Here is a 227550-nt window from a genome sequence, read left to right as displayed (position 1 = left end):
CTACGATGTATTTGCTCTGGTAGGCATACATTTATGATAGAGTGCCTCTTCTTTTTTGGCTAGGATTTTGTAGAAATACCACCGAGAACTATTTTACACATACATGCTTATTCTGCATTATTGCATTATTTTGCAAAACACTATTTACTGAGATTGTCATTCTTTTTAAATGAATGATATTGACAGGTGAGTTGATAATGATTATCATTTCCAGTATAAACTATTTAGTGCTGTAGGAGGACAAAAATGTCATTATTTAAGAAAAACCTACTATTTGCAGCAGTCATTTGTTTGGTCCTAGTATTCACAGCTGCTTGTGGAAACAGCAAGGACTCCAATTCAGGTGGTAAATCTGCTAAAGATGAACCTAAAGAACAAACATTGACTGATGCTAAAGGGAAAGTAACGATTCCAACGCATCCTAAAAGGATTATTGCTCCGTATTTAGAAGATGCGCTTGTTGCCTTAGGGGTCAAGCCTGTTGCGCAGTGGGCCATTGGTGATACAGTTCAGGATTACTTACAAGATCAACTGTCAGACGTGCCTAAGATTGAATGGAATTTACCTTTAGAACAAGTGATGAAAGATAAGCCTGATCTCATCATCTTCAGCTCACCAGGCGCCATCCAAGAGGGTCAATATGACAAATATAAGAAAATTGCCCCTGTTTTCGTTTATAAGGATGCCACCTTTGCAGATTGGCGTAAGCAGTTGACCACAATGGGTCAAATTCTTGGCAAAGAAGACGAGGCCAAGCAAAAAATAAGCGATTATGATAAAAAAGCAGCCGACGCGAAAGCAAAAGTGAAAAAAGCCATCGGTGATGACACCGTCGCTGCAATTTGGGTTAGTGGAGGCAAGTATTATTTGTTTGAAAAGGATCGGTTTAGTGCCAAAGTGCTCTATGATGATTTAGGAATCAAAGCACCTAGCTTAGTGGAGAACCTACCGGCGTCACAGCCGCAGTGGAATCCGATTTCACTAGAAAAATTATCAGGTCTTGACGCGGATCATATCATCCTTGTAGGACCAAAAGGCGACCCAGGCTTTAAAGCTTTAGATAGCAGTAATGTATGGCAAAGCCTACCAGCAGTCAAAGCGGGTCATGTATCCACATTTAATGATCCAAGTAACTGGACAGTCAACGGCATCATTGCTTCTGAAAAAACAATGGACAATGCGGTCAGTGCATTAACAAAATAAACGTATATAAAGGCGACTCAGATTGCATTCTGGGTCGCCTTTTTGCTTAAGTAAGTCAAAATAACCTTGCGCTCCCCCTGCGCGCCTCGGACAACAAGGGAAGTAAGAAGCATCTAAGGTGAAGGCAAGTTCGGACAGCCGAGGGAATAAGAAGCATGTGGGCGTTCGAAGTAAAGGCTTGTCGAACTCTAAAAGTAACTAGATTCAACAGTCGCCTCTAGTAAAGATAAGGGAAACGCGTTGTTTGTAACTAAAGTGTAAGGGGGTGGAATAATATGACAAAAATCTGGTGAATTTTACTAAGATAACCATGATAAATCCATAGCATAGTTTTTGAAGCTGCACCACTCGCAAGTCGAGCCCCTGCCTCATTACCTCTTTTACACCGCCTATAAGGCTTTAATCTTTAAGTGTTTGAATAGATAACTCATAGAATGATAAGAAATAAAAAACGAATGGGATTTTTAGAAAATGAAAAAGGAGTAAAAAAACCCACTTGCATAAGTCATGATCTGTTGTTAGAATGCTTTATAGTTAGGTAATCTAATCATATGGAATGGGAATGCGATTTCCTTTCAAAGATAGCTTCATGTGTGACATGGTGTCTTTTCATTATGAGAACAAGAAATGCTGGGTGTTGTCGGCTATTATGCATAGTGACAAGCTTTTATATATAGCTTCTTAAATCATTTAATGATTTCGGCAACTGGTAGTATAATAGATGTGTTTTAGTGCAATTATCATATGAATGTTTAAAGGACGTGGCTTTATTTGCTTCTAGCTAAAGATTCAGTTCTAAGGTATAGATCTTTCCCTAATTTTTTAGGGGCACAAATCTTTTCTTCTACCTCCTTTCAAATGCTTTCTGTGGCGATTGGCTGGCAAATGTATGCCTTGACCCATGATGCCTTCAGCCTTGGCTTTGTAGGACTGGCACAGTTTTTGCCGATGGTTTTACTGACCTTAGTCGCGGGACATGTTGCTGATCGCTTTGATCGCCGCAAAATTGTCTTTTTATGTCAGATGATAGAGGGCTGCACAGCTGCATTGTTATTGGTAAGCAATTTAGCAGGTTGGATTGATAAGACCCATATTTTAATAGCGGCAGCGATCATTGGTGCTTGCCGTGCTTTTGAGGGGCCATCCTTTTCAGCACTGTTGCCCCAGGTGATGCCTAAGGCTATTCTGCAACAAGCGATATCGTGGGTAACGTCAGCAGGACAAATGGCTCAGATTTTAGGTCCAACTCTTGGCGGGGTGTTGTTTTCAATCGGTCCAAACTTTGTTTATGCAGTAGCCACTGCTGCTTTAATCAGTGCGGGTGTTCTTACATTCTTGATCCATGTGGAACGCCGTGTGCAAAATACGGAACCAGTATCGCTTCGCTCTGTCTTTTCGGGGTTGGTTTTTGTGTATCAAAATCCAATTATTTTGGGTACTATCTCTCTAGACCTTTTTGCGGTATTGCTCGGTGGTGCAACAGCACTTCTGCCGATATTTGCTCAGGATATTTTGAAAGTGGGTCCATGGGCTTTAGGGATCATGCGCACGGCTCCAGCTGTGGGGGCGTTATTAATGTCATTTCTATTGGCGTCATTTCCAATTAAAAAAGCGTATGGCCCTACCCTATTTGGTGCTCTTGGCATTTTTGGTTTGGCAACGATGCTCTTTGCGATTTCAAAGAATTTATATGTTTCCTTATTCGCCTTACTCCTCATCGGTGCCTCTGATGTGATCAGTGTAGTTATTCGTTCATCGCTTGTCCAGCTGCAAACGCCTGATGAGATGCGCGGTCGAGTGAATGCGGTCAATTCACTTTTTATTGGCACATCGAATCAACTTGGTGAGTTTGAGTCAGGAATGGTTGCTGGGTTCATTGGTGCCGTACCTGCTGCCTTTATTGGTGGATTGGGGACGCTTGCCGTTGCTGGCCTATGGATGTACCTTTTTCCATCGCTCAGGCGCCTTAAATCTTTGGTCAAAGAATAATGTGAGGTTAAAAGTCCCCTTTCTAAGTTGGTAGAAAGAGGACTTTTTATTTTATTTCGGAAGGGCTTCAAGTGTTGAAGCGACCGCGTATGTAGTGAGCTCACTTCCAAGAATAGGTGAATCTCCCTTGTCTCCCTTTGCCCCTTTATGTGCTTCTTTGAAGGCATCGCTATTTTTCCAAGCCGTAAAGTCTTCGAAGCTTTCCCAATACATATTGATATTCAGCTCATCATATTCGGATAGGTTCTGTGTGATAAGGACTTCAACTTTTACAAAGCCCTTCATGGTCTGCAGCGCTCCTGGCTTAGTAAAGGCAGGAGCCATTTTTTCAGCAAAACCTAGCTTAGTCTTAATGCGATTGGTCACAACAATCATAAGCGTATCCCCTCCATTGTTCCTATTTGCTTTCATTGTCCCGCAGATCAGGAGTAAAAGTCAATGTAGGGGATTTAAAAACAATACAATAAAGCGCGTGCTTCATCGTTTCCCGTAGTTGCTGACTGTTTAAATGGTTTTTCAGCCTGTTTAAATAAAGAAAACAGCTGGATAAAAAAACAAAAATAGGAGCCAAAAAGATAAGGAGAACAGAATTGTCACTGTGATAAGTCATCTTAGGCATTGTCATATCGTTGATCCTACCAATTGAAAACCAACATTTTCTCAAATGGAATGCTTTTAATAGACTACTCCATTGTGGTACTTTTGATTGTGGTCTGTGCTGACGTTACGCTTTTATTAGTTGCACAAAGGAATTAAGTGCGAAGCGTAGGCTGTATTTATATTCCTTTAGCATAAAAAAGCCCTGTACAAAACGGGTCTGCACAGGGCTTGGTAGTGAATACGAGCACTAAAATCCATACTCAGCTTCTTTGGCTTCGCGGATTTTGGTAAAGGTTTCAGTTAATACAACGGTGTCTTCCACTAAACGCTGGATGCGGAACAGGACATCATCGTTAATGATCTCTTTGCGGTGAAAGTCCTTCTCTTCTATAAACACATACGTTTGCACGATCTGAGCCTTCATATAGGCCAAAATGGGTTTTAATTGCTGCTCTGCGATGAGATAATGCTTTGATGAACCTGCAGTGACGAGAATACTCACCACTTTATCCAGAAAGGCATCGACAGGAAGCAAGTCAAAAATATTCTTGAGGGTTGCGGGAATTGAAGCCTGAAAGATTGGCGTTCCAATAATAAGTGCATCGGCTGCCATAATCGTTTGAGTGACGTAGCCGGTATCCCCCTCGTATTCTAGATAGTTACGACCATCGCTGAACTGAAGGTCATAGTCTGCTAAATCAATCAAGGTCACTTCTGCATCGGGAAACTTCTCGGTGAGCGTTTTAATGGCATAATCCATTGCCGTTCTTGTTTTCGTCCCCATAATGGAACCAGACAACCCAACAATTTTCACGTTTTACCACTTCCTATTTTTTCGCTGTGTATTTTTTAATGGCTGGTATAATTTCCGTTCCAATGATTTCTATGTTTTTCTGTAACTTGTCAAAAGGCACACCGCCAAAGTCAATCTGAGCAATATAACGTTGGTGGCCGAACAATTCGTGCTGATAAAGGATTTTTTCAATAATTTCTTGTGGACTGCCGACGTTCATAATATTATGTGGGTCCGCACCTTGTGCGAAGTGCTGTTTTGGAAAGCCCTGCCCGTTTGTACGCTTCATCCCTTCATTTATATGAGGATAATACTCACTTAACGCCTGTTGTGTGGTATCTGCCGCATAGAAAAAGCCCGCCGTCGCTACTGGAAGCTCCGAGGGATCAAAGCCGTTACGACGTGCAGCTTCTCGATAGGCATCGATCGTACGTTTGAAAACCGTTGCGGGTCCTCCTAAGTGAGCCATGAACATGGGAACCCCTGCATAGCCGGCTTTAATGGCACTCGTTGGTGTACCGCCCACAGCTCGCCAAATTGGCAGTGAACCATCGACAGGTCTTGGAAGGACCTTGGCGTTTCTGAGAGGTGCACGATACTCCCCACTCCAATTTACCACTTCTTCTTCATTTATTTTTAATAAAAGCTCAAATTTCTCCTCAAACAGCTCTTCATAATCTCTCAAATTATATCCCAATAAATCAAAGAGGCCTACTCTTGAAGCTCGACCAGCAATAATCTCGGCACGACCTTTGGAGATCAGATCCAGCGTGGCAAAATTCTCATAGACACGGACCGGATCGGACGTGCTAATGATGGTAGAAGAGCTTCCGATGCGCATCTTACTTGTGGCTTGGGCGATAGCGGAAAGCACGACCGCATGGGCTTGAGTGGCGAAAAATTCTTGATGACTTTCACCGATACTAAAAAAGTCAACGCCAGCTTGTTCAGCTATTTTAGCGTACTCAATGATTTCATGGAGGCGCTGTTCAGCAGAAATTCTCTCCCCTGTTCTAGGATCAGGTAAGTGATCTCCCAAAGTATAGATACCGAATTCTAGTCCTTTACTTGGGTCAATATGATATTTATCCATGTATTGTTCAACCTCTCTATTGAAGTAGTATAGTTAGGGTATTGTTGTCTGGCTGTAGTGTATGTGTATTGGGGACCATGAGTCGTGACGCTCTTTAATTTAGACTTAGTTTGAATCAAATCAATCATTTTACACCCGTCAAAAGACCCAATGTAATGTTATTTTAAATGATAATCATATAAAATATAAGTACAAACTTCAAAGTGCTATAGTATACAAAAAGATACTATTGGGAGGAATAAAGATGGATATAGAACCAGATTTGTGTCGCGTGGAGGATGCTTTGGGGATTTTAGTTGGCAAATGGAAGCCGATCATTTTATTGTATTTATTAAAGGACGGCACTCAAAGATTCAGTGAGCTTAAGCGCAGTGTGCCTGGCATCACACAGAAAATGCTGACAAAGCAGCTTAGGGAACTAGAGGAAGAGGATATCATTGAACGCGTCGTCTATCCACAGGTTCCACCGAAAGTAGAGTATACAATAACGGAATATGGGAAAAGCTTAAGCCCCATTTTGGAAGCCATGCATGAATGGGGAACAAAACACACATTGCATAAAAGACAAAAAGCGAATAGGAAAATATTGTAGTGTTTCTAAGGCCAATACAAACAGTCTGTTCAAGGATTGAAGGTATAGGCCTTCTTTCATCCTATCAGAATGTATAACTTCGCTGACACGCATAAAGGAAGAGAGTATAAGGCGGGCTTTGACTTTCGCCATTAAAGTTTGCGGGCACCCAAAGTGTGTGATGTACAAAAATCACATCAGGAGTACCAGCGAAGGGGTGCAAGCCAAGTTTTCTAAAAAGATCAGAAGGTATAAAATTTCTGATCATGAGGACGGTGCGCGATTCCGCTTCAGGCCGCTCGCTTTTCGCGGGGGAGTGGTAAACCTCCTCGCGCCTTCGCACTGCTAAGGTCTTACCGCTCTCCCACTTCCCGCAGGACTCTAATCTCCGCATCATGAGTCAGCGGCGCCCGAGGAACACACGATTTTAGAGTGTTCCGAATCTCGTGCCTTGCGCTCAAATCCACTTATCATGCAATGAAGCCTCTTTCATATTGGATGATGCTCTATACTAAGGACAAGAACCGGGCATGCTTTTCACCCGTTTTTTCTTATGGAAGGCTTACACTACTTTTTGCATGTCAGGTAGCCTTTTATACAATATAGACAACTTTTTAGGTTATTGCTATTTTGGGAAGTTAACGGTGAAGCGCTTAAGCAATTGGATCTGAACAAGTCGGCTCTATTACGAAGAGGCACTCTGTCTCCGACTTACTATAAAGTTTATATAGAATAAAAAGATCCTAAAAATGATATGGACCCCAAAAGTTAGATTGTAACGCTAACTCTTGGGGGAGCAGTACATAAAGAGAGCTTTCTGGGTGAAGTCTGTGTAATACCTTGTGCTCTAATAAGTAAAAGTTACACTTCCTCCTTTTTTCAGATTGTAAACGTACCGATATGAGCGAGCATGGCGTCCAGACCGGCCTTGAGGGGTCGGGTTTCTTTATATACCTGTGTGAGAAGCAGTCCGCCTTGAAGTGCAGTTAAGAGAGCGAGGGCGAGATCATCTGGCTTGGCTTCGGCTTGAAGCTCGCCGCGAGCATGCATCGTCTGCAGGCCATTACGAATGGATTGTTCCCACTTCATGAAACCAGCCGCCAGTTCAGTGCGGGCTTCTGGTTCGGTATCTGATAATTCACTCGCCAGTGAGCCGATCGGACACCCGCCTTGACATTGACGTTCAATTTGCAGCTGTACAATTGCATCCCGCCAAGATTTTAGAGCTTCCATGCTATCAAGATGGCTTAGAAATGGCTCTTGAGCATTCAGGACTTGCTCTGTTTGATAAACAATCACGGCCTTAACCAGCTCACGCTTTTCTTTGAAATAGTGGTACAGCTGAGAAGCGCTCACCTTGGCTTCATTCTGTACATCCTCGACACTCGTCCCGGACACGCCACGCTCAAACATCAATTGAGCGGCAGCAGCAATAATACGAGCGCGGGTTTCTTTTCCCTTTTTCGTTAAACGGCGTTCATTTTTCTTATTTTCTACTTGTTTTTCCATAGCCATAGTATAACAAATTGGAGCCGGTAATCCAAAATCAAAAAAATGGAGTTGACAATCCAAAAAAATATAGGTATGATAAAGGAGGAGTAAAAGTGGAGTGAACAATCCAAAATAAAAAGGAGAGTGTTTGATCATGCTTTTACAAGAGCAATTGAATGAAGCGAAGCATGCCTTTATGGCCAATGCCCCAGAGGATCTTCAATCCAAAATTTTTCAACATATTAAAGAGCTACAAGAATTAGGTGTTAACTTTGGTTTAATGGATGGCGATAAGGCACCGAACTTTTCTCTAACGAATCCCCTTGGCGAACAGGTGACTTTATATGACGAATTGGCTAAAGGTCCTGTAGTATTAGCCTTTTACCGTGGAGGCTGGTGCCCGTTTTGTAATGTTCAGCTTCGTTCATATCAACGCATTCTCCCTGATATTCAAAAGTATGAGGGGCAATTAATTGCCATTAGCCCACAAAGTCCTGATAATACGCTGTCCATGAAGGAAAAGGCGGAATTAACTTTCCAAGTGCTCAGTGATCCAGAGGGTAAGGTGTCTGGAAACTATAAGGTACTATTTGAATTACCAAGGTACCTGCAGGCTGCCTTTAAGGATGCCTTAGATTTAGATCTTGCGGAATATAATCAAACAGCTCGCTGGATTCTACCGATTCCTGGAACATTTATTATCGATAGAGAAGGCATTGTACGGGCTACACATGTTGATCCAGATTTTATGAGCCGCATGGAGCCGCAAGCCATTATTGAGCAATTACAGAAGCTCTGATTAAAAAATGAACAGTGCAAAAACCACAGTGCATCACGCTGTGGTTTTTTTGAGTAGAGGATGCTTGCGAAGGTCAAAGCTTTACTCAGCTTATCCCCCTTAGCGAGCGACTACGCTCATTTAATCTGTAGACCCAAAAAGGCATGTTGCACGCATTCCGACAGTTTTACCTTAATATGAGGGTTTATCAGCATGATTTGGAAATTCCTGTTGTTTACTAATTAGAAGTTTGCCATAATGGTTTTAGATGAAAGATGGACGTTGCTGGTGTGCCTTTATAAATAAGGGGTTGTTAAAGTGAGCAAGCGTTTGAAAGCAGGTCTATGGGGTGTGGCTTTGCTGCTCGGCTGTCTTCAGGCTTTCTTTTATTTTCTTGAGGATATGAGTGATTATATTGTTATTTATGGATGGGTGATTTATGGTGTTAATTATCTCATCCTACTTATTATATTCATTGCTTTTACACCCCATCGTATTTTCAAATGGGTGCAATGGTCAGTGGCTTTTATTCTCCTCATCATGAATTCTGTCTTTTTTTATCAGCAGGAGAGCACTGTACATCTCATTGTTTCCGAGTCAAAGGACCAGAAGCATGAGGTGCTTTTCGAAGAGAACGAGCATTCAGGTGAGAAAACCGTGCGACTGGAGCGCAGGGGGCTTATTTTTGGCCGAAAGCTTACGATGCTGGATGGAAGCGCGACTTATAAAACCTTTGCTCAAAATACCGCTCAGATTAAATGGATCAACGGGGATACGGCACTATTAACTTATAAAGAAAAGAAAAATGGACAAACATATCAACAATTTATTAGCTTTAGACCCTCTGTTGGGTATCATCATATTGCCGTTAGCCTTTCGGGAACGTGGATAGATAAAGATCATCCGCAAAATCAATGGACGTACGATAGGGGCGAAATTGCTTTCAGGATGGATGGCACGATCTATCACTATAACGACAGTCAAGACACGGAACAACTGGGGATTTATGGGTTTAAGGTCTTCGGGGATTACCTGAAGCCGTCCTATACGGTTGTATTAAATGAGGACAGCACCATTGGTCAAGATGATCTGATTGCAGATGGTGGGACATTCACGCTATGCTTCACAAATGGTCGGTGTGAGGTTTATGCCAAAGCGAAAAGATAGGAGTGCAGGACATGAGTAAAATCAAAGTGGTGATCATCATTAGCAGTCTAGTAATTTTAGCCGCTGCTAGTGGTGTTTTATATTATGTTAAATATCACCATGAAAATATTAATAAGCGACTGCCTATAACGGCGCATCATGTCGCCACTCACAATCAAGAGAATATCGCCTATGTGCTATGGCATGATTATTTAGAGCCTTATGAGACGACACGCAATCCATTTAAAAAGTTAAATGCCCGTTACCTGAGATTTGAAGGATTAAAAAAGCAAGCAAACAGCTTTTCTATCGATATTGTGTTTACCGTCAAGCTTCAAAGTAAGAAGTGGTCGACGCATCGCAATTGGGGGAAGGTTAATGAAAATGGGGAGATTAAAAATCTGCGCTGGCACTTGACGGTCAAAAAAACTGGCGCAGCATCCTATAGACTTGAACAAATCAGGCCAATAAAGGCTTCGGCATCTTCAAAAGCGAAGCAGCCTACAAGTGATCTTCCAGACAATGATTTAAAAACCAATGAGAAGAACGCTTATACAATCTATAGACAGCATTTGCAGGTCACCTATGATCACGGAAAGCGCTGGCTGAATGTCCCTGTATCGATTGATGAGCTTTTTAAAGGCGATTATAGTGGCCCAAAGGATACGCTCATAAATGGGAGCTATGTGATTACGCCTGAACGAACGGCTTTTGTTGTAGGGGAGGGGCCTCTACTTAGTATCTTACAATCCACCGATCAAGGAAAGACATGGAAGCGGTATAACGTGGGCTCACCATTTCCAGGGGTGCGCCTGAGATTTTTAGGCTTTACTTCAAGTCAGGAGGGCTATTTGATTATAAGTGGCGATCGCACCATGCATCAGGAGGGCAATAGTGTGTTAAAAACACATGATGGTGGACAGTCTTGGGCAGTAGCTGGGGCTGTACCAGTCACTTATATGCTTTCGGATGGCGGTTTTATCAATGATAAATTGGGCTTTATGTCCTTTGGCTCGCGCGGCAACCCTGCTCATCCCGTATTTTACCGAACACTTGATGGGGGAAAGACCTGGAGTGAAGTCCACATTCCTATACCTGCTAAATTCAGTGGCATTTTTACAGAAGCTGAAGTTCCCACTTTTAAGGGAACCAAAGGGACTTTGCTCGTCAATCAAGGGGATATGGGGGATTACCAAGGTGGCGATGTCCTCGCGCAATTTACTTCAAATGATCAAGGCGCAACCTGGACGTTTGAGAAAGTCGTTGAGCCAGAGGCATCTAATGCAGGTGAATAAAGAGGCGAGTGATAGATCGCTTGGCTGAAATTCTGAACAATAAATTGTCAAGGCGAGCAGTTAATAGGAAGCCGCAGAAGATCATAAACGATGCTCTTTCTGTGAGGCTTATTCTCTTAGGCGCTTTTTCTTAGTCCTGTGCCAGACAAAGGGGTTGATGGGGCACTTCATCGCTTACCTAAAAAGGCCGAGCGCATTCACTTTACCATTGGGAGTGCGTTCGGCTGTTCTCTGTGCAGAAAACCTCTGTTCAGAGCCTTTCCCTAAAAGCCGTTTTATCAGGTTATTTTATGGGTCCTTAAATTGCAGGGGAGATGCCAGTGCCATTGGTATTTGATTGCGAGCATTCGCAGCGACACAACGGTAAAGACCGTAATGGTCAATTGGAGGGGCTGCGTCCAGCCCAGCCAGACACAAGCACCACAAAGTAAGGTCAGGATGGCATGAATTTCTTCTTTTAAAGCTAGGGGACGACGCTGCGCAAATAGATCACGAATCATTCCCCCACCCAGTCCAGTAAATAAGGCGGAAATAAAGATGAGACCTGTATGAACATGAATAGCAGCGGCCGACATGGCCCCTTGTAAGGCAAAGGAGGCAAGGCCGATAGAATCAAAGAAGAGGCCCCATGTTTTCCAATGCTTGAACCATTTATAAGGGATAAGCACAATGAATGTAAGTGTGCCAAGGGCGATGGCAAGGGTGGAGCCATCCCATAAGGTAGTAATCGGGGCACCTATCAGTAGATTTCTAATGATACTGCCGCCAAATGACGTGGCGAGTCCAAGAACAAAAACGCCAATAAAAGAGTAATTGCTTTCAAGCGCTACGAGAGCGCCGGTTGCGGCATAGGCCATGATGCCGATACTATGTAAGATAAACCAAGTCATTGTTATTGTCCCTCACACGATATAAATTTTATGCTAACCCTATCTCCAACGAAAAAACTCCTCTATAAGAATGTTTCATCAGTGAAGCTGACGAACCACTCTATAGAGGAGTAGTATATTAGCAATTCATACTAACAGACCAATCCGTTGGAGTTGGGTTTATTCAATAGATTATAGACACTGCCTATCTACCATCCATTTATTTACTCAACTGATTATAGATGACTCAGCTCTGATGCACAAGCTAAAAGTCTTTTTAGTAGGAACGGAGATTTTCGTTCAACCATGAGAAAAGGAAGTATGGATTTAATCTATTGCGTTAAAAAGTAAGAACAGCATACTATTGAGAATAAGATAAAGTTGATTAAAAGCACAATGTAAGCAATACCACTGATGATGACGTTGCTCGGGTCATGTTCGTTGTCCGTGTTGACTTGAAGCTTTTCATTATTTAAAGTCATTTGCTCTCCCTCCTAAAAATTAAAGCTCCTTCTTATGAGAAGCCATTCCCTCCTCCTTTATCAATAAAACGTGTGCATGTGCTTTACGAAAAAATGCAAGGAGAACCTATTGGTAAGACTACTCGTTATGACTATGAGAAAGCATCGGGGGAGGATTTTTTATGACATTAAAAAAGGGGTTAATAGGACTGATTATCGCTTTGCTAGCGATTAGCGGTTTATGGATAGGCCAGTCTTTTTATTCAGCTTCTTCACATTCTACAAGGATTCATTGGTTGAGCAAAGTAGAGGATCAGGTCCCGAAAGCACTGCATTTACCAGGGCAAGAAATAGAGCTCTTGTCACCTCTTCACTTACAGGCTAAATCTGTTATTTTGATGAATGCAAAAAATGGACATATTATCTATGAAAAAAATAGTGATCAAGCCTTGCCGACCGCTAGCATGTCCAAGATGATGACGGAGTTCCTGTTATTAAAGGCAATTCATGAACATAAAATCACTTGGGATCAGAAGGTTAAGATTAGCCATTATGCCCATGCGATTTCTAATCATCCCGGTTTTGCTTCTGTACATCTAAAAAAGGATCAACCCTACACGATAAGTGAGCTGTATAAAGCAATGGTGATTCAGTCAGCGAATGGTGCCGCTATCGCCTTGGCAGAAGCTGTGGCGGGAAGTGAGAAGCAGTTTGTTGAAGAGATGAACGGGGAGGCTAAGGCACTGGGGTTAAGAGAAAGCCACTTCGTTGACAGTACGGGCTTAGATAATACCGATCTTGGGAGTTATGCTTCTACAGGTTCTCCCAATGATACAAATAAAATGTCAGCACGAGATCTAGCCAAACTCGCTCAAAAATTGATCACTAATTATCCTGAAATTCTTCAAATAACCAGTCAGCCTAAGCTCGTTTTTGACCATAGAACCTATGTCAACACGGATTGGATGTTGCCCGCTATAAATGAACAGCATCTAGGCTATGCCGGAGTAGATGGCCTGAAAACGGGATATACAAGTGAAGCAGGCCACTGTTTTGTCGGAACGGTTAAACAAAAAGGGAGACGTCTCATTTCCGTTGTTATGGGGGCTTCCTCAACAGTCACACGGTTTTCAGAAACCAAGCAGCTCTACCAGGCAGCCTTTAGAAAATTGAATCAACGCTAGGTGTATCTTGCCCCCTTTATAAAGCGGCACATGAAATAAAGGCTTAAGCAGATGAGGATGAACTCATCTGCTTTTTTTATTTAAATGAATCGTTTGGCAACAGTGAATGGGCTGAGTCCACACGTTGGCCTTTTTGAGATAAAAGACTCAAGACGATTGACCTGGTTAAGGATTTATGATGGCGGATAGGTCTTTCTATCTAGTTTGTTCAGATTCTATTGACAATGATAATCATTATCATTTAAGTTATAATCAACGATTGCCGATTGATAATCATTATCAATTAATTATCGTTCAATCTTTGGTTTGAAGGGAGCGTTTATGATGGTACATCCATTATTGTCAACCAACCAGGCCCTTTTAAATACACAGGCACGCCGCGAATCGAATGCGCGGTCTTATCCACGACGGCTACCACTTGCTATAAGTGAAGCAAGTGGTGTTTATGTTAAAGATATGGAGGGACGAGCCTATATCGATTGTCTCGCAGGTGCCGGAACTTTAGCACTCGGTCACAATCATCCAGTGGTTATCCAGGCCATTCAACAAGTCTTGGAAGAGGGTCGTCCCTTACACACTTTAGATATTACAACGCCCGTTAAGGAAGCCTTTGTTGATGAGCTGTTTGCCAGTTTACCTGAGTCCTTTGCGAAGCGCGCCAAAATTCAATTCTGTGGACCAACAGGAGGGGACGCGATAGAAGCAGCGATCAAGCTGGTTAAGACAGCAACGGGCAACCGCAGCGTGCTCTCCTTCCAAGGGGGATATCATGGAGCGACGCATGGCTCAATGAGCATCAGTGGTAATTTAGCTCCAAAGATTAAGGTGCAAAGCTTAATGCCAGATGTACACTTCTTACCGTATCCTTATCGTTACCGCTGTCCATTTGGTCTTGGGGGTGAAGCCTGCCAGCAAGTCAGCAGCCAATATATTGAGCATGTATTAGATGACCCTGAATCAGGAATTCTCCCTCCTGCTGGCATGATCTTTGAAGTGGTTCAGGGAGAAGGGGGAACCATTCCGGCCCCTGTAGAATGGCTGAAAGAGATGAGACGTATTACAAAGGAACGAGGTATTCCATTGATTATTGATGAGGTGCAGACGGGCATAGGAAGGACGGGAAAAATGTTTGCATTTGAACATGCAGGGATTATTCCCGATGTTTTAGTTCTCTCTAAGGCGATTGGCGGGAGTTTGCCATTATCCGTTGTCATTTATGATCAAGCGCTTGACGTCTGGGATCCCGGGGCACATATTGGGACCTTCAGAGGGAATCAAATGGCAATGGCTGCGGGGGCTGCAACATTGAATTATATTAAAAAAACTCAGTTAGTCCCTCAGGTTGAGGGGCTTGGAAAGCAATTAGTCGATCAACTCAAAGCCCTTCAGGCTGATATACCTGTTCTGGGAGACGTCAGAGGGAGAGGATTAATGGTTGGTGTTGAAATTGTGGATTCTACTCAACTTCCTGATGCAATTGGAAGCTATCCAGCCCATCCAGAATTAGCGAGGAAGATTCAAAAAGAATGCTTTCATCGCGGCTTAATTCTTGAAGTAGGGGGAAGGCATGGCAGTGTCATACGCTTCTTGCCGCCGCTTACTATAACCGAAAAACAATTGACTGAAGTGGTCAATATCTTTAAGGAAGCCGTCTGGGCGACCTATCAGGCCTTTAAAGGAGAAAAACGATGAAAGTACAAAAGGCACAAGACCTGCTCTCTTCTCTTGATTTTGATTCTCTCTTTTTTCATAAAGGTCAGGCTGGACTTGATGCTTTTGAGGAAGCGGTGAATAGGACCAAGGCTCTGCTCCTTTCAGAGGAAGAGACACATGTTACACCGTATAGCGGAGAGACACCGCTGGAGGTAGCTACACGCATAGATGGCCTGAAGGTGGCGAGTGAAAAAGGTGAAGGGTTGGAGGAGATTTTAAGAGATTTACAACAGCGGGTATTTCATCCTTCAGTTCGTGTGACGCATCCCACGTGTATCGGTCATTTACATTGTCCACCACTCATCGCGTCGGTCATTGCGGATCTCATCATTGGTGTACTGAATCCCTCGATGGATTCTTGGGATCAGAGCCCTTCAGCAACCTATGTTGAGCAACAGTTAATCCAATGGATTTGCCAGCAATTTAAGTATCCCAGCTCTTCGGATGGGGTGTTTACAAGCGGTGGAACACAATCCAATTATATGGCCTTGATGCTGGCACGTGATGCCTTTTGTCTAAGGGAACTGCAGTGGGAGGTGCGCAGGCATGGCTTACCTCAGCAGGCTAAGCGGATGCGGATTCTCTGCTCTGAGTATGCTCATTTTACTGTTCAACAAGCGGCCGTTCAACTTGGGTTAGGTGAGCAAAGTGTCATTCCTGTCGCAACGAATGAGAAGTTTCAGCTTGATCCTTGTGATCTTAAAGATAAGCTCTCTACCATGAAGGCGCTGAAGTTATTGCCCTTTGCTATCGTGGCGACCTGTGGAACCACAGATTTTGGAAGTATTGATCCGCTTACCGAATTGGCTGAAATTGCCACACAACATCAATTGTGGCTACATGTTGATGCGGCTTATGGTGGGGCGTTGGTTCTCAGTCAGCGCAATCAGGACAAGCTTAAAGGAATAGAACTGGCGGACTCTATCACGGTCGATTTCCATAAACTGTTTTACCAAACGATCAGCTGTGGCGCCTTTTTGGTCAAGGAAAAAGCGTGTTTTCGTTTGATTGAACGCCATGCCAGTTATCTCAACCCGAAAGAGGATGAAGACGAAGGTGTTTTAAATCTTGTTGGTAAATCCTTACAGACAACACGGCGGTTTGATGCTTTGAAGATTTTGCTTTCCATGCGTTGGGTGGGGACAGAGCGCTTCGCTCGCATGATCGATTATACAATCGATTTAGCCCAAGGAGTGGTCGAGCTAATGAAAGGCTTTCCATCATTACAGGTGTTAAATCCACATCCGGAAATAAGCGCCGTTGTCTTTAGATATGTTTCACAGCGTCATGATGAGGAAAGGGACAATCAAATGAACAGACGGATTCAACAGATGCTTTTGAAACAAGGCCATGGCCTTGTAGCGAAAACCGTTGTTAAGGGCAAGGTCTACTTAAAGCTAACCTTGCTCAACCCGCGAACAACATTGAGCGATATTGAGAAATTATGTCAGAAAATCATCGCTTTAGGGATGCGTTATACACAGATGGATATGGAGGTTATGTGATGACGAAAGTTAAAGTAATTGCTGAGCAGGCTACAATACAAAGCTTTGTAAATTGCTATTTAAGAGAAACGGGGAGAGGTGAAAAGCAACGCGTTGCACTCACTCCTAAAAAGAACACAGATGCAAAAACTGTGATCAAGCTGAGATTAGCACACCAAGGTATAAACATCATCATCCCTATCAAGTATTGGTCACCGATTGGAAGGCATTTATTTGCCTTTCCTCTCTATTATCAATTTGAAGCAGGCTATTGTCCTTTACCGATGGATTATATTACATTGGTTGCTTGCATGATAAAGGAGTTATTACTGGATCAGGGACGTCAAGACAGTGAGGATGAGCTGATGTTAAGAGTGATACTAAGCTGTCAAAACATTAAGCTGGCCCTTTCACATCGGATAAAAAAAGACAGTGGTCTTACAGTGGGGAGCATGGATTTTATTGAGAATGAGCATGCCTTGATTTTCGGTCATTTGCTTCATCCTACACCAAAAAGCAGGCAAGGGATGACCGATGAAGAAGCGATGTTCTATGCTCCAGAGTTTAATGGAAGCTTTCAACTCCATTATTTTAAGGCAAGCACAAGGCTTATTAAGCAAGCTTCCAGCGGGGCAATCAGTGCTGCTGACATGCTCAAGCAATATCTTATGACCGATGACAGTATTTCCGAGACCTTTAAAAAGGAGCATTGCTTAAGTCAGGACGATGTGCTTATTCCTTGTCATCCCTTGCAAGCCAAGTATTTACTCACCCGTTCTAACATCACCGATTTGATACAACGCGGTCAGCTTGAGTACCTAGGTCCCCATGGCCAGCCGTTTACCGCAACGTCATCCATACGAACGGTATATAACAAAAAGTCACCCTATATGTTTAAATTCTCCCTTAATTTGAAGATTACTAATTCCTTACGTGTGAATAAGCAAAAAGAATTAGAACGTGGCATAGAAGTCGGGCGGCTATTGAAAAGTTCGTTTGGAGATCAGCTTTTTGAGGCACATCCGAATTTTAAAATCATTCGTGATCCTGCATATCTAACAGTAAAGACGGGAGAAGAAGAGTCAGGCTTTGAGGTGGTGATCAGAGAGAATCCATTTAAGGATGACCAAAAGCAGGAAACCACTCTAATCGCAGGGTTATGTCAAGATTCCCTACCCGGTCAGCGTACGCGGCTTGCGCATCTTATCGCTGCCTGTTCGAAGAAGGATGAAAGAACGCTAGAGGAGGTCTGTCTATCCTGGTTCCAGCACTATCTAAATGTGTCGTTACGCCCTATGCTATGGCTTTATTTTCAGTATGGCATTGTCCTGGAGGCACATCAGCAAAATGCAGTGATTCAATTGGAGGACGGCTATCCGAAAACTTTTTTTTATCGTGATAATCAGGGCTATTATTTCGCTCGGTCAAAAAGTGATCGTCTAAAGACATTCTTACCTGACATCAGCAAAAACAGTGACACGATTTGTGCAGATAGTATTGCTGAAGAACGTTTCATTTATTATGTCATCGTGAATCAGCTATTTGGTTTGATTAATGCCTTTGGTTCAGCAGGGCTTATTGCAGAAGAAAAGCTACTGGTTCTTGTATATGAGGAACTCGCTGCCTGTCACGAGCAGCACCCTGAATCACAGCTTCTAGATCGACTGCTACATGCCCAGACGTTGCCATGCAAAGCCAATCTGTTAACGCGCCTTCATAACATGGATGAACTGGTTGGCTCTTTAGATAATCAATCTGTATATATCCAAATGCCTAATCCACTAAAGGAAGTGACGCGTCACCATGATGACATTCACAGTCCTACATACTGATAGAGGACAAACATTGTCCTTTCAAAAAGTTGTGATGGCGCGGGACTTAGATCGGATTTATAAGTGGATGAATGCGGGACACGTCATTCCTTATTGGGGATTAAACATGCCCTACGATGCTTTTAAGCAGCATTTGCAGAAGGCACTTCAGGATCACCATCAAACTTTATATCTCGGCTATGTTGATGATGAGCCAATAAGTTATTGGGAAGTGTATTGGGCAAAGGATGACATCATTGGGAACTATTATGCGTATGGTGAGGCAGATCAAGGCCTTCACCTCTTGATTGGTGAGACGCGCTATTTAGGTAAGGGCTATGCTCTCCCCCTTCTAGCGGCAATGGTACGCTATTGCTTTTTGAATGAAGAAACTGAGCGGGTTGTAGCTGAGCCGGATATGCGCAATAAAAAAATGATCCATATTTTTACGAAATGTGGCTTTGAATCGGTAAAGCCAGTCTCTCTTCCAGATAAGACGGGGCTATTAATGATTTGTGAGCGAGAACGCTTTGAAAGGATGTGGCAAGATGGGCTCCCAGTACTATAACGCTAACGATAACGTTATATATGATTTGATTGGCATTGGCATTGGGCCATTTAATTTAGGCTTGGCAGCTTTACTGACCAAAGCTCCAGAAGTTAATAGTCTTTTTTTTGAACAGCATGAGCGCTTCGATTGGCATCCTGGGATGCTGATTGAAGGGACCACCTTACAAGTCCCATTTTTAGCTGATTTAGTGAGCATGGCAGATGTGACGAGCCCATATAGTTTTTTAAATTACTTGCAATCCCATCAACGGCTTTATTCTTTTTACTTTCTAGAAAACTTTCATATTCCAAGACAAGAATACAATCATTATTGTCAATGGGTGGCTGGACAGTTGCCTCATTGTCACTTTGGGGCCAAGGTCACGGGCATTACTAAAATAAATGGCGGGTTTGAGGTTAAAGTGATGCATTATGCCACCCAGAGTGAGAAGACCTATATAGCCAAACATATTGTTGTCGGAACAGGAACAATACCTTTTGTTCCTCCAGCATTGCGGGAGCATCTCGGTAAAAGGGTTTTCCATTCTGCCGATTATCTACTGAAGAAAAAAACGACTTTAAGGGCAAAATCGATCACGGTGATTGGTTCTGGTCAGAGCGCCGCTGAGATCTTTTATAATCTCTTAGAACAACAAAATAATTATGATTACGCACTAACATGGTTGACGCGATCTAGAGGATTTTTCCCAATGGAGTATTCGAAGCTTGGGCTCGAGCATTTTTCCCCCGATTATATCGATTACTTCCAGCAGTTATCTCAACAAAAACGCGATGAGATCTTTCCAAAGCAAGACCTGTTATATAAAGGGATCAGTGTGAATACGATTGCTGCGATATACGATTTGCTGTATACGCGTTCTATCGGAGGTGTGATTCCTGCTGTCACTTTACAAGCGATGATAGAGATAGAGCGTCTCATTGCTAATGACGGCAAGTGGGAGTTACAAGGTCGGCAGTGGCAGCAAAATAAGCCGTTTAAGCACTCTACTGAAGTGGTGATATTAGGGACGGGCTATCATCCAGCCATCCCGGATTGCTTAGAAGGCTTAAAGGCTTTGATCGATTGGGATGAGCAGGGGAGATATAAGGTCGATGCTCATTACCGCTTACAGCTTACAACGCCTGCATCCCATCATGTATATATTCAAAATGGCGAATGGCACACACATGGGATTGGCGCACCTGATTTGGGGCTGGGTGCTCACAGAAATGCAATGATTATTAATGATCTGACGGAAAGAGAGCTGTATCCAGTACACAAGAAAAATGTTTTTCAAACATTTGGCGTCACCAATATGGTGAGCAAAAGGAGTGAAGCATATGTTGGTGAAAGATAGTCCTCAAGACATTCTGAGTTCCGAAGCATGGCTCAAGGTGAATCAGCGGCTTCTAGAAAAAATGATTGCTGAATTTATGTATGAAGATATGATTGCACCCACTTTAATTGAGGAAAATACGGGGTGCAGATACTATGAATTATCTTTATCAATGCACACGTATCGGTTTCACGCGATTCAGCGTTTATTTGGAAACGTTCATATCGTCGAGGGGAGCGTCATCCAATATGTTGATCAGGGGTGGCGCGTAGCGGGAAGCGCCATTCAATTTTTACTTGATAGTCAGTCGACAATTAAAATGAAACCTGAAACAACAGGCCATCTTATTAAAGAGTTACAGAACACCTTGTTTGCCGATGCTTATATTTTAGCGCATCATCATGAAAAATCTGATGATCTTGTTGCCTACGATTATGCTGATCTTGAAGGTGTGATGACGGGACATCCCTGGATTACTTATAACAAAGGGAGAATCGGGTTTAGTATTGATGACTTTTTATGTTATGCCCCTGAGGCACAGCAACGTGTGCAATTAAACTGGCTAGCTGTTCATAAAGAGAAAGCAAGCTTCCACGCGACCAGTGAGTTGTCTTATGATATGCTTATTCAATTTGAACTCGATGATAAGACGAGGGAAACCTATCGTCTTATGCTCCAACAGCGAGGTGTCCATCCTGATGATTATTATTGGCTACCTGTTCATGAATGGCAATGGAAAAATATCATTATACCCGCTTTTGCTGAAGAGATCGCCATAGGAAATATCTACTTTTTAGGGGTTGGGCCTGACGCCTATCTCCCACAACAATCGATTCGGACATTTGTTAATATGGATCAGAAACATAAACATCATATTAAGCTGCCAATGAGTATTTTAAATACTTTGGTCTATAGGGGCCTACCCGCTGAGCGTACTGTTGTTGCTCCGGAAATCACTGAATATATTAAAGATATAATGACAAAGGACGCCTTTTTAAGAGAGGAATGTCGGGTAATCCTTCCAGGGGAAGTTGCGAGTATCAATTACGGTCATCCGTATTATGAACGTTTAATGGGAGCGCCTTATCAATATCTCGAAATGCTCGGATGCATTTGGAGAGAGAGTATTTATACTTACATGGAGAAGGGGGAACAGCCTATCACCCTCGCTGCGCTATTATATGTTGATAAGGATGGTAAGCCTCTAGTGGCTAGCTTGATAGAGCAATCAGGCGTATCCGTCAATGCTTGGACAAAACAACTGTTTGATGTTATGCTCCCGCCGTTACTTCACTATCTTTATAAATATGGCACAGTATTTTCTCCTCATGGTCAGAATACCATCCTTGTATTAAAAGATGGTTTTCCCTGCAGGCTAGCGATAAAAGACTTCGTCGATGATGTCAATGTGAGCGATCAGCCATTAGAAGAATTAACGACGTTGTCTGAAAAGCTGCGAAAGGTATTAAGGAGTGAGCCCCCTGAAGGGCTATGTCAATTTTTATTTACCGGCTTGTTTGTTTGCCACTATCGTTATTTGGCGGACATTCTTGCAACCTATTATGATATGGATGAGTCGTTATTTTGGCGTCAGTTAGCTGAGACGATATTAGCTTACCAAAAAAGGTTCCCAGAATTAGCAGATCGCTTTAAACTTTTTGATCTTTTTAAGCCAACAATGACTAAGCTATGTCTTAACCGTAATCGCATGGTAGATGACGGCTATGCAGATGGCGACGATCGTCCTCATGCCAGTGAATACGGTGTGATAAAAAATGTATTAAGCCAATATGCTGGAAAATAAGAGGGGTTGGGACAGAAGTATTCAGCTCATAGAGAAGTCGAACGCATTCACAATTCCGACGCAATGCGTTCGACCTTTTGAGTGAATCATGAAGGGCTCTCATCCACTTGACTATGCAATGCGACCTCTTCCATATATGATGATGTTCTGTATCTAGACAAGGATGGGATGGCTTTGTCTATTTTAGGCAATTTATATTTAATATGACATTAACGTTAAGGTTTCTGTTAGAGGGTTAGATTGAATAATTTGCAATTGAAAGAAAATTGTATTACAATAACCCCATGTAACATAAGTATCTTAAAGGCTACATAGAAAGAGTCTTTAATTTTTTAACTTTAAATGAGAACGGTGTTTTATAATATAAAACAAATGATGGGGGTGAAAGGCTAGTCATTAGAGAAAACACAGAAGAGTGTATGTTGGTTTGAAAGCGTTTTATAGATGGGTGTTCTATCGTTTATTTGATTTTGTTCATAAGGAGGATTACCAATGAGCGAGCAGTTGAAGAGCATCATGGATGCCAAACGGGAAGATTTGTATACGCTTAAAACACATGCTCACGGCCCAAAGGGGACACTTCCGTTAACTCATGAGATGCTCATGCATTCTCCGAGCGGGAATTTATTTGGTTTAACACAAAATGTTGGTATGGGCTGGAAGCCTTCAAAGTTAACGGGTAAACAAGTGCTCATTCTTGGCACACAAGGTGGCATTCGTGCTGAGGATGGGACGCCGATTGCTTTGGGGTATCATACGGGACATTGGGAAATTGGCTTGCTGATGCGAGCGGCAGCAGAAGAAATTCGCAGTCATGGTGGTGTCCCTTTTGCTGGTTATGTAAGTGATCCCTGTGACGGACGTTCACAAGGGACAACAGGGATGTTCGATTCGCTTCCATATCGTAATGATGCTGCTGTTGTCTTGCGCCGACTCACGCGCTCGTTGCCGACTCGACATGCTGTCATGGGGGTGGCAACATGTGATAAAGGATTGCCAGCTATGATGGTGGCATTGGCGGCTATGCATGATCTTCCTTGTGTCATTGTTCCAGGGGGCGTGACGCTTCCACCAACTTATGGGGAGGATGCCGGTAAGGTGCAGACGATTGGGGTCCGCTATGCTCAGCATGAACTCTCTTTGCAAGAGGCAGCGGATTTAGGTTGCAGAGCCTGTGCGACTCCAGGGGGCGGCTGTCAGTTCCTCGGAACAGCGGGCACCGCACAGGTCGTTGCCGAGGCGCTAGGGATGTCTGTGCCTCACTCGGCTTTAGCACCCTCGGGTCAACCTATTTGGGATGAAATGAGCAGGCAATCGGCACGCGCCGCGTTGGCTCTTGAGGCACAGGGCTTCGGCATGAAGGATATATTAACCGATCAAGCCATCGAAAACGCCATGGTGATTCACGCCGCTTTTGGTGGGTCGACCAACCTGTTACTTCACATCCCCGCGATCGCCCATGCAGCAAAACGGAAGGTGCCAACGGTTCAGGAGTGGAATCGGATCAATCAAAGGGTTCCGAGACTTGTGAGTGTGCTACCGAATGGACCTGATTATCATCCAACAGTTCGAGCTTTCTTGGCTGGTGGTGTTCCGGAGGTTATGCTGCATCTTCGTCAATTAGGCTTGCTGAATGTGAAGGCTTTAACCGCAACGGGTGAAACTTTGGATACCGTTTTGGATTGGTGGGAATCATCGGAGCGTCGTTATACCGTGAGAAAGCAATTGAAGGCATTAGATGGTGTCGATCCTGATGAGGTCATTATGGGTCCTGAACGATCACGCACACGTGGATTAACTTCTACTGTTACCTTTCCAATTGGCAATATTGCTCCAGAAGGTTCAGTGATTAAATCAACGGCCATCGATCCTGAGGTTGTAGATGAAGACGGTGTCTATCGGCAAACCGGTTATGCAAAGGTATTTACGTCGGAGGAAGAGGCCATCGCTGCGATAAAAGATGGAAAAATTCATGCTGGAGATATCATGGTTTTAATCGGAAGAGGTCCTTCAGGTACGGGAATGGAAGAAACCTATCAAATTACCTCGGCCTTGAAGCACCTGTCTTATGGAAAATATGTATCTCTTATCACAGATGCACGATTTTCAGGAGTATCGACAGGAGCTTGTGTTGGGCATGTTGGCCCTGAGGCCTTAGCGGGCGGACCGATTGGGAAGCTCCGTACAGGAGATAAAATTCAAATGGTTGTCGACCGGAATAGGCTTGAGGGTAGCATCGATTTCATTGGAATAGGAGAGGAAGAATTCACCCCTGAAGAAGGAGCAAAGGTATTGGCTGAGCGGGAGCTTCATCCTGATTTGCAAGCGGACCCCAAGCTGCCAGATGATACGAGGTTGTGGGCAGAATTACAATCTGTCAGCGGTGGCATTTGGAAAGGAAGCGTTTATGATGTTGATAAAATCATTGAGGTATTGAGGGCAGGTAAAGCCGCATTAGCCGAAAAATCAGCACGTGCATAATGTCTTTCTAAATTACAAAGCTTTCGGAAACGCATTAGTAGACGAATCTTACTCTGCTCAAGATTTTAAAAGGGGGGATTCATGACAAGGCGTATAAAAGCTTTGAGTAGTCAGTCCTGCTTGCTGCCGTGCGGCATACCTCTTCCTAGTGGTAAACTAAAGATAAGAAAAATCAAACGAGAGTAAGGACTGATTCCATGCCATTGATTCAATCAGTAGATCGAGCACTGCGAATTTTAGATTTATTTGATGAATATACAACAGAGTTAAAAATTACAGAAATTAGCAGGCGGCTCGACCTGAATAAAAGCACGGCCCATTCACTACTTAAAACCTTACAACAGCATGGTTATATTGACCAAGATCATGAGACAGGAAAATATAAGCTGGGATTGAAATTATTTGAGAGAGGCAATCTGGTTGTGGGGCATTTGGATGTGCGTTCCATCGCACGACAGCATTTATTAGAACTATCGATGCAAACGGGTTACACTCTCCATTTAGTGATTTTAGATGGAAGAGAAGGTTTGTATATCGATAAGGTTGAGGGGAGCTCGGCAACGGTTGTTTATTCACGGATTGGTCGCCGCATTCCCATTCATAGTAGTGGGGTTGGCAAAGCATTGGTTGCCTTTAAAAGCCCAGCTGAATTAAGACAAATTTTAGAAGGATATGTGTATCATCGGCAAACAGAAAAAACAATAACCAACGAGCAGGATTTTTTAAAGGAGCTGGAACGTGTTCGGGAACGTGGGTATGCGATTGATCATGAGGAAAACGAACCTGGCATAACGTGTATTGCGATTCCCATACGTAACCATATGGGGGAGGTCACAGCGGCGATTAGCTTATCTATGCCGACTCCGAACATGACACCGGGAGCGTTAGAGACGCTTGTTCCTAAGATAAAGGCAGCCGGTGAAGTTATTTCACAACAATTAGGCTATCAACCTGCTCTTCGTACGTATTAACATGAAGCCGATCGCTTTTCATGATGAAAGGCTTCTAGTCATTAAAGGGAACGTAGTTTTATATTATAAAACTATCAAGGATAAAGGAGGGCATCATGAGAATCATTAGATATTTTAACGGGAATGAGCTGCCGCAATTGGCAGCGGTTACGGATGAGGACAAGATCTATGCTTTGCCCTACGAGGATTTTTTAGAACTGGTTAAAGCTGCGGAGTTTAATGAATCGACACCCTTACAACATGTACAGGATGTCATTCAAGGCGCACCGCTAATACCTAGTCCGCTTTCACAATTAGAGCTTCTTGTTCCTATAGAGGCTCAAGAAGTATGGGCGGCTGGCGTGACATATGAACGCAGCCGTGATGGCCGAAATTATGAATCTAGCACTAATCATGCAGAAGGACCTACGTTTTATGACAAGGTTTATGATGCAAAAAGGCCAGAGATTTTCTTTAAATCGACGAAGGAAAGAACGGTAGGACCTGGTGACACAGTGTTCCTTCGCAGCGATTCAACATGGCAGATCCCAGAGCCTGAACTGGGAATCGTACTGGATGATACTGGAGGGATTCTTGGCTATACCATTGGTAACGACATGAGCAGTCGGGATATAGAGGGGGAAAATCCATTGTACTTGCCACAAGCAAAGATATGGCGGCATTCCTGCGCGATTGGTCCAACCATTCGACTGGCAGAGTCTGTGGAGAATCCCTATGATCTACGAATCATCTGCCGTATTTATCGTCATGATGCGCTTGTCTTTGAAGATGCCGCTAATACCTCACAATTGAAGCGCAAACTCGATGAATTAGCGCGCTTTCTAGTAAGAGACAATGTGGTTTTTAATGGCACGATTTTATTGACGGGTACCTGTATTGTTCCTCCGAATGATTTTACATTACGAGAAGAGGATCGGATTGATATTGAGATACCTGGGATTGGTATTTTAAGCAATACGGTTAAACAACAGCAGCCGAAGTCAGCGTTAAGATAATAAAATGAACGGAAAGGGAGATTCATGATGACAGTACAAACGCAAACTACAACATATAAAAATTATATTAACGGTGAGTGGAAAGCTTCCTCTACTCAGAAGCTACTGGAATGCATTAGTCCGGCAAATCAGCATGAGTGTGTCGGGTATGTTCAGGATTCTTCTAAAGAGGACGTAGATCAAGCTGTCGAGGCTGCAACGCAAGCCAGTCAAGCGTGGCGGAAGCTCGGCGGCGTTGCAAGAGGCCAATATTTATATAAAATTGCAGAAAGCCTAGAAAAACGTCATCAGGAGATTGCAGAGACACTGACACGCGAAATGGGTAAACCTATTGCTGAGGCGAAAGGAGAGACCTCAAGAGGCATTGCGATATTACGCTATTATGCTTCAGAAGGGATGCGTAAAACGGGTGATGTGATACCCGCTTCGGATAGTCGGGCGCTGATGTATACAGACCGTGTGCCGCTTGGGGTCGTTGGCGTGATTACACCATGGAACTTTCCTGTCGCTATTCCCTTATGGAAAATGGCACCTGCCCTTATATACGGGAATACAGTTGTGTTAAAACCAGCCAGTGAAGCCGCAGTTACTGCTGCCAAGATCATAGAGTGTGTACATGAGGCTGGAGTTCCAGCAGGTGTTGTCAATATCGTCACAGGTAGAGGGTCTATAGTTGGTGATCGGCTCATTGAGCATCCTCAGGTTAAGGGGATCACCTTTACTGGGTCCAATGCGATTGGGAATGGAGTGGCGCGCAAGGCAGTCGCCAGAGGGGCGAAATATCAATTAGAAATGGGTGGGAAAAACCCAGTAATTGTAGCGGAGGATGCCGATATTGATAAGGCGGTAGCGGCAACGATCAGCGGGGGCTTTAGTTCGACTGGACAAAAATGTACGGCAACCAGTCGTGTCATTATTCATGAACGCGTTTATGAAGCCTTTAAAGCAAGGCTACTCGAAAAAACAGAGGCATTGCAGGTTGGTGATGGCTTGAATGAGGCAACAGCTATTGGCCCTAGTGTGAGTGAAGCTCAGCTCAATACGGTGCTTGCTTATATTGAAAAAGGAAAAGAGGAAGGGGCGACACTGCTTTTAGGCGGGGGGCGTCCCAAAGCTCCTGAGCTCGCTGATGGGTTCTACGTAGAACCTACCATTTTTGCAGATGTCACCTCTGATATGACCATCGGTCAAGAAGAAATTTTCGGACCGGTTTTGGCATTGATGAAGGTGTCCTCCATTGAGGAGGCGATTTCTCTTGCCAATGATATAGAGTTTGGGTTGAGCGCCTCCATCTTCACTCAAAATATTGAAAATATGTTTACATTTATTGATGATATTGATGCAGGGCTAGTGAGGGTGAATTTTGAAACAGCCGGTGTAGAATTACAAGCCCCATTTGGCGGAATGAAAGCCTCTAGCTCCGGATCACGAGAGCAAGGGGAAGCTGCCAAAGAATTCTTTACTTCTATTAAAACGGTTTTCGTTAAACCTTAAAAATAAGCAATTGAAGTGAAAGGTCGCCCTGAGAAATCCTCATTTTTTAGGCGACCTCTTTTTTGTGCTGTCGGAATTTATAAGTTGAATTCCTTATGGGTGCCCTTTTGGTTAAAGAATAGGAAATTTTGATATGTTGAAAGAGTGGATGGTGTTGATTTTCATTTTTCAGATTTTTGGCCTGCTAAAGCTAGGGTCTCCGATGCATAGGATGGGACAACGCTAAAGAGCTTTAACTATAAAAGGACGAGCATTTGCTCAAGATTGCTTATGTGTATCTAAAATGAGGTATTACAAAGGTGAGCCGGACAATAAGTCATTTAGATTTGATATTAAATATTTTGCTTTCAGCCTTTCAGGGACTGGGGCTTTATGGATTTATGTAAAGCTTTAAGAGTCATAAATTGTATGGATATAACGATATAAAAGATATATTGGACGGAGCGGTCGTTTATCCTTATCCTTGAAGCATAGCGCAAGTGCAAAGGAGGTGGGCACATATGGTAAAAGGATCAGATGTGGCTTCTTCACGAAGCATCCAAGCGGTCGCACTGATTACAGCCTTATCATTAACGGGGGACTCGATGCTATACATTGCACTGCCGGTTTATTGGAGGGAGGCGGGCTTAGACTCACTTTGGCAGGTAGGGCTCTTATTATCTATTAATCGCTTTGTGCGATTGCCATTAAACCCCATTGTGGGCTGGTGTTATCAAAAAATCTCTTTGCGAATGGGCTTGAGCTTTGCAATTATTTTGGGTTTTGTCACAACCTGCGGGTATGGTTTAATAAAAGGTATAATAGCTTGGTTAGTTTTGCGGTGCTTATGGGGATGTGCTTGGTCCTTCTTACGCATTGGCGGCCTGTCCTCTGTTGTCCATTTTTCCTTCCAACGGCATCGTGGGAAAATGATGGGGACATATAATGGACTTTATCGATTAGGGAGCTTGGTCGGCATGCTGTTAGGGGGCTTGTTCGTACCTGTTGTTGGGTTAAGAACTGTGTCCTTGGTTTTAGGCATTGCCGCTTTGTGTGGCCTTCCTCTTATTGTTCGCTTCGTACCGCCAATATCAAGAAGTCGAGCTGAGGAACCAAAGAAACAACGAGGAAATATGCTGATTTTACTGCGCAGTTTCTTTTCCATACAAGCTCTGTTAGTTATGATCAGTGGTTTTTTTGTCATCATGCTATATCAAGGTATTTTTGTCTCAACCTTGAGCTCGGCTATCGAACATTTTTATGGCAAAGAGCTGAAAGTATTCGGGTTACTGCTGACGGCAACGTTTCTCTCTGGTCTTATGCAAGCCTTACGGTGGGGATGGGAGCCTTTCTTGGCTGTTGGTGTGGGTAAATGGTCAGATGGTGCGCGGGGGAGAATTCCCATCTATGTGGTCGCACTGTTTATTGCCGCAGTGGCCATAAGTCTATTATCGATGACGCAGCCTATCATAGTATGGATAGCTATCATTTTGGTTTTTATGCTGTCAGCCACAGCGATGACCACCCTTACAGATACCTTGGCTTCAGATGTTGCGCGAACAAAAGGTGAGAATGCCGTCTCCTTCCTTACTATTTATTCCATCATCGAAGACTTGGGAGCAGCTCTAGGGCCTTTTATTGCCTATCTTCTCATTCCTCTGAAGAGCGGTTTTCAGTCTCTTTATCTAGGTGGAGCCCTCCTTTTTATTATGCTTGCTGTCTTGTGGCTTTTTCAAAAAAAGCATGGTCTGTCTTCAAAATGGGTGGGGAAACAGAGTTGTTGAATGATTAAAATAGGGTGTATAAATGGGACAAAGAAAAGAAGGATAGAATTTCTTACAACTCAATTATTAAAAAGAAATGGAAAAAGGACTATTAAGCTTTATTGAAATATTTTAAAGATAAGGTCAAGACATCATGCTTTGATCTGAACCTGAAGTATAATAATAGAAAAGGAGGCGTTTTAGGGATGGTATTTGATTTTCATACTCATCACGAACGGTGTGGGCATGCCACAGGAAGGATACAAGAGTATATTGAACAGGCGATTGCAAAGGGCTTGCAGTACATAGGCATATCGGATCATTCACCCTATTTTGCTGAAGAAGAGGATCATGCAAGACCAGGTCTTACGATGGCGAAAAGTGACTTTCCACTTTATATTGAAGAAGTGCTGCAATTAAAAGAGCGGTATAAGTCAAAGATTGAAGTGCTTCTTGGAGTGGAGTCTGACTTTTTCCCAGAGCATGCTTCTCTCTATAACACGATCTATCAACACTATCCCTTGGATTACATTATTGGGTCAGTCCATTTTGTTAATGGTAAGAGTATTTTTGATAAACAACGCTGGAAGGGGTTATCGGCAACAGATCGCTTAAGGGAAAAGGAAGATTACTATGCGCTGATCCAACAATCGGCGAAAAGCGGCATGTTTGATATATTAGGACATATTGATGCTATGAAAGGCTATTATCCCGAGTTTTCTGAGATTGAGACCGATGTTGTTGACCAGACATTGAAGGTCATAGCGGACTGTGATGTAGCGATCGAGATCAATACATCAGGTAAAAACAAAGACTGTGGTGGGTGGTATCCCTCACAGCAAATCCTTGAGCGGGCCTGTTACTATCATGTGATACCCACATTTGGTTCAGACGCCCATGTTCCGGAACGCGTGGGTGATGAATGGGAAGAGGTGCGCAACCAGTTGAAATATATCGGATTTACTGAATGGGCCATCTTTCAAAAGCGCAAGCGTATTTTGCTGCCACTTTAATTATTGAGCGGCTTTAAGCCCCGCTGCTAGCAATGAGCGGCGGGGCTTTTGTAAAGAAAAGAAATATAAAATTTTGGTCATGAGGACGGTGCGGATTTCCACTCCAGGCCGCTCGCTTTCCTCATGCCCACACGATGTGGGTAGGGTCGGCGCTCGACGCACGACCGGGGTCAACGAAAAGTGTTCTTTACTTTTTTGGTGGGGCTTGAAGTGCTAGCTTCAGCGTTCACATGGATGGGATGTTTTTAGCCGATCGTCCTTAGTGGCCTCCGCTCATTTTGGAATGGATGGTTGGGTTCCCAAAGTATTTATGAATAAAAAACCCCTGTTCCTGCGTCTACACGTATGGCTTCGAAGTCAGCTTTCTCGGAAGAACTTGAGGTTTATTCGTGAAGTAACGCTCGCCCCGTTCCCGCTGGAGTCTCGCGTCCTGTGCTCCAATCCACTTGGCCTTGCAATGAAGCCTCTTCCACATCTGCTGATGCTCCATACTAAGCAAGGACCGAGCACGCTTTTCGCCCGGTTTTCTGAGTTAATTAACCAATGTTTTCTTCGGAAGCGGTAGCTTTATGGCCATCTCCTTCACCTCTGGCTACTTCTTCTGCGGGCTTTTCATCACCTATTTCAAATTTGATGACTTCTTGTTCTAAAACAAGTGAGATGTCCTGAAGAGATAAGGCGGCTTGATTGACGGTTTCAATGGCTGAGGTTTGACTTTCACTAGCGGCAGCTGCCTGTTCTGTACTTGCGGCGGTTTCCTCAGAAATGGTGCTAATCTCCTCAAGCTTTGTTGCCAACTCTGTATTTGCCGTTGAAACATTAGTGATGGCCGTTTGGATATTAGTAATCCCTTGATTAATAGAATCGACATTCTCGTCGATAGCGTCAAAAGCACCCTTTGTCTGTTTGACATTATGGTCCTGTTGACCTAAAGAATGATTCAATTGATTGGCCCGCTCGGTAATATCATTAAGCTGTGAGATCATATGATGAATCACCTGTTCGATTGTGTTTGTTTCTTTTTTAGAGCGTTCGGCCAGCTTACGAATCTCATGGGAGACGACAGCAAAACCGTATCCCACTTCACCTGCACGGGCAGATTCGATGGCTGCGTTCAGTGCCAGTAAGTCAGTGTTGCTTGAAATATCTTTCATAACTTTTAATATACCAACGATTTCACTGGATTGTTTGGAAATCTCTTGAATATCGATGATCAGATGCTTAGCGATATCTAAAAACTGTGCGGAATCTTCCTGAAGGACTGCAACGACTTTAAGCCCTTGTTGATGTGCGTGTTGGGCCTTGTCGGATTGCTCTGTCATTCTGTTGGTTATTGCTGTTGTTTCAGTAATGGCATCTGTTACTTTGTTCAATAGTTCAATACTCTCTTGTAAGTGTAAGACCTGATGCTGGGCCCCTTCAGTGACCTGTTCAATCGTTTGATGAATGCCGAGCGATTGCGCTGTTGTTTCTTCTGACACGGCAGTTAGGTTTTGTGAAGCTGAGGAAAGCTCGGAGGCGGCACCGTTTACTTTATGTATCATCTGACGGACGCTTTCGGCCATTTTGTTGAAGGTAATACCGAGCTGCGAAAACTCATCCTCCCCCTCAATAGCAACACGATGATTTAATTTGCCATCACCGATGCGCATCGCCCCTTCTTTTAAGGTTTGTATCGATCGTATAATGGATTTATATAACCATCCGCCAAATAGTCCAATAATGATTAATATCACAAGACCCAATACCAGCATGCTAACAAACAATAGTGTTTGAGTGGACGACTGTTTGTTGTATAATTGATTTCTCCTTTGGTTAAGTCGTTGCACCGTTTGATCGACTTCATGAATGACAGTTGAACCAATGGTGTTAAAATTCTTTATGGTGCTCGTTTGCTCCTGATAAAGCTGATTTAATTGTTGAAGGCCTTGAAGAAACTGTGTCGAATTAGACTTATATTTATCTAATGTCGCGTCTTTAAGGTGCTGCTTGGCAACCCCATCCATGGCTTGAATATCTTTAGGCAGGGTTGCGATATATTGAGGAAGCGGATTGCTCATAAAGCGCATCTTAGCTGACTCGATTTGTAACCATGGAGTATTAAGCACAGTAACATTCATAGATGAAAGGATATCCTGGATGGCCAGTTCGCTGTTAGCGATTTGACCTAAGATTCCTTCCGTATCAGAATAGCCAATCGTTGTCTTTGTCTTTTTTAGTTGGTTAAACGCCTTTGAATAAGATTGAATGCCCTTTTCAATCGTTTGAGTATCCTGGTTTATTCCAATGTTCAGTGCATGAAGGGCTTTTACATCGTGTTCTAGCTGTTTGATATTATCCGTAACCGTCTTCTCTTGACCGTGACTTGGATCATAGATAAAAATCTGATCATTTTTTCTAGCACTCTCCATGTCCTGACTAATCGCTTGGGCTTGGTAGACCCCTTCATTAATCGCCTTCACCTTATTGTTCAATCGATTTTCTGTTAAGGTGGCATACCCCATAAAGCTTGAAAGAATAACGATACCTATTAAGCTTGATAAAAGAATGACTGCTACTTTTCTTCGCACTGTCCAATTCACGAAGTGCTCCCCCTTGTATAACAGATCTGTAAATTTTTCTGAAATCACCCACCTTATATTTTCGAATAAATCAAAAGCAAATGGTGAAAATCCATCAAATGTTTACAAAAGCTTTACTAGATCTTAATACAAGTGAAAGAGGCGTTTCCAAAGCAATTGCTGAAGGTGTAGATAGAGTCTTCTCTATGAGATTAAGTATATGAACTTGATAATAGAATAAAAAATCGAACAACCCCATCCGACTGCAATCTCATAAAACACGAATGAAGTGTTCGATTTCTATTAATCTAAAATTCTTTTGGCTCAATCTTAAGCCGAGAGTTGTTTTTGATTGAGCTGCCGGCGTTCTTTTATTAAGATGCCTCCAATTAAGCCGAGCAATGAAAAAACAATCGGGATTAGAAAGCTATAGTGGTAGCCGCTTTTACTGGCTTCGGGAAAGGCGTCGAGTACCTTTCCGAAAACACTTGGCAATAATACAGCGCTAAGAAAGCCTCCTGTATTGGCGAAGCCTGAGATGACGCCGACTTCTTTTATATGAAAGGAATGGCGAACGACGGCAAAGGTTAACGCACTAGCCCCGTTGCCATAACCAATAACTAAAAAGAGTAGGATGAACAAAAAGAAGGGCGGCTTACCATTCATTAGAAAAAAGCATAACCAGCTCAAAAAAACGACACAGTGAACAATGAGATACGGGCGTTTAATCGAACCAAGTTTGTTAGAGAGCCAACTGGTTAGCGGCGCGCCGATAATTGCTCCGAATAAACCGATCATAACAAATTGGCTTGCGCTCGATCGTGACATGCCATAGATATGCATGCCATAAGGGATCGCCCAAGAGCCGATAAAGCCAACATATGTCCCGACAAGACCAAAGTGGCATAAAAAGGTGGCCCATGCCTGTCGTTCTCGAATCATTCGATACAAGAGCTTCCCTGTTTTTTCGTGCTCGTAAGGCATTTTATCGGAGTTAGAGTGTGAATCACTGGGGGCTTTTATGAACCGTTTAGGCAATTTAATTAGGATGAAATAGAGTAGAATGCCACAGAGGCAAAGAATAATACCGATTGAAAAAAACGGCAAACGCCAGCCGGATAAAGCAATCCATGCTGAAAATGGGACTGTTGCTAGTAGAAATCCCGCACTTCCGCTCATGCCAGCAAAACCTAATAAACTAACAAACTCTTGGACTTTGAACCACTGACTTAAAATAAGAACGAGATTGACCCATATGGTTGCATCTCCTATGCCTACAAGCAGCCTAGCCATCATCATGATAGATTCATTGGGGGATAGACTATAAATGACAGTCCCGATACCATTTAATAATGTACCACTGATGAGAAAAAGATTAGGACCAAAGCGGTCGGATAGCACACCGATAGGCACCTGCAAACAAGCATAGGCTAAAAATTGTACGCTTGCTAATAGACCTATGGCTGAGGCAGTAACATGAAAAGTGCTCATCAAATGATCGGTAATTAATCCGGGAGCGGTCCTTTGACTCACAATAAAACAATAGGTTAATAAAACCGTGGTAAATACGATCCACCGATAACGACTCGTTTGCTTTTCCACTTCAACACGTCTCCTGATGCCTTAAATTTTTATCCTCATATTATACTCCTTTCACCCCTTTATTTAAATGAAGACTTAAAAAAAGAGTCAGAAGTCTGACAAACGAAGGGCTTAAAAGTAGCAGAGGGGTTCAGGGCTGGATTCAACATGTATACATTACGAAGGCAATGACAAACAACAAAGCACAGAAATACCCCACTAAGATAAATAAAGGTGATGGGTCGTAAGGTGTGAGAGATTCGAAACACTTTAAAATCGTGTGTTAACACCATCACATCCATGTGACAAAGCCAAAGCTAGTATAGCCTGCACGTCGGAGATCGTGCCCGCCAAAGAAAAGCATCCTCCTGGAGCGGAAATCATACAACAGTATTCGGGTTTAATCAGCACGATGTCTAAATAAGAGATCAAAAAAATAACTTGTTTCGAACAGCTTTCATTCGAAACAAGCATTAATGTTTATGGCCTTTTGTTCTCTGTGTGGGAGGGACAGGTAATCACATGGTCATCGATCATACCAATGGCTTGTAAGTAGGAGTAGATAATCACCGGTCCAACAAATTTAAAACCGCGCTTCTTCAAATCTTTACTAATCTTTTCTGAAAGAGCGTCTTGTGCTGGCATTTGTGTCACGCTTGTCCAATGATTAATAATCGGTTTAAAATCAGTGAACTGCCACATATAATTAGAAAAACTCCCGAAGTCTTCTTGTATCTTCTGAACACTAATAGCGTTACTGCGGACTGCCTTGACCTTTAAACGATTGCGAATGATTTCACCTGTGGATAAAATCTCATCAAGCTCCGCATCAGATAATGCAGCGCACTGATCGATATCGAAATGACGGAAGGCCTTTCTATATCCCTCCCTTTTTTTGAGTATAGTAATCCACGAGAGTCCTGCTTGAGCACCTTCGAGATTAAGCATCTCGAATAAATAGGTATCGTCATGGCTGGGAACGCCCCATTCCTGATCATGATAAGTCATCATAATGGGATCAGATTGTGCCCAAGAACACCCTGATTCCTGTGACATGTTTTCAACCTCCTTTTGATCAATCGGGTTAAGAGAGCTGAGCGGTTGGTCTAACAATAATTTCATTAACCGATGTGTCTGCGGGTTCTCCAATAGTAAAGGCAATCGCTCGTGCGATGCTTATCGGGGAAATCGCACAGTCATACATTTTGTCGGTCGCCTCCTTAATAGCTGGGCTACTAATATGATCAGCTAACTCTGAATGTGTTAGACCGGGTGATACAATTGTAGCACGAATATTAGAATAGGGGGATTCCTCCTGATGCAAGCCTTCCATAATGGCCCGCACTGCAAATTTGGTGGCGCTGTATACTGATGAAGTAGCACTCGCTTGATAGCCAGCGACTGAAGAGAGCGTGACAAACTGCAAGAGAATTAGCGGAAAGATTTGAGGTGCCGGTACGAACGGTTTATCGTGATATCGATACACTGACGGAATCAGTTATTCCTATTTATACGTCTAAGGGGAGAGGCGGAGGGATTACATTGATGGAGCATTTTATCTTAAATAAATCATTGTTATTAGAAAAAGAGCAGGATGAAATTTTATTTTCTCTTCAGAGCTTGTCGGCCACAAATTATCCGCAAATTGATGATATATTACTTAAAATGAGTACGCTGTTTCAAAAAAAGTGACACCAGGTGGATCGAAGTTGATTTTTCAGCATGGGGAAGCGATGTGAAGAAAAAACAATACTTTAACCTAGACTATTCATAGAAGTTCCCAAAACACAGTAAAAAGGCTTATCTATCAAGTGGTTTATTCTGTATTTCAACGCATCAAATAAATGAAAAAAGAATCCGTTTCTGATAAGGTTAAATCACCACAAAATAACCACCGGAAAGGATTCTTATATTGGCTCCTTTACCGCAAATCACGCTTGATTTCAATCGCCAAATGAAATTGTCAAATGATGGAGGATTACTTTCCTCCGATACAGGTGAGTTCATTTTCCAAGAATGCGACGAAAAAGTGGATTTCTCCCAAACTTTGATTCAACATCTCAAACTAAAGGATGAAAGGCATTACTTTGTTCACTCGAATGAAGTCCAACGCCATTTTACAAAGTCTCGCAAAAGAGCTACACCCTAACTCAATGCCATCCGATGTATCAAAGACGGAAATGCATTATGAAAAGATGGACTATCAAGCGCGGTCATGGGTGAAACCGCGAAAGGTGATTGTCCAATCCGTTCGGCCGGCTGGAGAATTGTTTTTCACCCATTCTTTCTTTGTGACAAACCTGATGGATGCTTTTTCACCAAAGGCTATCGTCCGCGCTTATCAGAAAAGAGGAAAGATGGAAAATTACATCAAGGAAGTAAAAAATGGTTTTAACTTTGATAGAATGTGCAGCCATTCCTTCCAAGTTAATGAGGTAAGAATGCTGCTTAAGCCTGCTGGCGTACAACCTAACGAACTGGCTTCGTACACTTTCCAGAGGGACAAAAGAATATGCCAATCCAACCCATACGTACAAAGATCATTAAAGTGGCCAGCAAATGAGTAAAGTCAGGGCGATCTTTGTACTTCAAATGTTCTTCCAGTTTCTTGTATCAAGCATTTTTTTGGGACATACTACAGCGCATTCAAAGGCTAAAAATCGAGTGATTGGAGCGTATGGCGGGAGACTCCTGCGGGAACAGCACGCGTCCGAAGACCCCGCAGGAAGTGTCTTTCTTCCGAGGAGGCTGAGGCCGTGCCCGTGGAAAGCGAGTGCCGGGAGCGGAAATCACCTACCCATGCTATACCCAATTTCAACATTTATTTTCGCGCCAAGGGAAAAGTATGCCCAAAAACAGGTCATTTTGTGGAGAGTGACCGTTTTAATTCCTCAATCGGAGACAATTCCAACATAATTTCCATAAAAGGGGCATGGAAAATTTAGCTTTGATCCCAGATCTCGTTTTCTCCCGAAGTATGAATAAATCAGGTTTAATTTATTTAAACAAGCTATTCTGAATCAGCAGGTCATTATGTTTGACTATATCAATTCAAATAATGAAAAAAGCACGCGTCGTGTGCTGCCTGTAAAAAAGTTATTTAAGGATAAAGCTTGGTATTTAGATGGCTATTGCTTGGACAAACAAGCGGATCGATTATTTAAAATCAATCGGATGTCTAATTTATTAGAAACAAGTGAAGCGCTGGAGTGAGTAGACCATTGTGAACGCTCATTTCTCTCAAATTATGAGGCCAATCTGAGAACTAGCATACCATTAAAACTAAGAATCAGCGAAGCTGTCGCTTATCGTGTCTACGATGAGTTCGAGGAAGCAGATGTTTCCCAGGAAAAAGAGGGATACTGTATTGTTGAGACCTCGCTGCAAGAAGGAGAATGGTTATATAGTTATCTGTTATCCTATGGTGCTGCGTTAGAAGTTTTGGAGCCTAGCGATGTTAGGGAAGAGCTTATGAAAAGAATTCAAAGCATGCTAGGCGTCTGTCGGAAAAATCAATAAATAGATTAAGTGTATCGACTTAGAACGGACGTTCCAAGTCGATTAAAAATGATTTAACTAGATGTCTTTTAGCTTTCTCCATAGTGTTGCCCGACTAATCCCCAATGCTTTTGCCGCTAATTCTTTATTCCCACCAACAGCGTTCAATTTATTTAAGATTGCCTGCTTTTCAATAGCCTCTAGTGTCCCTTCTGGAAGTGCTGTTGTATCTACAGGCGAGTTAGGCACTTTAGTGCTATGCTGTAATTCCTCAATGATTTCCGCAAAAATAGCCTCCTGAGAAATATCTGCGTTGAAAAGGACAACGAGTCGTTCCAAAATGTTTTCAAGCTCGCGAATATTTCCCGGCCAATGATAATGGCTTAATGCAGTCATAAAATGATCGGGTAGGTGTGGCGGCTCGCATTGATAGCGCAAGCTGACTCTTTTGAGTAATGTGGCAATGAGATCAGGCAGATCCTCCTCGCGCTCCCGAAGAGGGGGAAGCGCTATTCTTAAAATATTGAGACGATAAAAAAGGTCAGCTCGGAATCTCCCAGCACTAATATCTGCTTCCAAGTCCCTGTGTGTTGCGGCGATAATACGCACATCAACGGGAATAATCGAGCTACCACCGATACGTCTAATTTCACGTTCTTGTATCACTCGCAAAAGGCGTGTTTGTAATTCTGGAGGGATTTCTCCGATCTCATCAAGGAAAATTGTCCCGGTATGAGCCAATTCGAAAAAGCCAGCCTTACCATTGCGGTCTGCTCCTGTAAAAGCACCTGCCTCATAACCAAATAATTCGCTTTCAAGCAAGTGACTTGGAAGGGCCCCACAGTTAATCGGTACGAATGGTCGATTGTGTCGGGGACTAAGATTGTGGATGCTTTGTGCAACAAGCTCTTTTCCTGTTCCAGTTTCGCCGATCAGTAAAACAGTAGAGTCTGTATCGCTGAAATGTTTAATTTTTTGAATGACGTTTTTCATGTTCGGCGCGTGAGCAACCATATCATTCAGATGGTGTTTGGTGACAAATCCAGTATGATTAAGCTTTCTACGAATGCTTTGCTCAAGGTTTTGGATGTGGGTGATATCTTGCATGGTGATGACGCTTCCATTTCTATCGCCATTAACTGTAATTGTCCGTTTTGAAACCGATAGAATAAAGTCTCGGATGCGTACGATTTCTCCATTGAATTCTTGGGCTCTTTCCACAAGCTTGCAAAGCCCTGATTCATGTTTTAGAACATCCTTGATCGGATGATTGATAATGTGTGTGCGTTCTTTTTGAAGAAAATAGGATGCACGATTATTTGCTAGGAGCACTTGTCTGTCATTGGTAATAATTAGGATGCCGTCCTGGGCCGTTTCAAGCACCATGCGAAACTGTTCGCTATGCATACGTTCCTGATAGCGGGCTTGAACGAGATGTTCAGCCATCTCAATGGACTCCTTGACGCTTTCTCGAGAGGGCATCAATTTAATGCCAGGTAAACCAAATTGTCGCGCATAATCGACGGACATGCCGTCTCCCACAATAAACTCCATTTGATCGGAGATGGCATGCTGCACTTGTATATCTAAATCTTGTTCATAAGAAAAGACCGGATAAATTTGAATGTCAATATAAGTACCAAGCTCACGATAATCACAGATAATGTTTTCAACACCAATGAGTCCAATTTTTTCGTACCTTGTCTTAAGTGAATGGACTGTTCTCAAAATGTCGAGTACAGTCATTTTCACTTCAACAACAGGGATGTCTACAGTTTGATTGAGCAAGGTGGCTTGTCCACCACGTGTAATGATTACCTCTGCTCCAAGGGCTTCTTCTTTTTTGGCAATAGGAACCGTTTCTTCAAAAGAAAAGTCGCGATCATCCTTTGGTGCATACAGCTTAAATGGTTTATTTTCAATGAAAGGACGTACTTTGTCAGCAAATTCCTTTGAAGGGGCAATAATGACGATTTTACTCATGACTCATCCTCCTAAAACTATCATGGATGTTTAAAAATGAAACTTGTGTTTTAAAATGCAACGTTATAAAGGTATTCTACAGCTTTTCCTGTTTTTTTTCAAAAATAAGAGAAATGAAAGCGATTCAAAAGAATAGCGCTTTCTTAAAGGGTTTGAAATAAATTTGGATAAAAAATTATCGAGTTTAATAAGTTGGCACGCTTCTTGCATGTTGTAGAGTGAGAAAGGGGGAATAGAGCGGTGACAGATCAACTGACGATTACTCAACAGCTTATCAATACAGGTAAATATCTACTCGATAATCAGCTGGCTTGGGGAACATCCGGAAATATTAGTGCACGTGTGAATGCGCAAGAGATGCTGATCACAGCATCGGGCACGGAAATGGGCAACCTCCAGCAGAATGACTTTTCTTTATATAACTTTGAGACAAGTTCATGGGAAGGCAGTAGAAAGCCTTCAAAAGAAGTGCCCATGCATCAAGGGATATATCAAGAGCGCAGTGATGCACATGTCGTTCTTCATTCATCACCGTTTTATACGACTCTAATGGCTTCGAGTGAAGAGGCACTCGTCTCCGAGTTATTCGTTGAAACGATGTACTATTTAGAAGATGTTGTCTATGTGAATTATTATCATCCTGGGACAGCCGAGTTAGGGGAGGCTGTACGCGAGCAAGCCAAAAAGGGGCATGTGATCATGCTGAAGAATCACGGTGTCATTTTATTTGATGATTCCTTTGGCGACGCTATCATGCGCCTAGAAACACTTGAGCTGGCATCTAAGATGATCATTACGGCCAAATCAGCAGGCATTCAGCTTACGAAGATACCCGATCTGGTTGTCCAGGATTTTCTAGAAAGCGCAAGATATAAGCCGAGAAAACGCATTTACAAAGATTGAGCGCTAAACGCGCGTCATCAATAATCAGCAAGATATTCATAAAAAGGGAAGTGGAGTTCATGAAGGCAGTCATGATTGAAAGTCCTTATAACGTTATCGTTAAAGAGGTGGAAAATGCTCCTCTAGAAGATAATGAAGTCAGAATTCAGGTGAAAGCAGCAGGCATTTGTGGGTCGGATATTCATGCTTACAAAGGCCTTCATCCTTTTCGTGTGCCTCCGGTAATCATTGGACATGAAGTGTCAGGTGAAGTCATCGAGGTTGGAGCCGCTGTGACACGAGTAAAATTAGGCGATAAGGTAGCTGTTGAGCCTCAGGTTGGTTGCGGTAAATGTGAGGCTTGTCTTCAAGGCAGAATCAACTACTGTGATAACCGCAAAGCGCCAGGGATTGGAAAATGGTATGGCACGATGGCAGAAAACTTTGTCGCGCCAGAAGAGGTTGTCTTTGCTTTACCTCCTGAATTAGATTATCAGCAAGGTGCACTTGTAGAACCGCTTGCTGTTGCTGTCCATGCTGTACGGAGAGCGGGGATAGAAGTTGGAGACAAAGTGGCTGTGCTTGGTGCGGGTCCAATCGGACTTTTAACGATTGCTGTAGCTAAAGAAGCTGGGGCAACAACCATTTTAGCAACAGACGTATTGGATTATTGTTTGGACACTGCGCAGACACTTGGTGCGACCCATACCATCAATATCAAAGATAAGAGAGATTGGGTGGAGCCCGCTAAAGACGATATTGGAGGAAGCTTTGATAAGGTACTTATCGCAGCAGGCGTCCCTGGTATCGTCAATCAAGCCCTCTCTCTGGTTAAAAAGGGCGGCAGAATTGTTACGATTGCCATGTTCCATGGTGAACAATCAATCGATATTATGCAGCTTCAAGGTCAGGAGAAGGAGTTAGTAGGTTGCTTTTGTTATACACGTGTTGACACGATATCGGCTGTGGATTTACTTGCAGCTGGACGGATTAAGTCTGATGCTTTGATCACCCATGTCTTACCGTATTCCCAAGCAGCAAATGGCTTCAGAATGGTTGAACAAAAAGAGGATCATTCATTAAAAGTTCTGGTCACTTTCTAATGCAGGATATAATCATTCTTTATGTTACTTTATGGATCGATAGGGGGATTCCATGACGACACAAGAAGTACGAGCAACCTATTTAATTGAGACACCTTTTACTTTGGAATATGCGGCAACTGTCATGGCAGGTGAGCAATCGACTGGAACCTTCGTTTCTGTACCGGGTGAGACCGATCACTTAAAAGCCATGCATGCTGCGAAAATTGTGAGTATTAAGCAACTGGAGTCGGCCCCGTATCCATCGTTGCCAGGGTATAAAGCTCCAGAAGTTACTGGGAAGGACAACGTCCACTTTCAACGTGGGGAGGTTACACTTTCCTTTCCTTATCATAATTTTGGTCCTTCCTTGCCCAATCTGCTTGCCGCTATTGCAGGCAACTTGTATGAGCTGCACGAGGTGTCAGGTGTCCGCTTAATAGATATTGCCTTGCCAAAAGCTTTTATGGACACCTATCGAGGCCCGCAATTTGGTATTGAAGGGACACGACGTTTGACAAACGTCTTTGAAAGGCCTTTAATTGGTACGATTATTAAGCCGAGTATTGGATTATCAATCACGGAATTACGGAAGCTTGTCCGACGCCTTGCCCACTCTGGCATCGATTTTATTAAAGATGATGAGCTCAATGGCAATCCCCCTTTTGCTCCTCTTAAGGAGCGGGTGGTAGCGGTTATGGATGAGATTGAAAGAGCCGCTGATAAGACGGGTAAAAAAGTCATGTATGCCTTTAATATCACAGGAGATATTGATGAATTGCGGGCAAATCATGATATTGTTGTTGAAGCGGGTGGCAACTGTGTGATGGTCAGTGTGAATAGTATTGGTCTTGCAGGTGTTGCTTATCTTAGGAAGCATGCGCAAGTTCCAATCCATGGGCATCGCAATCAATGGGGGGCGATGACACGGCATCCACTGCTTGGCATGAGCTTCACCGTTTATCAAAAATTATGTCGGTTGGCAGGTGTCGATCATCTTCATACCAACGGGTTAGCGAATAAGTTTTATGAATCCGATGCTTCTGTCATTCAATCCGTTCAGGATTGTCTAACGCCGATGTATGGTAAGGATACTTTGCTGCCAGTTCTGTCATCAGGCCAATGGGCGGGGGTGGCGGATGCATCTTATAAGTCGATGCAAACCATCGATCTCTTGCATTTAGCTGGAGGGGGCATCATGGCGCACCCAAGCGGCATCACAGCAGGCGTTGCCAGTATGCAGCAAGGGTGGGAAGCGGCTTTGAAAGGTGTAAGTATAGCAGAGTACGCTAAGAATCATCAAGAGCTTGCCGAGGCCATACAAAAATTTGGATAAAGTGTTTGAATTCTATATGTTTAAATAATGGGGGTTATAGGGATGCAAAAAGTAAAGCATGATAAGTCGGGGAGCCTAGAGAGGCGCTCGCGATTGCAAATACCAGGGCTACGCTGGTGGATGTTCAGTTTCTTTATTCTAATCATGATCATTAATTATATTGATAGATCTTCTATTTCGATTGCAATGCCTTTAATTAGTAAAGATCTGCATATTGGTCCAGCATTAACAGGAATTATTTTAAGCTCATTTGGATGGACCTATGCTATTATGCAGCTACCAGGTGGCTGGTTGGTTGACCGTTTAAAGCCACGTAAAATTGTATCTGGGAGTTTAATTGGTTGGGGTATTATTGAAGGGCTTACAGGGATTGCTACCGGTGTCGGCTCATTGATAGGAATGCGAATGTTTTTAGGCGTTTTTGAGGGGCCTGTCCAAAATGGTATGAACTCTTCTCTCATTCGCTGGTTGCGTAAGAGTGAGCATGCGCGCGGCAGTACATTGGTTGATGGTGGCGGTCCTTTAGGAACAGCCTTTGGTGGCCTTGTTGTAACGGGTCTAATTGTGTGGCTAGGGACATGGCGCATCGCTTTTGGTGTGATCGGTTTAATTACAGTTATTTTTGGTCTTATTGCCTGGTGGTTCATGCGGGATAATCCTAAGGACCATCCAATGATTACTGAGAAGGAAACAAAGTATCTTGAAGAAGAGGCGACTGAAAAGACAGTAGCGGCTGAAAAAACTACTGCGAGTACACCCATTAAGAGCTTTTTACATCTTAGTCCTTGGATGCTACTTTTAGCCTTTTTCGGTTATGATGCTGTGCTTTATGGTCTATTAACTTGGGCGCCTTCATACGTCAGTAATGAACAGCATGTCTCGTTTTCGATGACCGGGGTTTGGACATTTGTCATTTTCGGTGCAGGATTTGTTGGCGAGCTTTTTGCTGGCCAAGTGGCTGATCGCTGGATTCGTTCTGGAACCTCCGTCAATATTGTCATGCGTTCGATGCTTGGCTTTGCGGGATTGGGAGTAGCTGCAGCTATTATCCTTGTGAACTTTGTCTCATCAACAAGCTCAGCGATTTTGTTAATCAGCCTAGCAAACTTTTTCCTTCGTTGGGGAGGCCTATATTGGGCTGTGCCGGCTAGACTTGTTGCTAAAGAGCATGTTGGGCAGCTGAGTGGGGCGATGAACTTTGCTGGAAACGTGGGCGGTATTATTACACCGATTTTAATTGGGTTTATCGTGCAATCTACTGGTAGCTATGTAAGCGTTTTTGTTACTTTTGCCATTGCTGGATTGATAATGGCAATTTCGTCAATCTTGATTAACTATTCACGTAAATTAACGGCGTAAAGTTGGGGGGCAGAGTAGAGAATGCAACAAGGTGAACGAACACAAGACAATCAGCTGGTGCTCTCCTTTTATGGAGATGATTTTACAGGTTCAACGGATGCGATGGAATCGCTCACGATTAATGGGTTACCGACGGTGCTTTTTTTGGATGTACCGAGCCAATCGATGCTTGAGCGCTTCCCGCATGTTAAATGTATAGGGATAGCTGGGGACAGTCGAGTGATGAGTCCGGAACAGATGCAGGCAGAGCTTCCCGATATTTTTAAAAGGCTAAAGGAATTGAGAAGTCACTTTGTCCATTATAAAGTATGCTCAACCTTTGATTCCTCAAAAGATATAGGGAATATCGCAACGGTTGTCAATATATCTAAAGACATTTTTGGCGAGCTGTCTTGGGTGCCCGTTCTCGTTGCCGCTCCTGATTTGCAGCGCTATACAGTGTTTGGCAATCATTTTGCCGCCATGAACGGAGAAACCTATCGTTTGGATAGACACCCGACCATGTCGCATCACCCGATCACACCTATGTCGGAGGCGGATTTACGAGAGGTGTTAAAGGAACAAGGGGCAAAAGAGACAGCGGGAATTAATCTTGTGGAATTACAGCAACCCCTTGATGCGTTATTTCAAACACTGAATGTTAAGCTGTCGAAACAGCCGGAGGTCGTTTTGTTTGATAGTGCAAGTAAGGCTGATGTTGAGAAGGTCGGGCTGTTATTGGAAAAGGTTCGAGAGCCTAAGGAGCCGCTATTTCTCATTGGCTCATCGGGTGTGGGGCATGCGATTTCCGCTGTTGCGAAGGATAAACAGGCGATGGCTAGTCAGTCACCTGTAAAGCCTACAAAAAGAGACAGATTGCTTGTGGTATCCGGCAGCTGTTCGCCAGTTACGCAAAAACAGCTGGAGTGGGCGATGAATCACGGCTTTGAAGGGATTCATCTTACTCTTGAAGAGGTGATGGCTGCTAAGAAGGATGAGCAAGCGAAACGGCAGCTTGTAGAGAAAGCGTGCCAAACCATTCGGGACGGGAAGGACCTTGTGATGTTTACTGCTTTGGGACCGGATGATCCCAGCATTGCTCGGAACCAACAAAAAATGCTGGAAAATGGTCTACCCATTTCAGAAACAAGCAAGATTCTCGGCTCCTATTTAGGAGAATTAGCGAAATTAGTGATTCAAGAAACAGGCATTGAACGCCTAGTGGTTGCTGGTGGCGATACCTCTAGCTATGCAACGAAGGAGTTAGGGATTTATGCACTAGAGATGATCACATCCATTTCTCCAGGCGCCCCTTTATGTCGCTGCTACTCAGATGACGACTCCATTGATGGATTAGAATTGGCGCTAAAAGGTGGACAGTTTGGTCAAGACGATTATTTTGCAGAGGTTAAAGACATTTAAAGGCTTATATAACCCCCATGGAGAACGTGGACCGTCTCTATGGGGGTTTTTGTTTAGGTCAAATCTAGCTAAGTCATTATTACAGTGCGTCTTTTCATCGGCATCTTGCAGAAGCTCCTTGGATTTTACCGTGTTTGTCAATGATCAAGTTGTCTATAGCTGTCGTCTTGTTCGTCTCGGCATTCGAGACGGAAGAGCCGGGATAAATACGATAATTGTTGACAGGTGTGCTTACACATTTTAGGTGAAAGGAGAATGACTGTGTGAGAGAGTCCTATGTTCTCTCCTTTAATCTTTTTTTCTGTATCTTCTTGTGTTTTTAGAAACTTTTTTGTAAACTAAGAGCAAAGCTATTTTGCATGACAAGATAGCTGATTTTTAGAACTAGTATCTTGTTATACATGATAGGTAAGGAATGCATATAAATGGCGATGAGAAGTCAGTTATTAAAAGGGATATTAGAGGGATGCATCTTATCCATTATTCACAAAGAAAGTGTTTACGGATATGAGCTGTCACAAAAGCTCCAAGCCTTCGGTCTCAATGATGTCAGTGAAGGGTCTATTTATCCTATTCTGCTCCGCCTGCAAAAGGAGCAGTTCATCGAAGGGGAAATGAGGCCTTCGCTAACTGGTCCTAAGCGAAAGTATTATAAAACGACAGAAAAAGGTTTAGAGGCTTTAATCGCCTTTCAGCAAGAATGGAACAGCATTCAAAAACCCGTGGAAACCATTATTAATTGGGGGTTAAACTAATGCATGCGAAACAATTAATCGAAGAAAATAACCTTAAGCGAAATCAATTGACAGAGGAAAATGAGAAGTACTATGAGGATATGCTCATATATATCCGTACCCATCTCTTCATTTCTGAACAACAGACCGAAGAATTAGTCATGGAATTATTGGATCATTTAATTGAAGCTCAAGAAGCCGGTAAGTCAGCCCAAGACGTGTTTGGTGACGACCCGAAAACTTATTGTGATGACATGATTAAACATTTACCTAAAGAAAAAGGAAAAAATGCAGCTGTTTTTATAGGCTACTTAAACCTTCAGTTTCTCGGTTTTTCCGCATTAGCAAGTGGAGCTGTCACCATCATCGCAAGCTTTTTTACACAAGTGAATCCTTCAATCGCCATTGGCTCTTCTCTTCTTACTTTCATCATTGATATAGGTGTGATTTTCGCTACCATTGCCTTCATTTTTATGTGGATCAGGCGCTCTATGTTCAAAAGGTCGAATAAGATAAAAGCCGGTATCGTCATCGGAAGTCTCAGTGCTTTAACAATGGCTATCTTTATTTTCGTTCCCAGACTCATGCCTTCCTTCGGCTATCGGATTGAAATCGGAGGATACGAGTATCTTCTTGCTGGTCTGGTCATTCTGGTTATTTCTAAAATCATCAATCGAAAATTTCACATAACTAAATAAGGATGCCCTCATAGGGAATCAGTAAACATCTAAAAGAGGGGGAGAAAAAACGAAAAGAAATTACCCCCTCATACCGAACGATAAGTAGCCAGGGAAACGGGAAGTGTAATGAAAATACGGAGACTCTTACGGAAACGGGGCGAGGGTGACTTCACGAATAAACGACGCGTTGTTCCGAGGAAGCTGACGACAAAGCAAGTCTAGCAGACGCAGGAACAGGCGTTTCTTAGTCTAAGCCTCTTACATTTTCAAGGACCTTCGACTAAAAGCATCACATCCATGTGACAACATTGAAGCTAGCGTATCCTGCGCGTCTGAGGCGGTGTCCGTGGAAAACGAAGTATTTTGACGGAGTGCTTCATGACTCATTCAAAATCGAAACGCATCCCTTCAAAGTAGTGAATGCGTTCGGATTCTCTATGAGCTGAATACTTCTGTTCCAGCTCCTTCCTTTTTTAACTAAAACACTTTTTCAGCCTCTAATTCAAGCCATTCATCACTGGCGTTGAAGCCAAATTTTTCATAGACTGGTCTACCTAATTTAGAAGCGCTAAGCCATATTTTCATAACACCTAAGGCTTTCGCTTCCTCAACTAATTTTGTGAGAAGTCGAGTGGCGATGCCATTTCCACGATACTCTTCTTTTGTATACATATTTGTAACATAAGCCTTTTTACCACTTTTATTGGTATAAGACGGTGGAAATTCATAAAAAATAATGGCACCACAAGCGATCACTTCCTTATTGTCTTCCACTACCCATTGAATTAATGAGTCATCACTGAGTTTATTTTTGAAAAAGAGATGGAGCTCAGAATCAATGTCAATCTGAGGTTCGATCCCCTCAGCGATTAATTGTTTTTTCCTTAATTCTATTAATGTCTCTATATCATCTATCGTTGCCCTACGATAATTCACTTTCTTCACTTCCTTATAAAATCCTGATAATGGTCAAAAAAGTTTTTCTTAATTTCTTCCTACCGTTTTTGCTCGTCCCCTCATTAAAGCAAAAGCAGCAAAGATGAGTTGTCTTTCTTCATCACTCATTTTTTCAAATAGAAGCTGTTTTAGTTTTTTTTCGTCGAGACTGGAATGGCGATGTAAAACATCGCTTCCCAAGTCGGTAAGCCTTAATATCACCTTTCGCTCATCCTTGGTACTACGGCTTTTAAAGACATAGCCTTTTTCTATTAAGCGTTTAATATGCTCCGATGCAGTGTTGTGGGACACCTGGATGGCTTTAGCGATTACTTTTATCCCCACTTCATTCTCTTTTTCAATCACTTGCATAATCCGGATGCTTTGGTGCGTTATTTTTTCGTGATGGGTATAGCGCAAGTGATAGTAAATATCCGTCCAAAGTTGATTTAATTGTTCAATTTCTCTTAACATAGAATCCCCCTTTATATCGTCTATTAAGATTATATCTTATTATACGACATTTATAAAGGAGAAAATACCTTCTTTGAAGAATGGCAATAGCTTTTAGTTTAAAGTGGTATACTCCTCTTGAAAAGCTTCATTTATCATATCATTATATAATTGACAACACCTTACTGCTATTTACCCTTAGTGGTGAGTGTGAAGGGAGTATCCTCACAGGTAAAGACGTCGTAGAGGCTCAATGGATTGACTGCAAACCTTTCTAATGTTTTTCATACATAAACCAATGTGTCTTTTAGTAATTGATTAACATGTAGTTGATTAAATTAAACATTGTTATGATCGTCCCAAGGATTTTACCTTTTTTATTTGTTCCGTTGTATTTACACATGAATTTGAAATAGATTACCGATTGGATTTTTTAGTAGGCAACTTTTGATTCTTAATCTACTCATTCGTTTTGAAAGGAATGTTGAAATTCCTTTTTCGGCCATTGATTCAATATAAAATCTTAGGGTTTCAAAGGGAAAGGTTAGAGAACTTATTGCTTAAATAATTCAAAAAGATCTCATCCATTTTAGATGAGATCTCCAACTTATGCCATTTTTGCTATGGCTTCAATAACGAATTTTGTTGAAGAGCAAAGGGTGAACCTGAACTATGAGCTAGTGTTGAAAAAAGTGTTTCCTTTTTACATAAGAATTTTATGGCTCAATCCTTTTGATTAGCAATGATCATTTTTGATAGGTTATGGACAATATCGCCTCTGCTGATGACACCGATCACTTCGTGGTTTTCATTCAATACAGGCAGCTTTTTGAAATGGTGTTGAGAAAGGAGGCGTAGGGCGACGTCAAAGTCATCCTCTTCATTGACAGTATATAGGGTTCTTTTGTGCATCATATCGGAAACAGGCTTATTCACTTTTCTGTTTAAGACCTCTTGAGCCGTCTCTCCCTTTTCTATATAGACGGTAAAGAAAAGATCGTGAATTGATTCCTCTCTGGGGGAAAGGTAGCGGAGAATATCCCCATCACTAATCATGCCAGTTAATTGTTTCGTATTATCCAGAACGGGAACACCGCCAATGCGATGTTGAATCAATAAGGCTAGCAGTTCTTTAATGGTAGTGTCTGGTTGGACAGCGATAACATCCTCGATCATAAAATCTTTGACTTTCATGCTTTTCACTCCTGACTTTGAATTTTTTAGGGGCATGTATAAACAGCTTGTAAGGCTACTTGATGGATAAGGCAAAAATTATTTAATAGCAACGGTCGACTCTTATTTAGTGCGTTTTTAAGCACAAAAAAGGTGAAGGAAAGGGTCAAATTACCCATTTAATAACAAGATACCCTAACTTATGACTATCTAATCTTTTGATAATTAGGATAAAAGATCAGACTCCCATTGAGTGTCCAAATGGGTCTTTTTATCAATACGATGAATATAGTAAGGATTATTACTTTTAGATGTCTTTTAAATAAAAATGGTAACATTAACGTAGGTGTTAATGTTATCGGGTGCAAGAAAGTATAGATAATGGTAAAAGTGAACACGTAACAGCTGGTATAAAAATTGTCCAGAGGATAAAGAGCAACCGGTTAAAATCCATTTCTAAAAGTTTTTCTTTTCTCTTTACTCGCACTCGATTAAGGCACCCATAAGCTCAGATCTGAGCCTATTGGTGCCTATTGTTGTTGTGCCTGCTCTTTTTAACAGGGGACTTAGGAAAGCTATCTAGCTGTATAGCCGCCGTCAATGATGAGTTCAGTCCCGGTCACAAAGGAAGACTCGTCGGATGCTAGATAGAGTGCCCCATATACGATATCCTCAGGTTGGCCAAGGCGGGGTAAGGGCGTATCCTCACGAAGCTTTCCCACATTTTTATTTGTTGCCAGCATTGGCGTTTCGATAATGCCCGGGTGGATGGTATTAATTCGAATGTTATCCTTGGCATACTCAACGGCAGCGGTTTTTGTCAGAAGACGGACGGCCCCTTTTGAGGCATGGTAAGCGGCTGAACCTCCGCTTCCTACGATGCCCCAGATAGAAGAAATATTGACAATTGAGCCACCGCCAGCTTTTCTCATTTCTGGTGTAACGGACTTAATACCCAAGAAAATGCCTCGGGAATTGACGGATTGAATCTTTTCCCACATGTCGAGCGTTGTCCCCTCAATCCCTTCGCGAGTGATGATCCCTGCGTTATTGATTAAGGCATGTATACCTCCAAATTGTGCAGCTGCATGAGTTACCACACGTTGCCAATCCTCTTCCCCTGAAACGTCATGAACAAGAGCGAGGGCTTCTCCGCCGGCAGCCTTGACCTCTTCAGCAATCTGGTACACTGCTTCTTCGGAGATATCGGTAAGCACGACCTTAGCTCCCTCTGAAGCAAATACTTTGGCTTCGACAGAGCCTTGTCCACCTGCTGCACCTGTAATGATAATGACCTTTCCATCTAAGCGCTTCATGGCTTCTCCTCTTTTCTTTAAAAAATCACATGATCAGAATGTCTCACTTTTATTATATAGGAAGGATGTGAATGCTCTCAGTATAATCCTTTTATCACCATCTAGCATCCATAGAGAATACCGGCGATGGGTTGTTTTGACAAACAGCCGAAAAGGTGCAAAAAAATAGCCCAACAATTTCTGTTGGACCGACATAAAAGCATTCGCCATTTCAATGTGAAAAGGAATAAGTATTATCCTTAAATAGTATTATAGAGGAATTTAGAAAGGATAAAAGGAGTTCGTAAGGAAATCTCACAGAAAAAATAATGAAAGAAGGGAAAAGGAATGAGCTTGAGCATACACTGGCTTATAAGAAGAGGTCTATCTAGAGAGAGTTGTATTTTAAAAGGATAGACGTTAAACTAGTCATCAGTGCAAGGGCAGAGCTAGAAATCAAGCGTTAATACGCTATGGTTGTGGAGGAATAAAATGAGTATTTATAGCGTCATTATCATAGGTTTTGTCATTATCTTTGCTTTATATCGGCGAATGCGGCGCTTTATCGGATGGCAGTCCTTGGGACGATCACGCCTGATGATTCGAACCGTACTGTTTTGTGTCATAGGTATTATCATATTGGGGGCGGGATTGATTCATCCTATAAGCCTCATCTCTGATTTGATTGGAATGGTATTAGGTGTGCTTCTGGCTTTCTATAGTGCCTCTGTTACACAGTTTGAGGAGAAGCAAGGCCAGTGGTATTATCGACCGAATTCATGGGTTGGGAGCTTCGTCATTTTTCTTTTCGTTGTACGGCTAATCTATCGCTTTTACATGGTGTACGCCCAGGGATCACAGCTACAAACCGATCAGGCAGAGGGGTGGCAGGCTCTGGGAAATTCCATAGGGCCATCATGGACGGCAGGGCTCTTACTCATCATGTTCGGCTATTTTGTGACGTATAATATTATTCTATTGGTAAAACAGAACAACTTGACACGAGCCGAGCAATAATAAAGCTGTTATAACAAGGCGGACCCATTTTTAGGTCCGCCTTACTTTATTTAATTGGGGCTGTATCTTCTCTCAATTTATTTTCCATATCGGCAAATTGATCAGTGACCGATTGCTCTGGCGCTCTGGTCCAGAGGCTAACAAGAATAACAGCAATTAAACTAAGAATAAAGCCTGGGATCATTTCATATACGTTGGTTTCTGCCCAGTCCATAAAATGTGGAAGGGGAAGATGATGGATGTTCAACCAGAATATCACCGTCACGCCGCCGACGAGCATGCCAGCAAGTGCCCCCAGCGTGTCATCCGTTTCCAATGCAGGCTTAGTAGGATGACAGGTCCGAAGGCAGAGCCAAAGCCAGCCCAAGCGTGGCCAACGATATCCAAAATCGATTGTCCAGTATAAGAAAGTAAGATGGCTATCAGAGCAATGACAAGTACGGCGCCACGACCGACCATAACAAGCTCTCTGTCACTCGCTTGCCGTCTAAAAAAGGTTTTATAAAAGTCTTCAGTCACCGCGCTTGATGTCACGAGCAATTGTGAAGAAATCGTGCTCATAATAGCAGCGAGAACCGCGGCTAAGATAAAGCCAGTGATGAACGGATTAAATAAAATGTCCGCAAACTTTATAAAGACGGTTTCTGAATTGTTGAGCGGTCCGCCATGATGGGAAAAATACGATATCCCAATTAATCCAACGGCCATTGCACCAATAATGGAAATGATCATCCAACCGATCCCGATACGGCGTGCTGTCCGTAATTCACGGGTTGTCTTGATCGCCATAAAGCGCACGATGATGTGCGGTTGTCCAAAATAGCCCAGTCCCCAAGCAATGAGCGATAGAATGCCAATAACAGAGGTGCCCTTAAAGAGATTTAATAGACTCGGATCAATGGAGCGAATATCAGAAAAGGCCTGATGTGTTCCACCGACATGGGTAATGGCAACTATTGGTACCATAATTAATGCAATGAACATAATGCAGCCTTGAACAAAGTCCGTCATACTCACTGCTAAAAAACCGCCAAATAATGTGTAGCATACGACAACGGCTGTTGTAAGAATCAAGCCTGTTGTATAATTCAACCCAAAGGCGGACTTAAATAGGGTACCACCAGAAACCATTCCTGATGACACATAAAGGGTAAAAAAGACGAGGATCACAAGCCCTGAGATGAGTCGCAATAGATTGGATGAGTCCTTAAAGCGATTTTCAAGAAAGTCAGGGATGGTGATGGAATCATTGGCAACCTCAGTATACACGCGAAAACGGGGGGCAAGTAATAGGTAATTGAGATAAGCGCCAATCGTTAATCCGATGGCCAGCCATGCGCTGGAAAGACCTGTGGCGTACATGGCGCCTGGGAGTCCCATCATCATCCAGCCACTCATGTCTGAAGCTCCTGCGGATAGGGCTGTGACAGCGGGGCCGAGTCCCCGATCACCTAGCATATAATCAGATAAATTTGCCGTCTTTTTGTACGAATAATAACCAATAGCTAGCATGGCAATAAGATAAACGGCTAGAGATACGATAACTTCTCCTTGCATCTTCACACTCCTTCATCATTTTTTGAACCTCAGACTATTTTATGAGGTTACTTATATTAGTATAACAATCTCTTTGTCTAGTATGTTTAGATCTAAAAGATCCATAATTTTATAAAAATTTTAAAACATCGGACTATACAAAAGGGCGCCCTTTAATGATTGAAGAGTGCCGTAACTTGCAATACTAATAACGCATAGTCAGGAGGTTATTGGTATTGGCAGATAATGATCAACAGCGTGAAGATAGAAAGGATGAACATGTGCGATTAGCCTTGGCAGCCTCTCGTTCTGTCAGTTCTCATTTTGATGATATAGTCTTTGTCCACCGCTCCTTACCCCATTTGGCCGTTAAAGATGTTTGTTTACAGGTGAACCTGTTCGGAAGAGCGTTGGCGTGTCCTTTATATATCAATGCTATGACAGGAGGCAGCCAAAAAACAGGGAGTATCAATGAAGCATTGGCTACGATTGCTTCAGCGACAGGAATGGCAATGGCCGTTGGCTCGCAGCACGCTGGACTGCGTAAGGAAGAGCTAGCCTCCACTTATCGTGTTGTTAGAAAAGCCAATCCTAAGGGAGTTATTTTTGCCAATGTTGGAGCGGATGTTTCAGCAGACACTGCATTAAAAGTGATTGATATGATTGAAGCAGATGCCTTACAGATTCATGTAAATGTTCCTCAAGAATTAGTGATGCCAGAAGGAGAAAGAGATTTCTCTGAATGGTTACAGCATATTGAAGATATGGTTAAGCGTATGAATGTCCCTGTTATTGTTAAGGAAGTTGGTTTTGGTATGAGTAAGGAAACACTTCATACACTGATGTCCCTTGGTGTTCAATATGTCGATATTAGTGGCCGTGGAGGGACGAATTTCATTGGGATTGAAAATCGACGAAGAGCTCAGAAGGAATATAGTTATATCTCCACATGGGGACAAACCACAGCAATAGCACTCCTTGAAGCCCAAGCTTATCGAACTAGATTAACGTATTTTGCCTCAGGCGGAGTGCGCCATCCTCTTGATATGACGAAGTGCTTAGCTTTAGGTGCAAAGGCTGTCGGCATCGCCAGTCCTGTTCTCCGTGTCCTTCAGGAACAAGGAGTGGAGCAGGCGGTGGAGGTAATGCTGCAATGGCAGGAGCAATTGAAGGTACTGTGGACCATGCTCGGTGCGAAAAATAGCGAAGAGCTCCTCACCTGTCCAATCGTAGTTATGAATGAAGTAAAAGAGTGGTGTGATGTTCGCCAGATAGATGTGACTGAACTGGCACAAAGGTAATCAGAGATAAAGTCTTTGATGAGAAGAAAGGCGTCTCTTAAGTCTCGAGAAGAGATGGGGATTATAAGTCATTTGTAGAAGCCGTTCGACCCTAATAGGAAGTTGAGGGATGATCAGACGAATGGAGAACGTACTACTGACGGCATCCCATTATACTAAGCGTTAAAAAATACTACAAAAATTGACGAATACCCTCTATTTTAGAAGACTTTCTTTAAAATTTTTAAGAAATAGATAAGCTGGTAAAGGCTTGTTAAGTCTATCACATTGACTTAGAGCCTTGGTTGTCTTTATTCTGTTCTAGTCATTGCATGATTAGCATCCTTCGTTTTGAAAAGACAGTAAAGAATACGTAAATGACGGGTTAAGTTCTTGTATAAAGGGCATTATGCCCTTTTTTTTATGCTATCGTTTAGTTGAAAATCAGGACAAAGGGGGATGCACATGACCCAAATTGAGATGAAAGCTGTGTCCAAAACCTACAATAAGAAAAACACGGTTTTAAAGGGCATTGATTTTTCTGTTGAAAAAGGTGAATTTTTTATCCTTGTTGGTCCGTCTGGATGTGGCAAGAGTACCATCTTACGGATGATTGCCGGATTAGAGGAAATATCTGAGGGGCAGTTATTTATAGCCAATCGTTTGGCGAATGATTTACTTCCAAAAGAGCGGCAAATTTCAATGGTTTTCCAAAACTATGCGCTATACCCCCATATGACGGTAAAGGAAAATGTCCTTTTTGGTATAGGTCATCTAAAAAATTTATCAAAGGCTGAAAAGGAAAAGCGTCTAGCAAAAGCACTTGAGCTCGTGCAATTGCAAGAATACCTTCATCGAAAGCCACGTGAATTGTCAGGGGGGCAAAGACAGCGTGTTGCCTTAGCCAGAGCGATTGTAAGTGAGGCGCCGATCTGCTTAATGGATGAGCCACTATCGAACTTAGATGCTAAATTGCGTGCACAAATGCGTACAGAAATTAGGCAATTACAGCAAAGATTGGGGTTGACGCTTATCTATGTCACGCATGACCAGGTAGAAGCGATGACAATGGGAGATCGTATCATGATCTTAAATGAAGGGAGCGTTCAGCAGATTGGACGCCCGATAGATATATACAATCATCCAGCCAATACTTTTGTCGCTTCATTTATTGGCTCGCCGCAAATGAATATGATTGAGGCACCGATAATGGATAATGACTTAAAAATTTCGACTAACGCCAGTGTACAGCTACCTTTTTCACCTGAAAAATCTAAATACCTTGTGGGCGTTCGCCCCGAAAAATTAAAACCGCAGGGTGAAACGGGTGATCTAATATTAAAAGTATTTATCAATACGGTGGAACAGCTTGGCAATGAAACCATCCTTGGGTTTCAGATGCGTGATCAGCAGTGGAAAGCAAAATGGAATGGACAATGGACGGTTCAGCCTGACGAGAGAATCTCTGTTTATTTATCACCGAAGGATTTATATTATTTTGATGTCGATTCTCGTGAACAAGTGGTATCGTCTCAAGAACAATGGCAAAGAGGTGGAGTAACAGTATGATGTTAGAACCCTCATCCGTAGCAGAAGTGACGGAGGCCAACCCAACTGCTCAGGTGAAAAGAAAACGGAGAGTTTATAGAGACCTAGTGACGGGGTGGACATTTTTACTTCCTTCTATTGTATTACTCGCGGTGTTTGTATTCTATCCAATGCTTCGCACGATTTATCTTAGTTTTTTTCTAACCGATTTTGCTGGGAATCCGACTGTGTTTGTGGGCTTAAATAATTTTAAAGACTTGATGACATCCAGTGATTACCTATTCAGTCTAGTCTACACCTTGATATTTGTGGCGGGAACGGTGATCGCAACACTCTTACTTTCTTTGTTTCTAGCGCTGCTTGCTAATGAAAAGTTAAAAGGCATTGGTGTTTTTCGAACCCTTTTTGCTTCGACGATGGGGATCAGTGTTTCGGTTGCTTCGGTGTTTTGGATGTTTTTGTTTAATCCATCAATCGGGATGATGAATCGAATGCTTCAGGCTTTGGACCTTCCAACGGTGAGTTGGCTAACTAACCCGCACTGGGCACTCTTTTCCATCTCTTTATCAACGGTTTGGATGAACATTGGCTTTTCATTCTTAATCCTTTTAGGTGGACTGCAAAATGTAAGCAGCTCACTATATGAGAGTGCGCAGATCAACGGTGTTCCCTATTTCTCGCAACTACGAAAAATAACATTGCCACTGCTGTCGCCAACATTGTTTTTTGTCATTATTGTTTCTGTCATCAATGCTTTTCAAACCTTTGGTCAAATTGACATGTTGACGAAGGGAGGCCCTTCTAATCACACCAACTTGCTCGTTTATTCGATTTATCAGGATGCCTTTATCAATCACCAATATGGACCAGCAAGCGCTGAGTCAGTGGTGCTAGCGATAATCATCTTTGGTTTGACCATTTTGCAATTCAAATTGGGTGAAAAGAAGGTGCATTATCAATGAAAAAACGCATGGGGACAAAACTCATTTTATATATCTTGCTGATTCTAGCAGCACTCTTAGTAGGGAGTCCGTTGTTATTGGGGCTATCTTTAAGCTTGATGCCACAAAATGAAATCCTAGCGGGACAGTATTTGCCCAAGACCTTTTCGCTGCAAAACTATTTACAAGCTTTTCAAAGCACACAGCTGGTCCACTACTTAATCAACAGTCTGATTGTTTCACTCGCGGTGATGATTGGGCAACTCTTATTATCTAGCTTAGCTGCTTATGCCTTTGTTTTTCCGAAATTTCGCGGACAACAACTCTGTTTCTATCTATTCATCTCAACGATGATGATTCCCTTTGAAGCGCAAATCATTCCTAATTTTCAAACCATTCGCGATTTGAATTGGTTGAATACTTATCCAGCGCTGGTCATTCCTTTTGTTGCTTCTGTATTTGGTACTTTTTTATTAAGGCAGAATTTTAAACAGCTTCCAAATGAGCTCAAAGAAGCGAGCGATATTATTGGGCTGTCACATTGGACCTATTACTTAAAAATTGTGTTGCCTATGTCAAAAGTAAGCCTGGTCACGCTGGGAACTTATAGTTTTCTGACAACATGGAATATGTACTTGTGGCCGCTCTTGGCGAGCACCAATGACGCTGTTAGAACAGTGCAGATTGGCTTGAAGCAAATGCAGTCCCAAGAAACATTAAATCAATGGGGTGTCATCATGGCGTGCGCCATAACCATTGCTATTCCAACATTATTGGTGTTGTTTTTAGGCCAAAAGCATCTTCAAAAAGGGTTAACGGAAGGAGCAATAAAGTAGAGAAAATGAAGCAAAAAGATCGGATTGAAACGCTAGATAGCAGTGGCATACTTTTAAAAATACGTAAAATCAATCGATGGGTTAGGGAGGAAAAGAGATGTTAAAAAAGCTTTCAGGTCTTGTATTGGCACTTATGCTTGTGGTCGGTTTAGCAGCGTGTGGGAATGGCAGTAGTGCTGCTTCTGCGACGAAGAAGGAAAATGGTCGCATTGTCGTTACTTTTTGGCATTCAATGAGTGGTGAACCACAAAAAACCTTAGAAAAAATTGTAGATGATTATAACCATTCACAGAAAAAGGTACTTGTTAAAGCGCAATTCCAAGGAACCTATGAAGAATCTTTGCCAAAGTATCTGAGTGTTGGTGGAACCGACAAGGCACCAACGATGATTCAAGTCCAAGAAATTGGAACCAAGGCAATGATTAACAGCGGTTTTATCCAACCCGTTCAAAAGTTTATTGATAAAGATCACTATGATACATCTCAATTAGAAAAAAATATCATCAATTACTACACAGTGGATAACAAGCTAAATTCCATGCCCTTTAATTCATCTACTCCTGTTCTATATTACAATGCGGATGCCTTCCAACAAGCAGGGATTAAGTTGAACCCTGAGGATGTTACATTTGAACAGATTCGTGAGGATGCCAAGAAGATTACCGACTCAACAAATGGCCAAATGAAGGGCTTTGCTCTGCAGCCTTATGGATGGTTGTTTGAGGAATTATTAGCTAATCAAAACGGTTTGCTTGTCAATAAAGAGAATGGTCATGCGGGAACACCAACGAAAGCAGTCTTTAATAGCAAGGAAGGAAAAAACATTCTGCAATGGGCTAAAGATATGATTCAAGATAAGACTTTTGTTGATTATGGCACAGGAACCACTGCTGGCGATGATATGACGGCTGGATTTTTATCCGGGAAGGTTGCGATGTTCATCCAATCGTCTGCCAGCATCCGCGATGTTGTTAATAATGCTAAATTTAAAGTTGGTGTAGCTTATCTTCCACATCCACAGTCCATTGAAAGAAACGGCGTAGCCATCGGTGGAGCAAGCCTTTGGATGTCCAAAGGAAAAAGTAGTGCAGAACAAAACGCAGCTTGGGATTTCATGAAATATTTAGCAAGTCCACATGTACAAGCGGAGTGGCATGTCGGGACAGGTTATTTTGCAGTCAATACGAAAGCTTATAGTGACCCTGTTGTCGTGGATGCTTATAAAAAAATTCCGCAGCTACAGGTTTCTGTAAACCAATTACAAGCCAGTAAGCCATCTCCTACCACTCAAGGGGCATTGATGCAAAGCCTTCCGGAAGAAAGAACAGCTGTAGAAACAGCGATGGAGAGCGTCTATAACGGTGAGGATATTGATAAAGCTTTGGACAAAGCGGTTAACGATACAAATAGTGCAATTGAGAAGGCCAATAAAGCCAACGGAGCAAAATAATTTGTGAGGTGAAGACCCATGGGAGAGACACTGATCTTTGGACATCGGGGAAGTAAAGGCACGCACCCGGAAAACACATTATTAGCATTCGAGCAAGCCTGTCAAGCAGGTGTTGAAGGATTAGAATTGGATGTCCATTTGACAAAGGATAATGAGCTTGTGGTCATTCATGATGAAACAATCGATCGAACAACTAACGGGACCGGGTACATCAAAGATTTAACAACCCATGAATTGCAGGCTTATAGTGCTGGACGACCATTTAAGTCGTATCCGCTTTATACCTCATCCTGGGATGAAGAAAGGGTTCCGACTTTAGCAGAAGTCTTTGAACGTGTTGCCGGTTATCCAGTTCAAATTAATATCGAATTGAAGACTTATTCAATAGACTATCCAGAGATTGAGGAGAAGACAGTCGCATTGGTGCATGAGCATCAGCTTCAGTCAAGAGTGATCTATTCTTCTTTCAACTTGTCTTCTGTGCAAAAAGTGAAAGCTGTGGACAGTGAAGCCAATGTCGCCTACCTTTCCTTAGAACCTTTTTCAAGTGTCAAACACCTCATGACCCATTATAATTTTTCGGCCTTACATCTTAGTCAGGCACTATTGGAAGATGAAGTCTCTGAAGCTAATTTTAATGCTACCCCCATCAGGGTATGGACCATTAATTCGGTAGCTCAGATCAAGAAGGCATTGGCACTAAATCTTGAGGGGATCATTACCGATTATCCTGAGATGGCTTTGGAATTAAAAAAAGAGCATCTTAAGTCAATAGGCGCTTTGACTTAAATGAAATAGGGGCAGGAGACGTCTGGAATAAGTTAAGTTTACTATTTGAGAATAACGAGACGGGGACAGACAGTGGTATTTGTCCTATTTATAGATAAGCCGAACGCATTCACATCTTGAATGCGTTCGGCTGTTATGTGCCTTCAAGAGTATCTGTCCCTACTCCAATAAATTTTTTGTTCATCTCTTTAGCAGCGCACTTCTACTTAATGACGATCAGGCGGACAAGGCTAATCATAGGGACTTCAAAAGGATTAGGCATGGCTTTGTACGAGTCTTCTTGATGAAGTTCCCATTTTTAAAAATGGGGATTATATGAGCAATTTAAAATCCAAACAGAATCGTGTTTTTCAAAAAGTTCATCCTGTCTTGCTACAATGTCAGGGTCAATGTCTTCAAAGTGAATGTCGCCCACATAGCGAACCACATAGCTGTGTTGTTTGTGTTTCTGTAGGATGTCTTGAACCTTTTGTTGTGCTGCTGCTCTTGGTTCATCTGTTGTTTTACAAAAGACACTTAAAATTTCCTTGTGGACTTGATCATCTGCTAAAAAGACATGACATGTATAGTGGGTATTCATTCTATTTATCCTCTTTTGCTTGGATTAAGTGCTTTTATATTATGATGAGTGATGGAAAAAATTATGCGTTATCTTAGCTGGCTTTTGCCTTGAACTAATGGAATATCTATAGGATAATAAATAAGTTATGACTTGAACGTATTTAAGCATTTGTAGAGAGGGGTAACTAATGAATCAGTCATCCATTTATGGGTTAACATTCGAGCAACTCACGTCATGGCTTATTGAACACGGACAAAAAAAGTTTCGCGCGACACAGATTTGGGATTGGCTCTATAAAAAAAGAGTCACAGAATTCTCTGAGATGAAAAATATTAACAAAGACTGCATAGACTTACTTGCAGATCACTTTGTTATTCATACATTAAAGCAAGAGATTAAGCAGGAATCTACGGATGGAACCATCAAGTTTTTATTCAAACTCCAAGATGGTAATCTGATTGAAACAGTCTTAATGCGCCATCACTATGGACTATCTGTCTGTGTGACGACCCAGGTCGGCTGCAATATCGGTTGCACATTTTGTGCGAGTGGCATCTTAAGGAAAAATCGTGACCTGTCAGGCGGTGAGATCGTCGAGCAAATTATGAAGGTTCAACATCATTTGGATCAAGTGGATAAGGGTGAACGAGTCAGTCACATTGTGGTGATGGGGATTGGCGAACCTTTTGATAACTTTAATAATATGATGGATTTCCTACATGTGGTCAACGACCAACAAGGCCTGGCCATCGGCGCACGGCATATTACCGTTTCTACAAGCGGCCTAGCACATAAGATTTATGAATTTGCTGATGCGAATCTACAGGTCAATCTCGCTATTTCGCTTCACGCACCTAATGATGAGCTTCGTACGCAAATTATGAAGATCAATAAAGCCTTCCCAATTGAAAAATTGATGAAGGCTGTAGACTATTATTTAGAAAAGACCAATCGACGGATTACTTTTGAATATATCCTGCTTAAGGATGTGAATGATCATAAGGAAGAAGCCCTGCAGTTGGCGAAGCTACTAGCTAATAAACGCCATCTTTCTTATGTTAATCTTATACCTTATAACCCAGTCAGTGAGCATATTCAATACGAGCGCAGTGAGCAAGAAGCCATCATGACTTTCTATGAAACTTTGAAACAAAAGGGCATTAACTGTGGCGTACGTCTGGAACACGGTACAGATATCGATGCTGCCTGCGGACAATTGCGGAGTAAACAAATTAAAAAAGAGAAAAGACGCGTTGTCTGATCTCCCACTTCCCGCAGGATTCTAGTCTCCGCATCATGAGTCAGCGGCGCCCGAGGAACACACGATGTTAGAGTGTTCCGAATCTCGCGCCTTGCGCTCCATTCCACTTGACCAGGCAACGAAGCCTCTTTCATATTGGCTGATGCTCTATACTAAGGATAAGGACCGGACATGCTTTTCCCCCGGTTTTTCTTAATGCTAATCAGAAATATCAAGGTGAGAAAGCTTCAAAATCAGGTTGTGAGCGTAACAAAAAGCAGAGGCGGGTTAACGAAAGCCGGTTGCAAAGGAACAAAAGGTCTAGTCATTTTAACAAAAGCCCGAGGCAAAAGAACAAAAGCCTCGACCAAAAAACACATGCAGTGAGCTGCCTAACAAACCAGGGTTTCAAACATCAAAAGTGAATTTAGAGACAAAAGAGAGGGGACCGATTTTGGTCCCCTTTACGCTATTATAAAATCAGTCCGACGATTGTGCCTGATAAGACGCTAACCAAAGTAGCGCCGTAAAGCAGCTTTAAACCGAAGCGGGCGACGGTATTGCCCTGTTTTTCGTTCAATCCTTTCACCGCTCCGGCAATGATGCCGATGGAAGAGAAGTTGGCAAAAGAAACAAGAAAGACCGAGACGATACCTATAGTTCGCGCAGAAAATTGGCTAGTGATTTTGGAAAAGTCGAGCATGGCGACAAATTCATTTGTGACGAGCTTTGTTGCCATAATTCCTCCGGCCTTAATCGCTTCTCCTGCAGGGACCCCCATAATAAAGGCGATGGGTGAAAAGACGTAACCAAGTAGAGTCTGGAAGGAGATACCAAAGATCATGGCAACGATACTATTGATGGCAGCCATCAAGGCGACAAAACCAATCAACATAGCACCGACAACGATGGCGACCTTAAAGCCGTCCATGATATACTCTCCAAGCATTTCAAAAAAGGTTTGCTTTTCACTGTCTTGAACGTCCAGAAAATCCTCTTCAGCAGTGACAGTATACGGATTGATAATAGAAACGATAATGAATCCACCAAATAGATTCAATACAATCGCTGTGATGACATATTTGGGCTCAATCATTGTCATATAGGAACCAACAATCGACATGGAGACCGTAGACATTGCGGAGGCACATAACGTGTATAAACGTTGCTTTGGCAAGTGTCCGAGTTGTTTTTTCACAGAGATGAAAACCTCGGATTGACCGATAATCGCTGCAGCCACAGCGTTGTAGGATTCCAGTTTGCCAAGGCCACTGACTTTGCTTAACACCCAACCAATGCCTTTGATGATGAGCGGAAGCAATTTAATATATTGCAGGATGCCGATGAGAACAGAAATAAATACAATAGGCAATAGGACGGTGAGAAAGAAAGGAGCTTGTCCCTTATTAGCTAGCCCGCCAAAGACAAAGTCGACACCTTGAGAGGCGTAGTCTAATAACTTTTCAAACCCTTTAGAAATAGCTTTGATTAAAACCAGTCCAGCCCCTGTATTGAGCAATAAGTAAGCCAGGATGATTTGGATGATGATCATTACAATGATCGGTCTGATTTTGATGTTCTTTCGATTGTTGCTGGCTAAAAACGCAAGTCCAAAAACGACGAGCAGTCCTAGAATAAATATTAAATATTTCATGACTATCTTCTCCTGTTGGTTGATCTAAAGTCGTGTAGAAGCGCTTTCAAAAAGTGAGAAAATTCAGGAGAGAGAAAATCCTTCCCTCTCGGTTAACCTAATGTTTCGCCTCTTAATAGTCTGTTTCAGAGATCAAACCCTGAATAATTTTCACCCCAGAGCTTGCACCGATGCGACTTGCACCTGCGGTAATCATCGCTTGAGCATCCTCCAAAGAACGCACACCGCCAGAAGCCTTTACCCCGATGGTAGGTCCGACGACATCACGCATGAGACGGACATCTTCAGGTGTGGCTCCTCCGCCTGCAAAACCAGTTGAGGTTTTGACATAATCTGCACCAGCTTTAACTGCGAGCTCGGAAGCCTTTCTTTTTTCTTCATCTGTTAACAGACAGGTCTCGATGATGACTTTAACAAGTGCTCGCCCTTTTGCGACATTGACAACCGCTTCAATGTCCTTCAAAACCACATTTTCATGGCCTGATTTTAGGGCGCCGATATTGATGACCATATCGATTTCCCCAGCCCCGTTTTTTATGGCGTCATCTGCTTCAAAGGCTTTTACCGTGGTCGTGGTTGCTCCAAGGGGGAATCCAATGACGGTACAGACCTTTACATCCGTTCCTTTGAGGGCGTCAGCAGCTGTTTTTACCCATGTTGGATTAACGCAAACCGAGGCAAACTGATAGGTTTTGGCTTCTTCGCAAAGGATCGCAATTTGCTCTTCAGTTGCTTCAGGTTTTAGTAAAGTATGGTCAATGTATTTTGCGTAGTTGATACTGTCCATCTCCTATTCTTAAGAGAGTATGCGCACACTAAAAATGTTTACCCCTAAATTGACGGGTTGAAAAGTTGATCATTTGTTTTGTTGTAGGAGGTCAGACCTCATAGCACAATATAAAGAATAAAGGTCAAGAAGTCAAGGGGAAATCCGGCGACTCGCCTTGTTATCTAGTATAATCAGTACAAGGATAATAGACTGTGTGCTCAATGTGAATAGCGTTTACATTTTGGACTTGCAGTTCAAATGGGGATCGATTAATCTATACATGTAGGATGTCAGACAACATGCGAAATGTTTAGGAGTGTACATGATGCGAATTGTAGAGTGTATTGAGAAAAAACGAGACGGGAAGCAACTGTCTACAGAAGAAATCCAGTTTATTATAAAAGGCTATACAGAGGGTGAGATTCCTGATTATCAAATGAGTGCTCTCGCGATGGCTATTTACTTCCAAGGGATGTCGACTAAAGAAGTTGCCGATTTAACCATGGCAATGGTTCACTCCGGGGATACTATTGACTTATCCTCTATTGATGGCGTTAAAGTAGATAAACATTCAACGGGTGGTGTTGGTGATACAACCACTCTAATCTTGGCACCTCTCGTCGCTGCATTAGATGTCCCTGTCGCAAAAATGTCTGGACGCGGGTTAGGCCATACAGGTGGCACCATTGACAAGCTTGAATCTGTTCCCGGTTTTCATGTTGAGTTAGATAACGAGCAGTTTGTGAAACAGGTGAATCAGAACAAAATTGCCGTTGTCGGTCAAAGTGGGAATCTAACCCCCGCGGATAAGAAGCTCTATGCGCTTCGCGATGTCACGGGGACGGTTAACTCCATCCCTCTCATCGCAAGCTCGATTATGAGTAAAAAGATTGCTGCAGGTGCCGATGCTATCGTTCTTGATGTAAAGACAGGCTCGGGTGCCTTTATGAAAGATCTTGATGGCGCTAGGGCATTGGCACAAACCATGGTCCAGATTGGGAATAGTGTGGGAAGGCAGGCAATGGCGGTTATTTCCGATATGAGTCAGCCACTAGGTTTTGCCATCGGAAATGCATTGGAGGTCAAAGAGGCCATCGATACCTTAAAAGGACAAGGCCCTAAGGATTTAGAGAAGCTTTGTTTGACTTTAGGCAGTCAAATGGTCTATCTTGCAGGGAAAGCCGCATCTTTAGAAGAAGCAGAGGAAAAACTAAAAGCTGTCATGGCTAATGGCAGGGCGCTAGAGAAGTTTAAAGTCTTTTTACAATCACAAGGCGGCGATTCGTCAATCGCCGACGATCCATCGCGATTACCACAAGCTCAATATCAGATTGACATTCTTGCTGAACAAAGTGGTGTCATCTCTGAGATCGTGGCGGATACAATGGGTGTGGCTGCCATGCATCTGGGCGCTGGTCGCATTACGAAGGAGACCGTTATTGATCTTGCTGTCGGCATCGTGTTACATAAAAAAATAGGTGATAAGGTCAAAAAAGGTGATGCTCTTCTCACGATTCATGCGAATACCCAGGAACTAGATGAGGTTAAGACACTCATTCATGAGAGTATTAAGATTGCGGATAAGGCAGAAAGGCCAACATTAATTTATGATATCATTAAAGGCTAATCATACTAAGGAGGATGAATGAATGAGTGTACATATAGGGGCAAAAAAAGGTGATATTGCAGAGACGGTATTATTACCAGGGGATCCACTTCGAGCAAAGTACATTGCAGATACCTTTTTAGAGGACGTGGCCTGTTATAACGAGGTCCGAGGTATGTATGGTTTTACAGGGATGTTTAATGGTCAGCGCGTCTCTGTTCAAGGAACAGGTATGGGGATTCCCTCCATCAGCATTTATGTTAATGAATTGATTCAAGAATATGGAGTTAAAAATCTCATTCGAGTGGGAAGCTGTGGAGGCATGCAGGAAAATGTTCATGTCCGTGATCTTATTCTTGCTCAGGCGTCGAGCACGGATTCGAGTATGAATCGTCATGTGTTTTCAGGCTTTGACTTTGCTCCAACCGCTCATTTTGATTTGCTTTATGAAGCGTATCGTTTAGGTAAGGAAAAGGGCTTTACGATCCATGTGGGGAATGTGTTTTCTTCAGATATGTTTTATCGGGATGATCAAGCCCCTGTTAAAAAGCTTATGGAATATGGGGTGCTAGCAGTTGAGATGGAGACCACAGCCCTGTATTCACTGGCTGCTAAGCACGGTGTTAATGCCTTAGCGATTTTGACGGTTAGTGATCATTTACTCACAGGTGAAGAGACAACCTCCGAGGAACGGCAAACAACCTTTAATGAAATGATTACATTGGCGTTAGAGGCTGCATTAGGTCAATCAAAAGAGTCCTAGAGAGTTATAGGTGCTACATGTGACAAGTGGGTGGGGGGCCTTATGTCTTTGGAAAATGTTCAGAAGTCACGTTATATCATGGTTATGGAACGCATTAAGAAGGAAATCAAGGAGGGACACCTTGTCCCTGGTGAACGGTTGCCTTCAGAAAATGTCTATGCTAAGCAATTAGGTGTGAGTAGAGCGACCTTGAGAGAAGCGCTTCGCATTTTAGAGGAAGAAAATATCATTTCTCGAAAGCATGGAATTGGTACGTTTGTCAATCAAGTGCCTGTCTTCTCTAGTGGTATTGAAGAACTGAACAGCATTACGGAGATGATTCACTCTGCGGGTAAACGACCTGGAACAGAGGTCCTTCTTTCCAAATATGTGACGCCCACTGAAGAAGATAAAGAAAAGCTTCAGCTCCAGGACGGAGAGCGTATATTATTGGTAAAACGCGTGCGAACGGCGGATGACAGACCCCTTGTCTATTGTATAGATAAGGTGCCTGCACGTTTATTCTCAGAAGAATCACATCTGCTTGGCGGTTCTTTGTTTAACTTTTTGGAGCAAGAGGCTGAGGTTCATATTGATTATGCAACGGCAGATATCACCACCGTGGGCTATCATGAAGACATATCTGCTCGATTAAAGTGCAGTAAAAAAATCCCTTTGTTGGTTTTGAAACAGCTTCATTATAGTACGTTGGATAAACCTGTCCTTTATTCCATAAATTTTTTCAGGTCAGATCAATTCAGCTTCAATGTCTTAAGAAAACGGACACAACGCTAAATAACATGCAAACACCTCATTTTTTAGAGGTGTTTTATTTTATTAGAGGACAGAACACTCATGTAGAAACTATGAAAAAGTTGATGTAAAATGTCGCATGTTGTCGTATGATAATTTAAAGCTTTGTGTAACTAGAAGGAAAAGGTCCACAGTGTTCAGGGGCTTGAAAGGATGAGAGTCAAGCTTTCTTGCTATCAGAAAGGAGGAGACCTTGAGGAAAATGTTACTTGAAAATTTTATGCCCAAAACAATAGGAACATGTTTATTTGACAAAAAGGGTACGTGTATCATGTACACACACTCTATTGAAGAGATGTTAGGGAATCCTCAGCACTCCTCTTCTTCCTGGCAGTCGGAGCTTTACAAACAATTAACCGGCTCCATGGATGGAGAAGCTAGACATAAGGTGAAAGGGATTACCCTTCATCGCACGGATGGGAGCGTCCTTGAGCTACGTGTGCTGACAATGTCAGTGCACATCGATCGTGAGCATTTAGGGATGCTTTGCGCCATCTTACCGTGTGAACATGTGATGGAAGAGCCTGATATTCTTACTTTTAACTTTGATAGGGCCAAGCCAATATTAGATATGTTAAATGTAGCGATTTGGATCTATGATGCTGAAAAGCAGCAAATGCTGTATGTATCAAGAAGCATTCAAGATATCTACGAGGTTGCTTATGATGTGCGTGCGATAGATGACTGGCCCTCCTTTGTACACCCTGATGACTTAGAAGAAGTGCTTGCAGATTGGCAGGATGTGATTCAAGGGCAGTCAATAGTGCAGCAGTTCCGAATTACAACAGCAAAAGGACAAATGAAATGGTTAAGAGGGCATGTCTCACCGATCATGGCTTCGAATGATCAGCTCAGATATATCATTGGTTTTATTGAGGATGTTACGGAAGCTCATGTTTTGCAAGATAGGCTGATTCATCTAGCTTATTATAATGAATTAACAGAGCTTCCCAATCGGCATCGCGGACGGCAATGTATCAATCAAAAAATTGAAGAAAGCGAAAGGCTAGGGACAACATTTGCGCTTTTAAATGTTAACTTAGACCGTATTAAACGTATTAATACAGCATTTGGCCATGACATTGGCGATGAGGTCATCAAGAAGATCAGTGAACGAATGAAGGGCTTTGCCGATGGGCTAGGCCAGGTTTATCACATTAATGGCGATGAATTTATCATCACGCTTGATACCAAGCATGCGATAGAACAGTACTATCACCTTGCCCAACAATTAATGACGACCATTGAAGACCCGATCTTTGTCAAAGGCTATGATATTTATACGACAACAAGTATTGGGATTTGTGTTTACCCTATAGATGGAAGAGATTATGACACTTTGATTAGAGGGGCACACATTGCTTTAAATAGAGCGAAGGATTTAGGGAAAAGTAATGCACAACTCTATTCCGCAGCAATGGCTTTTGATGAAGAACCTATGAAGCTGTTTGAATTAGAAACAGATTTACGAAAGGCCATTAAAGATGAAGAATTATTCTTTGTTTATCAACCGAGAGTGGATACGAAAACGCAAAAAATTGTAGCAGCAGAGGCGCTGATCCGCTGGAAGCATCCCAATTACGGAATGATCTCCCCCGGAGTGTTCATTCCAATGGCCGAAAAGACGCAGTTAATTAATGATATTGGTGAATTCGTTTTAGATTCAGTATGTCGACAGATCCAAATTTGGCAGTATCAGGGGGTGCCGCTCCATCCTATCTCTGTCAATTTATCGGCAAAGAACTTTTTAAAGGCAGATTTTGTGAAATATATAAAAAGTAAATTAGAACAATATCAAGTGGATCCTGCCTGGCTGGAAATTGAAATTACTGAAAGTGCCTTATTGCTCCCAGATGAGGTTGTTTTACAACAGATCAATAAGATTAAGGATTTGGGCATTTCCTTGGCATTAGACGATTATGGAACAGGTTATTCTTCTATTAACTATATTAAGCGTTATGCGATTGATTGCTTGAAAATCGATCAGTCCTTTATTCAACGTATTAATGAGAATGAAGAGGATGCGGTGATCGTCCGCACAATCATTGATATGGGGAAAGGGCTAAAGAAAAGGGTTGTTGCTGAAGGGGTGGAGACTGAAGCGCAACACCAATTATTAAGAGCCTTTGGCTGCGACGAAATTCAAGGCTATTATTTTTATCGCCCCGTTTCCGTAGAGGCAATTGGCCAACTGTTTCAATGATCCAACTGCATTGGAGAGGCAGGTTATGTCATGTTTTCAACCATTAAACAATTTAAGCATATGCATTTAATTCATAATCACCTTTCAGATATGGTGTTTTTGGTTTCTGTACAAGACTACAATACCTTCTGTTATATCGATGCGAATAAATCAGCGATCGAAAATCTCCCTCTCCCAGCTGATTTTATCGGCAAATCCATTCAAGAAACTCTGCCTCCTACGGAAGCTGAGCTCATCATTTCTTATTATCAACAAGCATTAGCACAAAGACGCTCTTTAACCTACGAGGCAGAATTTTGCCATACCAATGTCAAACACTATTTTGAAACTGTTGTGACCCCAGTCGTTGAGGAGGATGAGTCGTGCCATGTTATCATTGCAATTGTCCGTGATATTACGCAAAGAAAGCTCAAGGAAAAAGCACTTGATCGAACAAAGCAAGAGTTAGAGCTTATTTTTGAACATGCGGCAGATGCCTTATTCACATTTGATAGACATGGGCGATTTATTAAGGTTAACCCTGGTTTTGAACGCTTATTGGGCTGGACGCAGGCTGAATTACAACAGGATCCGACGATCAGTATTATTCCGGAAAAGGATAGGGATGAACAAGAATGGATTCTTAGTCGCTTGGAAAAGGGAGAAGTTATTTACAACAATCAATCTGAGCGCCTTACTAAAGAGGGTAGGATTGTTCACATTCTTTCCTCATATTCTCCAATTATAGACGATGGGGAGTTGATTGCAGGTGTTGCACTCTACAAGGATATCACTGAGCTTAAGAAAATGGAGAACGAACTCATGGAAAGTGAGGCGCGTTACCGTCTGATTGCGGATAACACATCTGATCTTATTCGGGTCGTCAGTGCTCAAGGAGTCACGCTTTACGCTTCACCGTCGCATAAAAAGATACTTGGTGTAGATCCTGAATTTTATATCAATAAATCTTTTCTTACATTTGCACATCCAGATGATATGTTTTTATTGGAGGAGATGCTGGCAACGATTCTTCGCACCAAGGCCCCCTACTCCGTTGAATTTAGGCGGTTGAATAAGCATCAGAAATCGCTGTGGATGGAAGCGCGGGGCAATCCCATACTCGGTGATGATGGTGAGGTTCACACTGTTGTTTTCATCAGCCGTGATATTCAGGAACAGAAGGAACGAGAGGCACACATGAAACATGTCGCTTTACATGACCCATTAACGGATTTGCCGAATAGACGACTGTTTGAAGAGCAGTTGAGTGAAGCGATGAAGCAGTCACAAAGAACGGGTGGAAGGATCGCTGTCTTTTTTATAGATTGTGATCACTTTAAGGAGATAAATGATTCCTATGGGCATGGTGTGGGGGATCAGGTCATTCAGCTTTTCGCTGAACGATTGAGAAAGGCCATAAGAGAAGGCGATGTCGTTTCACGCGTTGGTGGAGATGAATTTCAGGTTTTACTTACCAGTGTTAAGAGCAGGGAGAGTGTGCTTGCCATTGCACGTCGCATGATTAAAAGCATGCGGGAACCGCTTGTTGTCGAGGGACATGTCTTGCGTTTAACAGCGAGTATCGGTATTTCGTTTTATAAAAGAGGCCTGAAAAGCGAAGCAGATTTCTTAGCCGAGGCTGATCAAGCACTATATGTTGCGAAGAGTAAGGGGCGGAATTGTTTTTCTGTATATTCTGATAAATATCAATCAGGTCCATGGCAGCAGCTTAAAAAATTGGTATCGAGAAAACAAAAGCCTCAAGATTAAAAAGTGATTGGTATTTATTTTTACACTATTTTGTGTATTTTGTATTAGGTATAAAGTCCTTGTTATGATGCTATTTACCAATTATTTCTACCTAAATTGGGACTTTTATCACATTTTTCCCTTTACTAAATACCCCCATAAGCTTAAAATGAAAGAGAGTTAAGTTCATACCTTCGATAATGGCAAACTTGTTGAAAGGCAAGGACGCAAAGCCACGGGTCTAAGGTTCTTTGTCGAAAGAACGATGATCGCCGGGTTACCGAAAGGCTGGATACAATAGGTAAGGAACATGGAGGCATTCCATTTCCATTCCATACAAATTGTCCACCATTCTTTTGGGTGGACTTTTTTTATACTATCTCAAAATTTCTACCATCGCTGCCGCTTTCAAAGGAGGATAGTATAAGAGCAACTTTGACTTTCGCCATGGTGGGCGATAAGCCAAGTTTTCTAATACTATCTCAAAATTTCTACCATCGCTGCCGCTTTCAAAGGAAGATAGTATAAGAGCGACTTTGACTTTTGCCACCTGGGGCTTGGCGACATCCTTAATGGGTGATTTGAAAAGTCACATCAGGAGTACCAGCGAAGAAGCGGTGGTAAACCAGGGTTTCTAATACTTTAGGAAAGTATAAAATGTCGCTCAAGCGATAAGTGTAGGCCAGGTTTCTTATTATTTTAAACTAGCCATCTAAAAGATAGTGTGGTGAACTGTCTAGGTTACATTCAATCTGCATTAATCACATATTTTTAATGAACTTTACTTTTTGACATAGACGCTTTTAATAGCAAAAATGGAGGTAATTATAATGACCATTGAATTAAAGCAAGGACAGCTAGAAGCACATATACAAGCCATTTTATCTTTGATTGGTGAGGACCCTGAACGCGAGGGACTTAAAGATACACCTAAGCGAGTGGCAAAAATGTATAAAGAGGTATTCGAAGGTGTAGGGGTCAACCCAGAAACCGCTTTGACAACAACATTTGAGGAAGCGTATAACGGTCTGGTTGTCGTTAAGGACATTCAGTATTACACATTTTGTGAGCACCATCTCATTCCTTTCTTTGGGAAAGCCCATATTGGCTACATTCCAAATGGACGTGTTGTTGGCTTGAGCAAGTTTGCTCGATTAGTGGAGCTTGCCTCCAAGCGCCCGCAGGTGCAAGAGCGAATGACTCAGCAGATTGCCGATGCGATTGAGAACGTCCTCCATCCTGAAGGGGTTATTGTGAGTTTGGAAGGTGAGCATCTATGCATGTGCGCAAGAGGGGTTAAAAAGCCTGGGAGTAAAACAGTAACAACCGTTAAAAAGGGGACATTCCTTGAAAAAGACGCTTTAATGACTGAATTCTTGCAAGCTATCGAGAGAGATTAATAGGAGGGCTATCATGTTATATCTTTCAAGAAAAATGACATTTTCTGCAGCGCATTCCTATCGAATCGACAGTTGGACAGAGGAAGAAAACAGAAGAGTCTTTGGGCCCTGCAGTAACATTAATGGTCATGGACATGATTATACCCTTAAAACCATGGTAAAGGGACCGATCCAAGTGGATTCAGGTATTGTCATTAATATTACAGAGGTCGACCAGACAGTGAAGGCTGTAGTTCATGAAGAACTTGATGGCAAGTTTCTGAATAAGGAGAACCCTTATTTTGAGGAGCATATTCCGACAACTGAGCACATTATCAGCTTTTTATGGGACGCGCTAGAAAGCAAGATGAAAGGCTATCAGCTTCATCGTCTAACCTTGCACGAAAATGATTTTTTATACTCAGAAAAAGGAGAGGGCTCCATGGTTTATTTAACACGGAAATATCATTTCAGCTCGGCACATCGACTACATAGTGAATATTTAAGTGAAGAAGAGAATGTGTCGTTGTTTGGCAAATGCAACAATGTCTATGGTCACGGACATAATTACTATTTAGAAGTGACTGTCGCCGGTCAACCGGACCCCGTCACTGGTATGATTATCGATTTAGCTGAACTTGATCAAGCAGTTGAAGCAACCGTTCTTAAAAAATTTGATCACAAACATTTGAATCTAGATACGGAAGAATTTAAAGGGGTTAATCCTACGTCAGAGAATGTGACCGTTGTGACTTGGAACCTGTTAAAGCCTGTGATTCCGCGGCTTTATAAAATTGGATTGTATGAGACGGAAAAAAATTATTTTGAGTACTACGGCTCGGAAAAGGAGTAGTTTACAGTGCATACGCGATCACTTAAAGGACAAACAATTGTCATCACCGGTTCAAGCAAAGGCATTGGTAAAGCTGCTGCAGATGCACTAGCTGCTTTAGGTGCAAACCTTGTTTTAGGAAGTCGTTCTACCCACGAAAAGCGCTCTGACCAAAGATTGGAGCTCCCTCTGGATGTCACAAGTGAGGAGTCGGTGAAGCAATTCTATGATAAAGCGATGGATGTCTTTGGTACGGTTGATGTCCTGATTAATAGTGCCGGTTTAGGTGTTTTTGAAAGTATCTTAGATTCTGCCACCGCTGATTTTGACGATATGATTGCTGTTAATTTACGCGGGACATATCTCATGTGTAAATATTTTGGTAAACATATGGCTTTGCAAGAGCAGGGGAAAATTATCAATCTTGTATCCATTGCTGGAACAACGGCACTTCCGGGCTGTGGGGGCTATTCCGCTTCAAAATTTGGCAGCCTAGGACTCACGAAAGTATTACAAGCAGAGCTTAGACAAAAGGGTGTTCAAGTGATCGCTGTTATGCCAGGGGCTGTGGCAAGTTCTTTTTGGGATGCGATTGAGCCCAAACCTGACTTCGGTAATATGATCCCTATAGAAACAATAGCTGAGCATATTGTTCATCTTATTAATCAGCCCCCAGGAGCATTTGTTGATGAGATTACATTAATGCCACCACTTGGAATCTTATAAGGAGGTAGTGTCTGTGTTAGGACGGTTTTTAAGTAAAACAAAGGAAAACCAAAAAATGAATGTGAAATCACGCATCCTGTCTCTACCTCAAAGTGTTCCATTAAATGAACTCATTTTTATGACAAAAAGGGGCTTTGTTGCACGAAAGGTTGCCAGCTATTTAGGGATGAAGGTCATCGCTGGGGAAATCTTTTTTCAATCTTTTTCCCTTGGTTCTATAAAAGAGGACGAAGGAGAAACTAAGGGCTTCGCTGGAAATATGAGCATCGAAGAAGAGGAGCCACATGTCGCGCAAGATATTCTCTATTTAAGTGACTATCTGCTAAAATCAATCAACACCCAAGACGATGTGTATGGACAAATTGATGCGTTATCTGTGAGTAATCAAATAAAAAACGCGCTATTAAAAGTGTACGGCCTATATAAAGAGGATCTTGCGGCAAGCACGGCTCATCCAAAGGAAGAAACCTTTGGGAATCAAGAAAAGTGGAAGGTTTATCGTGATGTGATTTTTGCTGCGACTCAGGAAAAGTTTTTATTAGTCAATCAGCATGAATTGCATGCTTTCCAAAACGGACAAGTATTATTTCAATCGATGATTGAACAAATACCAGATATCGCTAATGTTCGGAATACGGTACGCGGTATTTTGGAATCTATGGGCTACACCAAGTCAGATTTAATGAGCCTGTTACTTGTTTTATCAGAGGCTGTAACGAATACACTCAAGCATGCAGAAGGCGGCAAAACTCAGCTCGTTTATGATTCAAATAATGATGAGCTTAAGATTGTTGTCGAGGATTCGGGTGCGGGCTTTCCATTAGAACAATTGCCTAAAGCGACTTTAATGGCTGGCTATTCTACCAAAAAGTCTCTGGGCCAAGGCTTTAATTTAATGCTAAAAATGTCTAAACAGCTCTGCCTGCATACGACTAATCAAGGCTCAACGATTGTCCTGGTGTTCGATGGCTTTAATAAAGGGGGCGTATTAAATGAAACAGGTTGATCATTATCCGGTCACGTTAGAACAAACGATTCATAAAACGTTACTTACAGCGCGACTCATGGATGGCTTTTGGGACCGTTGGAAAGCTCATGGTGTGTTAGAGACTGAGCTCAGCAAGATTCGCCCCCTCTTTACGAGCAAGGACAATTGGATAGAAGCGTGGCGTGAACTAGGAGAGCAAAAGCTTTTTGAAGCACGACATTTTATTCGTGAGCAGGCACCTGATCAGGCAGAAATAGCCTTTCGCACAGCAGGTCTGTATTTCCAATTTAATCAATGGCTTCTGCCAGAAATGTGCCAAGAAAAAACGGAATGGTTGAATACGAGCCTGCAGGCTTTTCAGCAAGCTGATGCGCTATCAGAGGTTGAAGCAGAGTATGTTAGGATTCCCTTTAATGAACAGCATCAATTGTTTGGACGCATACGTCTGCCTAAGAATCCTAAAGGTGTGCTCCTTTTTATTAATCCCTTCGACTCAATTAAAGAAGAACTCTTTACTTATGAAATGGATTTTGTCACTCAAGGCTATATAACAGTGAGCTTTGATGGACCAGGGCAAGGTCAAACCTACTCTTATCAAGGTCTGAGGGCGACAACAGAAAATTGGCAAACCTTTGTTGATACGATCATTGCCTATGCAAGTCAATCATTTGGTCATTTACCGCTCTATTTATTTGGGACAAGCTCAGGAGCTTCATGGGCATTATATGGCAGTTGCTCATCCCTTATAACAAAGGCGGTTGCAGTTTCACCAGCCTTTCCTACAAATGATATATCTGGATTACCAGATTACTTTATTGAACGCAATCAATATTTAATGGAAAAAGAGGCTGGGATATTACCTCCATTATCAGAGTTAATCTACCAGAATCCAATTCTTTTAGCACATGGGAGAAAGGATGTCATGGTTGCAGATGAAAAGGTTTATAGCCTTTTAAATCAGTTACCTATAGGACATCTCTACCTAGAATATGAAGATGAAGGACATTGTTGTAACTATAAATTACCGGAAATAAGGAAAAGAGCAATGGCTTGGTTTCAGGAAGAAGGTATGGATAATGACATTTGAAGTTTTTCGGCAGCTGATAGCAGATATCACTCAGCTCCCCGTCGAGATGATCACAGAAGAAGCGTCTTTCCGCGAGGATCTCGCCATCGACTCTCTACAAATGGTGAATTTGATCATTGAAGTGTCAACCCGATTACAAGTTAGTTTTGAAAATGTTCAAAGTATGGATCAGTTTTCCACAGTAAAGACAATGTATGAAACCTTTGCAGGGAGTGTCGTAAATGAGTCAAGTACTAGCTGATTGGATATTTACAGAAGATGCTAATATGGAAAAGAATGTTTTGAGTACTTTTAATGGTGATTATAGCTTATCGAATCTCCAAGCTGGTATGCAGACTTTTATGTCCATGTTGGAAAAAGAGGGGGATTTAAATGGAAAAAAGATTGCCATATTAATTCCCCATATTCCAAGATTTCTAGAACTTGTTTTAGCTATAAATAAACTAGGAGGAATTGTCATACCTCTGAGCCCCCAGCTTAGAGAAGGTGATCTGACAGCATTATTAAACCTACTTGAGCCTCATATTATTTTTTCGATAAAGACATCTCGAGATTATTCCTTTTTTAATATTATTTCGGATTGGGTAATAAAAACAAATAAGCATGTTATTATTTATTCATCTGAAAATGGGGATAAATGGAACGATCGTGAAGAATATCAGGGTAATGAAATCCCTAGTGATGATACTTCTTTAGATATTATTGCATGTTCTTCAGGAAGTACTGGCGTTCCTAAGGGGATAATGTTTGATACAGGTTATATAGTTGACATGCACCATACTCTGGGGATAGCTCTAAAACTTTCTAAAGAGGATCGAATTTTTCAAAATATTAACCCCACAGTCATTTTGGGATTGGCTTGGCTATTTGTTGGCTTGAAAGAACAGTGTTTAATTGTGACACCAGAAACCTTTGATGTGCCTCGCGTTGTTCAAATGTTAAAAGAAAAAAAGCCAACAAAAATTTCGACAACCCCAACCTTGTTGAGAACAATATATCTTTTTGTAAATAAAATGAATGCCATGGAAGCATTTGATAATCTTCAACTTTGCAATCTAAGTGGTGAAATGATAACTAAGGATTTGCTTGCTTCAGTATCCGAACTGAAAGATTGTCAATTTGAAAGTGGATATGGGACTTCTGAAACGGGAGGATTAATGTACACCCCTGTTGACATTCGTGAGAGAATCATTTGGAAAGTATTTGATAATATTGACTATAAAATAATTGATGGTGAGCTGCTTTTTAAGGTTAAAAATCGTTTTAAAGGCTATTACAAAAGGGAGGATTTAACAAAAGAGATTTTGACTGTTGATGGTTGGTATAAAAGTGGAGATTTAGCGACAGTCAATTCAGAAGGAGAAATTCAACTTCTTGGCAGGAAAAAAGATTTGATTAAAAAAGGTGGACAAGCCGTTATTCCTGGAGAGATTGAATTTTTATTAAATGAACATCCACTTGTTAAACAAACAGCAGTAATAGGTGTTCCTGAATTGACGTTAGGAGAAAAAATCGTTGCTTTTATTGTTAAAAAAGAAGAGATTTCTCCACAAGAATTAAAGTTTTACTGTTCTGAAAAAATTGCTGCATATAAAGTTCCGGATGAATTTATTTTTATAGATGATATCCCTATGGTAAGTGGCAAAACTGATAGATTTTCATTAAGAAATTTGATGGGTTCGAAAAGCTAGGAAGGTGGCTGCCTATGAAGCATTCAAAATCACTTAGAAGACAATTTTTAATACGAATATTGATTGCACTATTAATTATTGTAATCTTATCCGGAACCGTGCAACTTTTTTATATTAAAAGGCAAATAGCTAATAATGTTGAGAGTCAGGCGAGTATTGTTGCTTCCAATGTTATAGACGGAATCTCTCAAACTGAAAAAGCCTCTCAGTCCATTGAACATCAAATTGATTTAAAGATGGTAGGTTATGCTAAATATATTGGTCAAGCTTTAAGAGGAAAATCAGTTAACGAAATTACTAATGCAGAACTAAAAAAGCTTAGCGAACAATTAAATGTACAAGGGATTACTGTATTTGCAAGAAAGGGTAACGATATTGTTGGTTTAAAGGCTACAGACCCTCAAGAGATTGGCTTCTCATTCAGAAAGATTAGTGATGAAGCGTATAATTCTATGGAAGGGATGTTACATGGGAAGGCTCCGGGAAAGTCAGTCGTTGCAACCTATAAAACGAAAAATATAGGTGTTTCTCCTATCTCTCAATCGGGTTCTCATGAAAAGCCTGTGTTTAATAAATATGCTTATTATCATGAACCGGGCACAAATTATATCATTAATCCCTACATCGAAGCGAACCAGGTATACAAATTTACTCAAGATGTAGGCCCAGATCAACAAATAAAAAGAACTCTAAAGTCCAATAGTAATATAAAAGAAATTGCTGTATTAAATCCAAAGGTATTTAAAAACCCGAGCTTGGCAAAAGCTTTATATTCACCGCAGAAAAAGGTGGAGTATGGTACGTTTAACCTTAAGACCCATAAAAATGTGCAATGGCTAAAGAAGCAGGCAAATAAACCTAAACGTTTCAGCACAGTAAATACAGTAAAAGGGACAAAGCTCTATCAGACTTTCGTGCCGACCAAGGATGGGAAACTCGTCTATATCGCCTATGATTATAAAGCGATGAGTGCTCCTTTGTATCGGCATTCGATTATTCTAATTATCACAGGGCTTCTTTCCTTGGTTGTGCTATTCTTACTCACTGCCAGATTCTTCAACCATATTTACGATGGGATTCAGCGCATTAAACATCAAATCAATCAGTTGGCCTCTGGAAATCTGACAGTTAAGAGTGAAGTGAAATATGGGCATGAGCTACAAATGCTATCAGATAGTACAAACCAAATGGTCGATCAATTAAACCAGCTGGTAAAAAGCACCCATTTCTCAGCGACAAAGACGCAGCGGTTAGCGACATTATTGGAAGCTGAGGCATCTAACTCTGTGGAAAAGGTTTATCAATTTTCTGCAGAAGCGACAATGAAGGCGCGTGAAGAGCTCTTTGAAGTGACAAAGTTTCTTGATGAAAGCGAGAGGAACTTACAGCGGTATGTTGATGATGAAAGAATTAAACCGCTCCTCAAGCAGATTCAATTGATCCGAGAAATCGCTGATAATCGAACAACAGCTACGACGGAAATGACGCTTAATTTATCTGATTTGTTAACCTCTTTACATGAACAGGCGAGCGAACTATCAGAGCTCTCAGCTAAGCTGATTGAAAGCATGGAGGAATTTACTTTATAGAGGGAGGAGCTAGAAATGAGTTTGATGATAAATAAAAAAGTGGATGACCAAACAATGACTCTTTATCTTAAGGGGATTGTAGATATCACGACAACAGCACAGTTAAATCCCTATTTAGAGGAGATAACGGATCAGCTAAAGGCTCTTATTTTTGATTTCACAGAAGTGGAGTTTATGGATTCAACAGGCATCGGTTCGATCCTTAACGCGATTTACTTAGCTCAAGAAATGGAATTTAAAGTTATCTTTAAAGGAGTGAATGAGCTGGTAGACCAAGTGTTTGATACGGTAGGCATTTATCAAATATTAGAAACTGTTCAGAGGGAGGAAATCTAATGTATCATGGTAAGTTCACCGCTCCCCATCCTGACGGTTCAAGTCACGCATTGGATCCTTTTCTACAGAGGGAGATTAAGCTTGCAAAAAACATTCAATCCACTTTGCTAAATGGAGAAGTTCCTACTTTTAATGGAGGAGAGGTATCGGGCTCGTCGTTACCTGCGCGCCTCATTGGTGGAGATTATTATGATTTTTATCCACTAGTTAATGGTAAGATGCGCATTGTCATAGGCGATGTGATGGGAAAGGGTATCCCGGCAGCGATGTTAATGATCTTAACAAGGGGCGCCTTTAGAAGTGCCTCTGAAAGTACAAAAGGACCAGGGGATACCTTGCGAGCAATGAATCAAGCTTTATTTAAGGATTTAAGAGCTTTAGGCTCCTTTGTCACCTTATTTTGTGCGGATTGGGACCCAAAGCATTACATGTTGACTTATGCTAATGCAGGCCATAACATGCCCTTGCATATCAGTGGTTCAACAGGAAACATCCAAACCTTATCAAAGGTAAAAGGGGCATTGGTAGGTGGTATACCTAATCTAGTCTATACCGAGGAGCAAATGCATTTAGATAAAGGGGATATGGTATTCTTTTATACAGATGGCATTGTTGAAGCGCAAAATACAGAACAAGAGCAATTTAAGCTTGAACGATTAATTCAGATTTTACAAGAAAACAAAGACAAAAGCGCTGAAGAGCTTCAAGAGAGTGTCTTATCATCCATCCATACTTTTACTGAAGGATTACCACAGAAGGACGATATTACGATGGTGACCCTTAAGATCACCAGCGATAATTCAGATATTACAAGTCTTAATTCTCCAGTAATTTAGGAGGTTTCCTATGAAATCCATTGTTTCAAAAGGACGAAACGTAAAAGAAGCCATTCAGCTTGGATTGGATTTGTTGAAGGCCACTGTGGATGATGTTCATGTTGAAATTATTGATCAAGGAAGTAAAGGTTTCTTAGGGATCGGTGGAAAGCCGGCTACCGTTCGTTTGACAAAAGAACAAGAGCACGCCCAAAAGGATGCCTTTGACCAGATCGAAAAGGCCTTATTAGAGCAAACGGTTGATGAGAACACAGAGAAGGTCGCAGCATTTATTAAGGACCAAACAGCAGAAGTGGTCACATCTCAATGGACAGAAGGTAGCCAGCTTGAAGGGAAAGCCTGGGTGAAAAATGGCAAGCTCTATGGCAGACCTTCTGCTACCCAATTTCCCATCATCACGATCGGGAAGGGTGTTCAAGTTTACAAAAATGATATACTGATTGATAAGGAGACACTCCTTATCACAGGCAGTCATGAATACACCATACGAACAATTAATGAAGAACAGTCAACGCGTTGGAGCATTGAAGTCGATGACCAGCGCTTGCGTGTTTTACTAGCAATCACCCCAGGCTATCGCATCGAGAGGTCGATTCACGATATCGAGCCCAGTGAACATATTGAACTGGTGGCTGCAGAGCATCGAGTGGTCGATAACACATTGACGTATGCGGATGTCATGGATCGTCTTGATAACTTGCGTATCAAACAAGGGTTTCACCAGGATGCTATTCTTCAAGCGCTTGATACCTTAGAAGAGCATACTTTTGAAATTGCAACAGGGCAAAAACCTAAGCCTGGAAAGGATGGCTGGTTTGAGGTTTTAGTCGATGTGGATATTAAGTATAATTATGATGGGAATGAGAAGGGCCGCATCGATTTTAAAGAACTGAAGACAATTCCCAGTGTGGATAGAGGCCAGATCATTGGATTGGTTCATCCTCCTGTCCCGGGGCAGCCTGGAACGACTGTAACGAATGAACCTTTACCAGCCAAGCAGACCTATCCTATTGTATTAAATCTAGGTGATGGTGTTGAGGGTGTAGATAACAAGGTTGTTGCGATAAAAAGCGGACGACCGCACGTCGAAAAACGTGGGCAGTTAGTCAGGGTTTCTTTGCTACCAAAGCTCCTGCATAGGGGTAATGTTGATTTGTCGACCGGGAATATTCATTTTTCTGGGGATGTAGAAGTGCTTGGTGAGATTCAAAATGGTATGAAGGTCGAAGCAGATGGAGACATCCTGGCGCACTCCACCATTTTTTCTGCACATCTTGTCACCTCTGGTGCGATCATAGCAAAAAAGAATGTGGTGGGTTCTGAATTATCGGCAGGTAAAAATAATATGCTGATAGTTGAATTAGGTCATCAGCTTCATTTGATTCATCAACAACTGGATAAAATGCTTGTTGTGATTAAGCAGCTCATGGCATCAAATGCTTTTAAATCATCTGACTTACAAGCCAACGGCCTGCAGCCATTGATCCGTTTGCTAATGGAAAGAAAGTTTAAAAGTTTTTCTGGGTTGATCAAAAAGTACAGTGATGTGATACACGGGGCAGATAAATTTTTGGAAAGTGATGAGTGGAAAGAGGTCGCTGTGACGTTAAATCGCTTTTTCTTATCACTTGCCCCCAATCGAATTTCACTTGCTACTCTAGATGAGCTTTTATTGAAAATCAACCAGTTATACGAATGGAGCATTACACCTGTTGAGCCTAATGCGCATATTACCGTGCTTAGCGTACAAAATAGTCGTCTATATTCCAGTGGAGACATTTATGTGATTGGCTCAGGGTCTGTTAATACAAAGATTCATGCAGGTGGCCTGCTTAAAATTAATGGAATAGCTCGTGGCGGAGACCTTTATGGGAAATCCGGTGTGGAAATCCATGAGGTCGGAGCAGAGAATAGCCATGCGACAACATTCATCTCGGTTCCAGCAGATCAACGCATTAGGATAGATAAGGTGATGGAGGGCACAGTCATCAAGATTGGGCATGTAAAATATCGATTTGACACCCCGCGCCATGCGGTTCACGCCTATTTAAAAGATGATGACATTGCCTTCGTCTAGAAAGGAGAGAAGAATAGATGCTAAGCTATACGACCTTAGAAGAGGACAAGCTTCTGCGAGTGGATTTCAAAGGGGATTTAGATATTGAGGCGACGGAATTATTTCAACAGGAGCTTCTGAAAAAAATGGAAGAGTTTCAGAGCGTTAATCTGAATCTAAAAGAGGTGCCTTTCGTGGACTCCTCGGGGATGGGACTGCTAATTGAGCTGGTTAGGACGCTAAATGAGCAAGAAATCAGTGTGAAAATCTCAAATGTCACTGAAGAAGTCTTTGAAGTTTTTGAGCTGTTGCAACTGCCGGAAATTTTAGGCAAGGACGTATTTGTATAGCTATACAATTTGATAGACTGTTATGATATAATTGTTTTAGAATTCCGAAAAGGCAAACTTATTGAAAAGTAAGGACGCAAAGCCACGGGCCTAAGGTTTATAGCTAGGGTAGCCGGGTTGCCGAAGAAGGAAGAAGCTGGGGGATGGCTCTCCGTTATTCGGATGGTCATCCTTTTTTGTTCTACTTAATATAGGTCATATGCCCCGCGACTTTCGGAATGATCCATTTAGAAAGGGGTAATGTCAATGTGGAGAGGATAATTCAGCGCTGGTAAATTGGCATGTATTTTAGAAACAGTGTGAAAAGGTAGGCCTATAATTGTCTGGATACAGAGCCCATGAGTCCTGGATAATTGTGAATTCGATGTAACAGCTATATCTATCAATTTTCGATCCCTTAGATCGTCTTGGTACTTCATGGTTTACAAAAAATTAAAAAGGGAGAATTGCATATGTATAAACTTTCGGATGAACAATTAATTGAAGCGTATTTTAAAGCTCATGAATTAAATCTTAGTGAGGATTTTATTGCGCTACTCTATGATGAATTAGAAAGAAGAGGGCTGAGCATTCCTGATCTTAAAAATGCTCATGGGAATAAAGGATAAAGTCTCATATAATGATGCTGATGATCCTTTAGAAGGCTCTATTCATCTCTTCAGGTGGGCAAAGTTGTTCAGATAAGAGAGAGAATATACGAATAACAAAGCATTCGTAGACTTACTACTTTCATGAAGCAAGACCTATAAGACGGCATTTTGTAAGGAACCCGTTCCATTTGAGCGGGTTCCTTTTAGAAAGGGTATCCAAACATCAAGGCCTGCTTCAGCGGCTTCCTTAGGCCCAAACTTCATCGGCAATGGTGAGAACGTGACGCAACTTGTCCCATTGCTGTTCCTCGGTTAATAGGTTACCCTCTTCTGTTGAAGCAAAACCACATTGCGGACTCAGGCATAACTGATCCAATGGAACATAGCGACTGGCTTCGTCAATCCGATGTTTAATCGTTTCAGCAGCTTCTAACTCACCAAATTTAGAGGTGACTAATCCAAGCACGACCTGAAGATTTGGACGCTTGAGATAACGAAGGGGCTCAAACCCGCCTGAACGCTCACTATCAAACTCTAAGAATAATCCATCAACGTTCAGCTCTGTGAAAAGTGTCTCCGCGACAGGTTCATAACCGCCTGAAAACATAAAAGTTGAGCGGAAGTTCCCGCGGCAGATGTGCATTGTAATCGCCATATCATCAGGCTTGTTTGCAACGGCAGCATTAATGAGCCGAGCAAAATTGGCGCGCACTTGATCGGGATCAAGGCCCTTTGCACGCAATTCTTCTTTCTGCTCTTCAGAGCAAAGGTGTGCCCATGCGGTATCGTCCAGCTGGAGATAACGGCAGCCAGCATCGTAAAAGGCTTGTATGGCTTTTTGATAAGCCGTGGAGAGATCATGAAAGAAGGCTTCTTGATCATCATAGGGTGATTCATCAAACTGTGCTCTAAAATAAAGCATATTAGGACTGGGTATCGTCATTTTTGCTGTATACTCGCCAGCGATCCCGTGCAAAAACCTATAATCTTCTAGCATTGGATGAGTGCTGAAACCAATCTTTCCCGTCACCTTAATGCCACGAGCCTTTGTTGTCATCTGATGAAAATGGAGACCTTCTTCTGCCTCGAAGGGCTCGACACCATCGAGGTTTTCAAGGAAATCAAAGTGCCACCAGGCACGGCGGAATTCGCCATCGGTAATGGATTTTAGGCCAATGGCTTTTTGCTTTTCAACCACACGCTTAATTTGTTCATCTTCAATAGCGCGTAATTGCTGAGCAGTGATTTCCCCCTTCGCTTTCTCTAGACGGGCTTGCTTAAGTACTTCTGGTCGAAGTAAACTCCCAACATGGTCCCCACGAAAGGGAGGTGTTTGCCTTAAATAGGTTTGTTTAGCATTTGATAGCATCCCAAGCTTCCTTTCTTGTCTTTCCCTTATTAAATAATTAAAATAGTAACAAATTTTCTGACGCTAGTAAATGACTTGAGCACTAAAAAAGTTAAAAGTTTTTAAATAGAATTCATAGAAGAGAAAACGTTAGCTCTGTTTTTCCGGTTTGCTCACACCTGCGTGAAAACCCTGTATGTTAGCTCCCTTGGGCTAACATACAGGGTTTAGAAGGATGATTAAAAAAATTAATGGGCTTGTTCCTCAAAGCGCTTGGCTATTTCAATGATCACATGGGTGGCTTTAATCATATTATCAACGGAGATATATTCATATTTCCCATGAAAGTTCTCTCCGCCTGTGAAGATGTTAGGGGTGGGCAGTCCCATATAGGATAATTGTGAGCCATCAGTTCCCCCGCGAATAGGTGAAACGATGGGTTCGATATCAAGGTTTTGCATGGCCTGATAGGCAATATCGACGATCTCCTTAACGGGTTCAATCTTCTCTCTCATATTGTAATATTGATCCTTCATATCCAAAGCAATGGTTTGCTCACCATAGGTAGCTTGAAGTCTTTCAACAATTTGGGTGAGCGTACGCTTTCTTGCTTCAAACTTTCCACGGTCAAAATCTCTGATGATATAGTAAAGCTGAGTTTTTTCAACATCACCGTTAAAGGAGATGAGATGATAGAATCCATCATACCCCTCTGTATGCTCCGGCGCTTCTAATGCAGGGAGCTGATTGTGGAGCTCAATGCCTATTTTTGCCGAATTCACCATTTTATTTTTAGCAGTGCCGGGATGGACGTTCTTACCCTTAATGGTGATTTTAGCTGCTGCGGCATTAAAGCTTTCATATTCAAGCTCTCCTAGTGGGCCTCCGTCAACCGTATAGGCAACGGCAGCATTAAAGGCGCCAACATCAAATCGATGGGGTCCTCTTCCAATTTCCTCATCGGGTGTAAAGGCAACACGTATTTTACCATGCTTGATTTCTGGATGCTGAATAAGATAGGCCATGGCAGTCATAATTTCAGCAATTCCTGCTTTATTATCTGCACCAAGCAAGGTGGTCCCATCAGTGGTAATGAGCGTATGGCCTTTATAATCGCTGAGTTCAGGAAACTCTTTTGGTGAAAGGACGACATTAAGCGCTTCGTTTAAAATAATGTCCTCGCCGTTATAATTTTCAACAAGCTGAGGACGAACGCCATCACCAGTAAAATCCGTAGCCGTATCCATATGAGCGAGAAACCCTATAGTCGCGACATCTTTAGTTGTGTTGGAAGGAAGTGTCGCCATCACATAGCCATTGTCATCGACGGTGACGTCTTCCATACCAATCGCTTTTAATTCATCTACAAGTAGATGTGCTAATGTCCATTGGCCAGGTGTGGATGGACAGGTGTCACTGTCCTCATTGGATTGGGTGTTGATTTTAACGTAACGTGTGAAGCGTTCAATAATGTCTTGTTTCATCTGTATTCATCTCCAATATGTAAGGAATGATTCAAAAGCATCATTTTTTAATACGAATGGATCTATTTCTATATTACCATGATTGCAAAAATGGAGCATTTGTTTTCGGTTCACAGTAGAGGCTAAGCTCATGTGGAGATGTCCGACTTGCTTTAATAGGTGAATGCATGTGCGTCATCTCTCAATCAACAAACAAATATGGTAATCTATATGTGAAGACCTACAAAAGGAGGCAGCAAGATTGACAAAACAAGGCAGTAACACCAGTGTGGTCGTTTTTGACTTAGATGGCACGCTCTATGCAGATACACATCATTTCGATTATTATGCAGAAAGATTAAAAGAGAAGTTGCCAGAGGAGAAGCAGTCTAGCTTTCAGACAGATTATAAGCTGGCACGTGATAATAAACACACCTTGAAGGTGGGATGCGTGTATGACGAGAGCTATGACCTTATTCTATGGCAGCTCGATAACACGGTGAAAGAAGCTTATGAATGGAATGGTACAAAGCTCTCAGAAGAAAGACTGAAGTCACTATACTCCCATCCCATTACAATTGATCAAGTACGCTTTTTCAATATTGGTGATTTATGGTGGGTGCCGCGTGCAATAGCCATTCATTATGGACTGACTCATCCAGAAGCCCATCAGGCCTTCTTGGAGACGCGGAAGTATATGATGGGACCAGCATTTAGAATGCAGCGGATTCCAGGGCTAAAGGAGCTACTTGAAGAGATTCAATATAAGAAAAAATTAGTGCTATTAACCAATAGCCCTGAACCAGATAGTGAAGCGATTTTAGAAAAGCTAGGTCTAAAGGACGTCTTTGCTAAGAAAATTTTTTCAGGGAAAAAGCCTGTTCAAACCCCCGCGCATTTTGAAGCACTTAAGAGGGCCTATGGTGTCGACTACCAGCAAATATTAAGCGTTGGAGATAACTGGATTAATGAAATCCGGCCAGCTCGATTATTAGGCTGTAAAACGGTATTTATTGATAACTATGGGCTTGGTGATGCTACTTCAGCGGACTGTGTCGTTAGCGATCTGACCGCGGCTTTTTCTTTTATTAAATCCTAAGAGGCTGCCTCGGTTTCTAGTACAATGGGGCTCATGCGATCAATAGCGGTTTGGACAGCAGTCTTAAGGTTTTCCCAATACGCCTTGACTTCTTCTTCTCCACTGCTTTTCATCGCAATCTCTAGCCACTTCAATTCATTCTGGAGACGAGGTGCGGAACCCACCCAGTATTTTTGACTAGCCACTTTAACGGTAAAGGGTGTTTCAAAATGAAAGGGAAGGTAAACACCCACTTTATTGGGGTGGCAAATAACCTGCTGATAAATGGTATTTTTTGTGATTTTGGCGAAAAAGAGTAAGGCTCCATCGTTTTTAGCGGCCAGTTTTTGCAAATCAATAAGCTGCTGCTCTTCACCAAGCTCAATGGTCTCATAATCGGTTGTCCAATTTAATTCTTCGCGATAAGGAACCAGAAATCCCATCCGTTGCATGTGAATTTCTAATGTACGGTAAAGGGGGTTATCTGGTTTATTTTCTTCAGTAAGTGGTTTGATATGGGCTTGTATCTTCATTTTTAATCACCTTTAGTTCATTGTTATTAAGAACTATTCGCAAGAGCTTAAGGGCAAAGAGGGGTCGTTTTCTGTCGAAGGCAAACATTTTTTAACGAACGTTGTAGAGTCAAGGTGTTTGCGCTTGAAAAATCAACCTGTGGCGCATACGATAAGTCTAAGGTGAGAGCGTTTACAAAATGATAGGAGTGATAGTGATGAAGTATAGACGATTAGGGAAAACGAATTTAGATGTATCTGTCGTGGGTATAGGAACCTGGCAATTTGGTGGAGATTGGGGGAAGGACTTCAATCAATCTGAGGTTGATGCCATTCTTTCTCGAGCAAAAGCGCTCGGTATCAATTTGATTGATACGGCAGAATGTTATGGTCCTCATCACTTATCAGAGAGCTTTATAGGAGATTACCTCTCAAGGGATCGACGCGAGGAGTGGGTGATTGCTTCAAAATTTGGCCACCATTGGGAAGAACAGTGGGAACATGCTTGGGATACGCAAGCAGTCCAAAAGCAATTGGATGCGTCATTAAAAGCACTACAAACCGATTATATTGATCTCTATCAGTTTCATTCAGGCTCCGATGCAGTTTTTGATAATGATGCATTATGGACAATGCTCGATAAGCAGGTAGAGGCGGGAAAGATCCGCAACCTTGGTATTTCAATCGGCAGCAATGCTAATATTTATCAAACCTCTAAAGCGTCAGAGTTACATGCCAAAGCCATTCAAGTGGTCTATAATCGCTTAGACCGCGCCCCAGAGGAAGAGGTTTTTCCATCATGCATTGAGCAAGACTTAGGGGTTTTAGCCAGAGTCCCCTTAGCAAGTGGCTTTTTAAGTGGCAAGTATAAACCAGGTGTGCGATTTAGCGATAACGTGCGCCAAAAACGGGATCAAGAAGACATTGATGAGAAGCTGAGACAGGTTGAGAAAATCAAAGCAGAGGAAGTTCCAGAGGGGGTTAACATGGCACAATGGGCGCTGGCTTGGTGCCTGCAACATCCGGCTGTAACAACGGTCATTCCAGGCTGTAAAAGTCCGGAGCAAGTTGAGGTGAATGCTGCAGCTGCCGAATTAGATAGTGTCCAAAATACTCATCCTCTCGCTGTAACAAAATAATTATCGTTACATACGCCCTCCCTAGTAAATAGGGGGGGTTTTTTGTACCGATAGCTTTGCTGATGCCCGCAAAGGAGGATCGTATAAATTCAGACTTTGCCTTTCGTCATTAAGGGTTTCTGGAGCACCCTCAGTGTGTGATTTGACAATCAGATGCGGAGTTGTCTCAAGCGGTGCAAAAGCGAAGTTTTCAACGAGACAATGAGTCCTAAGGCATTCCTTCATGCGGGAACCACCATGTCTGAAGTCCCCATAGGTTAGTCCAGGCTAATGAATGTCGGTTAAAAGCACTATGCCTATACTTAGCCAAGCTAGCACGTCCTGTCCGTCGAAGGAGGGTTTTAGGCTATGCCTATGGAAAGTGAATTGGCAGGCGCTTCATGATTTCACTCGAAAGATTGAAACCATTCCGTTAGAAATTGTGAAGGCTTTGATCTCTCAATGAGTAGAATACTTCTGTCTCTTCCTCTTCTTATAGGACACTCGGCTTCACTATTTATATGAATTTAAAAAATGGCAACAATGCTTTTGACAAAACCATCTTTAGATTTTGTTGAAGTGAAGGGAAAGGGTTTTTATAATAAATAAGGCAGAGAGGAATATTACCCGCATAGTAGAAAAAAATAGATGATATATTATTGCAGTTCCACCAAATGAAAACGTTTAAAAAATAAGGGGGTTTAAACATGTCAACAGCAGCTGAAAGTGCAGAAAGAAAAAGCACGTTTAAAGTGAAAATACAGCGGTTTGGCAGTTTTTTAAGTGGTATGATTATGCCTAACATTGGGGCATTTATTGCTTGGGGTCTGATAACAGCCCTGTTTATACCGACAGGCTGGCTACCTAATAAGCATCTTGCTGAACTTGTTGATCCAATGATTAAATATTTGTTGCCACTACTTATTGGGTATACCGGTGGTAAAGTCGTTTATGCCGAACGCGGTGGTGTGGTTGGTGCCGCTGCGACAATGGGTGTGATTGTAGGCTCTGATGTGCCGATGTTCTTAGGGGCCATGATTATGGGGCCATTAGGCGGATACTGTATTAAACAAGTGGATAGGTTGTTTAAAGATCGCATCCGTCAAGGCTTTGAAATGCTGGTTAATAACTTTTCTGCTGGTATTGTAGCGGGTATCTTAGCATGTATTGCTTACTACTTAATAGGTCCTGCTGTACAAGGATTAAGTAATGCATTAGCTAATGGGGTTGACTTTCTCGTTCATCACCATTTGATTCCTTTAGCGAATATCTTTATTGAACCAGCTAAGGTGTTATTTTTAAACAATGCAATCGGTAATGGTATTCTAGTTCCGTTAGGGGTAGAACAATCTAAAAATGTAGGAAAATCAATCCTATTCTTACTTGAATCGAATCCAGGTCCTGGCTTCGGTATGCTGCTTGCTTATTGGGCATTTGCAAAGGGAACAGCCAAACAATCTGCTCCAGGGGCGATGATCATTCAATTCCTTGGCGGGATTCATGAAATCTATTTCCCATACGTCTTAATGAGACCTTTGCTCATCTTTGCTGTAATGGCTGGTGGTGTCGCTGGTACGCTGACCTTTTCCATATTTAATGCAGGTTTAACTGCTGCAGCATCTCCGGGTAGTATCTTTGCGATCTTAGCGATGACACCTAGAGGGGTCAACAATTATATTGGTGTGATTGCGGGTGTCTTAGTTGCTGCTGCCGTTTCCTTTATCTTGAGTGCTTTGATTATTAAAACAGGTAAGAATAAGAATGAAGAGGGCGATCTTTCCGCTGCAGCTGAGAAAATGCAGCAAATGAAAGGTAAGAAAAGTAGTGTAGCCTCTGCCTTCGAAACAAAATCAACAAACCCTGCTAGCATTAGCGCTGACAATGTTGATAAAATTGTGTTCGCTTGTGATGCAGGAATGGGCTCGAGTGCGATGGGTGCTTCAATTTTACGGAAAAAAGTGAATGACAATCATCTTGATATTGATGTAACGAACACATCGATTAATAACTTACCGAGTGATGCCGATATCGTTGTTACCCATAAAGATTTGACAGATCGTGCTAAGGCCAAGCTGCCCAATGCGTATCATATCTCTGTTGAAAACTTCCTTGCCAGTCCAAAATATGATGAATTAATCAATGAATTAAAAGGGGATAGCGAGGCAGATACAGTAGAAGCTGTCAATGAACATGTGGCCGATGATGATTACGATAACGTATCTAAAATCATTTTTGCTTGTGATGCAGGGATGGGCTCTAGCGCCATGGGGGCTTCTATATTGAGAAAGAAAGTGAAAGATGCTGGATTGGATATTGATGTATCAAATACAGCAATCAACAATCTGCCATCCGATGCAGATATCGTCGTCACCCATCAGGATTTAACAGATCGTGCCAAAGCAAAATTACCAAATGCCAAGCATATCTCTGTTGAAAATTTCTTAAGCAGTCCCAAGTATGACGAGCTCATCAAGAAATTAAAGTAATGAAGAACATGAAGGCTGACTTGCGGTCCTTTTGAGGGCACTCGAGTCAGCTTTTTTTAAATAACAAGAAGGCATAAAATTTCTGTTCATGAGAACGGTGCGCGATTCCGCTCCAGGTAGCTGGCTTTAGCGATGTCACATAGAAGTGACACACTTAGTTGAAATCTATAAATAGAATATTTTAACAATTTTTCTAACCGAAATAGCAGTGACGTTTCAAAGAAACAAAAGGCTGGGACAAGTTAACAAAAGTCAGCCGCAAAGAAACAAAAGGCCTGGGCTTTTTAACAAAAGACGCGTTCAAATTAACAAAAAGAGAACAAAACGGAGGGTCCAGCTTCCGAATCTAGATGTGAGCGTAACAAAAGAGAGAGTCAAGTTAACAAAAGTCAGCCACAAAGGAACAAAAGGCCTGCCCGTTTTAACAAAAGTCAGCCACAAAATAACAAAAACAAGCCCTCAAAAATAATTCACTTCATGACACCTCTAATTCACAAGATTTAATCGTTCCTTAAGACTGTCATCTCCTATTTCTTGAAAAGTCCAAATTGATATGTGATGCGCGATGAAAAGTGTATTTTTAGGGAAGTCTTATAAGAGAGTGCTTCGATTATTTTTTGACACTAGACGACCTTGTATTAAAAAACTGTCAACAATTGCTGCGACGAAAATATGCTATGTTTCTGTTGAATAATAAGATATTAAGGAATATGATGGACGTGTAAGATGTTTTTAATAAGAAAATGTCAACATCAATTAAGGCCTGTGGGTAATCGATGAGATCCTAACGGAGTGATGGGCTATGTATATTTCGGCTAGAGAGCGTATTATATTGGATATTTTATTATCCGCAGAGGATGATACAACGATCAAACAGCTTGCTGATGCGCTTGATGTCAGTGAAAGGACAATTCACCGTGATCTCAAAGGCAGTGAAACTGTTCTAGAACAATTTAATATCACCTTAGTAAAAAAAGCTGGGGTTGGGATTCGATTAGTTGGTGACCCCGAGGATATTAATGCACTTAAATTGATGCTCTATAAGCAAAGTCATAATGAATACACGCCGGAAGAACGACAGACTATTTTGCTCTGTAGTTTACTTGAAGCTGTTGAGCCAATGAAACTCGTTTCTCTTGCCAATGATCTGCATGTCACCATCGTTACGATCAGTCATGATTTAACAAGATTAGAAGAGCAGCTCCAGGACTATGGCCTTCAAGTCGTGCGAAAGCGTGGCTATGGTGTCGAATTAGTCGGTGAGGAACGAGCGAAACGACGAGTGATGAGTGATATGCTCGCCCGCCATATGGATGAGGTAGAATTTCTTTCCCTTATTCGTAAGAACATCCAGCACAAACCGACAGCACAAACCGATTCAATTTCCGAAAAGCTCTTAGGCCTTGTCGAAAGAGAAAAGTTGGTAATTGTTGAAAGGGTCATCGAGGAAATTAATAATGAATTGGACTACTTTATTGCAGATAGCGCGTATATTGCGTTGGTAGTCCACTTAGGTCTGGCTATCGAAAGAATTTTGCAAGGTGAAAATATTAAAATCGATAAGTCCTATTTAGAAAGCCTGAAAATCACGCCTGAATATAAGATTGCAAATCGAATCATCGCAAAGCTGGAGAAGGTCTTTCAAATCGATATCCCTGAAGCTGAAATTGGTTATATTACCATGCATCTTCAAGGCGCAAAATTAAGATATGAATACGAATATATGGTAGAGAGTACGCATCTTCAAACAGCCGCTAAGGCCAAGCAGCTGATCGATTATGTTGAAGCCCGTTTAAATACTCCTTTGGGCGATGATTACTCTCTGTTTCAAGGCTTAATTACTCATTTGACGCCTGCGCTATATAGAGTGCAGCAGGACATGCGCATCCATAATCCTTTATTGGAAAAAATAAAAGAAGATTATCAGATGCTGTTTGACATTATACGAAATGGAGCTGAAGAGGTCTTCCCAGATCTTACAATTCCTGATGAAGAGATTGGCTTTTTAGTGTTGCATTTTGGGTCAGCGTTATTGAGTCATCAACGTCAAGAACAATTACAGGCTTTAGTTATTTGTTCAAGTGGGATCGGGACATCTAAGATCCTGAGTACACGCATTAAGCAAGAGATTCCTGAAATCAGCCATCTCCGCAATGTTTCTTTATTTGAACTCCAACAAATCGATACATCGGCGTATGATATCATCATTTCCACGATTCGATTGCCGGAGTTTGATGAAGAGGGGTATATTTTGGTTAGCCCAATATTAACGAAAGAAGAAACTGAACGGATTAAGGCGTTTATTCATGGAAAAGCTAAAGGCGTTCAGCTAGCGGAAGTCGTGACAGATTCGGGTCCGAAGATTTACTATAGTAACGTGAAGGGTTTTGTCACCTCCCTTGAAGCGTCACAGCATTATGCAGAGGCGATTGTGTCCGTACTGAAATCCTTTACTCTAGAAACCTTTGAGAAAGAGACGACCACCAAAGCGGTGCTCACTCGGGCTTGTAGTCAGCTCCTTGAAGCTGGCATGATAACAGATGAAGAACAAGTTGTCAGAGCTTTGCTAGAGCGAGAAAGGCTTGGGGGATTAGGGATTCCAAATACACGGCTCGCGTTGTTCCATGCGCGCAGCCATCAAATTGGTCAGCCGGTTTTTCGAAGCCTTTATACACAAAAGCCGCTTGATCTTAAGGGAATGGATGGGAAAGATGTCGAGGTGGATCATCTGTTGCTCTTGCTTGCTCCAGAAGAGACATCGAAGCAGACGCTTGAGGTATTGAGCCTAATCAGCGCGATAATTATAGAAAGTAAGGAAAGCATCGCGTTGTTTGAATCAGATAATCAGCAGCTTATGCTCTCCTTTTTGTCTATGCAGCTTGAAAAATTTTATCATGAAAAAATACAGGAAATGAGGAATTCATAATGGCATTACAAGTTTTATCAGCAGAAAACATTTTATTAAACCAAAGCGTTGGTGACAAAGAAAGTGCGATTCGTTTAACAGGACAAATTCTTGTGGATAGAGGGTATGTCGATGCCAGCTATATAGAGAAAATGCTTGAGCGTGAAGAACTAACCTCAACATATATGGGCAATTTCGTTGCCATTCCACACGGTACGGAGGATGCTAAGCAAGCTGTTAAGGAATCGGGTATCTCCATTGTACAAGTGCCAGAAGGCGTAGACTTCGGTGGCGGCAATATCGTCAAGCTCTTATTTGGAATTGCGGGTAAGAATAACGAGCACTTAGAGATCCTCTCTAATATCGCCATCGTTTGCTCTGAGGAGGAAAATGTTACTAAGATTGTCCATGCAACAACGAAGGAAGAAATCCTGGCCCTTTTTGAAGGAGTGAATTAAAATGCAAGCAGTCCATTTCGGTGCGGGGAATATTGGTAGAGGTTTTATTGGCAATTTGCTTTACCAATCGGGATTTCATACTAGCTTTGTCGATGTGAATAGTGAAGTTGTTGATCTTATTAATGAAAAACAGCAATATCACGTTGTGCTTGCTGATGAAGGTCAAGAAACCTTGACCATCAAAAATGTGTCGGCGATTAATAGTCAGACTGACCCAGATAAAGTCATTGCAGCTATTGCTGATGCGGATATCGTTACCGCTGCAGTAGGTCCAACGATTTTACCATTCATCGCGGGCCTTGTTGCCGATGGTCTTAAGAAAAGACTGGAGCTGGGTGGACAGGCTTTAAACGTGATTGCATGTGAAAATATGATTGGTGGAAGCACCTTGCTAAAAGAGAAGGTTTATGAAAAACTGACAGATGCAGAAAAAAACGCTTTTGATCAAAACTTTGGATTTCCTGATGCTGCAGTTGACCGCATTGTGCCAAATCAATCAAATGAAGACAAGCTGATGGTCATGGTCGAGCCTTTTTATGAGTGGGCTGTTGATCAAAGCAAAATTGTTGGTGAAAAACCACCTGTTGAGGGGATTACCTTTGTTGATGATCTAACACCTTATATTGAGCGTAAGTTATTTACAGTCAATACTGGTCACGCGATCACCGCTTATTTTGGCTATGCATCTGGCATTCAAACGATTGATGAAGCCATGAAAAATGCGGCGATTAAGGATTTAGTAGAAGGTGCTTTGAATGAAACCGGGGCTGTTCTGGTTAAGAAGCATGGATTTAAATCAGAAGAGCATCAGAAATATATCAATAAAATCTTGAATCGCTTTACGAATACTTATATCTCTGATGAGGTCACGCGTGTGGGCCGATCACCGATTCGCAAGCTCGGTCCCAATGATCGCTTGGTGGCGCCTGCGAAACAATATTTAGAGCTTATTGGAAAAGAGCCTGCTTATTTAGCAAAAGGCATTGCAGCAGCGTTGAACTTTGATTTTAAAGAAGACAAAGAGGCTGTTGAGCTTCAACAAACACTTCAAGCAAAAGGCTTGGAAACAGCGATTAGAACTTACACAGCGCTTGATCCAGAGTCAAGCTTCGGTTCACTTATTATTCGTGAATATCAAGCCTTACAAAAATGATGAACGAGAGACCGTTACATTTGCTGATGGGCGGTCTCTACATTTATTTTCAGAGATAGCATTTGATTATTGCAGGCGTGTATGGGCCTGTTTTATAAATGAATGCTCCGCAACAGCTTTCCTCCTAAAGCTTTTTTGATCATCATGAAGATACCTCCTCCTTTGTGGATGAAGCCAAACCATTCTCTTACCATAAATAATGAAAACCAGGGACGCATAGATAGAGTAAGCGCTGTGAATAAACTGTTTTTAACAGCGTAGGCAATAGGTTGCTCAGGGAAGATATCAAACCTCGAAGTGAGAACAGATGCATAGCGTAAAAGATATGGGGAGTGTGATGGTGAGTCGCATGACTTGTAACATCTAATTAGTAAGGACATTATGAGAAAAAATATTGAAGTTATTGGTTATTAAAGAAAACTTTCATCATAGTAAGTGATATGAGAATCGTCATGAGTTTTATTGAATACGCACCGAAATAGAGATTGGCGTGTTATAATTTTTTAGGAATGGAAATGCTAGGTGAATAAATGGTTGTGGAAATGAGGGAGTTTTATGTGTGCATTACAAGCTGGGGATATTGTAACACTCCAAGTGGAAAGAGAAGCCCCTTTCGGTTACTTTTTATCAGATGGTAACGAAGATGTTCTTTTACATAAAAATGAAATGGACAATGAGATGGAGATTGAACTCGAGCAGGCGATCGAGGTGTTTCTATTTACCGATCATCAGGGGCGCATTGCTGCGACACAAACACTGCCTAAGATTACTAAAGACATCTATGACTGGGTTGAGGTAGTTGATGTCAATCATCGGTTTGGAGTCTTTGTCTCAATTGGAACAAGTAAGGATGTGCTTGTCTCGAAAGATGATTTACCTGAGTCCTTTGCTGAATGGCCGACAGAGGGAGATGGGTTGTATTGCACGTTAATTACTGATAAAAAAGGACGGCTCTTCGGTAAAAGAGCTTCTGCGGATCGCATTGAGAGCCTTAGTGTACCGGCTGGACAGGATGCCTTTAATCAAAATGTGTCGGGAACGGTCTATCATCTCTTGAGTGTCGGTGTGGCCATCCTGACAGATAATAAGTGGCTGGCTTTTAACCATGAATCGGAACGAACAGAACCTTTAAGATTAGGGCAACGGATTGAAGGCCGTGTGATCGATGTCAAAGAAGACGGTACGGTTAACGTATCTCTAAAACAACGTGGTTATGAAAGCATGGACAAGGATGCGGAGATCATTTATACCTATCTCAACCATCGTGGGGGCGCTATGCCTTACTGGGACAAGACACAACCGGACATCATTCAAAAGCAATTTCAATTGAGCAAGGCAGCTTTTAAGCGTGCTTTAGGTCGATTAATGAAACAGGATATGGTCTATCAAGAAGAGGGCTGGACCTATCTTAAAAACAAAGAACGTAAAGGGAATAAGAAGGAGGACTAGCGCATTTGCAAAACTTTTTACAGCTGGGTTTAAGTCAAAAAACCGTTCAAACATTAAAGATGAATGGCATTGGTCAGCCAACGCCAATACAAGAAAAAGCGATACCTATGATATTGAACGACAAGGACGTCATCGCCCAAGCACAAACAGGGACGGGAAAGACACTTGCTTTTATCTTACCAATTATTGAAAAACTCGTTCCCGAGCAAACCCACCCACAAGCCTTGATCATCGCTCCAACGAGGGAACTAGCGCTGCAGATTACGGCAGAAGTGAAGCGGCTGACGGCTGAGCATGAAGAGATCCATGTTCTAGCAGCTTATGGGGGTCAGGATGTTGAACGACAAATAAAGAAATTGCAAGGAAAGGTTCACATCGTTATTGGAACGCCCGGTCGCTTGACGGATCATCTGAACCGTGGGACTTTAAAACTATCTAATCTCTCTTATTTAGTATTAGATGAAGCCGATCAAATGCTCCACATCGGTTTTTTGGAAGAAGTGGAGGCAATTATCAGTCGTACGCCTGCTGGAAGGCAGACTTTATTATTTTCAGCTACGATGCCTGGGCAAGTACAGGCATTGGCAAGGCAGTACATGAAAAAGCCTGAGCACATCCATGTCAGGGGAACAAATGTCACTCTTGATGAGGTCAAGCAATATGTTGTAGAAACGACGGATCGTGCGAAACAGGAGACACTATGTCAGTTCATTGATCTTTATCGTCCATTTCTCGCGATTATATTTTGTCGCACCAAGCGCAGGGCAAGCAAGTTAAATGAGGCTCTTAAATCATTAGGTTATGAATCTGATGAGCTTCACGGCGATCTTTCTCAGTCCAAGCGTGAACAGGTAATGGCACGCTTTCGTCAGGCCAAAATTCAACTCCTTGTGGCAACGGATGTCGCTGCGCGTGGCTTAGATGTCGAAGGGGTTACACATGTTTTTAATTACGATATTCCTCATGATACAGAGAGTTACATTCATCGGATTGGCCGGACGGGAAGAGCAGGAGGAACAGGCATAGCTATGACGTTTGCCACGCCAAGGGACTCATTTTATCTCAAGCAAATTGAGAAAGGGATCAAGGGGACAATTAAAAGAAAAGCATTAGAAACAGCGGTAGACCGTCCAAAGAAGAGTGTGGAAAGGGAACAAGAGCCATCAGCACACCCAAAAAGGCATGCGCGTCAAGCGAGTGCTACAAGAGGAACTAACACTCAAAGTGAGCGCCGTCGGGAGCGTTCAAGTAGTACCAGACAGCAAGGGCAGAGCCGAGGTCAAGGGCGTCGCCAGCAGCGAACAAGACCTTCAGGAAGTGCTAGAAGAAGAGGGCGGCGTTAGAATAAAATAAGAGATGGATCCCTTTTAAGAGTATATGTTACGTGGGATGATGAGGCTGGGACAGAAGTCTTCAGCTCATAGAGAATCCGAATGCATTCACAATTTTGAAGGCATGCGTTCGGGTTGTTAAGCGAGTGATGAAGCGCTCCGTCAAAGCACTTCGCTTTCCACGGGCACGGCCTAGAGGCGCACAGGATGCGCTAGTTTCGGCATTCGACGTACCATCGGGGTCCTCTAAAAGTATTCATTACTTTTTGGGGGCCTGAGGTGCGCGTTTCGACGTTGTCACATGGATGTGATGCTTTTAGTCCAAGGCCCCTTGAAGATGTGACGCACTTAGCCGAAGTACCTTGAGAATGTAAGAAGCCCTTGTTCCTGCATCTGCTAGAATTGCTTTCCTCGGAGCAACGCGTCGTCAATTCGTGAAGTCACCCTCGCTCCGTTCCCGTAGACATCACCGTATTTCGACTGCGCTTCCAGTTTCCCTGCCACTTTTATAATCTTATCGTTCGGTATTAGGGTGAGTCGTTTTGTCTCACCTCTTTTTTGTTGCAAGGATAAAAAAATAGACCACATCATGTTCCTTCAGATTTGTCATTTTTTACGTAGACAAAATTTATATAACTTAGTAAAAAGCACTATTTTTTCCTTGTTATACTTTACGTAAGCATTTAAAAAGAAAACAAGGAGGTATAATAATGAAAGGGGTTTCAAAGAGTGTTCTTGCATTCCTATTTCTATTTGGTTTGATCCTCACCGCCTGTGCTCCACCAGAGGAGAGTAGCAGTGAGGGAGCAAATCAGGGAAATAAGGATCATTCAGATGTGACGTTAACTATTGCTACGGTCAATAATCCTGATATGAAAAGCATGCAGGATTTGACAAGTGAGTTCACTGACAAAACGGGAATAAAGGTGAAATATGTTGTCCTCCCAGAAAATGAATTGCGGAAAAAAGTGACTGAAGATGTCGCTTTGGGTGCTGGGAAATTTGATATTGCAACGATTGGTACCTATGATGCACCGATTTGGGCTAAGAACAAGTGGCTCATTTCACTTGATGATTATTTTGACAAAATGTCAGATGAGGAAAAATCAAACTATGATTTAGACGATATTTTTGCACCAATAAAAAATGCTTTGTCCTACAATGACCACTTATACGCCTTACCTTTTTATGGTGAGAGCAGTATGCTTTATTACAATAAAGATATTATGAAAGCTGCTGGTGTAAGCATGCCTTTGCATCCGACGTGGCAGCAGGTTGCCGATGCCGCGGTTAAAATTAAAGAAAAAACAGGAAAAACAGGAATTGTACTTCGTGGTCTCCCTGGTTGGGGAGAAATGATGGCCCCACTAGATACGGTGATCAATGCTTTTGGAGGGAAGTGGTACGATGAAAACTGGAAGGCTCAGTTAACCAATCCCCAAACAGAAAAAGCCGTTCAATTTTATGTTGATCTGCTACACAAAGCAGGTGAATCAGGCGCCACCTCGACAGGTTATACAGAGGCATTGACGTTAATGTCTCAAGGTAAAGCGGGCATGTGGTATGACGCAACCGCAGGCGCCGGCAACCTTAATGATAAAGACAACTCAAATATTGTGGGGAAAGTCGGCTATGCTTATGCTCCGACTGCGGATAAGAAGAATACCGGGTGGCTGTATGCCTGGTCATTGGGAATTGAAAAAAGCAGCAAACACAAAGCAGCTGCCTTTAAATTTCTCACTTGGGCCACCAGTAAAGACTATGTCAAGTTGGTTGGAGATAAAAAGGGTTGGGTTGTCGCCCCTCCGGGTACGAGAAAGTCAACGTACGAGAATCCCGATTACAAAAAGGCTGCACCGTTTGCTGATATTGTTCGTGATTCGCTCGAACATGCCGATTATGATCACCCAACCATTGATCCTGTTCCGTATAAGGGTGTTCAGTATGTAGAAATTCCCGAATTTTCAGGTCTTGGAACGGAGGTCAGCCAGCAGATAGCCAGTGCAATTTCTGGAGATAAATCGGTTAAGAGTGCGCTTGCCGCTTCACAGAAATTGGCGGAGCAAGCAGCAGAAAAAGGTGGATATAAGAAATAATGTGATCGACCTATAAAGAAGGGAACGCTGAGTGAAGTTGTTGTAAAACATTTCCTGCTCCCAAAGATACATGGCTCCTATGGAAAATGGGAGAGTTGCAAGCGAGTATCTGGAGTGGAAAACAATACTATGATTTTTTAAGGACTTCGACTTCTCCTTAGTGGTTCTCCTTCTTCAAAAAGGAGGGGCTTTATGGCTGAAAATCTCATCTCGCCACCTAAAGTCGAGAAAATCACTTTAGAAAAACCAAGGAAACTGAAACCGAAAAAGCCGCCTGTGAAACGGTTGTTATATCCAGGGTTGATTTTTGTCGCTTTAGTCACACAGATTCCTTTTATCATGACCATTTATTATAGTTTGCAGAAATGGAATGTGATGCGTCCCGATTTGGGCATTGATTTTACAGGACTGACAAACTATCTTTACTATTTCAAACAACCACAATTTTATACGGTATTAAAAAATACATTGATTTTAACGTTCGGTTCTCTCATTCTTTGTCTTATTTTAGGTGTTATTTTCGCATTATTAATGAATCGTCAATTTTTTGCTAAAGGGATTGTACGCACTATGTTCGTTTCACCTTTTTTCGTCATGCCTGCTGTGGCCGGTATTGTATGGAAAACGATGGTGACCAATCCTAACTATGGGTTTTCAGCTTATTTTGGTGAGCTGACAAACAGTACGCCTATTGATTGGCTATCCCAGCATCCCCTTTTAATTATTATTTTAATTGTCACGTGGTTATGGACTCCCTTTTTTATGCTGGTCTTACTGGCAGGGCTTCAATCATTACCTCAGGAGCTCCTAGAAGCAGCTGAAATAGATGGAGCCAATAAAGGACAACAATTACTCTATATTGTTTTGCCACATCTGTTGCGGTACTTTGAAGTGGTGATTATGCTCGGTTTAATCTTTATTCTGCAAGTATTCGGGGAAATTTTCGTCACGACTTCTGGAGGACCGGGCTATGCCTCTACAAATCTATCGTTCTATACCTATCGAGAAGGGTTTCAGAATTGGGAGATAGGCGGGGCCTCTACAATAGGTGTGATCACTGTTATTTTAACAATCATTGTGATGACCTTTCTCTTCTCTTTTATGCGCAGGCGATTTAAGGAGGAACTGATGTGAAAAAATTAATGAAATCATTGGTCACATTGATAACCTACGTGATGGCTTTTATTTATTTCTTTCCAATCCTATGGCTGTTCATTACGAGTTTAAAACAAGAAAAGGATGCAGCAATAATTCCGCCCTCCTTTATCTTTTCGCCAACATTTGAGCACTTTCACGAGATTTGGAATAATGGTGTTGCCTATTATATGTTGAATTCAGCCATAGTCGCTATTGCGTCGACCTTTATTGCGTTGCTCCTTGGTGTTCCGGCTGCCTATGCCTTGGCCTTATACAGGATAAAAAGAAGTAACGATATTCTCTTTTGGTTTATTTCAACAAAGTTCATGCCGGTGGCTGGTGTGATTATTCCACTCTATTTATTGTTTAAAAGTCTTAATCTCTTAGACACCTTATCTGTGCTTATTTTGGTTTATGCAGCGATGAACATGCCGTTGGTCCTTTGGATGATGCGCTCATTTTTTAAAGATATACCCTACGAGTTAATTGAGGCCTCTCAGGTGGATGGAGCCACAGGATTGAATACTTTTTTTAAGATAACATTGCCGCTAGTAAAGTCTGGGTTAATCTCAACGATTTTACTCAGTATGGTCTTTGCTTGGAATGAATTTTTCTTTGCGCTATCACTCACTTATACCAGTGCAAAGACAATGCCCGTCTATATGACAGCATTTATGACACAAGAAGGGTTGTTTTGGGCAAAAATGTCCGCTGCTTCTGTATTTGCTATTGTTCCAGTATTGATTCTTGGCTGGTTTAGTCAGAAGCAGTTGGTACGTGGATTAACAATGGGGGCTGTCAAAGGCTAACTCAGGTTAAATGACATTAAAAATCAATGGAGAGGTGAAGAAAATGAAAGCTTTGGTCATTGAAAAACCATTTCAGGCAGCAGTGAAGGAGGTACCTTATCCACAACCAGGTGCTAATGAAGTGACAATTAAAGTCAAACAGGTAGGAATTTGTGGAACAGATGTACACATTTATAGAGGAGAGTTCTTATCGCCATATCCGATCATCCCAGGACATGAGTTTTCTGGAATTATTGATGCAGTAGGTGAGAATGTCACAGATTTTAAAGTAGGCGATCGTGTCAGTGCAGATCCCTCCTTGTTTTGTGGAGAATGTGAATATTGCTTGACAAACCGCGGCAACCATTGTGCAAATTGGGGGGCGCTTGGGAATACCGTTGATGGCACAATGGCCGAGTATGTCAGTGTGCCTGCTGGAAATGTCGTTCATCTTCCTGATACGATGTCATTTGAACAAGGTGCTTTTATTGAACCAATGGCTTGTGTGGTACATGCGATGAATCGTCTGCAATTACATGTAGGTGATCGTGTACTGTTATTTGGAGCAGGCGCTATGGGGCAGCAGCTTGTTCAATCCTTGAAGCAGGCCGGAGCATCTGAATTGGTCGTCGTCGATCTCTCGCAACAAAAATTGGATCTTGCTTTAGAAATGGGAGCCACTCTAGGTGTTTTGAGTGAACAAATTGAGGAGAAATTGTCGACTTCAGAGTATGAGAAGGGCTTTGATGTTGTGGTGGATGCAACAGGCATTCCAGCAGTTATTGAACAGGCGATGCATTATATTGGGCCGGCGGGAAAGTATCTACAATTTGGTGTGACACCGCAGCATGTTGAAGTACGCATTGACCCCTTTAAACTTTACAATAAGGACTGGACACTTTTAGGGTCAATGGCGATTAACCATACTTTTATTCCTGCTTTTCATTGGTTAAAAGAGCGGCGCATTAATGTCCAACCCTTGGTGTCAAAAACACTTGAACTAGAAGAAGTGATCGATTATTTAAGTGGAAAAACAAAGGATCCTAATGGTCTTAAGGTACAAATCAAATTATAAGGATTCGTGCGGATTCTTGGGGTGTTAATATGTCAAAGGAATTTCATTTGTTACCTCGACAAGAACGGATATTAGTTGCCTTTTTGGATGCTGACAGGGAATGTGTTCAAATAGATGAACTCGCAGAAAGGTTAAAGGTGAGTCAGCGCACAATACACAGAGATTTAAAGGATGTAAAGGGCCTGCTGGCAACCTACCACCTCAAGCTTAAGCGTGACAGGCATAAGGGGTTATACCTTGAAGGCTCTTTAGAGGATCGAAAAAAAATACGCAATGATATTTATTTCAATTACAAAAAGGTATTTTTTAGCCCAGAAGAGCGGCAATTTGCTCTCGTTGTCACTCTGATAGCTGCGGATAGCCCATTAAAATTGTATAGTCTCAGTCATACGTTTGGTGTGTCCGAGAGCACTATTAGTCATGATTTAGATGAGATCCATCCTAAATTGAGTGATTATCAGATTGAACTGATTAGAAAGCCTGGATTTGGCATCGAAGTCATTGGGGAGGAAGTCAATAAGCGCTTGGTGTTGTTCGAAGCGTTTAAACAACAGTTGAGTGTAGAAGAATGGTTGAACCTCTTGGAGTTCCCAAGCCAAACGAAAAATAAATCTTACTTCCATTCACTGCTTTATTCGGAGTTTCAGTTTGACAAGATGATCACTTTAGATAAAATGCTTCGACCGATTATCCAGAAAAGTGAGAGCCTATACGGGGATCAAGATTATGTGTACCTGTTGGTTCAATTGATGATTACCATGAATCGAATAGGGAGAGGGCATGAATTAAATCAAATGTCTAAGCTAATGGAAAGGGATGAGATAGAACATGTTCCTCTTCTTGAAAAGGTCGAGCGGTTCTTGACATTTATTTTTAAGAAGAACATTGCACCATACGAAGAACGTTTTATCTCGACTTTTCTCATGCATTCGCATCAATCACCTAACGAGCAAAATAAAGAATATCAAAGTGTATCTAAGGAGACCATTTTTACCTTTGTTCGGTACATTGAATCACTCCTAAATCTCTCCCTACATGATGATGATCGCTTAATAAAAGGCATCGAATCTCATTTGAATACTTCTATTCAAAGACTAAATAAAGGAATGACAGTTTATAACCCTCTTCACGACAAAATTAAGGAGCAGCATCAAGACTATTATTTAGCATGTAAAGAGTCCAAAGGCATTCTGGAGCAAGAAATTGGAGTGACCTTGCCAGAGGATGAGTTGAGTTTCTTAGCCCTGTATATTGCTGCGGCGGCTATTCGGAAAAACACTTTAGAAAAGCAGCATGTGAAGGCGATTGTTGTTTGCTCAAGTGGTATTGGGACCGGGCATTTTCTAGCTTCTCGAATCACTCAGGAATTGAAGGGGATCGATATTGTTAAAATCGCTTCGATGATCACCCTTAAAAATTGGTTAAAAGAAAATAAGGCGATTGATTTAATCATTTCAACCGTCTCCTTATCTTTTGTTGATAGTGATAAGATCGTAAAGGTCTCTCCTCTATTAGAGGCAAGAGATATTCGCTTATTAAGGGAAAAGATGGAAAATATCGCCCCCATTCAAAGGGATCGGCTGACCCTTACACCTCCTACTGTGAATGATGAGGATAAAATTTACTCAGTGGCTCACTATGGTGAAGCATTGCTGCAGATAAAAAGAAATTTTCGCATGTATACCTTCAGCCATTCATTTTCGCTTCAAGATGCACTGAATGACGCCACACTTGATCAGGTGCTCTCCGATAAAGGGAAGCTCATTATCGATTTAAAAGAACGTGAAAAAAAGGACCCCTTTGTCTATCAAGATCTCGCCGTATTACATTGTAGATCAACGGGGGTAAGGGAATTACTTGTACTCGTCTTTCGCTTGGAGAATGCGGTGCAATGGGAGAGTGAGAGTAGCGCGGGGAAGAAAAATGTCAAACATATTCTGTTATTATCGACCCCGATGTCCTCATCGGAAGAATATATTAATATGATCAGTCAAATTAGCGCGAATCTGATAGATGAGGCGCTGTTAAACACCATAAGATCAAGTCAGGAAGCCGAGGTGTTAGACGGGATCATGAGCATACTTATAAAGTACATGTCTGATCGAATCAAGCGGGTAAACGGAGAGTTGGCAAATGAGAAAAATAGGCCGTCTTTATAGTTCTATTATTTATCAAAATGTGGGTGTTCTCATCACACTGGGATTGATCCGAGTCCTTTTTGGAGACTATGGGCTTTATCCGAACAAGGATCTACTATCCATCTATAATGATATGATCCTGTATCTCGTTCCTGTTCTTCTTGCCTACACGGGTGGGCGCTTATTTGGAAATTCTCGTGGTGGCATTGCAGCTGCGATGACAGTCTTTGCTTTAGCACTATCGAGCCAGGCCCCAATGATTATTGGGGCAATGCTGCTTGGACCACTTGTTGGTCTTATTTTTGCTTTTGCTGAAAAGAGATTAGAAAAGTGGATTCCCCCCGGATTTGAATTATTCTTTGGCAATTTGCTTGTCGCTATCTTTGGCTTAACCTTCATGATGATATCCTACAAGTTTTTAGGTGGATTTTTAGCCAGTATCATTCATCATATTTTAGTAATCATGGAGACAATTGTCGCTGAAGGCTGGCTTCCAATGACGGCACTGATTGTTGAGCCCCTTAAGGTATTGTTCTTTAACAATGTGATCAATCATGGCTTTCTTGTTCCTATCGGTATTCAGGAAGCGAAAGAAACGGGACGTTCCGTTTTCTTTCTTGTAGAGGACAATCCTGGGCCCGGGTTAGGCATTTTACTTGCTTACCTTATTCACTCTCCTAAGACGATGAGAAAAAATACATATCTATCAGCGATCATTCATTTTTTCGGGGGGATTCATGAGGTCTATTTCCCATATGTTCTAAAGAACCCGCTATTAATATTTGCAGCCATAGGCGGGGGAATGGCAGGAAATTATATCTTTGAATTATTAAATTGTGGGCTAGTCTCGGTAAGCTCTCCAGCTAGCATTCTTTTTATGATCATCCTTTCACCTCATGGATCATTATTAAATAATGTGATAGGGATTTTTCTATCAGCGCTAGTATCATTTTTATTGGCATTATGTCTTTTGCAACTTTCTAAAAGGCGGACCGTTCATATTGAGAATGATAAAATGCTGAAAAGTCTGGGGAGTGCAGTACCTTTTAGCTATGCGGAGAGTGAAGAAGCAATCAGTGAGGAGGCTGTGCCGACCAGGCCAATCCAAACTATTGTTTTTGCTTGTGAGGCTGGAATGGGCTCTAGCGCATTAGCAGCTGCGATGTTAAGAAAGCATCTTAAAGAGCATCAGTTAGAAATAACTGTCTCGCATTGTTCTGTTAATGCTATTCCTGCAAATGCGGAGCTTATTATTACCCATCGACAATTTTATGCCATGCTTAAACGTGATTATGCTGATAAAACGGTCATTAAAATTAATTCATTTGTTGATGAAAGGGAGTATCATACGGTCATACAATTTCTTCTTGATCAACAAACTGAGGACACTGTAGATCTACATCCCCATCAGGTGCTTTTAAATGCTAAGGCTAAGGATAAGGAAGAGGCCATTCGTCAGGTCGGCCAAAGGATGGTAGACTTAGGATTTGCTCAATCCTCTTATATTGATGAAATGCTTGAAAGAGAGAAGCACTTTACAACATATATAGGTAAAGGACTTGCAGTTCCCCATGGGATGACTGAAAGTCGTCAAGCTGTAAATAAATTAGGGATCGTGGTAGCTGTTTTTCCAGAAGGCGTGTCCTTTGATGGGCATGATGTGTTCATCGCCATTGGTATAGCGAGCCATGGTGAGGAACAGGTACACCTTTTGTCCATTATTGCACAATTATTAGATGAAGAAGAGGCTCTAGAAACATTAAAATACGCGACAGACTATCAAACTGTTATTCAAATTCTGAAAAAATTTGGGCTATAGGGTGAGTTGTGACATGATACGATGTGAATTAGAAATTACACTTCCATTTGGTGTTCATTTAGAACCCGCAACGGAGCTTATAGGTTATATCAAGCGTTCTGAATCGAACGTCTCCGTAATTATAGGGGATAAAGAAGTGAGTATTACCGGAATCACTGATGTTTTAAAATTAAAGCTACATTCTAAAAAGTGGGTAATTTTTAAAGTGACAGGTCCCGATGAAGATAAGGTCATGCAAGATATCAAAAGGTGTATTCAAAAAGAGAGAAGCCAAAATAGATAATGCCAAAATGATTTTGGTGAGTGCAGCTACCGGAATGAGTTCCACCGGCACGGCCTTTGAAGTACAATAGAGATCTTTGAAAAGTGTTCGGGAAATCAACGCTCGCTCTTGCTGAAGCCACTAAAAAAGTTCCCTTATCTTATTCTATCGTGTACAAAGAAGGTTCGGATGCGGATTACAATGGAAGGCACCCGTTTTCTGCGGGGGAGGGGTAGCCCCTGATAGGAATGAAACTGTCAAGACTCCCACTCCATCTTCGGTGTTGACTCGCTTCTAAGTAAAGAAGCTCTTTCAAGGGATGGGAAAGTGAAAATGGCCATTATAATCGAAGGCGCTTAGAGTGTTGCTACTCGAAGCCTTTTAAATGCCCCCTGTTTTGGCAACGTCAGTAAGAATAGGGCACGCTTTCCCAGCTTTATTTTTTTAGAGTTCCTAATGATGATTCTTTATCTTTTTTAATGGATATGGCGTTTTTTGAAGTTGCCCCCTTTAACGTCATGGATATCCCCAATGGCAAGAAAAGCACTGGGGTCAATTTCTTTTACAATATTTTTAAGCTTAGCTTCTTCAAGACGGGTGATGACGGTAAATATGACGCTTTTGTCGTTGCCGGAATAGGCACCTTCCCCATTGAGATAGGTCACTCCTCTGCCCAGCCGATCATTCAATGTGTCCCCAATATCCTTATGCTTATCACTAATGATCCATACCGATTTGGAGGATTCAAGCCCTTCGGTTGTTACATCAATCATCTTAAAAGCAATGAAGTAGGCAATAAGTGAGTACATTGCATGATTCCAGCTAAAGACAAACCCTGCACAGCCAAGAATAAAAATATTAAAGAACATCACGGTTTCGCCTACAGAAAAAGGGATGGATTTATTAAAGAGTATAGCTAATATCTCCGTTCCATCAGAGGTCCCACCGTTACGAATAACGAGGCCAATACCAATGCCGAGAAAAATGCCACCAAAGACTGCAGCGAGCAGCGGGTCATCAGTAAAGGCTTGAATAGGTTCAAAAAGTGTTGTCAAAATAGAGAGGACGATAATGGCACCTAGAGAGGTAATGGTAAAGGTTTTACCCATGTGCTTATAACCGAGAATGAAAAATGGGAGATTGAGAATAAATAAAAATAGTCCCAATGAAAGTCCTGTCAGGTGGGAGAGCATGATAGAGATCCCTGTAATACCGCCATCAATAATACCGTTAGGCACGAGGAATATTTCAAGCGCAACAGCTTCTAACGATACACCCGCGAGGATAAAGACAATGCGTCGAATGAATTCAGTTTTTGTCATCTTACGGTGTTTAATTTTCGGAGTGTCTAACAATGTGCCACCTCTTTTTTAATGGTTTTATATTTTAATTATAAATGATTATATATAAATAGTTTACTAATAAACACTTTAAACCTACGATTTTTCAAAAAATGTTGCAAATTATTAAAAAATAGCCAAAGAGCGCCCGATCCTCCTTATCCCGGCATTGAAAATGGTTTTTACCAAAGGGGAGCATCCGTAGCATTCACACCCCAAATTTTGTAGTGGTTATCTTCTAAGAAGGGCAAACCTATAATCCAGCCCTCACTTATGAATTTTGATATGTAAGAAAAACCAGGCGAAAGAGCATGCCCGTTCCTTGCTTGGTATAGAGCATCCGCCAATATGAAAGAAGCTTCATTGCCTGATCAAGTGGATGGGAGCGCAAGGCGCGAGATTCGGAACACTCTAAAATCGTGTGTTCCTCGGGCGCCGCTGACTCATGATGCGGAGACTAGAGTCCTGTGGGAAGTGGGAGATCGATAAGACCTTAGCAGTGCGAAGGCGCGAGGAGGCTTACCACTAGGCTTACCACTCCCCCGCGGAAAGCGAGCGGCCTGGAGCGAAAATCCGCACCGCCCTCATAATCAGAATTTTATACTTTCTTTTCTTTTAAAAAAGGTACTCCCAAAGCTTCACTTTTGGGAGTACCCTCATGACTAAATTTGAGTATCACTATTTAAGCCATTGGAAAATGGCAGACATGTCTTGATTTCCCAATCCATGCTGCTTTGCTTGAGCGTAAAGCTCTTTAGCAGCATTGGCAAGCGGCATGGCATAATGGTGTTCAAATGCCGTTTGTGCAACAAGGTGCAAGTCTTTCTGCATATGTGCAAGAGGAAATTCAGGCTCAAAGGTCTCATTTAGAATGTTATTCTTTTTACCTTGTAATATTGGCGCGGCTACAGGGTGATTGAGGAGCAGTTCAACAACATTCTCCTTTCCAAGTCCCATCGCTTCACCAAGATGTACGGTCTCAGAAAATACAGCCATAGATTGAGCCAGCATAAGGTTGATCAGAATTTTCATCGCTGACCCTTGACCATTTTCTCCCATGAAATGGGTAGCCTTTCCCATGATATCGAAATAAGGCTGTGCTTCGGCACAATCCTCTTGAGTACCACCTACTAAAAAGATGAGCTCGCCCTTTTCGGCTGGAACCTTAGATCCCGATACTGGGGCATCAAGATAGCGTAGTTGGTGATTACGGGCGGCATCAGCCATTTTTTTGCTGAAAGAGGGATTGACTGTACTCATGTCTACCCAAAGTGCCCCTTTTTTCATGTTAGGCAATATACCATTTTTATCATAAGCAATGGCTTCTACAACCGTTGGATTGGCTAACATCGTAAATACAATATCAGCATGTGCGACAGCCTCCTTGGGTGTGGCTGCCCATTGAGCGCCATCAGCGATTAAGGCTTTTGCTTTTTCTTTTGTACGGTTATGGACAGTGAGTGTATAGCCAGCCTTCTGTATATTTTTAGCCATTAGACTTCCCATAATGCCAAGTCCAATAAAAGCGAGGGTCTTTGTTGTCATGTCAATCATCCTTTCATCTATATGTGATTTAAGTCTATTATAAGGTCCAAAAGCAGTCTTAGCGAATGGTTAGCTTAAAGGGAGAGAGCTTCCTCAAGAGCTATGCTTATTTAATTAATAAAAAGTCATTTCCTGAAAAGTTTCAATAATGTGAAGTATCATTCAAATATTTGATGTGACACTTAGTGTTGTCAATTTCCACAACACTCACAGATGTGGGTTTAATGTCAATCTCACTAAATAGTTCTCTTTCTTTTAACAATAGGCTTAAAAGCATTCTAAGAGTTATTCTGTGAGAAACAATGGCAATCACCCCTTTCTGACTAAATAATTCCTCTGTATCAATAAACTTCTTAAGTCGATTCTCGAGCTGATTGAAAGACTCACCACCCTTTGAAGGTTTGTAACGAAATGGAGCGTTGAAAAAGTTGTTCCATTCCTTAGGATTATTTTTCTCAATTTGGCTATACGTCTTTCCTTCCCATTCTCCCATTGCAATTTCACAAAGCAATGACGAATAATTGATATTTTTGCTTGGAAAGATATGTTTCGAAGTTTCAATAGCTCGAGGAGTAGAACTTGAATATATCTTGTTAAAATTAATCGACCTTAATTTTTTTCCAAGTGCAATTGCTTGCTTTCTTCCTTGATCTGTTAAGTTGGAATTCATAGTGCCTTGCATTTTATTTAAGAGATTCCATTCAGTTTGTCCATGACGAATGAAATAAAGTTGTAGCATATTTTTCACCTCAAGGGCATTTTAATATAATTGATATTTATTTAAAAATACAATATGATGAATAATATATAAGAATAAGTTATAGGTGAGAAAATGAATACCCATCAGTTAGAAATATTTTTCTACGTAGCAAAGTATCTATCAGTGTCAAAAGCAGCCAATCATTTGTTTATAAGCCAACCAGCGGTTAGTAGTCAAATAAAGAAGCTTGAAAATACTTATGGCGTAAAATTGATTGAAAAGAATGGGCGAGGAATCCGCTTGACCTACACAGGAGAACAATTGTATGAGGTTATTCATCACTTTTTTACAACAACCATTGTCGATATAGAATCACTATTGAAAAATTCAAGATATATTAAAATATCTGGTAACTATTTGATGACTCAATTTATTGTTCCGGAAATACTGGGAAAAGCAGATAAATTAAGTGAATCTGAGAAGCTTGTTGTTAAAAGTATGTCTTCATTTAGTGCAATGGACGAGTTAAAAAGAGATTACTGTGATTTGGTTCTTGTTAGTTCTTCTGAAGTTATTATCCCCCAGCTAGAATTCACAGTAACTGAGTTATTTACTGATGAGATTATATTGATGAGTAGAAGTTCTATTGGAAGCGAAATAGCGTCAATTATCGTTAGCAAGAGCAAAAAGGAGATTAGAGATTTAGTTGTAAAAAACTATGAGTATATTGCAGGAATACCTTTGACAGTAGTAGATTCTACTCAAGATGCAATTGCAAATATCAGGATTAATAAGGACTGTGCAACTTTTGTTTCGGCTCGCTTTTTGAAATACTTTGACGATGAATTCAATTATATTTCGACAGGAGTTAAAAGTAGATTTTATGCGATATATCGAAAGGGCACTTCCAAAAACAAGAGTATTCAAATGATTATTAACAGATTAAAAGAAGGATTCTGATGGAAGCGAAATACAATACGATTTTAGCTTAAAGTAAGGGCGCAAAGCTGCATAGCCGATAAGACGAGATTAATATGCTCATCTTATCGGCCTTTATGTATATATTTTGTTACTTAGTCTTTGAGCGTTCTCGTTTCGGTGATGCTAATCGCTAAAGCACAGAAACTTGAGCCCTCTTTAACAAAAAAAGCTATTACCTGATTTATTCATACCTGCAAAGAAAACGAGGTTTAAGTACAAAATCATACTTTTCATTCCTTTATTAGGAAAAGGACGGCGTTATACACTGCGATGAAGAAATAAAAATAATTAGGCACTGTGCGATCACCTGTTTTTGGGCATACTCCACCCTTAGTGCCTAAAAAAGTTTTAAAAGCTCTTTCCTGAAAGGGAGTTTTCTATTTGCCCTCTGAAGTCAGGCATGGCATCAGCAGGTGATTTCCGCTCCTGGCACTCGCTTTCCACGGGCACGGCCTCAGCCTCCTCGGAAGAAAGACACTTCCTGCGGGGTCTTCGGACGCGTGCTGTTCCCGTAGGAGTCTCGTGCCATACGCTCCAATCACTCGAGCTTTAATGCTTGAATGCGCTGCAGTATGCCCCAAAAAAACGCTTGATACACGAAACTGGAAGAACATTTGAAGTACAAAGATCACCCGGATTTCACTAATTTACTAGTGACTTTAATGATCCTTGTCCGCATTGTTTGAATCTGCATATTCTTTTGTCCCTCTGGAAAGTGTACGAAGCCAGTTCGTTAGGTTATACGCCAGCCGGCTCATCATCATTCTTACTTCGTTGACTTGGAAGGAATGGGTGAAAAACAATTCTCCAGCCGGCCGAACGGATTGGACAATCACCTTTCGTGGTTTCGCCCATGCTTAATAGTCCATTTCTTCATAATACATTTCCGTCTTTGATACATCGGACGGCATTGAGTTAGGGTGTAGCTCTTTTGCGAGACTTTGTAAACTGGCGTTGGACTTCATTCGAATGAACAAAGTAATGCCTTTCATCCTTTAGTTTGAGGTGTTGAATCAAAGTTTGGGAGAAATCCACTTTTTCGTCGCATTCTCGGAAAATGAACTCACCTGTATCGGAGGAAAGGGCTCCTCTATCATTTAACAATTTAATTTGGCGATTGAAATCAAGCGTTATTTGCGGTAAAGGAGCCATTATAAGAATCCTTTCTGATGGTTATTTCTTCGTCGTTTTAACCTTATCAGAAACGGATTCTTTTTTCATTTATTTGATGTGTTATGATTTTGGCGAAATCACTTGATGTATGAGAGTTTCTATCTCATTACGGATTTTCTATGAATAATCTAGGTATTATTTAGCTTATAGAAGTACCAGAGCTCATGGCCATGGGGTGATCTTTAATGGCAAGACCAAAAGCTCTGGAATCCTATTTATCTTCTTTTTTTACTCCATATTAGACCACCTCTATACATTTTATCCGCATAATCGACACGCTCACGCTTCAATTGAAAATGTCAAAGCTGAAAGGGCTAGAGGAGCAGCATAACTAAAACATTAAGAAAATGCATAAAGAAACATGAAGTATCGACCAGGAGTAAAAAACTCGAAAATCCCTAGAATAAGGCTATACGCTATTTAAGAATATATAAAAAGATAATTAGAAATTTATACTAGAGTTTTAATGAAATAAGGTTAAAAAATTCTAACTTCTTTCCGATATTAGTAGTAGAAGCTTGGAAGAATGTGACGAATCGTGTCACCAGAAGAAAGGTCAGTGGAAGCGATGAAATCCATTAAATTTAAAATCATATGTGTATCTCTGCTTTTATTGGTGGTACCCAGCCTCATTGTGGCTATTACGAGCTATATTGAGGTCAAACACCAAGCGGATCACATCGGAACAACCTTATTAATCCTTATGATTTGCTTAGTTATTGTCGGAATTGTAATCACTTACTTCTTTGCTCGTCATCTTGCCCGCCCGCTTAAACAAATGATAGCGAGTGTTGATCAGATTGCCAGTGGAAACCTTGAGTCGACCGTCACAGAGTTGAAGACAAAGGACGAGGTCGGAAGATTATCCAAGGGATTTAATCAAATCACGCATCAGCTGCAAACCTTGATTGAAAAGATAGAAAAGTCGATTCAGGACATAGATATTGCTTCTGAAAATTTAAATGTAGTGTCCAAAGAAACAACCTCATCAGGTGAGGAAATTAATCATGCGGTCACAGACATCTCAAAAGGAGCCATGCAACAAGCCGCGGATTCTGAAAAGACGTTGGATTTTAACAACACATTGTCAAAGCAAATCGATACAGTCAATGATCAAAACAAACAAATCCTTGCTTCGACAGAACATGTGCTACACTCCAATGAAAAAGGGATGGAGAGCATCCATGTCTTAAAAGAAAAATCCATGCAGACTTATCAGGCAGTGGAAGGCATAGGGCAGGTTATTGTTAATCTCGTTCAGAAGGTCGATGATATTGAAGGGATTATCACCTTGATTAATGATATTTCTGAACAAACGAATTTATTGGCACTCAATGCCAGTATTGAAGCAGCACGTGCAGGTGAGCAAGGTAAGGGATTTGCGGTCGTTGCTGGAGAGATCAAACAGCTCGCTGAACAAACGTCAACGGCAACCAAAAGGGTGTCTGAGACGCTGCAAGGCATTCGCAGTGAAACGGTGGTAGTCAACGATGAAATGAGTAAGAGTACACACTTTATTGAGGATCAGAATCAAGCTGTACTCGAAACAGAAACAATATTTAAAGATATCGATCAAATGGTGAAGCATATTGTTGATGCGATTACGACGGTTAATAAGGGTATGGATCAACTAGTAGAATCTAAAAATGACTTAACCACTTCAATTGAGAACATTGCGGCAGTAAGTGAAGAAACCGCTGCTTCTACAGAGGAAGTGACGGCTTCGGTGACAGAGCAACAATATGCGATTCAGGTCATTGCCAATTCGGCAGACATGTTGAAAGAGGCCATAACGAATTTGAAAGAGGAAATCAATAAATTTAAAAAGTAAAAGAGAATGAAGCTGAGTTCGAAAGGATCGACATGACATAAGCCCTTTCGAGCCAGCTTTTTAATTTTATGAGAATCAGCTGATGTTTACTGAGTTTTTGGTTAAATGCTTGCCAATCTTCCGGTTTCCTTTAAAATAAGGGTGGAAGCGTATTCTTTGAAAGGTGGTATGGGCGTATGGATTACCGTCAGTTAGGAGATACCGATTTATTTATTAGCGAATTAAGCTTTGGTACATGGGCGATAGGTGGTGCCTGGGGAAAAACAAATGATCAAGAAGCTTTAAAAGGCTTAGAACGCGCTATGGCGGCTGGGGTTAACTTTTTTGACACAGCCGATGTTTATGGTGATGGACATAGTGAGGAACTGCTTGCTAAAGCAACAAAGGGAAAAGAAGATGACATTTATATTGCTACGAAATTTTGTCGGGCAGGTGACATCCATGATCCCAATAATTATTCAAGAGCAGCCATTAAAGCCTACTGTGAAAATAGTTTAAAACGATTGAATCGGGAACGGATTGATCTCTATCAGATTCATTGCCCCCCTTTTGATATTTTAAAAGATGGCAGTGTCTTTGCGGTTCTTGATGAGTTGGAGCAAGAAGGAAAGATTCGCCATTACGGTGTGAGTGTTGAAACCGTTGAAGAGGGTTTATTTTGCTTGAAACAGCCCAATGTGAAGGCTTTACAAGTCATCTTTAATATCTTTCGGCAAAAGCCTTTGGAACGCTTATTCCCAGAAGCTGAGGCTAAAGGTGTTGGCATTCTCGCTCGAGTTCCTCTTGCCAGCGGACTGCTGACAGGCAAGTTTAGTCAAACGGCACAATTTGAAGAGGATGACCATCGCCATTTTAATCGAAATGGGGACGCCTTTAATGTTGGGGAAACCTTTGCCGGACTGGAATTCTCTAAGGGTGTTGAGCTCAGTGAACAGCTTCGGTGGATTGCTGAGAAAAGGGGAAACATGACAAGGGCCGCTTTGCGCTGGATTCTTGATCAAAAGGCGATCACTACTGTCATCCCTGGATTTAAATCCGTGAAGCAGGTGGAGGATAATTTACAAGCCACCTCAGTGCCGTCCTTCAGCGATGAAGAACTTAAGCGTCTTAAAGACTTTTATCATACGTCTGTTCATGAACATATTCGAGGTGTGTATTAGGATTATGGAAAAGTGACTGGCATTCTAATCAGGATGCCGGTCTTTTTGTATGATCAGAAAATGTTAGTTACTTTGATTCGAGAATAATAAATAGCGGACGAAGTTTCCAAATTGAGATCTGAACGCAACAAAGAACGGGGCAAGCGGCAAAATAATAAAAAGAGCTCGGAGTTAACCAAAAGAGAACCGAATCCAAGGTGCAAGCTTCCGAATTCAGGTTGAGAGTGTAACGAAAGAGAGCAGCAAGAGAACAAAAGCTTGGGGCAATGCAACAAAAGGGCCGCTTATTTTAATAAAGGCTTTGACCCAAATAACAAATAAAATCCGAGGTGAACATATAGAGAACAAAACTGGAGGGCAAGCTATCGAATTCGAGTGTGAGTGAAACAAAAAGCAGCTCATTTTAACAAAAAAACATCATTAGCATAACGAAAGGCAGCTTCCATGGGCGGCCGCTCTTATTTTATCAAAATCTTTAACTCTAGAAGGGATCGGGCACTCTTAGCTCGGTCTTTCTTGAAAGATCAGAAAGTATAAAATTTCTGGTCATGCGGACGGTGCGCGATTCCGCTCCAGGCCGCTCGCTTTCCGCGGGGGAGTGGTAAGCCTCTCGCGCTGCGTGCTGCTAAGGTCTTACCGATCGCCCACTTCTAGTATCGCCTCGTGAATCAGTGGCACTCTGGGAACACTATAAAATTTTTATGTTCTACATCCCACGTTCTGCTAAATGCTAGTGCTGTATTTCCGGATCAAATGATCTAATATTTAAAATTTGATGATGATTAAGTATAATGGGTAACAATGAATGATGGAAAGAGGGATTAGTGTGAGTGTGTCTGTAAAAAATCAAATCCACAGCTTTCAAAAACAACATGAAAATCGAGGAAGATTGTTAATTAGCTGTCCAGATCAGCCTAGTATTGTTGCTGCGGTATCGGCATTTCTGTTAACATATGAAGCGAATATTATAGAGTCCAGTCAATATTCGACAAATCCAGAAGGGGGTACCTTTTTTATTCGTATAGAGTTTGAATGTCCTGAGCTATTGTCGAAAAAGGACCAGTTAGAAGGAGCATTTGCAGCAATTGCTGAGTCATTTAAGATGAATTGGTCCCTCACTTTTGTCAGTGAAATGAAGCGAATGGCTATTTTCGTGTCAAAGGAAGTGCATTGCTTGCGGGAAATGTTATGGGAATGGCAGAATGGGGATTTGATGAGCGATATTGCCTTTGTCATAAGCAACCATGAAGTGGCCAGGGATATTGTCGCACCCTTGGGCATCCCTTATCATTATATTCCAGCGAGTAAGGACAATCGCCAAAAGGTGGAAGAGGAGCAAGTGAAGCTGTTGAAAGAAGCAGGGATTGATGTGATCATTTTAGCTCGGTACATGCAAATTTTAACCCCGGAATTCGTCGACGCTTTTCCTCAAAAAATCATTAATATCCATCATTCCTTTTTGCCCGCTTTTGTCGGGGCAAGACCTTATCATCGCGCCTATCAGCGTGGGGTGAAGCTCATAGGAGCCACCTCGCATTATGTAACAAGTGACTTGGATGAAGGACCAATCATTGAACAGGACATCATGCGCGTGGATCATCGTGATGATGTCGATGCCTTAAAAAAGATCGGTAGAAACATCGAACGCAGCGTATTGGCTCGTGCTGTCAAATGGCATTTAGAGGATCGTATCATTGTCCATGGGAATAAGACCATTGTTTTTTAATAGAAGGAGTGATTGAGATATGGTGCGCTTTGGTGTCATCGGAACCAATTGGATTACAGATCGATTTTTGAACCATTCCACTTCATTGGAGGATTTTTCATTAACCGCTGTTTACTCGAGAACAGGTGAAAAGGCAAGAGCCTTTGCTGACAAATATGGCGTGGAAAACGTGTATACGAATTTAAATGAAATGGCTGAAAGTGATACACTTGATGCCGTTTACATTGCGAGCCCTAATGCGTTGCATGCGGAGCAAGCCATGTTATTTATGAGACATGGCAAGCATGTGCTTTGTGAGAAGCCTTTTGCCTCCAATGTGGCAGAGGTGGATGCCATGGTAAAAACAGCGAAGGCGAATCACGTGCTTCTCATGGAAGCTATGAAGACAACGCTTTTGCCAGCCTTCGAGAAAATCAAGGACAATATACATAAAATTGGTCCCGTTCGCCGCTATGTTGCGAGCTTTTGTCAATATTCGTCGCGATATGATGCCTATAAGGAGGGAGCATTACCTAATGCCTTTAATCCGACTTTTTCCAATGGGTCTCTCATGGATTTAGGTGTATACTGTATCTATCCTATGGTCGTCTTATTTGGAGAACCAAAAGCGATTCAAGCAATGGGGACACTGCTCGATTCAGGTGTTGATGGTCAGGGCAGCCTTTTAGCTCAATATGATGGGATGGAGGCAATAATCATGCATTCCAAAATCACTGATTCCTATGCTTCATCAGAGATTCAAGGCGAAGATGGGAGCATTATCATTAATCATATTTCTTCACCCACTTTTGTAAAAATCAAGTACCGGAACGGATCAGAAGACATCCTTTATCAAGAAGAGTCAGAAGACCGATCCATGTATTATGAAGCAGCAGCTTTTATTCAGCTCCTTAAAGAAGGCAAACAGGAATCTCCTGTAAATTCTTTTGAGCACTCACGATGTGTTGCCCAGATCATTGAAACGGCTAGAAGGCAAATCGGCATCGTCTATCCAAGTGATGCATGGACACCATGATGATGGAGGATTCAAGTGGAACAAGACATTCAGTTACAGGTCAAACCAGGATTTATAAAAAAATACCAAAATGGATTCCCTTTGATTGAAAAAGCAGCGCTCGTTAATCCCGATGTTCTCAAAAAAGAGGGTGTGATCGTTCACCTTGTTGATACGCATCGCGCTTTTTTAGCCAAAGGTTATTACGGCAGACAGAATAAAGGATATGGCTGGGTATTATCACAAAAGCAAAGTGAGACGATTGATGCAGCTTTTTTTGCACGGAAGATTCAAAAGGCACTCCAGCTTCGTCAGCAATTCTATCATCATCCAGAAACCACTGCTTTTCGGGTATTCAATGGTGAAGGCGACGGTATCGGTGGACTGACTATTGATTATTTTGACGGATTTTATTTGCTGCAATGGTACAGTGAAGGGATCTATACCTTTAAAGAGGCTGTTATTCAAGCACTAAAAAATGCAGTGGATTACAGAGGGATTTACGAGAAGAAACGCTTTGATTCCAAGGGAAAGTATATTGATGACGATGATTTTGTCACTGGGGAGCGCGGGGAATTTCCCATTGTTGTTAAAGAAAATGGTGTAAAGCTTGCTGTGCATTTAAACGAGGGGGCCATGGTGGGTGTTTTTCTTGATCAACGCAATGTCCGGCAAAGGATCATGACGCATTATGCCAAAGGGAAGACGGTCTTAAATATGTTTTCTTATACGGGGGCGTTTTCTATCTTTGCGGCTTGTGGCGGAGCGCTTAAGACAACAAGTGTGGATGTCGCGAATCGCAGCCGACCGAAAACAACGGAAAACTTTCATTTGAATGGCATTGATGAAGCTCAGCATGACATTATTGTGGAGGACGTTTTTCAATACTTTAAGTATGCCCGCAAAAAACAGCTGAGCTTTGATATGGTCGTTGTGGACCCGCCTAGTTTTGCTAAAACCAAGAAGCATACCTTTAGTGTGGGGAAGGACTATAAAGACTTGATGAAAGATACCATTGCTTTGACTAAGCCAGACGGCACTATTGTGGCTTCTACGAACTATAGCGCGCTGAGCATGCAGAAGTTTAAAGGGATAATTGCGCAAGCCTTTAGAGAGTTGAATTTAAACTATCAGCTGCTTGAAGTGCATACAGTGCCTGAAGATTTTCGAACAATAGCCTCCTTTCCAGAAGGAAACTATTTAAAAGTTCTCTTTATCAAAAAACTGGATAAATGAGCAATCTCCTGCGAACGCCGATGCAATGATTGAAAAATTTTTTACTCATGGAACCATCCGACCATTCAATGAGGCTATCTGAATGAATGGCTCGGATGGTTGTTAATATACAAGCAATTTTGGATGATGTTGGACGATTTTGTCCATATGAAGAAAAAGCTTATCTGAAAATAGGTGCTTCAAGTGCCCCCTCTAGGTTACAAAGTATAAAAAATCACTCAGTTAGGATGTAGTGGATGTCATCTGTCTTCCGTTTGTATTTAACATTGAGATGTTTATTTTCGAAAAACCATTGGTCACTTTCTTCAATAAAGAATGTTACATCGGCAAGTGTTTCACTGGCAATCGGCTGCTGAGGTTGCTCAGGGGCTATGCCAATCGAAAAGCCATCACCGACATCTGCGCAGCCACCGCTTCGTATGAAAAAGCGAACGGTGGCACCCTCGTCTAGCTCTAACTCTTTTTTAAACCATTGTACAGCTGGTTTTGTTATAGATAATAGCATGGTCTCTCACCTCTTTAAAACGTTGATTCAGCTCACCTGATGCCATTTTACAATGGCATAGGACTATCCTTAGTGTACCATGATCGGTGGCCATTAAGTATGGATTGGTTTGCAAGCGGGCGCATAATTTAACTTTAACTATCAAAAACTAACGTAAATGCGGCAAAGGAGGGAGCTCTCCCTGTGACAAAGGAACGACGAAATTTCGATAACGCCAGTGACAATAATGGCCAACGCCATTCGCAAAAAAGTGATGGAGAACATCGCAATGGTCGTCTGGCGCAACTGAAAAATCATAACACTGATGCCTTAGATATCCCAAATGAATATTTAGCTAAAAAAGAAGACTGATTTTCCAGAACGCTCTACTTAAGTAGAAGCGTTCTTTATTTTATAAAGGAAAAGAATATCGGCAATAGGATGGCGGTCAGTATAGCCGATAGAATCATGGCAATAGAACTGATAGCACCTGTGATTTGGTGCTCTTCAAGTGCTTTGGTCGTGCCGATGGCATGAGCGGCACTGCCATACCCAATCCCTTTGCTAAGCTGATGATTGATGCGCAACAGCCGGAAAAGATAAGGACCTAAGAGCGCTCCGCCAACCCCTGCGATCATGACAAAGGTCACCGTAAGCGCAGGGAATCCGCCAATCTCTTTTGAAAGATCAATAGCTACAGGTGAAGTGACGGATTTAGGCAACAGGGATAAAATGATTGTTTTTTTAATCCCAAAGGCTTGGGCTGTTGCCCAAATTCCAAATAAAGCTAATATTGTCGAAAACAATACGCCGCTTAAAATTGGAACCCTATACTTTTTAATAAGCGACCATTCATTGTATAAAGGATAGGCTAAGGCAACAATAGCTGGCCCTAAAAGATGATTGATCCAGCGCCCCCCGAGCATATAGTTGGCATAGGATAAGTGCAGAAAATGTAAGATGACAATAATGATAATCGTCGAGGTGAGAATCGGTAGAAATAAAGGAAAAGAGACCTGGCTATAGATGCGTGACATCACCAAGTAGACCAATACAGTGAGACTTATCATGAAAATGCTAAATACGATAGTCATTGCGCTTCTTCCTCCTTCGTGCTTTTCCTTTCAAGATGACGTATGAGCAGTTGACTCAACCAGCCACTTCCCCCCATAATCAATACGGTATTCAGGAGGATCATGAGGATGATGAGCAGGCCTTGATGTAAGAGGAAGCCCTCATATTGCATAACGCCTATGACTGAAGGCGCTAATAAGAGCGATAAATAACGAATGAGAAAATGGGCGCCTGTCCCTAGCCACTGTTTTTTAACGATCCCCGAAAGAAGTAATAGAAAAAGTAAAATCATACCGATAATGCTTCCCGGAATAGGAATGGACAAAGTGCGCTGAAGAGCATTTCCAATTTCATAAAGACAGCAGAGACCAACAATCTGTATAAAAAGTTTTAAAAGCGTCATGATTTTTCATGCCCCTCGCTTCTTCATAATCGATCCTTATAATGGTCCAGAAAGGCTTGCTTTTGATTCAATAAATGATCTGTTATCGCTCGAGCTGCCGTTTGGTCAGCGATACCCTCAATGATTGAGCAGTGTTCTTCAATAACCTGCTGTCTGCGCTGCTGGTTCATAATTTGCAAGCCAATGCGCCGGATGGAATCTTTAATTTGATCATAAATGGTTATTAAGCGCTGATTTCCTGTTTCATTATAAATGACGGCATGAAAATCTTTATCCAATTGCATAAAATTCTGGTCACTCAAGTGATGTGCCTGCATCTGTTTGGCAATGCCCTTTAGCTTGGCAATGGCTGAAAAATGACTGTCGCTATTCCAAGTCCTTAAAATAGACGCTTCCAAATAGATACGGAGCTCAAATAGGTCTTTAATATCCTGATCTGTAATCGGTGTGACATAGGTTCCCTTATAAGGGATTTTATTGACCCAGCCTTCCGATTCCAAGACTTGAATGGCTTCTCTAAAAGGCGTTTTGCCAATCGCATAGGTTTCTAATGCCAGGCGTTCCGTAAGAAGGGTATGTTCACTGAGTTCCCCGTTGATAATGGCCTCCTTTAATAGTCGATAGGCCTGTTGACGTAAGGGCTGGGGATCAAGAGAGGATACCATTTTCGCACCTGCTTTCATTTTTTATGTATATTGTATACAATGTACAACCAGGTTGTAAATAAAATGGAGGCAAGAGACCTCCAAAAAGGTGCTGTTTTACAGTTCTCCAACAGCAAAATACCTTTGAAGGATAAACATATAAGTAACTTTGACTTTCACCACCATCATTGTGTGATATAAAAAATCCTATAAAGAAGGCTAAGCAACACGTCAAAGGTTTTCTAATAGTATTCTGTGAGCGCGATGACCATGGCTCCCATCTTGGGACGTTTAGGTTCTAAAACATTGGTGATCCCTTGATCAGCCAAGGCTCTAGCTGTGACTGAACCAACGGCTACTGCTAATACATTTTGATTAAAGCCCTTAACCAATAGCTTGTGCTGACTCTCACTGGTTTTGTGAAATAAATTTTCTACCTGCGTTTTACTTGTAAACAAGACGGCATCGACGGCTTGGGAGGTGACACAAAAACGCAATTCCTCTAGTATTGTCTGATCAGGCGGTAGATAATGGTACGGTGCTGAATGATAAAAGGCGATATGCAACGTCTTTAAGCGTTCAATAAGAGCGGCTTCTTCTTGATCGTAGGATTGATAAAAGAGAGAGGGACGCTGCTGAGCGCCTTCAAGCTCATGAATCAGACTCAGCATCGTTCCATCTGGAGAGACCTTTTCAGGGATAAGCTGCCATTTTTTTAGCCACTTCAAGGTTTTACTTCCACGAATGGCCAAATGTATATCAGAGAGCTTGTGAATATACTCATCTAAGCGTCCTAGTCTTTCCGCGGCTTTTTCTAAAGCCTCGGCCCCAATGCCTGTCGTCAGCAGCATCCAATCATAATCATGCGCTAAAAAATGAGCAACGTCATTCTCAGCACTTTTTTCATCTAACCAGCGTGTCCCTTGAATGGGCTTGATAACAGGAATCCCTCCATGCTTTTGAATCAGTTGACTGATTTCGGCTGCCTTGCGATCAGCGGCGCATCCAATATGTCTTCCTTCCAGTGCTTTCATAAAATTAGTGCTCCTTCGAGATAAGGTTTTGTAATGTCTGTTTCATCTGACATTGCTCAGAAGGTTCCAACAGGTTGCTCGCAAGAAGGTCGTAGAGTAGACGCTGCTTTTCTTCCTGAGTCAAGTCTGAAGTCTTGAGAAGCCGGCGACATTCATATAAGAAGTCTAGATAATCTTCGTAACGGTCATCATAGACCCTAGAGAGTTCATCTTTAATCTTCTTAGCTAGGAGAGGGCTTGCCCCATTTGTTGAAATGCTGATAGAGAGCCTGCCGCGCTTTAAGTGAGAGGTAAAAAAGGCATTCCCCTGTTCAGGCTGAGTGGCGACATTTATCAGAGCCTGTTCAGGAGCAAGGGCGGCTACTTGAGCATTAACTTCTGCATCATTTGTGGCTGCAATGACCATGAAAGCATCTTGAATATCCTCAGGCTCAAAGTGTTTGGGAACCCAAGTGAATTGCTTTGCCTCATGTAATCGTTTAAGGTCGGGATGGAGCTCTGGACTGATGACGTGGATGGAAGCGTCGTATTTAAGCAAGGTTTGGAGCTTGCGTCTTGCAACATTTCCGCCGCCGACCGTCACCACTTTTTTATTTAATAAATTAAGCATTATAGGGAATGCATTCATGCTTTTTCTCTCCTAAAGTATGCCAGCTGATAGCAAAAAATCACCCTTAATAGGTGTTAGACATGTGCTTTCAAATGAAACGTGCGTTGAAAGGACTCATTCACACGATCGATGAGCGCTTCTTGAATGTTAGGATGATGGCCGAGATGACCGCAAAGGATGAAGCGCAGACCTTCTTTGTTAAGGGCATTAATCTTTTTTTGCATCGAGCGTATAAGCAAGCCATTAAACCAAAGATAAGGCACAACCATGACTTGGCTAGCCTGTGACCGGACCGCCTCAGCTAATGCCTCATCAAATGAAGGATGACACGCAGCCAAGAAGCAATAATCGACGGATTTGATGTCTAATTGTTGGGCGAGGGATGCGGCGATACACTCAATATCCTTTTTCGTTTGTGGGTCTTTACTACCTCTGCCGACTACGATCACTTTGGTTTTTGAGTGAAACACCTGCTGTTCTCTGATGCGCTCTTCTAGAATGTGAATTAAGCGCGGTTGCACCCCTAATGGGCGTCCGTAAGTAAAGTGGAGTTGGGGATAGCGTTCCTTGAGCTGTTCAAGTTCATAAGGAATGTCCTCATGATAGTGCTTGGCGCTTAATAGTAGAACCGGAACAACGGAAATTGCTGTCGCTCCCTGGCTGACTAAATGAGCGACTCCTTCCGCAATCGTTGGAGAAGAGAGCTCTAAAAAGCTAATTTCTTGTAGGGAGACATCGATCTGTTGTTGGACTGTTTCTATGAAGCGAATGGCCTCTCGTTTGCCTTCTGGAAGGCGTGTGCCATGGCTTACGTAAAGGACGGCTTGCATCAGATTCCCTCCGTTGATTCATATCGCACAGGACTTTGGATCCTGAGATAAATGTAGTTTTTCGAACCATTGCAGTTGTTCGCGCAAACGCACAACGTTGCCGATGATAATCATCGAGGGGTTCTGGGTGTCTTTTGCCTTTTCCACGATATTTTCTAGTGTACCGGTAACGGTGACTTGATGATCAGTTGTTCCCCAATGAATAAGGGCGATGGGTGTTTCCTTACTCAGTCCACCCTCTAGCAATTGTGTGCATATATTGGGCAGCTTCTTGATCCCCATATAAATACAAAGCGTTTCCACAGTATGAGCCAATTTTTTCCAATAGTCATCAGCTTCCTGTTGGGGAGTCACTCCTGAGACAAAAGTGACAGATGAACTGACATGACGATGGGTCAGTGGAATACCTGCATAGGCGGGAGCTGCAGCTCCGGCTGTAATGCCAGGGACGATTTCGAAGGAGATGTTTTGCTGGCTCAAGGCTTCGGCTTCTTCGCCACCACGTCCAAAGATAAAAGGGTCGCCACCTTTTAGACGCGTGACTACTTTATCTTGTAGGGCATATTTGACCAGTAAGTGATTGATGGTTTCTTGGCGGAGTGTGTGGTGATCAGGGCGCTTGCCGCAATAAATACGTTCACAATCACTTGGGGCATAGTCTAATAATGCCTCGTTCACGAGGCGATCATAAAGGATGACATCAGATTGTTGTATGGCTTTAAGTCCCTTAATTGTAAGCAAGTCTGGATCTCCTGGCCCTGCACCAACAAGAAAAACCTTCCCCATGTTCATCTCCCCTTAGGTTGTGTACTTTTATGATAAGAAGTAGTGTATAGCGATAGGATTCGGGAAAGAAGATACTGCTTCTTTCCCTGCGATTGATTACATAGTATCACGAGTAGAACCTGCTGTTAAAGATATTGAGCAAAAGCGTGCTAGATTTTAAGACTAGCAGGCAATAAAAAGGTTTCATTATCATTATTCATATCAATATAGTGGGTTTTATAACAGTGTTTAAATACCCTGTGATAAATTTTTTGGGGGCTTATAAATGTTACGACTGAGATGTTTTGAAGTTAATGGGTATGGTGTGAAGACCACACTCTGTTTTTTCCATTCCTGCCCATCTGCCTGAACGTGAATCCTGTCCATCCTTCACAGGTGAAGTACATGGAATACAGCCAATACTTGGATAATTTTGATCGTGTAAAGGATTATATGGTAAATCATATTTTTCAACATAGGCCCAAACGTCGTCCCAAGTCCAATGAATCAGAGGGCATACCTTAATGGATTGAAAGCGGTCATCCTTGTTAACAAAATTTGTTTTGCGACGACTTGGAGATTGCTCTCTTCGCAATCCAGATATCCAAGCGCTTACCCCCTTTAAGGCTTTTTCAAGAGGCTGTATTTTCCTTATATAGCAGCACTGGTCAGGCTGGCGTTTCCATAATGCAGAGCCATATTCCGTTGCTTGTTCTTCTAAAGTGAGTTCAGGCTTCTTTATAATGATGTTAAGTTCTGGGAATCTTGCTTTTACTTTGTCGATGAGATCATAGGTTTCTTGGAAGTGTAGATCGGTATCCAGAAAAATAATGCGAGCGTCCGGCTTCACCTTCGAGATAAGGTCAATCAGTACAATACCTTCTACACCGAAACTACAGGAATAAACAATATCATCCTCATAGGTGCGATAAGCCCAATCCAAAACGTCAAGCGCCCCTTTTGTTTCGTTATTAATATCTAAACCTTGTAAAGGGTCACTTGCGAAAGTATCATAGGTTATTAAATTAGCGTCCACATTCTCCCTCCTTAAAAGGCATTGACGCAAGCGGTATACAGCGATGGGTCTTTTAGTCCATCTCTCATGCTGATAAAAAAGGAACACTCAAAATGGGTTCAAGGTAAATAAAAAAACTTGTCTAAAGAAGAAGAGTATTGCCGCGGTCTTCTTGAGCATTTAGAGTCCTTTGTAAGGTATAAATGATCGGATAGCTGTGTTGCCGAGGTTTCAAGGGGCTCTTCCCTCCACCTCTCTCTATAAGGAATTTTTAAAAAATTTGTTTGTAGTGATTATTGTATTCGGATAAATCGATAAAGTCAATTATAATTCCGATAAAATTTATAGGAATATTTATAATTGGGGGATTGTCGTTAATAAAAAGGGCAGAGTCAGCCGTTTTCTCTATAAAATAATAGTGTGAACTGAATTTATTATTTTATGGCTATAAATCAAGGATTAGATTGTTTACAATAGATATAGATTAAAAGAATAGCGATGATGTCCTATACTATGCATGATGTCATGGCAGAGTTGAGGAATTTGATTTTTAGGGGGATAGGGAAACTGGTGTTGCAATTTAAAGATTTGATTGTTAATTTTTTTGTTGTTTTATTACCACTATATATGTTCTTATTGTTTGGGAAAAGAACGATTCAGTCTTTTAGACATACGTTATTTTATGGGATTGTCGGCAGTCTTGCCATCCTTCTTTGTATGATCTTTCCGGTGAGTGCGGTAGAGGGGTTGACCTTTGATTTACGAGAGGTTCCAGTGATCATGAGCTTTCTGTTTATGAACTCGATCATTGGTATTCTTTTATCAGGGGTTTGTATGGCTATTCGTCTTGCATTAGGGGGAGAGGGGTTTTTCTGGTCGTTTTTTATTCAAGTTGTATTGATGGTTATTCTTCTCTTCTTTAGACGCCGCTTCAATCAATTTTCACCGAAACAAAAATATTTATGCTTAACCTTCATCTCCCTTGTGACCACATTGCTGATCGATTTAGGTCTTTTGCTTTTTTATAAAAATGAACGGATGTTCAGCGTGGCGTCCGGTGTGATTTTCCTTACACAATGCATCGCGTTGTTCGTTATAATGTATACCATGGAGAGATTCAACAGAAATATACTAACAGATCTAAAACTACAAAAAGCAGAAAAAGCGCAGATCGTCAGTGATTTAGCCGCATCGGTATCCCACGAAGTGCGCAATCCTTTAACCGTGACAAAAGGCTTTATCCAGTTGGTTTTAAAGGATGGCCTTCCCGAGAAAACAAAGTATTATCTTTCTTTAGCACATGAGGAGATTGTACAGGCAGAGCAGGTGATCAGTGATTATTTAACCTTTGCAAAACCGGTATTGGAGGATCCGAAAAGGATTAATTTAAAAGAAGAATTAGAGAAAACACTCAGACTTCTTATTCCCTATGCCAATATGAAGTCGATCATTATTCAGTTTGATAGAGGGGAGCATACAGACATTGGTGTGATCGGTGAGGCACACAAACTGCATCAATGTTTTTCTAATGTCATTAAAAACTGCATTGAGGCTTCCCCTTCAGGAAGTGTGATTGAAATTTCGCTTTATGAGGAAAAAGGAATGGCGGTTGTTTCAATTGTGGATCATGGGATAGGGATGACAGATGAAGAAATCGCTCGGTTAGGTGAACCTTATTTTTCTACTAAAAAGAAAGGGACGGGATTGGGCATGATGGTTGTTTTTAGCATTATTCAATCTATGAATGGAAGAATACATATAAAGAGTAAAAAAGATCAGGGAACCCAATTTGTTATTGAACTCCCGAGAGCAAGATAGATCACTTTAATTCAAGAGGTCTTCTTTTTATTAAAGTCTGGCAAAAAAGGGGGTTTTGTCGGTGTATGGTGCGCAACTAAATACTGATAGATATGCTCTTCGATGGAAAGATTCATTTTCTGAAGACCAACATTGCCGAATAGCGTGTTGAATTCAAAAAAATAAGGATGCCCATTATAAATGGCGACATCAAAGCCAGCGTGATTAATGTTCAACGTTTGCGCCACTGTCTCTACAAGATCAATAATATCGCGTGGGACAGGGTCAAATGCTATTTGCCCTCCTTGCGAAACATTATTTAAATGAGAGTCCTCTCTGCCGATACGCCAATAAGCACCAATCACCTTCTCCCCAACCAGTGTAAGACGGATATCACGGTCGATAGGGAGATATTCTTGAACATAGAGGACGTCATTGGCATTCGCGTAGTTGATTAAATCTTGTTCATTGTTAATAATGAATACACCTTTTCCCATAGAATTTTTAATTTCCTTAGCTATAAATGGAAAGGGGAAGGTCTCAAGAATCATTGTGGTATTTGTGGGTGTATTGGCTAGAATTTCAGTATATGGAAAGTAATCTGGAAATAACAATTGGAAAGCACGCGTCATCTCAATTTTATTGTGTCCGAGATGATAAGAAGCAACACTAGGGAATATTTGCTTTTTTAATCCATACACTAGACTATTGACTTGCCAATAGTCTGGGAATAAAATCCAATCGGCAGCGGCGATGTCTTCACGATGGCGAAACATGAGCTCTGGTTTAATGTAATGTGTATTCGGGATAGCCAACGTGCGCAAAGGATTAAAGGTAATGGACTTCATGTATCATTTCTCCTATGAACCTCTTTATAGAGGCTGTACTTTAAATGATAAAAAACATGATGAAAGGTTTATAGGGGGACCCCCTGAGTTCGTGACACTTGGGTAGAAAGCCCAAATTTGCGTGATAACAATGAGATTATTATAATCCCGTTTTAAAAAAAATCAAGAAGAAAGTTGATGGGAAGCTGACTTACAAATAAAAATAATCTTTTATCTGAAACATGGGATTGCTCGCCTTTTTTCTGCTGGAAGCGTTTGGATTTCAATTTCTATTGCTTCACAAGCTAGGAGTCAGCTATACTGAAAAAAAGCGGACAGGGAACTTCTTCTAATAGCGGCTGAAGCACCCTGTTATTTTTATACTTTAGGATAATAAGAAGCGCGATGCATTCTGATGCTGCAGCGTGTTTAACTATTTGAAAGTGTATGGAGAGAATGCAAGTGAAGGAACAATCGCAACGCATTAATGAAATTATTGATGTTTGTCTCTTAGCAGGCGATATTATGTTGAAAAGTGGGGCAGAAACCTACCGTGTTGAAGATACCATGACACGGATTGCAGCCGCCTTTGATGATCGGGCGTCGCAATGCTTCGTCATGCCTACAGGAATCATCTTTTCCATTGATGGAACAGATCCTACAAAGCTTATTCGCGTTTCAGAACGGTCAACCGATTTACAAAAGGTCGCCGATGTTAACCATGTGTCGCGGAAAATTAGCAGTGGCGAACTGTCATTAAAGGAAGCCTATCTACAGTTAAAAGCTATAGAAAAGGCTGAACTTACTTATTCGATTTGGCAGAGGATCCTTTCCGCTTCAATTGCCAGTGGCTGTTTTCTTATTATGTTTAAGGGTGGATGGTTTGACTTTTTACCCGCTTGTGTAGCTGGCGGATTAGGCTTTGCTGGACTTGTCTATTTTCATCGGCTGATTCAGCTCAAGTTTTTCGCTGAATTCTTGGCTTCTCTGATCATTGGGGTACTGGCCGTTGGATTAACGCATTTTGGGCTGGGTCATGAGATGGATAAGATCATTATTGGCTCCGTCATGCCTCTTGTCCCGGGGCTATTGATTACAAATGCGATACGCGATCTCATGGCTGGCCATCTGGTTTCAGGGTTATCAAAAGGGGCAGAGGCCTTTTTGACTGCTTTTGCCATCGGCATGGGTATTGCTTTTGCATTTGCCTTGTAAAGGATTTGGGAGGTGGATCTTCGTGCATGTGCTGCAACAATGTATAACAAGTTTTATTGCTTCCGCTGCGTTTGGCATTATTTTTAATTGTCCCAAGAATGCCTTGGTTAAATGCGGCTTGGTTGGCATGATGGGATGGCTGATGTATATTTTACTCGTTGCCTTCAATGTTAATGTGGTGTTAGCCAATTTGTTAGCTGCTTTTTTTATTGCAGTGATCGGTCAAAGCTTCGCTCGCATGTATAAAATGCCAATGATTATTTTCAGTGTGGCTGGCATTATTCCGCTTGTTCCTGGGGGGATGGCCTATGATGCAATGCGCCACTTTGTTCAGAATGATTACAGCTCGGCAGTGCAGCTCTCTGCCAAGGTCTTTTTACTATCAGGGGCCATTGCTGTGGGACTTATCCTTTCGGAAGTTAGCAATCAAATGTACAGAAAACTTCGTTCCCTGAAGCAGGGAGCATGATAATTATAGAATTCGAATGCGTTTTAAGATGATGTTAAAAAATTATGAATCAGGAATGATGCAATATGAGCTTGCTTATAGCTGAAGATCTTTATAAAACTTTTGGTGAGAAGACGCTTTTTGATCACATTTCCTTAACCATTGAGGAGAAGGAGAGAGTCGGATTAATCGGGGTTAATGGTACGGGAAAATCATCGTTATTGAAAATATTAGCTGAGGTTGAGCAGCCAGAAACAGGTACGCTGACACACGCTAAGCAATTTCACATTGAATATCTTCCCCAAAATCCTGAGTTTCATGAGAATCTCACGGTGCTGGAACAAATCTATTACGGCGATTCTCAGTTAATGAGAACAATGAGAGCTTACGAACGCCTGGTCGCTGAGCTAGAAAATCAGCCTGAAGATGAAGCGGTTAGGCAGCGCTTTTTTCAGATTCAGCAGCAAATGGATGCGCTTGATGCTTGGGAAGCGAGTACACTGGCCAAAACGATTCTTAATCGGTTAGGGATCAAGGCGTATCAAAAGCCCGTCAACGAGCTCTCTGGCGGACAAAGAAAACGAGTTGCAATGGCTAAGGCATTAATTCAGCCAGCCGATCTTTTAATTTTAGATGAGCCGACTAACCATTTGGATAATAAGACCATTGAGTGGCTTGAGACATATTTGTCCCAATATCCCGGCGCGTTAGTGTTAGTCACTCATGATCGCTACTTTCTTAACCGAGTGGTTAAGAAAATTTATGAGCTGGATCACGGCAAACTCTATGCGTATGAGGGCAATTATGAGGTTTTTTTAGAGAAGAAGGCAGAGAGGGAAGCGCTGACCATCCAAGATGAGAGAAAACGGCAAAACCTGCTAAGGTCCGAGCTCGCTTGGTTGCGCCGTGGTGCGAAAGCGCGCTCGACAAAACAGAAGGCGAGAATTGATCGAGTGCATCAACTGCAGGAACAGGATAATGTCATGCCAACAGGCTCAATAAGCTTTCAAGTAGGAGCCAGCCGATTAGGGAATCAAGTGTTAGAAATCGAGGATATTACAAAATCCTATGATCATAAAACATTGATTAAGTCATTTAGCTATTTGGTAGTACCAGGTGAGCGCTTAGGTATTATTGGTCCGAATGGGACAGGAAAATCAACGCTGCTTAATATGATGGCAGGATTAATGGCACCTGATTCAGGGGAGATTAAGACGGGCCAAACCGTCAAGCTAGGATACTATAGGCAGAGTGATATAGACATTGATGGTTCTTTGCGTGTGATTGATTATATTAAAGAGAAGGCAGAGATGATTCATACAGCAGATGGTCAGTGGATCTCAGCTGAACAAATGCTTGAGCGTTTTTTATTCCCCCGCCCCGCCCAACGGACGTTTGTGCGACGTCTCTCAGGTGGTGAACAGCGTCGATTGTATTTGCTCAAGGTGCTGATGGAAGAACCAAATGTTTTACTGCTCGATGAACCTACCAACGACTTGGATACGACAACCTTAAGTATTCTTGAAGATTATTTAGACCACTTCTCAGGTGTGGTTATTACGGTCTCCCATGATCGTTACTTTTTAGATCGTGTGATTGATCACCTCCTAGTTTTTGAAGGAGAGGGTAATATTCAGCGCTTTGAAGGGAATTATTCAGACTATCTTGCTTCTGAGAAAAGCACACCTAGTCCGTCTAAGCATAAGCAGGACTCACCGCAGTTTCAGGGGTCCCAGAGGCGGCAGTCCCCTCGATTAAAGCTCACATATAAAGAGCAGAAGGAGTGGGAGGGGATCGAAGAACGCATCGCTGAGTTAGAAGCTGAACAAGAGCGCCTTGAGGGTGATATTCAAGCAGCGGGCAGTGACCTAGGGCGTGTTCAAGAGCTTTTTAATGAACAGAAGGAAATTGAAGTAAAACTAGAGGAAGCCGTAGAACGCTGGACGGAGTTATCTATCAAAGTCGAAGAAATTGAACGAAGTAAAAGGTAATTTGATGGCTATATGATGATAAGGGACCTTTAGGGTTTAGATGTATCCTCATTCATGATCTAAACCCTGGGATTGAGCGGGGAGGTCAATTGTCACGGTGGTTCCTGAGCTGCTGCTGCTAAAAGTTATTCTTCCTTGATGGTTTTCAATAATTTGGCGGCATATCATTAATCCCAAACCCGTTCCATTCTCTTTTGTGGTGTAAAAGGGTTGACCAACCTTATCAAGCTGCTCTTTGGACATGCCGGTGCCTTGATCGATGATTTGTATGATTAGGTGCTCGTTTTCACTCGTGACCACGACGTTAATGATACCCCCGTTGTTCATGGCTTCAAGGGCGTTATTCAATAAATTAATAAAAACTTGTTTGATTTTATTCTCATCACAAAATAGCAGCGGCAGATTTGGGGCATAGTTGGCTTGAATTTCAGTACCTTTTAAGTGTGCGACAGTATTGAGCAGTGTGATGACTTGATCTAGGATTTGAGTGATTGAGCATTGGGTTAGCTTGGCTTCAGTGGGCTTTGCAAGAATCAGAAGCTCTGTAATAATGGATTCAATACGATTGATCTCCTCTGTAATAACGTTGATGTACATATCGTTGCCGTGATAGTCAGCTTTAATAAGATGGAGAAAGCCTTTTATGGCTGTCAAAGGGTTTTTAATTTCATGGGCAATACCTGCCGCTAATTGTCCTGCAAGTGTCAGTTTTTTGGATTCATTGAGATCCTTGAGTTGATGTGTTGAAAGAGCATGCTTATCTTCCATGGAGATTTCCCCTTATATTGGTTTTGATTTAGAAAAATTTGGTTAAATTAGGCGTTTATCTTTAGGATTTTTTAATCACATATTCAGAGCGCCCGCAAGTTTTTATGGTGTCAGGATGGTTCATATACTCTGATAGCATTAGAAAACTTGGCTTGCACCACTTCGCTGGTACTCCTGATGTGATTTTCGCACATCACACACTTAGGTTGCCCGCAAGCCTTAGAAGGCGAAAGCCAAAGTTACACTTATACTATCTTCCTTCATGAGCGTCAGCGAAATTATAAATTCTGATAGTATAAAAAAAGCCAAAGTAAAATAATCTTTTACTTTGGCTCATGTCTGACTTTGTCATTCAGCTCATTTCCACCTTATACTTTATATTTAATGCGTTTTTAAAATAAAAATTATGACACTGTAATCGTAAAGAAAGTTCCAGTCAACAAAAATGTCCATGATTTGTGCCTTTAATATGGATGAAAATCTAGGATTGTTATGGAGGTATTCCTTCTCCAACTTGCGCTTTGTAAGTGCTAAAATCTCTTGGTGCCCCTGTCTGATTAATTCTTTTTCAATCCGGATTAAAATGCCTCGCCGGATGACGACTAATGTTCTCGGATTAAGAAAGAATGAGTAGATGCTTTCCGGTGATTTTTGAACAACATGGCTCATTGCGTCTATTTCCTTCTCGAGAGCCTCCTTACCTTCATAATCCTCTGAACGCCCCTCCGTCAGATCCAGATCTAAAGGACTGGCAGCGATTAAGCCAGTTTTATTATCAAGAGACCAATCGTAATAAAAATGGGTGTATTCAGTACCTGTCAAATATTTAATATATGCCTTGGTCTCGGGAATAAGGCTCTTCATAAGAATGTCCCGTGTATGTTCAATCGTTGTCGTTTGTCCTTGGGACAAAAGCACTTTTTCTGTCGGTGAAATAAAATTCTGCAAATAAATGGTCAGAAAATGATGGTGTTGAGAAACATAAACAGATTCTGGCCCCTTTCCAAAGTGATCTCTAAACAATTTGCCAATAAAGCTAGCCATTTGTTTTTGATTTTCTTGGCTCAAGTTGTATTCCATCCTTTTTTAGATAAAAGCCTTTTATTCTTTTATCCACGTTTAATTGTAATGTGCTGAAATTTTAAAAGCAAATGAAGTGAGATGCAATATTACATTGTGTAAAAGGAAGTCAATTTATCCAAGCTTTACGAATAACCTTTGGACACTCTTCACATCTTATGGGTATGGAGGTGTGTATCGTGGACCAATCAAAGGGGCACAGTGGGAAAACAATAGCCGGAACAGATATTAATCAAGTGAAGGAACAGAATGCTCAGTCCGGCCTTTCTTATAATGAAGCTAAGGCCTTCATTGCTAAGAACATGGGAGGACACGGAACCGAGATATTTAGCGATACAGATAGTCTGGCCATTCGTCAAGAGCTTCAGAAGGATGGTAAGAAAAATTAACAGCCATTATAATTTACTAAAAATAAAAACAATTATTCAGCTGTTGACATCCGTTTTGTATGCAGTATAATAAGTTAACAATAACGAAAGTCAATGACGAAGAGAGTAATTACATGAGAAGTTGAAGCGAGCCAGGGAAGGTGAAAGCCTGGTACAGAACATGTAATGAAGCGCACTTCTTGAGATGTCGGCTTGAAAGAGGAATCCTTCAATTAGAGTCGATCGGGTAGCCTCCGTTAACGTGCTTTTAAGTGGTTCCTATTTTAGGAATAAATGGAGTGGTACCGCGGGTGATAACTAGTCAACGCTCGTCTCTTTAGTAATTAAAGAGGCGGGCGTTTTTTGATTTAAATTGAAAAGTGTATAGATGAAAATCGATGATAAAGAGAGTAGTCCCAAAAGATGACACAGCGAGCTGGGGAGGGTGTAAGCCTGGCGCATTGGATGGGGTGAAACGCACTTTGGAGATGTTGGCGTGAAAGGACCTTTGGTCATTAGCGTCAAACGGGTGGTTCCGTAACCAACTTTAAAGCTGGTTCTTTTGATAAGAACAATTGGAGTGGTACCGCGGGTGACGAACAGTCAACACTCGTCTCTATAATCGACAAGATAGAGACGGGTGTTTTTTTTATACTATCAGAATTTATAACTTCGCTGATCTCAAAGGAAGATAGTATAAGGCGGGCTTTGACTTTCGCCACCTATGGCTTGGTGATAGCCAAGATTTCTAATTATATTGGGACAAGAAACCATGGAGAGACAGAACGGGTTTAGGAGGAGAGCGCATGAAAATCGCAATCGTTGGTGCCAATGGCTATAGTGGTGTGGAACTTATACGATTATTATCACAGCACCCCCATATAGAGATTGAAATGCTTGTTTCCCATTCAACGAGTGGGACAGCGATCAATGCTATTTATCCCCACCTGACAGGGATATGTGAGCTTGAGTTAGAAAAGGCGGGGGCTGAGGAAATTGCTGAGCGAGCGGAGCTGGTTTTTTTTGCAACACCAGCGGGTGTCAGTCAAGGCTTGGCTCCACAATTACTTGATAAAGGCATCACGTGCATTGATCTTTCAGGGGATTTTCGCTTGAGGCAGCCCAAGGCTTACGAGCAGTGGTATAAACGGCCATTCGTTGCTCGGGAGACTGACTTAGAAAAGGGTGTCTATGGCTTAAGTGAAATCAATAGGGATGCGATAAAATCAGCTCAGCTCATTGCCAACCCTGGATGCTATCCTACGGCAACACTTTTAGGAGTCTTACCTGCCGTTCAAATGGGGTTGATTGACTTACACTCTATTATTATTGATGGAAAGTCAGGGGTATCGGGAGCAGGACGATCCGCCAAACAGGGCAATATGTACAGTGAAATAAATGAGAGTGTAAAAGCCTACAAGCTTGGTGCTCATCAACATATTCCAGAAATTGAGCAAGGCATAGAAGTGATAGCAGGAAGCGAAACTCACGTCACCTTTTCAACGCATTTAATGCCCATGACCCGAGGGATTATGTGTACGATCTATGCAGGGCTGAAAGAAGCTAGGTCAACACAACAAATAATTGAAGATTACAAAGAATTTTATCAATCTGATAGCTTTGTGAGAGTACGAAATGAAGGCATTTGGCCAGCAACAAAAGAGGTATCTGGCTCTAACTATTGTGATATCGGCATTTTTGCCGATGAACGTGTGCCGCGATTAACGATTGTATCCGTTATTGATAATCTTGTTAAAGGCGCGGCGGGGCAGGCCATTCAAAATATGAACATCATTTGTGGCTGGGATGAGACCACAGGATTAGCACAAACCCCGATTTATCCATAAAGGAGAGAGATTGAAGTGTTTAATGAGACGACGATAAGTCAACAGCAATTTAAAATTATAGAAAATGGCAGCGTGGCTTCTGCAAAGGGTTTTTTATCAGGTGGTCTTCATGCTGGATTAAAATATAAAAATTTGGATTTAGGTTGGGTTTTCTCAGAGGTACCTGCTGATGCAGTAGGGGTCTATACAACAAATATCTTTCAAGCGGCACCATTGAAAGTCACACAAGAAAGCATTGCTGTAGAGAATAAGTTACAGTCCATCATTGTGAATTCAGCAGTAGCAAATGCCTGTACAGGGCAACAAGGCTTGGATAATGCTTATGAAATGAGACACGTATTTGCCAATCACCTAGCGCTCCCAGATCATCTTGTTGCGGTTGTTTCTACAGGCGTTATTGGTGACCAGCTCCCTATGGATAAGATTAAAAAGGGCATTTCTCAAATCACATTGGGGGACAGTCAGTCGAAAGCTTTTGAAAAAGCGATACTCACCACGGATACATGTATTAAGCAAGTGGCTGTGGAGCTTGAGATAGATGGGAACATCGTAACGATTGGTGGAGCTGCGAAAGGATCGGGGATGATTCATCCGAATATGGCAACGATGCTTAGCTTTATCACAACAGATGCTCATATCGATCAACAGGATTTGCTTCAAGCGCTCAGAGAGACGACAGATCAAACCTTTAATATGATTACGGTAGACGGGGATACGAGTACCAACGACATGGTATTAACCTTAGCAAATGGCTTAGCAGGTAATGATAAGTTAACGAAAACACATCCCCAATGGTCGGAATTTATTGCAGCCTACATGTTTGTTGCAGAAACACTGGCCAAAAAGATTGCGCGGGATGGCGAAGGGGCAACGAAGCTGATTGAGGTTCATGTCACTGGTGCGGCTAATGAACAGGCAGCCAAGGCAATAAGTAAAGCAGTTGTCGGTTCAAGCCTTGTTAAAACCGCTGTGTTTGGCACGGATCCTAACTGGGGCAGAATCATCTGTGCAGTGGGGTATAGTGACCAGCCGCTAGATCCTGCAAAAATCAATGTTGCGATAGGGCCCATACCTGTTGTTAAGCAAGGCCTGCCGCTTGTCTTTGATGAAGAGGCAGCCAAAAATTATTTGGCTCAGGAAAAAGTTGAGCTGTTCGTTGATTTGGCTGACGGTAATGCTGAAGCGATCGCTTGGGGCTGTGACCTTACCTATGATTATGTCAAGATCAATGCATCTTACAGAACATGAGGAGGATGACCATTGAATTATCTAGTCATTAAATGTGGTGGGAGTGCTTTTCAACAACTCACCCCTTCCTTTTATAAAAATATCATCAAAATACTGAATAGCGGGAATTGGCAACCAATTATTGTGCATGGCGGTGGTCCACTTATCTCGACATTGCTGGATAAACTGGCTATTCCAACGCATTTCAATCAAGGGTTAAGAGTGACTACGGAAGAGGTTTTGGATGTTGTTGAGATGGTCTTGAGTGGATCGGTCAACAAACAAATCGTACGGGAGCTGACCTTGGCTGGAGGAAAAGCCGTAGGCATGAGCGGTGTTGATGGGGGTCTCCTTGAAGCCGCACCTCATGATCCTGAGATGAAATGGGGATATGTTGGTAAGATCGTTCATGTCGAAACGGAGAATCTTGAGCTTTATACCAAACGAGGGTATATTCCCGTCATTTCACCTGTTGCGATGGATCGAGCAGGACAGCGTTATAACATCAATGGAGATACCGCAGCGGCTGCCATTGCAGAGGCACTAAATGGCCATCTTTGTTTTGTCAGTGATATTTCCGGTATCGAGGTTGAGGGGAAATCCGGAAAGAAAGAAATTTTAAAGCAAGCGACCTTAAAGCAAATTGAAGACTTGATTGAGTTAGAGGTTATTACAGGCGGGATGGTGCCAAAGGTGCAGGCAGCATTAGAAGGATTGAAAAATGGTGTCAAAGCCACGGTCATTCTTAACGGACTAGAATCAGAACAACTCCTTGATTATATTCAAGGTCATCCTGTCGGCACGAAAATCACTTTGAAGGAGGCGGCTACTCATGTCTAAGTCATCCTTATTAGAACATTCAGCGCTGATGTCCACTTACGGTCGGTTTCCAATAGAAATAGTGAAAGGGAAGGGCAGTTACGTTTGGGATGCTGCAGGGACGCAATATCTTGACTTTACTTCTGGCATCGCCACTTGTAATCTTGGTCATGTCCCAGAAGGTGTCAAAGACAAACTACATGATCAGGTTGAAACGTTATGGCATTGCTCGAATCTTTACCACATTCCTTCGCAAGAGCAGCTAGCCCAGAAGCTGATAGAACTGAGTTGCTTTGATAAAGCCTTCTTTTGTAACAGTGGTGCGGAGGCCAATGAGGCGGCAATCAAGCTAGCTAGGCGTTACGCGAATAAGGTGAAGAAGACGGAAGCCTTTAACATTGTGACCTTCCAACACTCTTTCCATGGACGGACAATGGCAACCTTGTCGGCGACAGGGCAGGAAAAAATCCATGATGGATTTGATCCTCTTTTAAAAGGATTTCATTATCTGCCTTATAACGATTTTACGGCACTCGATCAACTGTCAGGCAAACAAACCTGTGCTGTGCTTCTAGAACTGGTTCAAGGGGAAGGCGGCGTGAATCCTGCTGATCCAGAATGGGTAAAGGCATTAGAAAAGAAATGCCATGCGGAGGGTATCTTCCTGATGGTTGACGAGATTCAAACAGGAGTAGGCCGGACTGGCACGCTATTTGCTTATGAACAGTATGGTATTGAGCCTGATGTCATGACATTGGCAAAAGGACTAGGCTCTGGATTTCCGATCGGTGCAATGCTTGCTAAGGAAGAAGCAGCAAAAGGCTTTACACCTGGAAGTCATGGCAGTACATTTGGCGGTAACCCCTTGGCCACCACTGCTGGTGTCGCAACACTAGAAGCCATTGTGGAGGCTGATCTTATCCCGCATGCGAAAGAGATGGGGACTTATTTAAAAAACGTTTTAGAGAAACTTAAAGAAACCTATCCAGAGCACATTTTAGAAATTAAAGGCAAGGGGTTACTGGTAGGTGTGGTGACCGCTCAACCTGCAATCGATATTGTTAATAAGGCGAGGGAAGAGCAGCACCTCTTGATTTTAACAGCAGGCCCGCAAGTGATCCGGATATTACCGCCGTTAAACACAACATCCATAGAAATTGATGCCTTTGTGCAAGCATTCGCCAAAGTGCTTCAAAGCTTATAGAAATAGGAGGCCTCGATATGGAAAAGGGCTATCTGTTATTGGAAACAGGGGATGTCTTCGAAGGCATTCTGTTAGGTAAAACTCATTCAACTACTGGCGAAGTTGTTTTTAATACAAGTATGACCGGCTACCAGGAAATTTTGACAGACCCTTCTTATGCAGGACAAATCATGACCTTCTGCTATCCAATCATCGGAAACTATGGCATCAATGATTTTGATGATGAAAGTGCAGGGCTGCATATGGCAGGCGTGATTATCAGTGATCTCTGTATGACACCGAGCCACTATTTGTCCGTAAAGACATTTGCTGAAAACCTAGAAAAGGCGGGGATTCCGTGTTTAGCAGGTGTCGATACTCGAGCCGTCGTAAAAAAAATTCGCCAAGATGGCACGATGAAGGGTGTGATCACCACCACCCCTGATATCTATGCGACATGGAGCAAAAGTGCTTCAACGCCTTTGTCATTAGTTAAGGAGGTCTCCACGCCAGCGATTCAGCATTATAAAGGTGTTGGTCCTCATGTTGTTTTGATGGACTACGGGCATAAGAAATCAATTTTAAATGCCCTTTTAGATGAGGGATGTACGGTTTCGGTCGTTCCGTATACAACCTCATACGATGATATTGTGGCGCTTAACCCGAATGGCGTGGTTTTTAGTAATGGACCTGGAGATCCTATTGCCCTAAAGCCTTTACTACCAGAGATTAAAAAAATAACAGAAGCCTTTCCTTCCTTGGGGATTTGCCTAGGACATCAGCTGATTGCTCTTGCTTACGGCGCCAAAACCGATAAACTGCTTTTTGGGCACAGAGGGGGCAACCATCCAGTTAAGGAAATAGAGACAGGAAAGGTATGGATGACTGCTCAAAATCATAGCTATGTTGTCACAGATGAATGTATTGACTCGGAACACTTTACTGTTAGCTACCGCAATGTAAACGACCAATCCGTTGAGGGATTAAAACATAAAAATCTACCCATTGTGACGGTGCAATTCCACCCTGAAGCCCATCCAGGGCCAACGGATACGTATCACATTTTCACACAATTTTTACACACTATTAGACAAACAGGTGAGACGTCCTATGCCACTACGTACTGATATCAAAAAGGTTTTGGTCATTGGGTCTGGACCGATCGTCATTGGTCAAGCAGCAGAATTTGACTATGCAGGGACCCAAGCTTGCCTAGCCTTAAAAGAAGAAAATATTGAAGTAATATTAATTAATAATAATCCAGCGACTATCATGACGGATGAACAGATTGCTGACAAGGTTTATATTGAACCATTAACAACAGAAACAATTGAAAAGATCCTTCAAAAGGAGCACCCGGATGGCGTGATCGGGACCTTAGGTGGTCAGACTGGTTTGAATCTTGCTGTTGAGCTCTATGAAAAGGGCATCCTTGAAAAATATGATGTGGAATTGCTAGGAACTTCTGTCGCCTCTATCAAAAAAGGTGAGGATCGCGAGTTGTTCCGTCAGCTGATGATTGATAATAATGAACCGATTTCGGAATCGCAAATCATTCACACGTATGAAGAAGGGGAGCAATTTGTCAAGGCGATTGGTTTTCCCGTTATCATTCGGCCCGCTTATACCTTAGGTGGTTCAGGCGGAGGGTTCGCTAATAATTTTGATGAATTGAAAACAGTGCTAACAAGAGGGCTCAGCTTAAGCCCCATCCACCAAGTCCTTATTGAGAAAAGCATAAAAGGCTGGAAGGAAATTGAATACGAAGTGATGCGGGATCATAATGACACCTGCGTGATCGTCTGTAATATGGAGAATCTTGATCCTGTGGGTGTTCACACCGGGGATTCCATTGTGGTTGCCCCTTCTCAGACACTAACAGATGTTCAATATCAATTGCTTCGTAGTGCTTCATTAAAAATTATTAGAGCTTTAAGCGTTGTGGGAGGCTGTAATATCCAATTTGCCCTCAACCCGCATTCAAATGAATACATCATTATTGAGGTCAACCCGAGGGTGAGCCGTTCTTCAGCTCTCGCCTCTAAGGCAACCGGCTATCCGATTGCTCGGATCGCGGCCAAATGTGCCATCGGCTATCATCTGGATGAGATTCTAAATCCAATTACAGGAACAACCTATGCTTCCTTCGAACCCGCTCTAGATTACGCTGTTGTGAAGCTGCCACGCTTTCCTTTCGATAAGTTTACTGAAGCGAATCATGAGCTGGGGACACAAATGAAGGCAACCGGTGAGGTCATGGCTATTGACCGGACCTTTGAAGGAGCGTTAAATAAAGGCTTGCGGTCTTTGGAAATGGGACTTTCCAGTCTTCATTATCCACCATTTAAGACGCTTGATCAGGAACAATTGACTGAGCAGCTTACTCAAGCCACAGATCTTCGGCTATTTGCCATAGCGGAGCTCATGCTTAGAGGAATGACCATTGAGGCCATCCAAGCACTCACTCAAATCGATCCTTGGTTTTTAGAAAAAATAAAGGCGATTTTAGATGTGGAAGAGCAATTAACAGCTTATGCGTTTGCTGAGCTCCCGGATGAGCTGTTAAAGATGGCGAAATATATTAATATCAGTGACCAGCGACTCGCTGAACTCTTTCAAGTGGCTATCTCGGAAGTGCGCCAGAAATGGAAAAAGGCCGGATTGAAGCCAGGGTATAAATTAGTGGATACTTGTGCAGCAGAATTCGAAGCGCAAACACCTTACTATTATTCGACTTGGGCCGGAGAAGATGAGGCGGAGGTTGAGGATAAAAAGAAAATCATGGTGATCGGTTCAGGCCCGATCCGCATCGGCCAAGGGATTGAGTTCGATTATTGCTCAGTACAGGCAGCGCTAGCGGTTAAGAAAAAAGGTTATGAAGCGATCGTCATCAATAATAACCCTGAAACAGTAAGTACTGACTATTCCATTGCCGATCGCCTGTATTTTGAGCCATTGGCCATTGAAGATATCTTAAATGTCATTGATAAGGAAAAGGTCCAGGGGGTTCTTCTGCAATTTGGCGGGCAAACAGCGATTAATTTAGCGGAGGCCTTAGAAAAAGCAGGCGTACCAATTCTGGGAACAACGACGGAGGGCATTGATCAACTTGAGGATCGGCAAAGCTTTTATGATTTGCTGGGCACATTAAACATTCCTCATATTGAGGGAACAACGGTTGTAAATGAAGTGGAGCTGCGCGGAGCTGTTAAGCAGTTAGGTTATCCGATCTTGGTTCGTCCCTCCTATGTTATCGGTGGTCAATCCATGTTTATCTTTTATAAAGAAACTGAGCTCGATCACTATATCAAGCAGTACCAGCCGTTTTCAGGCCAAGGAGCATTGTTGGTTGACCGCTATGTCTCGGGTATCGAATGCGAGGTAGATGCGGTTAGCGACGGGCAAGATGTCTTTATCCCGGGTATCTTTGAACATATTGAAAAAGCAGGTGTTCACTCTGGGGATAGTACAGCGATTTTCCCGGCAGTTTCACTCTCTGAAGCCATTGCTGAAGCCCTAGCTTCTTATACGCTTAGTATTTGTAAGGCGCTGAACTTTAAGGGGATCATGAATATTCAATTTGTGGTCGATGATCTAACCAAAACAGTCTTTGTTTTAGAGGTTAATCCGCGTTCATCTCGAACAGTGCCCATTGTAAGTAAGGTTACTGGCATGCCGATGGTTGAAGCAGCGGTGGCCATTCAATTAGGAGAAACATTGGCAAGCTTAAATCTACCAACTGGATTAGCCAAGCCGATTGATTTCTTCGCTGTCAAGGCGCCGATCTTTTCAACCGAAAAATTGAAAAATGTGGATCCTGTGCTCGGACCGGAAATGAAATCGACTGGGGAACGTCTAGGACTAGGAAATAGCCTTGATGAAGCGTTGGCAAAAGCTCTGTTCATGGATGCGCCAAACCCACTTAAGTATACAAAAGAGCAGCCAATTATTTTTTGCTCAGTGACAGCGCGTGAACAGATGGCGAGCTTAGAGGCCATCAAGAAGCTTCAGGCTCAAGGCTATACGATTGCGGCGACACCGACGACTGCAGAGTACTATAAAAACCATGGTGTTAGGGTTGAAATAACAACAAGAGAGACTGGCGAAATTGAACGATTAATGTCAGAGGGCAAGATGGCGGCAGTGATAAATATTCCAACCCACGGAAGGAATTATGAAACCTTTGGTTTTTATTTAAGAGAATTAGCCTTACGGTTCCAAGTGCCTTTATATACAAGCCTTGATACAGTTAAGGCGACCATTGAGCTCTTGGACAAAGAGATCGTGAACACGGTGCACCCATTGGCCTCATACCGTAAAAGTGCACTTATCTATCACGGGGAGTGAGAAAACATGATGAAACTCGATGCATTGCGACCTTCACCCTTCTCAGCTGAAGGTAAGCATTTTATAAAACTATCTGATTATAGTACAGGTGAATTATTATATTTATTAGATTCCGCCCTTGAGATGAAAAATCTTCAAAAAAAGGGCATCCCTCACCCTTATTTAAGCGGAAAAATACTCGGGATGATTTTTGAGAAATCATCGACTCGGACCCGTGTTTCTTTTGAAGTCGGGATGAAGCAATTGGGTGGCGATGCCATCTTTTTGAGCTCAAATGACATTCAGCTAGGGAGAGGAGAAACGGTGGAAGACACCGCAAAGGTACTTTCCCGTTATCTGGATGGCTTAATGATTCGAACCTTTGGTCATGAGACAATTGAGCGCTTTGCAAATCATGCAGAGGTTCCGGTCATCAATGGATTGACGGATTTACATCATCCGACTCAGGTCATGGCGGACCTATTAACCATCTATGAGCATAAAGGAAAATTGGCAGGTCTAAAGCTGTGTTATATCGGTGATGGGAATAATAATATGTGTCATTCACTCCTTGAAGGGGCTGTCAGTGTGGGCATGGATATTGCCGTAGCCAGTCCAGCAGGCTATGCTCCAAACGCGCACATTTTACAAGAAGTTAAAGCAAAGGCCAATGAAATGAATGTCAGCGTGTCCTTCACAACATCGGCACATGAAGCAGCACATGAAGCGGATATTATTGTCACCGATGTTTGGACCAGTATGGGGCAGGAGGAAGAGGCGGCACAGCGCTTGGAAGCTTTTACACCCTATCAAGTGAACGCTGAGCTTTGCAGCCAGGCTAAGGCGGATTTTCTCTTTCTTCACTGTCTACCTGCTCATCGTGGTGAAGAGGTGACAGCAGACATCATTGATGGTTCACATTCCGTCGTGTTCGATGAAGCGGAAAATCGCCTGCATGCGCAAAAAGCTATTTTAAAGGCATTATTGGAAAATTAAACTCAAGTTCTAAATAGATGATGAAAAAGAGGAAAGGAAGGATTTATCATGGCGAAGGAAAAAGTTGTATTAGCCTATTCCGGGGGATTAGATACCTCCGTATCAATCAAGTGGATTCAAGAAAAATATGGGTATGATGTCATCGCCCTCGGTCTGAACGTGGGTGAAGGGAAGGATTTGGAGGCCATCAAGCAAAAGGCACTTGATGTCGGAGCGATCAAAGCGATTACAATCGATGCTAAAGAACTGCTTGCAGAAGAGTATATTATTCCAGCACTAAAAGCCAATGCACTTTATGAAGGGAAGTATCCGATTTCCTCCGCGCTTTCACGGCCATTGATTGCTAAGCTACTTGTTGAGATTGCTGAGCAAGAAGGAGCCGTCGCCGTTGCCCATGGCTGCACAGGAAAGGGCAATGATCAAGTGCGCTTTGAGGTATCGATTCAAGCCCTTAATCCGAATCTAAAAGTGGTCGCACCTGTTCGTGAATGGGGCATGACGCGGGATGAAGAGATTGCCTATGCAGAGGCCAACGGTATTCCTATTCCTGTTGATCTTGATAATCCCTTTTCAATCGATGCGAATATTTGGGGAAGGGCTTGTGAGGCTGGCGTCCTTGAAAATCCATGGAATGAGGCACCTGAAGCGGCGTTTGATTGGACGAATCCCATTCATCTGACTCCTGATGAAGCAGAGTATGTGGAAATCACTTTTGACAAAGGTGTTCCGGTTGCTTTAAATGGTGAATATCTTCCATTGGTTGAGCTGATTGAGACCTTGAATGAAAAAGGCGGTCTTCATGGCGTCGGTCGGATCGATCATATTGAAAATCGCTTGGTGGGTATCAAGTCTCGGGAGGTTTATGAAAATCCTGCAGCGTTGATTCTGATCAATGCGCATAAAGAATTGGAATTTCTTACGCTAACACGTGAGGTGCTACAATTTAAAAGTACGATCGATCAACAATTTGCTAAGCTGATATATGACGGTCTTTGGTACTCGCCATTAAAAGCTGCATTGGATGCCTTTGTCGATGAGACGCAAAAGTCGGTGACAGGCGTCGTGAAAGTCAAATTGCATAAAGGTTCACATGTTGTTGTTGCCAGAAAGTCGGATATCAGCCTTTATAATGAAGAACTCGCTACTTATACACAAGGGGATGCCTTTGATCACAATGCAGCGGTTGGTTTCATAAAGCTGTGGGGCTTATCTACAAAAGTGTATTCAGAGATTCACAACAAGGATAAACAGGAGGATAACCATGAGCAAACTGTGGGGCGGCCGGTTCACGAAGGAAACAAATAAGCTTGTCGAGCTTTATACCGCTTCCATTGATTTTGATCAGCTCCTAGCAAAAGAGGATGTTCAAGGGAGTCTTGCTCATGTGAAGATGCTGGGAGAGTGCGGTGTTCTTACAACTGCGGAAGCTGATCAGATCGAGGCGGGTCTGAAAACAGTATTAGAGAAAATTGAAAAGGGTGAGGTTGAATTTCTGGTTGAGCATGAGGATATCCATATGAATATTGAAAAGCTCTTAACAGATGAAATTGGTCCCGTTGCCGGTAAGCTTCATACAGGGCGGAGTCGTAACGATCAGGTGGCCACGGATATGCACTTGTACCTTCGAGCGAAAACAAAAGAGATCATCCACCTGCTTGTACAGGTGCAAACGGCATTAGTTGAGCAAGCTGCAAACAATATCGATACCATTTTACCTGGTTATACGCATTTGCAAAGGGCACAGCCTGTCTCCTTTGCTCACCATCTTTTAGCTTATTTTTGGATGTTTGAAAGAGATAAGGATAGGCTACAGGACAGCTTGAAACGCATTAATTGGTCCCCGTTAGGTGCCGGGGCATTGGCTGGAACAACCTTTCCGATTGATCGTGAGCGGGTGGCAGAACTCCTGAAATTTGACACTGTTTATCCCAACAGTTTGGATGCAGTCAGTGACCGTGATTTTATCGTTGAGTTTCTCTCCATTGCTTCACTGATTATCACTCATATTTCCAGACTGTCAGAGGAGCTTGTCCTATGGAGTAGTCAAGAGTTCCAGTTCATAGAGCTAGATGACTCCTTTTGCACAGGTTCAAGCATCATGCCGCAGAAGAAAAATCCTGATGTTCCTGAGTTATTAAGAGGGAAAACAGGTCGGATTTTTGGTGATTTGATTGGGCTATTGACCGTGCTTAAAGGCTTACCACTCGCCTATAATAAGGATTTACAAGAGGATAAAGAGGGCATGTTTGATGCGGTGGCGACCCTTGATGGCGCTCTGAAGCTATTAAGTCCCATGCTTGCAACGATGACTGTTAAGACGGAAAACATGCGTCAAGCTGTGACTCAAGATTATTCTAATGCCACTGATATTGCTGATTACTTAGCGACAAAGGGTCTCCCTTTTAGGCAGGCTCATGAAGTCATCGGTAAAATCGTTTTTTATGCCATACAGAAAGGGCAGTATCTCCTTGATCTCAGTCTTGAAGAGTTCAAGCAATTTCATGAGCTATTTGAGGCGGACGTCTTTAACGTCCTTCAGCCGGAAAATGTTATGGCAGCTCGCAAAAGCTATGGCGGAACTTCTCCAGAACAGATCAAACAACAGCTTGCACTGGCTAAAAGCAAACTTTAATACAGTATTCTACCAACAGAAAAGCCGAAAGCATTCATAATTGTTGAATGGGTTCGGCCTTTTTTAAAAGACCAGAAAGTATAAAATTCTGGTTATCAGGATGGTGCGGATTTCCACTCTCATCCACTCTGTACTGACCGTGCATTGTGGTAAAAAACATTTTAATGCCTAAATGAATGAGGACCCGGCATGCTTTTCGCCCGGTTTTTCTTATAATAGGGAAGTATAACTTTTCGACGCTAATTCTTAGGGATAAACTCATAGCATGTGTTAAAAATCCTATATCTTTTGTTTCTTTGAGACAGAATTTGTTATTTTAACTCAGCCTTTTGTTACGCTCACCTTTGGATTCGGAAACTTGTCCCCCGGATTTGCCCGCCATTTGTTCACTTCGGCTTTGATTTGTTACGTTGTGCTTGGGATGTGTTAAGAGGCTTTTGCTTTTTGTTGCGTCCAGACCCTAATTCGGAAACTTGCCACGTGGTTTTGTTCTCTATTCGGAAACTTCAAGCTTTATTTGTTAATTTGGTTGAGGCTTTTGTTAAAAAGGGCTGGCCTTTTGTTAAGTTGAAATGCGCTTTTGTCGCGCTTACCCCTGGATTCGAAAACATGCCCCACGGTTTTGTTCTCTATTGGTTCACTTCGCATTTTGTCAGCTTTCTCGGAACAACTCGAAGTTTACTCGTGAAGTAAAGCTGGCCCCGTTCCCACAGGACTCTAGTCTCCGCATCATGAGTCAGCGGCGCCCGAGGAACACATGATTTTAGAGTGTTCCGAGTCTCATGCCTTGCGCTCCAATCCATTTGACCAGGCACTGAAGCCTCTTCCATATCTGATGATGATGCTCTTATAGCTAGACAAGGACCCCGCATGCTTTTGCCCGGTTTTTCTTACATTATTCAATTTGGGTTTCGGTTTGGAATCATCCCTTCTCGTATTTATTGTGATAATGAGCGAGGGTGAGAAGCGGCCAATATTTGGGATAGCCATGATAGTGAATATAGAAGGCACCGGGAAGGCCGGAGCCGGTGGGGTATAATGCATCAGTTTTAGAAGATGTTAATAAGTATTCAATCCCTCTATTAATGGCATCGTTAGGTTTGTCACATATGGCAATTAAGGCATCCGTTGCCCAGGCTGTTTGCACAACTGTGCTGAAAGAAAGAGGCATATAATGGCCGGCAACATCACTTTCGCAAGACTCGCCCCATCCACCATCTTCATGCTGAAGGGTGAGTAACCAGAGGAGCGCCTTTTGTATGACAGGCTCTTCTGTGGGAACGCCGACTGAGCATAGTCCGGTGATAGCGGCCCATGTGCCATATATATAGCAGACCCCCCAGCGTCCATACCAAGAGCCATCCTGTTCCTGTACCTTTTTTAACCAGCTTATAGCGGCTCGTGTTTGATAGAGGTGTTGACTGTCCTTATTTAACGTGCCGAGGGCATGAAGAACTCTTCCGGTGATATCGGGTGTAGAAGGATCAATGGCTGCACGTTTAATATTGGCGATGGGTAAAAGGGAGATCAAACGTGAATCTGTATTTTTTTCAAAGGCGGCCCATCCACCATCATGATTTTGCATGGAAAGCAGCCAGGTGATTCCTCGTTGATAGGATTCGGTAAATGCCTCGGATTGTGAAGAGAAAGATTGAATGGTTCTCAAAGCAACCTGAGTGTCATCAAGATCGGGATGGAGTGAATTGGAAGCAGAAAAACCCCATCCTCCTGCTTTGGTGTTGCGATTATGATATACCCAATCTCCTAAAACATGTTGCTGTTTATCTAGTAAATAGTGTGCAGCTTCTTTTAAGGGGGGATCGTCGATTGAGCAGCCTGCTTCTTTTAAAGCATAGCTCATTAACCCGGTATCCCAAATCTTAGAGGGGGAGTTTTGAACATGAATAAGTGTTGCTTCATCCCAAATCAATGATTCAATCCCTGCAATCGCCTTTAGAATAATTGGGGCATCCTTTTGATAGTCTAAAGCGAGCAACCCGTAGATCATGAAGAAGGTAGAGCTGGCGTAGCTTAAGAGTGTACCATTTGCTTCAATATGAGAGAGAATATATTCTTCAATCCGCTGATCAGCTAGAGTTAATCTTTCTTGAGGCATCTCACTTAATTTATAGAGCTCATTATTGAAAAAGGATGCGGGAAAAAGGTGTTTATCAGAGAAAAGGGTGTCAATTTCTGGCCAATAGGAATGGTCATCGCGTACTTCTAGAATACTGGGGTCTGGCAGCGAAGGCCTTTTAATGGCATGGCGGTGTTCAAAGGCGGCAAGAGCTGGGGCGAAGTGAGCACGTGCATAGCTTGAGAAGGAATAGAAGTTGACTGGAGAAAAACGAGGGAGAAGGATCAGAAGCGCAGGATTTAAAGGAAAGCGAGGCCAGGGATAAAGACCGTTCATGGCTAAAAAGGTTTTGGTCAGTAAGCCTGTCTTTTTTAGGCCACCGTGCGCCCGAATAAAGGCATAGGCTTTTTTCATGCTGTCATTATTGACGTCTGCATACTGGGAATACCAAAGCGCAATGACCGCTTCCACAGTTGCTGAGAGGTTTCCTGATCTCTCATTCGGATAGACCTTCCAAATTCCGTTGGGTCCTTGCTTTGTAAGTAAGCGCTCCGTCAATTGTTGGATGAGGGGTTCGTTATCAACCTCTAAGGATCTTAATAGAATGATCATATAGGCATCTGTCATAACGGGCCCTTCAAAGCAATACTGCCATGAGCCGTCATCCTTTTGTTCCCGGCACAATAAATCTATCCGCTTTTTGAGCTCTTCTGATAAGGGTATGATCTGCATCGCCTTTCCCACCTTTTCGAATATTACTCCTTTATTAAATAATGCAGGGGTTATGGCGATTATGCCTAGGTCTTAGCTATAACTCGCATACAAAGCGATTGAGTGTTTTCTAATACCCTCCGGATGAACTTTCTGATAGACTATAGGGTTTTTGTATGGGGTGCTTATGGCATAGAAGCCTTGGATATGCTAAAGTTAGCGTGGATATCGGGAGGGAAAAAAATGAAAGATGTAATCATTGTAGGCGGAGGGCCGTCGGGTTTAATGGCAGCAGTTGCTGCAGCGGAAGCAGGTGCCTCAGTCCTTTTGATAGATAAAGGTGAAAAATTAGGACGAAAACTAGCGATTTCTGGTGGTGGCCGTTGTAATGTCACGAATCGTAAACCCATTGATGAATTGATACAGCATATTCCGGGTAACGGACGCTTTCTTTACAGTGCCTTTTCACATTTTAATAATGAGGATATTATTCGCTTTTTTGCAGGCCTTGGCATTGCGGTAAAAGAAGAAGATCATGGCAGGATGTTTCCAGTATCGGACAGTGCTAAATCGGTTGTTGATGCCCTTCTGAAAAAGATCAAGGACTTACAGGTTGAGATCAAAACCAATGCACCAGTAGCTACAGTATTGTATGAAGAAAGCCATGCGATAGGTGTGAAATTAAGGAGCGGAGACAAGCTTCATGCGCACAAAGTGATCGTTGCTGTTGGTGGAAAATCAGTCCCAAATACGGGGAGCGAAGGAGATGGCTATCCTTGGGCAAAAATGGCAGGACATACGATCACCGATCTCTATCCAACCGAGGTTCCCCTTACCTCAAATGAACCTTTTATTCGTTCAAAAGCGCTTCAAGGCCTCGCTTTAAGGGACGTGGCTATATCGGTGCTAAATCCTAAGGGCAAGGTGTTGGTGACCCACCGTTGGGATATGCTGTTTACGCATTTTGGTTTGTCCGGTCCGGCAGTTCTCCGCTGTAGTCAATTTGTTGTTAAGGCATTAAAAAAATTTAAAACGAATCCTATCATGGTGCGTATTGATTGTTATCCAGATAAAAAAGAGGAAGCATTATTTCAATGGTTGCTGAATTTAGCGAAGGAAGAGCCAAAGAAAGCAGTGAAAAATGTTTGGAAGGGAGTCGTTCCTGAACGCTATTTACATTTTCTTTTAGAGCAAATTCAGCTTTCAGGAGAGACAACCTTCCATGAGCTTTCTCATCAGAGTATTCGTGACTTTGTAAAAGAGCTAAAAAGCTTTGAGATGAGAGTCAATGGGACATTGTCGATAGAGAAAGCCTTCATTACGGGTGGTGGCATTTCTTTGAAGGAAGTTGATCCCAAATCCATGGCTTCTAAGAAGGCGGACAATCTCTATTTTTGTGGCGAAATCCTAGATATTCATGGCTATACAGGGGGCTATAATATTACGGCAGCCTTTTCTACTGGATATACTGCGGGATGTCACGCAGCATCCAGTTTACAAGAAGTTTAAGCTGTGCCTTTCGAGGTCAGCGGGTAACAATCACCTTAAATAGAATAGTCTTATGCTTTGCTAGTAAGTCTATTTAAATGTAAAATTTTAATAAGTGAAAGTGAGTGGGTTGGCTAAGGGGGAGAAACAGGTATGGAAATCACCAAACAGGTGCACTTATTGGAAGGAACAAAAGGGAGCTATAGTTATTTGGTGACGGGGCAGGAGCCCGTCCTCGTGGATACAAGTATGCCAGGGCGCGCCAAACGCATTATCGAGGCTTTAGCTCACTTGGGGATGCAGCCTACAGATATAGCTCATATTGTTTTGACGCATCAGGATGTCGATCATATCGGCAATGCCAAAGGGTTAAAGCAGATTTCAGGAGCAAGGCTTTGGGCGCCAAAGGAAGAAGTTCCATATATACACGGTGCTAAAAAAGGTCAAGGCATCCGCCGTTTAATTAATGGTCTTATAAAAGTGGATAGACCGCAGGTGGATCGTATGCTTGAAGAAGGGCAATACATAGGAGAGCTTGAGGTTATTCCCGCGCCAGGTCATACAGAAGGACATGTCTGTCTACGCGTTGGCGATGTTTTACTGGCTGGTGATTTGGTGACCACACGCAAAGGAAAGCTCAAATCCTCTCCGGGCTTCTTGACGAAGGATAAGCACGCGCTCGCCAAATCGATACGATCAGTCGGTCAGCTCAAATTTGACTGGATTTGTCCGGCACATGGGGATCCTGTTCAGCGTGGTTCTTTATGGGAGACGTTGTTACCCTAACCAAAATAAAGAAGTTACCTTGTTTCTGATCTTTTAACAAAAGACCGGGCATTTGCCCGGCCTTTCCTTCTGGTTTTATCCTTTTGCGCCGTAAAGCTTGTAGGCACCATGATGTACAGGGCCGACATATTGGTTGAGACGGAAGCCGTGACGAATGGCTTCTGTGATAAAGTCTTTTGCAGTATAGATCGCTTCTTTTACACTTGCCCCTTTAGCGAGCTCTGCACAAATTGCTGCCGAGCTGGAGCACCCTGCACCATGTGTATAGGTGGTATCAATCCGCTCTGTTTCAAGGACTTCTATAGAGGTGCCGTCGAATAAGACGTCAGCAGCGTGACCCTCCTCTAATTTGTTTCCACCTTTAACGAGGACATAGGCTGCGCCAAGGTCATGAATTCTTTTAGCGGCCTCTTTCATCTCATCGATCGTGGTAATGAGCGGCATTTTGGCGAGTTTAGCTGCTTCAAAAAGATTTGGGGTCGTAACGGTCGCAAGTGGAACCAATAGGTTACGCAGGCTTTCTGTATTTTCAGGATGGAGTTCTTCATCTGCCCCTTTACAGACCATGACAGGATCAATGACAATATTCTTTAAATCATTTTCTTTTATAGTTTGCGCCGCTAATTCGATGATTTCAGGAGAACCAAGCATCCCTGTTTTTACGGCATCGACGCCTGCACCCACTACAATGGTATCGAGCTGCGCTTTTACTGTGCTGACATCGATGGGGAACACATTGTGAAACCAATTATTATAAGGATCCATGGCAACGATAGTGGTCACAGCTGACATGCCATAAACGCCGAGCTCCTGAAAGGTTTTGATATCAGCCTGCAGACCAGCACCTCCAGAAGAATCTGATCCAGCAATCGTTAGTGCTTTTTTCATATTCATTCACCCTTTGATTAGTATTTCCATGATAAGTATTTCTTTATTATAATCCCAAATCATAAGAACTTCCAATGATGATGACAAGGTTTATCTTAAGCGTTTTATTGGAAAAGTAATATAAAAAGAGGATATAGTGAAACTAAAGTTAAAGGGGTGATCAAAATGAGTCAACAACTTGCAACATTTGCAGGGGGCTGTTTTTGGTGCATGGTCAAGCCTTTTGATGAACAACCAGGCATCCATCAAGTGCTATCAGGCTATACAGGCGGTCGTACAGAAAATCCGACTTATGAAGAGGTCACGACAGGGGAGACAGGGCATGTAGAAGCGGTTCAGATCACTTTTGATCCGAATATTTTTCCTTATACGAAGCTCTTAGACATATATTGGACGCAAATCGATCCAACGGACGAAGGCGGGCAGTTTCATGACCGAGGCAGCTCTTATAAAACGGCCATTTTCTATCATAATGAAGAGCAGAAACAAGCGGCTGAGGCTTCAAAGCAGGCTTTAGAAGCAAGTGGCCGGTTTAACAAACCGATTGTTGTTCCCATACTTCCTGCTCAAACCTTTTATCCAGCGGAGGATTATCACCAGGATTATTATAAAAAAAATCCGATGCATTATGAGCGTTATCATGAGGGCTCAGGTCGACGGGCTTTTATAGATGAGCATTGGTCAGTGAAAAAGGATAAAAAGGCGTTGCGGGAGCAATTGACAGAAATTCAATATGAAGTAACCCAAAATAATGGAACAGAACGGCCTTTCCAAAATGAGTTTTATGACAATGACAAAGCAGGAATTTACGTTGACATCGTCTCGGGTGAGCCACTGTTCAGTACGACTGACCAGTATGATGCGGGCTGCGGCTGGCCAAGTTTTACGAAGCCATTGCAGAAATACCATGTTAAAGATAATTTAGATCTTTCTCATGGGATGATTCGTACAGAAGTCCGTAGCCGCTACGGGGATTCTCACTTAGGTCATGTTTTTGATGATGGACCTGGCCCTTCTGGATTACGCTATTGCATTAATTCAGCCGCGTTGCGGTTTATCCCTAAAGAGGATTTAGAAAAGGAAGGCTACGGTGAGTATAGCTTCTTATTTAAATAAGGCCAATAGATAGGGAGAGCTTTGATGAGTTACGCTCATTAAAGTTAAACGGCTTTACTCACTTGGTATTCTTGAATGATTGTTCAATTCACAGATTAGGGCAGATGGTGGAAGGCTCCGGTTTTTCTAAAACTTTTGTCAGGATCACCTAGCGGGATATTTTGCCAACATCTGAATGCTTTTGAACTGCATCTCAATTATTTGATGGTGCAGTTTTTTTCTGTGTAAAAAATTCCATCAAAGGGTGAAGGGGGTGCGATGATTTTATAAAAAAATCCTCCTGTACCATTAAATGGGTTAAATTGCTGTTCAAAAGGACTTATTGCCGGGCAAACTGTTAAAAATCGCACAATTCTAAACGTAAATATGAACAATTAAGGAACAAAAAGTGACAATTTTGTTATAAAGTCGTGAGGAAATGTTGAATTTGAGAAAAAGAGGATTCAAAAAATCCCCATCGGTGGTAATCTATTTAATGTAATCAAGAAGCATTTGCGTCGAATACTAAAACAGATGCTATCAAGCTGATGTTATACATTAACGATTAGCGCATAGGGGGGAGACATGATCAACGATGAAGCGTATAAAAACATCCTTTAAACTGGTTGCATTGTCCGTTGTTTTCTTGCTACTGCTCACAGGCTGTGATGTTCCAGTCCTTCAACCTCAAGGTCCTGTAGGAGAACAACAGTATCATCTGATTTTATGGTCATTAGTTCTGATGTTTATTGTCATTGCGGCTGTATTCATTCTTTTCGGAGTGATTGTATTCAAATATAGAGCGAGTCGTAAAAGAACAGATAACTATGAGCCAGAACAAGAAGGAAATAAAAAGCTTGAATTTATTTGGACTATTATTCCTATTATTATTGTTCTTTTGTTAGCTATTCCGATGACAATTACAACAGTAAACCTTGAAAAAAACCCAAGCCCTGAGAAGAAGCCATATGTAGTTTATGTCACTTCAGCTCAGTGGAAATGGATCTTTGGCTATCCTGAAGACGGTGTTGAATCAGTAAATGTGTTGCACATTCCATCTGATCGACCGGTAAAATTTCTCATGACCTCTGAAGGAGCGATGAATTCGTTCTGGATTCCTGCCCTTGGTGGTCAAAAGTATACGATGAATAATATGTCATCGACACTGTACTTAGAGGCGGATCACCCTGGTAAATATCTTGGTAAGGCAGCGAACTTTAATGGTAAATACTTTGCTCACATGAACTTTAATGTCATTTCACAAAAACAAAGTGATTTTGACCAGTGGGTCAAACAAGTGAAAACTCATTCACCTGCTCTTACCATGAGTGAATATAACAAGTTGATTAAGCCAAGTGTCGTGGATGTTAAAACCTATTCTTCTTATCCAAAACAGCTCGATACGAAATTAGAAAATATGATGAGTATGGAGCATATGACCATGAAGAATAGTGGAGATATGGATTCGGATATGTCTGGAATGAAGGGAGACGAATCCCATGAGTAACATCAAAGATTATCTACTGCATGATTTCTTTGTTACGGGTGAGCCAATGATTTACATGGCCGACGTTTCCATTGTACTTGTTACCATTGCGATTGTCGTGGTGCTAACTTATTTTAAAAAATGGAAATGGCTTTGGAAGGATTGGTTGACCACTGTTGATCACAAGAAAATTGGGATCATGTATATTTTGGCCGCACTTGCCATGTTATTCCGTGGCGGTATTGACGCATTGTTAATGCGTGTTCAGCTTTCTGCACCAAATTTACACTTTTTAGATGCACAGCACTATAATGAAATTTTCACAACGCACGGAACCATTATGATCCTATTTATGGCGATGCCATTTTTGATCGGTTTGATTAACGTAGCGATGCCATTGCAAATCGGTGCCCGTGATGTGGCGTTCCCTTACTTGAATGCGATTAGTTTTTGGCTATTCTTTGTAGGGGCGATGCTCTTCAACTTATCCTTCGTCATTGGTGGTTCACCTGACGCTGGATGGACCAGTTATACACCATTGGCCGAAAAGTCCCTCGACCCAGGTGTTGGTGAGAACTACTATCTACTTGGACTACAACTTGCTGGTATCGGTACTTTAGCAAGTGGTGTTAACTTTGCTGTTACGATTATAAAAATGCGTGCTCCAGGTATGACATTGATGAGAATGCCAATGTTTACTTGGTCAACCTTGATCACATCTATTATTATTGTTTTTGCATTCCCTGTATTAACAGTTGCGCTTGCGATGTTGACGATTGACCGTGTCTTTGGTGGACACTTCTTCACAGCCACGGCAGGCGGTGAGCCGATGATGTGGGCGAACCTTTTCTGGATATGGGGACATCCTGAGGTCTATATTGTTATTTTGCCAGCGTTTGGTATTTTCTCGGACATTATTAGTACCTTCTCTGGAAAGAAATTGTTTGGTTATAATGTCATGGTCTATTCCATGGTGGCTATCTCAGTACTCAGCTTCCTTGTATGGGTGCATCACTTCTTTACAATGGGATCTGGGGCAGCGGTTAACTCGGTATTTGGTATTTCAACAATGGCCATTTCCATACCAACCGGTGTTAAAATCTTCAACTGGTTGTTAACGATGTACCGCTCTCGAATAAAATTTACTGTCGCCAACCTATGGTCACTCGCCTTTATCCCTAACTTTGTTATAGGTGGGATTACAGGGGTTATGCTTGCGGTGGCTGCAGCCGACTATCAGTATCACAATAGTTATTTCTTGATAGCTCACTTCCATAATGTGTTGATCGCAGGGACGGTGTTCTCATGCTTTGCCGGTTTAACTTACTGGTGGCCAAAAATGTTTGGGCATGTCTTGAACGAACGTCTTGGCAAATGGACATTTTGGATTTTCGTTATCGGCTATAATATCTGTTTCTTACCTCAATATTGGCTTGGATTTATGGGTATGACACGTCGTACCTATACTTATGCCTCTGGTTTAGGATGGATGCCTTTGAACGTTATTTCTACCGTCGGTGGATTCTTAATGGGTATTGGCTTCATCATCATGGTATATAACATTTACTATAGTGCACGTTACGGTGAACGCGACACTACTGGTGATCCTTGGGATGGTCGCACACTAGAATGGGCAACAACTTCACCTGCTGCTGAGTATAACTTCGCAACAGTTCCTGAAGTAGAAGATATTGACGCTTTCTATGATATGAAGAAGAAAAATAAAGTTAAGGAATGGCTGAATAAGCCAATTAAAGATATTCACATGCCAAATAACTCTGGTCGTCCAATCATTATGGCTGGTTTCTTCTTTGTTGCTGGCTTTGGTTTAACTTTTGAATGGATATGGCTAGCGATTGCTGGACTAGTTGGTGTCTTTATTACCATGGTCTTACGCTCATTTGAAATTGATAATGGTCATCATATTCATAAAGAAGAAGTTGAGCGTACAGAACGTGAAGCAGGGAGGATATCCTAATGTCTCAATCTAATTCATTGAATCAGCATACTCCCTTAGAATATTCTACTGAGGATGGCCGCTTAAAGATCTTTGGCTTCTGGGTCTTCCTCGGTGCGGAAATCATTTTGTTCTCTTGTTTGTTTGCTTCCTATATGGTGTATTTGCACCGTACTGCTGGGGGGCCAACACCAGATGATCTTTATGATGTTAAAGAGTTTATGATTGAAACCTTCTTGTTGCTTACATCCAGTTTTACTTGTGGCTTAGGTACTCATGAGTTGCGTCGCCAGAATAAAATGGGTGTCATCATTTGGTTCATCATTACCTTGATTCTTGGGCTTGGTTTTGTCGGCATGGAAATTCACGAGTTTGTGGATTATGTTGGTGAAGGTGCGAAACTTACTACAAGTGCTTTCTTAACCTCGTTCTTTACCCTAGTGGGTACGCACGGATGCCACGTTAGTCTTGGTATTTTATGGATCATTGGTATTTTAATTCAAACAGCGAGAACAGGGATTAATGCTGTTACCGCAAGAAAACTCTTCATTGTTGGTTTATATTGGCACTTCCTAGACGTTGTTTGGGTCTTTATCTTTACAGTAGTTTATTTGACAGGGATGGTGTTGTAAATGCAAACAGATCACTCAACCACTTCTCATGGTCATGAAGGCTTTCCATGGAAACACGTGATTGGTTTTATTTTATCCCTGATTTTAACGGTTGCAGCGTTATGGATTGTGGTTTCACTTTCTTTATCCGTAACATTAACAATAACTTTCATTTTGATTTTAGCGATTTTTCAAGTGCTTGTTCAATTACTGTTCTTCATGCACATTACTGAACACGAGGGTGCCTATCAAATCATCGCGATTTTCTTTGGCATCTTCCTAGCCGCAGTATTTGTATATGGATCAATTTGGATTATCTATTAATAGTGATTGGCAAGTAAATAAATGGTTAAAAAAGCTCTTTTACCAAAGACCAAAGGTAAAGAGCTTTTTTGCTGTGAAAAAAGAATAGTCCATGGAAGTATAAATATTTCCAGTAAAAAACTGTGTGATGATAAAACCTTATGTTTTATGTTATCTTTAGAAAGTGTGTAGAAAAGGGTTTGAATAAAGGGGGGAGAATACGATCCGCAATTAAAGCAGTGATCGGTTCAATGATTTATACAGTTACCTTAGATCCATCGATGGATTATTGTACTTATATAGAGAGGCTTAGCTCAGGTAAGCAGCATCACGCGAAGAGTCAATCGACAGTTCCTAATGGAGAGGGGATTGACGTTTCCCGTATGCTCAATCGTTTTAATGTGGAAAGTCGTGTTCTCGGGTTTATCGGAGGATTTACGGGTGATTTTATACGTGTGGGTTTAGTGAGTGAAGGGCTGTCAACTGATTTTGTGGAAATTGCAGGTGACACACGGATCAATGTTAAAGTCATAGCAAGTGATGAAACAGAAATCATTGGGGTCTCACCTCATATAACCGCAGATGATCTGGAAAAGCTTTATGGAAATTTAGAACAACTCACTGCGGGTGATACACTGGTATTAGCGGGAAGGGTCCCGGACGCTCTCAGTACAAATGTTTATCAAGATATTATACAGCACTTAGTGTCGGATGAAGTGAAAGTGATTGTTGATACATTAGGACAGCCTCTTTTTGACACACTAAAAGAAAAACCTTATTTGATAACAATTAATGATAAGGCCCTCGCGGACATGTTTCATACCACATTGGCGACTACGGCGGAGGTGGTATGCTACGGGCGCAAGCTTTTACAACAGGGGGCACAAAATATCATCGTGTCTTTGGGTGCTAACGGCGCCTTATTGTTGAACGAGACGCATGGCTTAAAGGCGTCTATTTCAAAGGAAACAGTGCTGACTACAGGGACAGCCATGGTCAGTGGTTTTGTAGCCGCAGAATATATGGGGAAGTCGCTAAGGGATGCCTTTCTTTATGCGGTGGCTACAGATGCGGCAGCGCTCTTTTCCGATGAAAGCTGTACATGGGATGAGGTTGAAACGTGGTTAGAGGACGTAGAGAGCGTTGATCTTTAAAAAGTTTTTAAAAAGTAAGCGAAGTAAAGCGGTTGCATGAGGGTTTTAACTAGTTTTTTGTCGTTATTTATTAGATAATATTTGTAGTGAGCTTATAGAAATAGGTATTAGAATAACTTTGTGCTATAGTTGAGAACTAAGTTTTTCTTGTACACGTTTTTATAAGGGCTTTAGCGACAATTTAAATTTTCCGATAGTAAAAAGGGGTATTATAATGGGAACAAAGATTACAGGCATCGCAGCTTCTTCAGGCGTAGCGATTGCAAAAGCATTTATTCTACAAAATCCTGACTTTACCATTGAGAAACGGACAATTACGAACACCCAGGAAGAGTCGGATCGTTTTCAAAATGCTGTGAACCAATCTAAAGGGGAGCTTCAGGAGATCAAAGAAAAAGCACAGCGTGAGCTCGGTGAAGACAAAGCAGCAATCTTTGCGGCACATTTGCTTGTTCTTGAAGATCCTGAATTTATTGGCGCGGTGAACACTAAAATTATGGATGAGAGCGTGAACGCTGAGGCCGCTCTTGATGAGGTGGCAAGTGGCTTCATTAACATCTTTGAGACGATGGATAATGAGTATATGAAAGAGCGGGCGGCAGATATTCGTGACGTCACAAAACGCATCATGAGCCACCTGCTTGGGCTTTCTTTTGCTTCACCAGCTTCTATTAACGAAGAAGTGGTAGTTATTGCAGATGATCTTACACCATCTGATACGGCTCAGCTTAATAAGCAATTTGTAAAAGGCTTTGTCACAAATATGGGGGGAAGAACCTCTCATTCCGCTATTATGTCTCGTTCATTGGAAATTCCAGCAGTTGTTGGGACAAAGAATATCACGGAACAAGTGGAAAGTGACGTTGTTATTATCGTAGATGGTTTAGATGGGGATGTCATCATTAATCCAACAGCTGAAGAGCTTGAGACCTATGAGAAAAAGCAACGTGAATTTGCTGAGCAAAAGGCTGAATGGCAGCAGCTTGTTACTGAGGCAACCAAAACGGCTGATGGTCAGCATGTAGAGCTTGGCGCCAATATCGGCAATCCAGAAGACCTTGAAGGTGTTTTGGCAAACGGTGCTGAAGCCATCGGGCTGTATCGCACTGAATTCCTTTACATGGGACGCGATCAAATGCCAACAGAGGACGAACAATTCGAGGCCTATAAAAAAGTGCTTGAGGCAATGGGGGACAAGCCTGTTGTTATTCGGACACTTGATATAGGCGGAGATAAGGAGCTTCCTTACCTTGATATGCCTGAGGAGCTTAATCCTTTCTTAGGATTCAGAGCGATTCGTCTCTGCTTAGAGCGTCAAGACATTTTTAGAGTACAGCTCAGGGCGCTTTTACGTGCAAGTGTTTTTGGAAATTTAAAGATTATGTTCCCAATGGTGGCTACACTTGATGAATTACGTCAAGCAAAGGCAATTCTTTTCGAAGAGAAGGACAAGCTTCTTGCTGAAGGCGTGTCAGTTTCTGATTCCATTGAAGTGGGGATGATGGTCGAGATCCCTTCAACTGCTGTCATAGCTGACCGCTTTGCTAAAGAAGTGGACTTCTTCAGTATTGGAACAAATGATTTGATTCAATATACATTAGCTGCCGATCGCATGAATGAGCGTGTGTCGTATCTTTATCAGCCGTATCATCCAGCGATTTTGCGTCTTGTTCACACTGTTATTCAAGCCGCTCATAATGAAGGAAAATGGGTGGGTATGTGTGGAGAAATGGCAGGAGACCATATTGCGATTCCAATCCTTCTTGGGTTGGGACTTGATGAATTCAGCATGAGTGCTTCCTCTATCTTGCCTGCACGCAGTCAATTAAAAGGCTTATCTGCGGAGAATGCCAAACAATTAGCTGCTGAGGTTCTGAATTTCGATACAGCGGATGATGTTGAGGCATATGTCAATAAACAGTTCAATAAGTAAGGCATAAATAGTGAGTGAAACTGACCTCTGGGATGAAGGAGGTCAGTTTTTTTAATCATACCTAGACTATTCATAGAAGTTCCCAAAACACAGTAAAAAGGCTTATCTATCAAGCGATTGATCAGTTCGAGGACATGAAAAAGCTGCTCCCTGCTCCAGATGGACCAAGCTTTATACATATGGATTTTCGACCAGCCAATATCATTGTGAATGATGATAAAGTTTCAGGCGTGATCGATTTTGAAAGCGTGAGATTTGGTTCAACAGAGGTCGATTTTACCAAGCTCTATCGTGATTTTTTAAGCTCAGATCATACCCTTTATCACTCCTATCAAGAAGGCTATAGCAGTATCAGACCATTAATTGATCTAGAAGCGGTATTGCCTTTTTACCGATTTACAGATGCCTTTAATAGTATTGGGTGGTGTAAACGACGGGGCATTGAGAAAAATGCAGTGTTTCTAGAACAGAACGTGGCTAGTTTAAAAAAGTTTTTACAATAAAATGGCACTGTATAAGTGTTTTGCTTTTGTACCCTTTGGAAGCTTGAGAGAAATGGAGCTTTGATTATGAGAATTTTTATGAGAAGGTCGGAAAAACAAACGGTTGGGATTTTAGTCTTATAAAATCTTTCTTTTAAGGTGTTCGTTGGGATTGTTACGATGAAGTCGTAAAAAAATGTAAAAAAGCAATGTTCTTTTAGATATTGGTACGGTGGCGGTGAAAGACTGTTAAACATTGCCTCTTCGTTATTTCCCTTGATGGGCATAGATTTGTCTCACAGCATGGCAGACACAGCGTCAATGGTGTGCACTGCCATCCCGTGTTGAGTGCTTCACTTTGCATTTTTTCATTATCAACCCCTCATGGCGTGTTATGCCATGAGGGGTTGATAAATTTTATTTGAAAAAGATTACTTTAAGATATCCCTAAAAGATTTTTTGACTTTATCAACGACATAGTGGCTGCCGTGCAGATCGGAATTTTTGTCTTGGACATTTTCGATCATCATGGAAATCAATAGCTTGGGATCGTTGGTATTATAAGCGACAAACCAGCCGTCATCTTTTCCTTGAGTCCCTTGTTTTTCTTTATGCTCAGCAGTTCCTGTTTTACCAGCAAGTGGTGGTGCTCCTTTAATTTGTGGTAAATAAGCCGTGTCAGATGGACCGGTAATCTCCAAGTCCTTTGAGATTGTTTTTGCATTGCTTGCGGAAAGGACATTTTTCTTCCAATAACTTGGAGAGCTAGAGCTATTATCTGATTTCACAAGGAGCTGTGGTTTTACGATATTGCCATCATTAACGAAGGCCGAGTAATCTAACGCCAGTAATAAAGGATTGACTAGCAATTGTCCCTGACCATACCCTGAATTGGCAAGTAGCCCTGTATTATCTATCTTTCCTCCGTTGGCGACCTGTGAATTTTTCACAGCATAAGGGAAGGGGAGCTTTTCACCAAAACCAAAGTTTTTCATCCCTGAGACGAATTTGTCCGCACCGGTTTTCAAAGCAACCTGGGCAAAGTAGATATTGTCAGAAACCGTAAGGGCACTTTTGAGATTTACTTCAGGCAGAGAATCTTCACGCGTAATGTGGAAATCTCCTTTCCAGGACGGATCACGCCATGTGAGTCCATTAATCTTAAGCGTTGTATTCGGTGTAATCGCCTTTTGTGACAAGGCGATGCTTGCGGTCAATGGCTTTTGTGTTGATCCCGGTGTATATGTCTGTGTAAAGCGGTTCAAAAGTGGATTATCTGGATCCTTGAGTAACTTTTGATAGTTCGCATTGCTTATGCCAAGGGAAAATTCATTGGGATCAAAGGCGGGTGTGCTGACTAATGCCAAGACGTCCCCTGTCTTTGGATTGATTGCAGCCGCAGCACCAGAATCTCCATTCATGTGTTTATAAATGGTCTCTTGGACCGAGCGATCAATGGTGAGCTGAATGTCCTTACCGTTCACAGGATCTTTCTTTGCGATAGTCTTGATGGGCTCATGGTCACTATCTGTGAGAATGATCTCTGCGCCATCCCTGCCACGAAGCTGATCCTCATATAAAGACTCTAAGCCTTTTTTACCGATGATAGAAGAATCTGTATAGCCTTCGTTTTTATTTTTGTCTAATTGCTCTTTTGTTATAGACCCGACATAACCAATTAGGTGAGAGCAGGCCTTGCCACATGGATAGACTCGGGCAGGAGTCGATTGTATGAGTACCCCGGGTAAATTTCGAGCCTTGTCGATGAGGTCTGTTTTATCTGCAGAAACGGTTTTAATGGGTACAAATGATTCAGGTGTGACCCATGATGCACTTAATGCATCATCAATAGTGTCTGTCGTCGTTCCTAAAAGTCTGGCAAGCTTGGCCTTGGTGTCCTCATGTCCCTCCAGCTGTTTAGGAAACAGTCCGATTTGGGAGGCTTCACCATTCATAGCGAGAGGCTGCTGATTGCGGTCTACTATCTCACCACGGCTTGATTCAAGCGTTTTGACACTGATTAATGTATCCTTCTTGAGATCCTTTAAAATCATTGAGGGCTGCCAATCCACGTTCCATGTGTAGGTATCATCTTTCTTTGTTTTTTTCAATACAGCTTTACCAGAGTATGAAAGATCACCAGCGACCGTATTCATCTTGACATGGTAAGTGTAGCTTGTTGATTTGATATCATCTGGATCCTTTTCTTCCTTAGGTTTAGTGAAAGTCACCTTCAAATTTTTCGCTTCAATGCCATCGTAGATTGCTTTGTAGCGCTCGATAAATTTTTTCTGTGAAATGTCTTTTTTGGCATCGGGAGTTAACTGCCCGTACATTGTCTTAAAATCCTGTTTGTTCCACTCTTTAGTAAACTTGGTGAAGGCAGCGCTAGGCTCAGGCTTTTTGTCTGAACAAGAGCTGAGTAAGACAGCACCAAGAATGACAAGGGAAAGTAGCATAAGTCGTTTTAAAATCATGGGTACCTCCTTATTTTTTTCTAGTGTATGCAATTAACAAAAATGATTAATTATTGGAATCCTCGTAGATACCTTGCTTCCATTATAGTAGAAAGATTATAATTTGAGTAACTATTTCTGTTAAAAATAAGTGAATCAAAGAATGATAGTGAGTTTAGGAGGAAGGCAGTGAAAAGAGGGGTCCGTCGTCTATGCATTATCTTAACTGTTCTCATTTTGATTGAGGTTGTCATTTATAAATGGCCAGATCAAAAAGTATCAGCTAAGCTAAAGCATTTAAATGATATAGATTACTATAATGTTATTTTAAGTGATAATGATAAAGAGGTAAAGCCAATGAATGTGCCGCTTATACAACAACTCCCTGAGCTCCCGCGGGGCTGTGAGGTGACTAGTCTTGCCATGTTGTTAAGAAGTGCAGGGGTAAAAGCGGATAAAATACGGCTTGCTCAACAAATAAAGAAAGATCCTACGCCCTATAAGAATGTAAAGGGCAGTGTTTATTTTGGTGATCCAAATCAGGGCTTTGTTGGAAATATGTATGATAAAAGCCAGCCTGGACTGGGTGTCTATCATCAGCCCATTTTCCAATTAGCTAAGCAGTATCTCCATAATCGTGTGATTGACATGACTGGAGAAAAATTTAACAAAGTCGAAGAACAATTAAGCAAACAAAGACCAGTTTGGGTGATTACATCGGTGAGTGAGCAGCCGGTTCCGCAGTCGCTGTGGCAGACGTGGCATACAGAAGATGGGCTGATTAATATCACACGCCAAGAGCATTCTGTTGTGTTAACCGGCTATGATGAAAACTATGTTTATTTTAATGATCCATTAGACACGGTTAAAAATAAGCGGGCAGCAAAAAAAGATTTTATTTCAGTCTGGAAGCAATTTGGTTCTCAAGCAATTTCTTATAATTAAAAACGGGGAAGCACGTCGGACAATTTATAAAAAGTATGTAAGGACTTCTCACGTGGTGTTTGCATTCGCTTTAAAATGAGTCAAAAATAATAGAGATGAATAGAAAGTTTTGCTGGTGTTTTTGTTGTATTTTCTACAAGGGTTGAAAGCTTTTTGGTGTGTGTGACAGAAGGGTGGCCTCTCAAGCTGAACATTCATCAGGCAGCCTTTTCGTAACTTGTAAAAATCCTGCGCTCAATAAGATGGGTGAATAAAAGAAAAGACATAGGGGGGTGTTCCTCCGATCTCAATAGGTGAGTTAACGGGCTCATAATCTATTTCAGAGATTTAGGGGGGACGCTCCTTTTTGGGTTTGGCTATTAAAAGCAAAAGTTAAAAACTGGGATGTCACATTTTTTGCAAATCCTTATTAATAATTAACATAAAATTATTAAAATGTGTTTGCAACTTCTTTAATAAAAAAGTATGATAAGGGCATGTTTCGACAATAGAGACATCTAGAAACGACTATTCAATTTTAAAAATGGGGGTAAGTGTTGTGAAAAACAAATTGACATTCCTTTTGGCACTTGTTTTGATCATCGGCATTCTTGCTGGTTGTGGCTCAAAAGGCGAGTCGAGCGGGGACAGTTCTTCATCAGGAAGCAAAACGATTAAAGACCTTAAGATTAGTTTTGTTCCATCTAAAGAGCCAGACGAAATCATTACCGCGACAGAGCCGCTTAAAGGGTTATTGAAAGATGAGTTGAAAAAGGAAGGCTATAAAGTTGACAAGGTTGATATAAACGTTGGTACGACCTACGAAGCGGTGGGAGAAGCCCTTTCAGCAGGAACAACAGATATCGGTTTAATTCCTGGTGGTACTTACGTATTATACGATGATGGCGCTGACGTTATTTTAACAGCGACTCGTGCAGGTCTATCAAATGATTCTGATAATCCTAAAGACTGGAATGATAATAAGCCAACCAAACCTACAGATAAGCAAGCGACGTATTATCGCGCGCTTTTAGTCGCTGGACCTAGTAAAAAGGGACAAGAATTGGCTGAAAAAGTTAACAGTGGTAAGAAATTAACTTGGAATGATTTAAATAGCGCGAAATGGGCTGTAATGAGTTCTACGTCGTCTGCTGGTTATATTTATCCCACTCTATGGTTACAAGATAAATACGGTAAAAGCATTACAGACTTAAAACATGTTGTACAATCCGATTCTTACGGAAGTTCGATGGCGCATCTAGCACAAGGCCAAGCTGATATTATGGTGGCTTATGCTGATGTAAGAAGAGACTATGAAGGTCAATGGACAAAAGACTTCAAGCGGAGTAAATCCATTTGGGATGAAACAAACGTTATTGGTGTGACACAGCCAATTTACAACGATACAATCAGTGTGAGTAAAAAATCTAGCATCATGACTGATGATTTCAAAAAGGCGCTTCAAACAGCATTCATCAACATTGCTAAAACAGATAAAGGTAAAAAAGTCATTGCTGTCTATAGCCATGAAGGCTACCAAAAAGCAAAGTCCTCCGACTATGATGGTGAGAGAAAGGCACAAAAGCTCCTTCAAAGCATGAAGTAATAGTGATAACCATCATTTTACATTGGTTTTAGAACAGCCAAAATGAGAACATCATGAATAATTGATGTTCTCATTTTTTCCCTTGCATGCTATTATAAATAAAGATAAAAATAGCGTAAGGTCTCAACTAAAGTGATAATAAGTCGAATTTATTAAAGGTGCGTTCAGAAGCGACTTTTGGACAGCCTCTAAAAGGATTGGAGTATTACCATGATAGAGTTTATCAATGCGGAAAAGACATATCCAAATGGCACAAAAGCATTGCAAGATATCAACTTAAAAATTGACCAAGGTGAATTCGTTGGGGTCATTGGTTTATCAGGAGCAGGGAAATCCACTTTGATCCGGTGCGTTAATCGTATGCATGATATTACCGGTGGCCAATTAATGGTTGATAATGTTGATATTTCTAAATTAAAAGGAAAGCAAGTCCGAAAATTTCGAAGAAGAATTGGCATGATATTTCAATCATTTAATTTAGTTACGAGAACGACAGTCATGAAGAATGTACTTGTGTCATTTGTTCCCGACCTCTCGTTTTTACGTAAACTCTTTGGCGTTTATACTAAGGAGCAAAAGGTAAAGGCGTTGGAAGCGCTTGACAAAGTGGGGATCTTAGATAAAGCCTTCATTCGTGTTGACCAGCTCTCAGGTGGTCAACAACAACGGGTGGCATTGGCACGGACACTAGCTCAGAACCCTGATATTATTTTGGCGGATGAACCGATTGCTTCTTTGGATCCTATCACGGCAAGACAAGTCATGGATGATTTTAAGAGGATCAATAAAGATATGAATATTTCAGTTATCATCAATATCCACCATGTCGAAGTGGCCCTAGAATATGCGGATCGTATTATTGGAGTGCGCAAAGGTGAAATAGTCTTTGATGGACCGTCAGCCAAGGTAACACAGGATGTGCTTGATGAAATATATGGTGGAAGAGTTGAGGAATTTAAGGCCTCTAGGGAGGAGAGCGATTCCCATGTATGATAAACTATTTCCTCCGAAAAAAGTGTCATTGTCGAACGGTAAAGTCGTTTTACAAAAAAGATCACGTACGCCACTCATCTTAATTGTCTTAATCATCGCTATTATTGTCTCTATGAAATTCACCGGCTTTAGTTTTAGTGTGCTTTTCACAAATATTAGTTCATTTTTCACGATTATTGGTCAAATGATTCCGCCGAATTGGAGCTATCTTCCTAAACTATGGAGTGCCCTCATGGACACAATTAAGATGTCATTGCTTGGTTCTCTTATCGGAGCGATTGTCGCACTTCCGTTTGCGGTCTTAGCTTCTTCAAATATTATTAAAAGCAAAACTGTTGTTATTATTTTCAAGGTCATCTTAAGTTTACTCAGAACGCTGCCGACACTTGTATCAGCCTTAATTGCGACTTTTGTCTTTGGATTAGGTCCAATGGCGGGAATGGTTGCAATCTTCCTTTTCACCGTTTCTTACGTCGGTAAATTACTATACGAAGCCATTGAGAACGTCAATATGGGTGCTTTTGAAGCCATGGAATCCATCGGAATGACTAGAATTCAAGCCTTTCGTTATGCGGTCATGCCTCAAGTGCTTCCAGGCTATCTCTCTCAATCTCTGTTTTGTTTTGAAGGGAATGTACGTTATGCGGCCATCCTTGGTTATGTAGGTGCTGGGGGAGTGGGTCTTCTCATCAATGAGGATATTGGTTGGCGAGATTATCCCAGTGTCGGCATGATTATTTTAGCATTGGTGGTTACCGTCTTCATTATTGAGAGGGTCAGTGAGCACTTTAGGAAAAAGTTAATTTAAAGGAGTATTTGCATGACTACAGTTGAAAAACAGCTTCGTAATGCACCGCGCAATTATTGGTATACCATAATTGTCACGGTGATTGTCATAGCCCTTTTTTATTGGTCGACGAGAGGAGTTATTTCTTTAAAGGATATAGATGCAAAAGGATTCAAAATCGCAGGAAATATTTTAAGTGGGATTGTCCATCCTGATACCGCTCTTCTCTTTAATATCACAAAACAGAGTGTCCTATATCTCCTTGTTGAGACGCTTGCTATTGCGTTCCTAGGGACGATAGTTGGTGGTATTATCTCTATTCCATTAGCTTTTTTAGCCGCATCGAATATCGTTCCTAAGCCCATTGCTTGGTTGACACGCCTTTTGTTGATTATTATTCGCACAATTCCAGCGTTAGTTTATGGGTTAATGTTCATTCGGGTCACTGGACCAGGTCCTTTCGCCGGGGTATTGACGATTGGGTTGACGTCGGTTGGGATGCTCGCTAAATTATATGTGGATGCCATTGAAGAGTTAGACACAAGTGTCTTAGAATCAATGACATCAATAGGCTGTACGACTTTTGAAAAAATTCGTTACGGTATTATTCCACAATTATTCTCAGGTTTTCTCTCTGTTACAATTTATCGGTTTGATATGAATATGCGTGATGCTGCAACTTTGGGTCTTGTTGGAGCTGGTGGTATTGGTGCGCCACTACTGTTTGCAATGCAAAGCTATAAATGGCACCAAGTCGGTTCTGTTTTAATTGGATTAGTGGTTTTGATCTTAATAATAGAACTGGTCTCAAATAAATTGCGTTCAAAATTAGTAAAAGGATAAGGTGTTTGTTAAGCACTGCGTAATGAGTAGTCATTGGCAGTGCTATTTTTAATGGAGAAGCTTTTAGACTGCTGATTAAAATATGGATAAGATGCTTTTCAATGTGCAAAGACTTCCTTTACAATATAGATAAGGATTCGACAAAACGTTCTGTTTAATATTATGGAGAGATGGAAAGGAAAGGCGCCTATGGGAACAATACAACTCACACTTCTTGAAACCAGTGATGTCCACGGTAACGTACTGCCGATCAATTATGGCACCAACCAGGATGCAGAACTTGGATTTGCCAAATTGGCAACACTGATAAAAAAGGAGCGAGAGAAAAATGCTCATGTGCTTGTGATAGATAATGGGGATGTGATTCAAGGGACACCACTCACCTATCATTATGCACGTTTTGCTTCAGATCAAGCGAATCCAATGGTCAAACTGCTCAATGCCATGGATTACGATGCAGCGGTATTTGGCAATCATGAATTTAATTATGGACTGCCCTTGCTCAAAAAAGCAGTGGAAGAATCGCGCTTTCCTTGGCTAGCGGCAAATTTGCTCAATGCTGAGACGGGAGAGCCTTACTTTGGAAAGCCATACCTATTAAAACGGTTTGGAGATCAGGGGCCTTTAGTCGCTGTATTGGGTTTGACCACACAATATATTCCTAATTGGGAAAAGGCAGAGCATATTCGAGGGATTGCCTTCAAAAATGTTGTTGAAACAGCAAAACAGTGGGTGCCTTATCTCAGACACGAATGGGGTGCTGATATTGTAGTGGTTGCTTATCACGGTGGTTTTGAGCGTGATCTTGAGTCAGGGAAGCCGACGGAAACACTCACAGGAGAAAATTTAGGGTATGCACTTTGTCAGCAGGTAGAGGGCGTCGATGTCCTCTTAACCGGACATCAGCACCGATTCATTGAAAGTGCAAAAATCAATGGTGTCCTTGTTGTTCAGCCAGGTTCAACAGGTATGGCTTTAGGAAAGATTGACCTTATTCTTGAAGAGACGGAACAAGGCTGGCAATGCAAACAAAAAAGCGCCCAGCTTCTTTCTGTAGAAGGGATCACCCCTGACGAAGAAGTTTTGGCACTGATTCAGCCTTATGAAGCAGCAACTCAGGAATGGTTGGATCAGCCTATTGGTCATATTGAGGGAGACATGCTGGTACATGACCCACTGGCTATTCGCCTTCAGGATAATCCGCTAATTGAATTTATTAATAAAGTACAAATGGAGACGGCCGGCGTTGATATTTCAAATACAGCATTGTTTGATAATCAATCTCCTGGTTTTCCTAAGAATGTGACCATGCGCAGTGTCGTGGGGAATTATATTTATCCAAATACCCTTGTAGTACTGAGGATTAAAGGCAGTGACATGAAGGCTGCATTAGAACAGTCAGCAGGATATTTTGAGCTTCATGAGGATGGAACAGTTGGTGTCAGCCCTGCTTTTACAACACCCAAGCCACAGCATTATAATTATGATATGTGGGAAGGCATCGCGTATGAAATGGATATTCGCAAGCCCGTGGGTCAGCGTATAACCCGTTTAAATTATAAAGGGAAGCCGGTTGACATGAATCGTGATTATGATGTTGTTATGAATAATTATAGGGCAGCTGGAGGTGGAGAGTATCACATGTATCAAGGAAAAAAAGTCATAAAGGATATCCCCATCGATGTTTCAGAGCTGATCGCCAATTATATCCTTGAACGCAACATTATCCCAGCGACTGTGGATCACAATTGGAAAGTTATTTACTAGGAGAGATTCTGATGGCTGTTGAATTGAAAAATGATTGGAACGACATGCTGAAGGAAGAATTCCAAAAAGACTACTATTTATCTATTCGTGAGTTTTTAAAACAGGAATATGCGACTCAGACCGTTTATCCGGATATGTATAATATATTCAACGCTCTGCATTATACGGCATATGAAGAGGTCAAGGCAGTCATCTTGGGACAGGATCCGTATCATGGTCCAGGGCAAGCCCATGGATTAAGCTTTTCCGTGCAAAAGGGAGTAAAACAGCCTCCGTCCTTACAAAATATCTTTAAAGAGCTTCAAGAAGATCTTGGGTATCCCATGCCGCCCCATGGCAATCTTGAAAAATGGACTAAGGAAGGCGTTCTCCTTCTCAATACGGTACTCACAGTCAGAAGAGGTGCACCAGCCTCTCATAGAGGGAAAGGGTGGGAGAGGCTCACAGATAAAATCATCGAACGGCTTAATATGCGGGAACGACCTGTGGTATTTATTTTATGGGGAAGACACGCCCAAGAAAAAGAGGCATTGATCGACACAGCAAAGCATTTTATCATTAAATCGCCACACCCAAGTCCCTTCTCAGCTAACCGTGGCTTTTTTGGCAGTCGTCCTTTTTCTCGAACGAATGCATTTCTTAAAAGCATCGGTGAGCAAGAGATTGATTGGAAAATTGAATAAGAAAAGGTGGAGGGATTGCTGGGGTCCCGCCACTTTATTCTATTGACAGGTATGTTTTTTGGGAAATCAGAAGGTATAAAATTTCTGGTCACCAGGACGGTGCGCGTTTTCGCTTCAGGCGCTCGCTTTCCACGGGCACGGCCTCAGCTAACTCAGAATGAAAAGTGATATTCCCAAGTGTTTATGACTACAGGACCCCTGTTCCTGCGTCTACTCGTATTGCTTCGTGGTCAGGCTTCCTCGGAACAACTCGAAGTGTATTCGTGGAGTAACGCTGGTTGCTGTTCCCGATGGAGTCTCGCACCTTGCGCGCCAATCCACTTGAACTTGCAATGAAGTCTCTTCCATATCTGATGATGCTCTTATAGCTAGACAAGGATCGGGCGTACTTTGCCACTATTTCTTATTTAATTTTTAAGTAAATAACTAAATACCTAAATTGCGGAGTCGATATGATGAATGATGTGTTTAAAGCTTTATCGGACCCAACGCGTCGGAAAATATTAGATTTATTGAAAGAAAAGGATTTAACGGCTGGAGAGATCTCTGAGCATTTTAACATGAGTAAACCGAGTATTTCTCAGCACTTAAAAGTGCTCAAGGGTGCGCAGCTTGTTGTGGATGAAAAGAAAGGACAGTATGTATTCTATTCATTAAACACAACGGTTTTTCAGGACATTATCAATTGGGCTTTTGAATTTTATGGAAAGGGAGGATGTTAAGCATGAAACGACATATACTTCCAATTAGTATTATTCTGTGTGCCATTATCATATGGCTGATTGCTTTACCTCATATGCCAGATAAGCTACCAACACATTGGGGAATCAGTGGAGAAGTCAATGGGTATTCCTCTCCTTTGTTGTCAATGATCATCATGGTCGGAATGCTTGTTTTAATTTATGTCTTGATGTTTGCATTGCCAAAAATTGATCCGAAAGGAAAGCAGTATGACCTATTTCATCGAGGCTATTTCATTATGATGAACGGCCTATTGATCATGCTCTTGGCCATTAATCTGATGATCATTTTATATGGAGCAGGTTATCCAATTCCAATGGGGTCTACGGGGCCTCTAATCATTGGTGTTATCTTTGTCCTGTTAGGAAATTTTTTACCTACTGTTCGTCCAAATTTTTTTGTGGGCATTCGCACACCTTGGACTTTAAGTAATGAAAAGGTTTGGCGAAAGACCCATCGCCTAGGAGCAAAATTAATGGTGAGTGCTGGAATCGTAATGATGGTATCCATTTTTCTCCCTCATGAATGGGAAATTGTTTTGTGTACGATCTGTTTTGTTTTAGGACTCGGCATTCCATGTGTTTATTCTTATTGGTTATATAAAAAAGAGGCTTCAGGTGAGTCTTAATTCACATGTTTGTGTTGATAGAAGGAGCATCCAAGCTATTGGGATACTGCTTTTCGTAAGGATAAGAGTTTAATAAGTGACAACGCCTAATAAAATTGATAAGTTAGATAATAATCTTAGGTAATGGAGGTTAAAGGCATATGGTGATAAGTCTTTCAAGTACAACGGTATTAAATAATGGTGTTGAAATGCCCATTTTTGGCTTGGGTGTTTACAAGGTTGAAGAGGGTCCAGAAGTGAAAAATGCAGTTCGGGCAGCATTAGAAGCAGGCTACCGCTCCATAGATACTGCCTCCTTTTATGCAAATGAAGAGGGTGTTGGTGAAGCCATAAAAGAAGCGGGTGTGCCTAGGGAGGAGCTCTTTATTACCACTAAAGTGTGGAATAATCAGCAGGGGTATGAGTCAACATTGAAGGCTTTTGAAGAAAGCCGTCAAAAGCTTGGACTTGAATACGTTGATCTTTATCTCGTACACTGGCCGATTAAAGGAAAGTATAAGGAGACTTGGCGTGCGCTTGAAACCTTATATAAAGAGGGGAAAGTTCGCGCAATTGGCGTCAGTAATTTCAAAGAACACCATTTGGATGATTTATTAGCCGATAGTGAAGTGGTTCCTGCAGTCAATCAAATTGAGCTCCATCCACGATTAACTCAAGAAAGTGTTCGAGCCTATTGTAAAGAGAAGGGGATCAAAGTCGAGGCTTGGAGCCCATTAATGAGAGGGCGATTGATGGAAGAGCCGACATTGGTTGAGCTCGCTCGGAAATATAATAAAACACCAGCACAAATTATCCTGCGCTGGGATGTCCAAAATGATATTATCACCATTCCTAAATCCGTTAAAAAGGACCGTATTATTGAGAACAGCGCTATTTTTGATTTTGAGCTTACAAATGAAGAGATGCAACGCATCGATCGTCTCAATCAAAATGAACGGACAGGAATGGATCCAGACGAAGTCAGCTAACTGAATGGATAGATTGACTGTACGAGAGCTAGGAATAGTTTTGATGCCACAGTGAATGAAACATGAACTGTGGTTTTTCTTGTACTATCAGAATGTATACCTTCGCTGACGCTCATAAACGAAGAGCGTATAAGGCGGGCTTTGACTTTCGCCACCTGAGGCTTGGCGATAGGCCAAGTTTTCTAAAAAGAAGTATAAAATTTCTGGCCATGAGGACGGTGCGGATTTCCGCTCCAGGCCGCTCGCTTTCCGCGGGGGAGTGGTAAGCCTCCTCGCGTTGCTAAGGTCTTACCGATCCCTACTTCCCGCAGGACTCTAGTCTCCGCATCATGAGATAGCTGCGCCTGAGGAACACACGATTTTAGAGTGTTCCGAACCTCGCGCTTTGCGCTCCCATCCACTTGGCCAGACAATGAAGCCTCTTTCATATTGGCTGATGCTCTATACTAAGGACAAGGACCGTGCATGCTTTTCGCCCGCTTTTTCTTATTTTGTAACTCTCTATTATAAAAGTGATGTTTAAGCAATCATAGTTTTAGTTAATTTATATCTGTTAGAGTTATACTACATCTATAGTGATAAGGAGGTTAGTGACAATGAAAGCAATTGTCATCAATGCATATGGTGATCGTAGTCAGTTAAAAGAGCGTGAATTTCCAACACCGATGCCTAAGGAAAATGAGGTTCTAATAGAGATTTATGCCACATCAGTTAACCCAATTGATTGGAAGTTAAGAGAAGGTTACTTAAAAGAACATCTGCCATTGCCATTCCCTATTATATTAGGATGGGATGCTGCCGGTGTCGTTAAGAAGGTTGGTTCAAAGGTCAAAAAATTTGCTGAGGGAGATCGCGTGTTTGCTCGTCCAGCAACGACAGAACGAGGCACCTATGCAGAGTACATTGCAGTAGATGAAGGTCTTGTTGCAGATATGCCAAAAAATATAAGCTTTATTGAGGCAGCAGCTGTACCGCTGGCGGGTCTGACTGCTTGGCAATGTCTCGTTGATTTTGCAGAGATCAAAAAAGGGGATCAGGTGCTCATTCATGCGGGGGCTGGTGGTGTCGGTAGCATGGCGATTCAAATTGCCAAGGCCAAAGGGGCAAAAGTCATTGCAACCGGAAGCGCGAATAACCAGGACACCATTAAAAAGCTGGGAGCAGATCATATGGTGAACTATAAGACCACAAAATTAACGGATGTCTTAAGCGATATGGATATTGTTTTAGATACTATAGGCGGCGAGGTTGAAGAGGAAAGCTTTAAAGTCCTCAAGCCAGGTGGTGTGTTAGTGTCAATTGTACAGCCACCAAGTCAAGAGAAGGCAAAAGAGAAGGACATCAAAGCTGGATTAGTATTGCTGCAGCCTGATGGTGATCAGCTCGCACAGCTTGCCGAGATGATGAAGGATGAGAAGCTTAAACCTCTGGTCGGAGAAGTATTGCCTTTTAGTGAAGAAGGTGTAAAAAAAGCTCATGAAATCAGTGAAAGTCACCATGCTAAAGGAAAAATTGTCATTGAGGTAAAGAAGGAAGAGTAGAAATAAAGGCATACATTTTAGGTGCTTAGAATGAAAGAGAGGATTCGGCACGCCAAAGCGCTCTAACTTCTTAAGCGGGATTGGTCATAAATGTTTTTTGAATGGAAAGACTATCCTTATCAGCTTAAGGAGGAAATAGAAGATGGACAAAAAAGGAAAACCACTTGCTGAAAGCAAGAAACCAACCATCGCTAATGGCATCGATAACGATGAAGAGCTAGAGGCGGAAGCGACAGACGAAGAGATTCGCCGTGGGGAGTCAACAACAGTCACCAAGCTAATTTATGATGAGTATGACCCCAGTCCCAATCAATAGCATGATAAATAAAACGACTAAGCCTTTTGGCTTGGTCGTTTTGTTGTTATAGCTTCAGAATTTATCCGCTCCTGCCCCAAGGACAGGGAAACTGCCAGTAGGTTATTCTTTTGTTTAAAATTTTAAATAATTAAAAAAGAAAGAAAAAACAATGAGAAATATGAGAAAAAACCCCATGGATATACTTATTTGTGTATATTAAAAACACGATACTAATAAATATATATAAAATTTAGAATTATATATAAATAGAAAAATAAGGGGGGACGACAATGGAGGAGCAGTATCTGCTGAAAGTGGACAATTTACATACGCATTTCTTTACCAAAACGGGCGTTGTCAAAGCTGTGGATGGTGTGAGCTTTTCAATCAGGTCTGGAGAAACCTTGGGCATTGTTGGGGAGTCAGGATCCGGAAAGAGTATTACGGCTCTATCAATTATGAAATTAGTACCCAATCCCCCAGGGCGTATCGTAGAAGGAGCTATTTATTACAATGGCGAGGATTTAATGAGCAAATCTGAGAAACAGATGAGGCGGATTCGAGGCAATAAGCTATCGATGATTTTTCAGGATCCCATGACTTCGCTCAATCCAGTCTTTACTATAGGACGCCAATTAGTTGAGACCGTACGTGCGCATAGAGATCTAAGCAAAAGGCAGGCTGAAGCTCGAGCCATCGAGCTTCTTACTCTGGTGGGAATTCCTGACCCAAAGCAGCGGTTAAAAAACTATCCTCATGAATTTAGCGGCGGTATGCGCCAACGTGTGATGATTGCTATGGCACTCGCTTGTGATCCCGAGCTTTTAATTGCTGATGAACCGACCACAGCCTTGGATGTGACCGTTCAGGCGCAAATACTAGAGCTATTAAAAAGGTTACAAGAAGAACTCGGGATGGCCATTATTATGATCACTCATGATCTAGGTGTGGTCGCTGAAATTTGTGATCGCGTCATGGTTATGTATGCCGGGAGACAGGTTGAATTTACAAATCGTATCGCTTTATTTGATCATCCTAAGCACCCTTATACCTGGGGTCTCCTTGATTCTATACCAAAAATGGAAAAGGAAAAAAGACGCCTGCAAGCGATAGCAGGTCATCCACCAGATTTGCGGTATTTGCCTCAAGGGTGCTATTTTGCTGATCGCTGTAAGCAGGCAACAGAAGAATGTAAAATGCATGAGCCGACGTTGACAAAGCTTGATGATCATCACCTTGTGCGTTGTTTATTGTATGAGGACATAAAGGTGGAATCGACATGACCACATTATTGGAAGTGAAGGATTTAGAAAAGCATTTTCCTATTACTCGAGGAGCTATTATTCCTCATAAAGTGGGTGCCGTTAAAGCCGTTGATGGAATTTCTTTTAAGGTGGAGCAAGGGAAAACACTCGGTTTGGTAGGAGAAAGTGGTTGCGGAAAATCGACAACAGGTAGAACCATTTTAAAATTAACCGAGCCTACAGGCGGTCATATTTATTTTGACGGTCAGGAGATCACCCATTTAAAAGGAGAAAAATTACGACGTCTGCGTCAGGATATGCAATTGATTTTTCAAGATCCTTTTGCATCATTGAATCCAAGGATGACAGTGGAGCAAATCATTGCTGAACCGCTGAAGGTTTTTGGCATGCATAAGGAAGAACGTCAGAAAAGGATCAATTATTTACTTGAGGTGGTCGGGCTCAGCTCCTACCATAAAGAACGCTATCCCCATGAATTCAGTGGCGGTCAAAGGCAAAGGGTAGGCATTGCCCGGGCCCTTGCCTTAGAACCTAAACTCATCATTTGTGATGAACCTGTTTCAGCACTTGATGTCTCCATTCAGGCACAAGTGGTCAACCTCATGGAGGACCTGCAAAAGGCGTTTGGTCTAACCTATGTATTTATTGCCCATGATCTTGGTGTTGTTCATCACATCAGTGATCAAGTTGCTGTCATGTATTTAGGTGAAATTGTGGAGCTTGGAAGCTATGATGAGCTCTATGCTCATCCTAAGCATCCTTATACTCAAGCTTTATTATCAGCGATTCCAGAGGCCAATCCCCATCGCAAGAAGGAGCGTATCGTTTTAAAGGGGGATGTGCCAAGTCCTGCTACTCCACCAACGGGCTGTAAATTTCATACACGCTGTCCATTTGCGGAGCAGCGCTGTCGACTCGAAAAGCCAACAATGAAGGTGGTTTCACTCACCGGTCAAGAAGCTGCCTGTCATTTTGTTGAGGAGGTGAGCGATGTCGTCGGGTAAACAAATACGCCCTCTATTGTCTCGGAGCTTACGATGGCTTGTATATCAGCATACGGTTGAAACGCTAAGATTTCTAATGAATCAGGGGGGAGAAACATTTGAAGAGAAAGCAATATGTTATGATTCTTGCACTCATTATGTCTTTGCTGTTAATTGCTACAGGATGTAGCAGCGGAAAGGATGCAGCGACACAGGATAATGGGAATGGTGGCACAACGGCTGCTGATAATAGTAAAAGTAATGGAAATAAGACCCTTGTCTTTGGACGAGGGGCCGATTCCGTGCAACTGGATCCTTCTAAAGTCACAGACGGTGAATCAATGTATGTCACCAATCAGATTTATGATACACTCGTTCGTTATAAACAGGAGAATACGGAGGTTAAGCCTGCTTTGGCAACAGACTGGCAAACCAGTGATGATGGCAAGGTTTGGACCTTTCATTTGCGAAAAGCTGTAAAGTTCCATGATGGCACAGATTTTAATGCGGACGCCGTGGTATATAACTTCAAGCGTTGGACCAAATCCGCTGACTTCGTTTATTACGGGTATATGTTTGGGGCAAGCAAGGATAACATGAAGGGCATTATCAGTGATGTGGAGGCTGCTGATGATTACACGGTTAAGTTTACATTAAGCGAGCCGAATGCTCCTTTCCTACAAACTTTAGCCATGCCGCCATTCGGTATTGCAAGTCCAACAGCCATAAAGAAATATGGTGACAATTATTTTAAACATCCGGTGGGGACAGGACCTTTCATTTTTGATAGTTGGGTAAAGGATGACAAGATTACGCTGCATAAAAATAAGGAGTATTTTGGTCAGGTGGCGGATGTCGATAAGGTTATCTTCCGTGTCATTCCTGATAACAGTGCGCGCTTCATGGAACTGCAGGCAGGAACGATTGATGTGATGGATGGTCTGAATCCTGAAGATATGCAAAAGGTTACCGATGATTCCAATTTAAAAATAGTGAGCCGGCCATCGATGAATGTGGCTTACATGGCAATGAATACGAGTAAAAAGGGTCCGATGTCTAATAAAAAAGTGCGTCAAGCGATTAATATGGCCATTGATAAGAAAAAGCTGATGTCTTTGTATCAAGGCATTGGAAAAGAAGCAAAGAATCCCATGCCGCCTTCTCTTTGGGGCTATAACGATGATGTGAAAGACTATAGCTACAATGTTGAAGAAGCGAAAAAGCTATTAGCAGAAGCTGGCTATGGTGATGGCTTTACGATGAACCTTTATACTATGACAAATCCGCGTCCGTATATGCCACAGCCTAAGCTAACTGCGGAAGCCATTCAACAAATGCTTAAGGACGTGAATATTAAGGTCAATATTGTTGAAAACGATTGGGATACCCATTTGGCGAAGACGGAAGATGGTGAGCACGATGCTGCCTTAATGGGCTGGACCGGGGACAATGGTGACCCGGATAATTTCTTATACGTCTTGTTAGATAAAGATAATGCCAAAAAAGGCTCTGCTGGCAACATTGCTTTTTACAAAAACGATCAGGTCCATGATTTGTTAAAGAAAGGGCAAATAACGATGGATCAAAATGATCGAACGGAGATCTATAAGCAGGTTCAGGAGATTGTCCATAATGATGCGCCATGGGTGCCGATTGCTTACACGACACCACCGATGGCTGTTAATAAAAAAGTCATGGATTATGTTCCGCATCCAACAGGTAGTGAACCCTTTAACTATATTAAACTTAAGTAATGAGCGTGTAGGTGCTTCCTCTATAGATTTGACGAGAGGGAGCTCCTTCATCATCTTGGGGGAATAGAAATGATCAATTATATTATTAGAAGATTGCTCTTGTTAATCCCTGTTTTTATAGGTGTATCGCTATTGGCTTTCTCTTTACTCCGCTTGATTCCTGGTGATCCGGCTAAAAGCATGCTAGGCAATAAGGCGACAGCAGCACAATTACAGTCATTAAGGCTGGAGTTAGGCTTAGATGACCCATTGCCTGTACAGTATAAGGATTACATGGAGGATGTCTTTCAAGGGGATTTAGGCTATTCGATTAAATCGCATGACTCCGTGTTGGAAGAGATTAGTACAAGACTGCCAGCTACCCTTGAATTATCCGTTGTTGCTCTTATTTTTGCGATTGTGATAGGTGTATTAGCTGGTATTATCTCAGCGGTGAAACGCAATTCTTGGTTCGATCATGTGAGTATGACAGGCGCCTTATTTGGTGTGTCAATGCCAATTTTTTGGCTAGGCCTGATGATGATTTGGCTGTTTTCAGTCACGCTCCACTGGTTGCCCCCATCCGGTCGGCTGTCAGTTGGTGTTCATTTGCAACTCATCACAAATATTTATTTATTGGATAGCCTTCTAACAGGAAATTGGCAGGCCTTTAAAGATAGCTTTGAGCATATTCTAATGCCTGCGCTCGCTCTAGGTACCATTCCGATGGCGGTGATCGCACGCATGACGCGTTCAAGCATGCTGGAGGTATTGAATCAGGATTTTATACGCACAGCACATGCAAAAGGACTAGCAAAATACCTGATCATCTTTCAGCACGCTTTAAAGAATGCTTTTTTGCCCATTTTGACAGTCATCGGTTCACAATTCGGCTTTCTCCTTGGTGGAGCGGTGTTAACAGAGACCATTTTCTCCTGGCCTGGTGTTGGCCGCTATGTGTATCAGTCGATTTTAAGCCGCGATTATCCTGTGGTGCAAAGCACGATTTTGATCATCGCTGTGCTATTTGTGCTCATTAACTTGATCACGGATATTCTTTATAAATATTTTGATCCTAGGATTCGTTATGATTGAGAAAGGGTGTGAGCGAAGATGTCGGCAGAGGTGAAACTGGATAATCACAACGCTGCTCCCTTAGCAGCCCATCCCACAGAGAAAAAACGGCCGATTTTCGAGGCCCTTAAAAGCATGATAAGCAGCAAAACCTCTCTTATTGGTTTAATCCTTATTGTCCTGTTAATTTTAGTTGCGCTGTTTGCTTCTTTTCTTGCCCCTCACGATCCAACGCAAGGCGATTTATTTAGTCGTTATAAAAGCCCTTCAGGTGCCCATTGGCTAGGAACCGATGAATTAGGAAGGGATATTCTCAGTCGCTTAATTTACGGCTCGCGGATCTCCATCCAAGTCGGCCTCATCGCTGTTGGGATTGCGTTAGTGATTGGCACATTTCTTGGCGCGATTTCAGGCTTCTTTGGCAAATGGCTGGATATGCTTGTGATGCGTGTCATTGATATTCTTATGGCCTTTCCAAGCATTCTATTAGCGATCGCTATAGTTGCCGTCATGGGTAAAGGATTAACAAATACAATGATTGCGGTTGGTATCGTTGGCATCCCTCAATTCGCGCGAATTGTTCGTTCTTCTGTTTTATCCGTCAAGGAGTCAGAGTATATTGAAGCGGCACGTGCAGGAGGTGCTAGACAATTTCGCGTACTGTTCCGCCATGTTCTCCCTAACTGTATGGCGCCGATTATCGTGCAGACGACCTTAAGCATTGGGACAGCCATTTTGGATGCAGCCGGTTTAAGCTTTTTAGGCTTAGGGGTACAGCCTCCGAAACCAGAGTGGGGAGCGATGCTTGATGCGGGGCGGGCAGCATTGCAGACGGCACCTTGGGTCGTCATTTTTCCGGGATTAGCGATTCTTATCACGGTTCTAGGATTTAATCTTTTGGGGGATGGCTTGCGTGATGCCTTTGATCCGCGGACAAAAAAGTAGGGGACCGTCGACTGGTGATTTCCGCTGAGTTAAAATTAAGCTAAACTATGGAGTAAGACTTGAATAAAGCACTGCTCTATAGTTTTTTAATGATTAAGAAGCTATAAAACAATCGACTTGTGGATACCTGTTTGAGAAATGCTTAAGAAACCTCTTGTTAAGCGAAACAATAAGTACAAGCCAAATGTTCCTTATCCTTGGTGGGGGGCGGTCGATGATGAGGGCATATATCATCCCTCTTCTTATAAGTTTAAGCATTGTCATTGTTGCTCATAAAGCGATGGAGGCGCCTAAATATTTAATGTACACGCTCCCTAACTTACCTACACCTATTGGCAAGGAAAAGGTCCTTATTACTTCTGCTGGGCAAGATCCTGATGGCTTTATTGTTCAGCGGATGGCACAGGAGCTTCATCTCTCTGCTGATTATAGACCGACAGCCTTGGCGTCAGATTTATACGATTATCAGACTGTTGTCTTGGTTGTTGGTTATAGTCCAAACGGTTTGAAGACAACGATCCGTTCACTAGAGGAAGAAAAGAGACGGGTAAAGGCCATCTGTAAACAAACCAAAAGGCGTGGGATACCGTTGATTTTGCTTCACCTTGGTGGGCCGGGACGTCTTGATGAACAAACCATGGCTTTTTTTAGAGAGGCAGCCCCATATACACATTATCTCATTGGTCTTAGAGGGGCGGATTATAGTGGCTATTTAAGGCAGCTTGCCAAGCGCTATGGCTTTTCGATTACTTTAGTTCAACGGATTCAAGATATGAAATTGCCGATGAATTCGGTCTTTCGGTAGAGCAACAAAGAGGCTGACGGCTCAGCAGGGCTTTAAGATGAAGAGTTTATTGAAAAGATAATTCCTATCTATTTACTTTTCAACATAGATTTAAAGAGGGATGCCTTTATGGTCAAACCACTGAATATTTTATATGGGATGTCGGGATTGGCATTACTAGGGCTGGCCATGACCTTGCCGTTTTTTACAAGAGAAATGGTACTGCTTTTATTTGCTAGAGTCACACAGAGTATTGAAACAGCAGATAGTGGTACGCTTGTTCTTTCTGTCTTTTTCTACGTCCTTCATCAGCTGGTGATGTGCACCTTCATTTATCTTGGCGCCCTTTTTTTATCCCTTGCTATTGTGAAGCAACAGGCGTCATCACTTTTTCAAGGATTCTTTGCCTTTATTGTCATTGAAGCTATTTTTGTAGAAAATGTTATACATACTGAACAATATTCCTATACCATTCATCTCCTCATCTTAAGTTGCGCTTTTATCCTATTTAATAGTGTTTCAAATGATAAATTTCGTCTTTTTCCCTTAATCAGTGTACTTATTTTAATTATTTTATCTTTAGAATGGTTGAACTTAATTCCGAGTCTTTCTTCTCTTGGCTTTGGAAGCGATGATTTGGCCACAAGCATTAAGGTTGCTGATGGTTATTTGACAAATAATAAATTGCTTAATTCGATTTCTACACTTTTTTTTATCCTGTTTTCTGTTCTGACACTTTTCTTCACATTACTTATCTATACTTTTAATAAACAGATTCATACACTGAACAAATATCAGGAGCAGGAACGGGAATTAAAGGATGCGCGCATCGCAGTTTTGGAATCTAGAGTATTTAAAGAAGTACACACCCTTGTCCATGATCTCAAAACCCCGCTTGTTTCAATCGAAGGGTTAACCTCTCTTATTGAGATGGTTCTTCCTCACCATGAGAAGATGAAGGCGTATAGCAATCGCATTCAAGGCTCGGTTCAAAAGATGAAAGAGATGATTGCAGAGATTCTAAGAGAGGATGTTAGGACACAGGTGCAAGTCAAAGAGCTTTTTGATTATGCGACAAGTCATACCGTTCTTTCTCATCCCCTGATCGCTTTTTCCGTTGAGAGTGCTCCAGATCTGCCAGCAATTCGTGTCAATAAAATTAGAATGGCACGGGCGCTTACGAACCTGATTGAAAACGCGGTGTTTTCCATTGGTAATCAACCAGGACATGTTGTGTTACAGGCGAAACGAGATGACAGTCACCTATTCATAATTGTCAGTGATGATGGGCCGGGGATTGCACCAGAAGTCATTAAAGGTATATGGCAGGAAGGCTATTCAACGAAACATTCATCAGGTCTAGGGTTACCCTTTGTTAAAGCCGTGGTGATGCAGCATGGCGGGCGAGTGACGATTGATAGTGACGCGAATTCTACAAAAGTAATGATCGCACTCCCCTTATATGAAAAGGAGGAAGATGATGACAAAGATTCTTATCATTGATGATAATGAGGATATCCGCTTTACGATTAAAGAGATTTGTCAGTTTTCCAATTGGCGAGTAATTGAGGCGGAAACAGGGTACAGTGGTGTGCAATACTTTCTAAAAGCTTCTCCCGACCTTGTCCTTGTCGACTATCATCTCTCTCAATGGGATGGGGTTAAAACAGTGAGAGAAATACGTGCTATCAATCCTTCTGTTCCCCTCCTTGTGCTTACTGTGGAGGATCGTCAAGAGGTTGCGGATAAGTTTTTTGCTGCTGGAGCAACAGATTTTGCATTGAAGCCAATTAAAGCGCCAGATCTCCTTTCGCGCATTCGTCTTAATTTAAAAACAGCAAAATTACTGGCTAAGCAGCGTGAAATCATCGTGGATAAGGGAATTAATCCTGATACCTTAGGGACAATCAAAAAGTTTATGATTAAGCGTGAAACGCCGTTGACCATTAATGAAATTGAAAAACATGTCCCTATTTCCTATCAAACGATACATCGTTATCTCAATCATTTAGTGGAAAGCGATGTGGTTGACGTTATCGTCGAGTATGGCAAAGTGGGAAGACCAAAAAATAAGTATATATTTAAATCATTATAGTGGGGATAGCGGTATGGGGAATGAAATAAAGCTACCCGCTGTAACAGAAGGTAGCTTATTCGATGTCTAATGTGTTGCGTGTTTTAGGATATTTAGGCCCACGGACTTCTAAAATGCCATTAAGGAATCGCGCTTTTGTTCTTTGTCTATGAATTTGATAAGGGAGGGGGATTTCCCGCTCCATGCGTGCCATATGTCTTTCTCTTCGATAATAATTATTTGCATTGTTGATTTCGGAGTCCTCCTGATTGATGACAGCAATCCGTAAGCGATCGCCTAACGTATCGATATGAATATTTTCTTTTTTCACACCAGGGAGATCGGCTTTGACGACCCAGTCTGTTGACGTTTCATAAACATCGACAGGAAACCCACCGAATTGCTCCATGGCATGGCGTTGAAAAAAGGAATCAATTGAACCGAGAAGGCCGCCAAGTGGATCGCTTGCAAAGAAATCATTCATTTGCTGCATCGGACTTTTATAGACGCGCCGGAGTTCTCCATTGTCGCTACTATTGCCCTTGGATGAGTGATCAGCCAAAAGAGGTGCCCCCTTTCAAAGCAGAGTTTCACCATTAGCATATGCTGTAAAAAGGGAAAGGTATGGGCTCTTCCTGATGTATTATAAGGATAAGCTTAGGCTTGATGGTCATGACAAGTGAAGCGCAGAAGGTAATGGAAAAATACAGGTTGTAGAGAGAATGAAAAGGTTAGGACCATGAGAAGAATAAGAAAAAAGGCGTCTTAAACCTAGATAAAAGAGTGGATGAACGGTGAATAGGTAAAGACAGTGCTCAGGATGTGTTAGTGGCATGATGAAGAAGGCAAAGAAAAATCAATTAACCTATGCGCAGCAGCATTTGGCTAATGAGAGAACATATTTAGCTTGGATACGGACGGCCATTGCCATAATCGGCATAGGCTTTCTGACGTTAAGCCTGCATTTTTCAATGGGAAAGACGATGACCAGAACACCTAATGATGGGGTGGCTGTGCTTTTAGGACTATCTGCAGGAGGATTTGGCATGGCTACAATCTTGATTGCGACGGTGACCTATCTTATAAAAAAGAAGCGGATTGAGCAGGAGATCTTTGTCCCGTCATCTCTTCCTATTGTCTTTGTCTCCCTGGCGTTGGTTATTATCTTGCTTATTGCTATGCTTTATTTTGTGATTACATGATTAAGCATACCTATCTGCTACTATAGTTAAAAAGTCATATTGACAACAGGGGCTTTAGCACGTATGATTAGAGTAATCAAATAGTCCCAAAGGGGAGTAGCCATACAGCAAGGTCGTCATTTCGGGATCAAACCCCGGCCTTGTTGGCAACGGATGTTGTTGGCAAGACCTTTGCCTGAAGATCGTTTCAGTGTGAAGGTCACCTCTGTGGAATACGTTCAAGTAGCCTTCACCGAAACGGTGGAGGCTGTTTTGATCTTAACGCTATTTCACAGGAGGAGTAGATGGGGTGGATATCATATCTTGGGAATTTATTTCATCACTATTATTAATTGTCGGCATCGATCTCGTTCTTGCTGGGGACAATGCCATCGTGATTGGCATGGCTGCTCGCAAATTACCTAGTCGTCAGCAGAAGAAGGCAATCCTATGGGGGACAGTCGGAGCGGTGGGTATCCGCATTATTATGGCGCTTTTACTCGTTACTTTGTTAAAGCTACCAGCTCTACACCTCATTGGAGGACTCTTACTCATCTGGATTGCTTACAAATTGGTCACGGATACCCAAGAACATGAGACTGTTCAGTCGAGTTCGACGCTTTGGGGATCAGTGCGCACGATTATTATTGCGGATGCCCTGATGGGGCTCGATAATGTTTTAGCGATATCAGGGGCGGCACATGATAGCTATCTTTTAGTAGGATTGGGGCTCGTGATCAGTGTTCCTATTGTCATGTGGGGAAGCACCTTATTCATAAAATTAATTGAACGCTTTCCATGGGTGATCTATTTTGGTGGGGCAATTCTAGCTTATACAGCTGCGCATATGATCGTCGCAGAACCGATGATCGCTGGAATCTTTGCATTCGCAGTCGTCAAATGGGGAGTAACGGTTATCGTCATCATAGGCGTTCTGGTTTGTGGTTACCTGCACAATCAAGAGCATAAGCAAGCCGTTGATAAACATCATATTCAAGGCTAATACCCCAGGCACTTATCATTTGGATAGGTGCCTATTTATACACAATGATAGATCCTGAGGCAATGACACAAATATTTTTTTAAATGAATGGATGTTTGTGCTTATTTGCGTTTTACAGTGTCTTTCATAAATATAAGAATGTTATCCTCTTGGTGAAAAGGACTTAAGCTGTTCTTCACGCTATTAGTATTTATGTCTTCTTTTTATGACATTACTTTTGAGTTTCAATTCATTGTATCCTCTTAAAATTCGAAATTGTGTGTGGAGATGGAAACCATTGTTAGGTTTTTGCTAAACAGCCATTTTTATCAGTGACATCGACCAATTCTGACAAATTTCTTCCTCCCTGAAGAGACTTTTGGCCTATATATTCTATGAAAGTCAAGATTTTTCCCATTCAATTGGTATTTGCTGAATGAATCATCCGATTTTTTACTCTTATAAAATAATACCTTTGAAATAATTATTATTAATAAATATTTAATATGAATCATTGTTATCCTCTGAAAAAGTGAAAACCAAATCCGTGCTGAACGGGTCTTAATATATAGAGAGAAAGAATGGAGGGGTAAGCTTGCAGGAAGAGCTATTTCAAAAAGCCCAAAACGGCAATGAAGCAGCCTTTGTGCGCCTATTAGGGCGTTATCAAAATAGGATATACCGAATAGCTTACACTTATTTTCGCAATGAACAAGATGCTTTAGATGCACTTCAAGAGGTGAGTGTGAAAGCCTATAAGAATATAGGGAAAATACGTAAACCAGAAGCACTAGCAGCATGGTTGATGGCAGTTACGGTCAATTCCTGCCATACGATGCTTCGGCAAAAAAAGCGGGAGACCTGTCTGATGACACCAGAGCACGCATTGAGTACCTTTGAGGACCACGATAAGCCTCTTGTGATCAAGGAGGCTATTAGCAATCTATCTACTGATGAACAAGTCATCATATTTCATGCTTATTTCGAAGGACTAACTCTGGAGGAAGTGGCGAATCACATGCGAATTCCAATTGGAACGGTTAAGACAAGATTGCATCGCGCACTGACAAAGCTTCGGCAACAAATGAGAAAAGATGACTTTAAATGAGAAAATAACTAGAATCTGAGCACCTAAAGTTGAAATGATGTTTAACCCTATAATTAAGAAGGGGATAGAAGTGATGACGATATTTCAAGCATTGACTTTGATGATTAGTTTTGCAACTTTAATTGTCTCTATCCTTGCGGTTGGAAATGTCAAAAAATAACGGGCCATAAAGAGAGCGGGCAAAGGATTTATATGAGTGATTTATGCACTTTAATAAAGTTCTTAAAGAATTTGTGGTACGATGATAGAAAAAGTCATTGAGGAGGCGTTTGCATGGTCTCAGCTGCACATACAGTTATTGGTTTTATTGGTACAGGAGTGATGGGGCAGGGGATGATCCGCAACCTGTTAAAAGCCAATTATCCTGTCAATATTTACACACGAACGAAATCTAAAGCAACCGCATTGATCGAAGAAGGGGCAGAGTGGAAAGCATCTGTCGCTGAGGTCGCGGCTCAATCCGATGTTATTATCACGATTGTGGGTTATCCTCAGGATGTGGAAGAGGTTTATTTTAATCATGGCATTTTAGCCCATGCTAAAAACGGAGCAACAGTGATTGATATGACGACATCTTCGCCCTCATTAGCTGAGCGCATTTATCAAGAAGCTAAGGAAAAGGGGATTGCTGCTTTGGATGCCCCGGTATCAGGCGGAGATATTGGCGCACGAAACGGCAAGCTGTCGATCATGGTGGGCGGCGATCAAGCTGCCTTTGATGAGGTGCTCCCGGTTTTTCAAGCGATGGGGGAAAATATCGTCTATCAAGGCGCAGCAGGGCGTGGTCAGCATACGAAAATGACGAATCAAATTTTAATTGCCGGTGGCATGCTTGGGTTGTGTGAAGCGTTTGCTTATGCTGAGCGGGCTGGACTTGATCTAGAGCAAGTCTTAAAAAGTGTAGCAACAGGTGCTGCGGGTAGTTTTTCTCTTTCTAATCTTGGTCCTCGTATCCTTAAAGGTGATTTTGCTCCTGGCTTTTATGTGAAGCATTTTATTAAGGATATGACGATTGCGCTTAATGAGGCAGAAAAAATGGGACTATTAACACCAGGTCTTGCTTTAGCTAAGGCGCGCTATGAAGAGCTTGCAGAGATGGGGTTTGGAGAAGAGGGAACCCAGGCGCTTTACAAATTATATTCGGATAAGTAGAGTCTCAGTAATTAGGGGAAATTATAGGGAAACAAAGGATGTTCTAAGCGGTTCAGGACATCCTTTTTGTAGATTTTTGGGACTTGTGAATAGGATGCATCGGATAAAATCAACAAAAAACCGACATTCAGCATGCAAAATTGAAATTCCTGCTTTTAAACGTTTATACTTAAAAGAGTAAAGAGTGGGAGAGATTACGTTTGGATTTTATTGTTGGTCTATTAGAAATTATTCTTTTAAATATTGTCCTTAGTGGGGACAATGCCGTTGTTATAGCGATGGCTTGCCGCAATCTCCCTTCTCAACAACAAAACAAAGCGATATTCTGGGGAAGTTTTGGAGCCATTATTCTAAGGATTATTCTTACCTTTATCGCTGTCGGCTTATTAGAGCTTCCATATTTAAAAATTATTGGAGGGCTTTTATTAATTTATATTGCTGTCAATCTCATTAAGGGCGAAGATGAAGGAGATGTCAAAGCAAGTGCTTCCATCATCGGCGCCATTCGAACCATCGTTATCGCTGATCTTATCATGAGTCTTGATAATGTGGTGGCTGTTGCGGGGGCTGCGCATAACAATATCCTATTGATTATCATTGGGCTAGCTGTAAGTATTCCTCTAATCGTTTGGGGAAGCCAAATGCTGATGAAGCTGATGCAGCGCTTTCCAATTATTATCATTTTAGGAGCTGCTTTACTTGGTTATACTTCTGGAGAAATGATAACAGAGGACGATATTATCAGTGATTGGCTTGATGAGCTTGGTCTCCCTTATTTAAAGGTGATCATTTCCCTCGTTCTTGCTGTGGCTGTTGTGGGAATTGGTAAGGCGCTTGAAGCTCGGGGCAAGCGCAAGCAAGAGCAAATGAAGGATGATAAGTAAGTTGGGATGACTGCTTTGAACAGTGATATTAGCGGGATATTTAGTTTTTTTAATAGCTTAGAGAAACACCTATTCAACATGAATAGGTGAAGTAAGGGTGATGTAAAATGAGTAAACAATCAGATGTACAGGGTGTTATAGATGGGAAATTAGCTCCGTGTCCAAAAACGGCAAATTGTGTATCGACAGAGCATACGAATCCAAATCGTTATATGCTTCCTATAGAGTACAAGGACATAAGTCTAAGTAAAGCTAAAGAGATTTTGGTTGATGTGCTAAAGACCATACCGAAGTTAGAGGTTAAGAAGATCGATGGCCCTTATATATACGCAGAGGCAAAGACGATGATCTTTGAGTTTTTCCATGATGTAGAGTTTTACTTCGATGATGTAGAAAAGCTTATTCATTTCCGTTCAGCTTCTAGAATGGGCTTTGCTGACTTAGGAACGAACAAAAGACGCATGCAATCCATCGTTGCCCGCTTTTACCGTCAGGCAGATCAAGTCGAATGATACCAAAAGACGCTGGGACAGAAGTATTCAGCTCATGAAGAATCCGAACGCATTTATTCTTTTAAAGGTATGCATTCGGATGTTTGAGTAAGTCATGAAGCGCTCCGCCAAACCCCTTCCCTTTCCACGGGCACGGCCTCAGGTATATAATCAGGGGTCCCAGAAAAGTGTTCTTTACTTTTTTTGGGGTATGGATGTGCTAGCTTCGACGTTACCACATGGATGTGATGGTTTTAGTCGACGGTCCTTGAAGGATGTGACGCACTTAGCCGAGATGCCTTGAAAAATGTAAGACAAGAAGCCCCTGTTCCTGCGCCTGTTAGATTTGCTTTGTAGTCAGCTTCCTCGGAACAGCGCGTCGTTTATTCGTGAAGTATCCCTCGCCTGTTCCCGAAGGCGTCTCGCGCCTTGCGCTCCCATTCACTTGACCTTGTGTTGAAGCCTCCTCCATATCTGATGATGCTCTATACGAAGACAAGGACCAGGCATGCTTTTCGCCCGGTTATAATTTTGCGGAAGACCTTATACATTTGGGCCTTGGCCTTCGCAAATCGCCTTAGTGTGTGAGTATGAAAGCACGAACATCAGGCTGGGCTTAGTGAAGCAGTAGTCTAAGCCAAGTTTTCTAAGAGGTTAAGCAAGGCTGGGGATTTAACCAGTTATTCACACTTATATTTTCTCTCTTTCTACACATTCCTATGAATGTGATCCGACTTGAAGGATAAGAAAAGGAGTAGAAAAAGCATGGATGATCAATTTCAATACTTCCCTTGGGTTAATATAAATGCAGAGGACGATACAAAATTAATGCATGATCGCTATGAGGTTTATGTCAATGACGATTATATTGGAAATAAGACCCTAATTGCTCAAAATGAACAGATTGAGGATTTGAATCGCTTTTTAAATGAACAGGGTTTATATGAATTTTCTTCAGATTTCGAAGGGGATCACGTGAGTATCGTGAGTGACACTCAGGCTGACCGAATTAAAGAGGCTTTACACATCCACCTGCAAAATAGTTAGAGACCTAGGCGAGATTTGTCTAGGTTTTTTGGTGCGATCAGAATTTGAAGCTTCGCCTTGTATTTTTAGATAGGTTCACTTTTTGAAGATAAATGCTATCGATCGAAGGCTGGAGGTTTTTCAATCGCATTCTGAGTGATCGTTTTAAAAAACCAGCACAGAAGTACAAAAAATACAGTGAAATTCTCAATATTAGTCCTAAAAAAATTTGGCCTTGACCTAAATCCTGTTTTTTAGAAGGATGAATAAATCAGGTTAAAATTACAGAAAGCGGTCTCTAAAGCAGCCCTCTTCAATCCTGTGTTAATCACAACAAATGGAATGGATAAAGTTGAATTTTATGAAAAAAATGATTTTTGTTCGTGAAATCACTCATATGTATTTTTCAATAAGATGAGATCCTTACCTTAAGATTTTACATATTGATGGCACTTAGCTATATAGTATGTTACATGCTTTTTTCTATGGTAAGATGACGATAGAAAATACATGAATAGAGGGTGAAAAGGATGTTTAAACTCTTTACTATTTTGGGTAGTATCAACGCCTTTTTAGCTATTGGGATCGGTGCTTTTGGTGCCCATGGTTTGAAAGGCAAGCTTACGCAGCATTATTTAGATATATACAATACCGGAGTTCAATATCATATGATGCATGCTCTGGGGTTGATTTTAGTGGGAATTCTTGCTGAAAAGGTTTCCTCAAGCTTGATAGGGTGGGCCGGTTGGATCATGTTCATCGGCATTATCCTTTTCTCGGGAAGCCTGTATGTCTTAAGTATTTCCGGAGTGGATAAGCTGGGTGCGATAACTCCGATAGGTGGGGTCGCTTTTCTTGCTAGCTGGGTGCTAGTGATCATAGCGGTAGCCAAAGCCTAGTTATATAAGGTAGAGCATTAAGAAAACACGCTGAAGTGGCTTCAGCGTGGTGAAAGCATTATTCATATGGATAAGAGTAATTAATAGGGCCTTGGAAGGTCACATAATCTAAATAGACAAGGGGGAGGAGATAGCGGGTGCCTGTTTTGTTATCATTAATGATGACATGGTCACGTCCGGCGGCTTCAACCTCTCCACGGAAGGCTTTGGATTCAGATCCACCTTCATGGTCAAATGTCATATAGACAGTGGCAACCTTTTCTAAATTCATTCTTAAAATATTTTCGATATAGGATTGCTCCTGAAATCCCATAGCCCCTGGAGTATAGGCGGCTTGGGCAGGGCTAACAGCGTGAGTTGGAGGCGTCTGTTGTGCTTGCGGAGGCATCATTGGTGCCCCGCCGGTATAAGGATAGGCAGGATGCTGTGCGTCATGTTGAAAACCCCCGGCGGCCCCAGCTCCTTGTTGTTGCTGCCAGCCTTGTTGGGGATATTGACTGTAAGACATGCTCTCACTCCTTTGGTTTAGGTGTTTCTAACGTGCAAATAGCTTATATTCACCCCCATTACATACCATTCTTCCAGCACTCTAAGACTAACTTATGAATGCAATGAGAGAATATGACAAAAAAACGGCACCCAAAGAGGTGCCGTTTGAAAGTTTTACATCCGTTAATCGATGGCGAGCATTTGTGCAAATTTTTCTTTGTTCAGCAATGTCCCAACATAAAAGCTGCCGAAATCTCCGTAGCGTGCGCTTACTTCATCGAAGCGCATTTCATAAACGATTTTCTTAAATTGAAGGACATCGTTTGAAAACAGCGTTACGCCCCATTCCCAATCGTCAAAGCCAACAGAACCGGTGATGATCTGTTTGATTTTACCTGCATATTCTCTGCCGATCAGTCCATGACTTTTCATCATTTCGCGGCGTTCTTCCATGCTGAGCATATACCAATTGTCATTGCCCTCGCGACGCTTGTCCATCGGATAAAAGCTAATGTATTGTGTACGAGGGAGCATGGGATAAAGGCGTGATTTTATCCTTGGGTTGTCGTAAGGGTCCTCATCACTTCCTGAAGCAAGATAATTGCTGAGCTCGACAACGGAGACGTAAGAGTAAGTAGGAATAGTATAATCAGCGAGTCTTGTCTTATTAAAGGCATTTTCCAGTTCGACTAGCTCGTCCATTGTAGGTCTTAGTAGCATGAGAACAAAGTCAGCCTTTTGTCCTGCGATAGAGTAAAAGGCGTGGCTCCCCTTTTTCTCTGTCATTGTCGCTTCGCATTTATCGAGGAAATGATTGAATTCCTGGATCGCTTTTTCTCGCTCTGAACTTGAGAGACGTTTCCAGGCTGGCCAATCGATCGAACGAAATTCATGCAAACAATACCAGCCATCTAATGTTTCAGCAGCTTGGTTCATGTATAAACACTCCTTACCTTGAGATAACATGATTTACTTCCTTTAGTTTACCACGAATAAGGGATGTGAAAGCAAATCGCGCCTACTCGTCACAAAGTTGGCAAATCCAGTTGTCTTAATAGTCGCTTTAGGGTGATGGTGAAGGGGGATAAATCGCCACTTAGCCATTTCCTTTCTTAGATTATGGGGTTCAAAGGGCACTTCGCATTCGGTGTAGTAGGCGTATTATGGGCCTAGGCGATTAGGTTCAGCGCCTTAAGTCCATAACGAAAAGCCTGTTGGTATATGGGCCAACAAGCGAAAGGTTACAAAGAAAATGTCTTATCATTGCGTTCAACCATGCGTAAATAGTCCTTTTCGTAGCTGGTCGCTTCCTCTGGTGTTAAAGCCGAGGAGATTAAATCGCTATTGTGTTGCTGAAGCGTTTTATAAAATGCGGTCATAATATCGTCCATTGTAAGGGCCTGTCCGGTAATCTCTGATAAAGAAGCCATGACATCGGGTTGAATGTCGGGGTACGCGAGCTTGGTTTTCTCTCCCTTTAAAGCCTCTTGGTAAAAATGTTGGACAAGCCGGGCTCGTTCAGAGCCGCTGCCGTTGACACATAGATAAATTTGCACCGCTACAGCTTGTCTGAGCCGCCGTTGTGATATCCCTGCAAATTTCCTACCGTTCACACTCATGTCATAGCGGCCTGGACAATAAGAGTGGGCAATCTCTCCTACCTCAATGTTTAAGCGGTAAGGTGCAAGCATGGCTTCAATAAAGGCCACCATCGTTTCAAAGCCTTCATCTATAGAAATCCTAGTCTCCCGTTCTGAAAAAATAAAAGAAAGGTTCCAAACCCCTTCATCCAATACGACGGCCAAACCGCCTGAATTTCGGACAATCACAGAATACTGCTGTGATTTTAAAAAGTCGAGCCCCTCTTTGAGATGGGGAAGTCGAGCATCCTGAATACCTAAAACAATGGTCTTAGGATGCACCCAAGTTCGAGCGATAGCAGGTGATCTTCCTGCACCCACAAATCGACATAAAGTGTCATCAATGGCGAAAGATTGTTTCGCCTCGAAAGCAGGATTCAGAAGTGATTGATCAATCACACGCCATTGCGCTTGTTTTAAAAGATTGTTTATCATGAGGTTACTCAACACCATTCTTAGTCACTAATTCACAGTTTATCCTTATAAAAGATACCAAAGAGACGAGAATTTTTCAAAGCCTAGCTGTCTAGCAGGTGATCCTAAGCTCTGTTGATTTGACGGTTCACTCTTGTTGGGCTTTTCACAATATCATTTGCATTTTTTTGACACCATTTCTAATCGGAAAAATTGTTGTCAAGTCATTTCATTTCGTGTTGTGAACGACTATAATAAATAATATGTTAAGACAGGATGTGAGATGATTTGACCTATGCATTCGACAAACTCGATGAAGAAAAGGTATTTAAAGACCCTGTACATCGTTACATTCATGTTCGAGAGCGTTTGATATGGGAACTGATTGGAACGGCTGAATTTCAACGGCTACGTAGAATCCGTCAATTAGGTACAACTTATCTGACCTTCCATGGGGCTGAACATAGTCGTTTTAGCCACTCCCTTGGTGTGTATGAGATCACTCGTCGAATCATTGACGTGTTTGAAGATCACCCGGATTGGGAGGATGGCGAGCGCTTGTTATGTCTATGCGCCGCACTGCTTCATGACGTTGGGCATGGTCCGTTTTCTCATTCCTTCGAAAAAGTATTTAATACGGATCATGAGGCCTATACACAGGCGATTATTTTAGGAGATACAGAGATCAATCATGTCCTAAAAAAGGTCAGTGCGGATTTTCCTGAGAAGGTTGCAGATGTTATTGGAAAGACGTATAAAAATAAGCTGATTATTAGTATGATCTCCAGTCAGATTGATGCTGACCGTATGGATTACCTGTTGCGGGATGCGTATTATACTGGGGTGAGCTATGGACATTTTGATTTGGAACGGATTTGGCGAGTGATGAGACCCCGTGATGATCAAGTCGTGATTAAATATAGCGGAATGCACGCGGTAGAAGACTATATCATGAGTCGTTATCAAATGTATTGGCAAGTGTATTTTCACCCTGTCACACGAAGTGCGGAGGTCATCCTGCGGAAAATATTACATAGAGCCAAGTCGCTTTATCACAATGGCTATGCCTTTCGCTATCCGCCGGGATTGCTCGTTCCGTTATTCAAAGAGAGCATGACACTTTCGGAGTATGTTCGATTAGATGAATCTGTTATTTTATATTACTTTCAGGTATGGCAAGAAGAGGAAGATCCAATTTTGAGCGATCTTTGCCGCCGCTTTACCAACAGACGTTTATTTAAATATGTTGAATTCACACCATCGAACTATCAAATTTATGCGGATTTAAGGGAAGCTTTTAAAGAAGCTGGTCTTGATCCAGATTATTATTTAGTTGTCGATTCTTCCTCTGATCTTCCTTATGATTTTTATCGGCCCGGAGAGGAAGGGGAGAGGCTTCCCATTCATTTACTCATGCCTGATAACAGCTTGAAGGAGCTGTCGAGGGAATCGGATGTTGTTGAAGCGATATCAGGTAAGAAAAGAACAGATCATAAGCTTTATTACCCTGCCGACTTCATTCATGATCTTACAACGCACCGCTCGGCGAAGGAACGGATTCAGTCTTTATTGCAATAGGAGGTAAATAAACACTATGTTAGAAGATCATGCCAAGGTGATGACTTTATTACAATCTGCTGGAGAGATTATTGGAAGAAAAAAGCTGCAGAAAATCATTTATATCTTACAAAAACTGAATTATCCCTTCCAAGAGAAGTTTCAATTTCATTTCTATGGTCCTTATTCGGAAGAACTGACGTTAAAAATTGAAGAACTATGCAACTTATCCTTTGTTAATGAGGTTAGAGAAGACAAAGGTGGCTATCATCAATACCGTTATCAGCTCACCCATGAGGGCGAGGATTTCCTCAAAAACTATGATATTCATATGCCAGAGTTAGATACATATATTCAGAGCCTCAATGAGGAAAGCTCGCGGTTTTTGGAATTGGTTTCTACACTGCTTTATTTTGATAATCTCTCTGAGCAAGAAGTTATAGACAAGGTCAAGATCGTGAAGCAAAAGCAAAACTATCAGGATGAGGAAATCCGTCATGGACTAGACTATATCCAACAATTGAAAAGGAACAATCTGCAGTAAAAAAAGCGAACGGAGGCAGACCATGTTTACGTTTAAAGTAGATGAAGAGCTCTCCTTAAAGTTGCTTGAGAGTACAGATGCTGAAGAATTATTTACGGTATTAGATGCCAATCGTAAATACTTACGAGAATGGCTGCCTTGGGTGGACGGCACACAAGCTGTGCAAGACTATTATCCAGTGATTGAGGCTTGGCGGAAACAGTTTGCTGAAGAGGACGGGTTTCAGGTCGGTATTTTATATAAAGAGCAATTGGTTGGTATGATCGGCTTTCATAGTATTGACCGTCGGAATAAGGCGACATCCATTGGCTATTGGCTGGCAGAGGGCCAGCAGGGAAATGGCATTATGACAAGAGCATGTCAGGCTTTAGTAACTTACGCCTTTGAAACGTTAAAGCTCAAGCGCATAGAAATTCGTTGCGGAACAGGCAATAAGAAAAGCCGGGCGATTCCAGAACGCCTGGGTTTCCAGCATGAAGGAACGATTCGATGTGGCGAATGGATTTATGATCACTTTATAGATGTCGAGATTTATGGCTTAATCAACGAATAGTGCGGCCCCCCTTTTTGTATGTGTGGGTACAAGAAGGGGGGTTATTATTTAGTAAATTACATAAAAAATCATTGACATCTTATAAAATTCAGACTATTATATGTTTTGTAAACACGTGTTCACGAAAGAAGGACGTTCAGCATTGAAAAAACAGGAGATCAACAGTACAAAAATTGCGCAATTAGCAGGAGTATCAAGAAGTACAGTGAGTCGAGTGATTAATAATTATCCGAGTGTTCCACCTTCGACTCGTGAAAAAGTAATGAAAGTCATTCGCGAATATAATTACTTTCCCAATATGTCTGCACAAGTCCTGGCAGGAAAGAAAATGAGGACTATAGGGCTATTTATGATCGAAAAAGGTCATGTTTCAAGTGATGCAACGAGTAATATGTTATTAGCGAGTGTTATAGAGACAGCATCATCAAAGGATTATTATGTTTTAACGCATATTATTCGTGATAGCAGAGATCCTGAGAGTATAAATGGCGTTAAAGAGATCTTCTATCAAGGGAGAATTGATGCGGGAATTTTTATTGGGGCAGATAACCATGAACCCTTTATTGAAGAGCTTATAGGCGAAGGCTTTATCGTTGGGATTGTTGATCAGCATCTTCCTGGACGACATGAAGCCAATCGTATTGTCTATAGCTTCGACAATGAGAAGGGGGTCATGCAAGCTGTGGATTATTTAGTGGGTCTCAATCACAAAAATATTGGAATGATTAATGGAGATATGAAGCGTTTTGCAGGCCCTGCCAAGTATGAAGGATTTGTAAAGGCCATGTCTCATCATGGATTACCACTTCATGAGGAATGGATATTACCTGGTGATTTCAATCGAAGGAGCGGTTATGCTGCGATTCAAGGATTAGTTCAATCTGGTGTTAAACTCCCAACTGCTATTATTGCTGCAAATGACAGTGTTGCTTTTGGAGCTATGAAGGCTTTGGGTGAGCATGGTGTAGCGATTCCTGAGGATATGTCGATTATTGGTTTTGATGATCATGTGTTAAGCTCTTATTCTCAGCCGAAATTGACAACTTTTAAAGTGGATTTTGGCTATATGATGTCAGGATTGACACTAGAGATAATCAAGGCTATCGAAAATCACCACGATCATCATGTGAATGTCACAATCCCCATGGAACTTGTTGTCAGAGACTCGTGTAAAAAAATCTAAACATAAAAATAAACGCGTGTTCATAAAAAACGCCTAATCAAGGCTCAAGAGAGATAGGGTTTATAAAATAGTATTTTCAGCTATTTTTTTGGAAGCGTGTTCATTCTGTGTTTTAGTATATAATCTATTAATTTTTCAGTGAATATATTATAAACAAGTGATTAAAAAACACAACCGAATTTTTTAGTTATCTTTAAACGCGTGTTTATTAAGGGTGACCCTACCATGAACAGAAAACAAAAAGGAGGAAATCAATGTGAAAAAGGTGTTTGTTTTAACCACGATTATGATCATGGTATTATTCATGGCTTTAACTGGTTGCTCAAGCTCTTCGAAATCGTCTTCTTCAAATGATGGTGGAAAAACATTTACGTACTGGTATCCATGGGGAGGAGATTCTGAAAAATGGGATAAGTGGAGGATGGGGGTTTTTGAGAAAGATCATCCGGGTTATAAGATTAACTCCGTCTATGTTCCGCCAGATGGTGGGATTTCTAATGGAAAGCTAATGGCTGCTATTACCGGAAATAATCCTCCTGATGTCGTTGTCAGTAACGATTATGCTTCAGCTTATGCCTTAGCCACACAAGGTGCTTTGATGCCACTTGATGATTTATTGAAAAAGGCAGACCTTGATGAATCAAGTATTATTGATACTTTTAAACCCTTGATGAAATATAAGGGAAAAACCTATTTATTTCCAGAAGATTCCAATGTCAACTTGCTCTATATCAATAAAAAGCTATTCAAGGACGCCGGGCTCGATCCTAGTAAGCCTCCAAAAACCATTGCGGAATTAGATGCAGATGCAGAAAAGTTATCTAAGGTTGAAGGCAACGGTAAAATAGATAAATTGGGATTTATCCCTTGGTTGGATGCAGGTGATGATGCTTTTCTTTGGGGTTGGATTTTCGGAGCTAACTATTTTGATACGAAAACCGGAAAAGTGGAAATCAATAACTCTCAGCTAGATGACATGTATAAGTGGGAGGACAGCTATGCCAAAAAATATAACCCAGAAAAAATAAAATCATTTACTTCAGGATTTGGAGGGGCATTTTCCCCTAACCATCCATTTTTTACAGGAAAGGTTGCCATGACTGTTAATGGGAATTGGTTCTCAAATGCTATTAAGCAATATGCTCCAGATATCGATTATGAGGTAGTGCCTATTCCAAGTCCTCCAAATGGTCGGGAAAAGGCAACAACTTTTGGAACTAATGTATTTATGATCCCGAAAAATGCTAAGAACCCTGAAGCGGCTCTTAAGTTTATTTTGTTTGGTAGTCAGCCGAAGATCTTAGCTGATAATATCAATACTTGGCGATCAATATCTATCTATAAAAAATCAAGTGCTGCTATTAAATGGAATAGAAATGGTGATGCAATTTACAAAGTAGTCAAGGAAGTTGCTGAATCTCCGAATTCAGGCCATCCAGCTTTAACATCAGTTGCAAATGAAATGTCCAACGATCTGAATTTACTAAGAGATAAAGTCATTTACAATGATAAAGATCCAGGACCACTTTTGAAAGAGCTACAGAAAAAGTTACAAGCGGAAGTGGATAAGAAGAAATAAGTTATGCCAACTGAGTCGATCCCTTCCCTTGGCTCAGTTGGTTATTTCAAAAAATGACATCTGAAAGCAGGGATGCAAAATGACGAGTACATCACCAGTACCTGATGTAGGACCTTCAATAAAAAAGGTGAAGTCAAAAACTAGAGCAGAGAAGCTTCAAACTTTAATTGTGTATGTCCTGTTGATTCTCTTTTCTCTTGCGTTTATTGTACCGTTTTTATGGTTGATATCTGGTTCCTTGAAGAATAGCTCTGAATTATTTTCTAATCCTGGAATCCCAAAAGTTTTTCAGTGGTCGAATTATAAAGAAGCCTTCACGGCTTTTCCTTTCTTATTATATTTAAAGAATACATTGCTCATCTTAGTGGTTAATATTTTTGGTTGCTTTATATCCAATACATTGATTGCCTATGGATTTGCACGGATAAAATGGAAGTTTAGGGATGCCATCTTCATCATCGTGTTAACAACCATGCTGTTACCTTTTCAAGTAACCATGGTTCCTCTATTTTTATTGTTTCAAAAGTTAGGTTGGATCGGAACATTTCTTCCTTTGACTGTACCGGCTTTTTTTGGAAACCCTTTTTTCATCTTTTTACTTCGCCAATTTTTCTTGGGTATACCTTATGAGCTTTCAGAATCTGCAAGAATTGATGGGGCTAATGAATTTAAGATCTTTTGGAGGATTGTGCTGCCGTTATCAAAACCAGCTATAACAACAGTAATAATCTTTACATTTCTGAATACTTGGGGAGATTTTATTGGACCTTTGATTTTCTTAAGTAATAACAAGCTTTATACTTTATCACTTGGCGTACAGCAAATCATGTCGGTCAATGACCCAAGGTGGCCATTGCTGTTAGCAGTTGGAGTCAGCATGACGCTTCCTGTGCTTATCATTTTCTTCCTAATGCAAAAATATTTTATTCAAGGTATTGCTATGTCAGGAATCAAGGAATAAGAGGTGGAAATGATGAATTTGAAAAGAAAAAATTTAAGAAATGGACTTCTTTTTATCTCTCCTTGGATTATAGGATTTCTAGTTTTTACGGCTTACCCACTATTTAGCTCATTGTATTATTCTTTTACTGAATATAATGTGATCAGCCCGCCTACCTTTGTAGGCTGGGACAATTATAAGCAGCTTTTGTTTCAGGATAAGCTGTTCTATAAGGTTCTTGGAAATACACTGTACCTTGTCGTATTTGGGATCGGCTTAACCACTGTTGTGACCATTTTCATCGCCGTATTACTTAATAACAAAAATATTAAAGGGCTTTCATTTTTTCGAGTGGTTTTCTTTTTGCCTACTTTAGTTCCATTGGTTATTTTGGCTATCTTATGGATTTGGGTGCTACAGCCTGATAATGGAATTGTCAATTCCTTTCTGCATCTCTTCGGAACAAATGGTCCAGGGTGGTTTTCAAGTCCGGGATGGGCAAAACCAGCATTTATTCTCATGATGATATGGGGCTCTGGGCGCATGATTATTATCTATTTGGCAGGTTTACAAGGGATATCGGCATCCTTATATGAAGCGGCGCGAATAGATGGAGCTGGTCCTATTCAACAATTTTTTCAAATTACTTTACCCATGCTGAAGCCTGTTATTTTGTTTAATGTCATCACGGGTATCATCGCGGTGCTGCAGCAATTTGCAGAGGCTTTTATTATTACCGATGGTGGTCCTGATGGTTCCACAACCTTCTATGCTTTGTATCTCTATCAAAATGCTTTTCAATATTCAAAGATGGGTTATGCCTCAGCGATGGGTTGGATATTATTTGTTATTGCACTCGTGATTATGCTTGTATTGTTTAGGCTGACAAAAAGATGGGGTTATGATGGCTAGGCCATTATATATAAAAATTAATAAAAAAGGAGTTAAATCAGAATGAAAAATGAGACACATGTTAAAACAGGAATCTTAGGTACAAAGGTCATCACACAGATCGGTATATTAGTGGAGGATATTGAAAAGACTTCTCAAGCCTATGCTGACTTCTTTGGTATTGATAAGCCACAATGGTCTTTAACGGATACAGTGGATATCGCTCAAACAGAGTATAAGGGACAGTCATCAGAAGCACGAGCTAAGCTTGCCTTTTTTGATATGGGGTCCCTGCAGCTTGAGCTTATAGAACCTGATCAGCATCCTAGTACTTGGAGGGATCATCTGAATGAGCACGGTGAAGGACCACATCATATTGCTTTTATAGTTGATGGAATGAAGGAAAAAATTCAATTATTGGAATCAACACATATGCCTTTAGTTCAAAAAGGTGAGTACACGGGTGGCAGATATGCCTATATGGATACCTTTAAGGACCTGAAAATCATGTTTGAACTACTTGAAAATGATCGATAGGAGGTTTCAGCTTGCAACGGATTGAAAGCAATGAAATTGTAAAAATAGGGCTTGTTGTGGAGGATATCCATGCGACAGTAAAACATTATGCAGAGTTGTTTGATATTGAAATGCCTGAGATTGTCCTACCGTCAGAAGATGTAGCTCCACCTTCATCTTCATTAGGGGAGGCGTATACCTTGTTTAGAGGGAAGCCAGTTACTGCACGAACAAAGATAGCTAATATTCGGATGGGTGCTATAACCCTTGAATTATTGGAGCCCTTGGATGACCCCAGTCCCTGGAAGGAATTTAAAGATAAAAATGGTCCAGGCGTCCACTTTATTACGTTGACTATAAATGGGTTTGAGAAACACATCGAATTTGTTACAGAATATGGTCTGCCATTAATCCACAAAGGAGAATATGGATCAGGACGCTATTGTCTCTTTGACTCTGTTCAGCAGCTCGGTGTGACTTTGGGTCTGCAAGAGCTTGGTGCTAAATAAGAAAAATTAAATTAGGAAGGGATTCAATGAAAATACTTGTAACAGGAGCAAATCGAGGATTAGGACTCGCTTTAACAACTGAAAGTGCGATAAGGGGGCATAAGGTCGTCGCAGCGGGGCGAAATTCAATAGCTTTACGCGATGGACTCAAACCCTTAATGGATAAGTATCCGGGTCAGGTCAAGCCTGTGACTCTAGATGTGACGAATGAATCATCGATTCAGAGTGCTGTAAAGACAATGAAAGAGACTGAACAAACAATTGATGTAATTATCAATAACTCGGGAGTACTGACTGAAAGGGAAAAGGATATTGAGCACCTCAATATAGATGAAGTACACAGAACCTTTGATGTTAATCTTTATGGACCAATGCGGATCGTGAAGTATTTTTTGCCTCTTCTATCCAATCAGTCCTTTCAGCGGGGGACTATTATTAATATTTCTTCGGAAGCGGGAAGCTATGTCAATGCATATGGAGGGGATTATCCCTATGCTTTATCTAAGCATGCGTTGAATATGTTTAGCCAACAGCTTAGACACTACCTAAAAGAAAGGGGAATCAGAGTATTTGCCGTACATCCGGGTTGGATTAAGACAGATATGGGAGGAGAACAAGCACCAGGTACCCCAGAAGAGACTGCCACAGGAATCCTTGACATTATCGAAGGAAAAAGAGCGGTTTCTTCAGATGTTACTTTTATCAACTTCCGTGGCGAAGCCATGCAACCGTAGATTTTTAGAATAATAGACCTTTTTATACAGAGTGGGAAGGAGGAGAAATTATGAAGAAAGTCTTCACCATGCTTGGAGATTATTATCATCCTTATGAATGGGTAAAGGCTGCCCTTGACAAGGCGACAGAATCAATAGAAGAAGATATAGAATGGATTGAGATTCCAACAAACGAGTTAGCAAGTAGGCTTAGGGATACGGTACCAGCGGCTGTGATTTTGTTTAAAGAAAATCGGGTGAATCCACAAGCTGAACATGTGGAGCATTGGATGACAGCAGAAATAGAGGAGGTCATTATAGATTATGTTTCTAAAGGAGGGGCCTGGCTTGCTTGGCATGCAGGATTAGCTTCCTATCCGGAAGCGGGTTCTTATGTTGAGATGCTAAAAGGATATTTTGAGTATCATCCGGTTGAACATCCAATGGTCAGCTATCAAAGTGTTGAGAATCAAATTGTGAGGACTAGTCATGATTTTGAAATCAAGGATGAGCATTATTTTGTGCATTGTAATACAGAGGAAACAAATGTATTTTTACAGTCAGTCTCAGAAAGGGGGCATTCCATCGCAGGTTGGGCACATGGTTTTGGAAAGGGCCGCGTTAGCTGTTTGACTCCAGCGCATAATAAAGAGGGCCTGACCCATTCCAATTTTACGAATATACTACAAGAAGTGATTTCATGGACTCTTTTGAGATAGGGATCTACTATTAATTATTTCCCGTATTGGTTTTTTACAAAAAATAGATAATTACCATACGGTTATTTTATTAATAAAGCATGAGATGAAGTGGACATCCGTAAAATCAAAAATGTGAATGTTTTTTGAACATTTGGTAATCGACTTGTTAAAGAAAGGGTTTACACGTAAAATAATCGTACACATAATATTCTAAGACCCCAAAAACAGCACCTGAACATGATGTTCGGGTGCTGTTTGGGTATAGGGAGTTATTGGGTTTAGGCATTATTCTTCTCTTATTTCTTATAAAGGTTGAAGCATGCCTTCCTGACTTCTTGCCTTTAGAGAGAGCTCGATAATCAAGTCGAGCAACTGGCTGTAAGAGATATTGGCGGCCCGGGCACTTTTAGGGAGCAGGCTGTTTTGTGTCATCCCCGGTAAAGAATTGATTTCCATAACATAGGGCGTACCATCCTTGATCATCATGTCAACACGTGCATAAACGCTAGACTTGAGGGCTTTATAGCTACCAAGTGCAGCGGTTTCCACACGGCCATTTAAATCCGCCGGCAGTTCAATGACTTCCTCAATAGTTGAGGCATCAGTGTATTTTGAAGAATAATCAAAGAAGGCTGCTTGGTGACGGATGGAGAGAACTGGGAGACATTTATCATCCAAGATCGGACAGGTGATTTCGTCCCCCTTTATATACTGTTCAATAAGTACTTCTGAATCCCATTTGAAGACTTCATTCACAGCGGCAATCAGCGCCTCTCTATCTTCAACGAGTTGAACGCCAACGCTTGAGCCACCTGAGTTTGGCTTAACAACAACCGGATAACCCAGCTTGTCGACTTCTTCTATCTTTAGCTCTTCTGTATTTGTTACATGAACCCAGTCTGGTGTATTTATACCTTCAAAACGCAGAAGCTTTTTTGATATATTTTTATCCATCCCTAAGCTGCTAGATAGTGTGCCACTTCCTGTATAAGGGATGCCAAGAGTTTCTAGTGTTCCTTGAATCGTTCCATCTTCACCAAACTTCCCGTGAAGTGCCAGAAGGGCAACATCGATAGACCGAGCTTTTTCAATTAGCTCGTATTTATCATTTAGTTCGATGGGAACGACCGCGTATTTTCTAGGATCTAAATTTGCGATCATTTCTTTACCTGTCATGAGGGATATCTGTTTTTCGGAGGACACGCCTCCCATAATAACGCCAACTTTCATTTGCTTAACCTCCATACTCATGTTTTAAAATATGCCCGATTGTTTGAATACCAAGAGCAATTTCTTCCTCTTTTAATCTAGAAAACCCAAGTCTCAAAGTGTTTTTTCCTTTGTTATCTGTGTAAAAAACATCGCCTGGGAAGAAGCTTACACCTTTTTGAAGGCACAGCTTTAAAAGCTTTCGGGCGTCCAAAGCATCTTCTAATTCAATAAAAAGGTGGAGTCCGCCATCACCTGCCAAGCGCTTATAAGGCAGATAATGTTTGCAATAATATACGGTGCATTCATATTTTTTCTTATAGGCCGCTTTGACCTTCTTTAAATATTTTTCAAAATAGCCATCATGCAAATATTGATAAAGCAAAGCTTGATCTAAGGTAGAACTGTGGATAGTGCGCGCGCGTTTTACACTCTCAAGTGAATGAATCAAGGCCTTGTCTGCTAAAATCCAACCCACACGTAATCCTGGGAATAGAATTTTTGAAAAGCTGCTGACATAAATGACCTGATTCCCCTGCCCTGCAAAGGTAGCGAGCGGGGCTAAATGGGAGCCTGAATAGCGCAATTCCTCGTTAAAACCATCTTCAATAATGGGGATCTGCTGCTCTGATAACCGCCTCATAAGTGCCATCCTTTTTTCGGAAGAGGTAACGATCCCTGTTGGATTATGATAGGACGGAATCAGATAAGCCAAATCAAAGGTGTGCTCAGATAAGGCTTGGTCAAGCGCATCGATAGCCATGCCGTCATCCTCCATATCGATCCCCTGAACCTCATAGCCATGTAGCTTAAAAAGTTTCAAGGCGGAATGATGGGTGGGATTTTCACAAAGGATACGGCCGCTATTCTTTTGTAAGGAGGATAAAAGAATATCCAGCCCCTCAGTGAAGCCATTGGTTATTAACATGTCTTTATTGGCAATATCGACACCCTTCATTTCCATATAATGTAGAAGATAATCAATCAGTGGTTTATAACCTTTGGCATAACCGTAGTTCAGAACAATATGCCCTTCAATCGCCATGCGCTGTAAAAATGCACGTTTAACGTTTTCAACGTCAAATAAGGCTTCATCCGGGGCAATGCTATTAAATGAAATCATCTCTTTTGTTCGGCGCACACCGTGCTTCATTAAATCTAATGCTTCTGCTAGCTGTGTTGTAGTATTGGTTTTTTGTGTCCAGTCTAAGTGAATAGCAGGGGATTTCGCCGTTTCGACCGCATCGACAAAATGACCTTTTCCTTTAACGGCGAAGATAAATCCCTCTTGCTCCAAATCAGCATAGGCTGTGAGCACTGTGTTACGACTGATGGATAATAATTTGCTCAGCTCACGAGTCGAGGGGAGTTTTTGGTGAGCGAGTAGCTGGCCATTAGTAATTTTCTTTTTTAAATAATCCTTAAGTTGGATATAAATTGGACGATCATCCATAAGTTTAAAATCGTTGAACAAGGCCTTCATCCCCTTGATAACAGTGTCGCATATTTCTTGTATTAGAAAAAGAACCACACCCCCGAAAAATTATCGTGCAGGTGGTGTGTCACGGTATATATGCATTATCTCTAGGCTATTGTACTAAATCTGATGGCATGGATGCCAATTGCATCCTCTCGTCATTAGAAAACTTGGCTTGCACCTCGCTGGTACTCCTGATGTGATTTTTGCAAACCACACGCTTAGGGTGCCCGCAAGCTTTAATGGCAAAAGTCAAAGCCCGCCTTATACTCTCTTCCTTTATGAGCGGCAGCAGAGTTATACATTCTGATAGTATAAAAAAGAGTGTGAAGAACTCTAACAGTTCTCCACACTCTAAGCGTTTTGGTTGCTTACCATGGAAAAAGGTCTAATATCTTATTAATCAAGCCTTTGCCTTTTTTGTCTGCCCCTTTGTCTTTTTCCTTTTTGTAAGGTGTGCCATGGTGTTTATCACAGTATTCGGTTGGTTCTGTCCCCTTAACATAGTATGTCAGGCGGGCATTAGGGCACGCATCTGTCGCCAGTTTTCCTGTATCAGGATCAACCCAGGCTTTTACAACCCCTTTAGGCGCCTTAAAACTATTTTTAGGTTGGCCTTCTAGCGCACTTTCCATATAATTTGCCCATAGCTTTTTGGAATAACGAGAGTCTGGATAGGTACTTAGCGTTTGGTGCTCTTTATAACCGACCCAAACTGCTGTAGTGATTTTAGGTGTAAAGCCGACCATCCAACTGTCTGTATTGGTTGTTCCTGTTTTTGCTGCAACCTTGTGCGTTAATATGTCTTTGACGCTGTTACCGGTCACTGTTGTATAGTCATTGAGCTTGGGATCGAAAATCCCTGTCATCATTTGCGAAAGAACGAAGCTGGTCGCTTTATCTAACACTTGTTTTTTCTCAGGGTGCCATTGATAAATGACATCTCCTTCACGATTGACAACCTTGGTAATATAGTTCGGACTGACGCGAGCCCCCAGATTGGCAATGGTACTATAAGCTCTCGCCATCTCTAAAACACTGACCTCTTTCGTTCCTAAGGCAAGAGAAGGGATGGCGGATAAAGGACTGGAAATGCCCATTTTATGTGCGGTACTGACAAGCTTATCCATCCCGATGGCTAAGTGTGTTTTGACAGCAAAAATGTTGTCTGATAAGGCGAGGGCCTGCATGAGGGTAATCGGACCTCCTGCATAGTAGCCTCCATAGTTTTCTGGACTATAGGTCTGATGTCCATCATCATAAGTAAAGGTGGTGGGTTCACTTGTCAATGTTGATGATGGTGTAAAGCCATTGCGAAGCGCTGCGTAGTACAAAAAGGGCTTGAAGCTAGAGCCAGGCTGTCGCTTCGCTTGAACAGCAAGATTATATTGATCCTTAGAGTAATCCCGTCCGCCGACCATTGCCTCTACCGCCCCGGTCTTTGGGTTCATTGAAACAAGGGCAGTTTCAATCCTTGAATCGGGGGCGATCACTTGCTTCACCCATTTATTGGCCTTTTCCTGTAAATCTGTGTTCAGTGTTGTGTAGACCTTTAACCCCCCTGTGGCGATATCAGATTCTGATAAACCGAGTTTGGTGTGCAGCTCATTTTGAACGGCATCTTCAAAATAAGGGGCAATGCTTGACGAGGCAGGGTGCTTCTTGAGGATTGTTAAGTGCTGGTTGAACGCTTTAGCTGCCTCGGCCTTGGTAATGTAGTGGCTGTTTACCATAGCTTGAAGCACAATCCGTTGCCGTTTTTTAGCATTGTCAAAGTGATCATCCGGTGCAAAGTAGCTTGGCCCATTTGGAACGCCGGCCAGAAGACTGGCTTCAGCAAGCGTTAAGTCCTTGGCAGGCTTGTCAAAATAGTATTTAGATGCAGCTTGAATGCCGTAGGCACCATGTCCATAATAGACTGTGTTTAAATAACCTTCGAGAATATCTTTTTTAGAATAATTGGATTCGAGCCTCATGGTATAGAACATTTCCAGGAATTTTCGCTTCCATGTTTTATCATTGCTCAGATACAGATTGCGAGCATATTGCATTGTCAATGTACTTGCTCCCTGAGACTTTGAGAAGGACGTGACATCTGCAACGATGGAACCAAAGATACGTTTGATATCGAAGCCATGATGGTGGTAAAAGCGTTTATCTTCTACAGCGACGGTGGCTTGAGTCACCGGCTTGGAAATATGGTTAATATTCACCCAATAACGGTTTTGATTCCCATGTTCTGCTTCGGCAAACACTTTGTTATCTGCTGTGAGAAACTCTGTGGTTTGGGGGACTTTTATCGGAGGTGGTCCAAGGATTTTAGCATAGATCCAAAGACTGACTACAGTAAAAATCAGCAGCAAAACAAAGGCAAGGGTGACTCGTATCAACCATTTTAAAAAGGACTTTATTCTGCGGATGTTTTGGTCTGTTACGAGTTCCATCCAGAATCCCTCCATCTTTCTTTAGCAAGTACTTTATACACCTACAGTATGGAATAAAGCAAAAGCATCTAAACGTGACGTTGTGTATACCGAAAGTATTTTACTCTTTAACCTCTGGCATTTCAAATCCTCCTTCAAGTCTTGAAAATAAATTTGCTTAGATTATACTTTTGGGTATGTCTACAGAGATTTGACCCACATTAATGGTAAGGAATAAATGAGGGGTGATCATAATATGGAACTGTGGTATACAGAAAAACAAACGAAGAGCTTTGGCATTACGGCAAAGATTAAGCAAACATTAGTGACTGAGCAAACCGCTTATCAACAGCTTGAAATGCTGGAAACCGAGGAATTTGGCAACATGCTTACATTAGATGGCATGGTGATGACGACGGAAAAGGATGAATTTGTTTATCATGAAATGGTGGCTCATGTCCCGTTATTTACCCATCCTTGTCCAAAACGAATTCTCGTTGTTGGTGGCGGCGATGGTGGAGTGATTCGTGAGGTGGTCAAGCATCCTGAAGTGGAGAAGGTGACCCTTGTAGAGATTGATGGGCGCGTGATTGAACACTCTAAAAAGCATTTACCAACGATTGCAGCTGCCTTTACTCATCCAAAAGTGGAGGTTATTGTTGGGGATGGCTTTATGCATATCGCAGAAAGTCGTGATGCTTATGATGTGATCATGGTAGATTCCACAGAGCCAGTGGGTCCGGCGGTAAAGCTTTTTGAAAAAGGCTTTTATGAAGGTCTTTCAAGAGCGCTGAAAGAGGATGGCCTATTCATTGCACAAACGGATAATCCTTGGTTCAAGGCAGATCTGATTCGCCAAGTCTTTAGCGATGTAAACGAAATCTTCCCTATCACAAGATTATACACCGCTAATGTTCCCACTTATCCGAGTGGACTGTGGACTTTTACAATGGGATCAAAAGCCTATGATCCTCTAGAGGTTACTGCGGAGCGCTTCCATGAAATTGAAACGAAGTATTATACGGAAAGGTTACATAAAGCCGCATTTGTTCTACCGAAATTCGTCGAAGCCCTAACTAAAAAGTGAGTTTTAAGATACGGAGTGACGTTGAAATGAAATTTGATGAAGCTTATTCTGGTAAAGTATTTATTATGAGTCGTCCAAACTATGAGGAAGCACAAGCCGTTATTTATGGAATGCCTATGGATTATACGGTAAGCTTTCGGCCAGGCTCCCGCTTTGGTCCGGCGCGGATTCGCGAGGTATCTATAGGATTAGAGGAATATTCGCCTTATGTGAAGCGCCACTTAGAGGAAGTCAATTATTATGACGCCGGGGATATCCTTTTACCTTTTGGCAACCCAGGGAAGAGTTTAGATCTGATTGAAGCGTACATTGAGCAATTGCTCGCTGATGGTAAAATGCCGATAGGTCTTGGTGGCGAACATTTGGTGACATGGCCAGTGCTGAAAGCTATGCACAGGAAGTATTCAGATATGGCTCTGATCCATATCGATGCGCATGCTGATCTTCGTGAAGAGTATGAGGGTGAAGTCCTTTCGCACGCAACGCCAGTGCGCAAGGCTTGTGAGCTATTAGGTCCAGAAAATGTCTATTCCTTTGGTATTCGTTCAGGAATGCGTGAGGAATTTGAATTTGGACGAACATCTGGTATGACCATGGAATGCTTTGAAGTCGCTGAGCCCTTAAAAAAGCATCTGCCAAAGTTAAGCGGGCGACCTGTCTATGTCACGATTGATATCGATGTCTTAGATCCAGCCTTTGCTCCTGGGACAGGGACCGCTGAAGCCGGAGGCATCTCATCTAAAGAATTATTACAAGCCATTACCATGATTTCTGAATCAGATCTTAACATCATTGGTGCGGATTTAGTAGAAGTGGCTCCTATTTATGATCATAGTGATCAGACCGCCATTGCCGCAAGCAAGTTTATTCGAGAGATTCTATTAGGTTGGGTAAAGAGATAGCAAGCTTTGGATTCAGTCTGCTTGGTTTGTTAACCAGGAACATATGTAGCTGTGGATTTATACTATAATTAAGGGAAAGAAAAAGTAGAACCAAGGTGATTGTTCATGCAGTGGGTGTTAAAAAGAAGCTTTATTGGCAGTCGTATTTTAAAAAGTTGCTTAGCTGCTTTTGTGACAGCGCTGATCTGTGAGGCATTAGATTGGCCACCTCTGTTTGCGGTGATGACAGCTATTGTTTCCATTGAAAATACATCCGTAGACTCAGTAAAAAAGGGGATGATTCGCTTTCCTGCTTCAGCAATTGGTGCTGCGTTTGCGATGTTTTTTGAAGGATTGTTTGGAAGAGGGGCGCTAACCTATGGCTTTTCTGCGTCATTAACACTGATCGCTTGTTTCAAACTCAAGCTGTACGATGGTATGGTGGTTGCTGTATTGACCGCGGTTGCTATGATTCCAGCTACTTACGGACACTACTTAGATTCCTTTATTATTCGACTTGGTACAACGCTCACTGGTATTGCTGTTGCGACAGGGATTAATTATTTTATACTGCCACCGAATTACCAAAAGGTGATTGATCGAAAAACAGAGGAATTGACTGAAGAGGCTACGCGAATTTTAAGAACAGTGCTGGAGAGTCATAAAAATGGCAGTAGAATGCGGTTGCGTCATCTCTATCAAGAATGTACAAAAACCTTGGAATTCACCTTCCGTTTAGTCCATTTTCAAAGATCAGAGTGGCGTTATCATCGTCATCATATGCAAGAGGTACGTGACATTACTTTCTATCAAAGACGTCTAGAACAATTGCAAAAAATCATGTATCATCTTGGCAACTTAATATACGCTCCTGTGGATCTTGGTGTTTTTACTGCTCAAGATCAGGAGCTGCTCCGACGATTTATTGAAGGATTAGCCCATCATTTAAAGGAAGCTCCAAACCAAAAGATGGGGGAGACAGCCTTTGATGCTGTGCTAGGGCAAGTTGATGAGCTGTATTCTAGAACAAAACAAGAACAAAATAAGACAGCAGACGGACATTATCATTTAACCCCCAAGCTCATGATTGTCTATGAATTGCTATCCATTTACGAGATCATTACGCTTAACAACGTGTGTGGTCATGCTAAAAGAGAGAAGCATTCGTAAACACTCCTTAAAGGGGTGTTTTTCATACATTCGGGAAGGAACGTGGGATATAAAGAACATTGTGCGCCAATAAAAATCGTAAAATTTGAAGGTATTCAGTTTTCTTAAAAGAATTTCGGTCAATACTGCTCATACACTTGTGTTTTTTCGACATTTTATATAAGTTATAAGAGGTCTAAAAGTTTTTATAGAGCCATTATGAATCGGGGTGAGGCTCATGGAGACAACTTTTGAAGTTAAGATCAGGCTTAAAAGTGTCATTAAGCATACCGATATGGGGCCAGAAACAACCGTTTTACATACCAAAGGGGTTTTATATATCAAGGGCGGAGCCTATTTTCTTCGTTATAAAGAGGAAATGGAAGGAGTTGGTTCCGTTGATCATACGGTTAAAATCAAAGGTGATGAAGCTTTGATTCTTCGGACCGGAGCGGTATCTATGCGTCAGCCTTTGAAAGTCGGAGAAGCTTTAACGGGATCGTATAACAGTCCGTATGGACAAATGGAAACAGTAACCACCCTGAATAGATGTGAGGCAGGCTGGCAGGACAAAAGTAGGAACGGTCGATTACTCATAAGCTATGATCTCGTTTTACAAGGACAAGCAGTGGGTCGCTTTACGTTAACATTTAAGCTAGAGGAGGTACAGTAATGACAATTGTTGAAAAGGTTAAACAACAATTAAAAGAAGAAATTAAACAGGCAGTCGTTCAATCTGGGTTAGCTCAGGAGCATGAGCTTACAGATATCCTGTTGGAGGTGCCAAAGGATAAAAGCCATGGGGATTACGCTACCAATGTCGCGATGAAACTTGCAAAAATTGCTAAAAAGGCGCCGCGGCAAATTGCTGAGACCATTGTAGAAAGCATTGATCGTGAAAAAGCACAGATTCAATCGATTGATATCGCCGGTCCGGGTTTTATTAACTTTTTCTTAGATAAAAGCTATTTAACAGCTCTCATACCTGAAATCCTCCACTCTCAAGAAGCCTATGGAAAGTCCAATGCAGGCAATGGAGAGACAAGGCAGATTGAGTTCGTGTCAGCGAATCCAACCGGAAGTCTGCACCTAGGACACGCCCGGGGGGCTGCCGTTGGCGACGTCCTAGTCAAAGTCATGAATAAAGCGGGGTACAAAGTCAGCGGAGAATACTATATCAATGATGCGGGGAATCAGATTGATAATCTGGCACGCTCCATCGAAGCGCGATATTTTCAAGCGCTTGGGAAGGATGGCGAGCTGCCTGAGGATGGCTATCATGGAAAGGATATCATCGCTCTAGGTCAACAGCTTGCCAATGAACATGGTGATCGCCTCATTGAAATGGATGAGGTGGAGAGAATTGGCTTCCTGCGACGTTTTGGTGTTGATCATCTGATTAAGGGCATTCGTCGCGATCTTAAAGATTTCCGCGTGGAATTTGATGAGTGGTTCTCGGAGACAAGCCTCTATCAGTCGGGAGAAATCACCGAAACTCTAGAGAAGCTAAAAGCTGGTGGTCATACCTATGAAGCTGACGGCGCGCTGTGGCTGCGCTCTACGGATTTTGGTGATGACAAGGATCGTGTCCTAATAAAAAGTGATGGGAGCTTTACCTATCTTACACCAGATATCGCCTATCATCGCAATAAGCTAGAGCGGGGCTTCCAGAAGGTCATTAATGTTTGGGGTGCAGATCACCACGGATACATACCGCGAATGCGGGCTGCCTTTTCAGCGCTTGGCTATGATCCGGAGCGTTTAGAGGTTGTCATCATTCAATTGGTAAGCCTGTTCAAAGACGGTGAAAAGGTTAAAATGAGCAAGAGAACAGGTAAAGCTGTTACCTTGCGTGAGCTAATGGAAGAGGTTGGAACAGATGCGATGCGCTACTTTTTTGCAATGCGCTCATCGGACAGCCATCTTGATTTTGATATCGATCTTGCTCTTTCACGCTCCAATGAAAATCCAGTATATTATGTACAATATGCGCATGCTCGTATTTGCAGCATGCTGAAAAAAGCAGATCACTATCTGCGCGATGAATTTTCAGGGTATGCTTTTACACATCTGCAATCTGAAAAAGAGATAGATCTTTTGAAAAAGCTTGGGGAATTTCCAGAGGCCATTGTTGAGGCGGCCAATCGCTTAGCACCTCAGCGTATTACCAATTATGTCTTTGAGCTTGCGGCCACTCTTCATAGCTTTTATAATGCGGAGAAAGTCATCGATCCTTATGATGAAGAAAAGACCGTTGAACGTGTTGCTTTAATGAAGGCCGTAAAAATCACGTTAAAAAATGCCCTTGAGCTTCTTGGTGTCAATGCACCAGAATCCATGTAATCATTGAGTGTTGCCAAAAGATAAATATTATCCACAGGTATTGTGGGTAACTGAACCTGCAGAAGCACTTTCTGCAGGTCTTTTACTTATCACAAGCCATTCATATGCGTTAATTTTACTTCAATCAGTCATTATGAAATCAACTCAAAATATATAAAGCACCTCACGCCAGCAGAATAGAAGGAAGAGGCTGAACCAAGGTAAAGTGCTGTATAATGCTGCATATTTTCCTTTAAACAGTGAACAATAACGCCAAGGAGGAACGCCTTTGAAAGTCGTATGTTTAGCACTCATCACAGGCTTCATCGTTGGATTTATATTTGCCTTATTAAAGCTTCCGATTCCTGCGCCTCCTGCACTAGCGGGGATTATGGGGATTATCGGTATTTATTTAGGATTTCGGGTCTATCAATGGCTGCTTATCCTGATTCAGTCCTAATTTAGAAAGAAGGAGACACGATGGCAAATTGTCAGCTTCAGGATGGAACCATTCTATACTTTGAACACTATGGGGAAGGGAAGGTCCCATTAATATTTCTTCATCCGCCTTTAATGGGGCATGTTGTATTTAAATATCAGCGCCAACTCGCAAAGGATTTTCGTGTCATCTTCTATGATATGCGTGGGCATGGGCGAAGCATATGTCAGGAGACAGAGGGCGATCCATTAGAAGTGAATCGCTTAGATCTCTTAGCATTAATTGACCATCTTCGACTTGAAAAGGTGATTCTCGTAGGATATTCGGCGGCAGGAATGCTTGCTATGCATTTTGCGCTAAAGTATCCACAGCGTGTGGCAGCACTTGTTTTATCCGGAGGCTTTCCAAAGGTTGAGACATGGTCTTTGAAGCAACAATTTAATATAGGCATTGGCCTGATGGCGGCTGATCGGGTGAGCTTCCTCTCGCGCATGCTAGCCTATAGTCATAAGCAGCAATTCGTTGACTTTCAAGAACTTTATAATTATGGGAAAATGGCTAATGCTATGATTGTCCAACGGATGTATGCCTGTTATCGAGACTATGATTGTACAGAGCATCTCTATAAGCTTGCCAACCTTCCAACCCTTGTACTTTATGGCCAACTCAGTCGTCATATTCGTTATCATCACCATCTCTTTCAAGACTATTTACCCAGGGCCGAGATTGCTTATATTAACAGAGCCTTTCATGAACTGCCGACAAAAAAGTATTCTATATTTAATCAGATTGTGGAGCACTTTTTAAAAAGATGTGGATATTGTGGATAAGCTCGGAAAATTGTGGATAAAGTGGTTTTATGTTTACATTGTTGACAAACGCATTGCTGTCATACGCAAGATTGTCCTTGCCCTCCTACAAAAAGGCCCCTGTAAAGGGAGGCCTTTTTGTATGTTGTCCTCTTATAATAAAGGGGACATGGGTAAGGATAACGTCGTTTTAAGCTTTTCATAGGCGGAGCGTTTTTTTAGATCATCAATTGTAAAAGGCGTGGACCGGCGTAGATCCTCTATGGTCATCTTTTCGACCTCGGCAATTAATTCTTGATCATAAATAAAAGCGTTCATCTCATCATTCCAGAAGAAACTGCGTTGATCAAAATTAGCTGTGCCTAAATAACAACTGCTGTCATCGACAATAAAGACCTTGGCGTGATAAAACCCTTGATAAAAATGATAGACCTTTGCCCCGCAGTTTAACAATTGTCCAAGGAAATGAAAGGAGGCAGGTCGGACGAAAGGATGATCACGTTTTAGCGGAAGCAGTAAGGTCACTTCTACATTGCGTTTTAAAAGGCCGATTAAGACGTTTTGCATGCGCTTTGTAGGAATGAAATAAGGTGTGCCAATAAATAGGCGTTTTTTAGCCTTGGATAGATGCTCAATAAACAATGCTTCCAAACCCTTTCCTGCGGTTGGAACAAAGGACATATTGCTTTTTCCTTGAGGTAATGCTGGAAAAAATTCATCTCCATCTAAGGCTTGTTGGCGGGTGATTTGCCAATTATATAGAAATTGCTTCTGGAGCTCTTTAACTCCTTCTCCCTCAAGGCGGAGATGATAATCGCGCCAGTCTCCCATATCGCTTTTGATCCCTAAGTATTCATCACCAATATTAAATCCACCGAAATAACCAATCTTTCCATCAATCACAACGGTTTTGTGGTGGTTACGACGATTGAGGGAATAGACGGTAAAAGGGAATGTAGGTTTAGCTGTAAAGCCAAGTTCAATTCCGGCTTCGCTTAACTTATTTTGAATTTTTTTAGGGAAGCCGCGGCTGCCCAAGTAGTCTAATAATAGACGAATTTTTACCCCCTTTCTCGCATAGCTTAACAATGTGTCGACAAGTTCTTGTCCAATTTGATCGTACCTAAAGATAAAGAAGGCCAAATGAATGTGCTGCTTGGCTTGCGACATATCTCTTTTTAAGGCATCAATAAAGCGATGCCCGTCACTAAATAAAGTGACCGTCGTTTGTGAAGGGGCGGGCTTAGGAGCTGAATACTTGCCAACATCCTTTTTAAAGCCAGTAATCAAATCCACTAGTGCAGCAATGATAATCAGAATGATAACGATGAGCACGACGATGATTGTCCAAAGCATAGGCAAGTGTCCTCTCCTCCTTTACTATTTAAGATGCCCCAACATCCTTTAATTTAAAAGGAGAGATTGGCTTGAGTGTCACCATAAATGATGAAAAATATAAAAATGACTGAATGCTCATTCATTTTCTGATGCAGCTGTGCTATAATAAACCAACAGAACAGCTGCTTTGATTTTCTTTAAATGAAAGCAGTTACATTACAGGTGGAGTCAGTAGCGAAGGGGGCCTTTAAACCAATGGATAGATTACTATTGGTGAATTGGATGGCATTTCTTGTAGTGCTTGCTTATGGTGTCTATTTAATCACACATGTTATTAAGACGAGGATCACCTTTATTCGGCTCGGAAAAAAGGCAGAATGGGATCTGACCTTAAAAGAACGTATGCAGGCTGTCCTTATTAATGTATTTGGTCAGAAAAAGCTATTAAAAGATAAAAAAAGTGGCACCATTCATGTCATGATGTTTTATGGCTTTATCCTCGTTCAGTTTGGGGCAATTGACTTGGTGTGGAAGGGGCTAGCACCAGGTTCTCATCTTCCGTTTGGCTCTTTATATCCCGCATTTAAATTGCTGCAAGAGCTGGTTGTACTTATGATTCTTGTTGCTGTGGTCTGGGCATTTTATCGCCGCTATATCGAGCGCTTGGTTCGCTTGAAAAGAGGGTTTAAGGCGGGGTTAGTGCTTTTATTCATTGGTATGCTTATGGTTTCAGTCATTTTTGCTGATGGCTTTGAAGTGATTTGGATGCACAGTAATTATTCGTGGATGACGCCGCTCGCATCTGCTGTTGCTTATGTATTTCAGGGACTACCAATAGCCGTGGCAAAGGGATTATTTTATATGTTTTGGTGGGCTCATTTATTCATTTTATTAGGGTTTGCTCTCTATGTTCCTCAATCCAAGCATGCCCACTTGCTTTTTGGTCCTGTAAATGTATTTCTTGGTCGAACACGGAAAGCTGGTCAATTAAAATCCATTGATTTTGAAGATGAATCTCAAGAAACCTTTGGTGTGAATAAAATTGAAGACTTTGAACAGAGTCAGCTGATTGATTTATATGCGTGTGTCGAATGTGGACGCTGCACAAATATGTGCCCAGCTACAGGGACAGGAAAAATGCTGTCGCCGATGGACCTGATCGTCAAGCTACGTGATCATTTAACGGAATATGGAGCGACAGTCACTTCCAGAACGCCGTGGATGCCAGCCTATGCCTTCTCTCATACAAAAGCGAATCAATTGGCCTATGCTGGTCACAAGCAAGAGCAAACGGCTGCAACAGGCGAGACATTTGCGGGTGGGATTATTGGCAATGTCATTACAGAAGAAGAGATTTGGGCCTGTACGACATGTAGGAATTGTGAGGATCAATGTCCTGTCATGAATGAACATGTGGATAAGATTATTGATTTACGTCGCTATTTAGTATTAACCGAGGGGAAAATGGATGCCGATGCCCAAAGAGCGCTGACGAGCATTGAACGTCAAGGGAACCCTTGGGGACTCAGTCGCAAAGAGCGTGAAAATTGGCGTGAAGGGCGTGACGATATTGAAGTGAGAACAGTAAAGGAAGTTGAAAAAGCAGGAGAGTCCTTTGATTATCTCTTCTGGGTAGGCGCGATGGGCTCTTATGATAATCGCAGTCAAAAAATTGTCCAGTCTTTGGCTAAGGTCATGAACGAAGCAGGAATCTCCTTTGCTATTTTAGGAAATAAGGAGAAGAATTCAGGGGATACACCGCGGCGAATAGGAAATGAATTTTTATTCCAAGAGCTTGCCCAGAAAAATATCGATACGTTTAGAAAGCATGGCGTCAAAAAAATTATTACTGCTGATCCTCATGCTTATAACACCTTTAAAAATGAATATCCTGAATTCGGTTTAGAGGGGGTCGAGGTTTATCATCATACGGAGTTAATTGCTCAGTGGATAAAAGAAGGAAGGATCAAGCCATCTTACTCTGTTAATGAACGGATTACTTATCATGATTCCTGTTATCTCGGCCGGTACAATGATGTCTATGATCCACCAAGAGAAATTCTAAAAGCCATCCCGGGAGTGGAAGTTGTTGAAATGGAACGGTCCCGAGAAAATGCCATGTGTTGTGGCGCCGGGGGTGGGATGATGTGGATGGAGGAAAACACGGGAGCACGTATCAATGCCGCTAGGACAGAACAAGCTCTAGAAACGCGACCAACCATTATAGGTAGTGCCTGTCCTTATTGCTTAACGATGATGACGGATGGTACAAAGGCCAAAGAAGTTGAAGATCGCGTTCAAACCCTTGATATTGTTGAAATTATTGAACGGTCAATTACACCTACAATCGATGAGGAAAGAGCCGTTTAATAAGCTGGGGGGCTCCTGCATTGCTGCATGTGGGAGCCTTGAGGTCGGCTGTCATTGTTCCGGCACCGTGTTATAATTGAACCAATATGAAAACGCTTACTTTTTATAAAGGAGTGAAGATATGAGACGAACAGTTGTGATTCGTGCAGCGCGAACCCCATTTGGGAAATTGGGTGGGAGCTTAAGTCCATTATCAGCGATGGAGCTTGGCGGCATGGCGATTAAAGGGGTTATGGATCAAGCTGGCCTTCACGGTGCGAGCGTTGATGAAGTGATCATGGGGATGGTCCTTCAGGGCGGGCAAGGACAAATCCCTTCTCGGCAAGCAGCGCATTTTGCTGGGCTACCATGGTCTGTACGAACAGAGACCATCAATAAAGTGTGCGCATCGGGTCTAAGGAGTGTCACACTTGCTGATCAAATCATTCGTTCAGGTGATGCTCAAACCATTGTTGCCGGAGGGATGGAGTCGATGAGTCAAGCTCCATATGTTCTATCTCAAGCACGTTGGGGAATGCGAATGGGGGATCAAAGCATCATCGATCTGATGGTTCATGATGGTCTCACTTGTGCATTCAATGGCGTGCATATGGGGATTTATGGTGGTGAAGCTGCTACGCGTTATGCTATTTCGCGAGAGGAACAGGATCTTTGGGCCTTGAGGAGTCATCAAAGAGCAGCCGCTGCTGTTGATGCCGGGCGTTTTAAGGATGAGGTAATGCCGATAGAAGTTCCGCAGCGTAAGGGAGAGGTGCGGATCATTGAACAGGATGAAGCTGTGCGCAGAGATACGACTCTAGAAAAATTACAAGGCTTACGGCCCATTTTTAGTCCGAATGGTACGATTACCGCTGGCAATGCCCCTGGAGTCAATGATGGGGCTGGTGCGCTTATCTTGATGGATGAACAGACTGCAGCGATTCAGGGGCATGACTCATTAGCTACGATCTTAGGACATGCGGAGGTAGCCATTGAACCCCAGCAATTCCCTGAAACACCTAGTCTAGTGATTCAAAAACTTCTTCAAAGGACAGGAAGGAAACTCTCAGATATTGATCTATTTGAAATTAATGAAGCCTTCGCAGCAGTGGTTCTTACCGCGCAAAAAATGATGGAGCTTGATCCGGAAAAGGTCAATGTTAATGGCGGTGCAGTTGCCTTAGGGCATCCCATTGGAGCAAGTGGTGCACGCCTATTAATGACGTTGATCTATGAATTGAAACGTCGCGGTGGGGGGCTTGGCATTGCTGCTATTTGCAGTGGTGGTGGTCAAGGAGATGCTGTACTCGTTGAAGTGTAGGTAAGTTAACGAATGGAGAGGAGAATAACTCATGATAGATCAAATCCGTAACGTGCTCGTTATAGGTGCTGGACAAATGGGGTCGGGAATCGCTCAGGTTTTTGCCCAATCCCATTACAAGGTGTTTTTATATGACAACCAGCCAGAAGCACTCGATCGCGGTTGGAAGGCGATCACGCAACGTTTGAAAAAGCAAGTAGAGAAGGGACAAATGGTTGAACAGCAGCGGTCGGTAGCCCTCCGTCATTTACAGAAGGTAACGTCATTAGAGGAAGCGGGTCAAGTGGATTTAGTTGTTGAGGCAGTCGTCGAAGCTATGCAGGTCAAAGCCGACATCTTTGCTGCCCTTGATACTCTCATGCCTGAAAAGACCATATTGGCAAGCAATACCTCCTCCTTACCTATTACCGAAATTGCGGCAGTCACTCAGCGGCCACAGCAAGTGATTGGCATGCATTTTATGAATCCAGTGCCAGTAATGCCTCTTGTGGAAGTAATAAGAGGACTGGCAACAGATGATGCTGTTTATGAAACGGTTAAACAAACCGCAGAAGCACTTGGTAAAACAGCTGTGGAAGTGATGGATTCCCCTGGCTTTGTCTCAAATCGTGTTTTGATGCCAATGATTAATGAAGCCATTTATGCTGTCTATGAAGGTGTGGCGACCCCGGAGGCTGTTGATGCGGTGATGAAGCTGGGTATGAATCATCCTATGGGCCCTCTCACACTCGCAGATTTTATTGGACTGGACACCTGTCTCTCGATTATGGAAGTCTTGCATGAAGGCTTTGGTGAGGATAAATATCGTCCATGTCCACTCCTTAGAAAATATGTAAAGGCAGGCTGGCTGGGTAAGAAGACAGGGAAGGGCTTTTATAATTATTCCTAAGGGAGCGAGTACCATGAATTTAAGATTAACTCATGAACAACAGATGATGCAGGAGATGGTACGTGATTTTGCCGATAATGAGGTGAGAGCAGCTCTTCCGGTGATGGAAGCACAAGACCGCTTCCCCGAGGAGTTAGTCGCTAAAATGGGTGAACTAGGCTTGATGGGCATTCCTGTCCCAGAACAGTACGGGGGAGCAGGGCTGGATATGACCGCTTATATTACGGCAATTTATGAATTGTCAAAGGTCAGTCCGACTTTAGGGGTCATTTTGTCTGTTCATACCTCTGTAGGGACCAACCCCATTTTATATTTTGGGACTGAAGAACAAAAGCAGCATTATATTCCAAAGCTCGCAAAAGGGGAAGCCATCGGCGCTTTCGCGATAACTGAAGAAGGGGCTGGCTCTGATGCTGCTGGATTGCAAACGCGAGCGCGGCGTGAGGGTGATATATATATCTTGAATGGGTCCAAAATCTTTATCACAAATGGTGGGGTGGCTGATAGTTTTATTGTGTTTGCAAAAACTGCCCCTGAAAGGAATAGAGACGGTATCACGGCATTTATTGTCGATCGAGGGACGCCGGGATTTTCAATTGGAAAGCCTGAACGGAAAATGGGTCTGCATGGTTCGAGCACGGTACCACTAACTTTTGAGAATGCTCATGTGCCTGTAGAAAATCGTCTAGGAAAAGAGGGAGAGGGATTCTCGATTGCAATGGCTAATTTAAATATTGGCCGCATCGGGATAGCTGCTCAAGCTTTAGGCATTGCCGAAGGAGCATTTGAACATGCTGTGGGCTATGCCAAGTCGCGCCGACAGTTTGGAAAGCCGATCATTGAGCATCAGGGAATGGGATTTAAGCTTGCTGATTGCGCAACGCGAATTGAAGCGGCACGTCTCCTTGTTTATCAAGCAGCTGATCGTGTAGAGCGTCAAGAACCATGTACTAAGGAAGCCTCCATTGCTAAGCTTTTTGCCTCGCAAACAGCAGTTAATGTGGCAACAGAGGCGATCCAAGTTTTTGGTGGTTATGGTTACACAGAGGATTATCCCGTTGAGCGTTATTTTAGAGATGCAAAAATTACAGAGATTTACGAAGGAACCAGTGAAATCCAGCGTATTGTTATTAGTAAAGAGTTGCTTAAATAATTTAGAGG

Annotated in this window: 199 protein-coding genes, 4 pseudogenes, 2 riboswitches and 2 other annotated features; of the genes and pseudogenes, 154 read left to right on the top strand and 49 right to left on the bottom strand. The window is 42.0% G+C overall.

The window, feature by feature from the left end; translation table 11 throughout:
• Positions 1-246 precede the first annotated feature (246 nt).
• Both IEW82_RS02965 and IEW82_RS02960 read left to right on the top strand, forming a co-directional pair.
• The gene (locus IEW82_RS02965; RefSeq protein ID WP_188688799.1) at positions 247-1203 is read left to right on the top strand and encodes an ABC transporter substrate-binding protein; all 957 of its coding nucleotides are present in this window, start codon (positions 247-249) and stop codon (positions 1201-1203) included.
• A 771-nt stretch (positions 1204-1974) separates the two neighbouring features.
• Positions 1975-3192 carry an MFS transporter gene (locus IEW82_RS02960; RefSeq protein ID WP_188688796.1) on the top strand — a complete coding sequence of 406 codons (1218 nt, stop codon included), beginning with the start codon at positions 1975-1977 and terminating at the stop codon, positions 3190-3192.
• Positions 3193-3243: 51 nt separating this feature from the next.
• Here IEW82_RS02960 and IEW82_RS02955 read toward each other — a convergent pair whose 3' ends face one another.
• The 3 genes from IEW82_RS02955 to IEW82_RS02945 form a co-directional block, all read right to left on the bottom strand.
• Positions 3244-3567: a heme oxygenase gene (locus IEW82_RS02955; protein ID WP_188688794.1), complete on the bottom strand. Its 324-nt coding sequence runs from the start codon at positions 3565-3567 to the stop codon at positions 3244-3246.
• 472 nt (positions 3568-4039) lie between these two features.
• Positions 4040-4606, bottom strand: coding sequence for an NADPH-dependent FMN reductase (locus IEW82_RS02950; protein ID WP_188688791.1), 567 nt, complete (start codon positions 4604-4606; stop codon positions 4040-4042).
• A gap of 13 nt (positions 4607-4619) precedes the next feature.
• Positions 4620-5678, bottom strand: coding sequence for an LLM class flavin-dependent oxidoreductase (locus tag IEW82_RS02945; RefSeq protein ID WP_188688788.1), 1059 nt, complete (start codon positions 5676-5678; stop codon positions 4620-4622).
• Between the two features lie 244 nt (positions 5679-5922).
• Here IEW82_RS02945 and IEW82_RS02940 point away from each other — a divergent pair, with 244 nt between their 5' ends.
• Positions 5923-6270 carry a winged helix-turn-helix transcriptional regulator gene (locus IEW82_RS02940; protein ID WP_188688786.1) on the top strand — a complete coding sequence of 116 codons (348 nt, stop codon included), beginning with the start codon at positions 5923-5925 and terminating at the stop codon, positions 6268-6270.
• Positions 6271-7128: 858 nt separating this feature from the next.
• On the opposite strand, the gene IEW82_RS02935 is transcribed toward IEW82_RS02940, so the two are convergent.
• Positions 7129-7896 carry a TetR/AcrR family transcriptional regulator gene (locus tag IEW82_RS02935; protein ID WP_229672214.1) on the bottom strand — a complete coding sequence of 256 codons (768 nt, stop codon included), beginning with the start codon at positions 7894-7896 and terminating at the stop codon, positions 7129-7131.
• On the opposite strand from IEW82_RS02935, the gene IEW82_RS02930 reads away from it, so the two are divergent.
• From IEW82_RS02930 to IEW82_RS02920, 3 genes are all read left to right on the top strand, one after another.
• Positions 7895-8539, top strand: coding sequence for a peroxiredoxin-like family protein (locus IEW82_RS02930; RefSeq protein ID WP_188688781.1), 645 nt, complete (start codon positions 7895-7897; stop codon positions 8537-8539). The two genes, IEW82_RS02935 and IEW82_RS02930, sit on opposite strands and share 2 nt — an antisense overlap.
• 297 nt (positions 8540-8836) lie before the next feature.
• Positions 8837-9685, top strand: coding sequence for a hypothetical protein (locus IEW82_RS02925; RefSeq protein ID WP_188688778.1), 849 nt, complete (start codon positions 8837-8839; stop codon positions 9683-9685).
• An 11-nt stretch (positions 9686-9696) separates the two neighbouring features.
• Positions 9697-10959 (top strand): WD40/YVTN/BNR-like repeat-containing protein, encoded by a 1263-nt coding sequence (locus tag IEW82_RS02920; protein WP_188688775.1) that lies wholly within the window; start codon positions 9697-9699, stop codon positions 10957-10959.
• Between the two features lie 278 nt (positions 10960-11237).
• Here the strand turns inward: IEW82_RS02920 and IEW82_RS02915 are convergent, their stop codons facing one another.
• Both IEW82_RS02915 and IEW82_RS02910 read right to left on the bottom strand, forming a co-directional pair.
• Positions 11238-11849, bottom strand: coding sequence for a trimeric intracellular cation channel family protein (locus IEW82_RS02915; RefSeq protein WP_188688772.1), 612 nt, complete (start codon positions 11847-11849; stop codon positions 11238-11240).
• 311 nt (positions 11850-12160) lie between these two features.
• Positions 12161-12310: a hypothetical protein gene (locus IEW82_RS02910; RefSeq protein ID WP_188688769.1), complete on the bottom strand. Its 150-nt coding sequence runs from the start codon at positions 12308-12310 to the stop codon at positions 12161-12163.
• Positions 12311-12471: 161 nt separating this feature from the next.
• Here IEW82_RS02910 and IEW82_RS02905 point away from each other — a divergent pair, with 161 nt between their 5' ends.
• The 13 genes from IEW82_RS02905 (at position 12472) to IEW82_RS02845 (ending at position 30867) form a co-directional block, all read left to right on the top strand.
• Complete coding sequence (locus IEW82_RS02905) at positions 12472-13473, top strand: D-alanyl-D-alanine carboxypeptidase family protein (RefSeq protein WP_188688766.1); 1002 nt, start codon at positions 12472-12474, stop codon at positions 13471-13473.
• A gap of 324 nt (positions 13474-13797) precedes the next feature.
• Complete coding sequence (locus IEW82_RS02900) at positions 13798-15165, top strand: aspartate aminotransferase family protein (RefSeq protein ID WP_188688971.1); 1368 nt, start codon at positions 13798-13800, stop codon at positions 15163-15165.
• Positions 15162-16691, top strand: a complete 1530-nt coding sequence (locus IEW82_RS02895; protein ID WP_188688763.1) for a pyridoxal phosphate-dependent decarboxylase family protein — start codon at positions 15162-15164, stop codon at positions 16689-16691. The genes IEW82_RS02900 and IEW82_RS02895 overlap by 4 nt, the downstream gene beginning before the upstream one ends.
• Positions 16691-18502 (top strand): IucA/IucC family protein, encoded by a 1812-nt coding sequence (locus IEW82_RS02890; RefSeq protein WP_188688760.1) that lies wholly within the window; start codon positions 16691-16693, stop codon positions 18500-18502. Before IEW82_RS02895 ends, IEW82_RS02890 begins: the two co-directional genes overlap by 1 nt.
• A complete protein-coding gene (locus IEW82_RS02885) occupies positions 18477-19049 on the top strand; it encodes a GNAT family N-acetyltransferase (protein WP_188688968.1) in 573 nt (190 codons plus the stop codon). The genes IEW82_RS02890 and IEW82_RS02885 overlap by 26 nt, the downstream gene beginning before the upstream one ends.
• On the top strand, positions 19030-20388 hold the full coding sequence (locus tag IEW82_RS02880) for a lysine N(6)-hydroxylase/L-ornithine N(5)-oxygenase family protein (RefSeq protein WP_188688758.1): 1359 nt from the start codon (positions 19030-19032) through the stop codon (positions 20386-20388). The genes IEW82_RS02885 and IEW82_RS02880 overlap by 20 nt, the downstream gene beginning before the upstream one ends.
• Positions 20372-22171 carry an IucA/IucC family protein gene (locus IEW82_RS02875; protein ID WP_188688755.1) on the top strand — a complete coding sequence of 600 codons (1800 nt, stop codon included), beginning with the start codon at positions 20372-20374 and terminating at the stop codon, positions 22169-22171. The genes IEW82_RS02880 and IEW82_RS02875 overlap by 17 nt, the downstream gene beginning before the upstream one ends.
• A gap of 492 nt (positions 22172-22663) precedes the next feature.
• Positions 22664-24652, top strand: a complete 1989-nt coding sequence (locus IEW82_RS02870) for a YjhG/YagF family D-xylonate dehydratase (protein WP_188688752.1) — start codon at positions 22664-22666, stop codon at positions 24650-24652.
• 197 nt (positions 24653-24849) lie between these two features.
• Positions 24850-25623 (top strand): IclR family transcriptional regulator, encoded by a 774-nt coding sequence (locus IEW82_RS02865; protein WP_188688749.1) that lies wholly within the window; start codon positions 24850-24852, stop codon positions 25621-25623.
• 95 nt (positions 25624-25718) lie between these two features.
• Positions 25719-26618 (top strand): fumarylacetoacetate hydrolase family protein, encoded by a 900-nt coding sequence (locus tag IEW82_RS02860; protein WP_188688746.1) that lies wholly within the window; start codon positions 25719-25721, stop codon positions 26616-26618.
• A 27-nt stretch (positions 26619-26645) separates the two neighbouring features.
• The gene (gene gucD / locus IEW82_RS02855; RefSeq protein ID WP_188688966.1) at positions 26646-28112 is read left to right on the top strand and encodes an alpha-ketoglutaric semialdehyde dehydrogenase GucD; all 1467 of its coding nucleotides are present in this window, start codon (positions 26646-26648) and stop codon (positions 28110-28112) included.
• 500 nt (positions 28113-28612) lie between these two features.
• On the top strand, positions 28613-29875 hold the full coding sequence (locus IEW82_RS02850; protein ID WP_188688743.1) for an MFS transporter: 1263 nt from the start codon (positions 28613-28615) through the stop codon (positions 29873-29875).
• A gap of 185 nt (positions 29876-30060) precedes the next feature.
• A complete protein-coding gene (locus tag IEW82_RS02845) occupies positions 30061-30867 on the top strand; it encodes a histidinol-phosphatase (protein ID WP_188688740.1) in 807 nt (268 codons plus the stop codon).
• A 536-nt stretch (positions 30868-31403) separates the two neighbouring features.
• Here the strand turns inward: IEW82_RS02845 and IEW82_RS02840 are convergent.
• The 4 genes from IEW82_RS02840 to IEW82_RS02825 form a co-directional block, all read right to left on the bottom strand.
• Positions 31404-33449, bottom strand: coding sequence for a methyl-accepting chemotaxis protein (locus IEW82_RS02840; RefSeq protein WP_188688736.1), 2046 nt, complete (start codon positions 33447-33449; stop codon positions 31404-31406).
• Between the two features lie 309 nt (positions 33450-33758).
• Positions 33759-35030 carry an MFS transporter gene (locus IEW82_RS02835; protein ID WP_188688733.1) on the bottom strand — a complete coding sequence of 424 codons (1272 nt, stop codon included), beginning with the start codon at positions 35028-35030 and terminating at the stop codon, positions 33759-33761.
• 459 nt (positions 35031-35489) lie between these two features.
• The gene (locus IEW82_RS02830; protein ID WP_188688731.1) at positions 35490-36065 is read right to left on the bottom strand and encodes a DNA-3-methyladenine glycosylase I; all 576 of its coding nucleotides are present in this window, start codon (positions 36063-36065) and stop codon (positions 35490-35492) included.
• A 28-nt stretch (positions 36066-36093) separates the two neighbouring features.
• Positions 36094-36495, bottom strand: a complete 402-nt coding sequence (locus IEW82_RS02825; protein ID WP_229672212.1) for an SDR family oxidoreductase — start codon at positions 36493-36495, stop codon at positions 36094-36096.
• Here IEW82_RS02825 and IEW82_RS02820 point away from each other — a divergent pair.
• The 5 genes and pseudogenes from IEW82_RS02820 (at position 36459) to IEW82_RS20505 (ending at position 38528) form a co-directional block, all read left to right on the top strand.
• Positions 36459-36701, top strand: a complete 243-nt coding sequence (locus tag IEW82_RS02820; protein ID WP_229672237.1) for an HTH domain-containing protein — start codon at positions 36459-36461, stop codon at positions 36699-36701. The two genes, IEW82_RS02825 and IEW82_RS02820, sit on opposite strands and share 37 nt — an antisense overlap.
• Before the next feature lie 262 nt (positions 36702-36963).
• The gene (locus IEW82_RS20340) at positions 36964-37158 is read left to right on the top strand and encodes a transposase (RefSeq protein WP_373285687.1); all 195 of its coding nucleotides are present in this window, start codon (positions 36964-36966) and stop codon (positions 37156-37158) included.
• A pseudogene (locus IEW82_RS02815) lies at positions 37106-37677 on the top strand (transposase); the annotation flags it as partial. The gene IEW82_RS20340 and the pseudogene IEW82_RS02815, both read left to right, overlap by 53 nt.
• A 365-nt stretch (positions 37678-38042) precedes the next feature.
• Positions 38043-38222, top strand: coding sequence for a helix-turn-helix transcriptional regulator (locus IEW82_RS20510; protein ID WP_188688725.1), 180 nt, complete (start codon positions 38043-38045; stop codon positions 38220-38222).
• A gap of 45 nt (positions 38223-38267) precedes the next feature.
• Positions 38268-38528, top strand: coding sequence for a WYL domain-containing protein (locus IEW82_RS20505; protein ID WP_188688963.1), 261 nt, complete (start codon positions 38268-38270; stop codon positions 38526-38528).
• A 57-nt stretch (positions 38529-38585) separates the two neighbouring features.
• On the opposite strand, the gene IEW82_RS02800 is transcribed toward IEW82_RS20505, so the two are convergent.
• Positions 38586-40490, bottom strand: a complete 1905-nt coding sequence (locus IEW82_RS02800; RefSeq protein ID WP_188688721.1) for a sigma 54-interacting transcriptional regulator — start codon at positions 40488-40490, stop codon at positions 38586-38588.
• 240 nt (positions 40491-40730) lie between these two features.
• Here IEW82_RS02800 and IEW82_RS02795 point away from each other — a divergent pair, with 240 nt between their 5' ends.
• The 7 genes from IEW82_RS02795 (at position 40731) to IEW82_RS02765 (ending at position 47982) form a co-directional block, all read left to right on the top strand.
• On the top strand, positions 40731-41393 hold the full coding sequence (locus tag IEW82_RS02795) for a class II aldolase/adducin family protein (protein ID WP_229672210.1): 663 nt from the start codon (positions 40731-40733) through the stop codon (positions 41391-41393).
• A gap of 59 nt (positions 41394-41452) precedes the next feature.
• Positions 41453-42475, top strand: a complete 1023-nt coding sequence (locus IEW82_RS02790; RefSeq protein ID WP_188688718.1) for a zinc-dependent alcohol dehydrogenase — start codon at positions 41453-41455, stop codon at positions 42473-42475.
• A gap of 52 nt (positions 42476-42527) precedes the next feature.
• Positions 42528-43790 carry a ribulose-bisphosphate carboxylase large subunit family protein gene (locus IEW82_RS02785; RefSeq protein WP_188688715.1) on the top strand — a complete coding sequence of 421 codons (1263 nt, stop codon included), beginning with the start codon at positions 42528-42530 and terminating at the stop codon, positions 43788-43790.
• A gap of 42 nt (positions 43791-43832) precedes the next feature.
• The gene (locus tag IEW82_RS02780; protein ID WP_229672208.1) at positions 43833-45149 is read left to right on the top strand and encodes an MFS transporter; all 1317 of its coding nucleotides are present in this window, start codon (positions 43833-43835) and stop codon (positions 45147-45149) included.
• A gap of 21 nt (positions 45150-45170) precedes the next feature.
• Complete coding sequence (locus tag IEW82_RS02775) at positions 45171-46550, top strand: four-carbon acid sugar kinase family protein (RefSeq protein WP_188688712.1); 1380 nt, start codon at positions 45171-45173, stop codon at positions 46548-46550.
• A 425-nt stretch (positions 46551-46975) separates the two neighbouring features.
• Positions 46976-47305, top strand: a complete 330-nt coding sequence (locus tag IEW82_RS02770; RefSeq protein ID WP_188688709.1) for a PadR family transcriptional regulator — start codon at positions 46976-46978, stop codon at positions 47303-47305.
• Positions 47305-47982, top strand: coding sequence for a DUF1129 family protein (locus IEW82_RS02765; protein WP_188688707.1), 678 nt, complete (start codon positions 47305-47307; stop codon positions 47980-47982). The genes IEW82_RS02770 and IEW82_RS02765 overlap by 1 nt, the downstream gene beginning before the upstream one ends.
• 459 nt (positions 47983-48441) lie before the next feature.
• Here the strand turns inward: IEW82_RS02765 and IEW82_RS02760 are convergent, their stop codons facing one another.
• From IEW82_RS02760 to IEW82_RS02745, 4 genes are all read right to left on the bottom strand, one after another.
• Positions 48442-48900: a GNAT family N-acetyltransferase gene (locus IEW82_RS02760; protein ID WP_188688702.1), complete on the bottom strand. Its 459-nt coding sequence runs from the start codon at positions 48898-48900 to the stop codon at positions 48442-48444.
• 48 nt (positions 48901-48948) lie between these two features.
• A complete protein-coding gene (locus IEW82_RS02755) occupies positions 48949-49374 on the bottom strand; it encodes a MarR family winged helix-turn-helix transcriptional regulator (RefSeq protein WP_188688700.1) in 426 nt (141 codons plus the stop codon).
• A gap of 702 nt (positions 49375-50076) precedes the next feature.
• The gene (locus IEW82_RS02750; protein ID WP_188688695.1) at positions 50077-50547 is read right to left on the bottom strand and encodes a CBS domain-containing protein; all 471 of its coding nucleotides are present in this window, start codon (positions 50545-50547) and stop codon (positions 50077-50079) included.
• 554 nt (positions 50548-51101) lie between these two features.
• A complete protein-coding gene (locus IEW82_RS02745) occupies positions 51102-51842 on the bottom strand; it encodes an SDR family NAD(P)-dependent oxidoreductase (RefSeq protein WP_188688692.1) in 741 nt (246 codons plus the stop codon).
• 471 nt (positions 51843-52313) lie between these two features.
• Between IEW82_RS02745 and IEW82_RS02740 the strand changes: the two genes are divergently transcribed.
• Positions 52314-52838: a CcdC protein domain-containing protein gene (locus IEW82_RS02740; protein WP_188688688.1), complete on the top strand. Its 525-nt coding sequence runs from the start codon at positions 52314-52316 to the stop codon at positions 52836-52838.
• A gap of 46 nt (positions 52839-52884) precedes the next feature.
• Here IEW82_RS02740 and putP read toward each other — a convergent pair.
• Positions 52885-54395, bottom strand: a pseudogene (putP, locus tag IEW82_RS02735) (sodium/proline symporter PutP).
• A gap of 215 nt (positions 54396-54610) precedes the next feature.
• Between putP and fni the strand changes: the two are divergent.
• From fni to IEW82_RS02705, 6 genes are all read left to right on the top strand, one after another.
• Positions 54611-55675: a type 2 isopentenyl-diphosphate Delta-isomerase gene (gene fni / locus IEW82_RS02730; RefSeq protein ID WP_188688685.1), complete on the top strand. Its 1065-nt coding sequence runs from the start codon at positions 54611-54613 to the stop codon at positions 55673-55675.
• A 444-nt stretch (positions 55676-56119) separates the two neighbouring features.
• Positions 56120-57223 (top strand): ABC transporter ATP-binding protein, encoded by a 1104-nt coding sequence (locus IEW82_RS02725; RefSeq protein ID WP_188688680.1) that lies wholly within the window; start codon positions 56120-56122, stop codon positions 57221-57223.
• A complete protein-coding gene (locus tag IEW82_RS02720; protein WP_188688676.1) occupies positions 57220-58164 on the top strand; it encodes a carbohydrate ABC transporter permease in 945 nt (314 codons plus the stop codon). The genes IEW82_RS02725 and IEW82_RS02720 overlap by 4 nt, the downstream gene beginning before the upstream one ends.
• Positions 58161-58979, top strand: a complete 819-nt coding sequence (locus IEW82_RS02715) for a carbohydrate ABC transporter permease (protein WP_188688672.1) — start codon at positions 58161-58163, stop codon at positions 58977-58979. Before IEW82_RS02720 ends, IEW82_RS02715 begins: the two co-directional genes overlap by 4 nt.
• Before the next feature lie 97 nt (positions 58980-59076).
• Entirely contained in the window at positions 59077-60429 is a 1353-nt protein-coding gene (locus tag IEW82_RS02710; RefSeq protein WP_188688668.1) for an ABC transporter substrate-binding protein, read from the top strand.
• Positions 60430-60447: 18 nt separating this feature from the next.
• The gene (locus IEW82_RS02705; protein WP_188688664.1) at positions 60448-61218 is read left to right on the top strand and encodes a glycerophosphodiester phosphodiesterase; all 771 of its coding nucleotides are present in this window, start codon (positions 60448-60450) and stop codon (positions 61216-61218) included.
• A 298-nt stretch (positions 61219-61516) separates the two neighbouring features.
• On the opposite strand, the gene IEW82_RS02700 is transcribed toward IEW82_RS02705, so the two are convergent.
• Positions 61517-61798 carry a hypothetical protein gene (locus tag IEW82_RS02700; protein WP_188688660.1) on the bottom strand — a complete coding sequence of 94 codons (282 nt, stop codon included), beginning with the start codon at positions 61796-61798 and terminating at the stop codon, positions 61517-61519.
• Between the two features lie 169 nt (positions 61799-61967).
• Here IEW82_RS02700 and rlmN point away from each other — a divergent pair, with 169 nt between their 5' ends.
• The gene (rlmN, locus tag IEW82_RS02695; RefSeq protein WP_188688658.1) at positions 61968-63041 is read left to right on the top strand and encodes a dual-specificity RNA methyltransferase RlmN; all 1074 of its coding nucleotides are present in this window, start codon (positions 61968-61970) and stop codon (positions 63039-63041) included.
• Positions 63042-63492: 451 nt separating this feature from the next.
• Here rlmN and IEW82_RS02690 read toward each other — a convergent pair whose 3' ends face one another.
• Both IEW82_RS02690 and deoC read right to left on the bottom strand, forming a co-directional pair.
• On the bottom strand, positions 63493-64674 hold the full coding sequence (locus tag IEW82_RS02690; protein WP_188688655.1) for a NupC/NupG family nucleoside CNT transporter: 1182 nt from the start codon (positions 64672-64674) through the stop codon (positions 63493-63495).
• A gap of 112 nt (positions 64675-64786) precedes the next feature.
• Complete coding sequence (deoC, locus tag IEW82_RS02685) at positions 64787-65461, bottom strand: deoxyribose-phosphate aldolase (protein WP_188688652.1); 675 nt, start codon at positions 65459-65461, stop codon at positions 64787-64789.
• A gap of 307 nt (positions 65462-65768) precedes the next feature.
• Between deoC and IEW82_RS02680 the strand changes: the two genes are divergently transcribed.
• The 18 genes from IEW82_RS02680 to IEW82_RS02595 all read left to right on the top strand — a co-directional run bounded on the left by IEW82_RS02680 (position 65769) and on the right by IEW82_RS02595 (position 85013).
• Positions 65769-67070: a pyrimidine-nucleoside phosphorylase gene (locus tag IEW82_RS02680; protein WP_188688952.1), complete on the top strand. Its 1302-nt coding sequence runs from the start codon at positions 65769-65771 to the stop codon at positions 67068-67070.
• Positions 67071-67092: 22 nt separating this feature from the next.
• The gene (deoD, locus tag IEW82_RS02675) at positions 67093-67812 is read left to right on the top strand and encodes a purine-nucleoside phosphorylase (protein ID WP_188688650.1); all 720 of its coding nucleotides are present in this window, start codon (positions 67093-67095) and stop codon (positions 67810-67812) included.
• Positions 67813-67854: 42 nt separating this feature from the next.
• Entirely contained in the window at positions 67855-68586 is a 732-nt protein-coding gene (locus tag IEW82_RS02670; protein ID WP_188688647.1) for a GntR family transcriptional regulator, read from the top strand.
• A gap of 220 nt (positions 68587-68806) precedes the next feature.
• The gene (locus IEW82_RS02665; protein WP_188688644.1) at positions 68807-70807 is read left to right on the top strand and encodes a putative bifunctional diguanylate cyclase/phosphodiesterase; all 2001 of its coding nucleotides are present in this window, start codon (positions 68807-68809) and stop codon (positions 70805-70807) included.
• 30 nt (positions 70808-70837) lie between these two features.
• Entirely contained in the window at positions 70838-72556 is a 1719-nt protein-coding gene (locus IEW82_RS02660) for a PAS domain S-box protein (RefSeq protein ID WP_188688641.1), read from the top strand.
• A gap of 171 nt (positions 72557-72727) precedes the next feature.
• A riboswitch (cyclic di-GMP riboswitch) is annotated at positions 72728-72820 on the top strand.
• Positions 72821-73365: 545 nt separating this feature from the next.
• The gene (gene folE, locus IEW82_RS02655) at positions 73366-73935 is read left to right on the top strand and encodes a GTP cyclohydrolase I FolE (RefSeq protein WP_188688638.1); all 570 of its coding nucleotides are present in this window, start codon (positions 73366-73368) and stop codon (positions 73933-73935) included.
• A 13-nt stretch (positions 73936-73948) separates the two neighbouring features.
• Positions 73949-74767 carry a 6-carboxytetrahydropterin synthase gene (locus IEW82_RS02650; protein ID WP_188688634.1) on the top strand — a complete coding sequence of 273 codons (819 nt, stop codon included), beginning with the start codon at positions 73949-73951 and terminating at the stop codon, positions 74765-74767.
• Positions 74768-74773: 6 nt separating this feature from the next.
• Entirely contained in the window at positions 74774-75472 is a 699-nt protein-coding gene (locus IEW82_RS02645; protein ID WP_188688631.1) for an SDR family oxidoreductase, read from the top strand.
• Positions 75473-75485: 13 nt separating this feature from the next.
• On the top strand, positions 75486-76478 hold the full coding sequence (locus IEW82_RS02640; protein WP_188688628.1) for an ATP-binding protein: 993 nt from the start codon (positions 75486-75488) through the stop codon (positions 76476-76478).
• Positions 76465-77547: an alpha/beta hydrolase family protein gene (locus IEW82_RS02635; RefSeq protein WP_188688625.1), complete on the top strand. Its 1083-nt coding sequence runs from the start codon at positions 76465-76467 to the stop codon at positions 77545-77547. The genes IEW82_RS02640 and IEW82_RS02635 overlap by 14 nt, the downstream gene beginning before the upstream one ends.
• Positions 77537-77788, top strand: a complete 252-nt coding sequence (locus IEW82_RS02630) for an acyl carrier protein (RefSeq protein WP_188688622.1) — start codon at positions 77537-77539, stop codon at positions 77786-77788. The genes IEW82_RS02635 and IEW82_RS02630 overlap by 11 nt, the downstream gene beginning before the upstream one ends.
• A complete protein-coding gene (locus tag IEW82_RS02625; protein WP_188688619.1) occupies positions 77769-79238 on the top strand; it encodes a class I adenylate-forming enzyme family protein in 1470 nt (489 codons plus the stop codon). Before IEW82_RS02630 ends, IEW82_RS02625 begins: the two co-directional genes overlap by 20 nt.
• Before the next feature lie 14 nt (positions 79239-79252).
• Positions 79253-80827, top strand: a complete 1575-nt coding sequence (locus IEW82_RS02620; RefSeq protein WP_188688614.1) for a HAMP domain-containing protein — start codon at positions 79253-79255, stop codon at positions 80825-80827.
• Positions 80828-80842: 15 nt separating this feature from the next.
• Positions 80843-81163, top strand: coding sequence for an STAS domain-containing protein (locus tag IEW82_RS02615; RefSeq protein WP_188688612.1), 321 nt, complete (start codon positions 80843-80845; stop codon positions 81161-81163).
• Positions 81163-81999, top strand: a complete 837-nt coding sequence (locus tag IEW82_RS02610; RefSeq protein WP_188688608.1) for a PP2C family protein-serine/threonine phosphatase — start codon at positions 81163-81165, stop codon at positions 81997-81999. The genes IEW82_RS02615 and IEW82_RS02610 overlap by 1 nt, the downstream gene beginning before the upstream one ends.
• A 10-nt stretch (positions 82000-82009) precedes the next feature.
• Positions 82010-84076, top strand: coding sequence for a FapA family protein (locus IEW82_RS02605; protein ID WP_188688605.1), 2067 nt, complete (start codon positions 82010-82012; stop codon positions 84074-84076).
• 17 nt (positions 84077-84093) lie between these two features.
• Positions 84094-84405, top strand: coding sequence for an STAS domain-containing protein (locus IEW82_RS02600; RefSeq protein WP_188688602.1), 312 nt, complete (start codon positions 84094-84096; stop codon positions 84403-84405).
• A 41-nt stretch (positions 84406-84446) separates the two neighbouring features.
• Positions 84447-84530: riboswitch (cyclic di-GMP riboswitch) on the top strand.
• Positions 84531-84857: 327 nt separating this feature from the next.
• Positions 84858-85013 carry a sporulation histidine kinase inhibitor Sda gene (locus IEW82_RS02595; RefSeq protein ID WP_188688599.1) on the top strand — a complete coding sequence of 52 codons (156 nt, stop codon included), beginning with the start codon at positions 84858-84860 and terminating at the stop codon, positions 85011-85013.
• A 229-nt stretch (positions 85014-85242) separates the two neighbouring features.
• Here the strand turns inward: IEW82_RS02595 and IEW82_RS02590 are convergent, their stop codons facing one another.
• Both IEW82_RS02590 and pepT read right to left on the bottom strand, forming a co-directional pair.
• Positions 85243-86364 carry a 5-methyltetrahydropteroyltriglutamate--homocysteine S-methyltransferase gene (locus IEW82_RS02590; RefSeq protein ID WP_188688596.1) on the bottom strand — a complete coding sequence of 374 codons (1122 nt, stop codon included), beginning with the start codon at positions 86362-86364 and terminating at the stop codon, positions 85243-85245.
• A 227-nt stretch (positions 86365-86591) separates the two neighbouring features.
• Complete coding sequence (gene pepT, locus IEW82_RS02585; protein ID WP_188688595.1) at positions 86592-87827, bottom strand: peptidase T; 1236 nt, start codon at positions 87825-87827, stop codon at positions 86592-86594.
• 241 nt (positions 87828-88068) lie between these two features.
• Between pepT and IEW82_RS02580 the strand changes: the two genes are divergently transcribed.
• Positions 88069-88905, top strand: coding sequence for an HAD family hydrolase (locus IEW82_RS02580; RefSeq protein ID WP_188688591.1), 837 nt, complete (start codon positions 88069-88071; stop codon positions 88903-88905).
• Here the strand turns inward: IEW82_RS02580 and IEW82_RS02575 are convergent.
• Entirely contained in the window at positions 88902-89417 is a 516-nt protein-coding gene (locus IEW82_RS02575; RefSeq protein ID WP_188688587.1) for a putative DNA-mimic protein, read from the bottom strand. The genes IEW82_RS02580 and IEW82_RS02575 overlap by 4 nt on opposite strands.
• A 197-nt stretch (positions 89418-89614) precedes the next feature.
• Between IEW82_RS02575 and IEW82_RS02570 the strand changes: the two genes are divergently transcribed.
• The 14 genes from IEW82_RS02570 to IEW82_RS02505 all read left to right on the top strand — a co-directional run bounded on the left by IEW82_RS02570 (position 89615) and on the right by IEW82_RS02505 (position 109632).
• Entirely contained in the window at positions 89615-90535 is a 921-nt protein-coding gene (locus IEW82_RS02570) for an aldo/keto reductase (protein ID WP_188688585.1), read from the top strand.
• A 686-nt stretch (positions 90536-91221) separates the two neighbouring features.
• Positions 91222-93000 (top strand): PTS mannitol transporter subunit IIBC, encoded by a 1779-nt coding sequence (locus IEW82_RS02565; RefSeq protein ID WP_188688582.1) that lies wholly within the window; start codon positions 91222-91224, stop codon positions 92998-93000.
• 802 nt (positions 93001-93802) lie between these two features.
• Complete coding sequence (locus IEW82_RS02560) at positions 93803-95926, top strand: BglG family transcription antiterminator (RefSeq protein WP_188688579.1); 2124 nt, start codon at positions 93803-93805, stop codon at positions 95924-95926.
• Positions 95926-96363 (top strand): PTS mannitol transporter subunit IIA, encoded by a 438-nt coding sequence (locus IEW82_RS02555; RefSeq protein ID WP_188688576.1) that lies wholly within the window; start codon positions 95926-95928, stop codon positions 96361-96363. The genes IEW82_RS02560 and IEW82_RS02555 overlap by 1 nt, the downstream gene beginning before the upstream one ends.
• Before the next feature lies 1 nt (position 96364).
• The gene (locus IEW82_RS02550; protein WP_188688574.1) at positions 96365-97516 is read left to right on the top strand and encodes a mannitol-1-phosphate 5-dehydrogenase; all 1152 of its coding nucleotides are present in this window, start codon (positions 96365-96367) and stop codon (positions 97514-97516) included.
• A gap of 555 nt (positions 97517-98071) precedes the next feature.
• Positions 98072-98965: a CvfB family protein gene (locus tag IEW82_RS02545; RefSeq protein ID WP_188688571.1), complete on the top strand. Its 894-nt coding sequence runs from the start codon at positions 98072-98074 to the stop codon at positions 98963-98965.
• A gap of 5 nt (positions 98966-98970) precedes the next feature.
• Positions 98971-100308, top strand: coding sequence for a DEAD/DEAH box helicase (locus IEW82_RS02540; RefSeq protein ID WP_229672205.1), 1338 nt, complete (start codon positions 98971-98973; stop codon positions 100306-100308).
• 698 nt (positions 100309-101006) lie between these two features.
• Complete coding sequence (locus IEW82_RS02535) at positions 101007-102392, top strand: ABC transporter substrate-binding protein (RefSeq protein WP_188688568.1); 1386 nt, start codon at positions 101007-101009, stop codon at positions 102390-102392.
• Between the two features lie 192 nt (positions 102393-102584).
• Positions 102585-103526 (top strand): carbohydrate ABC transporter permease, encoded by a 942-nt coding sequence (locus IEW82_RS02530; RefSeq protein ID WP_188688565.1) that lies wholly within the window; start codon positions 102585-102587, stop codon positions 103524-103526.
• Positions 103523-104338, top strand: a complete 816-nt coding sequence (locus tag IEW82_RS02525) for a carbohydrate ABC transporter permease (RefSeq protein WP_188688562.1) — start codon at positions 103523-103525, stop codon at positions 104336-104338. Before IEW82_RS02530 ends, IEW82_RS02525 begins: the two co-directional genes overlap by 4 nt.
• Positions 104339-104381: 43 nt before the next feature.
• On the top strand, positions 104382-105392 hold the full coding sequence (locus tag IEW82_RS02520) for a zinc-dependent alcohol dehydrogenase family protein (RefSeq protein ID WP_188688559.1): 1011 nt from the start codon (positions 104382-104384) through the stop codon (positions 105390-105392).
• A 29-nt stretch (positions 105393-105421) separates the two neighbouring features.
• Positions 105422-107551, top strand: a complete 2130-nt coding sequence (locus tag IEW82_RS02515; RefSeq protein ID WP_188688556.1) for a BglG family transcription antiterminator — start codon at positions 105422-105424, stop codon at positions 107549-107551.
• Positions 107526-109349, top strand: coding sequence for a PTS sugar transporter subunit IIA (locus IEW82_RS02510; RefSeq protein WP_188688553.1), 1824 nt, complete (start codon positions 107526-107528; stop codon positions 109347-109349). Before IEW82_RS02515 ends, IEW82_RS02510 begins: the two co-directional genes overlap by 26 nt.
• Before the next feature lie 13 nt (positions 109350-109362).
• Positions 109363-109632 carry an HPr family phosphocarrier protein gene (locus tag IEW82_RS02505; protein ID WP_188688551.1) on the top strand — a complete coding sequence of 90 codons (270 nt, stop codon included), beginning with the start codon at positions 109363-109365 and terminating at the stop codon, positions 109630-109632.
• A gap of 455 nt (positions 109633-110087) precedes the next feature.
• On the opposite strand, the gene IEW82_RS02500 is transcribed toward IEW82_RS02505, so the two are convergent.
• The 3 genes from IEW82_RS02500 to IEW82_RS02490 form a co-directional block, all read right to left on the bottom strand.
• Entirely contained in the window at positions 110088-110933 is an 846-nt protein-coding gene (locus tag IEW82_RS02500) for a YitT family protein (RefSeq protein WP_188688947.1), read from the bottom strand.
• A 696-nt stretch (positions 110934-111629) separates the two neighbouring features.
• Positions 111630-112505, bottom strand: coding sequence for an NAD(P)-dependent oxidoreductase (locus tag IEW82_RS02495; protein WP_188688548.1), 876 nt, complete (start codon positions 112503-112505; stop codon positions 111630-111632).
• A 133-nt stretch (positions 112506-112638) separates the two neighbouring features.
• The gene (locus tag IEW82_RS02490; protein WP_188688545.1) at positions 112639-113235 is read right to left on the bottom strand and encodes a histidine phosphatase family protein; all 597 of its coding nucleotides are present in this window, start codon (positions 113233-113235) and stop codon (positions 112639-112641) included.
• 93 nt (positions 113236-113328) lie between these two features.
• Between IEW82_RS02490 and IEW82_RS02485 the strand changes: the two genes are divergently transcribed.
• Positions 113329-114156, top strand: a complete 828-nt coding sequence (locus IEW82_RS02485) for a LysR family transcriptional regulator (protein WP_188688542.1) — start codon at positions 113329-113331, stop codon at positions 114154-114156.
• A 559-nt stretch (positions 114157-114715) separates the two neighbouring features.
• Here the strand turns inward: IEW82_RS02485 and IEW82_RS02480 are convergent.
• A pseudogene (locus IEW82_RS02480) lies at positions 114716-115148 on the bottom strand (transposase); the annotation flags it as partial.
• A gap of 740 nt (positions 115149-115888) precedes the next feature.
• Between IEW82_RS02480 and IEW82_RS02475 the strand changes: the two are divergent.
• From IEW82_RS02475 to IEW82_RS02455, 5 genes are all read left to right on the top strand, one after another.
• Positions 115889-117181 carry a methyl-accepting chemotaxis protein gene (locus IEW82_RS02475; protein ID WP_188688539.1) on the top strand — a complete coding sequence of 431 codons (1293 nt, stop codon included), beginning with the start codon at positions 115889-115891 and terminating at the stop codon, positions 117179-117181.
• 176 nt (positions 117182-117357) lie between these two features.
• On the top strand, positions 117358-118341 hold the full coding sequence (locus tag IEW82_RS02470; protein WP_188688535.1) for an aldo/keto reductase: 984 nt from the start codon (positions 117358-117360) through the stop codon (positions 118339-118341).
• An 826-nt stretch (positions 118342-119167) separates the two neighbouring features.
• Positions 119168-120067 (top strand): formyltetrahydrofolate deformylase, encoded by a 900-nt coding sequence (gene purU, locus IEW82_RS02465; RefSeq protein ID WP_229672202.1) that lies wholly within the window; start codon positions 119168-119170, stop codon positions 120065-120067.
• A 19-nt stretch (positions 120068-120086) separates the two neighbouring features.
• On the top strand, positions 120087-121082 hold the full coding sequence (locus tag IEW82_RS02460; RefSeq protein ID WP_188688532.1) for a Gfo/Idh/MocA family protein: 996 nt from the start codon (positions 120087-120089) through the stop codon (positions 121080-121082).
• 15 nt (positions 121083-121097) lie between these two features.
• The gene (locus IEW82_RS02455) at positions 121098-122297 is read left to right on the top strand and encodes a class I SAM-dependent rRNA methyltransferase (protein ID WP_188688528.1); all 1200 of its coding nucleotides are present in this window, start codon (positions 121098-121100) and stop codon (positions 122295-122297) included.
• A 214-nt stretch (positions 122298-122511) separates the two neighbouring features.
• Here IEW82_RS02455 and IEW82_RS02450 read toward each other — a convergent pair whose 3' ends face one another.
• Positions 122512-122802, bottom strand: coding sequence for a HesB/YadR/YfhF family protein (locus IEW82_RS02450; RefSeq protein ID WP_188688526.1), 291 nt, complete (start codon positions 122800-122802; stop codon positions 122512-122514).
• A gap of 183 nt (positions 122803-122985) precedes the next feature.
• Between IEW82_RS02450 and IEW82_RS02445 the strand changes: the two genes are divergently transcribed.
• Positions 122986-123153 (top strand): hypothetical protein, encoded by a 168-nt coding sequence (locus IEW82_RS02445; RefSeq protein WP_188688523.1) that lies wholly within the window; start codon positions 122986-122988, stop codon positions 123151-123153.
• Positions 123154-123188: 35 nt separating this feature from the next.
• Here the strand turns inward: IEW82_RS02445 and IEW82_RS02440 are convergent, their stop codons facing one another.
• From IEW82_RS02440 to IEW82_RS02405, 8 genes are all read right to left on the bottom strand, one after another.
• Positions 123189-123875: an LrgB family protein gene (locus IEW82_RS02440; protein ID WP_188688520.1), complete on the bottom strand. Its 687-nt coding sequence runs from the start codon at positions 123873-123875 to the stop codon at positions 123189-123191.
• On the bottom strand, positions 123872-124258 hold the full coding sequence (locus IEW82_RS02435) for a CidA/LrgA family protein (RefSeq protein ID WP_188688516.1): 387 nt from the start codon (positions 124256-124258) through the stop codon (positions 123872-123874). Before IEW82_RS02435 ends, IEW82_RS02440 begins: the two co-directional genes overlap by 4 nt.
• A 23-nt stretch (positions 124259-124281) precedes the next feature.
• The gene (locus tag IEW82_RS02430; protein ID WP_188688513.1) at positions 124282-124923 is read right to left on the bottom strand and encodes a GntR family transcriptional regulator; all 642 of its coding nucleotides are present in this window, start codon (positions 124921-124923) and stop codon (positions 124282-124284) included.
• Between the two features lie 221 nt (positions 124924-125144).
• Positions 125145-125936 (bottom strand): uroporphyrinogen-III synthase, encoded by a 792-nt coding sequence (locus IEW82_RS02425; protein ID WP_188688511.1) that lies wholly within the window; start codon positions 125934-125936, stop codon positions 125145-125147.
• Positions 125937-125940: 4 nt separating this feature from the next.
• The gene (locus tag IEW82_RS02420; RefSeq protein ID WP_188688508.1) at positions 125941-126564 is read right to left on the bottom strand and encodes an NAD(P)-binding protein; all 624 of its coding nucleotides are present in this window, start codon (positions 126562-126564) and stop codon (positions 125941-125943) included.
• Positions 126565-126620: 56 nt separating this feature from the next.
• Entirely contained in the window at positions 126621-127376 is a 756-nt protein-coding gene (locus IEW82_RS02415; RefSeq protein WP_188688505.1) for a sirohydrochlorin chelatase, read from the bottom strand.
• An 18-nt stretch (positions 127377-127394) separates the two neighbouring features.
• Entirely contained in the window at positions 127395-128162 is a 768-nt protein-coding gene (cobA, locus tag IEW82_RS02410) for a uroporphyrinogen-III C-methyltransferase (RefSeq protein ID WP_188688502.1), read from the bottom strand.
• 268 nt (positions 128163-128430) lie between these two features.
• Positions 128431-129177, bottom strand: coding sequence for a phosphoadenylyl-sulfate reductase (locus IEW82_RS02405; RefSeq protein ID WP_188688498.1), 747 nt, complete (start codon positions 129175-129177; stop codon positions 128431-128433).
• A 549-nt stretch (positions 129178-129726) separates the two neighbouring features.
• On the opposite strand from IEW82_RS02405, the gene IEW82_RS02400 reads away from it, so the two are divergent.
• Positions 129727-130974, top strand: coding sequence for an ATP-binding protein (locus tag IEW82_RS02400; RefSeq protein WP_188688494.1), 1248 nt, complete (start codon positions 129727-129729; stop codon positions 130972-130974).
• An 11-nt stretch (positions 130975-130985) separates the two neighbouring features.
• Here IEW82_RS02400 and IEW82_RS02395 read toward each other — a convergent pair whose 3' ends face one another.
• Complete coding sequence (locus IEW82_RS02395) at positions 130986-131801, bottom strand: ATP-grasp domain-containing protein (RefSeq protein WP_188688493.1); 816 nt, start codon at positions 131799-131801, stop codon at positions 130986-130988.
• Between the two features lie 435 nt (positions 131802-132236).
• Between IEW82_RS02395 and IEW82_RS02390 the strand changes: the two genes are divergently transcribed.
• The 3 genes from IEW82_RS02390 to IEW82_RS02380 all read left to right on the top strand — a co-directional run bounded on the left by IEW82_RS02390 (position 132237) and on the right by IEW82_RS02380 (position 135434).
• Complete coding sequence (locus IEW82_RS02390) at positions 132237-132995, top strand: threonine/serine exporter family protein (RefSeq protein WP_188688490.1); 759 nt, start codon at positions 132237-132239, stop codon at positions 132993-132995.
• 28 nt (positions 132996-133023) lie between these two features.
• Positions 133024-133464 carry a threonine/serine exporter family protein gene (locus IEW82_RS02385; protein WP_188688943.1) on the top strand — a complete coding sequence of 147 codons (441 nt, stop codon included), beginning with the start codon at positions 133024-133026 and terminating at the stop codon, positions 133462-133464.
• Between the two features lie 65 nt (positions 133465-133529).
• Positions 133530-135434 (top strand): ABC-F family ATP-binding cassette domain-containing protein, encoded by a 1905-nt coding sequence (locus IEW82_RS02380; protein WP_188688487.1) that lies wholly within the window; start codon positions 133530-133532, stop codon positions 135432-135434.
• A gap of 48 nt (positions 135435-135482) precedes the next feature.
• Here the strand turns inward: IEW82_RS02380 and IEW82_RS02375 are convergent, their stop codons facing one another.
• Together IEW82_RS02375 and IEW82_RS02370 are read right to left on the bottom strand one after the other, a co-directional pair.
• A complete protein-coding gene (locus IEW82_RS02375) occupies positions 135483-136202 on the bottom strand; it encodes an ATP-binding protein (protein ID WP_188688484.1) in 720 nt (239 codons plus the stop codon).
• Between the two features lie 381 nt (positions 136203-136583).
• Positions 136584-137270: a Na-translocating system protein MpsC family protein gene (locus tag IEW82_RS02370; RefSeq protein WP_229672200.1), complete on the bottom strand. Its 687-nt coding sequence runs from the start codon at positions 137268-137270 to the stop codon at positions 136584-136586.
• Between the two features lie 191 nt (positions 137271-137461).
• On the opposite strand from IEW82_RS02370, the gene IEW82_RS02365 reads away from it, so the two are divergent.
• From IEW82_RS02365 to argH, 10 genes are all read left to right on the top strand, one after another.
• Positions 137462-137671 (top strand): gamma-type small acid-soluble spore protein, encoded by a 210-nt coding sequence (locus tag IEW82_RS02365; RefSeq protein ID WP_229672198.1) that lies wholly within the window; start codon positions 137462-137464, stop codon positions 137669-137671.
• A gap of 84 nt (positions 137672-137755) precedes the next feature.
• Positions 137756-137990, top strand: a binding site (T-box leader).
• Positions 137991-138039: 49 nt separating this feature from the next.
• Positions 138040-138271 (top strand) — a binding site (T-box leader).
• A gap of 185 nt (positions 138272-138456) precedes the next feature.
• On the top strand, positions 138457-139497 hold the full coding sequence (argC, locus tag IEW82_RS02360; protein ID WP_188688474.1) for an N-acetyl-gamma-glutamyl-phosphate reductase: 1041 nt from the start codon (positions 138457-138459) through the stop codon (positions 139495-139497).
• 15 nt (positions 139498-139512) lie between these two features.
• Positions 139513-140745, top strand: a complete 1233-nt coding sequence (gene argJ, locus IEW82_RS02355) for a bifunctional ornithine acetyltransferase/N-acetylglutamate synthase (RefSeq protein WP_229672197.1) — start codon at positions 139513-139515, stop codon at positions 140743-140745.
• 12 nt (positions 140746-140757) lie between these two features.
• Positions 140758-141564 carry an acetylglutamate kinase gene (gene argB / locus IEW82_RS02350; RefSeq protein WP_188688470.1) on the top strand — a complete coding sequence of 269 codons (807 nt, stop codon included), beginning with the start codon at positions 140758-140760 and terminating at the stop codon, positions 141562-141564.
• Positions 141557-142747: an aspartate aminotransferase family protein gene (locus IEW82_RS02345; RefSeq protein WP_188688467.1), complete on the top strand. Its 1191-nt coding sequence runs from the start codon at positions 141557-141559 to the stop codon at positions 142745-142747. The genes argB and IEW82_RS02345 overlap by 8 nt, the downstream gene beginning before the upstream one ends.
• Positions 142748-142764: 17 nt before the next feature.
• Positions 142765-143853: a carbamoyl phosphate synthase small subunit gene (locus IEW82_RS02340; protein WP_188688464.1), complete on the top strand. Its 1089-nt coding sequence runs from the start codon at positions 142765-142767 to the stop codon at positions 143851-143853.
• The gene (gene carB / locus IEW82_RS02335; RefSeq protein WP_188688460.1) at positions 143837-147073 is read left to right on the top strand and encodes a carbamoyl-phosphate synthase (glutamine-hydrolyzing) large subunit; all 3237 of its coding nucleotides are present in this window, start codon (positions 143837-143839) and stop codon (positions 147071-147073) included. Before IEW82_RS02340 ends, carB begins: the two co-directional genes overlap by 17 nt.
• Positions 147074-147079: 6 nt before the next feature.
• On the top strand, positions 147080-148048 hold the full coding sequence (gene argF / locus IEW82_RS02330; RefSeq protein ID WP_188688457.1) for an ornithine carbamoyltransferase: 969 nt from the start codon (positions 147080-147082) through the stop codon (positions 148046-148048).
• A 48-nt stretch (positions 148049-148096) separates the two neighbouring features.
• Positions 148097-149353: an argininosuccinate synthase gene (locus IEW82_RS02325; protein WP_188688455.1), complete on the top strand. Its 1257-nt coding sequence runs from the start codon at positions 148097-148099 to the stop codon at positions 149351-149353.
• The gene (argH, locus tag IEW82_RS02320) at positions 149310-150680 is read left to right on the top strand and encodes an argininosuccinate lyase (RefSeq protein ID WP_188688452.1); all 1371 of its coding nucleotides are present in this window, start codon (positions 149310-149312) and stop codon (positions 150678-150680) included. Before IEW82_RS02325 ends, argH begins: the two co-directional genes overlap by 44 nt.
• A 922-nt stretch (positions 150681-151602) precedes the next feature.
• Here argH and IEW82_RS02315 read toward each other — a convergent pair.
• Positions 151603-153489, bottom strand: a complete 1887-nt coding sequence (locus IEW82_RS02315) for a terpene cyclase/mutase family protein (protein ID WP_188688449.1) — start codon at positions 153487-153489, stop codon at positions 151603-151605.
• 222 nt (positions 153490-153711) lie between these two features.
• Between IEW82_RS02315 and IEW82_RS02310 the strand changes: the two genes are divergently transcribed.
• Both IEW82_RS02310 and IEW82_RS02305 read left to right on the top strand, forming a co-directional pair.
• Positions 153712-154977 (top strand): BaiN/RdsA family NAD(P)/FAD-dependent oxidoreductase, encoded by a 1266-nt coding sequence (locus IEW82_RS02310; protein ID WP_188688447.1) that lies wholly within the window; start codon positions 153712-153714, stop codon positions 154975-154977.
• A 132-nt stretch (positions 154978-155109) separates the two neighbouring features.
• The gene (locus IEW82_RS02305) at positions 155110-155742 is read left to right on the top strand and encodes an MBL fold metallo-hydrolase (RefSeq protein ID WP_188688443.1); all 633 of its coding nucleotides are present in this window, start codon (positions 155110-155112) and stop codon (positions 155740-155742) included.
• Positions 155743-155817: 75 nt separating this feature from the next.
• Here the strand turns inward: IEW82_RS02305 and pdxK are convergent, their stop codons facing one another.
• Positions 155818-156636 carry a pyridoxine/pyridoxal/pyridoxamine kinase gene (pdxK, locus tag IEW82_RS02300; protein WP_188688440.1) on the bottom strand — a complete coding sequence of 273 codons (819 nt, stop codon included), beginning with the start codon at positions 156634-156636 and terminating at the stop codon, positions 155818-155820.
• Between the two features lie 159 nt (positions 156637-156795).
• Here pdxK and msrA point away from each other — a divergent pair, with 159 nt between their 5' ends.
• The 8 genes and pseudogenes from msrA (at position 156796) to IEW82_RS02260 (ending at position 165672) form a co-directional block, all read left to right on the top strand.
• Entirely contained in the window at positions 156796-157746 is a 951-nt protein-coding gene (msrA, locus tag IEW82_RS02295) for a peptide-methionine (S)-S-oxide reductase MsrA (RefSeq protein ID WP_188688438.1), read from the top strand.
• Between the two features lie 574 nt (positions 157747-158320).
• A pseudogene (qoxA, locus tag IEW82_RS02290) lies at positions 158321-159127 on the top strand (cytochrome aa3 quinol oxidase subunit II); the annotation flags it as partial.
• A gap of 97 nt (positions 159128-159224) precedes the next feature.
• Complete coding sequence (qoxB, locus tag IEW82_RS02285) at positions 159225-161189, top strand: cytochrome aa3 quinol oxidase subunit I (RefSeq protein ID WP_188688433.1); 1965 nt, start codon at positions 159225-159227, stop codon at positions 161187-161189.
• Positions 161189-161800 carry a cytochrome aa3 quinol oxidase subunit III gene (gene qoxC / locus IEW82_RS02280; protein WP_188688431.1) on the top strand — a complete coding sequence of 204 codons (612 nt, stop codon included), beginning with the start codon at positions 161189-161191 and terminating at the stop codon, positions 161798-161800. Before qoxB ends, qoxC begins: the two co-directional genes overlap by 1 nt.
• On the top strand, positions 161801-162103 hold the full coding sequence (gene qoxD, locus IEW82_RS02275; protein WP_188688429.1) for a cytochrome aa3 quinol oxidase subunit IV: 303 nt from the start codon (positions 161801-161803) through the stop codon (positions 162101-162103).
• Between the two features lie 140 nt (positions 162104-162243).
• A complete protein-coding gene (locus tag IEW82_RS02270; RefSeq protein ID WP_188688427.1) occupies positions 162244-163236 on the top strand; it encodes a 1-phosphofructokinase family hexose kinase in 993 nt (330 codons plus the stop codon).
• Positions 163237-163450: 214 nt separating this feature from the next.
• On the top strand, positions 163451-165169 hold the full coding sequence (ptsP, locus tag IEW82_RS02265) for a phosphoenolpyruvate--protein phosphotransferase (protein ID WP_188688425.1): 1719 nt from the start codon (positions 163451-163453) through the stop codon (positions 165167-165169).
• 68 nt (positions 165170-165237) lie between these two features.
• On the top strand, positions 165238-165672 hold the full coding sequence (locus tag IEW82_RS02260) for a phosphotransferase (protein ID WP_308422114.1): 435 nt from the start codon (positions 165238-165240) through the stop codon (positions 165670-165672).
• A 410-nt stretch (positions 165673-166082) separates the two neighbouring features.
• Here IEW82_RS02260 and IEW82_RS02255 read toward each other — a convergent pair whose 3' ends face one another.
• The gene (locus tag IEW82_RS02255) at positions 166083-168128 is read right to left on the bottom strand and encodes a penicillin-binding transpeptidase domain-containing protein (RefSeq protein ID WP_188688421.1); all 2046 of its coding nucleotides are present in this window, start codon (positions 168126-168128) and stop codon (positions 166083-166085) included.
• Positions 168129-168296: 168 nt separating this feature from the next.
• Here IEW82_RS02255 and IEW82_RS02250 point away from each other — a divergent pair, with 168 nt between their 5' ends.
• From IEW82_RS02250 to IEW82_RS02155, 20 genes are all read left to right on the top strand, one after another.
• Positions 168297-169052 (top strand): C39 family peptidase, encoded by a 756-nt coding sequence (locus IEW82_RS02250; protein ID WP_188688419.1) that lies wholly within the window; start codon positions 168297-168299, stop codon positions 169050-169052.
• Positions 169053-169575: 523 nt separating this feature from the next.
• Positions 169576-170637: a phosphate/phosphite/phosphonate ABC transporter substrate-binding protein gene (locus tag IEW82_RS02245; protein ID WP_188688417.1), complete on the top strand. Its 1062-nt coding sequence runs from the start codon at positions 169576-169578 to the stop codon at positions 170635-170637.
• Between the two features lie 210 nt (positions 170638-170847).
• Positions 170848-171630 (top strand): phosphonate ABC transporter ATP-binding protein, encoded by a 783-nt coding sequence (gene phnC / locus IEW82_RS02240; protein ID WP_188688415.1) that lies wholly within the window; start codon positions 170848-170850, stop codon positions 171628-171630.
• Positions 171623-172438: a phosphonate ABC transporter, permease protein PhnE gene (gene phnE / locus IEW82_RS02235; protein WP_188688413.1), complete on the top strand. Its 816-nt coding sequence runs from the start codon at positions 171623-171625 to the stop codon at positions 172436-172438. The genes phnC and phnE (IEW82_RS02235) overlap by 8 nt, the downstream gene beginning before the upstream one ends.
• A gap of 12 nt (positions 172439-172450) precedes the next feature.
• On the top strand, positions 172451-173260 hold the full coding sequence (gene phnE / locus IEW82_RS02230) for a phosphonate ABC transporter, permease protein PhnE (RefSeq protein WP_188688411.1): 810 nt from the start codon (positions 172451-172453) through the stop codon (positions 173258-173260).
• A gap of 189 nt (positions 173261-173449) precedes the next feature.
• Positions 173450-175027, top strand: a complete 1578-nt coding sequence (locus IEW82_RS02225) for a bifunctional metallophosphatase/5'-nucleotidase (protein WP_188688409.1) — start codon at positions 173450-173452, stop codon at positions 175025-175027.
• Between the two features lie 11 nt (positions 175028-175038).
• A complete protein-coding gene (locus IEW82_RS02220; protein ID WP_188688406.1) occupies positions 175039-175710 on the top strand; it encodes a uracil-DNA glycosylase in 672 nt (223 codons plus the stop codon).
• Between the two features lie 455 nt (positions 175711-176165).
• A complete protein-coding gene (locus IEW82_RS02215) occupies positions 176166-176432 on the top strand; it encodes an autorepressor SdpR family transcription factor (protein WP_188688941.1) in 267 nt (88 codons plus the stop codon).
• A 2-nt stretch (positions 176433-176434) separates the two neighbouring features.
• Positions 176435-177079: an SdpI family protein gene (locus tag IEW82_RS02210; RefSeq protein ID WP_188688404.1), complete on the top strand. Its 645-nt coding sequence runs from the start codon at positions 176435-176437 to the stop codon at positions 177077-177079.
• Between the two features lie 140 nt (positions 177080-177219).
• The gene (locus IEW82_RS02205) at positions 177220-178047 is read left to right on the top strand and encodes an aldo/keto reductase (protein WP_188688402.1); all 828 of its coding nucleotides are present in this window, start codon (positions 177220-177222) and stop codon (positions 178045-178047) included.
• Positions 178048-178643: 596 nt separating this feature from the next.
• A complete protein-coding gene (locus IEW82_RS02200) occupies positions 178644-179588 on the top strand; it encodes an NADP-dependent oxidoreductase (RefSeq protein ID WP_188688401.1) in 945 nt (314 codons plus the stop codon).
• Positions 179589-179730: 142 nt separating this feature from the next.
• Entirely contained in the window at positions 179731-179904 is a 174-nt protein-coding gene (locus IEW82_RS02195; protein ID WP_188688399.1) for a hypothetical protein, read from the top strand.
• A 272-nt stretch (positions 179905-180176) separates the two neighbouring features.
• Positions 180177-181169, top strand: a complete 993-nt coding sequence (locus IEW82_RS02190) for an ABC transporter ATP-binding protein (protein WP_188688397.1) — start codon at positions 180177-180179, stop codon at positions 181167-181169.
• On the top strand, positions 181166-182155 hold the full coding sequence (locus IEW82_RS02185) for an ABC transporter ATP-binding protein (protein WP_188688395.1): 990 nt from the start codon (positions 181166-181168) through the stop codon (positions 182153-182155). Before IEW82_RS02190 ends, IEW82_RS02185 begins: the two co-directional genes overlap by 4 nt.
• Positions 182156-182253: 98 nt before the next feature.
• A complete protein-coding gene (locus IEW82_RS02180; protein WP_229672195.1) occupies positions 182254-183888 on the top strand; it encodes an ABC transporter substrate-binding protein in 1635 nt (544 codons plus the stop codon).
• A gap of 69 nt (positions 183889-183957) precedes the next feature.
• The gene (locus IEW82_RS02175) at positions 183958-184962 is read left to right on the top strand and encodes an ABC transporter permease (RefSeq protein ID WP_188688393.1); all 1005 of its coding nucleotides are present in this window, start codon (positions 183958-183960) and stop codon (positions 184960-184962) included.
• Positions 184963-184980: 18 nt separating this feature from the next.
• Positions 184981-185886 (top strand): nickel transporter permease, encoded by a 906-nt coding sequence (gene nikC, locus IEW82_RS02170; RefSeq protein ID WP_188688391.1) that lies wholly within the window; start codon positions 184981-184983, stop codon positions 185884-185886.
• Between the two features lie 214 nt (positions 185887-186100).
• Positions 186101-186691 (top strand): DUF6305 family protein, encoded by a 591-nt coding sequence (locus tag IEW82_RS02165; RefSeq protein ID WP_188688389.1) that lies wholly within the window; start codon positions 186101-186103, stop codon positions 186689-186691.
• 108 nt (positions 186692-186799) lie between these two features.
• Positions 186800-188173: a sensor histidine kinase gene (locus IEW82_RS02160; protein WP_188688386.1), complete on the top strand. Its 1374-nt coding sequence runs from the start codon at positions 186800-186802 to the stop codon at positions 188171-188173.
• On the top strand, positions 188148-188765 hold the full coding sequence (locus tag IEW82_RS02155; protein WP_229672193.1) for a response regulator: 618 nt from the start codon (positions 188148-188150) through the stop codon (positions 188763-188765). The genes IEW82_RS02160 and IEW82_RS02155 overlap by 26 nt, the downstream gene beginning before the upstream one ends.
• Before the next feature lie 55 nt (positions 188766-188820).
• On the opposite strand, the gene IEW82_RS02150 is transcribed toward IEW82_RS02155, so the two are convergent.
• Positions 188821-189306 carry an Hsp20/alpha crystallin family protein gene (locus IEW82_RS02150; protein WP_188688384.1) on the bottom strand — a complete coding sequence of 162 codons (486 nt, stop codon included), beginning with the start codon at positions 189304-189306 and terminating at the stop codon, positions 188821-188823.
• A 271-nt stretch (positions 189307-189577) separates the two neighbouring features.
• Here IEW82_RS02150 and IEW82_RS02145 point away from each other — a divergent pair, with 271 nt between their 5' ends.
• The 9 genes from IEW82_RS02145 (at position 189578) to IEW82_RS02110 (ending at position 196467) form a co-directional block, all read left to right on the top strand.
• Positions 189578-189946: a YidH family protein gene (locus IEW82_RS02145; protein WP_188688382.1), complete on the top strand. Its 369-nt coding sequence runs from the start codon at positions 189578-189580 to the stop codon at positions 189944-189946.
• A gap of 289 nt (positions 189947-190235) precedes the next feature.
• Positions 190236-190928, top strand: coding sequence for a TerC family protein (locus IEW82_RS02140; protein ID WP_188688380.1), 693 nt, complete (start codon positions 190236-190238; stop codon positions 190926-190928).
• Between the two features lie 574 nt (positions 190929-191502).
• Positions 191503-192015 carry an RNA polymerase sigma factor gene (locus IEW82_RS02135; RefSeq protein WP_188688378.1) on the top strand — a complete coding sequence of 171 codons (513 nt, stop codon included), beginning with the start codon at positions 191503-191505 and terminating at the stop codon, positions 192013-192015.
• A 73-nt stretch (positions 192016-192088) separates the two neighbouring features.
• On the top strand, positions 192089-192175 hold the full coding sequence (locus tag IEW82_RS19930; RefSeq protein ID WP_373285686.1) for a putative holin-like toxin: 87 nt from the start codon (positions 192089-192091) through the stop codon (positions 192173-192175).
• 113 nt (positions 192176-192288) lie between these two features.
• A complete protein-coding gene (locus tag IEW82_RS02130) occupies positions 192289-193167 on the top strand; it encodes an NAD(P)-dependent oxidoreductase (RefSeq protein ID WP_188688376.1) in 879 nt (292 codons plus the stop codon).
• Between the two features lie 200 nt (positions 193168-193367).
• Entirely contained in the window at positions 193368-194051 is a 684-nt protein-coding gene (locus IEW82_RS02125; RefSeq protein WP_188688374.1) for a TerC family protein, read from the top strand.
• Between the two features lie 107 nt (positions 194052-194158).
• Positions 194159-194563: a DUF1499 domain-containing protein gene (locus IEW82_RS02120; RefSeq protein ID WP_188688372.1), complete on the top strand. Its 405-nt coding sequence runs from the start codon at positions 194159-194161 to the stop codon at positions 194561-194563.
• Between the two features lie 744 nt (positions 194564-195307).
• Complete coding sequence (locus IEW82_RS02115) at positions 195308-195589, top strand: hypothetical protein (protein ID WP_188688369.1); 282 nt, start codon at positions 195308-195310, stop codon at positions 195587-195589.
• A 509-nt stretch (positions 195590-196098) separates the two neighbouring features.
• On the top strand, positions 196099-196467 hold the full coding sequence (locus tag IEW82_RS02110; protein WP_188688367.1) for a DUF423 domain-containing protein: 369 nt from the start codon (positions 196099-196101) through the stop codon (positions 196465-196467).
• Positions 196468-196525: 58 nt separating this feature from the next.
• On the opposite strand, the gene gerQ is transcribed toward IEW82_RS02110, so the two are convergent.
• From gerQ to lipL, 3 genes are all read right to left on the bottom strand, one after another.
• Positions 196526-196975 (bottom strand): spore coat protein GerQ, encoded by a 450-nt coding sequence (gene gerQ, locus IEW82_RS02105; protein ID WP_188688366.1) that lies wholly within the window; start codon positions 196973-196975, stop codon positions 196526-196528.
• A 164-nt stretch (positions 196976-197139) separates the two neighbouring features.
• The gene (hemQ, locus tag IEW82_RS02100) at positions 197140-197892 is read right to left on the bottom strand and encodes a hydrogen peroxide-dependent heme synthase (RefSeq protein WP_188688364.1); all 753 of its coding nucleotides are present in this window, start codon (positions 197890-197892) and stop codon (positions 197140-197142) included.
• 305 nt (positions 197893-198197) lie between these two features.
• A complete protein-coding gene (gene lipL / locus IEW82_RS02095; protein WP_308422108.1) occupies positions 198198-199031 on the bottom strand; it encodes an octanoyl-[GcvH]:protein N-octanoyltransferase in 834 nt (277 codons plus the stop codon).
• A 267-nt stretch (positions 199032-199298) separates the two neighbouring features.
• Here lipL and IEW82_RS02090 point away from each other — a divergent pair, with 267 nt between their 5' ends.
• The 11 genes from IEW82_RS02090 to IEW82_RS02040 all read left to right on the top strand — a co-directional run bounded on the left by IEW82_RS02090 (position 199299) and on the right by IEW82_RS02040 (position 208714).
• Positions 199299-200588 carry an HD domain-containing protein gene (locus IEW82_RS02090; RefSeq protein ID WP_188688362.1) on the top strand — a complete coding sequence of 430 codons (1290 nt, stop codon included), beginning with the start codon at positions 199299-199301 and terminating at the stop codon, positions 200586-200588.
• Positions 200589-200604: 16 nt separating this feature from the next.
• The gene (locus IEW82_RS02085; RefSeq protein WP_188688359.1) at positions 200605-201111 is read left to right on the top strand and encodes a YwgA family protein; all 507 of its coding nucleotides are present in this window, start codon (positions 200605-200607) and stop codon (positions 201109-201111) included.
• Positions 201112-201133: 22 nt separating this feature from the next.
• Entirely contained in the window at positions 201134-201664 is a 531-nt protein-coding gene (locus tag IEW82_RS02080) for a GNAT family N-acetyltransferase (RefSeq protein WP_188688358.1), read from the top strand.
• Positions 201665-201806: 142 nt separating this feature from the next.
• Positions 201807-202847: a LacI family DNA-binding transcriptional regulator gene (locus IEW82_RS02075; RefSeq protein WP_188688356.1), complete on the top strand. Its 1041-nt coding sequence runs from the start codon at positions 201807-201809 to the stop codon at positions 202845-202847.
• A gap of 256 nt (positions 202848-203103) precedes the next feature.
• Positions 203104-204426, top strand: a complete 1323-nt coding sequence (locus IEW82_RS02070) for an ABC transporter substrate-binding protein (protein WP_229672189.1) — start codon at positions 203104-203106, stop codon at positions 204424-204426.
• 79 nt (positions 204427-204505) lie between these two features.
• Positions 204506-205387 (top strand): carbohydrate ABC transporter permease, encoded by an 882-nt coding sequence (locus IEW82_RS02065; RefSeq protein ID WP_188688354.1) that lies wholly within the window; start codon positions 204506-204508, stop codon positions 205385-205387.
• Positions 205388-205399: 12 nt separating this feature from the next.
• Positions 205400-206278, top strand: coding sequence for a carbohydrate ABC transporter permease (locus IEW82_RS02060; RefSeq protein WP_188688928.1), 879 nt, complete (start codon positions 205400-205402; stop codon positions 206276-206278).
• Between the two features lie 42 nt (positions 206279-206320).
• Complete coding sequence (locus tag IEW82_RS02055; protein WP_188688352.1) at positions 206321-206794, top strand: VOC family protein; 474 nt, start codon at positions 206321-206323, stop codon at positions 206792-206794.
• Positions 206795-206805: 11 nt separating this feature from the next.
• Positions 206806-207282: a VOC family protein gene (locus IEW82_RS02050; protein WP_188688350.1), complete on the top strand. Its 477-nt coding sequence runs from the start codon at positions 206806-206808 to the stop codon at positions 207280-207282.
• Positions 207283-207308: 26 nt separating this feature from the next.
• Complete coding sequence (locus IEW82_RS02045) at positions 207309-208016, top strand: SDR family oxidoreductase (RefSeq protein WP_188688348.1); 708 nt, start codon at positions 207309-207311, stop codon at positions 208014-208016.
• A gap of 50 nt (positions 208017-208066) precedes the next feature.
• A complete protein-coding gene (locus IEW82_RS02040; protein ID WP_188688345.1) occupies positions 208067-208714 on the top strand; it encodes a ThuA domain-containing protein in 648 nt (215 codons plus the stop codon).
• 285 nt (positions 208715-208999) lie between these two features.
• On the opposite strand, the gene IEW82_RS02035 is transcribed toward IEW82_RS02040, so the two are convergent.
• The 3 genes from IEW82_RS02035 to IEW82_RS02025 all read right to left on the bottom strand — a co-directional run bounded on the left by IEW82_RS02035 (position 209000) and on the right by IEW82_RS02025 (position 213826).
• A complete protein-coding gene (locus IEW82_RS02035) occupies positions 209000-209926 on the bottom strand; it encodes a D-alanine--D-alanine ligase (RefSeq protein ID WP_188688343.1) in 927 nt (308 codons plus the stop codon).
• A 4-nt stretch (positions 209927-209930) separates the two neighbouring features.
• Entirely contained in the window at positions 209931-211379 is a 1449-nt protein-coding gene (gene pdxR / locus IEW82_RS02030) for a MocR-like pyridoxine biosynthesis transcription factor PdxR (RefSeq protein WP_188688341.1), read from the bottom strand.
• 374 nt (positions 211380-211753) lie between these two features.
• Complete coding sequence (locus IEW82_RS02025; RefSeq protein WP_188688339.1) at positions 211754-213826, bottom strand: transglycosylase domain-containing protein; 2073 nt, start codon at positions 213824-213826, stop codon at positions 211754-211756.
• 235 nt (positions 213827-214061) lie between these two features.
• Between IEW82_RS02025 and speE the strand changes: the two genes are divergently transcribed.
• The 7 genes from speE (at position 214062) to IEW82_RS01990 (ending at position 220513) form a co-directional block, all read left to right on the top strand.
• A complete protein-coding gene (speE, locus tag IEW82_RS02020) occupies positions 214062-214892 on the top strand; it encodes a polyamine aminopropyltransferase (RefSeq protein WP_188688337.1) in 831 nt (276 codons plus the stop codon).
• A gap of 26 nt (positions 214893-214918) precedes the next feature.
• Positions 214919-215794 carry an agmatinase gene (speB, locus tag IEW82_RS02015; RefSeq protein WP_188688335.1) on the top strand — a complete coding sequence of 292 codons (876 nt, stop codon included), beginning with the start codon at positions 214919-214921 and terminating at the stop codon, positions 215792-215794.
• Positions 215795-215899: 105 nt separating this feature from the next.
• Positions 215900-216943 (top strand): FUSC family protein, encoded by a 1044-nt coding sequence (locus IEW82_RS02010; protein WP_188688333.1) that lies wholly within the window; start codon positions 215900-215902, stop codon positions 216941-216943.
• A gap of 217 nt (positions 216944-217160) precedes the next feature.
• Positions 217161-217595 (top strand): YwiB family protein, encoded by a 435-nt coding sequence (locus IEW82_RS02005; RefSeq protein WP_188688331.1) that lies wholly within the window; start codon positions 217161-217163, stop codon positions 217593-217595.
• Positions 217595-219265, top strand: a complete 1671-nt coding sequence (argS, locus tag IEW82_RS02000; protein WP_188688329.1) for an arginine--tRNA ligase — start codon at positions 217595-217597, stop codon at positions 219263-219265. Before IEW82_RS02005 ends, argS begins: the two co-directional genes overlap by 1 nt.
• Before the next feature lie 268 nt (positions 219266-219533).
• Entirely contained in the window at positions 219534-219704 is a 171-nt protein-coding gene (locus IEW82_RS01995) for a XapX domain-containing protein (RefSeq protein ID WP_188688327.1), read from the top strand.
• Between the two features lie 20 nt (positions 219705-219724).
• Positions 219725-220513 (top strand): alpha/beta fold hydrolase, encoded by a 789-nt coding sequence (locus IEW82_RS01990; protein WP_188688324.1) that lies wholly within the window; start codon positions 219725-219727, stop codon positions 220511-220513.
• Positions 220514-220645: 132 nt separating this feature from the next.
• Here IEW82_RS01990 and cls read toward each other — a convergent pair whose 3' ends face one another.
• Complete coding sequence (gene cls / locus IEW82_RS01985; protein WP_229672230.1) at positions 220646-221848, bottom strand: cardiolipin synthase; 1203 nt, start codon at positions 221846-221848, stop codon at positions 220646-220648.
• Between the two features lie 237 nt (positions 221849-222085).
• Here cls and IEW82_RS01980 point away from each other — a divergent pair, with 237 nt between their 5' ends.
• The 4 genes from IEW82_RS01980 to IEW82_RS01965 all read left to right on the top strand — a co-directional run bounded on the left by IEW82_RS01980 (position 222086) and on the right by IEW82_RS01965 (position 227542).
• Entirely contained in the window at positions 222086-224200 is a 2115-nt protein-coding gene (locus tag IEW82_RS01980) for a (Fe-S)-binding protein (RefSeq protein WP_188688320.1), read from the top strand.
• Positions 224201-224321: 121 nt separating this feature from the next.
• Entirely contained in the window at positions 224322-225500 is a 1179-nt protein-coding gene (locus IEW82_RS01975; RefSeq protein WP_188688318.1) for an acetyl-CoA C-acetyltransferase, read from the top strand.
• A 31-nt stretch (positions 225501-225531) separates the two neighbouring features.
• Positions 225532-226389 (top strand): 3-hydroxybutyryl-CoA dehydrogenase, encoded by an 858-nt coding sequence (locus IEW82_RS01970; RefSeq protein WP_188688316.1) that lies wholly within the window; start codon positions 225532-225534, stop codon positions 226387-226389.
• Positions 226390-226402: 13 nt separating this feature from the next.
• Positions 226403-227542 (top strand): acyl-CoA dehydrogenase, encoded by a 1140-nt coding sequence (locus IEW82_RS01965; RefSeq protein ID WP_188688314.1) that lies wholly within the window; start codon positions 226403-226405, stop codon positions 227540-227542.
• Positions 227543-227550: the final 8 nt, after the last annotated feature.

Origin of the sequence: Pullulanibacillus camelliae, from assembly GCF_014642655.1 — a bacterium.
GTDB classification, from domain to species: Bacteria; Bacillota; Bacilli; order Bacillales; family Sporolactobacillaceae; genus Pullulanibacillus; species Pullulanibacillus camelliae.
This window is presented reverse-complemented; position numbering and strand designations above follow the sequence as displayed.

Excerpts from the sequence above, each read along its gene's own strand:
- IEW82_RS02035 (WP_188688343.1), bottom strand. The coding sequence starts at position 209,926 with ATGAAAGTTGGCGTTATTATGGGAGGCGTGTCCTCCGAAAAACAGATA.
- IEW82_RS02910 (WP_188688769.1), bottom strand. The coding sequence starts at position 12,310 with ATGACTTTAAATAATGAAAAGCTTCAAGTCAACACGGACAACGAACAT.
- IEW82_RS02765 (WP_188688707.1), top strand. The coding sequence starts at position 47,305 with ATGCATGCGAAACAATTAATCGAAGAAAATAACCTTAAGCGAAATCAA.
- IEW82_RS02255 (WP_188688421.1), bottom strand. The coding sequence starts at position 168,128 with ATGATTTTAAAACGACTTATGCTACTTTCCCTTGTCATTCTTGGTGCT.
- IEW82_RS02650 (WP_188688634.1), top strand. The coding sequence starts at position 73,949 with ATGTTATATCTTTCAAGAAAAATGACATTTTCTGCAGCGCATTCCTAT.
- IEW82_RS02955 (WP_188688794.1), bottom strand. The coding sequence starts at position 3,567 with ATGATTGTTGTGACCAATCGCATTAAGACTAAGCTAGGTTTTGCTGAA.
- IEW82_RS02575 (WP_188688587.1), bottom strand. The coding sequence starts at position 89,417 with ATGAAGATACAAGCCCATATCAAACCACTTACTGAAGAAAATAAACCA.
- IEW82_RS02165 (WP_188688389.1), top strand. The coding sequence starts at position 186,101 with ATGATGAGGGCATATATCATCCCTCTTCTTATAAGTTTAAGCATTGTC.
- IEW82_RS02605 (WP_188688605.1), top strand. The coding sequence starts at position 82,010 with ATGAAATCCATTGTTTCAAAAGGACGAAACGTAAAAGAAGCCATTCAG.
- IEW82_RS02800 (WP_188688721.1), bottom strand. The coding sequence starts at position 40,490 with ATGAGTAAAATCGTCATTATTGCCCCTTCAAAGGAATTTGCTGACAAA.
- IEW82_RS02920 (WP_188688775.1), top strand. The coding sequence starts at position 9,697 with ATGAGTAAAATCAAAGTGGTGATCATCATTAGCAGTCTAGTAATTTTA.
- IEW82_RS02420 (WP_188688508.1), bottom strand. The coding sequence starts at position 126,564 with ATGAATGCATTCCCTATAATGCTTAATTTATTAAATAAAAAAGTGGTG.
- IEW82_RS02415 (WP_188688505.1), bottom strand. The coding sequence starts at position 127,376 with ATGCAAGCCGTCCTTTACGTAAGCCATGGCACACGCCTTCCAGAAGGC.
- IEW82_RS02425 (WP_188688511.1), bottom strand. The coding sequence starts at position 125,936 with ATGAAAGCACTGGAAGGAAGACATATTGGATGCGCCGCTGATCGCAAG.
- IEW82_RS02865 (WP_188688749.1), top strand. The coding sequence starts at position 24,850 with ATGCCATTGATTCAATCAGTAGATCGAGCACTGCGAATTTTAGATTTA.
- IEW82_RS02780 (WP_229672208.1), top strand. The coding sequence starts at position 43,833 with ATGCAAAAAGTAAAGCATGATAAGTCGGGGAGCCTAGAGAGGCGCTCG.
- IEW82_RS02395 (WP_188688493.1), bottom strand. The coding sequence starts at position 131,801 with ATGAAGTCCATTACCTTTAATCCTTTGCGCACGTTGGCTATCCCGAAT.
- IEW82_RS02495 (WP_188688548.1), bottom strand. The coding sequence starts at position 112,505 with ATGATTGACATGACAACAAAGACCCTCGCTTTTATTGGACTTGGCATT.
- IEW82_RS02790 (WP_188688718.1), top strand. The coding sequence starts at position 41,453 with ATGAAGGCAGTCATGATTGAAAGTCCTTATAACGTTATCGTTAAAGAG.
- argH (WP_188688452.1), top strand. The coding sequence starts at position 149,310 with ATGAGCAAACTGTGGGGCGGCCGGTTCACGAAGGAAACAAATAAGCTT.
- phnE (WP_188688413.1), top strand. The coding sequence starts at position 171,623 with ATGTATGATAAACTATTTCCTCCGAAAAAAGTGTCATTGTCGAACGGT.
- IEW82_RS02875 (WP_188688755.1), top strand. The coding sequence starts at position 20,372 with ATGTTGGTGAAAGATAGTCCTCAAGACATTCTGAGTTCCGAAGCATGG.
- IEW82_RS02310 (WP_188688447.1), top strand. The coding sequence starts at position 153,712 with ATGAAAGATGTAATCATTGTAGGCGGAGGGCCGTCGGGTTTAATGGCA.
- IEW82_RS02590 (WP_188688596.1), bottom strand. The coding sequence starts at position 86,364 with ATGCTATCAAATGCTAAACAAACCTATTTAAGGCAAACACCTCCCTTT.
- IEW82_RS02025 (WP_188688339.1), bottom strand. The coding sequence starts at position 213,826 with ATGGAACTCGTAACAGACCAAAACATCCGCAGAATAAAGTCCTTTTTA.
- IEW82_RS02560 (WP_188688579.1), top strand. The coding sequence starts at position 93,803 with ATGTATATTTCGGCTAGAGAGCGTATTATATTGGATATTTTATTATCC.
- IEW82_RS02430 (WP_188688513.1), bottom strand. The coding sequence starts at position 124,923 with ATGGTATCCTCTCTTGATCCCCAGCCCTTACGTCAACAGGCCTATCGA.
- IEW82_RS02705 (WP_188688664.1), top strand. The coding sequence starts at position 60,448 with ATGGGAGAGACACTGATCTTTGGACATCGGGGAAGTAAAGGCACGCAC.
- speE (WP_188688337.1), top strand. The coding sequence starts at position 214,062 with ATGGAACTGTGGTATACAGAAAAACAAACGAAGAGCTTTGGCATTACG.
- pepT (WP_188688595.1), bottom strand. The coding sequence starts at position 87,827 with ATGAAACAAGACATTATTGAACGCTTCACACGTTACGTTAAAATCAAC.
- carB (WP_188688460.1), top strand. The coding sequence starts at position 143,837 with ATGCCACTACGTACTGATATCAAAAAGGTTTTGGTCATTGGGTCTGGA.
- IEW82_RS02345 (WP_188688467.1), top strand. The coding sequence starts at position 141,557 with ATGTCTAAGTCATCCTTATTAGAACATTCAGCGCTGATGTCCACTTAC.
- IEW82_RS02750 (WP_188688695.1), bottom strand. The coding sequence starts at position 50,547 with ATGAAAGTCAAAGATTTTATGATCGAGGATGTTATCGCTGTCCAACCA.
- IEW82_RS02485 (WP_188688542.1), top strand. The coding sequence starts at position 113,329 with ATGAATACCCATCAGTTAGAAATATTTTTCTACGTAGCAAAGTATCTA.
- IEW82_RS20510 (WP_188688725.1), top strand. The coding sequence starts at position 38,043 with ATGTTTGACTATATCAATTCAAATAATGAAAAAAGCACGCGTCGTGTG.
- IEW82_RS02945 (WP_188688788.1), bottom strand. The coding sequence starts at position 5,678 with ATGGATAAATATCATATTGACCCAAGTAAAGGACTAGAATTCGGTATC.
- IEW82_RS02615 (WP_188688612.1), top strand. The coding sequence starts at position 80,843 with ATGAGTTTGATGATAAATAAAAAAGTGGATGACCAAACAATGACTCTT.
- IEW82_RS01970 (WP_188688316.1), top strand. The coding sequence starts at position 225,532 with ATGATAGATCAAATCCGTAACGTGCTCGTTATAGGTGCTGGACAAATG.
- speB (WP_188688335.1), top strand. The coding sequence starts at position 214,919 with ATGAAATTTGATGAAGCTTATTCTGGTAAAGTATTTATTATGAGTCGT.
- IEW82_RS02470 (WP_188688535.1), top strand. The coding sequence starts at position 117,358 with ATGGATTACCGTCAGTTAGGAGATACCGATTTATTTATTAGCGAATTA.
- IEW82_RS02120 (WP_188688372.1), top strand. The coding sequence starts at position 194,159 with ATGAGTAAACAATCAGATGTACAGGGTGTTATAGATGGGAAATTAGCT.
- IEW82_RS02245 (WP_188688417.1), top strand. The coding sequence starts at position 169,576 with ATGGGGGTAAGTGTTGTGAAAAACAAATTGACATTCCTTTTGGCACTT.
- cls (WP_229672230.1), bottom strand. The coding sequence starts at position 221,848 with ATGCTTTGGACAATCATCGTCGTGCTCATCGTTATCATTCTGATTATC.
- IEW82_RS02005 (WP_188688331.1), top strand. The coding sequence starts at position 217,161 with ATGGAGACAACTTTTGAAGTTAAGATCAGGCTTAAAAGTGTCATTAAG.
- hemQ (WP_188688364.1), bottom strand. The coding sequence starts at position 197,892 with ATGAACCAAGCTGCTGAAACATTAGATGGCTGGTATTGTTTGCATGAA.
- IEW82_RS02450 (WP_188688526.1), bottom strand. The coding sequence starts at position 122,802 with ATGCTATTATCTATAACAAAACCAGCTGTACAATGGTTTAAAAAAGAG.
- IEW82_RS02680 (WP_188688952.1), top strand. The coding sequence starts at position 65,769 with ATGCGAATTGTAGAGTGTATTGAGAAAAAACGAGACGGGAAGCAACTG.
- IEW82_RS02045 (WP_188688348.1), top strand. The coding sequence starts at position 207,309 with ATGAAAATACTTGTAACAGGAGCAAATCGAGGATTAGGACTCGCTTTA.
- IEW82_RS02545 (WP_188688571.1), top strand. The coding sequence starts at position 98,072 with ATGTGTGCATTACAAGCTGGGGATATTGTAACACTCCAAGTGGAAAGA.
- IEW82_RS02665 (WP_188688644.1), top strand. The coding sequence starts at position 68,807 with ATGTTACTTGAAAATTTTATGCCCAAAACAATAGGAACATGTTTATTT.
- IEW82_RS20340 (WP_373285687.1), top strand. The coding sequence starts at position 36,964 with ATGAAATTGTCAAATGATGGAGGATTACTTTCCTCCGATACAGGTGAG.
- IEW82_RS02175 (WP_188688393.1), top strand. The coding sequence starts at position 183,958 with ATGATCAATTATATTATTAGAAGATTGCTCTTGTTAATCCCTGTTTTT.
- IEW82_RS02595 (WP_188688599.1), top strand. The coding sequence starts at position 84,858 with ATGTATAAACTTTCGGATGAACAATTAATTGAAGCGTATTTTAAAGCT.
- IEW82_RS02145 (WP_188688382.1), top strand. The coding sequence starts at position 189,578 with ATGATGAAGAAGGCAAAGAAAAATCAATTAACCTATGCGCAGCAGCAT.
- IEW82_RS02890 (WP_188688760.1), top strand. The coding sequence starts at position 16,691 with ATGACGAAAGTTAAAGTAATTGCTGAGCAGGCTACAATACAAAGCTTT.
- pdxK (WP_188688440.1), bottom strand. The coding sequence starts at position 156,636 with ATGAATATGAAAAAAGCACTAACGATTGCTGGATCAGATTCTTCTGGA.
- IEW82_RS02715 (WP_188688672.1), top strand. The coding sequence starts at position 58,161 with ATGAAAAAACGCATGGGGACAAAACTCATTTTATATATCTTGCTGATT.
- IEW82_RS02935 (WP_229672214.1), bottom strand. The coding sequence starts at position 7,896 with ATGATCAAACACTCTCCTTTTTATTTTGGATTGTTCACTCCACTTTTA.
- IEW82_RS02905 (WP_188688766.1), top strand. The coding sequence starts at position 12,472 with ATGACATTAAAAAAGGGGTTAATAGGACTGATTATCGCTTTGCTAGCG.
- IEW82_RS02130 (WP_188688376.1), top strand. The coding sequence starts at position 192,289 with ATGGTCTCAGCTGCACATACAGTTATTGGTTTTATTGGTACAGGAGTG.
- argC (WP_188688474.1), top strand. The coding sequence starts at position 138,457 with ATGAAAATCGCAATCGTTGGTGCCAATGGCTATAGTGGTGTGGAACTT.
- IEW82_RS02080 (WP_188688358.1), top strand. The coding sequence starts at position 201,134 with ATGTTTACGTTTAAAGTAGATGAAGAGCTCTCCTTAAAGTTGCTTGAG.
- IEW82_RS02610 (WP_188688608.1), top strand. The coding sequence starts at position 81,163 with ATGTATCATGGTAAGTTCACCGCTCCCCATCCTGACGGTTCAAGTCAC.
- IEW82_RS02460 (WP_188688532.1), top strand. The coding sequence starts at position 120,087 with ATGGTGCGCTTTGGTGTCATCGGAACCAATTGGATTACAGATCGATTT.
- IEW82_RS02305 (WP_188688443.1), top strand. The coding sequence starts at position 155,110 with ATGGAAATCACCAAACAGGTGCACTTATTGGAAGGAACAAAAGGGAGC.
- IEW82_RS02110 (WP_188688367.1), top strand. The coding sequence starts at position 196,099 with ATGTTTAAACTCTTTACTATTTTGGGTAGTATCAACGCCTTTTTAGCT.
- IEW82_RS02940 (WP_188688786.1), top strand. The coding sequence starts at position 5,923 with ATGGATATAGAACCAGATTTGTGTCGCGTGGAGGATGCTTTGGGGATT.
- IEW82_RS02155 (WP_229672193.1), top strand. The coding sequence starts at position 188,148 with ATGATGACAAAGATTCTTATCATTGATGATAATGAGGATATCCGCTTT.
- IEW82_RS02660 (WP_188688641.1), top strand. The coding sequence starts at position 70,838 with ATGTTTTCAACCATTAAACAATTTAAGCATATGCATTTAATTCATAAT.
- IEW82_RS02850 (WP_188688743.1), top strand. The coding sequence starts at position 28,613 with ATGGTAAAAGGATCAGATGTGGCTTCTTCACGAAGCATCCAAGCGGTC.
- IEW82_RS02085 (WP_188688359.1), top strand. The coding sequence starts at position 200,605 with ATGTTAGAAGATCATGCCAAGGTGATGACTTTATTACAATCTGCTGGA.
- IEW82_RS02880 (WP_188688758.1), top strand. The coding sequence starts at position 19,030 with ATGGGCTCCCAGTACTATAACGCTAACGATAACGTTATATATGATTTG.
- IEW82_RS02490 (WP_188688545.1), bottom strand. The coding sequence starts at position 113,235 with ATGCTACAACTTTATTTCATTCGTCATGGACAAACTGAATGGAATCTC.
- IEW82_RS02325 (WP_188688455.1), top strand. The coding sequence starts at position 148,097 with ATGGCGAAGGAAAAAGTTGTATTAGCCTATTCCGGGGGATTAGATACC.
- IEW82_RS02375 (WP_188688484.1), bottom strand. The coding sequence starts at position 136,202 with ATGGAAGATAAGCATGCTCTTTCAACACATCAACTCAAGGATCTCAAT.
- IEW82_RS02440 (WP_188688520.1), bottom strand. The coding sequence starts at position 123,875 with ATGACTATCGTATTTAGCATTTTCATGATAAGTCTCACTGTATTGGTC.
- IEW82_RS02740 (WP_188688688.1), top strand. The coding sequence starts at position 52,314 with ATGAGTATTTATAGCGTCATTATCATAGGTTTTGTCATTATCTTTGCT.
- IEW82_RS02770 (WP_188688709.1), top strand. The coding sequence starts at position 46,976 with ATGGCGATGAGAAGTCAGTTATTAAAAGGGATATTAGAGGGATGCATC.
- IEW82_RS02190 (WP_188688397.1), top strand. The coding sequence starts at position 180,177 with ATGGAGGAGCAGTATCTGCTGAAAGTGGACAATTTACATACGCATTTC.
- IEW82_RS02930 (WP_188688781.1), top strand. The coding sequence starts at position 7,895 with ATGCTTTTACAAGAGCAATTGAATGAAGCGAAGCATGCCTTTATGGCC.
- IEW82_RS02600 (WP_188688602.1), top strand. The coding sequence starts at position 84,094 with ATGCTAAGCTATACGACCTTAGAAGAGGACAAGCTTCTGCGAGTGGAT.
- IEW82_RS19930 (WP_373285686.1), top strand. The coding sequence starts at position 192,089 with ATGACGATATTTCAAGCATTGACTTTGATGATTAGTTTTGCAACTTTA.
- IEW82_RS02215 (WP_188688941.1), top strand. The coding sequence starts at position 176,166 with ATGAATGATGTGTTTAAAGCTTTATCGGACCCAACGCGTCGGAAAATA.
- IEW82_RS02195 (WP_188688399.1), top strand. The coding sequence starts at position 179,731 with ATGGACAAAAAAGGAAAACCACTTGCTGAAAGCAAGAAACCAACCATC.
- IEW82_RS02115 (WP_188688369.1), top strand. The coding sequence starts at position 195,308 with ATGGATGATCAATTTCAATACTTCCCTTGGGTTAATATAAATGCAGAG.
- deoD (WP_188688650.1), top strand. The coding sequence starts at position 67,093 with ATGAGTGTACATATAGGGGCAAAAAAAGGTGATATTGCAGAGACGGTA.
- IEW82_RS02200 (WP_188688401.1), top strand. The coding sequence starts at position 178,644 with ATGAAAGCAATTGTCATCAATGCATATGGTGATCGTAGTCAGTTAAAA.
- IEW82_RS02055 (WP_188688352.1), top strand. The coding sequence starts at position 206,321 with ATGAAAAATGAGACACATGTTAAAACAGGAATCTTAGGTACAAAGGTC.
- IEW82_RS02915 (WP_188688772.1), bottom strand. The coding sequence starts at position 11,849 with ATGACTTGGTTTATCTTACATAGTATCGGCATCATGGCCTATGCCGCA.
- IEW82_RS02565 (WP_188688582.1), top strand. The coding sequence starts at position 91,222 with ATGTCAACAGCAGCTGAAAGTGCAGAAAGAAAAAGCACGTTTAAAGTG.
- IEW82_RS02390 (WP_188688490.1), top strand. The coding sequence starts at position 132,237 with ATGCAAGTGAAGGAACAATCGCAACGCATTAATGAAATTATTGATGTT.
- argS (WP_188688329.1), top strand. The coding sequence starts at position 217,595 with ATGACAATTGTTGAAAAGGTTAAACAACAATTAAAAGAAGAAATTAAA.
- gucD (WP_188688966.1), top strand. The coding sequence starts at position 26,646 with ATGACAGTACAAACGCAAACTACAACATATAAAAATTATATTAACGGT.
- IEW82_RS02220 (WP_188688406.1), top strand. The coding sequence starts at position 175,039 with ATGGCTGTTGAATTGAAAAATGATTGGAACGACATGCTGAAGGAAGAA.
- argF (WP_188688457.1), top strand. The coding sequence starts at position 147,080 with ATGATGAAACTCGATGCATTGCGACCTTCACCCTTCTCAGCTGAAGGT.
- IEW82_RS01990 (WP_188688324.1), top strand. The coding sequence starts at position 219,725 with ATGGCAAATTGTCAGCTTCAGGATGGAACCATTCTATACTTTGAACAC.
- IEW82_RS02830 (WP_188688731.1), bottom strand. The coding sequence starts at position 36,065 with ATGTCACAGGAATCAGGGTGTTCTTGGGCACAATCTGATCCCATTATG.
- IEW82_RS02435 (WP_188688516.1), bottom strand. The coding sequence starts at position 124,258 with ATGACGCTTTTAAAACTTTTTATACAGATTGTTGGTCTCTGCTGTCTT.
- IEW82_RS02505 (WP_188688551.1), top strand. The coding sequence starts at position 109,363 with ATGATACGATGTGAATTAGAAATTACACTTCCATTTGGTGTTCATTTA.
- IEW82_RS02185 (WP_188688395.1), top strand. The coding sequence starts at position 181,166 with ATGACCACATTATTGGAAGTGAAGGATTTAGAAAAGCATTTTCCTATT.
- IEW82_RS02570 (WP_188688585.1), top strand. The coding sequence starts at position 89,615 with ATGAAGTATAGACGATTAGGGAAAACGAATTTAGATGTATCTGTCGTG.
- deoC (WP_188688652.1), bottom strand. The coding sequence starts at position 65,461 with ATGGACAGTATCAACTACGCAAAATACATTGACCATACTTTACTAAAA.
- IEW82_RS02635 (WP_188688625.1), top strand. The coding sequence starts at position 76,465 with ATGAAACAGGTTGATCATTATCCGGTCACGTTAGAACAAACGATTCAT.
- ptsP (WP_188688425.1), top strand. The coding sequence starts at position 163,451 with ATGGGAACAAAGATTACAGGCATCGCAGCTTCTTCAGGCGTAGCGATT.
- IEW82_RS02040 (WP_188688345.1), top strand. The coding sequence starts at position 208,067 with ATGAAGAAAGTCTTCACCATGCTTGGAGATTATTATCATCCTTATGAA.
- IEW82_RS02380 (WP_188688487.1), top strand. The coding sequence starts at position 133,530 with ATGAGCTTGCTTATAGCTGAAGATCTTTATAAAACTTTTGGTGAGAAG.
- IEW82_RS02690 (WP_188688655.1), bottom strand. The coding sequence starts at position 64,674 with ATGAAATATTTAATATTTATTCTAGGACTGCTCGTCGTTTTTGGACTT.
- IEW82_RS02885 (WP_188688968.1), top strand. The coding sequence starts at position 18,477 with ATGACATTCACAGTCCTACATACTGATAGAGGACAAACATTGTCCTTT.
- IEW82_RS02670 (WP_188688647.1), top strand. The coding sequence starts at position 67,855 with ATGTCTTTGGAAAATGTTCAGAAGTCACGTTATATCATGGTTATGGAA.
- IEW82_RS02700 (WP_188688660.1), bottom strand. The coding sequence starts at position 61,798 with ATGAATACCCACTATACATGTCATGTCTTTTTAGCAGATGATCAAGTC.
- IEW82_RS02720 (WP_188688676.1), top strand. The coding sequence starts at position 57,220 with ATGATGTTAGAACCCTCATCCGTAGCAGAAGTGACGGAGGCCAACCCA.
- lipL (WP_308422108.1), bottom strand. The coding sequence starts at position 199,031 with ATGATAAACAATCTTTTAAAACAAGCGCAATGGCGTGTGATTGATCAA.
- IEW82_RS02965 (WP_188688799.1), top strand. The coding sequence starts at position 247 with ATGTCATTATTTAAGAAAAACCTACTATTTGCAGCAGTCATTTGTTTG.
- IEW82_RS01980 (WP_188688320.1), top strand. The coding sequence starts at position 222,086 with ATGGATAGATTACTATTGGTGAATTGGATGGCATTTCTTGTAGTGCTT.
- phnE (WP_188688411.1), top strand. The coding sequence starts at position 172,451 with ATGACTACAGTTGAAAAACAGCTTCGTAATGCACCGCGCAATTATTGG.
- qoxC (WP_188688431.1), top strand. The coding sequence starts at position 161,189 with ATGTCTCAATCTAATTCATTGAATCAGCATACTCCCTTAGAATATTCT.
- IEW82_RS02515 (WP_188688556.1), top strand. The coding sequence starts at position 105,422 with ATGTCAAAGGAATTTCATTTGTTACCTCGACAAGAACGGATATTAGTT.
- cobA (WP_188688502.1), bottom strand. The coding sequence starts at position 128,162 with ATGGGGAAGGTTTTTCTTGTTGGTGCAGGGCCAGGAGATCCAGACTTG.
- IEW82_RS02710 (WP_188688668.1), top strand. The coding sequence starts at position 59,077 with ATGTTAAAAAAGCTTTCAGGTCTTGTATTGGCACTTATGCTTGTGGTC.
- IEW82_RS02010 (WP_188688333.1), top strand. The coding sequence starts at position 215,900 with ATGCAGTGGGTGTTAAAAAGAAGCTTTATTGGCAGTCGTATTTTAAAA.
- IEW82_RS02860 (WP_188688746.1), top strand. The coding sequence starts at position 25,719 with ATGAGAATCATTAGATATTTTAACGGGAATGAGCTGCCGCAATTGGCA.
- IEW82_RS02900 (WP_188688971.1), top strand. The coding sequence starts at position 13,798 with ATGGTACATCCATTATTGTCAACCAACCAGGCCCTTTTAAATACACAG.
- IEW82_RS02785 (WP_188688715.1), top strand. The coding sequence starts at position 42,528 with ATGACGACACAAGAAGTACGAGCAACCTATTTAATTGAGACACCTTTT.
- IEW82_RS02315 (WP_188688449.1), bottom strand. The coding sequence starts at position 153,489 with ATGCAGATCATACCCTTATCAGAAGAGCTCAAAAAGCGGATAGATTTA.
- IEW82_RS02630 (WP_188688622.1), top strand. The coding sequence starts at position 77,537 with ATGACATTTGAAGTTTTTCGGCAGCTGATAGCAGATATCACTCAGCTC.
- IEW82_RS02725 (WP_188688680.1), top strand. The coding sequence starts at position 56,120 with ATGACCCAAATTGAGATGAAAGCTGTGTCCAAAACCTACAATAAGAAA.
- IEW82_RS02270 (WP_188688427.1), top strand. The coding sequence starts at position 162,244 with ATGTTTTATGTTATCTTTAGAAAGTGTGTAGAAAAGGGTTTGAATAAA.
- phnC (WP_188688415.1), top strand. The coding sequence starts at position 170,848 with ATGATAGAGTTTATCAATGCGGAAAAGACATATCCAAATGGCACAAAA.
- IEW82_RS02210 (WP_188688404.1), top strand. The coding sequence starts at position 176,435 with ATGAAACGACATATACTTCCAATTAGTATTATTCTGTGTGCCATTATC.
- IEW82_RS02225 (WP_188688409.1), top strand. The coding sequence starts at position 173,450 with ATGGGAACAATACAACTCACACTTCTTGAAACCAGTGATGTCCACGGT.
- IEW82_RS01975 (WP_188688318.1), top strand. The coding sequence starts at position 224,322 with ATGAGACGAACAGTTGTGATTCGTGCAGCGCGAACCCCATTTGGGAAA.
- IEW82_RS02555 (WP_188688576.1), top strand. The coding sequence starts at position 95,926 with ATGGCATTACAAGTTTTATCAGCAGAAAACATTTTATTAAACCAAAGC.
- IEW82_RS02160 (WP_188688386.1), top strand. The coding sequence starts at position 186,800 with ATGGTCAAACCACTGAATATTTTATATGGGATGTCGGGATTGGCATTA.
- nikC (WP_188688391.1), top strand. The coding sequence starts at position 184,981 with ATGTCGGCAGAGGTGAAACTGGATAATCACAACGCTGCTCCCTTAGCA.
- IEW82_RS02620 (WP_188688614.1), top strand. The coding sequence starts at position 79,253 with ATGAAGCATTCAAAATCACTTAGAAGACAATTTTTAATACGAATATTG.
- rlmN (WP_188688658.1), top strand. The coding sequence starts at position 61,968 with ATGAATCAGTCATCCATTTATGGGTTAACATTCGAGCAACTCACGTCA.
- IEW82_RS01965 (WP_188688314.1), top strand. The coding sequence starts at position 226,403 with ATGAATTTAAGATTAACTCATGAACAACAGATGATGCAGGAGATGGTA.
- IEW82_RS02625 (WP_188688619.1), top strand. The coding sequence starts at position 77,769 with ATGAGTCAAGTACTAGCTGATTGGATATTTACAGAAGATGCTAATATG.
- IEW82_RS02060 (WP_188688928.1), top strand. The coding sequence starts at position 205,400 with ATGAATTTGAAAAGAAAAAATTTAAGAAATGGACTTCTTTTTATCTCT.
- IEW82_RS02510 (WP_188688553.1), top strand. The coding sequence starts at position 107,526 with ATGAGAAAAATAGGCCGTCTTTATAGTTCTATTATTTATCAAAATGTG.
- IEW82_RS02755 (WP_188688700.1), bottom strand. The coding sequence starts at position 49,374 with ATGTTAAGAGAAATTGAACAATTAAATCAACTTTGGACGGATATTTAC.
- gerQ (WP_188688366.1), bottom strand. The coding sequence starts at position 196,975 with ATGTCTTACAGTCAATATCCCCAACAAGGCTGGCAGCAACAACAAGGA.
- IEW82_RS02065 (WP_188688354.1), top strand. The coding sequence starts at position 204,506 with ATGACGAGTACATCACCAGTACCTGATGTAGGACCTTCAATAAAAAAG.
- IEW82_RS02895 (WP_188688763.1), top strand. The coding sequence starts at position 15,162 with ATGAAAGTACAAAAGGCACAAGACCTGCTCTCTTCTCTTGATTTTGAT.
- IEW82_RS02550 (WP_188688574.1), top strand. The coding sequence starts at position 96,365 with ATGCAAGCAGTCCATTTCGGTGCGGGGAATATTGGTAGAGGTTTTATT.
- IEW82_RS02745 (WP_188688692.1), bottom strand. The coding sequence starts at position 51,842 with ATGAAGCGCTTAGATGGAAAGGTCATTATCATTACAGGTGCAGCAGGT.
- qoxB (WP_188688433.1), top strand. The coding sequence starts at position 159,225 with ATGAGTAACATCAAAGATTATCTACTGCATGATTTCTTTGTTACGGGT.
- IEW82_RS02845 (WP_188688740.1), top strand. The coding sequence starts at position 30,061 with ATGGTATTTGATTTTCATACTCATCACGAACGGTGTGGGCATGCCACA.
- IEW82_RS02500 (WP_188688947.1), bottom strand. The coding sequence starts at position 110,933 with ATGACAAAAACTGAATTCATTCGACGCATTGTCTTTATCCTCGCGGGT.
- IEW82_RS02775 (WP_188688712.1), top strand. The coding sequence starts at position 45,171 with ATGCAACAAGGTGAACGAACACAAGACAATCAGCTGGTGCTCTCCTTT.
- msrA (WP_188688438.1), top strand. The coding sequence starts at position 156,796 with ATGAGTCAACAACTTGCAACATTTGCAGGGGGCTGTTTTTGGTGCATG.
- IEW82_RS02530 (WP_188688565.1), top strand. The coding sequence starts at position 102,585 with ATGGCTGAAAATCTCATCTCGCCACCTAAAGTCGAGAAAATCACTTTA.
- qoxD (WP_188688429.1), top strand. The coding sequence starts at position 161,801 with ATGCAAACAGATCACTCAACCACTTCTCATGGTCATGAAGGCTTTCCA.
- folE (WP_188688638.1), top strand. The coding sequence starts at position 73,366 with ATGACCATTGAATTAAAGCAAGGACAGCTAGAAGCACATATACAAGCC.
- IEW82_RS02340 (WP_188688464.1), top strand. The coding sequence starts at position 142,765 with ATGGAAAAGGGCTATCTGTTATTGGAAACAGGGGATGTCTTCGAAGGC.
- IEW82_RS02535 (WP_188688568.1), top strand. The coding sequence starts at position 101,007 with ATGAAAGGGGTTTCAAAGAGTGTTCTTGCATTCCTATTTCTATTTGGT.
- IEW82_RS02520 (WP_188688559.1), top strand. The coding sequence starts at position 104,382 with ATGAAAGCTTTGGTCATTGAAAAACCATTTCAGGCAGCAGTGAAGGAG.
- IEW82_RS02205 (WP_188688402.1), top strand. The coding sequence starts at position 177,220 with ATGGTGATAAGTCTTTCAAGTACAACGGTATTAAATAATGGTGTTGAA.
- IEW82_RS02870 (WP_188688752.1), top strand. The coding sequence starts at position 22,664 with ATGAGCGAGCAGTTGAAGAGCATCATGGATGCCAAACGGGAAGATTTG.